Origin of the sequence: Streptomyces sp. NPDC057565, from assembly GCF_042801455.1 — a bacterium.
Lineage (GTDB): Bacteria > Actinomycetota > Actinomycetes > Streptomycetales > Streptomycetaceae > Streptomyces > Streptomyces yanii.
In genome coordinates this window covers 113,699-344,384 of record NZ_JBHVFU010000001.1, presented here as the reverse complement: position 1 = coordinate 344,384, position 230,686 = coordinate 113,699, and the positions used below count along the sequence as shown (strand labels likewise).

Genomic DNA, 230,686 nt, shown 5'->3' with positions numbered 1-230,686 from the left:
CGACGCACGGGCCGCGAGCCCCGGCCACCGCTGGCTCCTCGACCTCCCCGAGGAGCCCGTGACCGTCACCGGCGACGCGCACCGTCTCCAGCAGGTGATCGGCAATCTCCTCGCCAACGCCCGGGTACACACCCCGGACGGTACGGAGGTGACGGTGCGGCTCCGGGCGGCGGCCGCCGAGGTCCGGCTGGCCGTCACGGACAACGGGCCGGGCATCCCCGACGCGCTGCTGCCGGAGATCTTCGGGCGCTTCGTCCGCACCGACCCCAGCCGCTCAAGGGCCACCGGCAGCACCGGACTCGGCCTGGCCATCGTCCGCGCGGTGGTCACCGCCCACGGCGGCACGGCAGATGTCGTGAGCCGGCCGGGACACACGGCATTCCGGGTGTCCCTCCCGCGCTGACCCGGGATCCTCGCCAGCCCCCGCCATCCCTCGTCGAAGTAGGCGTACGGCGCCACGGAAACGCCCTCCGCGACGGCCCGCTCGTCGTCCTCCGAGGCGGCCGGATCGAGGTCTCCCGCGCTCAGTGAGTGCATGGACCAGACGGCGAAGCCGACGTGCTGCCTCCTGCGGTGAGCCCGGTCACCCGCTCCCCCGCCACAGCCGTCTTGAACGCGTTCAAGAAAACCTCTAGGGTCGGCACGGAAGGCTACTTGAACGCGTTCAAGGCGGGGGATGCGGCATGTCCGTACTGGTCGACACGATCGTGATGCTGGGCATGCTGGTCGTCGTACCAGCCGGTCTGCGCCTGACCGGCGCGCCCGAGCTCGACCGGATCCGCCGCCTGTGGCCGCTCTTCGCCGCACCCGGCGCCGTGTCGCTCTGGCTGCCGCGCGGCGGCCCGGCGACAGCCCTCGCCACCTGCTACGCACTCGGGGCCGCGCTCCTCGCCCTGCACGCGCCGCCCCGCCTGCTGCGTACGGTCAGGTCCACCACAACCCACCGCGCCGCACCAGCGGAAATCGCGCTGCTCACCGCCCTGGTCACGCCGTCGGTCGCCGCTCTCGCCCTGGTCGCCGAGCGCTCCGGGCACACTCTTTTCGGCTTCGGGCTCGGCATCCTCGCCCTGACCGTGCCGCACTTCCACTTCGCCGGATTCGCCGCCGCCCTGGTCTCCGGACTCGTCTGCCGGGTCACGGACAGTCCCGGAGGCCGGTTCGCCGCGCTGAGCGTGCCGCTCGGCACCCTGCTGGTCCTCGCCGGATACTTCATCGGGGACTGGGCGGAGCTGGCGGGGGCAGTCGTTCTGACGGCCGGGATGTGGACCGTCGCTCTGCTGACCTGGCGCACGATCCGTGGCCGTGGGCGGGACCGGGTCACCCGGCTCCTGTTCGGCACCTCGGCCGCCGTCCTCGTGGTGACCATGGTGCTCGCGCTGAGCTGGGCGCTCGGTGAGGCGACCGGACTGCCCCACCCCACACTGACCTGGATGGCCGCCACACACGGCCTCGGCAACGCGCTGGGCTTCGCGCTCTGCTCGGTGCTCGCCTGGCAAAGGCTCCGGAACGGCGTCGGCTCCACCCGTACCGCCCCGACCCGCACCGTCCCGTTTCTCACCGACCCATTTCCCACCGACCACGGAGGCAGGACGTCATGAGCACCCTCACGTACCCGGAGGTCGGGGCCACCCGGCTCGGCCCGCTCCCCGACGGCTACCACCATCTCCACCACCGGGTCGCGGTGGGCCGCGGCCGGGCCGACCTCGAGGCGGCGGGCGCAGCCGTCACCGGCTGGCACATGCACCGCAACTCCGGCGCCCGGGTGCGGGCGTCGACGGCCCGCGCGGAGCCCGGAACCTCCGTGCAGGTGTCGATCGGGCTCGGTCCGTTCCGGTTCGCCGCGCCGTGCGAGGTCGTCTGGACCGCGTACGAGAAGGAACGCATCGGCTTCGCGTACGGGACCCGGCACAGGCACCCCGAGCGCGGCGAGGAGTGCTTCGTGGTGGAGCTGGCGGACGACGGCACGGTGTGGTTCACCGTGCTGGCGTTCTCCCGTCCGGCCCGGTGGTACAGCAGGGTTGCGGGCCCCCTCGTGCCGGTGCTCCAGCGGTGGTACGCACGCCGGCTCGGCACCACGCTGGGACGGATCGTGTCGGAGGGCTGAAGCGCCCGGTCGCTCGGCAGCGCCGATACTGGAAGTGATGGAATGGTTCACCGCAGATGGCTACTGGCTCAGCCGGCTGATCTTCCAGCGGACTCTCGCCTGCATCTATCTGGTCGGGTTTCTCGCCGCCGCTCTCCAGTTCAGGGCGCTGATCGGCGAACGTGGCATGCTGCCCGTGCCCGAGTTCCTGCGGCGAACGGACTGGCGGCTCGCTCCCGGTCTCTTCCGGCTCCACTACTCCGACCGGTTCTTCGCGACGGTCGCCTGGACCGGCTGCGCGCTCGCGGTCGCGCTGATCGCCGGGGTGGATTCGTACGTTCCGCTCTGGGCGGCGATGCTGCTGTGGCTGCTGCCCTGGGCGTTGTATCTGTCGATCGTCCAGGTCGGCCAGCTCTGGTACGCCTTCGGGTGGGAGTCGCTGCTCCTGGAGACCGGCTTCCTCGCCGTCTTTCTCGGCAACGCGGACACGGCTCCGCCAGTACTCGTGCTGTGGCTGCTGCGCTGGGTGCTGTTCCGGGTCGAGTTCGGCGCAGGGCTGATCAAGATCCGGGGGGACGAGTGCTGGCGCAAGCTGACCTGTCTGTATTTCCACCATGAGACCCAGCCGATGCCGGGACCGCTGAGCTGGTTCTTCCACCGGCTGCCCCCGCCCGTCCACCGGGTGGAGGTGGCGGCCAACCACGTCACCCAGCTCCTCGTCCCGGTACTGCTCTTCACTCCGCAGCCGGTGGCGAGTGCGGCCGCGGGGCTGATGATCGTCACCCAGTTGTGGCTGGTCCTCTCCGGGAACTTCGCCTGGCTGAACTGGGTGACCATCGCTCTCGCCCTGTCCGCCGTCGACTGGTCGCTGTTCGCCCCGCAGCCCGCGCAGTCGGCGCCGCCACTCTGGTACGAGGTGGTGGTCATCGCCGTCACCGCGCTGGTGGTCGCCCTCAGCTACCGTCCGGCGCGCAATCTGATCTCCCGCCGCCAGGTGATGAACCGCTCGTTCGACCCGTTGCATCTCGTCAACACGTACGGCGCGTTCGGCAGCATCAGCCGGGTCCGGCTCGAGATCGCGGTCGAGGGCACCGACGAGACGGTCCTCCACCCCGACACCGTCTGGCAGGAGTACGGCTTCCGCGGCAAGCCGGGCGATCCACGGAGGCTGCCGCGCCAGTTCGCTCCCTACCACCTGCGCCTGGACTGGCTGATGTGGTTCGCGGCGCTCTCTCCCGCGTACGCCCACCCCTGGTTCGGACCGTTTCTGGAACGGCTGCTGGAGAACGACCGGGACACACTGCGGCTGCTGCGCCACAACCCGTTCCCCTGCACCCCGCCCACGCACATCCGCGCCAGGGTCTACCGCTACCGGTACACGACCTGGCGCGAGCTGCGTGCCACCGGGAACTGGTGGCACCGCACCTATGTGCGGGAATTCATCAGACCGGTGGCCCTGGCCCCCGCCCGCATCAGCCCGACCATGCCCCCTTGAGGACCCGGGCCCCAGGCCCGCGTGGACTCCGCCCGGTGCGGTGACCGGGCCGGGACACGCCGGAGCCCCGGACTTCCGTGGTGTCGGAAGGCCGGGGCTCCCTGGCTGACGGGCGTCACGAACGCCGGGCGGGCGCGCAGCCCGGCCCGTCGATCAGTCGATGCCGGGCAGGATGTGCGGCTCGGCGAGATCGTCCTCGTAGCCGGCCAGCCGGATCGGTGCGGACCTGGCCCAGACTTCGAGGTTCTGGAGTTTCTCGGGCCGACGGGCCCGCTCTCCCTGTCGCTCTGCCGGTCGCTTCTCTTGCTTCGTCAGTTCTGGTGTCACCGCGCACTCCTTTGTGTCGCGTAACCCCGGGCGTCGCCGACACTCCGGCCTATTACCGGACATCGACCACCCATGTGGGGCGGGGCAGGAACAGTTCGGTCGCGGTGGCGCCGGGCGTTGGGCGGAACGGCGGCCTGGTTACAAGCCTGTCCCAGGACGGCCCGGGGAGTTTTGTGGATCCCCGGGTGGCGTCCGTTCACCTCAGCCTAACCAAATGAGCGCGTTCCCGCTCGATGGAACGTGTGCGCTCAGTCACTTTCGGACAACGGATCGATCTACCAGCCCGCCGGCGCGTAGTCCTTCAGGAAGCAGCCGAACAGGTCCTCGCCCGCTTCGCCGCGCACGATCGGGTCGTAGACCCGGGCAGCACCGTCGACCAGGTCGAGCGGGGCGTGGAAGCCCTCCTCGGCCAGCCGGATCTTGTCGGGGTGCGGGCGCTCGTCGGTGATCCAGCCCGTGTCGACGGCGGTCATCAGGATGCCGTCCTTCTCGAACATCTCCTGGGCGCTGGTGCGGGTGAGCATGTTCAGCGCCGCCTTGGCCATGTTGGTGTGCGGATGGCCCGCACCCTTGTAGCCGCGACTGAACACGCCCTCCATCGCGGAGACGTTGACCACATAGGCGCGCTTGGCTGCCGTCGCGGCCATCGCGGGACGGAGCCGGCTGATCAGGATGAACGGCGCGGTGGAGTTGCAGAGCTGGACCTCGAGCAGCTCGATCGGCTCGACCTCTTCGACCGTCTGGATCCAGCTGTTCGTGTGATGCAGGTCCGGTACGAGACCACCCGCGTCGATCGCGGTGCCCGCAGCGATCCGTTCCAGCGAGGCGGAACCGGTGACCAGGGCCAGTTCAGTGACGTCCTGGGCGCTCAGCCCCTCCTTGCGGGCGGCGGGCAGGGCGGCGACGCGGTCGACCGAGCCGCTGCCGAAGGTGCCGATGACCTCGGCCGCGGGGAGTTCGCCCGCGGGCAGCGTTGCGGACTCCGCGGCGAGCAGTTCGCTGTACGCCTGCGGGGAGCGGCGTACCGTCTGCGCGGCGTTGTTGATCAGGATGTCCAGCGGCCCCTCGGCGGCGACCGAGTCGGCGAGGGCGACGACCTGGGCGGGGTCGCGCAGGTCGATGCCGACGATCTTCAGCCGGTGGATCCACTCGTCACTGTCCGGCATCGCCTTGAACCGGCGGATCGCGTCGTTGGGGAAGCGGGTGGTGATGGTGGTGTGCGCGCCGTCACGCAGCAGCCGCAGCGCGATGTACATGCCGATCTTGGCCCGGCCGCCGGTGAGCAGCGCCCGGCGTCCCGTCAGGTCGGTCCGCGCGTCGCGGCGATCCCGGTTCTCCTTGGCGCACTGCTGGCAGAGCTGGTGGTAGAAGGCATCCACTTCGACGTACCGGGTCTTGCAGATGTAGCAGGAACGGGGCCTCTGAAGTATCCCGGCGATCTCGGCGCCGGCCGAGGAGGACGGCAGGACACCCTGGGTCTCGTCGTCGATGCGGTCGGCGGATCCGGTGGCGGTGGCCTCGGTGACGGCCTTGTCGTGCGCGGTCTTGGCGGCCCGGCGCTCCTGGCGGCGGCGCTGTTTCACGGTCCGGTAGATGCCGGCGGTGGCGCGGCGCACGGCGATGGCGTCGGGGTGGTCGACCTCGATGCTGTCGAGTTCGTCGAGCACGCTCAGGCAGACGGCCAGCCGCTCCGGGTCGATACCGGGACCGAACTCCTCGATACCGGGAGCGAACTCCGCGCTGTCCTCTGTCACCGTCATTGCCGTTCCTCTGTCAGTCATGCCGCCGGGATCTCTCGGCGGCCCCCGGCGCATCGCCGTAGCGGGCTCACGAGGACCGGCTGTCCACGGGGCTGAGGCCCGGCTGCGGGCTTGCGCGAAGCCGCCGCACTTCGGGCCGAACGCCCCGCTCAAGTCTGCCATGTCCGCCGCGCTGCTCCATCCGGGTGCGCGGGGCGGCGCAGCGGGCCGCTGGAGGGGACGCCATGGACCCGGGCGACGTCGGCGGTTCGGGGGCGGAACCCAGGACAGGACCGCGCATGCACGGGGGCAACAGTGGGTGCCGTGACCTGGCCGGCAGAAGGAATTCTGGATCTTCGCGCATCACTCGGGGGAAGCGGGGCAGGCGCCGTTCGATACATCCGACGAACAGGGAGGGCGACGACATGGTGACCGCTTCGGAGCGGACCAGCGGAGCAGGAACACTGCACCAGGAGACCGGTGCGCTCACCGGTGCCGGAGCTGCTGAGCTGCCCTGGATCGAGGACACCGGAAAGGTCGCTCCGCAGGATGCGCGCCAGCTTTCCAAGCTCTTCCTCGACAGGCTCCAGATGCTCGAAGAGGGCACGCACGAATTCCAGTACGCGCGCAACACCCTCATCGAGATGAATCTGTCGCTGGTGCGCTTCGCCGCGGCCCGGTTCCGCAACCGGGCCGGTGACGACACCGAGGACATCATTCAGGTCGGCACGATCGGTCTGATCAAGGCGATAGACCGGTTCGACCTCTCCCGTGACGTCGAGTTCGCCACATTCGCCGTGCCGTACATCGTCGGCGAGATCAAGCGCTTCTTCCGGGACACCACCTGGTCGGTGCATGTACCGCGCCGGCTCCAGGAGCTGCGTGTCGATCTCGCGAAGGCGAAGGAGCAGCTCTCGGCCGAGCTGGACCGCGACCCCACCGTCAAGGAGCTGGCCGCCCGTCTCGACCTTCCCGAGGAAGAGGTCATCGAAGGCCTCGTCGCCGCGAACGGCTACTCGGCCGGTTCCCTGGACAGTCCCTCGGCCGACACGGAGGCGAGCAAGGAGCAGCGGTCGTACGCCGAACTCCTCGGTGAGGCCGACCCCGGCATGGAGACGGTCGAGAATCTCCACGCGCTGGCGCCGCTGCTGCAGAAGCTGGACGACCGCGAGCGGCGGATCGTGCAGATGCGGTTCGGGCAGGAGATGACGCAGTCCCAGATCGGAGCGGAGCTCGGCGTCTCGCAGATGCATGTCTCGCGATTGCTGGCGCGGATCGTCCAACAGTTGCGCGTGGGAATGTCCGTGGAGGCCTGACCGCGGTACGGAGCGTGAGAAGGGCCTTCGGCCATGGACCTCGCTCCGCTCGGACCGGCCGTGCGTCGCCTGCGTGGCGCGCGGCCGCCGCCGACGGTGCCCGCGCGCACCTGGGAGCCGCACGCGGTTGCGGCCGTCCGCGCCGGAACGCCCGTGGAGACGGTGGCGGAACTCACCGTGCTCACTGGACAGACTCGTCGCGCCCGCCCGACCGTGGCGCCCCGGCGGCCGATGGACCGGACCGCCGGGTCCGCCGATGTCCGACGGCACGGCGACAGCACGCGTTCGCATATGCTGCGGGACGACCGGAAACGACCTGCGCCGACTGCGCGAGGGGGTGGAGAGTGTCTGAGCCGCGCGCAAGCGCCTCGGCACATCCTGCGGCCTCCGTCACCCTCCCGGTACAGCACGGCTCAGGACGTTCCGTATGGAATGTCGACGCCGCGATCCTGCTGGTCGAGGACGACGCCGGTGACGCCCTGCTCGTCGAGGAGATGCTCGCCGACAGCGAGTTGGAGTCCGGACTCATCTGGCGCAAGACGCTGGCCGAGGGACTGACATTCCTGCGGACCGTCAGCACTCCGGTCTGTGTGCTGCTCGATCTGCACCTTCCCGATGTGCACGGGCTTGTGGCGGTCACCCAGATCGTGGAGACGACTCCGGACGCCGCGATCGTCGTACTGACCGGACTCGCGGAGGCCGAGGCGGGCCTCACCGCCGTGGCCACCGGTGCGCAGGACTACCTCGCCAAGGATCGGCTCGATCCTCAGGCGCTGTCCCGCGCCATTCGCTACGCCCTCCAGCGCAAGCAGGCCGAACGGGCCGCTGCCGCGCTGCGCGCCAATCAGCTGATGGCCCGGGAGAACGCCCGTCTGGAGCGCGGGTTGCTGCCCGTGCCGCTGCTGCGCGACCAGAGCTTCGACGCCGTCGCCCGCTACCAGCCGGGCCGGGCGCACGGTCTGCTGAGCGGCGATTTCTACGACGTGGTGCAGACCCCCGACGGCACCGTGCACGCCGTGATCGGCGATGTGTCGGGGCACGGGGCGGCGGAGGCCGCGCTCGGTGTGTGTCTGCGCGTGGCGTGGCGTACAGCGGTGCTGTGCGACACCGATCCGCTGGAACAGATACGGCTGCTGGAAGCGATTCTCGTCGCCGAGCGTTCCGACCCGCATGCCTTCGCGACGGTGACCTCGCTCGTCTTCCCGCCCCACGCCGGGCACGTCAGGGTGGTGCGGGCCGGACACCCGGGGCTTCTGGTGCGGCGCGGCACGGAGGTCGAGTGGGTGGAGCCCGAGGGCGGCATGGCGCTGGGGCTGCTTCCCGGAGCCGGCCAGTGGTCGACGACCGAACTCGCCCTCCCGAGCGACGGCGGCGTCGTGCTCTTCACCGACGGACTCTTCGAGGGGCGCACGGGTCCGGACTCCCGGCTCGGAGAAGAGGGACTGCTCGCCATGGCGCGGCGCCTCGGGGATCTTGCCGCCCGCCCCTTCATCGACGCGCTGGTCGCCGGCGCCACCGAGGGCGCTTCGCCCTACGGCGGCCTCGCCGACGACGTCGCCGTACTGCATCTCGGCTGGAGAAAGACGCCCCATGAGTGACGCAGCGACCGGACCGGCTTGGCGCGGGCGGTGGCTCTCGCCCCTGTCGGTCCAGAACTGGGTGCATCTGATCCTGGCCGGTTTCGTGCTGGTCGTCTGCGGATGTCTGGTGGTCGGGGGGCTCGTGCTGTCCCGAATTTCGGACCGGACCACCGAACTGGTGGACCGCATCCAGCCGGCCCGCTCCTCCGCCTTCCAGCTGCAGAATGCGCTGCTCGATCAGGAGACCGGGGTCCGCGGATTCGCGCTCACCGGCGACAAGACCTTTCTCGAACCCTACGAGGCCGGCAGGAGGGACGAACAGCGGAGGATCGCCCGGGTGCGAGCGGTGGTCGGTGACGAACAGCCGTTCAGCAGTGATCTGGACCGGATCGCCGAGGCTTCCGCGCGCTGGCGCGCGTTGAACGCGGAGCCGTTGATCGCTGCGGTCCGGCAGGACGGTCCGGCGGCCGACTCCTCCACCAGGATCCTGGAGAGCAAGCGGGAGTTCGACGTCCTGCGCTCGCTGTACGGCACGCAGCAGAAGCATCTCGATGCCGCCCGGGACCGGGCGCGCGCCCAGCTCAACGACGCCCGGACCATACGCGACCGGGCCTTGATCGCCCTGGTGATCGGTTTCGCGCTGGCCGTGATCTCGCTCAGCATGCTGTTCAACCGTGTGGTCGGCCGCCCGCTGAGCGTTCTCGCCGCCGACTCGGGGAAAGTACGGGCCGGCGCATTCCGCCACCGCATAGAGGTGCACGGGCCGTCCGACGTGCGGGCGGTGGCGGCGGCCGTCGAGGACATGCGCAGTCGTCTGGTCTCGGAGCTCGACGAGGCCCAGGAACGCGAATCGCTGCTGGCCCAGCAGACCGAGGAGCTCCGTCGCTCCAATTCCGAACTCGAGCAGTTCGCCTACGTCGCCTCGCACGACCTCCAGGAGCCGCTGCGCAAGGTGGCTTCGTTCTGCCAGCTCCTGGAGAAACGGTACGGCGAGGAGCTGGACGCGCGAGGCAAGCAGTACATCGACTTCGCGGTCGACGGGGCCAAGCGGATGCAGGTGCTCATCAACGATCTGCTCACCTTCTCGCGGGTGGGCCGGGTCCACGACAGCTGGAAGTCCGTGGACTTCGACCGCTCGTTGGACCGGGCCGTGGCCAATCTCGCGCTGTCCATCGAGGAGACCGGCACCACCCTCGTCCGGGAGAGTCCGCTGCCACAGGTGACCGGAGACCCGACGACCCTCGCGATGATCTGGCAGAACCTGATCGGGAACGCGGTGAAGTTCCGCCGCCCGGAGGTCCCGTGCGTGATCACGGTCGGCTGTGTCCGGGAGGAGGACGAATGGCGTTTCACCGTGCAGGACAACGGCATCGGCATCGCCCCCGAGTTCGCGGAGAAGGTGTTCATCATCTTCCAGCGTCTGCACTCCCGCGACGAGTACGACGGCACGGGCATCGGACTCGCTCTCTGCCGCAAGATCATCGAGTTCCACGGCGGCCGGATCTGGCTGGACCCCGATTACCGCGAAGGCGCTCGCATCCACTTCTCGCTGCCGGTCGGCCCCGGTACGGCGCGCCACCCGGCGACGGAGCCCGCCGTCCCCGCTCCTGTTCCCGAACTCTCCGGAGATGCCCCGTGAACACCCCGGTACAGCCCATCGAAGTCCTTCTCGTGGAGGACGACCCCGGCGACGAGCTCATGACCCGGGAGGCTTTCGAGGACAACAAGATCCGCAACACTCTCCATGTGGCGCGGGACGGTCAGGAGGCCCTGGACTTCCTCTATCGTCGCGGCGACCACGTCGACGCTCCGCGCCCTGACCTGATCCTGCTCGACCTGAACCTGCCCCGGTACGACGGCCGCCAGGTCCTCGAGAAGATCAAGAACGACCCGGAGCTAGCGCTCATTCCGGTGGTCGTGCTCACCACGTCCTCCGCCGAGGAGGACATCCTGCGCAGCTACAAACTGCATGCCAACGCCTATGTCACCAAGCCGGTCGACCTGGATCAGTTCATCGCGGCCGTGCGCCAGATCGACGAGTTCTTCGTGACGGTCGTACGACTGCCGGGCCGCTCCTGACCACCCTCGTCATTCCCAGGAGTGGGATCTCATGACACGGGTAGATGAACCGCGAAGAAAAGGTCACCGACCTCCCCTGCTGCGCCCTGGCTGGAGCTCATGAACCAACACGCCCTCTCCCGGCCGGACGACCCGCATCCGGGTCACTGGCCCACCGAGGCACTGCACATCGCCGAAGTGTTCGGTGGTGAGCCGGGATGCATCGCACAGGCACGCGCACTGGCCGACCGCTTTCTGATCAGGCTCACCACGGAATGGCTGGCGGTGCTCGGCGAGCACACTCGTAACGACCTGATGCTGGCCGTGAGCGAGTTGGTCACCAACGCCGACCGGTACACCCACGGCCCCTACCTGCTGGAGCTTGAGGGCACCGCGCAGCGGATCAGCGTCACGGTCTACGACAGCAGCACGGCGCTTCCCGTCCTCTTCACCCCCGACCCGAGCCGCCTCGGCGGACACGGCATGGAGATAGTCGTCGCCCTGTGCGACCGCCTGACCGCCGAGCGGGTGCCGGTGGGCAAGCGCATCAGGGCCGAGTTCGAGCTCAGCAGCTGACCCGGGAGCAGCCCGCCCCGGTCCTGTGAGGAGCCTTCAGCTCCTGCCCCGGGAGAGCACCTAAGACCTGCCGAACCAGTCGATGCACAGGACGAGGGCGTCGTCCAGCGTCTCCGAGTCCCGGTATTCGGCCAGCTCACGCAGTACGGCGCGCGGCACGGTCGCTGCCGGCAGCAGCCTGGTCGCCAGGAGCGCGCGGGCCAGGGCCCGTTCCCCGTACAGCTCCCCCAGCGGCGACGCGGCCTCGTAGACGCCGTCGCTGACAAGCAGCAGCCGGTCCCCGGGCACCACCTGGAACTCCTGGACGGAGTACTGGGACTCCTCGAACATGCCGAGCGGAAGCTCCGCTTCCAAGTCGATACGGGTGACCGTTCTGCCCCTCAGCCGCCACAGCCGGGGAGAGCCGGCGTCCACGGCGCCGACCCGGCCGGTGGCCAGGTCGAAGTGGAGCAGCAGGGTGGAGACGTGGGCACTGCCGCGGTGCAGCCCGTAGATCGCCTGGTCCGCGAGGGATGCCTGGTCGGCGATGCCGATCCCGGCCCGTCTGGCGTTGCGCAGCGCGTTCACGGCGAGGTTGGTGAGCAGGGACGCTTGGATGCCCTCGCCCATGCCGTTGGTCACGGCGACGGTCAGCCCGTCGGCGTCGGCGGACCAGTCGAAGTTGTCGCCGTGGATGGCATAGGCGGGCTCCAGCTGGGCACCGATGGCGTACTCGGCCGCCGTGCAGGCCCGCGCGGGAAGGAGCTGCCACTGCATTTCGGCGGCGAGGGTGAGCCTGCTGACCCGACGCGCCCGGTGATAGAGGTCGGTGTCCCGTTCCGCGACCAGGATCTCGTGGCCGAGAAGGTCGGCCACGTGAGTCAGCTCGTCCACCGTCCGCGCGGTGGAGCTTTCGGCAGGCAGCCGCACGGTGAGAATGCCGAGCCGCTCCCCGCGCACCGTCACCGGGAGGTGATGATCGAGTGCCTCGTCGTGCCGGAGGGGCTGCTCGCGCGGTTCCTGGCTGCCGAAGGCCCGGCCCTCCGGACTGTTGTGCATCGACAGGGCGTCGCCGGGGCCGTCGACCGGGTCGATGGGCTTGAGTACGGTCATGCCGTAGTCCGCCAGCAGAAGCTGGACGTGCAGCGCACCGTACTCCCTCCGGAGCGCTTCGCGGACCGTCTCCACCAAGGCGTGCGGTGCCGCTGCCCGCACCGCTCTTTCGATATCCGGGCGGGTCACGGTCTCTCGGGCTTTCTTCGAGCGGCGCCGGGGCCGGTTCCGGGCTGACAGACGGGTGCGCAGGGTGAAAGAGTGGACAGATGCCCCGCCCCACCGGTCATCCGCGCCCCTTTGAGCAGGTGTCCGCGGATGTCTGTTCCGCCTCCGAGTTGCTGGAGGTGTTGTGGTCGCGGGGCCAGGAGTCTGCGGACCTCGGCACGGTCTCGCCCTCCCAGCTGCGGGCACTGCTCGTGATCGAGCAGCAGGAGGGCAGCAATCTCCGGTCGCTCGGTGAGGCGCTCGGTTCGCGCGCGCCCTCGGTGAGCCGGCTCTGCGACCGTATGGAGGCCATGGGCCTGATCCGGCGGGAGCCCAGTGCCACCAGCCGCCGGGAGGTCGAACTCCGGCTGACCAAGCAGGGCCGCACCCTGCTGGAGGAGTACCGGGCGATCCGGACCAGGGAGTTCGCCGCGGTCCTGGGACGCATGCCGCCGGCCGCGGTGGCGGCCCTCGCGGAAGGCCTCGCCGCATTCAACACGGCCGCTGCCGAGCGGATCGGGGGGGACGGCGGTCCGACTACCCGGCTGCGCGACGATGTCGCGGAGAGCGCCTAGCTTCATCCGGCCCCTGTCCTGGGCGTAACCGAGCCGCACCCGACGTGGATGCGGTCGTTGTTGATCAACTGGAAATAGATTGTTACCCAGGGAGAATGTTGTCAAGCGGCAACTATCCCTTCTATCGTTCGGCAGGTACCCCACGCCGCAAGCCGGGGCGGATCGCGACCGAGCCGTCCGCCCACGACGGTCGTCCCCGTCCACCGAGTGCATCCCGAGGTGCCTTCCGTGCTTCCACCGCCCAGCGGAGACAAAGTCATGCGAATCGTCCCACGCCAGGAGCAGGGAGCCCTGATACTCGCCTTGACGGGTGATCTCGATATCGACAACATCGGCGTTCTCGGTACGGCGCTGGAGAACGCGGCACAGGATGGGAAGGCTCCGGTCGTCGTCGAGCTCTCGGCCGTGTCGTTCGCGGACTCCACGACGGTGAACATGCTGCTCCACGGGCAGTCCTTGCTGGGCCCCCGCATGCGGCTGGCCACGCCGTCCCCGTTCATGGCGCGGCTCATCGGTGTGCTCGGTCTGGACAGCGCGTTGCCGGTCTTCGACACCGTTGCGGAGGCCATCGACCCTCCGCTGCCCACCTGACTCCGGCAACGGCGGACGCCCGCCCCCTCGTGCGCGAAGGGGGCGGGTGTCCGGGCCCAGGGTTCGGACGCGACCACTCCGGCCCGCCCGGAGGGGGCGGGCCGGAGCACGGCCATGGGTCAGGGCGTGGGGCATCCCGCCACGACCGGGTTCGAGGCGTCGCGGACGAGCGCGTCCTGCGCCGCCCTGATCCGCTTCACCTCGGGCTTGACGACCCTCCGGTCGTAGGTGAGGAGTCCGTTCAACTCACCCTCAACGTCGGAGATCTGGGTGTACACGGCGCCGTTGCTGCCCCGGCAGGCGAGCTTCCGCACCTCGCCGAGCCTGGCCAGATAGTCGTCGGTGTACGTGGCCGGGTCGACCGCGATGTATGACTGCTGAACGGCCCAGGCGTGCCCCGGCACGGCCAGGCCGAGGCCGCCGTACTCGCCGCTGACCAGGGCACGTCGGCCGTCGGGCCTCGGCAGCGCCGGGCTCGGATAGCCGTGCGCGTCGGCGATGTCCCCGTTGCCGCCGTCCACCGCGCCGCAACAGTTGAGACCGCTCATGTTGTTGACCAGCCGGGTGGGGTCCCAGGATTTGGCCTGGTCGGCGATGCGGGCCTGGTCGTACTGGCCCCACCCCTCGTTGAAGGTCACCCACATGACGACGGACGGGTGGCTGGAGTGTTCGTCGATCATTTCCTTCATCTCGTGCTCGTACTCGGCACGGGCGGCGGCGGACGGGTTCACGGTGTTCATCGCCGGCATGTCCTGCCAGACCAGCAGGCCCAGCCTGTCCGCCCAGTAGAACCATCGGTCGGGCTCCACCTTGATGTGCTTGCGCACGGAGTTGAATCCCATCGCCTTGTGCATCTTCAGGTCGTACGCGAGGGCCTCGTCGGTGGGCGCGGTGTGCAGCCCGTCGGGCCAGAAGCCCTGATCGAGGGTGGCCATCAGGAAGACCGGCTTCCCGTTGAGCACGGTGCGCGGGGTTCCGTTCACCTTCTCGACGGCGATGGACCGCATCCCGAAGTAGCTGCCCACCCGGTCCGATCCGACGCTGACCTCCAGCCGGTACAGATGCGGATCGTCGGCGGACCACAGGTGCGGGTCGGGAACGCTCACGCGCAGCGCCGACCCGGTGCGCCCGGCGGCCGTCCCGACCTTGCGCTTCCCGTCGTAGGCGGTGGCCGTGACCGGCACCCCGTCGCGTACACCACGCACCTCGACGGCGACCTTCTCGCCCTGCACGTCGGGGGTGAGCTTCAGCGAGTCCGCGTGATCGGCGGCGACAGGCTCCATCCACACGGTCTGCCAGATCCCGGACGACGGCGTGTACCAGATGCCGCTCGGGTCGAGGCGCTGCTTGCCCATCGGCGGGTTCTCGCCGCCCTCGGCATCGGTCGGGTCATAGACGCCGACGATCAGCTCCTGGGTCCGGCCGGGCTTCAGAGCATCGGTGATGTCGGCGCTGAACTTGTCGTAACCACCCTTGTGTTGGGCGACCTTCTGACCGTTGACATACACCTCGGACTGCCAGTCGACGGCTCCGAAGTTCAGCTGCAGACGCTTGCCCGTGTCGCCGACCTTCCATCCCTGGGGAACGGTGAAGGTGCGGCGGTACCACATCCGGTCCTCGTGCCGTTCGATGCCGGAGAGCTGCGACTCCACCGGGTACGGAACGAGGATCTTCTCGCCGAGATTCCTGCCGACCGGGGGCTGCTCCCCTGCCTTCGCCGCGGCGAACTCCCAGGAGCCGTTGAGATTCTGCCAGTTGTCACGGGTGAGCTGCGGACGCGGGTACTCGGGCAGCGCGTTGCCCGGACCGACTTCATCGGCCCACCGGGTGCGCAGCTCGTGCGTGGAGCGGTTCGGCCCACTGGACCAGAAGGCCCCGACGGCCTTGCCGTCCTCGCCGGTCAGCCCGCCCTGGCCGTCGTAGCGGACATCGGCCAGACCCTTGGCATCGCCGGCCTTGTTCCCGACAACCGGCTCCTTGAGCGCGACGGTGAGGCTGCGCGGGTCGGCGGGATCGGCCTTCACGGCTCCGAGCGGCCACTTCGCGCCACCGATGACGGCGTCGAGGTGGTTGGCGAGCCCTTCGGGCAGGGGCGCGAGCTTCTGCGCGAAGTCCAGCTTGAGACTGCGGCCGTCCGCGAGAACGGTGGCGGCGATGGCACCGTCGTACGCGAAGCCGTCGGGCAGCCGGAAGGCGGACTGCGGCACGGGCTTCTTGGTGCCGCCGGGCTCGGTCCACTTGAGGTGCAGGTTGGACCCGCCCTGGTGCTCGAAGAACTCGACCTTGAGGTCGTACGCCGTGCCCGCGGTCAACTCGACCGGCTGCGAGGTCTGTTCCTTCTCCCAGTCGTCGACCCAGTGGTCGATGACGGGCTTTCCGTCGATCCAGAGACGGAACCCGTTGTCCCCGATCATCGAGAAGACATGGGCACCGGTCTTCTCCGGCACGATTTTCCCGGTCCACCGCACGCTCACGTTGTCGGCCTGCCCGGTGGCCGAGCTCAGCCGCGATTCGAGGGTGGGGAAGTCGATGTCCGGATCGAACCCCGTGGCCTTGAGCTGTCCGAAGTCGAAGGCACCGGGGGCGGTCTGGGTGTAGTACTCGCCCTTCAGACCATGCACCTCGGCGGGACTACCGGGGTCCGTCGCCGCGGACGCGGCAGGAACTGCGGACAGCCCGGCGGCGGCGAGAAGCAGGACAAGTTTCTTTCTGATGCGCACGGATCCTCCTTGGTGAGGAAGGGTGGCGGCTCGTTGCACCAGCATGTACAACGTTGGAAGGAACGGCAGTTGGCATGACAGCACGAGGCCGGTTCGGCTGTCCAGGTGCATGACAAGCCCGATTGGAGGGTCCGGAGCAGGACGCCGTTCCGATGTCCGGCATGCCCGCAGGCCGGTCCACACCGGCTCGTGGACGGCCTGCGACGCCGTCACGACGTCTCAGTCGGCGCGCGGTGTTTCGATCACCGGGGGGCGGGGTCCGGTGAGGGTCCCGGCCGACGGTCGAGGACGCAGTCCCCGCAGAGGCCCCCGCCCGGGCACCGGTAGTAGAGACAGCAGCTGCGTCTGCGGAATGCGGGGGTGTGCGGGGAGCCGGTGGTGCGCAGATCCGGGTGGTCGAAGAGTTCGGCGACCAGGGCGCGGGCTCGTTGGGCGACGTCCGGGCGGTGGTGGGTCCGCGCCCAGGCGATCAGTTCACGGAGCGCTCCGGCCAGGGCCGATCCCGCGTTGCCCCACAGCAGCCGCGGAGCCAGGTGTCCGTCCTGTCGGATCGCCTCCGCCAGCGGCACGAGATGGCCGAACTGGACGACCTCGCGGATCCGCTCCGCGGTGCCGGGCAGCGTGGCGACCGGCTCGTGCCACAGGTCGTCGGGGGCGGGGCGCCGCGGGTCCCAGTGGAGCGTGCCGGGGGACAGATCGGGAAAGCGTCCCGCGACGGCCGCCGGCCCCAGGGCCGTCGACCAGAGACGGGCGGCCAGGCCCAGGTGAGCGACGGACGCGGCAACTCTGCGCTCGGAAGTACGGAGCGCGGCGGCGACCACGTCGATACGGGCTGTGAGCGATGCCGTCTCCCCCGCGTACAGCCGGGCCAGTGGGCGGTGTGCACCGCCGGACACCGGTGTGCTGCGCAGAGCGAAGAAGCCGCCCACCGAGGCCACGTCCGACTGCTCGGTGCGCTGTTCCTGCGCGGGTTCCATCGATCACTCCTGGTGACGTCGCGGGCATCCCGGGTCCCACGGCTCGCCGTTCACCGTATCGCTGCGGGATGATCGTCCTGAGGCCCGTCGGGAGGAGGACTACCGTCGGGAGGAGGACACGCGGACCACTGCCGTACTACCAAAGCAGTACGTCGGATCGCAGTCTCAAGGACGACGACTCGGCGGCTTTGAAGGGCCATCGTGGTGCACATGAGTTTCCTCGCACTGTCGGTGCTGCTGTCACTGGTCTCCGCGGTCGCATACGCGGCCGGGGCAATCGTCCAGGAGCGCGTCGCCACGGCCGGAGACGGCCGCTCGCTCACCCCTCTGCGCAACCGCGTGTGGTGGGTGGCGGTGGCGTCGAACGGCGTGGGTGCGGTGCTGCACGTGCTGGCACTGGCGTACGGCCCCCTCAGCCTGGTGCAGCCGCTCGGTGCGCTGACCATCGTCTTCGCCCTGCCGATGGCTGCCCTCTTCGTGCGCCGCCGGGCCGGGGCGACTGCCTGGCGCGGCGCCATCATGGCGACGGTCGGCCTGGCGGGCCTGCTCGCGCTCACCGGCAGCGGCGAGGCGCACACGCTGGACGGGCCGGAGCAGTTCATGCTCGCGACCGTGACGTTCGGTGCGGTGGCGCTGCTCCTCGTGGTCTCGAAGGGCATGCAGAAGCCGGTGGTACGGAGCGTGGTGCTGGCCGGGGCGGCGGGTGTCGCGTTCGGTATCGCCTCCGTGTTCACGAAGACGGTGGCGATGGAGTGGACGTCGGGTGCGGTGGGCGCGGGACTGCCTTCACTCCTGGTGATCGCGGCGCTGGCCGGGTCCGGGCTGTTGCTGTCCCAGGCCGCGTACCGTGGCGCCGGCCTCACCGCTCCGCTCGCGACGGTGACCGTCGTGAACCCGGTGATCGCGGCGGCGGTCGGCATCACGCTGTTCGGCGAGCAGTTCCGGTACGGCACGGAGGGCACGGTGCTGGCGCTCGCGTGCGGCGTGGTGGCAGCAGGTGGGCTGATCATGCTGACGACGGAGCGGATGAGCGCGGAGCAGCGCGTGGAGCAGCGGATCCAGGCGATCGGCTCGGATGTGTCGGAGGTGGATGCCGGGGCTGCCGCGGAGGACGTCATCGAGGATGCCGAGGAGGGCGTGGAGAGCACCGCCGGCTCCGCCGGTGCGGTCGCGCTCGCGGGCGCACCGGCCGTGGATCGGCCGCAGGCGGAACCCGCCCGGGTCACACCCGCCGTGTCCGGCCCGGCGGCTGCCGAATCCTTCTCGTCGCTGCTCACGCCCCCGGCGACGGTGGTGCTGGGGAGTCGTCGGGCGGGGTGGATCGAGTTCGGCCCCGCGCCGCGGCCGCGCACCGTTTCGGGACGACGCGGTCCGGCGGCCGCCGGACCGGCTGACTCCGCGCAGCTGCCCGGCAGCGTTCAGACGCTGACACCGCCCGCCCTGAGGTAGGTCACGGGGTCGATGTCGGAGCCGTAGCCGGGACCGGTGCGAATCTCGAAGTGCAGGTGCGGTCCGGTGACATTGCCCGTGGAGCCCGAGCGGGCGATGCGCTGACCACCGCTGATGTGCCGGCCCTCGCGCACATGGAGCGCGGACAGGTGCGCGTACTGGCTGTACTTGCCGTCGCTGTGCCGGATGACGATCTGGTACCCGTACGCTCCCGCCCAGCCCGCCGACACGACCGTGCCGGAGGCAACCGCCTTGACCGAGGTGCCGGTGGGGACGGGGAAGTCGATGCCCGTGTGATACCCACTGGCCCAGGAACCTGCCTGGTGGTACGAGGTGCCGATGCGGGTCGCCGCCACCGGGGCGGTGAGCCTGGAGTGCTTCTCGGCCCGCTCGGTCTTCCTGGGCTGGGGCTTTGCGGCCTGGCGCGGCTTCGGCTCTGTCGTGCGGTGCGGTTTCGCCGCCTGGTGCTGCGGTTCCGCCTGTTCGTGCCTCGGTTCCGCCTGCCGACGCGGCTTCGTCTTCTGCTGCGGTCCGGTGGACGCGCCCGGCTTGAGGCCGGCCTTCGAAGCCGCCTTCGGGGTCCGGTCCGCGTCCAGGGTGAGCCGCTGGCCGGGGAAGATCAGGTCCGGGTCGTCGCCGACCACCGTGCGGTTGGCCGCGTAGAGATGCCGCCAGCCGCCTCTCACGTGCTCGGTCGACGCAATCGCGGAGAGCGAGTCGCCACGCGCAACGGTGTACGACTCGCGCTTGCCGGGCACCGTGGTCGGCGTGACGGGCGCGGGTGCCTTCTCGGCCTTCGGTTGCGCCTTCTTCGGGGTGGGAGTCCCCTTCGAGGAGGTGTCGACGGGACCGCCGGTCCGCTCCGCCTGCGGCTTGACGTCGGGGGCGTCACCGCCCCGTGTCAGGCCCGCCCGGGTGGAGCAGGTCGGCCAGGCACCGGGGCCCTGCGCCTCCAGTACCTTCTCCGCGATGGCTATCTGCTGTTCCCTGGTGGCCAGATCGGCGCGTGGCGCGTAGGCGGTGCCGCCGTAGGCCGCCCAGGTCGACCGGGTGAACTGCAGCCCGCCGAAGTATCCGTTGCCCGAGTTGATGTGCCAGTTGTCGGTGGACTCGCAGGCAGCGACCTTCTCCCAGACATCCGTCGACGCGGCGCCCGCCGAGGCAGCGCTGATGAGCGGGAGCGCGATGCCCGCACCGCCTGCCGTGACCGTCAGCGAGGCACGGTTGATGCGACTGGGCTGGTATTTGCGGTGCCGTCCGTTCGCGGCCATGACTAGGCTCCCCCACTGGCTTTAGGACACGTCGCAAGCGGCCAACTTATGGGCAGGCAAAGGGTGATGACAAGGGCTCAGCCACGAACCCACCCGTCACGCACGGAGCGGGTGCACCTCGGATCGCCGTTCGTCGGCAGGGGCGATGCCGGCAGAAGACGCTGGATCCCGCACGCGGGAGAGCGCGCCAGGAGAACAGGGGCACTGCCCTGGCACATGGCGGCGCTTGCACGGACAACTCCATGACAACGAAGGCCTGCACAGCGACTGTCGAGCCCGGCACGGCTCCCCGGCGCAGGCCCTCGGGGCGACGGCGACGCCCCGGGACGGGCCGGGTCTCCCTGCCCGGACGGCGCGGAGGCCTCCGGGTCCGCGCCGACAGGGCGCCGACGTAGACGGCCCCCGGCGCACCCGGCCCACGGCTCCGGGAGGCGAGCCGGGGCGGCGCACGGGTGACACTGCGGGCCCGGCAGTCGGGGCCGCCGACGCGACGACGGGCTCGTGCCCGTCGCCCGGACGGCAGGAGAACCTGCGCCGCGCCGAGGATCCCTGTTCCACCGGCCCGGTCCGGCCGGCTCCTCACCTGCCCGTACGGGCGTACCGCCGCGGCGGCGCGAACGGAGCGCGGCGAGGTGAACAGGCCATGCCCGCGTCCCGTATCCATACTGGTCGTCCCGGCATCCTCGACAGATTGCAGGAGCACACAGATGAGCGGCACTGCGCAGATCGGCGTCACTGGACTCGCGGTGATGGGCCGTAATCTCGCCCGGAACTTCGCCCGCAACGGCTTCACGGTCGCGGTGCACAATCGTACGTCCGCAAAGACCGATGCCCTGGTCAAGGACTTCGGCGACGAGGGCACCTTCGTCGCCGCACGCACACCCGAGGAATTCGTGGCGGCGCTGGAGCGGCCGCGTCGGCTGGTCATCATGGTGAAGGCGGGCGATCCGACCGACGCCGTGATCCAGGAGTTCGCCCCGCTGCTCGAGGAGGGTGACGTCATCATCGACGGCGGCAATGCCCACTTCGAGGACACTCGCCGCCGCGAGAAGGAGCTGCGGGAGCGCGGGATCCACTTCGTCGGTGTCGGTATCTCGGGCGGCGAGGAGGGCGCGCTGAACGGGCCGAGCATCATGCCCGGCGGCTCCACCCAGTCGTACGAATCCCTGGGGCCGCTGCTGGAAAAGATCGCCGCAAAGGCGAAGGACGGCACCCCGTGCACCACGCACATCGGCCCCGACGGCGCCGGGCATTTCGTGAAGATGGTCCACAACGGCATCGAGTACGCGGACATGCAGCTGATCGCCGAGGCGTACGACCTGCTGCGCCGGGTGGCCGGCTACTCCCCCGCGCAGATCGCCGAGACATTCCGCAGCTGGAACACCGGGCGCCTCGACTCGTACCTGATCGAGATCACCGCCGAGGTCCTCGCCCATACGGACGAGGCGACGGGGAAGCCCTTCGTCGACATCGTGCAGGACCGCGCCGAGCAGAAGGGCACGGGCCGCTGGACGGTGCAGATCGCGCTGGATCTGGGGGTGCCGGTCTCCGGTATCGCGGAGGCGGTGTTCGCCCGTTCTCTGTCGGGCCACGTGGATCTCCGCGAGGCCGCACCGGAGTTGCCGGGGCCGTCGGCCGTTCCCCTCACCGGGGCAGGAGCGGCAGCCTTCGCCGACCAGGTCGAACAGGCCCTGTACGCCTCCAAGATCGTCTCCTACACGCAGGGGTTCCACCAGATCCGGGCGGGCGGCGAGGCGTACGACTGGAACATCGACCTCGGTGGGGTGGCGGCGATCTGGCGGGCCGGATGCATCATCCGGGCCGCATTCCTGGACCGGATCCGCGCGGCGTACGACGCGCGACCGGGGCTGGTGAGCCTCCTCTCCGACCAGCAGTTCGCCGCCGAGATCGGTGCGGCGCAGGACGACTGGCGGGCGGTGGTCGCCGAGGCGGCGCGCCAAGGGGTGCCGACCCCCGGATTCGCCGCCGCGCTCTCGTACTACGACGGGGTGCGCGCCGACCGGCTGCCCGCGGCGCTCACACAGGGGCAGCGGGACTTCTTCGGAGCGCACACCTATCGGCGTACCGACCGTGACGGGTCGTTCCACACGCTCTGGGGCGGCGACCGGTCGGAGGTCTCCACCGGCTGACGGGGGCGGTCGCTCGCCCGGTCGGGTCACCCCGGGGTGCGGCGGGGCCGTACGTATGCGTAAGTAGCAGCGAGTACCGTCGGCTTCCCGCACCACCGGGATGCCCCCGCCGAGCTGTCGTCACCACCCACTCGGAGCCTCCGCATGCCCGAAGCCGTCCCGGACCCGGCCGCCGCCCAGCCCGTCGTCACGCCGCTGACCACCGCCGCCCTGATCCTGGTCGCCACGATCGAACCCGGTGGTGAGAGCTCCGTACGCGAGGTGCTGCCGGACCTTGCGGCGTTCGCCCGCTCCATCGACTTCCGGGTGCCGGACGCCGGGCTGGCCTGCGTGACCGGGTTCGGCTCGGACGCCTGGGACCGGCTGTTCGCGGGGCCCCGGCCGGCCTCGCTCCATCCGTTCCAGGAGCTGCACGGCGCGCGCCACCACGCCCCCGCCACACCGGGCGATCTACTGCTCCACGTCCGGGGCGAGCGGATGGACGCGTGTTACGAGTGGGCCGCCCGCCTGCTCGACCGGCTCGGCGGGGCGGTGACGGTCGTCGACGAGACGCAGGGGTTCCGGTACTTCGACCACCGGGACCTGCTCGGCTTCGTCGACGGGACGGAGAACCCGATCGGCGCCGGTGCACGGACGGCGGCGCTGGTGGGTCCCGCAGCCGACCCCGCCTTCGCAGGCGGCAGCTATGTCGTCGTCCAGAAGTACCTCCACGACCTGGCGTCCTGGAACACGCTGAGCACGGAGGAGCAGGAGCGTGTCATCGGCCGCACCAAGCAGGACGACGTCGAGCTGCCCGACGACATCAAACCCCCCAACTCCCATGTCGCGTTGAACACCCTCACCGCGCCGGACGGCACCGCGCGCGAGATCCTGCGCGCCAACATGCCGTTCGGCAGTTTCGAACAGGGCGATTTCGGCACGTACTTCATCGGTTATGCCGCCGATCCGGACGTGACCGAACAGATGCTCCGCAATATGTTCCTCGGAAATCCGCCGGGCACGTACGACCGCATTCTCGACTTCTCGACTGCCGTCACCGGCACCCTCTTCTACGCCCCCAGCGCCGACTTCTTCGACGCCCCGCCGCCGTCCCCCGCCCTGTCCGGGACCGAGTCCCTGTCGCAGCCGGCGTCCGCGCCGGTGGCACGGATCACGGTTCCGGCGGATGCGCGGGACGGTTCGCTGCATATCGGCAGCCTGCAAGAAAGCGCCCAGTGATGAACAACCTCCACCGCGAACTCGCCCCCGTCACGGAAGCCGCCTGGGACCAGATCGAGGAGGAGGCCCGGCGCACCTTCAGCCGTCACCTGGCGGGCCGCCGCGTCATCGATGTGACGGATCCGGAGGGACCGTCGTTCGCGGCGGTCGGTGACGGGCATCTGCGGGACATCGACCCGCCGACGCCGGATGTCATCGCCCGGGCCCGTACCTCGGTGCCGGTGATCGAGTGGCGGGTGCCGTTCACGGTGACCCGGGCCGCCGTGGACGATGTCGAGCGCGGCTCCGACGACAGTGACTGGCAGCCCGTCAAGGACGCCGCCCGGACCTGTGCGTTCGCCGAGGACATGGCCGTCATCGACGGGTATGCGGCGGCCGGGATCACCGGCCTGCGCGACGGTTCCTCGCACGCTCCGCTGCCGCTGCCCGCCGATGCGCGCGACTATCCGACCACGGTGAGCCAGGCGCTGACCCAGCTGCGGCTGGCCGGTGTGGACGGGCCGTACCGGCTGTTGCTCGGCGCCGACGCGTTCACCGAGGCGACCGAGACGTCCGACCACGGCTATCCGGTGGCCACACATCTCGCTCGGCTGCTGGACGACCAGATCCTCTGGGCGCCCGCCGTCGCGGGCGGTGTGCTGCTGTCCACCCGCGGTGGCGATTTCGAACTGCGCCTGGGCCAGGATCTGTCCATCGGCTATCGGGACCACGACGCGACGCACATCCGGCTCTACTTCCACCAGTCGTTCACGTTCCGGATGCTGACGCCGGAAGCCGTGGTCCCGATCATCGCCTGACGGCCGGGGCCGGGTCCGCGGCTGCTGCCTACCGGTGCCCGGCCGCCTCGACGGTCCAGGTGAGCGTGTCGGTGGCCAGGGCGCGGACCGCGGGGTCGCGGATGGCGTCCGTACGGTCCACGGACTCGGCGGTCACCCGGTGGCCGCGGCCGTCCGCGCGCACGCCGAGCGAGGCCGGGGTGACGGTGGTGCGGCCGCGGGCGGAGACGTTCTCGACACCGTCGACGTACCAGCGCAGATCCGTCCGCGCGAGACCGGCCGCCGGGCCGGACCCGTGTCCTTGGCCATCGGTGCTTCCCAGGCCGGCGAGGGTGACCCGGATCAGCTTGCCGTGCGTGATCGCGGCGCTTGTGTCGAGGGTGCTGCTCAGTGCGTTGCCCGCGCGGTAGAACCCGGCGATCATCGCCTCGCGTCCCGGCAGGTTGAACTCCGTGCTGGACAGCTCACGCATGAGCGAGGTCGAGGTCGGCCGGTAGATGCCGAGCGGATAGTAGGCGCTGCCTTCGTACGTGCCGACCGTCGAGCCCGTCGGGTCGCTCTCGCCCAGCCAGCGGTACCACTTGGCGCGCTTCTCGGCGAGCTGCGCGGGGGTGTATGTGGTCGAGTTGGGTCCGTCGGTCTCGCCGCCGGTCCAGGTGCCGTACGAGGGGTACGTGTACTCGTCGTCCAGGAGGCCTACCGAGTGGCCGATCTCATGAACGGCGATCATGCTCGACTTGGCGTTGTCGGAGGAGAGCGTGGACACGCCGCCGAAGGGATAGCCCTCGTCCTGCAGACCGGAGTAGCCCGCGCCGCCGTACTTGGTGGAGTTGGCGATGACGACGACCAGGTCGGCGGCGGGCGCCTCGGCCGCGTACGAGGCCACCTTGTCGATGTCGGCACAGACGAGGCGCTCGATGTCCCCGCACCAGAAGTAGCTGGAGAGCGCGGTGTCCTTGACGATGTCGGCGCCGGGGTCGCCGCTGATGCCGGACTCGTTGGAGACGGCGTCGACGGTCCAGACGTTGAACAGGTCCCGGTAGCTCCGGTACGGCTCGACGGCGGTGATGTCGGCCCACTTGGCGGTGGCATCTGCATGGAAATCGGCCTGCTGGTCCGCCGTGTAGCCATCACCGATGATCACGACGTCGAGCCGGTCGTCGGTCGAGCCGGTCACTTGCTGCCTGCCGACCGCACCGTCCAGGGCGGCCTCGGCGGCGCTCAGGGACGCGCCCGTGCTCCGGCCGCTCTTCCTGGGTGCGGTGGCCGGGACCTCGACGGTCTTCCCTGCGCCTCCCGGATCCGGGAAGTACTCGACGCGATGGCTGCCCTTGCCGTCGCCCCCGGTCGGGGCGGCCGCCGCGGGGGCGGCAGCGGCAGCGGTCGCTGCGAGCAGGCCGGCAACGGCAAGCGCCGCCACCGATCCGGTGGTTCGGCGCGTGGCCGGGCGTATGCGCATGTACAACTCCTTGAGGGGCTCCGACGTCGAGCGGACGCGCAACGGTGTGCGATCAGCTGCTAATCAGCGAATTAAATCGACTTAGGTCGACGCTTAACCTAGGGGTGGAAGAAGCACGGAACAAGACCCGGAAGCCGAGCGGCTGGTGATCGAATCCGGTCAATCGCCGCTCATGGAGCCCGGATCGGGCACCCTCGCCGACCGGACACCGGGCGTACTCCTGCTATCGGCCGGTCCCTCGTATGCTCGGTTCCCATGACGAGGCGCGACGTGCCCGAGCCGGAGCGGGAACCGCAATCCGGGGTCACGCTCCGCGAGATCCTGGCCTTCGACGACGGCGGCACACTCCGCCTGTTGCTCGCGCCCACCGACCACGTCGTCGGCGTCCGCGGTGTGGCCATCGGTGACGAAGGGCAGGCACAGCCACTCGACCGGCGCATCGTGCTGGCCGTCGGCCCGCCGGCCTCCTCCGCCTCTGCGGCGGGCCCGGTCCGTGAGGCCGCCCGGCGCGGCGCCTGCGCCGTAGTGCTCCGCGATACCGAAGGGGTGCCCGCGGCGCCCGAAGTACTGGCCGCCGCCGAGGAGTCGGGCATCGCCCTGCTCGCCCGTGCGGCCTGGGCCGACTGGACCGACACCGCGACCCTGCTGCGTTCCGCGCTCTCCTACGCCGAGGCGGGCCGGACCGGGGAGACGGCCATCACGGGGGACACCTCAGCCGGCGGGCTGGCAGCCCTCGCCTCAGCCATCGCCGAGAACACCGGGGGCTCCATCACCATCGAGGACACCCGCTTCCGGGTGCTGGCCCACTCCGCCACCCGCCCCGAGGCCGACGGGGTCCGCCGGTCCACGATTCTCGGCGGCAGGGTTCCAAAGTGGCGGGTCGCCGAACTCCGGCGCAGCGGAATCCTCCGTGCCCTGTGGACCTCCCGGGACGTCATCCACCGGGCCGCCGAAGGCGACAGCCCCGAGCGTCTGATCATCGCGGTCCGCAGCGGCTCCGAAGTCCTCGGTTCCATCTGGGCGGCCAGGGACGGGCGCGCACTGTCCGCGCAAGCAGCGGATGCGCTGCGGCGCGGAGCGGAGGTCGCCGCCCCTCACCTGGTGCAGCACCGGCTGCGCGAGAGCGGGGCCGTACGCCGGAGGAACCATGCGCTGCGCGGTCTGCTGTACGGACGTGGGGACCGACGCACCCACGCCTGGTCGCTGGGGCTGCCACCGGACGCGCCGTGCGCGGTCCTGGTGGTCGAACGCGACGGCGCGGCAGGGGCGTCGGGCGACCGCGTCCTGGATGTACTCGCCCTGCAGGCATCCTCGTACCACCCCTCGGCGCGCGTGCTGCGCGAGAGGGACCGACTGCTGGTGCTGCTGCCCGTCGAGCGCGACCAGGACAGGGAAGTGCTGCGTCTTGCACGCGAGTTGGACGCACTCGCCGTGTCGATGCCCGGCTCCGCCCCGGTCCGGGTCGGGGCTGGTCCCGTCGTGCCCACCGCCCTGCGGGCCGCCGCCTCCTGCGAGGAGGCGGCGCTGGTCGTACGGGTGCTGCGCAACCGCGCCGCGGACGGCGGGGAGCCTGAGCCCCTGCGGTACGCCGGGGCGGCCGAAGTCGGTGCCTCCCTGGACGTCCTGCGGGTCCTGGACGCCGTACGGCCGGTCTGGAAAGCGGGCAGCGGGCCGGTGCACGACCTCGTACGGTCCGACCTGGCGACCGGGGGCGAGCTGGTCCGCTCACTCGCCGCCTACTTCGACGCGTCGGGCGACGTCGGCCGGGCCGCCCGGAAGCTCGTCCTGCACCCCAACACCCTGCGGTACCGGCTGCGCCGCGCCCGGGAGCGGTACGGCGTCGATCTCGACGACCCCGACACCCGGCTGCTCATCACCCTCGCCGTCCGGCTGAGCGGCTAGGTTAGGAGGAGCTCACACAATGGGCGCCCGGCTTGCGACGCCTGGCACGCACGCTGATCGGACTCCCATGGTGTGAGCTCCTCCAAGGGCTGTCCCGTAATCCCCGATTCGTACGGTCGTTGGCCCTGCGGCCAAGGTCCGGCGCCGATTCTGTTCTGCTCGACAGAGACCTGTGGGGCCCCCATCACCGACTCTCGCCCTATGCCTCTCACCACGCCCGCTCCGGGCCCTTCGTCCTCCGCGCGTGTCGCCGCCGCGGTCCGCCACGCCGTCGGCACCGGGCTGCTCGGCGAGGGCCGGCCCGTCGCCGGGTTCATCGACACCGACGGGGTGCGCGCCTCGGTCGCCGCCCTCCATGACGCGTTCACCGACACGCCCGCCACCGTGCTGCACACCTTCGCCGCCAAGGCCGCGTCCCTCGTCCCCGTGCTGAGGCTGCTCGCCGACTGCGGCATGGGATGCGAGGTCGCCAGCCCCGGTGAGCTGAGGCTCGCCCTCGACGCCGGATTCGCACCCTCGACGATCGTCCTCGACTCCCCCGCCAAGACGCGCAACGAGATCCGTCAGGCGCTCGCGCTCGGTGTGGCACTCAATGCCGACGGCCTCGACGAGGTGCGGCGCATCGCCTCGCTGCGGCCCCGGAGCTCGGTCTCCGTCATCGGGCTGCGCATCAACCCACAGGTGGGCGGAGGCTCCATCAGCGCGATGAGCACTGCGACGCCGACCTCCAAGTTCGGCGTGGCGCTGCACGACCCCGGCGCGCGCGAGAGTGTCGTCCGGGCATTCGCCGAACACTCCTGGCTGACCCGCCTGCATGCCCATGTCGGCTCCCAGGGCTGTTCGTTGGACCTGATCGCGACCGGGGTCGCGGAGACGTACCGACTCGCCGAGGAGATCAACGAGACCCTCGGTGCCCGGCAGGTCACCAGCATCGACCTCGGCGGCGGACTGCCCGTCAACTTCGAGGACGACTCCGTACGGCCCACCTTTTCCGCCTATGTGGCGGCGCTGCACGCAGCGGCGCCGGGGCTCTTCGACGGCCGGTACGGGCTGGTCACGGAGTTCGGCCGGTCGCTGCTCGCCAAGAACGGCTTCATCGGGGCACTGGTGGAGTACACGAAGGACGCGGGCTCCCGCCGTATCGCGCTCACCCACGCGGGCGCGCAGATCGCCACCCGTACCGTCTTCATGCCCGAGTCCTGGCCGCTGCGGGTCGGGGCGTTCGACGCCGAGGGGCGCCCCAAGGACGGTCCGCCGCTGGTCCAGGACATCGCGGGACCGTGCTGTTTCACCGGGGACGTCGTCGCGCACGCCAGGGAACTGCCGGAACTGCGGGAGGGCGACTTCGTGGTGCTGTACGACACCGGCGCGTACTACTTCTCGACCCCCTGGTCGTACAACAGTCTGCCGAGACCCGCCGTATACGGTTTCAGCACGACCGGCGCCGGGAGCGACAGCTTGGGCGAGGAGACCGTGCGATTCGCGCCGGTGCGGGACGCCCAGTCGCTGGAGTCGATCGCCGAGGAGAGCGGGGCGGGACACGCCGACTCCCTCCTCGGAATCGGCCCCCATCACACCGAGTAGCCGTCCGGCCCTGACGCGTCATCCGGCGGGGTGGGGCGTGGGCTCCGGCTCCGGTACCGGTTCAGGGTTGGGCGACGGCGGCTGGGGAATCGGGTCCGGCGACGGACCGGGCGGCACCGGACCGGGTACCGGCGGGGCAGGTGTCGGCTCCGGCAGCGGCGAGGGCGGTCCGGGCGGAGGTCCGGGCGTCGGCGCCGGCGGCACGGGGTCGGGATACGGGTTGGTCATCTCGGGCTCCAAAAGTGCGGGCAGATCTCGTGTCCACCGTCTCCCGGAGCAGCTGCCCGCGCCTGCCGAGACCATACGTCCGGGTTCCGTGCCACCGGACGAGAACCCGTACGGCGGGTCAGTGTGCCGCCGCGGCCGCGGCGGCGAGCCCGGGCCGGGGACTGGAGAGGACCGGGATCCGCGTGGCCGTCCGGGTGACGGCATCGGCCATGGACGCCTGGGCCAGCACGATCACATCGGCATCCGCCACCCGGTCGGCGGCAGCGGCCACCAGCTCCAGATAGCCGTCACGGTCGCCGGCTTCGAACCGCGCCCATGCTCCCTCGACCACCACCGTACGGATGTCCGCGGCCCGATCACCCGCCTCCTCTGCCAGCAGGGCCAGGGTCGGTGCCAGGGTGTCCGCAAGCGCGGCGAGGACCACGACGCGGCCGCGGCCGACGGCGTCCGCCGCCATCGGCCGGTCGACCCGCAGGACAGGGACGCCGAGCGCCGCCGCGGCGGACTCGGCGACCCCACCGATCGTCGAACAGGTACAGAGCACGGCGCTCGCGCCTTCGGCGACGGCGCCCGCGAGCAGGGCCTGGATCTCCCCCTGCACCGCTTCGGGCCCCGCATCCCGGGCTCGGGCGAGCAGATCCTCGTACACGAGGTGGCGCAGGGCGAGACCGGGGTGATCGGTGTCGCGCAGCGCCTCGAAGACCGGGACGTGGACCGGGGAGGTGTGCAGAAGCGCGAGTGTCCCGGGCATCAGGACAGCTCCGGGTGGGTCTTCAGCTGTTCCTTCGCGCGCTCCACCAGCTCGGCCGGGGCCACAGGGGCCTGGTCGGGGTGGTTCTGGGCCCACTTCGCCGCGTACGAGCAGAGCGGGACGACAGGCACGCCCTCGCGGTCCGCCATGGCGTAGAACTCCTGGACCAGGGCTCCGGCGTAGCCCTTGCCCCTGTGCTCCGATTCGACGACGGTGTGCACGGCGACGAGTGCCGCGGGGGCACCGTCCATGACGAAATACGCGATGACTCCGGCGGCCACGTCGTCGACGAGACCGAGCAGATTGCCGTTCTCCCGGTCGTCGAAGAATTCGAGCGCGGTGTTCTCAACCATGACGGGGACTCCCTGGCGGTGGAACGGTCAGTTGGTGGCGGGCACGGCGTACGGGCTGCGCTCGGTGGCGGTGCCCGGCACGGGCGCGGAGGCGTCGGCGCCGAGCGCGACGATCCGGTTGTCCGCGTCGACGTGGACGATGCTCGGGGTCAGCGTACGGGCCTCGGCGTCGTCGACCTGCGCGTAGCTGATCAGGATCACGAGGTCGCCGGGGTGGACGAGGTGGGCGGCGGCGCCATTGATACCGATGACGCCGGAGCCGCGTTCGCCCTCGATGACGTACGTCTCCAGTCGGGCACCGTTGTCGATGTCGACGATGTGCACGAGCTCGCCGGGCAGAAGATCCGCGGCTTCCATGAGTGCGGCATCGACGGTGACGGAACCGACGTAGTGCAGGTCGGCCTGAGTCACGGTGGCACGATGGATCTTGGACTTGAACATTGTCCGAAACATGAAGAAACTCCCGCTTTGTCTGCTCCCTGCCTGCTTTTGCAGGTCAAGGGCGATCTTCGGAGGCTACATCGTTTCGCATGTGTGGTCAGCTGTTGTCAGGTGCTTGAGGACTCCCAGGCCCGGGCCGGCCGCCAGGACATGGACTTGAGCCGCGCACAACGGCAGCGGACACGTGTCGTGCAGCGTGACCGCGATCGCTACGCGGTGGCGTACGGTCCGCTTCGCGGGCCGTTCCCGGCCGGGCCGGCATCACCTGGTCGCCTTCGCGATGCGCCGCCCATGCGCGTGCCGCCGCACGACGCGTTGCCCTGGAAACCGCGCACCGGTCTCCACTGCTTCCACGCAATCAAGGCCCTGCGGACACCTTGAGGGCGCGGGTGTGACCTGAGGTGGGAGAACGCCGGCCGCGAGCCTGTTCCTGCGCCGGGCGGACCGTCGGTCACGGCCCGGCGCGCACGTCGTCCCGTACGCCGTCGGCAGCCTTGAGCGGCATGGGCCGGTAACCCTGTGCTTTCGGAAACGGGTGCGGTCGCGGGTGCACAGGTGTCAGATACACGTTCACAACGGGGCGTTCACTGCGGGTTGACGACAAATGGTGGTCGACCCCAAGATGCACCGGCGACCACAATTTCTTCACAGATCGGGGGACCTGTGACGTGACCACGCACACGCAGGAATCAGTCGTCGCTGCGGATCCGGCTCCGTCTCCGGCCGCGCATCGTGAGGGCGTCGACTACAGCGACCGGCACACCGCTGCCGAAGTCAAGGCGATGAACGCCGAGTTTGTGGTCCGCTACCTCTCGCCGAACACCAGCGGTCACCCGTCGAAGCAGCTGACCAACCAAGAGCGGCAGGCGTTACATGCCCTGGGTATCGCCGTCGGATTCGTGTGGGAGTCGACGGGCAGTCGCGCCGCCGAGGACTACCAGGCCGGCGTGGACGATGCGAAGGCCGCCCAGAAGCAGCTGAGGAAGCTCGGAGCGCCCGACAACTCCGTCGTGTACTTCGCCGTCGACTTCGACACCGCCGGCGATCCGGGCCAGGTGGACGAGTACTTCCGCGGCGTGACGGAGACCTTCGGCCTCGCGAACACCGGCGTCTACGGCGGCTACGAGGCCGTCGAACACCTCCACGAGAAGAAGCAGATTCCCTGGATGTGGCAGACGGCCTCGTGGAGTCACAAGAAGTGGTACGCGGCCGCGCAGCTCCAGCAGTACTCCATCGACGCCCCGCCGGGCTTCGACCTCGACCGGACGACGGTTGCCGAAGCGGGGCTGTGGGAGCCGGTGAGCAGTCCGAACCGGCGGGTCGAGGGCCGCATCGTCGACGCGAAGGGCAACGGCGTCGAGGCACTCGCCGTCGGTGTGTTCCGGCAGGAACTCCACGGCGAGCGCCTGATGCCCGACGTGTACTCGTCCCAGGGCGAGGCATTCCACGGCTATGCGCGGACGGCCTTCGGCGGCACGTTCACGGTGGGTTACGACGGCGGTGTCGACGACCTCGTCGTCCGCGTCTTCAGCTCCGTCGGCCGCCAGCTCGGCCCCGACCACGGTCCCTACCCCGACGTCAAGGACAAGCTGGTGCTGCCGCCGATCCAGGTGGCCGCCGCCGAACTGAAAGGCCGTGTCTCCACCACCGGCGCCTTCACCCAGTCGGTCAACGGCAACGCCGTCGAGCCGCTGATCGACAACGACGCCGCCTGGAAGGCGTTGTACGACGACGTCCTCAAGGCCGAGCACTCGATCGACTGGATGCTGTTCTTCCTGGATGTCGGACGGGTCTTCATGACGTTCGACGATCCCACGCCCGACACCGGCGTCACCACGACCGGCGGCCGTCTCGAGGACGCGCTGAAGAAGGTCGCCCAGGACAAGGGCGTCAAGGTGCGGCTGGCGTGCAACCAGCTCACCGCGCACACGGCGTTCTCGATCCCCTGGCCGTTCACCACCGCGTCGCAGGTCACCAGGGCGATGAAGGATGTTTCCAACGTCAAGGTGCGGACGTTGCGCACTCCGGCGACCGCTCCCATCCACGCCAAGTTCGTCGTGATCGACAACAAGATCGCCTACCTGATCGGCTCCCCCTTCGTCTCCGACTACTACGACGGCATCACCCACGCGATCGGCGACGCGCGCCACGGCGACTTCTCCAGCTGCATCGACTCGCGTGCGATCAAGGTGCCGACGCACGACGTCAGCATGCGTCTGCGCGGCCCGGTGATCGGGCAGCTGAACGAGACGTTCGCGCTGCACTGGAACCAGGCCGACCCCGACGCTCCCGAGGAGCCGCCCGCGCCGGCACCGCCGGCCGTGGGTACGACGTCCCTCCAGGTCGTCCGCAGCCTCGCGGGCAACGCGCGCTACACCGCGTCTCCGCACGGTGAGAAGACGGTCCTGGAGTCGTACCTGCGCGCGATCGAGACGGCGAAGAAGTACATCTACTTCGAGAACCAGTACTTCACCAACGACGTCATCGCCGAAGCGATCGTCCGGCGTCTGAAGGAGCGCACCGAGCTGTGCGTGATCTTCCTGACGAACAACAAGGTCGACATTCCCAGCTACGACGTGCTGCATCCGCAGCACGTCGGCCGGGTGCTCTCCTCGCTCGAGGACGATGAGCGCCGGCGCGTCGGGTTCTTCTGCCCCTGGAGCCACGAGTCCGGTGCCACGGCGCAGAGTCTGACGGAGATCTGCCGCAACTACATCCACTCGAAAGTCGCCATCATCGACGACGACTGGATCACCGTGGGATCGGCGAACCTCGACGGCGCCTCCCTCGACTACAGCCAGAATCCGTACACGAACTGGTTCGCCACCTGGCTCTTCGGGCTGCGACCCAAGGGGGACCTGCACGAGAACCGCGAGACCGAGGTCAACGTGAGCCTGTTCGACCAGGTGTCCGGCGGACCGGCGACGACGATCGCCAGAGACGCCCGAAGGCGCCTGTGGGCCGAGCACCTCGGCTACGCGAGCCCCACACACGCGGACCTCCAGAGTCCGCCCTCGGGAGGCGACTGGCTGAAGCTCTGGCGGACCCGCGCCGAGGCGAAGCTCGCCGGACTCACGGCAAGCCGGATCACGATCCACTCGGCCAAGGTCCTGGCATATCCGCCGGAACCGGGAACCACCAAGATCTCCGATGACGCCGACTCGGCCGAGGGATACCTGAAATGGGCCGGCGTCAAGGTCGACGCCCTCAACGTGCGGGAGCACTTCCGCCGGTTCGACTGGAAGCACGGTCAGTGGGAGGACAACGCATCGTGACCCGGACCACGTTCCAGCAGGCCGTCGAGAGCATCGGTCAGGTCATCGCCGCGTCCACCGCGGCGATGCAGGACGCGCAGATTGTCGAGTTCGTGCTCAACCAGCTCGGCTGGGAGACGCCGCCGGGCACGGACCTGGCGAGCCTCGTCACGCTCGACGCGGGCGACGTCATCACCAAGCTGAAGATCGTCACCGCTTCGACGGACGAGGAGCGCGAGGACGAACTCCTGATGGCGGGCCGCTACGCCGACCTGCTGCTCGCCGTACAGGACTTCATCGCCCAGATCACCACCTTCAGCCAGTCGCTGCCCGGCGTCCTGTCGTCCGCGGGCGACTGGGTCGAGAAGACCGGCATCGTCCACGAACTGCCGCGCCGGCTGCTGGACTTCGCCGTCGTGGCCGGCGTCACGACGGCCTCGCCGCGCACGGCGTCGGTGCTGCGCCTGCTGGGAATCTTCCCGCAGTCGCACCACGGGGCCGACCACTCCATCTATCAGGTGGAACATTTCCGCGCGGTGGTCGACTACGAGCAGATCGGCGCCCTCCTGACCGACCCCGGCACGGCGCTCGCCGCCGAGTACGGCTGGGGCAGGCCGGAGTTCGACTCCGCCCGGCTGCTGGAGAACCTGGGCGCCCTGGTCCAGGGATTCGGCGGCCGCGGAGTCGTCTCGGAACTGCCCGAGCGGATCGACGCCCAGATCGGGAACGCGCCGACCGCGACCGACACGGCGCCGACACCTCAACTGCTCGTCGAGCTGTTACACAGCTATGGCTGGGTGATCGGCGAAGCGGGGTTCTCCCTGCACCGGCTACGCGCCACGACGGCCGAGGGCACCGACGCCGGAATCGAACTCTCGCCGTACATACGCGGGTCCGCGGAGCTGGAGATCCCGCTCTTCGGCCCGCTGAGTCTGGTGATCGACACCGACATCGACCTCTCCCAGGGCATCGGCATCGCGGTCAGGCCGACCGGCGTGCAGCTGCGCGGCGGACTGCTCCAGGGCGAAGCCGAGGATCTCACCGGCAGCCTCGCCATCGGGCTCAAGGTGGCCGATCCCGACGGCTCCCGGCACCAGCTGCTCTCGGCGGGCGGCGGCACCCAGCTCTCCTTCCTGGAGGCGTACGCGCAAGTGGGCGGGCGGGTCGGCGCCGAGGGGCCGCCCGACGCCTTCGTGCGCGCCGGTCTCATCGGGTGCAGGCTCGAGGTGGCCACCGGTTCCGCCGACGGGTTCCTGAAGGCGGTCATTCCCGACGGTCTCTCGGCGGAGTTCGACCTGCGCCTGCTGTGGTCCAAGCTGCACGGCCTGTCGTTCGAGGGCTCGGGCCGGCTCGACCTCACCATCCCGGTGCACGAGACGCTCGGTCCGATCACGCTGGACGCGCTCCGGCTGCGCCTCGGCGTCGGCGGCGGCGCGATCAGCCTCACCGCCGGGGCCAGCGGCAGCCTCGAGCTCGGGCCACTGCACGCCAGCGTCGAGAACATCGGGCTGCGCACGAAGCTCACGCCCTCGCCGGGAAACCTCGGCCCGGTCGGCCTGGAACTGGGCTTCAAGCCACCGGACGGCGCCGGTCTCTCGATCGACGGCCCGGTCACCGGTGGCGGATACCTGTTCTTCGACGAGGAACGCGAGCAGTACGCGGGCGTCCTGCACCTCCAGTTCGGCCAGATCAACCTCAACGCCTTCGGCCTGCTCACCACGCGCATGCCCGACGGGGAGTCCGGCTTCTCGCTGCTGGCCCTCGTCCAGGCGACCGGGTTCACGCCCGTTCAGCTGGGCTTCGGCTTCACCCTGACCGGCATCGGAGGCCTGCTCGGGATCAACCGCACGGTCGCAGTCGACGCCCTGCGCGCCGGTGTGCGCACGCACGCGCTCGACTCGATCATGTTCATGCGCGACGACCCCGTACCCCGGGCGCCGCAGATCATCAGCACCTTGCAGTCGGTGTTCCCTCCCGCGCGGGACCGGCATCTGTTCGGGCCGATGGTCCAGTTGGCGTGGGGCACGCCGACCCTCGTGACAGCCGAGATCGCGCTGATCCTCGAACTGCCCTCCCCGCTGCGGCTGATCGTGCTCGGCCGGCTGCGCGCGCTGCTGCCGACACCCGAGACCGCGGTGGTCAAACTCCAGCTCGACGCCGTCGGCGTGCTCGACTTCGGGCGCCGGGAGGTCTCGGTCGACGCGTCGCTGGTCGACTCCACGATCGGGCCCTTCGCGTTGTCGGGAGACATGGCGCTCAGGGCCTCCTGGGGCGAGCAGCCCGACTTCGCGCTGTCGATCGGCGGATTCCACCCGTCGTACACACCACCCGCCGGCTTCCCGTCGCTCCGCCGGCTGACACTCGCCCTGTCGAACAGCGACAACCCACGGCTGCGGGCCGAGTGTTACCTGGCCATCACCGCCAACACCGTGCAGGTGGGCGCCGCGCTCGAAGTGCGCGTGGCGGCCGCCGGGTTCGCGCTCGAAGGCGGGATGGGCTTCGACGCGCTCATGAACCTCGCGCCGTTCGGGTTCCAGGTCGACATCGCGGCCCATCTGGTCCTCAAGCGAGGGTCGAAGGCGCTGATGGGCATCGATCTGCGGGCGCACCTCACCGGGCCGGACCCGTGGCACCTCCAGGGCGAGGTCACCTTCAAGGTCCTGTTCGTCAAGGTCACCATCAGTGTGGACGCGACCTTCGGCGACTCCCGGGAACTGCCGCCGGCCCAACGCGAGAACATCTGGCCGCAGTTGCGGGCGGCCCTGGAGACCGCAGGCAACTGGGCTGCCGAACTGCCCGCGGACAGCGGCAGGCTGGCGACCCTCAAGCCGCCGACGCCCGCCGCAGGCGAGGCGATCGTGCACCCGCTCGGCGCGGTGCGCGTCTCGCAGCGGATCGTGCCCCTGCAACGCGAGATCGCGCGCTTCGGCACGGCGCCTCCGGCCGACTTCACGCGGTTCGAGATCGTCTCGGCGACCGGCGCCCAGCACGATCCCGTCCCCGTGTACGACAGCTTCAGCCCCGGCCAGTACCTCGGCCTCAGCGACGCCGAGAAGCTCGCCGCACCCGGCTTCGAGCAGATGCCCTCGGGCGCGCGCCTGACCGCGCCGGGCGACGCCCACTCGACGGGGCCCGGGGCAGCGTGCCCGATCACGTTCGAGACGATCACCATCGGCGGACATGCCTGGGGCGCGCCCTTCCGCCCCGACGACGCGACGGTCGCACAGCAGGCCGAGCACGGCGCGGCGGCGGACGCCGCGACACGCTCGACCGGACGGCTCAAGTACAGCGTCGACGCCGAGCAGCCGAAGGTGGCCGACCCGTCGTACGTGGTGGCTCCCGTCACCGACCTGTCGGCGCCCGCGACCGCGACCGACGGCAGCTTCAGCGCCGCGCGTGAGGCGGCGCGCGAGCGAAAGGACACCCAGATCGTGCGCCGCGAGGAGTTGATGTCCGCATGACCACCGGATACCGGTTCTTCTCCTGGTCTCGCCAGGGTCTGGCCGCCGGCATCCCGGCCGGTCCGCAGGGCAGCGAGGGCGGCCGCGCCGTCCTGCCGGTCACCCTGGGCGTGACCAAGAACGGCCAGGCCGACTCCGTGGACGTGAAGCTGCGCCTGTACGGGCCGGGCGACGTCCTCGGGATCGACGTCCGGCAGATCATCCGCAGGGATCCGCCACCGCTCACGGCCCAGTTCGAGCCCAACTACTTCCCCGCGGTCGAGTTCGATCTGCCCGACTATCCGTGGCTGTTCAGCCCCGAGGCGAGCGGGCCCAGACTGCGGCCGTGGATCGTGCTCGCCGTGGTCCGCAAGGACGCCGCCGGGCTCAGAGCCGACCCCCGCCGGCCGCTCCCCTGGCTGGAGCTGGACCCGGCGGACGTGCTCCGCGAACTGCCTCCCCTCGCCGACTCGTGGGCCTGGGCCCACGTGCAGGTCGCCGGTGACGGCACGACGGACGTGTCCCAGGTGCCCCCGGAGCAGACGCTCTCCAGGCTCGTGTGCCCGCGCAGGCTGGAGCCAGGTGTGAGCTATCTCGCCTGTGTCGTCCCGGCGTACGAGGCGGGACGCCAGGCCGGACTCGGCGTCGAGGTGACCGCGGCCGATGAGGACGCCTGGCCGCCGCCGGCCGGTCACTCGGGCCCCTTCGAGCTGCCGGTGTACGACCACTGGGAGTTCTCCACCGGACCGGACGGCGACTTCGAGGCGCTGGCCCGCCGACTGGAGCCGGTCGCCTTCGGGCCGGAGATCGGCACCCGCCCGATGGACCTGACCACCGCCGGGTCGCGGCTGCCGGTGCCGCCCGCCGGCGAGCCGGGCTCACAACTCGGGTTCGAGGGCGCGCTCATGTCACCCGCGGCGGTACCGACGGAGTGGCCCGACGAGGCGCGCGAGCCGTACACGCGGCGGATGATCGAGCTGGTCGACGAAGACGGCGAAAGCCAGTTGGTCACGCCGCCCGTCTACGGATCGAACGCCGTCGTACCGCCGCCGTCGTCGGCAGGTGCGGACGGCTGGCTGTGGCAGCTCAACCTCGATCCGCGCCACCGGGCCGCCGCCGGTCTCGGTGCCCAGGTGGTCGCCGAGCAGCAGGAGCAGCTGGTGGCCGGCGCCTGGGACCAGGCGGGCGACCTCGAACGCGCCAACACCCTGCTCAAGCGCGCGCAGCTCGCCCGGTCGGTCGCGGCCTCGGTGCAGGAGAAGCGGCTCGCGCCGCTGCCCGCCGACGTGGTACTGCGCATCACCCAGCCGCTGCACAGCCGCGTCCGCCTCCGGCACGACGGCAGCCACCGCCCTGGCAGTGCGACCACGCTGCGCGGCAGTATGCATGCGAGCGTCTTCCCCGAGGGCGCGGTGTCGGCGCCGTTCCGCCGTGCCGTGCGCCCGAACGGACCGATCGGCCGTCATCTCCCGTCCGCCGACGGCACGCCCGGACACATAGGCGAGCTCACGGCCTTGCTCGCGGCCGGCACGATCACGGTGCCGCTGAAGCCGGCCAAAGGCGCGGTCGCGTTCGACCGGATCGGCGCGCCGAAACTCCGGCGGGCGAAGACCGAGGTACCGGACGCGCCCGGCTGGACACGCGTGTTCGGGGGCGACACGCCCGTGTACCCGGCCGCACCGACCGCCTCCGTGGCCCGCATCGACGACGGCTCGGACGGCGGGGACCTGCCGCCCGAGCGCAAGCGCACACGCCTGCGCCTGGCCGGGATCAACACGCGGTTCCGCGACGCGTCCAAGGCGCTCTTCGAGCTGGTCCCGCAGCAGCCGGGGCAGATGGTGACGAGGCCGCTGTCCGCGCTGTCCTCGTCGGCGGACACGCTGGCGCTCGACGCGGTCGCCGGAGCGCTCCAGGACGGCGCCGGTCCGGTCGCCCCGGAGCACACGGTCGCCCAGCAGGTCCTGCCGCTGATGCCGGCCGACGGCCTGACACCGACCACGACACCCGGTCCGCAACCGGCGGACCCGCTGCGACCGCTGGCGGCGGCGCCGAGCTTCCCGCAACCCGCGAGCGATCCCCTGAGGGAGATCTTCCCCGGCGCGCTGCTGCCCGGCGCCGAGAACATCCGGCCGGACACCGTCGGCATCCTGGTCGGCAACCCGCGCTTCATCGAGTCCTACATGACGGGCCTGAACCACGCGCTGTCCGAGGAACTGCGCTGGCGCGACCTGCCGACGGACTACAGCGCCACGTACTTCCGCCAGTTCTGGAGCACACGCGGCGCCGGTTCGGAGGCGAGCTCCGACATCGACCCGATCACCGAGTGGCCGCCCGACCGGCAGCTCGGCCAGAACGCCACCCGCGTCGGCGGCCGGGGCATGCTGGTGCTGCTCGTACGCGGCGAGCTTTTCCGGCGCTTCCCCCACACGATCGTGTACGCCGTGCGCGCGGACACCATCGACAGTTCCCCGGTCGTGCTCTACCCCGAGTTCCGCGGCCGGCTCGAACCGGACATGACCTACCTCGGCTTCGGTCTGGGCATCGACGAGGCCCGCGGCAACGACGGCGGACCCGGCTGGTACTTCGTGCTCCAGGAGCAGCCCACCGGCGCCCGCTTCGGCCTGGACGCCCTACCCGACGAGGGCGGCGACGCGCGCTTCGGCGGAACACCCGCCACCTGGGCCGACCTGCACTGGGGCATGACCGCGTCCACATCGGCCGAGTACGACGCCCTCACCCACGTACCCGCCGACGGGCGGCTCGCGGGGCGGCCGCTGCCCCTGTTCGCTGCGGTGCCCCCGCCCGCGCCGGCACCGCCGTCCGCCAGTTGGGGCGCGGACGGCGCGCAGACCGCGTCCATCACGTTCCAGCGCCCCGTGCGGGTCGCGCTGTACGCCTCGCGCATGATCGGCGCCGACGTCCAGGACCCGGCGCTGCACGTCACCTCGGTCGAGCGGCACGCGGGCGCCGTCACCGCACTGGCCGGCGTCGACGCCGCCGGCAACCCGTGGCGGATGACAGCAGCCGAGGTGACCGAGGCGATCGCCCGCGGGGCGGAGAGCTTCGTACTCGACCAGGCCGACGGAGAGCGTCCGAGACTCGTGCTGACCGACACCGGCGGCACTCCGACGCTGGCGACCGCCGCCGGCAACCTGACAGGGGGATCGTAAATGCGCGCACCGGCCATCTCGTCGCTGAGCGCCGACAGCGGCCACGCCGGAGACACCCTCCAGATCGGTGGCAGTGACTTCGGCCCCAAGGCCGGCGGACCGGCACGCGTCGTGTTCCGGCTGCGCGTCGACCGGGCCACCGAGGTCTCCGCCGAGGTGACCTCCTGGAAACCGACGCGGATCACGGTCCGCGTGCCGCAGACCGCCGCGCTCGGCTCCGGCGGCAATGTCGACGTGAGCGTCGCGACCGCTGACGGCACCTCCAACCGTGTCGGGTTCACCGTCCAGGAGACCGACCGACCGGCGCTGACTGGGGTCGACCCGGCACGCGGCACGCCAGGAACGCCGCTGACCGTACGCGGAAAGGGATTCGGACTGGCGCCGTTCGGCTCGGGGTCCGGCCTGTTCGTGCGGGACGCGGGCGGCACGGAGCTGAAGCTGGCCACCCGGTCCTGGAGCCCGAGTGAGATCCGCGGTGAGATTCCGGAGGCTTCCGCGCTCGGCGGCGCGGGCGAGAAGTCGCTGGTCGTACGGACCCTGTGGGGCACGAGCGATCCCGCCCGGCTGACGATCGGGGCGGCACCCGTCGTCACGTCGGTGAACCCGCACAGCGTCTTCGCCGGGGATGAGATCACCCTCACCGGTACGGCGTTCGGGCCCGGCGGCCCCGGCTCGTCGGTGACGATCACCCCGAGCGGCGGCGCACCCATCGGCCTCGCCGTCGAGTCCTGGAACACCCGAAAGATCCACGTCGTACTCCCTCACGACCCGGCACTGACCAAGGCGGGCAACGCGTCCGTGACGGTCACCACCGAGTGGGGATCCTCCACGGCGAACGTAGCCCTGGAGGGCCCGGCGACTGTGAGCGACCTGCCCGTGGTGATACTTCCGGTGCGGCTGGAGACGCGATTCGACGCCGACGCCTCGGAACTGCTCGTACGGGTGTATCCCGACGACATCCACATCGACACACACGAGCCGGAACTGACCGCCGACGAGGCCGAGGCAGCCGCGCTGTACGCAGCCGATCCCGGCGACGCCACCTGGCGGCGAATCGTCGCCCGGTTCGGCGCCGCGCGCGCCGAGTGGATCGTACGCCCGGCCTCCAGCGGTCACGGCCCCGGCGAGCGAGCGCACTCCTGGACACGTGCCCCGCACACCGCCGTACTCCCGGACCGCTGGTTCGCATTCGCCTACGCCGCCCCTGACGACGACGAGCCAATGGCCACGGGCTGGGGCCGGCGGGTTCCCGAGCGGCTCGCCGTCGGTCCGGATCCCGCCGCGAGCGTGGGCGACACAGGGGTCGTCGACGAGGGCATGCGCTGGATGCTGGAGTTCCCTGCGGCCGAACAGGCCGGCATGGGGCTGCGGATACCGCTCCCGCCGAAGGCACGCCAGGGGATCGCCCGGCTGGCGGTCGTCGGCATCAGGACGCGGTACGCCGACGGAGCCGACGGCGCCCGACTGCTGGGCGACTGCCTGACCGCACACCGCTACACCCGCGGCCTGGGCATCCTGCCCGAGGGCACGCCGACCAACAACACCGAGAAGCGCCCGGCCGCCTTCGACTCGCGCGCCGATGTCCCGCCGCCCGGCACCCGGGCCGCCCCGCCGAGCGGCTCCTACGGCGCACAGGCAGCCCGCGCCCTCGGTCTCACCCGCCGCGCGGCGGAGATCTTCGGCGGTCTCGACCACGCCGCCGACGGAGCGGACGGGGAGACCGCACGCCGAGCCATGAACACGGCACTGTGGCCGACGACTTGGGGCTACTTCCTCGAACACATGATGCCGAACGGCAGCGCGCCGTTCCTGGCCGAGGGCGCCATCACCGCCGGCCGCCGCCACTTCATCGACAACGTGCGCGCCTGCGGACCGCTGCCGGTGCTGCGCGTGGGCAACCAGCCCTACGGCATCCTGCCCGTCATGCCCGCGCCGGACAGCGCCGGCAAGTCCGACGTCGCGCTGCGGCCGTTGCTCGACTTCCTCGACACGCTCCGCCCCATCTGGCGGCGATCCCTCGCCTCGGTCCCGCGCCCGGGCCGCCCGCTGGAGACCGGTCCCGAAGATCCCGACGAAAACCCGCTGCTCAGCGCCTTGGCGATGCTGCCGCACTCGGCCAGTCGGCGCGGCCGTACGATCCTCGGTCCGGCCTACATCGACGCCGCCTGGCGGTTCATGCACGCGGAGCTGGGCGGCGAGTGGTGGGCGGCCCAGCAGAGCGCCAGCAGCGCCGTCCTGGACTCGCTCGGGCTCGACTGGACGCCCCGCCTGAAGGACGCGACATTCGCCCTCAACTACTTCCCGCTGCCCGGCGAAGCGGTCGGCGCGAGCACCGACGACCACCTGTCGCCGGACTACATCGCGGCGCTCGCCGCCACGCCCCGGCCGTCCTGGCGGGCACTGCGCGACGAGGACGTCGCCCAGGCACTCGGCATGCAGACGCCGCACCCGCTGCTCTACCTCCTGCTGCGCCACGCACTCCTGGTCCAGTACGCCTTCGCCGCCGGTGAACTCGCGCCCGCCCTGCCATGGCGCAGCGAGCCCGAGCTGATCGACATCGACCAGATCGAGGACGACCTCGACGCCGCCCGCGAGCGCATCACCTGGGACCTCCTCGAAGACCGTCACTCCAGTGGCGCCACCAAGGGCGACTACCTCGACGCCCACCAGCACCGGGGCGACGAGTCCGGAGCGCTCGCCGAACTCGGCGAGCTGCGCGCGGCGATCGGGCAGCTCGCCGGGCTGCCGGCGACGCAGCTGGAACGGCTGATGAGCGAGACCCTCGACCTCAGCTCCTACCGGCTCGACGCCTGGATCGGTTCCTTCGCGTCGGCGCGCCTCGCCGCGACCGGTTCGCAGGCCGACGGCATCCACCTGGCCGGGTACGGCTTCGTGGAGGACCTGCGCCCCGACGCGGCCGGATCGCGGGAGAGCGCCGGATACCTGCACGCCCCGTCGCCTGCCCACGCGACGGCCTCGGCGATCCTGGCCGGCGGCCATCTGGCACACGGAGAACACCAGGGGCGGCAACCGTTCGGCATCGATCTCAGCTCCGAGCGGGTACGTCTGGTCCAGACGCTCCTGAACGGGGTCCGCCAGGGCCAGTCGCTCGGCGCCCTGCTGGGCTACCGGTTCGAGCGGGCTCTTCAGGAGAACGGTCTGGCGCGATTCATCGACGACTTCCGCGCGTTCGCGCCGCAACCGGTGGCCGCGGCATCCGACACGGCGTCCGACTCCGGCGGCCCGAGCGAGTCGATCGCCGCCCGCAACGTGGTCGACGGCCTGGCGCTGCAACGCCGTTGGATCGCCGACAACCGCCGGCTGGCGGACGGGTGGCCGGGACAGGAGTCCGCGGAGGCGGTTCAGGCCCAACTCGCCGGGCTCGACGACCTGATCGACGCGATCGGTGACGCGTTCGTCGCCGAGGGCGTGTTCCAGACCGTGCGCGGCAATCCCGAGCGGGCCACCGCCGCGCTGAACGCCGCCGCCCACCCCACCGGGCCGCCCCCGGACCTGGAGATCGTCGAGTCGCCGGGCTCCGGACTCGCCGTCACCCACCGCCTCGCCGTACTGCTGGCGGAGCACCCGGCCGACCAGGATCCGCTGTGGGCCTTCGAGCCGGGGCTCGAAGCGGCAGCGGTGGCCGAGCCGCGGATCAACGCCTGGGCCGACTCGGCACTCGGCGACCCGAAGCGGGTCCGCGTCCGGGTCGACTACTTCGACGCCAATGCGAGCGCGCAGGCGACGCCTGTCGCGACGATCGGACAACTGCGGCTCGACCAGATCTCCCCCCGGCTGTCGGCGCTCGACGTCCTACAGGCCGTGGCGATCAGCAACGGCTCGCAGCGCACTGAGCTCGAGCAGCGGATCGTCTACCACGCGCTGCGCAACCGTCCACCCGGCGTGCCCGTGGACGCCGTCGTCCGGCTCCGCCCGGTCGACCGGCCGGAGAGCGACGGCGCGGTCGCGCCGACCGAGCTCTTCGAGGTCGCGAGCACGCTGCGCGAAGCAATCGCCCAGGCCCGCCCGCTCACCCCGGCCGACCTGGCCCTGCCCGCCTCCGACGGCGGCCAGGCGTCCGTGGCGACCGTCGAGTTCGTCGGCCGCGCGAGTGCCGCGAGGGCGGCGCTGGCCGCCGTAGCCGACCGGGTCACCACGGCACTCGCCGACGGCACCGACGCGGAGACGTTGCGCGCGGTCCTGCTCGCGGCCGGGTACTTCGGCATCCCGGGCTCGGTTCCGTCGTCGGCGGTCGGCGACTCGCCCGACGACCGCGCGCAGCTGCGGCTTCAACTGTCCGCCGTGGACACCGACATTCGCCGGCGGCTGAGCGAGCTGACGCCGGCGCCGGCGCCGGATGCCGGCGCGACCGATCAGGACCGCTGCGACTGGGCGCTGGCCGCCCTGCGCGGCGTCTTCGGGCCGACGTTCCTCGCGCTGCCCCTGATCACCCCGGCGCGGACCGGGGAGTTCGACCCCGCCTTCGCCGCCAGCAACGGCCTCCAGGGCGGCGACCCGCTCGCCGCCACGCTGTGGTTCCAGCGCCTGAGCCGCGTACGGCCCGGGTTCCAGCGTCTGTCGGACGCGCTGGTTTGCGACGAGATCCTCAATGGCGCGGACCGGTCACGTTTCGAGGTGGCCCAGTTCCCGGCGCGCGCGGGCGACCAGTGGGTGGCGCTGCCCTACGACGCCGAGGCCGGTCCGCCGACCGGCAGGGTGTCCCTCGTGGCGCACGTCCCCGGAAAGCCGCCGGGCGTCGGCCTGCCAGTGTGCGGGGCGGTGTTCGACGAATTCTCGGAAGTGCTTCCCAGCCCGGAACGCACCACGGGCGTCGCGTTCCACTTCGACCAGCCGAACGCCACCGCACCCCAGGCGATCCTGGTCGCGGTGCCGCCCGCGGTCGGTTCGCCCTGGACGATCGAGTCGCTTCGCGCGACGGTCCTCGAGGCGCTCGACCTGGCGAAGCTGCGGATGGTCGACCTCGACGCACTCCACGAGGCCGGACAGTTCCTGCCGGCCACCTATCTCGCGATGAACAGCACCGGCGCGACGGTCGCCACGGACCTCGTCGGCGGCGCAGGCCAGCCACTCGGAATGAGAGACGCATGAACGCAACCCCAGAGCCCCCGCCGCCCCCGCCCCCACCGACGCCGGTGCTCGCCTCGCTCGCGCCGCAGTCCGGCAGGGGCGGCGTGAGCGTCAGGCTGACCGGTACGTTCGGTGGCGCGACGCCGCAGTCGTACGTCCACTTCCGCGTCCCCGGTGGGGCGAGCGTCGAGGGCACCGTCACCGCGTGGACGAACACGAGCATCGACGTCACCGTGCCCCCGCTGGCGACCATCGGCTCCGGCGGACCGTTCGACGTGGTGGTCGAGACGCCCGGCGGAATCTCCGCACCGGTCGCCTTCGTTCTGCACGAGGACGCGCCGCCCACGGCCGGTTCGCTCGCGCCCGCCGCGGGACTCGAACGGTCACAGACCACCATCACCGGCCAGGGCTTCGGCCGCCCGGGAACGCCCGGTTCGGCCCTCATCCTGGCAACCCCGGGAACGACCCCCGTCGAGGCACGGATCGTGTCGTGGACGCCGACCGCCGTCACCGCGACCGTCCCGGGACTCGCCGCGCTGGGTGGCGCGGGCTTCAAAGAGGTCGTGGTCCGCACGCCGTGGGGGCACAGCGAGCCGGTGCTGTTCGAACTCGGCGAACTCCCGGTGATCGAGTCGATCGGCCCGCCGAGCGCCTCCCCCGAAGCGACCATCGACATCAACGGTCACGCCTTCGGCCCACGCGAGGAGGGCAGGGCGGAGATCGTCGCCGTTTACGAAGGAGAGGACACGGAGTCCACCGACACGGTGGCTCTCGAACTCACCGTCCTCGACTGGAACGACCACCTCATCACGGCCCGGGTCCCCTCCCTGCGCGAGCTGCGGGCCTCAGGGGTCAAGCAGGTCCGGATCACGTCACGGTGGGGAACGGGCGAGCAGCACCAGCTTGTCGTGGGCGACCGCGGCTCGATCACCGCCTGGACGCGCCTGGAGGTCCACGCCCGCGACGACGACCTCGACGCCGGCCTGCAACGGGGCCTTCAGGCGGCCGTGTACGACGCCCGCTGGCTGCTCGGCCGCCAGTGGCAGATGCGCGAGTTCGACGGCGAGGACGCAGGATCGCCGATACTCGCGCAGGTCAGGGGCGAGACGTCCAGGATCGCGAGGTGGCGCCCGGGCTCTGTTTCCGCATCCGTATCCGCGTCTGCATCTGCCGCCGACGTGCCGAGCGGGCACGTACCGCTCGAGACCCTCGTGGAGCACGAGCGGATCCTGCCGCCACGCGACGGCACCTCGACGTTCGACGACCGGCGCCTCGCCGCCGAGTCGGGCCTGCACTGGCTGCGCCTGCTGTCACGGCACCTCTCGCGCCCCGAGGACGCGGACAAGTACCGCCGCCGGTACGTGCAGTGGGCGGGCATGCGGCCCCCGACCGAGCAGGAGCGCCGGACGCTCGACGCGGGGACGCTGCGCCATCTCGATCTGGCGGCCGGGCGCGCACCCGACGGCGCGCTGCTCTACCGCGACCTCCAGCAGGCGCTGCCCGCCAACGGCGGCCGGATTCCGGACAAGCCGCCGATCGACGGCAACGACCGCGACGGCTTCCGCCAAGCGGTCGTCGAATGGTTCGCGTGGTGGGACGAGCTGTTCACCCAGGCGACGGGTGCGGGGGACAGCTGGGCACCCTCGCGGATGGAGTACGGCTTCACGCTGTCCACCGAGACCTCGGCGGGTGAAGTCGCGCTGTCCGCGCCGGAGTACGACGGCCGGCGGCTCGACTGGTACTCCGTGTCCGTGGACGACGGCGACTCACTGCGCGCCGACGCGACCGAGCCGACGGGCGCGCCGCCGGTGCCCTTCGAACGCGGGCTCATACCCGTTCCCGTCTCCTTCCCCGGCATGCCCGCGCCAAGGTTCTGGGAGATCGAGGACGCGGCGGTCGACTTCGGTGCGGTGCACGCCGGCCCGACGGATCTGATGCGCCTGTTGTTCGTGGAGTTCGCGACCGTCTTCGGAAACGACTGGTTCACGATCCCCCTCGACGGCATACCGGTCGGCTCGCTGTGCCGGATCGAGAGCCTCACCGTGACGGACACCTTCGGCAGGCAGACCGATGTCACGCCGCTCGCCGACTCCGTCGACGGCTTCCGGATGTTCGACCTCGGCGGCCGCCCCGACCTGCTGTTCGCCGCCGACGCGCTGCCGTCCACGATCGAGTCGCCGCCGCTGGAGGAGGTCGTACTCATACGCGACGAACCGGCGAACCTCGTCTGGGGCGTCGAACGCGTGATCGCCGGCCCGGCGGGCCGCCCGGTCGACCGCGTCGAGACCTGGCACCGGCGCGCGGAAGAACGTGCCGCGGCCCGGACACCCCCACCACCCGGCGCGCCGGACCTCGCCTACCGCCTGGCCACCACCATGCCCGACTACTGGATCCCGTTCGTCCTGAAGGTCGAGCAACCCGACGGGCAACCCCCTTCGCGCTGGCTCGCCCGTGCCTCGCTGCGCGACCAGCAGACCGGCGCGCTCATCCAGCCCCTCGGCGAGTTGCTCGAACACCGCTCTCCACGCCTGCGGCTGTACGACGAGGTCGTGGCGCGCGAGGGGGTCCGGGTGCGGCGTACATGGCAGTACGGCCGCGGGCCCGACGGCTCGACCCACCTGTGGCGCTCACGGCGCCGGGACACCGGCAGGAGCGAGGGATCGAGCGGGCTGCGCTTCGATGTGGTGGAGCGGCGCAATGTCACACGGGGCTGACGTCGAGGGGAACAGCGTCACGCGGAGCTGACTGAGCACGGCCACGAGTGGGCTGCCTGTCCGGGCTGGACGACGGGCGGTCCACTCGTGGTCGCGCACCGGGCCGACACGTCACGATCGGGGCGGCGCCCGAGGTCAGGAAGACCGCTCCACGGTGCGGAGCCGGTCGTGTCGCTCGGGCGTGCTGTGCGGCCGTCCGGCCGGGCCACTGCTCCGGGGAGCTCGACGGGTCGCCTCGCCGACCGAGTCGTAGAAGGCGTAGACGGACCGCAGGCCGCCGATCTTGAGCGCGCTGAGCAGCCGGCCGTCGGCTCAGGTGAGGAGCAGCGAGCCCCCGCCGAGGGCCGCCGACATCGGCTGGGTCACCCCCAACGGTGCCGGAGGGTCGTTGAACCCTTCGTGGAGGAGACCAGCAGCAACACGGATCCGCAGCCACCACCAAGATTCGCCCGTCTGTCGGGGCCTACTGGATGTCACCCGACTCTCCCTTGTACGACGTCGGCCCGGGCGCCCTGAACCACGGCTCCGATCCACGTCACAGCCGAAGTCATCGGGCCCGGCCAGGGGACGATCACCCATCTGCCCACCCTTCCTGGGACCTGCCCTCGCCGCTCTCCAGGGTGCCGTCGAACGGGTTCGGCTCGTCGGGCATCCTTGGGGAGGGCCGGCGAGAAGGTAGAGGGAGCTGTAGTGGACGAGCGCGCGCAGGATTCGCGTGAGGTGGAGACATCCGGGATGTCTCCACAGCTGCGGCTGGATGCACTGCTGGAGGACCTGCAGCAGCAGGTGACGCAGGTTCGGGGGGCCCGGGACCGGGTCCACACGCTGCTGGACGCGGTGCTGGCAGTCGGCTCCGACCTGGACCTGGAGGTGGTGCTGCACCGCATCGTGGAGTCGGCGGTCACCCTGGTCGACGCCCAGTACGGGGCGCTCGGCGTCCTGGGCGAGGAAGGCACGATCAAGCAGTTCGTCACGGTCGGCATCGACGAGGAGGCCATCGCCCGGATCGGGCACTACCCGCGCGGCGAGGGCATACTCGGGCAGCTCATCCGTCACCCGGAACCGCTGCGTCTGGCGAACCTGGCCCAGCATCCGGCGTCCGTCGGCTTCCCGTCCGGGCATCCGCCGATGACCAGCTTCCTCGGCGCCCCCATCCGGGTCCGCGACCAGGTCTTCGGCAACCTGTACCTGACCAACAAGCAGAGCGGAGCGGAGTTCGACACCGACGACGAGGCGGTGCTGCGGACCCTGGCCGCGGCGGCCGGTGTGGCGATCGACAACGCCCGGCTGTACGAGGATGCGGACCGCCGACAGCGGTGGCTGGCGGCCAGCAACGAGCTGACGCGTAGCCTGCTGTCCGGTGCGGAGCCCGCCGCGGTACTGGAGTCTGTCACGGCCACCGTGCGGGAGATGGCCGGTGCTGACCTGGTCACCTTGGGGGTGCCGGTCGGTGACCGCGGCGAGTTGGTCATCGAGGCTGCCTCGGGAGTGTTGGCCGAGGAGGTCCGCGGGCTGTTGCTGCCCGCCGCGGGGCTGGCTGCGAAGGTCTTCACGTCCGGGGAGAGGATCGCCAGTGATGCCGTGAGCGCCGACCCGCGCGCCGAGGGTGGCAGCGCCTCGGTGGTGGAGCTGGGGCCGGCGTTCTTCGTACCGCTCGGCACCCGGGAGCACGTCCGCGGGGTGCTGCAGGTCGCGAACGTACCGGGCAGCGCCTTCTTCACGGACGCCGTTGTCGACATGGTCACCGGGTTCGGCAACCAGGCTGCGTTGGCCTTGGACGTCGCTGAGCACCGGCGGGACACGGAGCGCATGCTCGTGCTCAATGACCGCGACAGGATTGCCCGGGACCTGCATGACCTGGTCATCCAGCGGCTGTTCGCCGGCGCGCTGTCGCTGCAGTCCACGCTGGGCCGAGTGGCCGACCGGCCGCAGGTCGGCGAGCGGATCCAGCGGGTTGTGAACGACCTGGATGACACCATCAAGATCATCCGTTCCACCATCTACGGCCTGCGCGAACACGATCGGACCCGTCGCGGCAGCGGTCTGCGCGCCCAGCTGGTGGCGGCCACTGAGCGGGCCACCGAATCGCTTGCCTTTGCCCCGGCTCTCCGCATGACCGGGTTGCTGGACACGGCCGTGTCCGCCGAACAGGCCGAACAGTTGCTGGCCGTACTCGGCGAGGCCCTGTCCAACGCCGCTCGGCACGCACAGGCCACCACCGTCGACGTCAGCGTCGAGGTCACCGGCGCCGCCCTGCAGCTGCGCGTGGCCGACAACGGCCGCGGGATCGACCCGGCGGTCACCCGCCGCAGCGGCCTGGCCAACCTCTGCAGGCGCGCGGAGGAGATGGGCGGAACGTTCGGCCTGTCTTCGAACGAACCGAGTGGCACGGTCGTCGAGTGGGTCGTCCCGCTCCTTGAGGATGTGGTTGCGTAGCAGGTCGAGGGTCTCGATCAGCCGCGCCGGCCAGGTGGGATCGGCCAGGAACGGTCCCTCGGCCTCGGCCGGCACGACCTCGATACGGCCGTGTTCGGTCTCCAGCGCGGCGATCTTCTCGGGGAACTCGGCGACCAGGGCGGGGAACAGGCCGTGCTCCTCGACCTGGGTGTGCGGATTGAGCACGGGAGCGATCTCCCGGGCCGGCTCCGCCATGCGCGTGACCTCACCGTGGCGGCGGGCGAGCGGCTCGGCGGGCACCATGCGGCCGGGCGCGTCGCGCAGCACCAGCGCGGCGATGACCGCGCAGGTGCTGCCCGCATCCAACCGCGGATGCGGGCAGCTCACTGCGTCGCCGAACGTCGCCGGCCCGGATTCCCATTCTTGTGGGCCTTGATTGTGTGCGTCCTGCCGCCTCGACGGTCGGACGTTTCAGCCCTCGGCGTGGGCCAGCCACAGGTCGGGGCCGAAGACCTCGTAGCGGATACGGCGCGCGGGGATACCGGCCTGGAGCAGTTGGGTGCGGACGGCGCGCATGAAGGGGAGCGAGCCGCACAGGTACACGTCGGCGTCGGCGGGCAGGTCGAGGCCGTCGAGGTCCATCAGGCCCGTGCGGGAACCGGGTTCCTCAGCTGCGTCCTGTTCGTACCAGAACTCTGCCCGTGCATCGGGCAGTTGCTCCACGAGATGGCGGGTGTCGGCGCGCAGGGCGTGGTCGGCCGGGGTGCGGTCGGCGTGCAGGACATGGACCGGACGGGCGGAGCCGGTGGCCGCGAGGTGTTCGAGCATGGCGACCATGGGGGTGCAGCCGATGCCGGCGGATACCAACACGAGCGGGGTGTCGGCGTCGTCGAGGACCACGTCTCCGAACGAGGCGGACAGGGTGAGTTCGCCGCCGGTCCGGACGGTGCGGTGCAGTTGGTTGGAGACCTCGCCCTCGGGTGCCTCGGCAACGCTTGCCACCCGCTTGACGGTGATGCGCCGCAGCCGGTCGCCGGGGGCGTTGGACAGGCTGTACTGGCGGGTCTGATGGATGCCGTCGGGCATGAGGACCCTGACGCTGACGTACTGGCCGGCGCGGGCCGGAGGCACGGGACCGTCGTCGGCCGGACTCAGCAGGAAGGATGCCACGTCCGGGCTCTCCTCCCGCCGCTCCACGACGTTCCATTGCCGCCACGGGTGCCGGGGGTCGACCTGGGCTTCCTGGTAGAGCCGGGCCTCTTGGGCGATGAGGGCGCCGGCCATCAGCCAGTACACCTCGTCCCAGGCGGCGGCCACCTCCGGGGTGACGGCCTCGCCGAGCACGTCGCCGATGGCGCGGAAGAGGTACTTGTGGACGATCGTGTACTGGTCCTCGGTGACGCCGAGCGCGGCGTGCTTGTGCGCGATCCGGGCGAGCAGCGCGTCGGGGCGGGTGTCGGGGTCGGCCAACAGCGCCTGGGCGAAGGACGCGATGGACCCGGCCAGGGCTCGTCGCTGCTCGCCGCTGGCCTGGTTGCCGCGGTTGAACAGCCCGTCCAGCAGCTCGGGCTGCTCGGCGAACATGGTGCCGTAGAAACGCGCTGTGATCTCGTCCAGCGCCCCGCCGACGGCGGGCAGGGTGGCGCGAATGACAGCGGCCGACTCGGGCGAAAGCATGGCTCTCCTTTGCAATGCGGGCACATAGAGGGACGGCACTCACCGTCACAGCCGCGGTCCGTGATGCGGATCCGACCGGCACATCGATCGTGCCGGTGGCGCCGTGATCTCGAATAGGGCCGAACTTCCCTGAGGACAGGGCCCATCGGGCCGGTCCGGTGTGAGGCCCGGTGCCTGTGACCGTCAGTCAACTCGCGAGGAAGCCGTGCAGGCAGGGGCCGGATGTCCTTGGTCAGGCGCTGACGGGCTCGTCCCGGGCAGGGATTACGGGACAGCCCTGAGGCGTCGAGACGGACCTGCCGGGCAGACGAGCGGCGGACCGGCCGGGTGCAGCGGCTGGTCCGCCGTGGTGAGCCGTGAGTGAGCGGTCAGACAGTCGGCCGGGACAGGGCACTGCCCGCCTCTGCCCGCACCTTCTCGACCGCTTCCCACTCCTCGGTGCCGAGGTTGGCGAGCGCGGCCGGGAAGACGCCGTCCTGTTCCTTGAGGATGTGGTTGCGCAGCATCGCCATCACCTCCATCAGGCGGGTGGCCCAGGCCGGGTCAGTGGGCGTGGCGCCGTCGGCGGCCTCGGCCAGAACCGACTCGATACGGCGGTGCTCGGCCTCCAGAGCGGCGATCTGCTCGGGGAAGTCCCCGGCCATCGCCGGGAACAGGCCGTGCTCCTCGACCTGCGTGTGGGGGCCGAGCACGGTCGCGATCTCGCGGGCGAGCTCTGCCATCCGGGCCACGTCTCCGTCCTGGTGGGCGGGACGGAGGTGGCTGATCAGGCGGACGACCTCATCGTGCTCGCGGGTCAGCTCGTCGATGGACGCCAGGGACTGGCAGCCGCAGTACTCGCACATGGTGTATCTCCTCGCCCGTTCGAAACCCGTTCGATCCGTCGTTCTCACACCGTGGTGTGCGCGCCGTGGTGTCGCCCACGGCCGACACGCGGAGCCCGGTCACCGCCCTGGACGGCGGCCCGGACACCGGTGAGGGTGTAGCCCAGCGCCGCGGCGGCCACAACCGCGAGGAGGACGAGTCCGACCGCGTACGACCCGTACTCCCCGTACAGCGAGCCCATCACCAGCGGCGGCACGAAGCCGCCCAGGCCGCCCGCGGCGCCGACCACGCCGGTGACCGAACCGACCTTGTTCGCCGGGGTCAGCAGGGCCACCAGGGCGAAGGTCGCCCCACTGCCCGCGCCGAGCGCGCCGGCCATGGCCAGGAAGGCGATGGTTCCCACCGGGGCCAGCGACGGGGTGAACGACTGCACCACCGCCCCCGCGGCCACCACGGTCAGCGACGCGGCCAGCACCCGGACCGGGCCGATGCGGTCGGACAACCAGCCGCCGACCGGACGCATCGCCACGGCCAGCAGCACGAACCCGGCCATGCGGTTCGCAGCGTCCGCCTGGGTCAGGCCGTAGCCGGTCTTCAGGTAGGTCGGCAGGTAGACGGAGAAGGCGACGTAGCCGCCGAAGGCCACCGCGTACAGCGCGGACGCCTGCCAGGTGATGCCCAGCCGGGCGGTGGCGGCCAGGCGGCGCCCCAGCGGCTCGGTCGGCACCGTGCGTCCGGACGCGTCACGCAGCAGCAGCGCCGCGGTCACCGCGTACACGGCAAGCACCGCGGCGGTGATCAGGAAGGGTGTCGACATGCTGTGCGCGTCGACCATCTTCACGGTGGTCAGGGCGCTGATCGCGGTTCCGCCCATGCCGGCTCCGAAGACACCGATGGCCATGCCGCGCCGCGCGGGCGGGAACCAGGCGTTGACGAAGGGCACGCCGACGGCGAAGGCGGTGCCGCCGATACCGAGGAAGAATCCGCCGACCAGCAGGGCGGCGAGGGAGGAGTGTCCGGCCACGCCGAGGTAGAGGACCGGCACAATGGTGGCCGCCGACACGATCGGGAACATGACCCGGCCACCGAACCGGTCGGTCAGCGCGCCGACCGGGATGCGGCCCAGGGAGCCGACCACGACCGGCACCGCCACCAGCAGCGACTGCTGGAACGAAGACAGGTCGAGGGAGTCCTTGAAGCGCGGACCGAGCGGGCTGAGCAGCGCCCATGCCCAGAAGTTGACGGCGAAACCGATGGTGGCCAGGGCCAGCATCAGCCATGCCTGGCCGGGCACCGGAGCGCCCGAGACCGGCCTCTCGCTCTCCGTCGTCGTCGGCTGGTTCATGTTGTCCGTCCTTCCCTCTCACGTTGGTTCGGTGGCGCGGGGGGCGCATGGGAACCACAGGTTCGCTGCCCCACAGATCGGACGCCTCGCAGCCACTGTCCGCATCCGGGGCGCCCGAGCGACATGGGCCATGGGTCCCTACGGCCGGGCAAAGGACCCTCAAGGTCAGATCCGGCCGCGCGGCTGCACCCCGCTCCCGCCGGGACACAGCAAAAGAGGGCCGACCGGCCCTACCCCCTTCCCGGCGCCCACAGGGACGATGACCTGATGTCCCCGAACGACGCCTTTCGCACCCTCGACCGGCAGGAGTGCCTGCGCCTCCTGGCCAAGGTGCCGGTCGGCCGTGTGGTCTACACCCGACAGGCACTGCCCGCGGTCCTCCCCATCAACTTCTCCCTGGACGCGGACGCCTCCGTCCTGCTGTGCACATCGCCGGACTCGGACCTCGTACACGCCATCGACGGCGTCGTAGTCGCCTTCGAGGCGGACGAGTTCGACGCGGCAACCCGGTCCGGCTGGAGCGTGGTCGTCACCGGACGGGCCACCGTGTTGACCGATCCCGCTGAGCACGAGCGGCTGTCGCAGACCGGCCCCAGCTCCTGGATGCCCCTGCGGGACGCGGTGTTCGTACGGATCGAGTCCGACATGGTCACCGGACGCGAGCTCAGGGGAGCGCTTGGCACGCAGTGAGGCGCAGCCCGCAGCGACCGCGGGCTCTGACTCAGGCCGCGCGGACACAGGCGCGGGCCGACGGCGCGGAGTCACTCCGTCGGCCCGGTACCCATATGACCGACCGCCGACTGCGGCCCTGTGAGGGAACCAGGTCGTGGGACGTCCACAGCAGGCCGCCTGGGCATGGCGTTCGAAGCGCAGGGCGGACAGCCGTGGCGCGGGTAGCGCACCGGTGTCCGCCCGACTGCTTCCCGCGGACCCATGACTGTGATCAACACCGGTAGCGCCACGGCCCGAACGGCCTGGCGGCGGTGGAGGAAAAAAGGCTGTCACGGACAGTCCGCGCCCCTGGGCAACAGCAGCGGACACCATGTCCGTACGGATCGAGGCGGAACTCGTCACCCGGTGCGAGCTCGGTGCTGCCTGCGACGCAGGCTGACGGGCTGTCCTTGCGGCGGACAGGTGCGGCCCTGTCCGCCGTGTTCCTTGGACGGCGCCGGAAAAGACCGCGTCCTCAGCTCGTTCCGGTAGCGGTTGCGGGCGGTGCTGCGGGACGAACAGCGCAGTGCCCGGGCGCCCGCGGGGTGCGGCCGCCGTCCGGTCCGTAGCCGAACCTGATCAGGATGTGCGGATGACACCGCTTGTGTCCCGGGAGGGCCGTCGCCGCCCGCAGGTCGGGCCATTCCATGGCCTGGTGCAGGAGTGACGTGCGCAGCCCGTGGGCGGTGGCCGTGAGCAGGACGTACTGCAGGGCCTGGCCCGCCCGCAGCCAATCCTCCCGCCGGTCGTGGGACGTCCACAGCAGGGCCACCTGAACGTGGCGTTCGAACCAGAGGGCGGGCAGGCGGAGCGCGGGCAGCGCACCGGTGAAGTCCCGCACCGGCATCCGCGCGGCCGCGTCGGGCGGGCCGAGGGCGGTGACGGGTATCCCGTAGCCGGTGTCTGCTCCCGGGGCGGTGATCCAGGTTCGGGTTTCGGCGGTGCGCTCCGGGTGAGCATGGTTGCGTGCCTCGGCTGCGGCGGTCACACGCAGCAGCCGCCGTGTTCCGGCTATGTGCGGCACATGCAGGCGTGCGCCGGCGGCGCACGCGGCCGCCGTCATCTCCGCCACGATCGGCTCAGGCACCGGTCGGCCGGTGAACGGCATCCGGCTGGTGTGCCGCCGCGCGATGGCCTCATAGAGGCCGGGGTCCGACGGCTGGTCGTCCGCGCCGAGTCGACCGGTCAGTCGCACGGTGGCCAGCAGCCCTGGTTCGCGCGGATCCGGCAGCAGTCTCACCTCCGGCCGCCAGCCCTGGTGGACGGCGGCGAGCCGAACGTTGAAGACCGCGGCGCCCACGGACAGATACTGGGCGCGGTGCATCGGGTCGCTCAGCGGCAGTGTTCACTCCGGCGCCGAACGGACCTCCAGTGCCTGGCTGCCGGGATCCAGGCGGAAGCGCCAGGGCTGTGTGTTGTGGATCGACGGGGCCGCCACGGCCGCCGTCAGGAGCGACTCCACGGTGGCGGCGTCCAGGGGGGCTTGGGTACGCATGATGTCTCCTCTTCTCTTCGTCATGGCCACGGGTCAGGTGGCGGGCAGGGCGGTGGCCAGCAGGACGACGCCGAGCGAGCCGACGAGGGAGGCGACCGCCAGGATCCGGGCAAGTTCGAAGTGGCCCTTGGCGTGGGCGATGCCATGGCCGCCCGCGGCGAGCATCACCACCACGAAGAGGGCGAGTTTGGCCGCCAAGGTACGGCCGTAGCCGGGTTCGGCGAGCGAGGCCCAGGTGACGCCCTTGTGCCAGGCCATGGCCCAACCGGTGGCCAACTGGGCCGGCAGGAACACCGCCCCGGTCAGAAGGCCGAACCGGCGGCCTGCCGCGGCGGTGAAGCGGTCCTTGGCCTCCGGTGCGAGCAGGTGGCGGGCCAGCGGCAGGATCACCAGGGACAGGGCCAGTTGGCCGCCGACCCACAGGGCGGCGCCGGCCACGTGCACGAACCGCACCAGGGACCACAGGCCGACGGTGTCCATCAGCCGCTCACCTCCACCATGCCCATGGCCCCGGCTTCGGCGTGACGCATGTCGTGGTCGACGAAGGAGTAGTGGCCGGCCTCGGGAAAGGTGGTCTCGACGAACCCGCCCTGGGCCGGGGCCAGGTCGAGCACCTGCGATCCTCCGGAGTCACCGGGTTTCAGTAGGTAGGCGCCTTCCCTGTACACGGTGTCGAAGAAAGTGCCGACGATGTGGAAGGCGATGCCGTCACTCGGTCCGGAGGCGACCACCCAGAAGCGGGCCCGTTCGCCGGCCTTCAGAGTCAACGGTGCCTTGGCGTACTGGGCGGCGATGCCGTTGAACACCCAGGCGTCCGGCGTGTCCTGACGCATCTTCGCCACTTGGGCCGCGCTGCCCGGCGTGCCGAGGTAGAGCTCGGAGGAGACCAGCACGTACTCGTGGTTGACCTTCTTGAGGCCGGGTGGGTCGATGATGACGGCGCCGTACATGCCGTTGCCCATGTGCTGGAGCATCGGTGCGGTGCTGCAGTGGTACAGCCACGCTCCGGCCTTCGCGGCGCGGAACCGGTAGACCAGGCGCTCGCCGGGCTGGATGGTGCGCATCGGACCGTCCGGGGCGAGGGAGCCGGCGTGGAAGTCGATGCCGTGACCCATGGACGGGTCGTCGTTGACCAGGGTGACCTCGAAGAGGTCGCCGACCTTTCCGTGCAGGGTGGGGCCCGGCGCGGAGCCGCCGAAGGTCCACATCTGCTGCTTCACGCCCGGGGCCACTTCGACCTCGGTGTGCGCGGCGTGCAGTTCGACCTTGTGGACCGTCCCGTCGGGCGCGGGGGCCAGGTCGGCATCGCGTGGCTGCCAGCCCGCGGGGAAGTCGGCGGAGAGGTCCGGACCGCCGCTGATGGTGGCGGTCATGGAGTGGTCATCGTGCGGGCCCGCGCCGTCGGTATCGCCGGTGACGACGATGTCCATGGTCATCCCGGCCGCCCGGTGGCCCGGCAGGGTGCACCACGCCTCGCGGTTCTCGGTGATCTGCCCGAGGTCGAGCACGTGGGTGTGGCCCTTGGCGAGCATCGGTGTGGTCGGACCGTCCTCGACCTTGAGGTCGTGGTGTTGGGCGTCGGTGTTGGTGACCTTCAGCCGCAGATCGGTGCCCGCGGTGACCTCGATCCGGGCCGGGCGGATGCGCATGTCGGCCAGGGTGACGGCGACCGTGCGGGTGGTCCCGGCACCCGCGCCCGTCGTCCCGGCGGCGCTCACCCCGCCGCTCGTGTTCCCACCGCTGTTGGCCAAGAGTACGGCCAGTACGGTCAGTACGGCCCCTGCGGCAGTGCCGCACACGACCGGGCGACACGAGGCGCCGCCCTTGTCCCCGTCCTGGAGATGACCCCGTCCGCTGCGGACCAGGACGCGCACCACCAGGGCGAGGAACGCGGCCCCGGCCGCCCCGGGCAGCAGGATGCCCGCTGTGCCGACGGGGTCGTGCAGCGGAAGCGCGAGCAGGACCACGCCGAGGTTGAGCGCGACGAGCCGCGGCACCCAGCCCTGCTCAAGCACCGTGCGCAGCGCGGCCCGTTCCTTGGGACCGCCGGCCAGCACTATGGGCAGCAGGTAGGTGAGTGCCCCGATGAGGACCTGCGCGACGAGCCCGACGAGCAGCACCGGGACCAGGGACCCGATGTCGTCCCGTGCCTCGGCGAGCGGCCGTGCGGCCAGGAGCACCAGGTCCGCGACCAGTCCGACCAACAGCCATCCCGCAGCGGCGGCCAGCATCCATGCGGCGGCCGCCGAGATCGCGGGCCGCCGCCGCACCGTACGGGCGAGCAGTTGCGCCGCGACGGCGGCGCCCGCCGCGTAGAGAGCGATGCCGAGTACGGCGGCGGGGCGCCATCCGGCCACCAGACCGGCAACAGCGGTCAGCAGGCCGCCCCCGGTCATCATCAGCACCCAGCGCGCCAGCCGGGTGGTGCGCTCGGCCATGCGCACGCCCAGCACGGTGGGCCAGAGCATGAACAGCGTGCCCAGCACGGGCAGTCCGATCCAGCCGAGGAGCGTGACGTGCACGTGGGCCAGCTTCAGCCCGGTGTAGTGCTGCGGGCCTGCCCTGTCCGTGGCCAGCAGCCAGCCCAGTACCGCACCGACGATCAGGGCCGCGGCGCCGGCCCGGTAGTAGTCGGCGATCGGGGCGAGCCGTCCGCCCAGCGCCCCCCGGCCCATGCGGACCAGTACCACCAGGTGCGCGGCGACCGCGGTGACCGTCAGCGCGCATCCGGCACCGGTCAGGACGGGCAGGTCGGCCCACACGCCGGTGAGGACGCCCACGACGCCGGTGTTGACGCCGGCCAGCCGGGCGTTGCTCCACCGTCGGTCGGGCAGCCGGGCGTGGAGCATGGCGACAGCGAAGTGCTCGCTCCACACCACGATGGCGGTGGTGGCGGCGCCGAGCAGGAACAGATGGATGGCCAGCCAGCGGGCCACCGGCAGTGTCTGCTGGATGCTCGCCGCCAGCAGGGCGAGCACCACCCAGGCCGCGACCAGGACGTGGGCGGCCAGGTGCCGACTGCGCAGGCCGGACGCCTTGAACCTGCTGGGCGGGCGGCCACCTCCGACGGCCGTGTCATTGTTCTTGCTGTACACGGTGCTCCTTGCCGCCCGGGGCGGCGGTCGGACCGGGACGAACAGGCGGTTCCTCGGTGCCTCCGCCGGACAGCAGCGCGGCCAGTTCCCGCTGGTGCGGGAAGGAACCGGGCTGGTAGCCGCACCACGGCTCCTCGGCGTAGGGGTCGCCGGTGACGCCGTAGGCCCGGGACCGCGAGCCGCCGCAGACCTGGCGGAACTCGCACCGCCCGCACCGGCCGCCCAGCCGTTCGGGGTCTCGCAGCCCGGTGAACAGTTCCGAGGTGCGATAGATATCGGTCAGGGGTGTCTCGCGTACGTTTCCGGCGCCCAGCGGCAGGAAGCCGCTGGGGTGCACGCTGCCGGTGTGCGAGACGAAGACGAAGCCGCGGCCCGCGTTGACGTCCAGCGGCGGGCGCCGTACCCGGCGTGTTCCGGCGTCAAGGCCCAACTCGGCGGATCGCTTGCGCAGTTCCCGGTACAGCGGCCCGAGTCCGAGCACGGCCACGTGGTCGTCGCCGCTGTTCGCGAGCACTTGGCGCTGCAGGGCGACGCGGCGGAAGTGGTGGGCTTCGGTGGTCTTGGCGGGCACGGTCAGGCCGACGTCGTAGACGAAGTTGAGGACGTCCTCGACCTCGGCGGGGGTCAGTGCGTCGAGGGCGCGGCCGCGGCCGGTGGGCACCAGGAAGAAGGCACTCCACAGCATCGCCCCGTGCTCGGCGACCAGGCGGACGATGTCGGGGAGGTCGGCAAGGTTGTGCCGGGCGACCGTCGTGTTGATCTGCACCTTCATGCCGAGGCGACGCGCTGTGTCCCAGGCGTCCAGGGTCCAGCGGAACACCCCGGGCACCCCGCGGAAGGCGTCGTGCAGCTCGGCGGTGGAGCCGTCCAGGCTGAGCGAGAGCCCGGACGCGCCCGCAGCGTGCACGGCGCGCAATCGCTCATCGGTGAGCGTCGGGGTGCCAGAGGGGGAGACAGCGACCCGGACCCCGACTTCCCTGCCGTACGCGATGAGGTCGGTCAGGTCGGGGCGCTGGAACGGGTCACCGCCAGTGATCACGAACAGCGGGGCGGGCTGCCCGAAGGCGGACACCTGGCGCAGCAGGTCCTGCGCGGCGGCGGTGTCCAGCTCCCGCGGGTCGCGGTCGGGCACGGCCTCGGCCCGGCAGTGCAGGCATGCCAGCGGGCAAGCCCGGGTGGACTCCCAGATGACGATGAACGGCCGCTCCCCCGCGTCGTGCCGCTGGCGGCGGATGGCACGGACGGCAGCGCTCACCGCACAGCCTTTCCCAGCGCCCTGAGGCTGTGTCCGGCCGCCCTGGAGTCAGGGCAGACGAAGCGGGCGGCCGGACGATGACCGGCCCGGACCGTGCGCGACACCCATGACGGGGGACGTCGGTGTGGGCCGCACGGATGCTGGTTGCAGTAGTACACGGGATACCTCCGGGTCGGTCGCTGATCATCATGCGGAGTCGGGACCGACGAGCGCGGCGGCCGACCAGTCCTTCCCGGTGGGCCGACAGTCCCTCGATCCGGCACTCGTGCCAGGGCCGGACGGCCCGTCGGCACGGCATCGCGCCAGGTGCACGTTCATGCGTGGGAGTCGCCATTCGTCGCAGGAATGCCCACCCCGGACGGCTGAACCGGACGTCCCCGCCTGGGGACCCTTCCGAGGGCGTGATCACTGGTCGCCGATCACGCCCTGTTGTGATGTCATCCTGTCAGCACTGCTGCGGTCAGCAGCCCGAACTCTCGGTTCGCCTGAGGAAGTTGGCATCTACTGCGGGAGATGACCACGCGGCGTTCCCAGGCTTTCGGCGCCGGGCAGGCCGCCCAAGCGAAATGTCTGGGGGCGCATCGACGGTTCTGCGTTCGGTGTCGCTGATCGGATGGCTCGTCGCACGCGCCGGCTTCGGTGCGGGATTCCCGGATCTCATGAGCGGCGGCACCGAGAAGGAGCACACCGGTCCGAGGTCACGCCGGAGTGGGGGCAGGCGTGTGCCGCGCGCCCGGGCGGTCAGGGGCGGCGCTCATCCGCTCCCAGGGCGTTCGCAGTGGCCACCAGGGCCGCGCCGGCACCAGTCAGCAGGGCGCCCAGACCGGTGACGAGGGTGGTGAGGTGCCACGCCTGGTAGGCGGACAGCAGAGAGCCGCGCAGGGTCTCGCCCATGAAGGCGGTCTGGCGCAGCTGGGCGAGTTTCTCGTCGTCGCCTCCGCCGGCGTGCAACTCCTCCGTGATCTCCGCGTAGGTGCGGCCGCCGGTGGCCTTGGCGAGATGATCCTTGATGAGCTCGGCGTACGCATGGGCCTCGGGGCCGGTTTCCACGGGGCCGCCGACGAACCGGGCCAGGTGGGCGGGCAGACCGTGGTCCGGGAACGTGATCTTCTGCGCGGCCAGTTCCGCTCGTATCTCTTTGCGGCCGCTGCGGCCCCGCAGCAGCATGACCGGCCCGGCGACTCCCAGGGCGATGCCGACCATGCCGATGAGGGCGCTGGTGCGGCGGGGCGCAGCGTTCATGAGGTGACTTCCTTCGTTTTCGTGTGCGTGGCGGGGGCCGTCGCGTCCTCGGGGGCCGACGCGAGCGTGAGCACCCTCATGACGTTGTCTCCAGCAGGTCGGCAGTCGGCTTGGCCGACCGGTGCGAATGGCGACGGCCTTTGCGGGGTGCCGACGCGGGGAGGGCGGATGCCGCGTCCGGCCGCGCGGGGCGGCCGGACGCACGACCGAACCGGGCGACACGCGCCGTACTCGCTGCGCCCGAGGCGGCCAGGAACGGGGGAACAGCCGCCGTCAGGTACGGGATGCGGTCCTACGGACAGACGGGCATCTGCGGTTCGATCAATGCTCAGGATGCAACTCCGGGCACACCAGACCGCCCGGCCGACCGGACCCCAACGCCGGGACCATTGGGCCCTATTGAGACCGTCCAAACCGGGCCGGAAGGCCATCCGGCCAGGACCGCCGGCCCCAGGTGCACCCGGGCCCGCACCACCTAGCGTTCCCAGCCATGGAGAACGATCAGAACGCACGGACTCAGGCGTCGAGCGCTGGTGACGGCTGGCCGCTGGCCGCCCGGCGACTGCTCACCCGCCGTGAGGTGTCGGCCGACGGGCGCGCCGTGTTCGGCGAGAACGACGGCAAGTGGGAGGGCTTCTACCGCGACCGCTGGGCTCACGACAAGGTAGTGCGCTCCACGCATGGGGTGAACTGCACCGGCTCCTGCTCGTGGATGGTGTACGTCAAGGACGGCATCATCACCTGGGAGCACCAGGCTACCGACTACCCGTCCATCGGTACCGACTGCCCCGAGTACGAGCCACGCGGCTGCCCGCGCGGTGCCTCGTTCTCCTGGTACACCTACTCCCCCAGCCGGGTCCGCTACCCGTACGTGCGCGGCGCGCTGCTGAAACTGTGGCGCGAAGCCCGGAAGCGGCTCGGCGACCCGGTCGCAGCCTGGGCCGAGATCACCGGCGATCCGGCCAAGGCGCGCGCCTACAAGCGGGCCCGCGGCAAGGGCGGCCTCGTGCGTGCCGACTGGGACGAGGTGAGCGAGCTGGTCGCCGCCGCTCACGTGCACACCGTCAAGGCGTACGGCCCGGACCGCGTCGCGGGCTTCTCCCCGATCCCGGCGATGTCGATGGCGTCGTTCGCGTCCGGCGCCCGCTTCATGTCGCTGATCGGCGGCACCCTGCTGTCGTTCTACGACTGGTACGCGGATCTGCCGATCGCCTCGCCGCAGGTCTTCGGCGACCAGACCGACGTGCCGGAGGCGGCCGACTGGTGGAACGCGGGCTATCTGATCATGTGGGGCTCCAACATCCCCGTCACCCGCACCCCGGACGCGCACTTCCTGACCGAGACCCGCTACAACGGCACCAAGGTCGTCGCGGTCAGCCCCGACTACGCCGACAACGTCAAGCACGCCGACGAGTGGCTGGCCCCGCACCCGGGCACGGACGGGGCCCTGGCGATGGCCATGGGCCATGTGATCCTGCGCGAGTTCTTCGTCGACCGCGAAGTGCCCTACTTCCAGGACTACATGCGCAAGTTCACCGACGCGCCGTTCCTGGTGGCCCTGCGCGAGCACAGAGAGGGCGGCCTGGTCCCGGACGGGTTCTTGACCGCCGCCGACCTCGGACACGACACGGAACATGCCGGGTCCAAAACCGTTCTCCTCGACGCCGCCACGGGCGAACCGTTCGTGCCGAACGGCTCGCTCGGCTTCCGCTGGGGGGAAGCCGAGCAAGGCCGCTGGAACCTCGACCTCGGCGACGTGGTACCCGAGTTGAGCCTGCTTGAGAGCGCGGAGGAGACGGTCGAGATCGCGCTGCCCCGCTTCGACGAGGGCGCGACGGAGGGCGGCTCGGCGGTGGTGCGCGGGGTGCCGGTCCGCAGGATCGGCGGGCGGATGGTCACCACGGTCTTCGACCTGATGCTCGCCCAGTACGGGGTGGAGCGGCCGGGCCTGCCGGGCAATTGGCCGGCGTCGTACGAGGACGCGAGCGAGCCGTACACCCCGGCCTGGCAGGAGACGGTCACTTCGGTGCCGGCGGAGCAGGCGGCCCGGATCGCCCGGGAGTTCGCGCGCAACGCCGAGCGCACCAACGGCCGGTCCATGATTGCCCTCGGCGCGGGCACCAACCACTGGTTCCACTCCGACACCATCTACCGGGCCTTCCTGGCGCTGACGACGATGACCGGCTGCCAGGGCGTCAACGGCGGCGGCTGGGCCCACTACGTCGGCCAGGAGAAAGTCCGTCCCCTCACCGGACTGCAGCACCTGGCGTTCGCCTTCGACTGGCAGCGCCCCACCCGGCACATGGCGGGCACCTCGTACTGGTATCTGAACTCCGACCAGTGGCGCTACGAGGCGTTCGGGCCCGATGAGCTGGCCTCCCCGCTCGGGAACGGGCGGTTCCAGGGCAAGGCGTTCGCCGACTGTCTGGCGCAGGCCGTGCGGCTGGGGTGGACTCCCGGTCACCCCGGCTTCAACCGCAATCCCCTCGACCTGACGGACGAGGCGGCGCGGGCGGGCCGGCCGGTCGCCGAGCACATCGTCGACGAACTGAAGTCCGGGCGGCTGCGGTTCGCCGCCGAGGACCCCGACGACCCCGCCAACTTCCCCCGCGTCCTGACGGTGTGGCGTGCCAACCTGCTCGGCTCCTCCGGCAAGGGCAACGAGTACTTCCTGCGGCACCTGCTGGGCACGGACGCGGCCGTCCGCTCCGAGGAGACCCCGCCCGAGGGACGCCCGCAGGAAGTGGTCTGGCGGGACGAGGCACCCGAGGGCAAGCTCGACCTGCTGGTCACCATGGACTTCCGGATGACCTCCACCAGCCTGCTCTCCGACGTGGTCCTGCCGGCCGCGACCTGGTACGAGAAGGACGACCTGTCCAGTACGGACATGCATCCCTTCGTGCACGCCTTCACACCGGCCATCGCCCCGCCCTGGCAGGCCCGCACCGACTACGACAGCTTCCTCACGATCGCCGACAGGTTCAGCGATCTGGCCGCCGAGCATCTGGGTACACGTACCGACGTGCTGGCGGTGCCGCTGCTGCACGACACCCCCGACGAACTCGCCCAGCCGGGCGGCGTGGTGCGGGACTGGAAGACCGGGGAGTGCGAGCCGATCCCGGGGCGCACCATGCCGAAGCTCGTCGTCATCGAGCGGGACTATGCCGCGACCGCGCAGAAGATGCGTGCTGTCGGCCCACTGCTGGACACCCTGGGCACCACCACGAAGGGCGTCACCGTCCACCCCGACCGGGAGATCGGCGAACTGCGCCGTCGCTGCGGCACCGTCCGTGACGGCGTGGCCGCCGGCCGGCCCTCCCTGGCCACCGCCTCCGACATGTGCGAGGCGATCCTCGCCCTGTCCGGCACCACCAACGGGCGCCTGGCCACCGCGGGCTTCCGCGAACTGGAGCGGCAGACCGGCAGCGAGGGCCTGGTGGAGCTCGCCTCGGAGCGCGAGGCCGAGCGGATCACCTTCGCCGACACCCGGACCCAGCCGCGTTCCGTGATGACCTCCTACGAGTGGTCGGGCTCGGAGACCGGCGGCCGCCGCTACTCTCCGTTCGTCATCAACACCGAGCACAAGAAGCCCTGGCACACCCTCACCGGCCGGCAGCACTTCTTCGTCCAGCACGACTGGATGGCCGAACTCGGCGAGCAACTACCCGTCTACCGGCCCCCGTTGAACACCCCCCGGCACTACGGCGACGAGCAGCTGCACGAGACCGACCGGGCGGAGGTGACGGTCCGCTATCTGACCCCGCACTCCAAGTGGTCCATCCACTCGAACTACCAGGACAACAAGTACATGCTCGACCTGTCCCGCGGCGGCCCGGTGATCTGGATGTCCACCGCCGACGCCGAGAAGATCGGTGTCAAGGACAACGAGTGGATCGAGGCGTACAACCGCAACGGCGTCGTCGCCTGCCGGGCCGTGGTCACGCACCGCATGCCCGAGGGCACCGTGTACATGTACCACGCGCAGGACCGCAACGTGAACGTGCCCAAGACCGAGGTCAGCGGCAAGCGGGGCGGTATCCACAACTCGCTGACCAGGCTGCTGCTCAAGCCGACCCATCTCGCGGGCGGCTACGCACAGTTCACCTACGCCTTCAACTACTACGGCCCGACCGGCAACCAGCGCGACGAGGTCACCGTCATCCGCCGCCGCAGCCAGCAAGTGGAGTACTGACATGCGCGTCATGGCACAGATCGCGATGGTGATGAACCTCGACAAGTGCATCGGCTGCCACACCTGCTCGGTCACCTGCAAGCAGACGTGGACCAACCGCACCGGCGTCGAGTACGCCTGGTTCAACAACGTCGAGACCAAGCCCGGCGTCGGCTACCCGCGCCGCTACGAGGACCAGGAACAGTGGAAGGGCGGCTGGATGCTCGACAAGCGCGGGCGTCTCGTCCTGCGCTCCGGGGGGCGGATCAGGCGGCTGCTGTCGCTGTTCTCCAACCCCGACCTGCCCTCCCTCGAGGACTACTACGAGCCGGTCACCTACGACTACGACAACCTGGTCAGCGCTCCCGCCGGGCCGGACATGCCAGTCGCCCGGCCCCGCTCCGTCCTCACCGGCAAGCCCACCGCCATCACCTGGGGCGCCAACTGGGAGGACGGCCTCGGTGGCGCGCCCGAACACGCCGGCGGCGACCCCAACCTCACCGGGGAATGGGCGGAGAAGGTGAAGTTCGAGTTCGAACAGACCTTCCTCTTCCACCTGCCGAGGCTGTGCGAACACTGCCTCAACCCCGCCTGCGTCTCCGCCTGCCCATCCGGTGCGATGTACAAGCGGGTCGAGGACGGCATCGTCCTGGTCGACCAGGACCGCTGCCGCGGCTGGCGGATGTGCGTGACGGCATGCCCGTACAAGAAGGTGTACGTCAACCACGCCACCGGCAAGGCCGAGAAGTGCACCTTCTGTTTCCCGCGCATCGAGGCCGGCCAGCCCACCGTCTGCTCCGAGACCTGCGTGGGACGACTGCGCTACCTCGGCCTGCTGCTGTACGACGCCGACCGCGTCGGCGAGGCCGCGGCCACCCCGGACGAGAAGGACCTGCTGGACGCCCAGCGCGGTGTCTTCCTCGACCCGCACGACCCCCAAGTGATCGCCGCGGCACGGGAGTCCGGAATCCCCGAGGACTGGCTGGACGCCGCCCGCCGCTCCCCCGTGTACGACCTGGTCTCCCGCTACAAGGTGGCGCTTCCGCTGCACCCGGAGTACCGCACCCTGCCGATGGTCTGGTACGTGCCTCCGCTGTCCCCCGTGCTCGACGCCGTCGACGCGGCCGGCGGAAACCAGGACGACCCCGACCACGTCTTCGCCGCCGTCACCCGACTGCGCATCCCGCTGGAATACCTGGCGGAGCTCTTCACCGCCAAAGACACCGACGTCGTCGCCGGAGTGCTGATGAAACTCACCGCGCTGCGCTCGTACATGCGCGAACGCACCCTCGGTGAGACCGGTGACGAGGCCGTGCTCAACGCCGTCGGGCTCACCGCCCGCGAGGCCCAGGACCTGCACCGCCTGCTCGCCGTAGCCAAATACGCCGACCGCTATGTCGTCCCGGCCGCGCACAAGGAGGACGCGGCCGCGCCGACCGCGATGGAGAACCGATGCCCGGTCGAATCGTCCGGCGATCCGACGGACGACGGCGGGCGACGGGTGATGCTCGGCATCCCCACCCTGCGCCGTCGTACGCCCGAAACCCCCGCCGGAGGCCACCTGTGAGCCCGCTGCCCGCAACAATTCCCGCCCTCGTCCGCACCCGCGTCCGGGCGGCCGTACGCCGTCCCTCCCGGCTCACGCCCGAGGAGAGCAGGGCGCGCATTCTGCTGCTGCGGCTGTGCTCGCTGCTGCTGCAGTACCCGGACACCGAACTCACGGCCTCCCGACCGGTATTGACGGCTACCGTCGAGGCATTGCCGTCCTCGCCTGCCGCCGAGCACCTGGCCGCCTTCACCACCTGGTTCACCGGGCAGGAACCCGAGGCGCTGGAGCGCCACTACGTCGAGATGTTCGACCTGCGCCGCAAGAGCAGCCTCTACCTCACCTACTACCTGCACGGCGACACCCGCCGCCGGGGCATGGCCCTGCTCACCTTGAACCAGCGGTACCGGGCCGCGGGCTGGGACACCGACGGGGGAGAACTGCCCGACCACTTGCCGGTCGTGCTGGAATTCGCCGCCCTGGCCGGTCCAGGTGGCGGCGAGGCACCACTGCGCCAGCACCGGCGCGGGCTGGAACTGATCCACCGCGCCCTGACCGACGCCGACTCCCCCTACCGACACGTTCTGGCCGCCCTGCTCACCCTGCTGCCGCCGCCCACCGAGGCGGACCGCGCGGCAGTGGCCCAACTCGTCGCCGAGGGCCCACCGAACGAAGAGGTCGGCCTCGACCCCTACGGAACGTACGGGGACGGGGAGTTCGCACCTCCGGGCACCTTCGTGCCGCCGGCGCCGGCCCCGCCGACCCGTGTGCCGCCCGCTTCGACCAGTCGTACGGAAGGCCCCCGATGAACGCCGTACCCACCCCCTTGGCCGCCGCGTCCACGAGCGGCGCCGACCTCCTCCTCTGGGTCGCCATCCCCTACATCTGTCTCGCCGTGTTCGTCGTCGGGCACGTCTGGCGCTATCGCCAGGACCAGTTCGGCTGGACCTCCCGCACCAGCCAACTCCTCGAACATCGGTGGCTGCGCTGGGGCAGCCCGCTGTTCCACCTGGGTGCCTTCATGGTGATCGGCGGACATGTGGTGGGCCTGGCGGTCCCCGCCTCCTGGACCGAGGCCGCCGGGATCAGCGAACACGCCTACCACACCACGGCCGTCTGGGCGGGTTCGGTGGCGGGCGTCGCCATGGTCGCCGGGCTCGGCATGCTGTGCGCCCGACGGCTGTTGACCCGCCGGATCCGGCTGGGCACCGACCGCAGTGACAAGCTGCTCTTCCCGCTGCTGTCCGCCACCGTCCTGCTGGGCATCACCGCCACCGCCGCGCACAACGTGTTCGGCCCCGGCTACGACTACCGCACCACCGTCTCCGTCTGGTTCCGCGGCCTGTTCGTGCTCGAGCCTCAGCCGGAGGCGATCGCCGGAGCCCCGCTGCTGTTCCAGCTGCACGCCCTGAGCGCCTGCCTCCTCTTCGCGGCTTGGCCGTTCACCCGGCTGGTCCATGTGTGGAGCGCCCCGATCGGATACCTGGCCCGGCCGTATCTGGTCTACCGGCGACGGGCCACACAGCCCGCAGCCCCGACGGCAGGGAGCCGGCCACGGTCGTCCTCTGGCTCCCGGCGAGCGGCATGAGTCACAGGCCCGCGCTCGCGACGGACGCCACGACCACCCGGCGCACGCACGCAGTGGGCACGAGCCGCCGAACGGGCCTGGTGATGCTGGTTACGGGGATCGTCGGCTGGCTCGCCTCCTTCCAGCTCACCGTGGACGACTGGCGGCTCCTCAAGGACCCGGCCTACCAGCCGCCGTGCAACATCAGCCCCGTCGTGAGTTGCGGCAGCGTCATGTCCAGTGCGCAGGGCAGCCTGTTCGGTTTCCCCAACATGCTGCTCGGACTGGGCGCCTTCGCCGCCGTGACCGCCCTGGGCGTCGCCGTGCTCTGCGGGGCGCACCTGCACCGTCGGCTGTGGCTCGCGCTGGATGCCGGGGCGCTGCTGGGGGTGGTGTTCGTCCACTGGCTGATCGGACAGTCGCTCTACCAACTGGGCAAGATCTGCCCCTACTGCGCCCTCGTCTGGGTCGCCACCATCGCTCTGTTCTGGTACGTGATGCTGCACTGTCTGGAGCGGGGAATCGTCCCCGTGCCCCGCGGTGTCCTGGAGGTCGTCCGGGACACGCACTGGCTACTGCTCGCCGCCTGGTACGGGGTGATTGCGCTGCTCGTCCTCACCCGCTTCTGGCCGTACTGGAGCAGCCTGCTGTAGCCGACCACCGCACCCGAACATGCCGCTCACAGGTCATACGGATGAGAGAACGAGGATCATGGACGAGGTACTGAAGGAATGGACGGCCGCTGTGAAGGCCGACCTGGGCGTCGACCTCGAAGTCGACCGGGCCCTCCTGCTCGCCCTCGCGGGCGATGCGGCTCATGGCGTCGCCCGGCCCGCCGCCCCGCTGACGACCTTCCTGGTCGGGTATGCGGCGGGGTGTGCGGGCGGCGGCCCTGACGCGGTGGCCGCCGCAGCCCGGCGTGCCGGAGAACTCGCCGCCCGGTGGGCCGGTGAGGCCGACCGTGGCCCGGGCTCCGGGGCCGCATGACGAGCCCCGCCGCCGGTCGCGCCCAGGGTCCCTGCGCTGCCGCGCCACCGCGACAGCCTGAACTCCGCCACCCGCCGGTCGGTCTCCAGATCGAGGGACGACTCAGATCATTGCCCGCGGCCGGCGAGGGACGTACGGCGATCGTCTCCCCGTCCTCCAGAAGATGCGGCAGCACCAGGACGATCCTGGGGCACTTCAGCGACCCCCATACCCGTTGACTCCGCAATCAGGGCCCAACGGCCCTGCCACGACGGCCGAGTGGGCTCTGCACACGCAGAACGAAGATGCGTCACCGTAGCGGTATGGAGTTCACGCCGGTCGGACAGGAAGGAACGCACCCATGCTGAAACGGGACGGCAGAGTGTTCTGGTGGCGCTGGCGGCGCAACCCGCTCAAACGTCGCTCCGACACCGCCGAAGCCTGGATCGGTGCGGCGGCGACGGCGACACTGCTGCTCGCCACGCCGGCTGTGGGCGTCGTGACGGCTGGTGCCGCCGAGCACTCGGCGCTCGACCGGGCCCGAGGACTGCATGGAGTCACGGCGCACCTCGTCGAGGACGCTCCCCCGGCGCTGTCATGGTTCTCCGGGGCGGCGACCGACAGCCGCGTGCGAGCGACCGTACGGTGGACAACGCCTGGCGGCTTCCCCAGGTCCGGCACCGCCTCCGTGGCAGCGGGTAGCAAGGCGGGCTCTCCCACCACGGTGTGGCTCGACGACGTCGGCCGTATCCAGCCCGCGCCGCCCACCCCCACCCAGGCCAAGGCACAAGGAGCCGCCCTCGGTGCGGCCTCGGCAGCGGGCACGGGCCTGCTGGTGGTGGGCGTCTGCTGGGCCGCGCGGCTACGACTGGACAGGCGCCGCGGGGTGCAGTGGGACCGTGCCTGGGCCGAGTTCGACGCGCGCCGAGGCCACCGGCACGCGTGATACGGGTTTCGCTGACGAGGGTCGTTGAAGCCGCGCAGCTTCCGTGGCCTTCGTTCATCCCGGCTCCTAGGAGCCGACCTTGTCGTCCTTCATCTCTGGTTCCTCCCCAGCGGAGTCGGCGCGCAGATAGGGGTCGTGGGGCCGGCGGGGCACCAGGCGCACCGGTGCGTCGAGCACGGAGACCCCTTCCGCTGTCGCGAGCACGGGGGTTGTGAGCTGCTGTCGGTTTGCTGAGCTGAAGTGAGTGGTGGCGAGCGGGAGTGAGTCCCATCAGCGGGTTTGTGGCGGTGGGAACGGGGGTTCTGTGGTCGAATGGGTGACCTTGGCGGCTGCTGCTCGTTGGGCTGGACAGCGGGTGGCTGGCCTTTGAGGGCGGGGGTGATGTGGTGGGTGGTTGGCGGGAGTTGGCCGTGCCCTTCGTGGTGCCCGGGCCTTGCGGGGTGGCGGTCCGGGACCGGCTCAAGCACCTCACCTCCCGGGACGAGAGGGTGCTGCGTGCGGTCGGTGAGCATCAGGGTGCGCTCGTTTCCCGTGATCTCAAGGCTCGCTGTGCGGACGGTCTGGAGCACAGCGCTCAGACGTGGGCGGCGCGTAAGCGGGAGCTGACGAAGGAGTCGTCGTCCAGGATCGCCGGGACCATCACCAAGGCCACCCACGATCAGTGGGCGCTGGCCCGGCGTTGCCAGGCCGCGCACATCCAGACGCTGGCAGCCGGGATCAGGACGTTGCGGCACCGCCTGTCCCTCCCGGTCGGGGAGAAGGGCACCAAGCGGGCGGCGGGTGGCTACCGGTCGAAGAGCGAGTGGTTCCGCAAGTCCCGCCGTCTCGCGATGCTGGAAGACCGGCACACCGCTGCTGTTGCCGACTGGCAGGCCGGGCGGGTGCGGGTGGTGCGGGGCGGCAGACGTCTGCTCAACACCCGCCACCACCTCGCCCAGGCCGGGCTCACCGAAGGCCAGTGGCGGGAACGCTGGGAGGCGGGGCGCTGGTTCATCGGGGCGGACGGTGAGTCGGGGAAGCGGTTCGGGAACGAGACGATCCGCGTCACCCCGGACGGCGAAGTGTCCATCAGACTGCCTGCCCCGCTCGCGCACCTGGCCAACGCCGGGCACGGCCGGTACGTCCTTGCCTCCCGGATCGGGTTCGCGCACCGGGGTGCGGAGTGGGCCGACCGCATCGAAGCGAACCGGGCCGTGGCCTACCGCATCCACCTCGATACGGGGCGTGGCCGCTGGTACCTCACCGCGTCCTGGCAACGCCCCGCCATCCCGACCATGACGCTGTCCGCCGCCCGTGCCCGGGGCATGATCGGTGTCGACACCAACGCCGACCACTTCGCCGCCTACCGGCTCGACCGGCACGGCAACCCCATGGGCGAGCCCCGGCGGTTCCCCTACGACCTGTCCGGCACCGCCGGTCACCGCGACGCCCAGATCCGCCACGCGCTGACCCGGCTGATCCACTGGGCGGTGCAGGCCGGTGTCGCCGCGATCGGCATCGAAGACCTCGACTTCACCCCCGAGAAGACCCGGGAGAAACACGGCCGCAGGAAGCGGTTCCGGCAGCTCATCTCCGGCATCCCGACCGGCAAGCTCAAGGCCCGGCTGGTGTCGATGGCCGCCGAACAGGGCCTGAGCATTGTCGCGGTCGACCCCGCCTACACCACTTTGTGGGGTGCCCAGCACTGGCAGAAACCACTGGTCACCCCCCGTCGCACCATGTCCCGTCACGATGCCGCGGGCATCGCGATCGGACGACGCGCCCTCGGGCACCCGGTCCGGCGTCGGACGGCACCGCCCCCGCACGACCGGAGTGATCGTGCGGGGCATCGGACCGTCCAGGCCGGGGCAGGCGCTCGGGGGCGTGAGGGTACCCGCCCACCCGCAACGGACCGGCTCCCGAGAGGGCCGTCACCAAACGGGACGCGAACGCGGGAACCCAGCGCATCCAACACCGTTCGGGATGCGCCCAGTACGCAGCAGTGGGTCCAGGACTCACTCACGCACACTGGCTAGGAACGGTTGAAGTCGACCTCGGAGAGCTGCGGCAGGTCGCCGCCGGGCGGGACAGGCGCAGGAGCAGCTGCTCCAGGCCTTCGAGATCGACCGGCCCGCTGCCGTGGGCGCCGAACAGCAGCTGGGCGCTGCGCAGGGCGGTGATCAGGTCGGGTACGTCGTTGTCGGTGAGCGGGGCCAGTCGGGCGGCGTGATCGCCGAGGGACCTCGGTGACGGTGCCGCCGAGCCCGAACAGTACGAGTGGGCCGATGACCTCGTACTGGGCTGCCGGAGCGGCCGCCGTCGACCGGCTACCAGCGCCCGCCGCGCGATCTGCAGACCTACGTCCCCGACCACGCCGCGAGCCTCTGAGCCGGTCACGGCCTTCACGCCCGCTGCGGCACGACGGCAACCGGGCAGGCCGAGTGGTGCAGGACCGCGTGGGCGACGCCGCCGAGCTGGAGACCGAAGTGACCCTCACGGCGCCGGGCTCCCACAACGAGCAGGCCGGCGTCGGCCGACGCGTCGATCAGTACCCGGCGGGCGTGGCCCTCGACGGTGCGCCGGTGGACTTCAGCGTCGGCCGGGACGTCCTGCAAGGCCGCTCCCAGCTCCTCCATGGCCCGTTCCTTGTGCAGCCGGGCGGGTTCGCCGGCCATCAGGGGGTGATCGGTGGTCTCGTGCGCGGGACAGCGCCAGGCTCGTACGGCCTCCAGCGGCACGCCACGGCGTTTCGCTTCCTCCACGGCGAAGCGCACCGCCGCTGCGTCCGCAGGCTTCTCGCCGACGCCCAGGACGATGCGGCGAGCCCCGGTGCGAACCCGGTTGTCGTGACTGCCGCGCACCACGATCACCGGGCAGTACGCGTGGCCGACCACCGTGACACCGACCGACCCGAGAAGCGCCTCGGCCAGACTGCTGCGGCCGCGCGAGCCCAGGACCAACGCAGCGGCGGTGCGGCTCTCCCGTACCAGCGCGTACTCCGGTTCCTCGGGCAGCACGTCGGTGGTGACCTCCACGTCGGGCCGGCGGCTGTGCGCACGGCGCGCGGCGGTCGCGACGATGTCCTCCGCTCTCACTTGTTCGTCGGGCTTGTCGAGGTCCTGCGCGAGGGAGGTGCCCTCGTACCGCTCCCACAGCGAGGCGTACACCAGCCGTAGTGACGCGCCTCGCAGGGCGGCCTCGTCGGCCGCCCAGTCGACGGCCCGCATGCTGGGCTCCGAGCCGTCGACACCGACGACGATCGGGAGGTCCATCGTCCTCACCGTCCCGCGCCGAGGTCGAAGACGACGCGGGCCTTGATCTCGCCGCGCAGCACCGCGTCGATCGACTCGTTCACGGAGGCGAGCGGACGGGTCTCGTAGATGACCTTCGTACGGCCGGCCGTGTGGAGCTGGAAGACCTCGGCAAGGTCCTGTCGCGTGCCGACGATGGAGCCGATCACGGAGGTGCCGTTCAGGACGGTGTCGAAGACGGGGACCTGGATGGTGCCGTGTGCGGGCAGGGCCACCATCACGAGCTTGCCGCCGCGCCGCAAACCGGAGTTGACGGCCTCGAACGCGGCCGGGCTCACCGCGAGGGCGATCGCCGCGTGGGCACCGCCGTGCTTCTTCAGCTCCTTGCCGGCATCCTGCTTGCGGGCGTCAATGACGATGTCGGCGCCGAGCTCGGTGGCGAGCTGGAGCTTGTCGTCGGTGACGTCGATCGCGGCGACCGTAGCGCCGGCGATCTTGGCGTACTGCAGGGCGAGGTGGCCCAGGCCACCGATGCCGGAGATCGCGACGAGTTGCGTGGGCTTGACGTCGGCGACCTTCAGAGCCTTGTAGGTGGTGACACCGGCGCAGGTCAGTGGGGCGGCCTCGAAGGCGGTGACGCCCTCGGGCACGGGCTGGGCGAAGTCGGCCCAGGCCAGCATCTTCTCGGCGTACCCACCGTCGCAGCCGTAGCCGGTGTTGACCTGCTGCTCGCAGAGTGTCTCCCAGCCGGACAGGCAGTGCTCGCACCGCCCGCACGCCCGGCCCAGCCACGGCACGGCAACCCGCTGACCGACGCTCAGATGCGTGACGCCCTCACCGAGCTTCTCGACGAGGCCGACGCCCTCGTGGCCGGGGACGAACGGCGGGGTGGGCCTGACGGGCCAGTCACCGTGCGCGGCGTGGATGTCGGTGTGGCACAGCCCGGAGGCCTCGACGCGGACGCGGACCTGGCCGGGACCGGGCTCGGGGTCGGGGCGCTCCTCGATGACCAGGGGCTCGCCGAAGGCTCGTACGACTGCTGCCTTCATGGTCTCTTTTCTCCTTCTGCAGTGGCGTGTCAGTCGTGTGCGACGACGGCGACGGGGGCGGTCGCGTGATGCAGGACGGCGTGGGTGACGGTGCCGATGTGGGCGCCGAAGGAAGAGCGGCGGATGCGTCGGCCGACGACGACCAGAGAGGCCTCTCGAGACGCGTCGATCAGCAGGTTGGACGGGCTGCCGTAGCGGGACTCCGCCACGACCTCGACGTCGGGGTACTTCTGCCGCCAGGGGCGCAGTTCCTCGGTCAGGACGGTGGAGTCGACCTCCGCCAGCTCCCGCTGGACCGCGGCCTCCAGGGCCATGCCGTAGGCGTAGTAGGGCGGCGGGTTCCAGCCGTGCACGACGCGCAGCGGCACGTTCCGGCGCGTGGCGGCGTCGAAGGCGAACCCGATCAGCGCCTCGTCGGGGCTGCCGACGTCGAGTCCGAGGACGACGGGGCGGAAGGCGGCGGCGGTGGACGGGATGCCGGCCTTGTCCATCTCGTGCTGGTCGGTGGCCTGCTCTCCGGCGCGGACCAGGACGACGGGTCGCTCGGTGGACGCCACGACTGCGAGGCCGACCGAGCCGACCAGGAACCCGCCGAGTCCGCCCAGGCCGCGAGAGCCGAGGACGAGCAGTTCGGCGTCCTGCGCGGCGCGGGCCAGGGCCTCGGCGGGCCGTCCGGTGACGTGTTCGGTGGTCACCTCGACACCGGGGTGGCGCAGCCGTAGCCCTTCGGCGGCCTGGCGCGGCACCCTCTCGGTCCAGTGCTGATGGGTCTCGACGCCGAGGAGCGGGGCCTGGGCCATGGGCTCCGGTACCGGTTCCCAAACCTGGACGAGCCTCACCGGTAGTCCGCGCAGCTTCGCCTCGCGGGCAGCCCATTCGGCGGCGGCACGGCTCTCGGGCGAGCCGTCGAAACCTACGGTAATGGGACGGGACATGATCTCCACCTCCTGAATCGGGGCCCGAAGGGACCCGATTCCAGCGTCGTGTTCAGGGGGTCTTTCGGGGCAGGGGCCGCTGGTCCTTCGGCCGGGCCGACGGGCCTGTGCCGTGCTTGGTGCGACAGTCCCCGAACAAGCGGCCGTCGCGCCCTGGGCTTTCAGCGCAGCCAGGTGTGGTCGCGGACGATCGGGAGCCGCGCCCACAGCCGGCCCAGGCCCCAGGTGGCACCCGCGCCCGCGGCCGCCACGGCGATCAGTGCCACCGCGTAGATGACGTGGTAGTCGGCGAAGGGATTCGTCGACATGCTCGGCGACCCGTCCGACAGGTGCTTGGCCGGCGGCCACTCGGCGATCCACATCGACGCCATCATCGCCGTGCCCGCCACCGCCGCCGGCCGCAGAGCCACACCGGCCATGAGGGCCACGCCGATGCCGAGCAGGCCCAGCATGAACAGCCAGTCCGCCCAGGCAGCACCGGCCCACGAGTGGAACGTCGACTCCATCGGCCCGGCGGCAACGGAACCGAGGAAGCCCCTCGTCGGCGACCCGCCGTCGATCCAGCCCTTGCCGGACGCGGTCGCGTAGCCGAAGCCGAAAGTCTTGTCCAGGAACGCCCACAGGAAGACGAAACCGGTGAGCAGACGCAGGGACGCCAGGGCGTAGGCCCCCACGGCGTGGGTGCCGGTGCGTGCCGACACGGCGATCGCGGAGCCGGTGCGGTTCCTGCGGTAAAACAGGTGGAAGCCTGGGCTCCGGTGAGGGTGCTCGTGCACGGCCATGGCGGTGATCCCTTCGGGGATGTCCGGTCGTTGTCCTGACGCTCCTCACTCTTGTCGCGGGCACCGCGCGCCGCCGGATGCCGAAGGTCCGCGGCCGTTGGGCTGAAGGTCCCTTTCCACGGGGCCTGTTGGGGCGAACGCGTTGTGCACGGCACGCGTGGGTCCCTGTGGGCATCTCGTGGACCGCGCCCCCCCAGCTGGAAGGATGGCGGCGCTCCGGTGGATCCTGAAGGCGAAGGGCGGCTCATGACCGGTGGTTCGGACGGGCACATTCCCGGGTGGCGCCGCCTGGTGCCCGGCCTCGCCGCGCTTCTCCGCTATCGGCGTGCGTGGCTGAAGGGCGACCTGCTGGCCGGAGTGACCGTGGCGGCCTACCTCGTGCCGCAGGTCATGGCGTACGCGGGTGTGGCCGGGCTGCCGCCGGTCGCCGGGCTGTGGGCGATCCTGCCGGCCCTGGCGCTGTACACGCTGTTCGGTTCCTCGCGCCTGCTGTCGGTCGGTCCCGAGTCGACGACCGCCCTCATGACGGCCGCCGTGGTCGGCCCGCTCGCCGCGGGGAACTCCGGGCGCTACGCCTCGCTGGCGGCCGGCCTCGCGGCCACGGTCGGGCTGTTGTGCCTCGTGGCGCGGACGGTGCGACTGGGCTTTCTCGCGGACCTGCTCTCCCGTCCCGTCCTGATCGGCTACCTCGCGGGTGTGGCCCTGATCATGATGGTGGACCAGGTGCCCAAACTCACCGGGGTGACGACGACCAGCTCCGAGTTCTTCCCCCAACTGTGGTCGTACGTCAGCCATCTGGACGAGGCGCACCCGAACACCGTCGTCTTCTCGGCCGCCGCGCTCGCCTTCCTCTTCCTGATGGCGCGTTACATTCCGGCGCTGCCCGGGCCGCTGCTCACCATGGTCCTCGGTACGGCGGCCGTAGTGGCCTTCGACCTCGACGACCGGTACGGCATCAAGGTGATCGGCACGGTCCCCTCGGGGCTGCCGGACCTCGCCCTGCCCGACCTGAGCGAGCTGCCGCACCTGGTGCTGCCCGCCCTCGGCGTGCTGCTGGTCGCGTACACCGACTTCATCCTCACCGCACGGGCGTTCGCCGACCGCGAGGCAGATGGGCCCGTGCTCGACGCCAACCAGGAGTTCCTCGCCCTGGGCACGGCCAACCTGGGTGCCGCTGCCCTGCACGGCTTCCCGGTGAGCAGCAGCGCCAGCCGCACCGCCCTCGCCTCCTCGACGGGTGCCCACAGCCAGGCGTACTCCCTGGTCGCCGGGGCGGCAGTGCTGGCCGTCCTGCTCTTCCTCAGTCCGCTGCTGACCCGCACCCCCGCCGCCGTGCTGGGCGCGCTCGTCGTCTACGCCGCCGTGCGGATGATCGACCTCGCGGGCTTCCGCCGCCTGGCGTCCTTCCGCCGCCGCGAACTGCTGCTCGCGCTCGGCTGCCTGGCCGGGGTGCTCGCCCTGGACATCCTGTACGGCGTGATCGTGGCTGTGGGCCTGTCGGTGGCCGAGTTGCTGACCCGGGTGGCCCGCCCGCACGACGCGGTGGAGGGACTGGTGCCCGGCGTGGCGGGCATGCACGACGTGGACGACTACCCCCAGGCCCGTACGATCCCCGGTCTGCTGGTCTACCGCTACGACTCGCCGCTGTTCTTCGCCAACGCGGAGGACTTCCGGCGCCGTGCGCTGGCCGCGGTCGCCCAACAGACCGATCCCGTCCACTGGTTCGTCCTCAACACCGAGGCGAACGTGGAGGTCGACATCACCGCCCTCGACGCGGTCGACGAACTGCGCCGCGAACTGGGCGGCCGCGGCATCGTGTTCGCCCTCGCCCGGGTCAAGCAGGACCTGCTGGACGACCTGGAGGCGTACGGCCTCGCGGGCTCGGTCGGGACGGACCTCATCTTCCCGACGCTGCCGACGGCGGTTGCCGCCTACCGTCGGTGGCTCGAGGCCCGGCCCGGCTGACTCCACGCAGTACCCACGGCCTTGGGCCTGTCGACCCGCTTCACGGCAACGGGACCGGTTCGACAGTCGGAGACCGTAGATGTCGTCGTGCGCCCGCCAGGGGTTTCGGGACAGCCCTTAGCCCTCCTTGACGGGCACCCGCCAGATCAGCGTGGTGCCGCCGCCGTCGGCCTGGCTGGACAGCTCCAGCTTTCCACCCAGTTGCTCGGCCCGTTCGGTCATGTTGCGCAGACCGCTGCGGCGACCGCCGGGCGGGATGCCCACGCCGTTGTCCGACACCGTGAGCCGCACCTCGCGCCCGTCGGTCTCGAGCCCGACATCGGCCCGGTCGGCGCGCGCATGCCGGGCGATGTTGGTCAGGGACTCGGAGAGGACGGCCACCACGTGGTCGGCGATCTCCTTCGGCACGTCCGTGTCGAGCAGGCCCTCCATGCGCACGCTCGGGGCGAAGCCCAGTACCGGAGCGGCCTCGCCGACCGCCCGCACCACGCGGGCCCGCAGGCCGACGCCGACGGAGCCGTCGTCGTCGCGCGTCCGCAGACCGAAGATCGTCGACCTGATGATCTTAATGGTCTCGTCCAGGTCGTACACCGCTCGCAGCACGCGCTCCGAGGCCTCCGTGTGCTCGATGAAGCGGCCGGCGCTCTGCAGCGTCATACCGGCGGCGAACAACCGCTGGATGGCCAGGTCGTGCAGGTCCCGGGCGATGCGGTCCCGGTCCTCGAGCACCGCGATCTGCTCCGCGTCCCTGCGCCGTTCCGCCAGCTCCATCGCCACCGCGGCCTGAGCGGCGAATCCCTGCAGCGGCTCGGTCTCCTTCTCGGAGAACACCGTCCGGCCCTCCGCTCGGACCAGCAGCACCACGCCTCGCGCACCGTCGCCGGAGCCAATGGGAACAGCCACGGCTGGTCCCATCCCGGTGAAGCGCGGCGCGGTGGCAGAGACCTCCGGCGGAATCCCCATCTCGCCACGCTCGTCGCGGGAGACGTCCGGGGTCGTGACCGGCGCGGCGCTGGAGAAGGCCCGTCCGACCAGGTTGTCGTCCGCGGGCACGACCAGCCCGCGATGCGCCTCAGCCTCGCGTCCGATGGCGAGTTCCACCATGAACGCGTCGGTGCCCTCCATGGGCACCGCCACCACCGCGAGGGCCGCGGAGGTGATCTCCCTCGCGCGTTCGGCGATCAGCTCGAGGACCTCACCGCGGTCACTCCCGAACATGAGGCTGTGGGTGATCTCCGCGCTCGCCCGCAGCCAGCGTTCGCGCAGCCGGGACTCCTCATACAGGCGGGCGTTGTCGATGGCCACGCCGGCCGCCACGGCCAGCGTGGACAGGACCGACTCGTCGTCCTCGTCGAACTGTGCTCCGCCGCGCTTCTCGGTCAGGTACAGGTTGCCGAATACCTGGTCGCGCACGCGGATCGGTACACCGAGAAACGTGTTCATCGGCGGGTGGTGTGCCGGGAAGCCGTACGAAGCCGGGTGCGCGGAGAGCTTGGGCAGCCGCAGCGGCTCGGGGTGGCGGATCAGCTCGCCCAGGATGCCATGGCCCTCCGGGTAGGGACCGATCCGGGCTATCTGCTCCTCGCTCACACCGACCGTGAGGAACTCCGACAGCCGCGTGCCGTCCGGGCCGATCACGCCCAGGGCCGCGTACTCCGCCTCGACCAGGACCGCGGCGGCTTCCACGATGCTGCGCAGCGCCTGCTCCAGGTCGAGCTCACGGCCGACCGAGAGGACCGCTTCCAGCAGGCTGTGCACGCGGTCACGGGTGCCACGGGCCGCGTCCAGGCGGGCCTGCAACTCCTCCAGCAGCTCGTCCAGCCGCAACTGCGGCAGCCGGACCCGGGCACCCTCGGGGCCTCTCGCCAGCGATTCTTCCAAAGCCCCTCACCCTGCCGACGGCCGATCGTACTCGTCGGGGCCACGTTATCGGCCCGCGGCAGACGGCGGTATGAGAGCGGTATGAGATCGGACTCGCTGCCGGGGGAGGAAGGCGTGCCAGGCGGTGCGGGCAGCGGCGATTACCGGTCCTTCCCCGGGACTTCAGCGCCCTTCCTGCCTCTGCCGGTCCTGGACCTGGGTGGCTATGACCGCGGCCTGGATACGACGCTCCACGCCGAGCTTGGCGAGCAGGCGGGAGATGTGGTTCTTCACCGTCTTCTCGGCGAGGTACAGCCGCTGGCCGATCTGGCGGTTGGTGAGGCCCTCGCCGATCAGGGCGAGGATCTCCCGCTCCCGCTCGGTCAGACCGAGCAGGGCGTCCGGCTCTTCTTCCTGCTGCTGCCCGCCCCGAAGACGGGCCATCAGCCTGGTGGTGGCGCTCGGATCCAACAGGGATTGGCCGCGGGCCACGGTGCGTACTGCGGACACCAGGTCTGATCCTTGGATCTGCTTCAGAACGTATCCGGACGCGCCCGCCATGATCGAGTCCAGCAGCGCCTCCTCGTCGTCGAAGGAGGTCAGCATCAGGCAGGCCAGCTCCGGCATGCGCGAGCGCAGCTCCCGGCACACGGTCACGCCCTCACCGTCGGGCAGCCGGACGTCCAGGACCGCCACGTGCGGGCGCAGTGCGGGGACGCGCACCAGGGCCTGCTCCACGGTGCCGGCCTCGCCGATCACATCGATGTCCGGCTCGTCGTTCAGCAGGTCGCGCACTCCACGTCGTACCACCTCGTGGTCGTCCAGCAGGAAGACCCGGATCGGGCTGTCGGGGCCGGGCTGCTTGCTGTCCGCCATCACTTGCTCCCTGGTTCCGCGTTACTCGTCGATGTCCACTTGGACCGTATCGGTCTCCGTACCGGGATCATTTCTGGGTCCGGGCCGAAGGGCCAGGGCCGGTCGGCCCTGTTTCCACTGAGTCTCCCGCAGCCAGAAGCAGTGGTGCCGTGCGGGTACGAACTGGCGAGCCGGACACGTCCACGTCGAGGACCACGCCCCCTGGCGGCTCCCGGCAGCCGGTCGGCCCCGCACTGCCGAAGGGCGAGTCCGGCGGCCCTGCAGGGGGAGGCCCTATGGCCCCGCTCCTGGGGCCTGACAGCCCTGGGCCCACACCGTTCCTCGCAGAAGTCTGAAGCCGCTGCCCAACGATCGAAGGAGCGGAGCAGATGACTGCGAAGGACACCGGCACCCACGTCACCTCCACCGTCGCAGTACAGGTGCGAGCGGAAGGCGATGTGGACGAAGAGGCACTCGCGTACGTTCGGAGCAAGTTCGACACGGCTCTCAACCGGCCCGGAGTTCCAGACGTCAGCGGCGAGGTGAGAATCGAGAAGGCAGTGGCGCACCACGTCGAGCAGCCCTGGGCTGCCAGGGCCGAGCTCGTCGTGGGGAACACTCTTGTGGTCGTGCACGCCCAGGAGGCGACGGCACATGAACTGGCGGACCGTTTGCAGGACCGCCTCCGCAGCCAGATGACTCGGGTCCTGCACCGCAAGGAGGCGGCCCGCAGGTCGGCCACTCCCCCACCGTGGCGTGGTGGCCAGGCCGTCAGCGGGCGGGATTAGAGCCTCCCGGCCCTCCGGTGCGAGGCGGGTCGGTCCTCCACCAGGTACATCTGGGCCCTGCGCCGCGGCGCAGGGTGGCTGCCAGGCTGAAGGGGCGGCGAGGCGGCCGGCAGGTGCCTCGAGGTGGAGGCACTGTCACCCAGTGGGGAGCAAGGCCTGCCCGCCTCCCGCTCGCACCGTGAAGGAGGGAAGCGCCATGAAGACGCGCACCGTCGGCGAAGTCATGACCAGCGAGGTCGTCTGCGCAAGCCGGCAGACGCCGTTGGACGACGTGGTGCGATTGCTGGATCGGCACCGTATCCGCGCACTGCCGGTCGTCGACCACGATGACAAGGTGGTCGGGGTGGTCTCCGGCGCCGATCTCGCGCACTGCTCCGTGGCCACGACAGCGGAAGAGCTGATGACGACCCCGGCCGTCACCGTCCACCCGGAGCAACGTGTTTCGGATGCCGCACGGCTGATGGAACGCCAGAACGTCGACCGTCTGCCCGTGGTGGATGAGGAGGACCGCCTCATCGGTATCGCCACCCGCCGCGACCTGCTGCGGGTCTTCCTGCGTACGGACGAGGAGATCCGTCAGCAGGTGGTGGAGGAGGTCCTGGTCAGCGCGCTGGGCCTGCCACCCGGCGCCGTCGCCGTTTCCGTCCGGGACGGCATGGTCGTGCTGGAGGGACGCCTTCACCACCGTAGTGACGTCCCTCTGGCCGTTCGGTCGACCTGGCGTTTGGAAGGCGTCGTCGGTGTGGTCAGCAGGCTCGGGTTCGACATCGACGACTGCCGCCCTGCGCAGCCGACCGCGCACTGAATCGTCCTGAGCCGGCCACCCGAGCGGCGCAGGTCACGCCGCGAAGAACCCTAGGGCCGACCCCTTGTCCGAACGGCTCCCCCAGCCTGTCCGAAGCGGTACCGGTCAGCCCCGGAAGGGACCGTCGGCACCTGGGGTGAACGCTTACGAGGACCAGTGCGCGCCCGCCGACCCTCGGATGCCCATGCACAACATCATGCGCACCGCCTACTACTGGGGTGGGCAGGGCCGGCCGGACGCGCACGAGGGCCGAACGGCCCTGGTACGAGGAGCTCCGGTGCGGTTCCAATGACCTGATCGGGCCTGCCCGTGGGGCCCACTTCACCCGGGTGCCACGGACAGGCAGCCGTCCACGGCTCGACTCGAAAGGGACGACTTACATGCCTTGGCGGCGAGCCCCGGCCGTCATTACCGCGACCGGTCACGCGACACCGTCCGCGCGTCGGCCGACGACACACAACAGTGAGCAACGAAAACCGTACGGAAGCCTGCCATGACCATGGACCACGCCCAGACCCTTCCTGCCGGACCACGCCGGAGCGTCGAGCTCGACAGTGACGAAGCCTTGCGGCTGCTGGGCAGCGTGTCCTTCGGGAGGATCGTCTTCACTCGTCACGCGCTGCCGACCATCCGCCCGGTGAACCACGTACTGGACAACGGCGACATCGTCATCCGCACGCACGAGGGCGCGGCGCTGACCTCGCGCGCGCGACAGGCCGACGGCCAGGGCGTGGTCGTCGCCTACGAGGCCGACGCCATCGACCCGGACATGCACCTCGGTTGGAGCGTGATGGTCACCGGTTACGCCCACCTGGTGACCGAGCCGGGTGAACTGGCCCGCTACCGCGCACTGCTCAACCCCTGGGTGAACCAGACCATGGACTATGCGGTCCGCATCCGCCCGGACTTGATCACCGGCATCCGGCTCACCGCCGCCAACGGAATCCAGCGTTCGGGTACATGAGTCACGGGCTCGGAACCGGGTCCTGGAACGGAATGGCCGGCTGCGGAACCAATTGCCGACTTTTCTGACACACAGGTGGGGTCGGATGTCATCCGCGGACTGCCGACGTCCGTCCCACCGCGACGACGGCACCAATCTACGCAGCCAGCTCCCGGCCCCATCGAGGCCACCCCCGCTCGAGCCCCGCCACACCCTGGCTCTGCCGACTCGGAACCCATCGGCATCTGCGCCCGGCGAGCGCGGCCGCGAGGACATGCCGAGCGAGCCACTTCGGTGACGATGTCCGCTGAACCCGGGAGTCGGGTCGCGGCGAAAATAAAGCGCCACGACGCACCACGGCCTCAACACCAGCGCGGCATCCGCTCGTATCCGCGCAGAGCGGCCCCAGGCACCCACGCTTACGACCTGGTGCACGAGAGTGAGTGGATCAGGTCGTTGCCTTGAGGATGACGGTGCAGTGCATCGCCGGCTCAGCTCACGGCGACGCCGTAGGGGCCGGCGCCGAGGGCGACAGTGGCGACGACCTTGTGGGATGCCGGGTCGATGACCGTGAGGGTGCCCGCTCCCTGGTTCGTGACGTAGACAGCGCGGGGGGTGACTTCCAGGTTGAACGGGTCGGTGCCGGGAGGGCCCAGGGCGATGGTTGCCGAGACGCGGTTCTTGTCGGTGTCGATCACCGATACGTTGCCCGGGCCGAGATCGGCGGAGTAGGCGAAGCGGCCGTCGGGCCCCACAGCCACGTCAAAGGGACCCTCGCCCACCTGTACGGCAGTCGCCTTGCCGGTACGGATTGCGACGGCAAGGACCTGCTTTCCCACTTCGTCGGCGACGTAGGCCGACTCGCCGTCCGGGGTGAGGGCTACGCCCACCGGGGAGCGCCCCGCGGGAAGTTGCCGCGCGACCCGGCGCGTGCGGGTGTCGATGACCGACAGGTTGCCCGACCCGGCGTTCGCCACATAGGCCCTGCCACCGTCACGACTGAACGCCACATTCACCGGAGATTTTCCGACCGGGATGGTCGCGGCCACCCGACTGGTTCGGGTGTCGATCAGCGAGACGGTGTTGGACCTGCCGTTGGTGACATAGAGGGACCTGCCGTCGGGGCTGAGGCCGACACCGGTGGGGCCCTTCCCGACCGGCACGGTTCTGACGATCTTGTTGCTCCGGGTGTCGAGGACCGAGACCCGGGCAGAGCCGCTGTTGGCGATGTATACGTGCTTGCCGTCCTTGGTGACCGCGAGGCCTCCCGGCGCCACACCGGCCGGCACGGTTGCGACGACCTCGTAGGTTCGGGCGTCGATCACCGAGAGTGTGTTGTCCTGCTGGTTCGTGACATACACGCGGCCACTGACGCCGGCAACGGGCGCAGTCGGCGCAATCGGCGCGGGAGCCGATTCCTTCTTGACCGAGGGGGTGGGCGTACAGGAGATCAGCAGGATCCCCATGCTCACGGCGAGTGCCGACCGGAGCGTCCTGCCGGGTCGCCGGCGGCCGCTGCCGACTCGGGTCCGCAGGGCAGAGAACATCTCGCCTCCTGTGCGCAGTGCGATGGTTCGGTCCGAACCGGGCGACATCCCGCCGACGACTGCCCGGCGGCGGGATCGGATGAGGTCAGGTCAGGAGTCGGCGGGCGTAGTAGTCCTTCTCGTCCTGGACGCCCGGAAGTGCGAAGAAGTAGCCCCCGCCCCGGGGGCTGATGAACGGCACCAGTGCTTCGCCTTCCAGCCGGGTCTGCATGGCGGTGTAGGTCTTGAGTCGTTGCTGGAAGCAGACGAACGCATGCCCCATGTCGAGTTCCGGCAGGTTGGGGCTCCGGTCGTAGTCGTAACTGCGACGCAGGATGGTGCTCGTCGCGGCGGTCTGCGGAGTCTGGGGATTGGCAAGACGGATGTGAGAGTTCAGCGGGGTGATCAGGCCCTGCGGGTCGTTGGTGTAGACGGGGTCGAAGAATTCCGGGGCGTTCTCGCCGACGGCGTACATGGGTGCGCCGCTCGCCTTGCGGCGGCCGAAGATCCGCTCTTGTTGGGCGACGGGCACCTTCTGCCATGCCTCGATAAAGAAATGGACGATACGCACCACGTGGTACGTACCACCCGCGGTCCAGGCCGGTTCGGCGCTCTTCGGCTGGACCCAGACCACCTGATTCATCTGGGCGTCGTCGGAGACGGATGGGTTGGAGATGCCGTCCTTGAAGCCGAACCAGTCGCGGCGGACACCGACCGGACGCTCCGGATTGCGCTGGCCGTCGATGCGCCAGCGCAGCTTCATCGCGGACTTGGTATGCGTCAGGATGTCGAGCAGTGCGTGCACCGTCGTGTCGCGGTGATCAGCGCAGATCTGGATCAGCAGGTCCCCCTGGCTCAGCGCGGGGTCCAGGTCGTCATGGCGGAAGGGAGTCATCGTGACGAGTTGGAGCGGCTTGCGCGACTTGAGTCCGTAACGGTCGTCGAAGAGGGATGCGCCCACGGCGACCGTCAAGGTGAGACCATCCGCCACGACCGTGGGTCCCAGGATGCCGTTGTCCGTCGGCGGTGCGGTCGGGGACGCCTTCGGTGGTCTGCCGCCCGCCGTGAGGAAACGGGCTCGCGAGGTCAGCGTGCGGAACAGGGCGGTGAGTTTTGCTCGGCTCGAGGCGGTCACATCGAACGAGACGAAAATCGCGTCCTGCTGGGGCAGCGTGGCGATGCCTGCCTGGTGATAGCCATGGAACGGGATCACACGAGATGCCGGTCCCATCTTGGGAACAGCCACTGTGTCGGCGTACGCCGCACCGCTGCCCAAGGCCACCGCGCCGGCCGCTCCGGCCAGGCTCGCGGCGGCACCGTGAAGAAATGACCGCCGGGCGAACGCACTCGCCGGACAGCCTTCGCCGCTCCACCCTTCATCCGGGGTCGTGAACGTCTCGTCAGCCATCGTTCCCCTCAGGCAGGAGCCAGGTGGCAAGCCGCACGCTCTTGCCGCGATCGGATTCCGTGGCCCGGCCCGGCCCAGCAGAGGACGCCCCTAAGGGCTGTCCCAACCGGCACTTGAAGGACCTTCAGTTTCATAACTGTCCACAAAACGGAATATATGCGACATCCTTGCTCGCGCCACTGGGAAGTATGGCTCGAGGTAAGGGGTTTGGATCGCGTACGGCGGCGTCAGCCGTACCCGCGTGCTGTCACTGTGAGGCAGGCAGCGCGGCGACTTCTCGGCGACCGGATCGCAGACCGTCGGCCGTCCCGGAGAGCTCCCCCGGACGGCTGACGGGCAGACCGGTGACTTCCGGAAACAGCCCAGTCGCGCCCGCGGGGGCGACTTGAGCTCCTTGAGTCGGACCGGCAGACCGTTGACGAAGGGTGGTGCGGCGTCAGCCCCGTCGTCGTCGCATCGGAGGGCGCCCCGGAAATGCGATGGGGGTGTCCCGAGTCGGCGTCGCGTGTGCTCCAGGTGCCGCATTCCAGCCGTCCGAAAAGCCTCCGCCCCCTGATCTACGACTTCCTCGGGAGCCCCCGCGCAGCCCAGGGACGGCCCGGGAGGAAGCGCGGTCTGGACCGACACGGGGGCCGGATGGCGAGCCGAGTCCGTACCGCCGAGCCCGTCAGTCGCTCAGTGGTGAACCACAGATGATGCGCTCATGGAACCGAATCTCGAACTCACGCCGACGACACATGACGTCAACACGCGGTCGGCAAAAGAGCTATTCACCCGCCACGTCCGATTTGGCCACTCGTTTGTCATGCACGAGCGTATAAAAGCCTTCACAGAAAGGTGACGATCATCGACAGGCGGACGTTTTCCAAGATTCTCGCCGTGGGGACAGTCGGAGCCTCGCTGTCGGCGCTCACGGCGACATCGGCCTCGGCACCCGACCGGGAAAAGTCGACGGTGCACCCCGTGGGTAAGCCGGGAAACACGTCTTTCGGCTCACTGAAGCAGATCAATGCCGGGGTCCTGAACATCGGGTACGCCGAGGCCGGTCCCACCAAGGGTCCCGCGGTCATTCTCCTGCACGGCTGGCCCTACGACATTCACAGTTATGTCGATGTGGCGCCCTTGCTGGCCGCACAGGGTTACCGAGTGATCGTCCCGTATCTGCGCGGCCATGGCACGACGCGCTTCCTCTCGCCGAAGACGTTCCTGAATGCTCAGCAGTCGGTGTTCGCTCTCGACCTCATCGCGCTGATGGATGCGCTGAAGATCGGGAAGGCGATCCTGGCAGGCTTCGACTGGGGATCACGGACGGCTGACATCATCGCGGCTCTCTGGCCCGAACGCTGCAAGGCGCTGGTATCGGTGAGCGGCTACCTGATCACCAACCGCGAGCGCAACAAGAAGCCGCTGCCACCTGAGGCCGAGTGGGCGTGGTGGTATCAGTACTATTTCGCCACAGAAAGAGGTCGGCTCGGCCTTGCACAGTACACGCATGATTTCGCGAAACTGATCTGGAAGAACGTCTCCCCGACGTGGCATTTCGACGACGCAACGTTCGACCGCACTGCGGCGGCCTTCGACAATCCGGATTGGGTCCCCATCGTGATCCATAACTATCGCTGGCGCCTTGGCCTGGCCAAGGGCGACCCCCGATACGACCGTCTCGAAGAACGACTTGCCCAGAGCCCCGTCATCACGCTGCCCACGATGACCCTTGACGGCGAGTTGGATCCCTTCACTCCTCCCGGGGATGGCACCGGTTATCGCAGCCACTTCACCGGCCCGTACGCCCACCGGACCCTGAAGGGCATCGGCCACAACGTGCCGCAGGAAGCCCCGAAGGCCTTTGCCGAAGCAGTCGTCGAAGTCGACGGTTTGTGATCGCGCCACCCTTGCACTCGGCGCCGCCGCCCTCGAACGTGCCTGAGGCGAGGCACGCGCCGAGGCCGGCCCACGCCGCCGCGCTGCCGCCTTGGCAGTGCTTCGGGGCTGTGAAACGCTGAATCAACGGCATCAATGTCCGGCGTCTGCACATCGATCTCGAACGGGTGAGCCCGACTGCCTGTCGGGAGTCCCCCAGGTCCAGGCTCCCGTTCGGGAGAAGGAACAGCCATGACGACGACCGATCACGCTCATGACCGCGACGACCACAGGGACCCCACCTTGTACCGCACTCCGGCGGACGCCGTCGCCGCACCCCCGGAGAAGCTCGCCTACGTCGTCGGTTTCGACCCGACCGGACAGCGCGCGGACGCGTTGTTCACCGTCGGCACCGACCCCGAATCCCCCGTATACGGCCGCGTGATCTCCCACGCCGAGCTGCCCGATCCGGGCAACGAACTGCACCACTTCGGCTGGAACGCCTGCTCGAGCGCGCTGGCGCATGCCGGTCATCATCACGCTACGCGGCGCTACCTCATCGTCCCGGGACTGCGCTCGTCCCGGCTGCACGTCTTCGACACCAGCCCCGATCCCGCCCGCCCCCACCTGGTCAAGGTGATCGAGCCCGAGGAGTTGGCCGCCAAGGCCGGATATTCGCGTCCCCACACACTCCACTGTGGCCCCGACGGAATGTTCCTGTCCTGCCTGGGCGGCGCGGACGGTGCGGACGGGCCTGGCGGCGTCGCGCTGCTGGACCACGAAAGCTTCGAAGTGCTGCGCGCCTGGGAGAGCGACCGCGGACCGCAGCGGCTCGCCTACGACGTCTGGTGGCATCTGCGCCAGAACATCGCCGTGACCAGTGAGTGGGGGAGCCCCTCGATGGTCGAGGACGGCCTTGTGCCCGAACTGCTGCTGGGTCGCCAGTACGGCCACTCACTGCACTTCTGGGAGCTGGACTCCGGCCGGCACCTGCAGCGCGTCGATCTGGGGGATGAGAACCAGATGGTGCTGGAGCTGCGTCCCGCGCACGACCCCGAGGCAACGTGGGGGTTCGCAAACACCGTGATCAACGTAGAGGACCTGTCGGCGTCTGTGTGGTTGTGGAACCGGAAGGGCGAGGACTTCGTGGTCCGCAAGGTGATCACCATCCCTGCCGAGCCCGCGCAAACGGAGGACCTGCCCCCGGCGCTGCAGCCGTTCGGCGCCGTGCCCCCGTTCATCACCGACATCGACCTGTCGGTGGACGACCAGTGGCTGTACGTATCCGCATGGGGAACCGGCGAGCTGCTCCAGTACGACGTGAGCGACCCGTTCCGTCCGAGGCAGACCTCGTCCGTGCGTCTTGGCGGCGTCGTCGGCCGACAGCCGTTTCCCGCCGAACCAGATATTCCCCTGACCGGCGGAGCGCAGATGGTCGAGCTCAGCCGCGACGGGCGGCGCGTGTATCTGACGAACTCCTTGTACTCCGCCTGGGACGCGCAGCTCTATCCCGCGGGCATCGACCCGTGGATGGTCAAACTCGACGCCGACCCCTCGCACGGCGGGCTCTCCGTCGACAGCCGCTTCTTCCCGCACGGCCCGGACTTCCTCGGCCTGCGCGTGCACCAGACGCGCCTGCAAGGCGGCGACGCCTCCTCGGATTCGTACTGCTACCGCCGCTGACCGCTCACGCTCCGCGGGCGCCGGCGCCCGCGGCGGTTCCCGCCCCGGCTACGACGAGAGCCATCAAAGCTCCGGCCGTCCGACGGCGGAGCAGCGAGCACCCGGCAGGTGCAGCGCATCGAACGGGCCCGGCCCTGCTCGGACAGCATGCGCGAGTTGCGCTCCTTGATGTGCAACCTCGTGCTGCCGCGCTGCGTGGCTTTGAGGTTGTTCGTTGGCTTACGCAAGTCGAGTTCGACTCAAGTGGTGACGAGTTTGTGATCGTGGCACGCTTCGCACTACGGGACAGCCCTTGGCGCAGCCATACGTTCCGACGAGGTGTTCCCCGGTCGGAAATAGCCGATGCGGCCATCCCTCGACACGATCATCTCTGACTCGCCGGCGCAGAGGCGAAGGAGGCATCTTGCCCACCGCGATCGTCCGCGTATTCCGGACGCCCGAACTGCGCAATAAGGTGCTCTTCACGCTCGGCATGATCGTCCTTTACCGCTTCGGGGCACACATTCCGATCCCCGGGGTGAACTACGGGAACGTCCAGGCCTGCATCAATGCAGCACAGGCCGGCAGCAGCCGTCTCCTCGGTCTGTTGAATCTGTTCAGCGGCGGGGCACTGCTACATATCGCGGTGTTCGCACTCGGCATCCTGCCGTACATCACAGCGAGCATCATTCTTCAGTTGCTGACCGTCGTCATCCCGAAGTTGGAAGCGCTCAAAAAAGAGGGCTCGGCGGGGCAGGCGAAGATCACCCAGTACACGCGCTACCTCACGGTCGCACTCGCCGTACTGCAGGGCACAGGTCTGGTCGCAACCGTCCGGAGCGGCGCCCTGTTCAGCGGCTGCCCGGTCGCCTCGGACATCGTGCCGGACAAGTCGATCTTCATGACCGCCATCATGGTGCTCACCATCGCCGCAGGTACAGCCTGCGTGATGTGGCTCGGCGAGCTGATCACGGACCGCGGTGTAGGCAACGGCATGTCGATCCTGGTGTTCGTCTCGACCGCGGCCACCTTGCCCGGCACGCTGTGGGCCATCAAACAGAACGGCAAGATCGCCGGTGGCTGGATCAACTTCGGCAGCGTCATCGCCGTCGGATTCGTCATGGTGGGCTTGGTCGTCTTCGTCGAGCAGGCCCAGCGTCGCATCCCGGTGCAGTACACAAAGCGGGTGATCGGCCGGAAATCCTACGGTCACGCATCCACATACATCCCAATGAAAGTCAACCAAGCGGGCGTGATTCCGGTCATTTTCGCGTCGTCTCTGCTGTACATACCACAGGTCATTGCACAGTTCTCCAGTTCGACCTCGGGGTGGAAGGCGTGGATCGAACGCAACTTCGTCATGGGGGACGACCCCTACTACGTAGCCGCCTATTTCCTGTTGACGGTCTTCTTCGCATTCTTTTACGTGTCGATCACGTTCAACCCCCAGGAAGTCGCAGACAACATGACGAAATACGGTGGCTTCATCCCGGGAATCCGAGCCGGCCGACCCACCGCCCAGTACCTGGGCTATGTCCTCAACAGGATGACGTGGCCGGGAGCTCTCTATCTGGGGGTGATCGCATTGGTGCCAACAGTCGCCTTTGCGAGTTATGGCGGTGCCAGCAGCCTCAGCGGAACAAGCATCCTCATCATCGTGGGTGTGGGTCTGGAAACGGTGAAGCAGATCAACAGCCAGCTCCAGCAGCATGATTACGAGGGATTCCTCCGCTGATTCCCGAGCCTCCTTTCCCGCTCCCACAGCACTTCCTCTACTCAAAGCTCATGTGCTGGGTCGCGCTCGACCGTGGACTGGCCCTCGCGAAGGAGCTTTCTGCCACGGACCGGGTACCGGCCTGGACAGCAGCAAGACAGGAGATCCGGGAAGCGATCGAGGAGAACGGCTGGAGCGAGAAGGTGGGCGCCTACACCCAGGCATTCGGCTCGGACGTGCTCGACGCATCGGTACTGATGATGCCCATCATGGGCTTCGTCCGTGCCGACGCACCACGGATGCGATCCACGATCGACACCATCCGCGACCGGCTCACCGATCCAGAAGGCTTCGTCTATCGCTACCAGGTCGCGGATGACGGGTTGCCCGGCCGTGAGGGATGCTTCCCCCTGTGCACCTTCTGGCTCGCCAAGGCCTTGGCCCTGGCGGGGGACGTGGCTGCCGCCCGTGACCTCTTCGACCACGCTGTGGCCTGTGCGAACGACGTCGGGTTGCTCGCCGAAAAAATCGGTACCGGCAGCGGTGAGATGCTCGGCAACTTCCCCCAAGCGCTCAGCCACATCGGTCTGGTCAACGCCGCGTGGGCGATCTCAGAAGCCGAATCGGCGGCCGACTGAACAACCTCTCGGCCCCTCACGCCCACGTCTGCTCGCACATTGCTTCGTCCTGCAGTCGGCAGGCCAAGGGTCGGGCGATGCGCGCTCATGTGGACCTCCCTGCGGGCGCTACATCCAGTTCCGGCGGGCGGCCTGCCACGCCAGCTGCATCCGTGTGGTCGCGCCCGCGACGGCCATCATGGCTTGGATGCGTCGCTGCACGGTGCGTCGGCTCAGCCCCATCTGGCTGGCTATGGCCTTGTCGGCCACACCTGCGACAAGGAGTGACAGCAGCTGACGATCGGTCGCCGACAGCTCGTGGCCACGAGCGGCCCCGTCCGTGCCGTCGACCGTTCCGGACTCACTCACGTGCAACGGTACGGCGTCCACCCAGTAGCGCTCGAACAGAGCGACCAGGGCCTCCAGCAGGTTGCTCCCGCGGACCAATGCTGTGGTCGGCTCTTCGGAGCTCCCACCGGGGCCGCCCGGCACCAGGGGACAGATGGCAATGGCCCGGTCGGCAACGGCCAGCCGCAGCGGAAGGTGCGGGACCGCACGGGCCATCTCCCCCGCCCGTACGCCGTCGGCAACGTTGTCAACAGCACCGGGGTCGTCGAAAAACGCCCGTTCGTACAGGACGCGGTAACGCACGCCCCGGGCGAGAGCGTCGAACTCGGCCTGGTTGCTTCCCGAGGGCATGGCCACGTACTGCGCCTTGCAGAACCACAGCATCTCGTGGCGCGTACTGTCCTGGATCTGGCGCAGATGCTGGCGCAACCCTTCGGCGCCGGTGATGACTTCGATCAGCTGGTCGGGGTCCCTTCGACGCCTGGTACGCCGGTACGTCTCCAGCAGATCAGTGACCGCCGCACGGGCCTGGTCGAGGGAGTCGGACTGCCTCTGGAGGTGCGGCAACAACGCGACGTCCGGAGGATTGGCGACGAAGCTGCGGGGCGTGCGGTCCGTCCCGCTGGCCAGCCCTTTGGCTTTGAGCGCCGCGAGCACGCGCTCAACTTCCAACGGCACCAGACCGGATTGCTTCGCAATGTCGTCAGCCGACGCGGTGGGCATCGTCACGAGAGTCCGGTAAACGGCTTCCTCAGCCGGGGTGAGACCCGCTGCCTCCAGCATCGTGTTCCTTTCCGCCCCTGCTGACGGCCTACAGGGTGCGAGGAGGAGTATGTCGGAAGCGCCCGACAACCGTGCCTTGCCGGAACGGAATCGACAACAGGCAACCGCACTATACGCCCTGATCGCGCCGCAATCGAAGGCCCCGAAGGACAGCGGGGTGCGGGGTCCCATGTGCCCCGGCGCCCGCCCCCGGCAACCTCTGCCGTCGGTCCTGTGACATCCCCATCACCACGCGAGCAGGCGCGCTCGACGGTCTGCCGAACACTGCTACCGGCGCTGTCCGTAGCAGTGACACGCAGGGGCACGAACAGGTCGCCCCTGCAGCCGCGGAGGCCGCGAGTCCGTGGCGCTGAACCCATTCGGACCACGCCCCTGACCCGGGGCTCATCGGGCCAGGTCCTGCCGCCGTGTTGTGCTCGTCGGCAGGCACGTCGTAGTCGAGCCGAAGCGGCGGATGGCATGATCACGACGTGACCAGCGAACACGCTCGACCTGTTCCCCGGAAGTACGTCCTTTTTGATGTCGACGGCACATTGATCGACGCAGTGGCGAATCAGCGGCAGGTCTGGGGGACTTGGGCGGTGCGATACGGACTGGACCCTGATGAGGTCTACCGGGTGGCGCTGCGGACGCGGCCGATGGAGACCTTCGCGGCAGTCGCTCCGGATCAGGATCCGCTGGAGTGCCTGGCGGCCTTGCACACGTTGGAAGACGAGGACGTACGGTCCGGTTTCTATGCCGCCTTCGACGGTGCGCCGGAGTTGCTGTCCGCTCTGCCCTCGGGCTGCTGGGGTCTGGTGACGTCGAACTACGAGCACCGGGTGCGCGGGCGGTTCGCCCGGACCGGTCTGCCGGTTCCCGACGTGCTGGTGGATGCCGCCGCCGTCGAGGAAGGCAAGCCGTCACCGGTCCCCTACCTACTGGCTGCCGAGCGACTCGGGGCCGGGCCTGAGCACTGTCTGGTCATCGAGGACGCGCCGTCCGGTGTGAAATCCGGGCTGCGTGCCGGAATGACGGTGTGGGGAGTCAACACCCCAGTCGCGGTGGAAGGTGTGCACCGCCACTTCGGGAGCCTGCGCGAAGCAGTGCCCGAAATCCTCGCATTCACCACCGGAGCACCCGGGGATTCCGCAATCTGAGCGATCCGTCTTCCGCTTCAGGCCGCCGGTCTCCTGCTCCGGCATCGGTGCAGGCGAGGCCGCGGCAGTACTCGCGTCCGGCTGCGGCGGGCCGACCTGAGCGTGACGGAGGTCTGCTTCGCGGTCGGCTGTACATCGCCGGGGTCGTTCAGCTCTCGCTTCACCGAACCGGTCGGCGAGCGCCCGAGCGCGTACCAGGCCCGAGCCGTGACGAGGGCGCCGCCCTCCTGGCCTGTGTCGCCAAGATCCACACGTGACCGGTCAGGAATGGAGAAGCGAAACCTGACCCCCATCCGTAGCGTGAAGCGCATGGACATCAAGCTTTCACAGTGCTTCATCGCCGTCGACGACCACGACAAGGCGATCGCCTTCTACCGGGACGTTCTCGGCCTGGAGGTGCGCAACGACGTCGGGTTCGAGGGTATGCGCTGGGTGACCGTCGGCTCGCCGTCGCAGCCGGACGTGGAGATCGTCCTCGAGCCGCCGCTCGCGGACCCGAATGCCTCACCCGCCGACAAGGAGGCCATGGCGGAACTGCTGGCGAAGGGCCTGCTGCGCGGTGTCATCTTCAGGACCGACGACTGCGACGCCACCTTCGAGCGCATCCGCGCCGCGGGTGGCGAGGTGCTGCAGGAGCCGATCGACCAGCCGTACGGCGTCCGCGACTGCGCCTTCCGCGATCCCTCCGGCACCATGCTGCGCTTCAGCCAGCCTCGCAGGCAGTGAACTCCGGTCCCACGGACCGGGCGCTACCCGGCCGGCGAACCCCGCGCCGCAGCCAGGCCCCGCGCGAGGTGAACGAGATCCCCGACCGCGAGCTGATGCGCGATGGTCGCTGGTTGCTCTGACGCCTCGGCCGGGCGCGCCGCGTGGCCGGGTACCGGAGGCGTCACGGGCCCAAGCGGCGTGGATGCCTTGGTTCTTGCGCCGAGCGCGACCCCGGCCGACACCGCCGATCTGGTAGACAGCGGACCGTTGCCGCAACCACGCCGACGAAGGAGAACCAGGAGTACTCCTCGAAGCTGGTCGGATCGAGCCAGGCGACGCCGACGGAGACCGCGAAGGCGGCCCCACCCAACAGATGGAGACACGAAAAGCATGGCCAAGAGGACTGACACGCAGTCGACTGCGCTGCACGGTGCCGACAGCCACAATCTGATCCGCGTGCACGGCGCGCGCGAGAACAACCTCAAGGACGTCAGCATCGAGATCCCGAAGCGCCGGCTGACGGTATTCACCGGCGTCTCCGGCTCGGGCAAGAGCTCTCTGGTGTTCGACACGATCGCCGCGGAGTCGCAGCGGCTGATCAACGAGACCTACAGCGCCTTCGTGCAGGGCTTCATGCCGACGCTGGCGCGGCCCGAGGTCGACGTACTCGAAGGGCTGACGACCGCGATCATCGTCGACCAGCAGCGGATGGGTTCCGACCCCCGCTCCACCGTCGGCACCGCCACCGACGCCAACGCGATGCTGCGCATCCTCTTCAGCCGGCTCGGCAAACCGCACATCGGCCCGCCCAGCGCATACGCCTTCAACGTTCCCTCGGTCCGGGCGAGCGGTGCGATCACCGTCGAGCGCGGTGCCAAGAAGGCGGTGAAAGCGACCTTCACCCGCACCGGCGGCATGTGTACGCGCTGCGAGGGCCGGGGCACGGTCTCCGACATCGACCTCAGGCAGCTCTACGACGACTCCAAGTCGCTCGCCGAGGGCGCGTTCACCATCCCCGGCTGGAAATCGGACAGCTTCTGGACCGTGCGGGTCTACGCCGAGTCGGGCCTCCTCGACCCGAACAAGCCGATCTGCAAGTACACCAAGAAGGAGATGCAGGACTTCCTCTACCGGGAGCCGACCAAGGTGAAGGTCGAGGGCGTGAACCTCACCTACGAGGGGCTGATCCCCAAGATCCAGAAATCGTTCCTGTCCAAGGACAAGGAGTCGATGCAGCCGCACATCCGGGCGTTCGTGGAGCGGGCGGTCACTTTCACCACCTGTCCCGAGTGCGACGGCACCCGGCTCAGCGAGGGGGCCCGGGCATCGAAGATCAATCGGATCAGCATCGCCGATGCCTGCGCGATGCAGATCAGCGACCTGGCCGAATGGGTCAAAGGCCTCGACGAGCCATCGGTGGCGCCGCTGCTCACCGCGCTGCGGCACACTCTCGACTCGTTCGTGGAGATCGGCCTCGGCTACCTCTCGCTCGACCGGCCGTCGGGCACGCTGTCGGGCGGCGAGGCGCAGCGCGTCAAGATGATCCGCCACCTCGGCTCCTCGCTCACCGACGTCACCTACGTCTTCGACGAGCCCACCATCGGCATGCACCCCCATGACATCCAGCGGATGAACGGCCTGCTGCTGCGGCTGCGGGACAAGGGCAACACGGTGCTTGTCGTGGAGCACAAGCCGGAGACGATCGCGATCGCCGACCACGTCGTCGACCTCGGCCCCGGCGCCGGTACCGCGGGCGGCACCGTCTGCTTCGAGGGCACCGTCGAGGGGTTGCGGGCCGGCGGCACCATCACCGGCCGCCATCTCGACGACCGGGCCGCCCTCAAGGACACGGTGCGGACGCCCACCGGGACGCTGGAGATCCGCGGCGCGACAGCGCACAACCTGCGCGACGTCGACGTCGACATCCCACTCGGGGTGCTCGCCGTCGTCACCGGAGTCGCCGGCTCCGGAAAGAGTTCGCTCGTGCACGGGTCGATCCCCGCCGGCGCGGGTGTGGTGTCGATCGACCAGAGTGCGATCCGCGGCTCGCGGCGGAGCAACCCGGCGACATACACCGGACTGCTCGACCCGATCCGTAAGGCCTTCGCGAAGGCCAACGGCGTGAAGCCTGCGCTGTTCAGCGCCAATTCCGAGGGCGCCTGCCCCAACTGCAACGGCGCCGGCGTCATCTACACCGACCTGGCAATGATGGCCGGCGTCGCCACCACCTGCGAGGAGTGCGAGGGGAAGCGGTACCAGGCATCGGTGCTGGAGTACCACCTCGGCGGCCGCGACATCAGCGAGGTGCTGGCGATGTCGGTGACCGAGGCCGATGAGTTCTTCGGCACCGGCGAGGCGCACACGCCGACCGCGCACCGCATCCTCGGCCGGCTCGCCGACGTCGGGCTCGGTTACCTCAACCTCGGCCAGCCGCTCACCACGCTGTCCGGCGGCGAGCGGCAGCGGCTCAAGTTGGCCACCCGCATGGCCGACAAGGGCGGCATCTACGTCCTGGACGAGCCGACCACGGGCCTGCACCTCGCCGACGTCGAGCAACTGCTCGGCCTGCTCGACCGGCTCGTCGACTCCGGCAAGTCGGTCATCGTCGTCGAGCACCATCAGGCGGTCATGGCGCACGCCGACTGGATCATCGACCTCGGTCCCGGCGCCGGCCACGACGGCGGCCGGATCGTCTTCGAGGGCACACCCGCCGACCTCGTCGCCGCCCGCCGCACCCTCACCGCTGAGCACCTCGCGGCCTACGTCGGCAACTGACCGAGACTCTCGCGGACGCCGTGAGGCGAGTTCTCTCCTCTGTTCGAACTCGCCCCACTCGGTGTCCGACAACGATGCTTCAGGACCGACGACTGCCACGCCACCTTCGAGCGCATCCGCGCCGTGGGTGGCGAGGCGCTGCGGGAGCCGATCGACCAGCCGTACAGCGTCGGCGCCTGCGCCTTCCGCGATCCCTCCGGCGCCATGCTGCGCTTCGGCCGGCCTCGCAGGCGGTCAACTCCGGCCCCACGAACCGGGCGCTACCCGGCCGGCGAACCGATGTCGTCGCACACCGCGTCGGCGTGGTGAATCAGCGCGCGGCGTCTGATGCGATGCATCGCAGGACGGAGGGGCGTCCGCATATTGGAGGTATTCGGGCGTTCCGACAACGCGGCGAGGTGCCGTAGCCGACACCGTGTGCCCACCGGGGATGACGGGACATCCCTCTTCACCAGCCCTCCCGTCCGCGCCGCGGGCCCGGCAGACGGACTCTTCCGGAACGCTCCAGCGAACCGGCAAGGTGACGTTCGTCCGGAAGCCCGGAACCCTGAGGAAGAGGAACGGAAAAAATGATGCCGGGCCACGCGAAGAGATAGGGCTCGGCCAGGTAGCGCCAGGTTTCATGGCTGCCGGCATAGGCGGCTCGAGCACATCCCCAAGGGGCCCCTCCCCCACCGGTTCGCCACCGATGCTCCGCTGTGGAGAAATTCTCACCCTCTCCATCCGCATGAGCCTTCCTGGGGTTTCGCATACGGGAATTGCTGATCCAGCGATCACGTCTACCGTGGATTGCGAGAAAGCACTCCAGCAGGGTCGTCATTTCACGCACTCCTCACCCGGGACCGCTTCTCACCTCATCGGTGCGTCACGGATCACTACAGCGGTGAAGCGGCACACCTTCCAAGCAAACCCCTCAGACGGACGTCAGCGACGGCGCCGAACAAGCCGCAACTTCCGGTGAGCCCGCAGATCGGTGCGGTTACGCAACATGGGCGGCCATGCGCGACCTTGAATTCCGGCACCACAGATCCATCGTCGCACTCAAGCCGCCATATTTCGCGCTCCAAATGCAGCGCACCCGCAGGCAGGGATGTCGTCGATGCAGACGCGAATCGACGTGGATCCACCCGTCTGGGCCGCCACCGCCGGGTCGTCGAGCGGTCAACGGTCCGGCTCGTCGGCTGCCGTCGTCTCCGTCGCCGCTGTGAACGCAAAGCCGCCCCCTTGGCGGGCGGCCCCGGGCGCCGGGCATCCGGGGCGGGACTGTGCGGCGCAGGAAACCGTCCGAACGCGTCCGGCCCAGCGCCTGCACCGGCAGATCCTTCAGCAGGCAGGCCGGGCGGGGCACGTCGTATCCGGCGTCCACCCCGATCAGGACGTCAACGCACAGGTGCCGAGACCATCGAGATCGGCGTGAGGCCGGGGTACCGCAGGTGAACCGCCCGTCTCTCGGCCCGGTCCGGCACCGGCCGGATCAGCTGCCGCACTCGGCCGCCGCAATCGTCGCACGGAGCTGCAGCGCGTAGCCGGCAGCCGTGAAGTCCGAGCTGACGCCGTCGACCAGGACCAGATCACTGACGGTCCGGTCCGTGCGCAGATGAATGATCTTCTGATACTCCGGCGAGTTGTACCACGCCTGCGCCGTCTCCATGTCAGGGAACTCGATCAGCACCACCGAGCCCGGCCAGGCACCTTCGAGGACCTGCACCTCGCCGTCAATTGCGAGCCACTTGCCTCCGTAGTGCGCCGTGGTGGCCTCGACCTGTTCCAGATAGGCCAGATTCTCCTCCTCCGGCACGCCAGGGATGCGCAGGTGATTGACCAGATACGTCGACATGGGTACCTCTCCTCGTGGTGATGCTCAACACCGGAGGCGCCGGATGCCAACAGCATCGCGGCCCGACCGGTCCCGGCGTGAACCCCCCTCCGCGGCAAGGCCATCATTGCAACGCACGGACGACGACCAGAAGGACCAGCCGATCCGTACGACACCGTGTCCTTCCTCTTCCAGTCTGCTCTCGAACGCCTGAGAAGCACGGCCCGGCAGTGGGAGCGCCGACCCGGGCGGGTCGCGAGCGTACGTCTCCTGCGAGAGATGGCAGTGCTCGCCGACGACGGAAAACTCAGTCCCCTGGTCGACCCGCGGCGTCGCCCTCCCACGACCGCGGAGACCCACGGGCCGTGAAGGGCGGCTCCGCGAGGGGCAAGGTCGTCATCGGCATCGGGGACTGATCCCGGTGCCGATCGAACCTTCCCCGGGACAGCCGGCCACGTCCCGCGGCCGGCCCCACCCATACGATCGGCGCGTTGACTCATCGCTCCCGAAATCCTGGTGATGCAGGTCCAGTTGCGATCGAGAGCCTCGTCGTCATGGGCCAGGTGTCCAGCACGGTGGCGGCCTGCGCGACCGACGCCACGAGCCCGCGACAGTCACCGATCGCGCCGGCGGGCTCCTGGCCTGCGGGTTTCTCGAACCGGCCGGCGCCTCAGGCGTGTAGTGCCTGTTCGAAGCCGAGACGCCGGCCGGTCACAAGGGGAGCAGGCCCACCGGGACGCGGCATCCCGTTCTGCCGACACGACCCGCGACGGCGTGCCTGCTCGTTCTGTCGGCCCCCCATTACGCCTCACCGGAAACCTCCCAGCCGGTTTCGCGAGGCTTCAGCCGTCCGAGTCAGCCCGGCGCGACATGGGGCACTCGGTCAGGTTTGTTCGGCCGACCTTCGTGGGCCCGCGATATCCGGCGCGGCACCTCGCCGCGTTGTCGCAGTCGCCCACGTACGCCCAGTACGAGGACGATCCTCCGCCTTGTGATGCACCGCACCATACGCCGCAGGCTGATCCACGAAGATCGACCGGAGAGGACCTCACGCCTGGCATGACGAGGCGGATGTATACGGCACCGAGCGCGGGTCGCGCACGTGTGCGCCGGTCAGGGACCGGATATCCGCCGAGAGGTGTCCCTCGTGCGGGAAACCCCGGCCCGATTCCGACGGGCCGGGGTTTCCATGTCATGCAGACCCTGCTCTACCACCTGTGGAAGTGGCCCCTCACCACTCCCTGTCGTAGTGGTCCCGGACCACCCGGAAGCTGCCCACGACACCGTTCTTGACGAACACGCCGCCACGGATGTGCTGACGGGTGAAGACACCGTTGCTGGTGCTCCAGGGACCGACCGTCGCAACCGGGGAACCGTTGTCGCAGGTCGCCCCGCGGAAGAACTCAACGGTCCGGCGGCTCTCGTTACGGATGTTGAAGCTCCGGGCACCCAGACCGCTCACCACCGTGATGCAGCCATCCTCACCACGAGCCGAGTAAGAACGCTCGTTGATGAAGATCCGGCCCTCCTCCTTGTAGCGGAAACCACCACGCTCGTTGCCGCCACCGTAGCCGCCACCGCCGCCACCGCCGTAGCCGCCCTCGTTCCCCTTGCCCCCGTTGCCCCCGTTGCCCCCGTTGCCGGCGTTGCCACCGCCTTCACCACCGAGCGGAGCCGCGTCGGGGGCGGCCTGCTGGACAGACGGAGCGGCCTGGGTGCCGGTTGCCGAGGCGTAGGTGATGCCGGTGGTGGCGAGGACCGCTGCGCCCGCTACAGCGGCGGTAACGGCGAAAGTACGCGTACGCGTGGCCATGTCACTTCTCCCTGCTCTCAGAGACGCCGGCTGGGCAGCCGACCTGTGACGAACGTACTGACAGCCTGATTATCTGTCATATCGGGCATATCGAAGGCGTGGCACCAGAGAGCCAACCGGGTGTACGCACGGCATCTGTCGCAAGGCGAGTTCACATCTGACGCTCCGTCAAAAAGTAACATAGCATGACCATCTGGCACATGATTAGGCTTTACGGGCGACATCCTGACGCCCGCTCACCCTGTCGGCAGCACGCCGCCGGACTCCGGCACACAGAAAACCCCGATCCCCGGCGCGCTGAAAGGCCGTCATCAGCGCCCACCGCGCCGCGTGGAATCCTGCGGCGGCCGATCGCATCCCCTCCCGCACCAAGATCGCGGCACCACCCGCCGAGCACGTCCTGCCGAAGCCGGCCGTCGCAGCCCTCTCACCACCCGGCGCGCCGACGTCGCGGTGCCAACCGGGCCGCAGCCCCGTCCGGCCCATCGACAACATGCCCGTACAGCTGTTTTCGGTACGCCCACGACGGCAATGCGGCGGGGCACCCGTCGGACACCACGTGGGCTTGAGACCTGGCAACCTGCGGCATGCGGTGCCGGGACAACCTCCGGGCCGTCCGCAGACACACCGCATCACCACAGGCAGGCACCGCCGGGCGGTCTGGGCGGCACACCCAGCCGCAGGATCGCCTCGTGGACCATGGCGCCCGAGGGAACCCGGAATTCGCCGGCGGAACGGGGCTCAAGGCCGGCGGTACGCGCCCGGAGCGCCCTGGGGCGGATGCATCGCGCGTGAGACCGGGCGCTCCTGAGGTCCGCCGGCTGCACGGCGTTCTTCCGAGGTGTCGTGTTCGGCCACGGCCTGCCCGCCCCAGCACCGCGCAGTCCGCCCCCTCATCCGGCTGACGACATGACCGGAGAGTCGCTCCCTACGGGCGGAGACCGTCGAACGTGATGTTCAGACGGCGGGGGCCGCGCAGGACCGCGTTCTGCCGGTAAGGGGCGGGTCCGCCACCAAACGAGGGTTGTCGAGCCTGCGGGCCGGCACGGTCAGGGCGAGCTGCGCCTCCAGCCGGGCGAGCGGCGCGCCGAACGAACTGTGGATGCCGACCCGTGGGGCCGGGACCACAGTCAGGACGCATCCGCGGCATCGGGCCCGGTGGTGCCGCTGACCACGAGAATGTAGCCGCTGACGACCAGGGACCAGGCCGGGAAGACCAGCTCCGCCCAGGCGATGTCGGGCGCCACGAAGAGCAGCGCCAGGGCGACGAGGAGGCCCAGAAGGGTGAGCCACCGCGGAAAGACCCCGAGGCGATGCCCCAAGGTCGATGTCGTGAGCGTGAACACCGCAGCCATCCGCATCGCGTAGTCCGTCAGCATCGTGTACGCGAAGTGGCGGCCGAAGTCCCAGGACGGCAGTCCCGGGTCGTTCCCGGACGGGACTCCGACGGACAGCACGCCTGCGGCGGCCGCGGCCGCCCCGAACAACGAGGCCACGAAGATCAGCCCGCTGCCCAGAAAAACGGTGGTGACGAACTTGTCCTCCGCTTGCCCGACGTGGGAGCGCAGCACGCCCACGAACCACAGAAAGAAGATGCCCGCGAAGGGGACGAGGGCGAGCGCCGTCCTCACCGCGCTCCGGCGCGAGGAATCGTTGAATCCTTCAGCGGTCAGCGCGCCCTCGTCCTCGGGGATCGCCAGCCGGATCAGGATGATGGCGGCCGCGAGCAGCACCGCGAAGACAACTCCGGCCAGCCCGGCCGCCCGCGGAGTCTGCAGCGCCTGCCCCTTCCTCCCTTGTGGCTCCATGAGCGCTCGCTTCCTCTCCTGGGGGCCCTGGGACCAGCAAGCAGCCGCCTGCCCGGACGCGCCACCGGAAGGCGGCCGAACGGCATACCTCGGCGGACTCGTCGACAGTGCGGGAGCCGGGCTGGAGATGCGCACACGTCGGTCGGACGGACAGTGCGTACGTATCGGGCGGGCGGGAAGCCCGTACCGGTGTGGCGCCTATCCCGGGATTTCCGTGCGTTCCCACCATTCGTAGATGGGCAATTGGCCCTCGGCGGTCTCCTGGTGACGCGTCGTTGCCTTGAAGTGCTCGTACCCACCGCGGAACGGGATCTTGAGGTCCGGCACCGGTGTGGTGAGGGGAACGATCCGGTCGGGAAGGTCCTCGGGGCCGCCCTCGAGGACTGCCTTCGTTGCATTGGTCATGCCGAAAGTCTCCCCGGACAGGGGTCCGGCTTCTCCGTGACGCGCCGAAAGGCCCGCTCCGCGTCCCCTCCCGGTATCTCCGCAGCAGCCCCGGGTGCCGGAGAGGGACCCGGTGGCGTCCGGAGGACGGGGTCCGGCGCTTGCCCGATGGAGCCGACGACGGTTCCTCGGCCTCCACGGATTCGCCGCAACAGGACGCGCCCTCGGGCGCCCCCGCCCCGCGGAAGTGCGGCAACATGTCGGCCGGCCTCGGACATGGACTTCGGCAGTCCCTGGTCGCCGGTCTGCGGCTCGCCGAAGACGCACGTCACGCGTACGGGCGGTGCAGGGCCAGAAGCGCCTGGTCGTCCTGGCGTCTGCCGCCCGCATGACGTCGTACGTCGCGGACCAGTGCGTCGAGGGTCTGTGACGGCGTGGCGGATGTTCCGGTGCGCGTGCCGCACCGGAGCAGGATGGGCAGTCGGGTGGCGGCGTCGTAGAACGTGCCGGCGGCATCCCTGGCTTCGGTGATTCCGTCCGTGTAGCAGAGCAGGGTCGATCCGGGCGGGAACGAGAAGCTGTCGATGGGGAAGACCCAGTCCCCCAGCGTGATCATCCCGAGGGGCGGCGCTTCCTGCGAGGGTTCGAGGACCGTGGCCGTCCCCTGCGGGTCGAGAAGCAGCGGCGGCGGATGGCCACGGTTCACCACTCGCACGACATTCAGATCGGTGGAGAACTCCGCGACCAGAGCGGTGGTGAAGCCCTCCTGCTGTTCCAGGCCCCCGCGCCGTCCTCCCTCGCGCACCAGCGCACGCTCCAGCGCGAGCACGAGCTGACCGAGGTCCTCGGCCTCGTCCGCGGCGTACCGGAAGGCGCCGATGTCGGCGCAGACGGCGTTCACCGCGCCCAGTCCCTTGCCGCGCACGTCCCCGACCATGAGGCGGGTGCCGTGCGGGGTGCTCTGCACGACGTACAGATCCCCGCCGATCATGGCCTCGTTCTCGGCGGGCACATAGCGTGCGGCGATCTCCAGACCGTCCAGCCGTGACGGTGGGCGGGGCAGAACGGCGCGCTGTGCCACGGCAGCGATGTGGAGTGCACGCCTGGTTCTGGCGTTCTGACGGTGCAGAGTGCGGTTGATGAGGACGGCGAGCACGGTGACGGCGAGGAGAGTGACCTGATTGGCGACGCCCCGGTGCCAGCCGAAGGTGCCGTCGACCCTCGTCAGTCCGGCGTGCACCACCATCGACACGAGGCCCACGGCGACAATGCCCCCCGGCATCAGTAGCGGAGCGGCCGAGACCGGCGCTGCCATCAGCAGCGGGGCGGACGTCACGTTGGGCGGTGTCGCCAGGTCGGTCACCACGGCCAGCACGATGACACCGACAGGGATCCACGGGGCTCTCCTCTGCTGCACCACTCCCCCACGTTCCACGGAAGGCGCGCGAGCCGCATCCCGGACGGCCCGGCCAACCGGGGGATCCGCAGGCGCCCGCGTGCGGACATTCGTACGCTGAGACAGCCAAGTCCTGTACCCCTTGGGCTGCGGGTCAAGGGGACGGCCGGTCACCGGCCCTGGCCGGTGACCGAACCGGACCGGGCGGGCGCATGGAGCCGGCTCACGCGCCCCGTGACCGGTGGACCGCCGCAGAGACCAGGACGCGCACCTCGATTCAGTACTTTCGCGCAGGAGGACCTCGTGACCACTCCACCCGCCCCTGCCGTCGAGCGCCGTCACCCGGTACCGGACACCGTCCTCACCTGGGAGCCGAGCGAGCGCCGGGTGCGCGGGAAGAAGGGCACGACCGTCGTCGTCGACAGCCGCCGACCGGTCCTCGTGTGGGAACCCGGCCATGCCGTGCCGCTCTACGCCTTCCCTCGGGACGACGTCCGCACCGATCTGCTCCGCCCGGCGACCGACCCCGACGTGGGTGCGCACTCCGGCTCCACGGTCTTCTACGACCTCGTCGTGGACGGCGTCGCGGAGCCCAACGCCGCATGGGCCTTTCCGGGCGCCGAACTCGCCGGACACATCGCCTTCGAATGGTTCGGACGCGTCGGCGTAGGCCCTGATCACTGGTACGAGGAGGACGAAGAGATCTTTGTCCATCCCCGCGACCCGTACTCGCGCGTGGACGCGCTCCGCAGCTCTCGGCACGTGCAGATCGAGATCGACGGAACTCTGGTCGCGGACACCCGCAGCCCGGTGCTCCTCTTCGAGACACGCCTTCCTGTCCGCTACTACATCCCCCGCGAGGACGTCCGCCTCGATCTGTTCACCCCGACCGGCCTGCGCACGGGATGCCCGTACAAGGGGACGGCCGAATACTGGTCCCTGACCGACACGGACAGCGACGCACCGGCGCATGTGGCATGGAGCTACCCCGACCCCGTCCCGGCCGCGGGGGCGGTCAAGAACCTCATCGCGTTCTACAACGAAGCCGTCGACATCATCGTGGACGGCGAGCGGATGGAACGCCCGGCCACCGGCTTCACCCGGCGTCCGGGCCCGTAAGGACGCGCCGCATCGGGCTCGTGCGAGCCCGGTGCGGCGTCGTCACCCCGGAGCCGGTGCCCGCGCACGACCCGTACGCATCCTCCGCCGGCAGCGGGCACGGGAATGGGGCGCAAGGGATCATCGTCGGGCGTCCGCGCGATCCGCAGGAGCACGGCGGCCTGGTCAGGGCTGCGGCGGCCGGTCCTGCCCCTGCTCCGAACCGAACTCGTCCTTGAGCTTGTCCTGGGCCGTGTCGACCTGGCCGGTGTACTTGCCCTGCGTCTTGGTGTCGATGGCGTCACCCGCCTTGTCGATGCCCTTTCCCGCCTGGTCCTCGTGGCCCTTCAGCATGTGCTTGATCTTGTCCATCATGGACATGGGTGGTCCTCCTCAGCGAGTCTCCCCCACCTCTCCAGGGTCGCCACACGACGCCGCTCCCGCATCCGCGCGAGCGGTCCGCAGAACCGTCGGATCAGCAGATCCGCGGCAGCTGTTCCCCGATCGGCAGGTCGACCACGCGCGTCCCGCCGAGCCCGGTGCGGGCCACGACCATGCCGGGATGCGCCTCCACGGCCTCGCCGATCACGGTCGCCTCCGCTCCCAGCGGATGAGCCCGCATCGCCTCCAGAACGGCTTCGGCGTGCTCACGGGGGACGAACGCGACGAGTTTTCCCTCGTTGGCCACGTACATCGGGTCCAGGCCCAGGACGGCGCAGGCGTTGGCCACGGCCGGCGGGACCGGAACGTTGCGCTCCTGAATGACGACACCGGTGCCCGAGGCCACCGCGATCTCATTGAGTGCCGCGGCCAGTCCGCCACGTGTGGGATCGCGCAGGACATGGAGGTCGGGGGTGACCGCGAGCATGGTCTCCACCAGCCCGCCCAGGGCCGCGCAGTCGCTCTCGATCTCCACGCCGAACTCGAGGCCCTCGCGCACACTCATGATCGCCACGCCGTGCACGCCGATCGCACCGCTGGCGATCACGACATCGCCGGGGACCACTCGCTGGGGACGCAGATCGACGCAGGCCGGGACGAGGCCGATCCCGGCGGTGTTGATGAAGATGCCGTCGCCGTGACCGGCGTCCACGACCTTGGTGTCGCCGGTCGCCACCTCGACGCCCGCTCTGCGCGCCGCCGTGCCCAGCGCGTCGGCCACGCGTGCGACGACCGAGAGCTCGACGCCCTCCTCCAGGATGAAACCGCAGGAGAGATAGGCGGCCCGGGCTCCGCTCATGGCCAGGTCGTTGACCGTGCCGTTGACCGCGAGGTCACCGATGCTGCCGCCGGGGAAGAACAGCGGCCGCACGACGTACGAGTCCGTGGAGAAGGCCAGCCGGGCGCCGCCCAGCGACACCACGGCGGAGTCGGCCAGCTGCGCGAGCACGTCGCCCCCGTAGGCGGGCGCGAAGACGTGCTGGACCAGTTCGGCCGAGAGTGCGCCACCGCCACCGTGGCCCATCACCACTCGCGGCTGGTCGCGCAGGGGTGCGGGGCAGGTCCATGCCGTGAGGTCGAGTACGGGCGCCTCGCCGGGGACGTCCGCGGTGGCGGTGACCGTGGTGTTCAGTGCTTCGGTGGTCTCAGACAACGGGGCTCGTCTCCCTGGGTGCGGTCCTGATGTCCAGGCGCCGGTAGAGGTAGTACGCGGCGCAGGCGCCCTCGCTGGAGACCATGGTGGCCCCGAGCGGGTTGCGCGGGGTGCAGGTGGTGCCGAACGCCTCGCACTCGTGGGGCTTCAGCAGTCCTTGCAGGACCTCACCGCTGCGGCATTCGGCGGGCTCCTCGGTGGCGATGCCGGTGACGGAGAAGCGGTACTCGGCGTCGTAGTCCCGGTAGCGGGTGGAGAGCCGCCAGCCGCTGTCGGGAATGGTGCCGATACCGCGCCAGGCGCGGTCGGTGACTTCGAAGACGTCCTCCAGCATGGTGAGCGCCGCCGGGTTCCCGTCCGGGTGCACGGCGCGGGGGTACGCGTTCTCCACGGTGTGCTCACCGCGCTCCAGCTGCAGGACGGTCCGCCGTACGCCTTCGAGGATGTCCAGCGGCTCGAAACCGGTGACCACAATGGGGACCTGGAACCGTTCGGCCAGCTCCGGGTACTCCCGCATGCCCATCACGCTGCACACGTGGCCGGCGGCGAGGAACCCCTGCACCCGGCAGCTCGGGGACTGCATGATCGCCTCGATGGCCGGGGGGACCCGCACATGGGACACCAGCAGGCTGAAGTTCGGAATGCCGAGCCTGCGCGCCTGATACACCGTCATGGCGTTGGGCGGTGCGGTGGTCTCGAATCCGATCCCGAAGAAGACCACCTCGCGGTCGGGGTTCTGCTGGGCGACCTTCAGGGCGTCGAGCGGCGAGTACACGATCCGCACGTCGCCGCCCTCGCTGCGGACCCGGAACAGGTCACGGCCGGTTCCCGGGACCCGGAGCATGTCCCCGAACGAGCAGAAGATCACCTCGGGGCGGGAGGCGATCTCCAGCGCCTTGTCGATGACCTCCAGTGGCGTGACGCAGACGGGACAGCCCGGACCATGGATCAGTTCGACCTGGTCCGGCAGGAGTTGGTCGATACCGTGCCGGATGATGGTGTGCGTCTGTCCGCCGCAGACCTCCATCAGCGCCCACGGACGGGTCACGATGGAGTGGATGTCGTCGAGCAGCCGACGCGCCAGGTCCGGGTTCTGGAACTCTTCGATGTACTTCACCGCTGAACCTCCTGCGGTACGTCGGCGGCACCGGTCGGGGACGTACCGCCGGCCTCTGCGGCCAGTTCCCACGGATCTCCGAACTCCTCCTGGAGCAGACCGAGTTCGGCGAAGAGGTCGAGCGTCTTCCGTGCCGACTCCTCGTCGAGTCGCTGCAGGGCGAACCCCACATGGACAATGGCGTATTCACCGACCTGGAGGTCCGGCAGATATTCCAGGCACACCTCCTTGACCACACCGCCGAAGTCGACGGTGGCCATCCGGGTACCGTCACGTTCCTCGATGTCCATCACTCTGCCGGGTACCGCCAGGCACATGGCTGCTCCTTGCTGTGGGGGCGTTGCCCGGCTCTGCCGGGCAGGACGTCAGTCGGCGGCGCTGGTGTGCGCCGCTCCGGTGCGGGCGGCCACCATGAGCTGGCCGAGCGCCAGTCCGCCGTCATTCGGGGGGACTTCCCGGTGGCGCAGGACGGTGAAGTCGTTCTCGCTCAACGTCCTGGCGCACAGGGAGGAGAGAAGGGTGTTGGCGAACACGCCTCCGGTCAGGGCGACTTCATGCAGGTCGTGCTGTTCGCGGGCCGCGGTGCACACGTGGAGCACGAGACTCGCGACAGCCGCGTGGAAACGTGCGGCGACAAGCGTCGGCGCCGTACCGGCACGCACGTCGTCGACGACGGCTGCCACCACCGGCGACGGGTCCATGATCAACTGCCGGCCGTCGGCCGTGCCCGCCGGGCGCAGCGCGAAGCCGTAACCGGGTCCGGGGTCCGCGGCGGCGCCGACCGCTGCGGCCTCCAGTTCGACGGCGGCCTGGGCTTCGTACCCGGCCCGGTGGCAGACGCCCGCCAGCGAGGAGACGGCGTCGAACAGCCGGCCCATGCTGGAGGTGGGGACACAGTTGAGGTTTCGCTCCAACTGCCGTAGCAGCACACGCCGTTCGTCCGGCGGGCAGGCTGCCGCGCAAGGCAGGTCGTCCGTCGGGCCGATGCCTGCCGCGTAGAGATGAGCGAGCGCCATCCGGTAGGGCCGGTGCACGGTGGCGTCGCCGCCGGGCAGCGGAACGTACGCGAGGTGCGCGAAGCGGTGGTACGTCTCGTAGTCGGCCAGCATGACCTCGCCACCCCACACCGCGCCGTCGTCCCCGTAACCGGTGCCGTCGAACGCGACGCCGATCACTCGGCGGCTGCCGTCCCTTCTGTGCTCGGCCATTGCGGCCGCGATATGCGCGTGGTGGTGCTGTACACGGACGACCGGCCGTCCGTCGGCCCGGCGCAGGGCCCACTGGCCGGTGCGGTAGCGGGGATGCCGGTCGGTGGCCAGGATGCCGGGCCGCACTCCGGTGATGGTTTCCACGTGCTGTTCGGCGCGTTCGAAGGCGTGCTGGGTGGCGAGGTCGTCCATGTCGCCGACATGGGCGGACAGCCAGGCCCTGTGGTCCTCGGCGAGGCAGAAGGTGTTCTTCAGGTCGCCGCCGGTGGCGAGGGTCGCGGGTACCGGGTGCGGCAGGGCGAGCGGCAGCGGGGCATAGCCGCGTGAGCGCCGTACGATCAGCCGCTCCCCGTCGCAGACACGCACGACGGAGTCGTCGCACGGCACGTGGATCGGGCGGTCGTGCGTGAGCCAGCCGTCGGCGAGGTGGGCCAGTCGCTCCAGCGCCTCGTCGTCGTCCGTGACGATCGGTTCACCGGCCACGTTGCCGCTGGTCATGACCAGAAGGCGCGGTCCCGGCGGGTCACCGGGCAGGCCCAGCAGGAGGTGGTGCAGCGGGGTGTACGGGAGCATGACGCCGAGGTCGGGACTGCCCGGGGCGACCGCGTCGGACGGCCATGGAGTACCGGGGCCCGGGCGGGCGTCGGTGCGGCGTCGCAGCAGGACGACGGGCCGGACAGCGCCGATGAGCAGAGCCCGCTCCTCGGCGCCCAGCTGCACGAGGTGCGCGATGTCGTCGATGCCGCGGGCCATCATGGCGAACGGCTTGTCGCCGCGGGCCTTGCGACGGCGCAGCAGGGACACCGCGGCGGAGTTCTCGGCGTCGCACGCAAGGTGGTAGCCGCCGAGTCCCTTGATCGCGAGCACAGCGCCGTCGGACAGCAGTCGGCGGGCCTCCGCGACCGGGTCGCGTCCGGTTGCGGGCTGTGCCGGCTGTGTTCGGTCCGGCTGTCCCACGAGCAGTCGCAGCCGGGGGCCGCAGTCGGGGCAGGCGACCGGCTGTGCGTGGAAGCGCCGGTCGGTGGGGTCGGCGTACTCGCGGGCGCAGTCGGCGCACATCGGGAAGCGGGCCATGGTCGTGTGTGCGCGGTCGTACGGCACTCCGGTGACGATGGTGAAGCGGGGCCCGCAGTGCGTACAGGTGATGAAGGGGTGGCGGTGGCGCCGGTCGGCCGGATCAGCCAGTTCGGTGAGGCAGTCGGCGCAGGTGGCCACGTCCGGGGAGACCAGTGTGCGGGCCGGTCCGCCGGTCAGGGAGTCCTCGATGCTGAAGCGGGATCCGCCGGCGGCGGGGACTTCCCTGTGGTCGACGGAGTCCACCAGTGCGAGCGGTGGGGCGTCCGCGGCGATCCGGTCGCAGAACAGTGCCACCGCGGCCGGGGCGCCCTCGACCTCGGCGACAACGCCTTCGGTGGTGTTGGTGACGTGTCCGGCAAGCCCGAGCCCGGTGGCGCGGGCGTACAGATAGGGCCGGAAGCCCACCCCCTGCACGACGCCGCGGACCACGACCCGCCGCCTCTGCACGGCTCCGGCGACGACGGTCCCGGGCTGTGGGGTCGTCACGGGCGGGGCTCTGCCGCGGAGGCGGGTGCTGTCGTCACGACGAGCGGCTCGTCGGGGTGCGCGTGGGCGTGCGGACCGGTGTGCGGGTGATCGTGGGTTCCGACGTCCGGATGCGTGTGCGTGTGCACGCCCGTATGCGTGTGGCTGTGGGTGTGCTGGCCTCCGTGCGTGCGGTGGTCCTGGTTGCTGTGCGTATGCGGGTGCTGGTGGGACGGGTGCTGCCGGGCCATCACCGGTGTGTGGACGGAGGCGCCTTCCCCGGCGGCCAGGGCCCGGTCGAGCAGCGTGCCCACCCCCTCACCGCGGCGGGCGGCGGTGAGCACCACGTCCACACCGGGGTTGACCTGCTGGACATGGGCACGGAATGCGGCCTCGTCGAATCCGACGGCCTGCGCAAGGTCGGTCTTGGTGACCACGACGAGCTGGGCCAGTCCGAACGCAGTGGGGTACTTCAGCGGCTTGTCCTCGCCTTCCGTCACGGAGGCGAGGACGACCCTGAGCGTTTCCCCGAGGTCGTACGAGGCGGGGCAGACCAGGTTGCCGACGTTCTCGACGAAGAGGATCCGGGTCCCGTCGGGCAGCCAGTCGTCGATGTGGCGGCCCAGCATCCCGGCCTCCAAATGGCAGAGTCCGTCGGTCAGCACCTGTTTGACGGGGGCTCCGGACCGGGCCAGGCGGACCGCGTCGTTCTCGGTGGCGAGGTCGGCGGTGAGCGCGGCGACCGGCACTCCCCTCTCCCGGGCCCGGCCGAGTTCGCCTTCCAGCAGTTCGGTCTTGCCGCTGCCGGGGCTGGAGAGCAGGTTGACGACGGTGGTGCCGCGCGCCGTGAGCACGGCTCGCAGGTTGTGCGCCGTCGCGTCGTTCTTGGCGAGTACCGCCTGCTGCAGGTCGACTTCACGGCACATCGTTCAGCGCTCCTGGGAGATCGGTTCGCGGGCGTGTTCGTGTTCGGGTCCGTCCTGCCAGTGCACGCTGACGATCTGCAGCTCGCGCCCCGACAGGAGTTCGGCGGTCGGCTCGCCGCAGGCCGGACAGCACAGGCGCGGCGGCATGCCGACCGCCCATTCGTCCGCGCAGGGCTCGCACCGCGCGCGGGCCGCCACGGGTTCGACGACGAGTTCGGCGCCTTCCAGAACGGTCCCGGCGCAGGCGAGTCCGAAGCAGAAGGACAGGGCGTCAGGAACGACTCCGGCCAGTTCGCCGACCTGGAGCCGGACGGACCCGACCGAGGCGGCTCCGCCTGCCTGAGCCGCCTCCTCCACCTGGTCGACGACGGCCATGGCGATCGACATCTCGTGCATTGCATCTCCGTCCTGCCGTGCGTCATTACAGCGGCGGGTGACGGGGGCCGGCGGACCGGCTCGCCGGTACCCGTACGGCACATGCACCATTCGGTGCAGCCAGGGGCCGGGACCGGGCGGCGGGCGCCGTCACATGCAGCGCATCCGCAGATAGCGCTTGACGTCGGGCAGGACCTGCGCGGCGAGGGCGACGAGGGCGGCGGCGGTCAGGCCGCAGATGAGGGTCTTCTTCATGGGGTGGGTCCCTTCTGCTCAGTTCATGGCGGGTCCGGCCGCCGCCCGCTGGGCGGCGGCTCCGTGGTCTTCTTCCAGTACGAGGTCCAGGACCATCCGTACGGCCTGTGGCACTGCTGCGGCCACCGGAGCGCTCAGCCCGATCCCTTCGTCGACGTTGTCGGGTTCGCAGCCGACGACGAGCGTGCGCCTCGGCGGTACGGCTCCGGTGCCGGCGCACAGGGTTCCGAGCAGTGCCAGGACTGCGTCGGGGGTCATCCGGTGGCCGTCGAGCAGTGCGTTCTGCGGCTCGACTGCGCCGGGTTCGTCGACCTCGATCAGGTACAGGGTTCCCGGGGCGCCGCCGCGCTCGGTTGCGTCGATCAGGACGAGCGTGTCGTATCCGTCGAGGAGCTGGTAGGCGAGGTGGACGCCCCGTACGCCGATGTCGACCACCTCGAGATGGTCCGGGAGACGGTGCGAGGACAGTGCGCGCACCGTCTCGACGCCGAAGCCGTCGTCGCCGAGGAAGATGTTCCCGATCCCGGCGACCAGGGTTCTCGGACGTTCCTGCGCGGGGGCGTTCACGCATCCTCCAGGGGGGCGACCTCGTCCGGCTGGAAATACAGGAAGCGCCCCTGCTCACGGCGGATGTCCGCGCCCGGGTCGCCTTCGACCGTGACCGCGAGGTGCACTCCGCCGTCGACGTCGTGGAGCACCGCTTCGACCTGTGCGCTGCGGCCCTTGAGGAACAGGTCCTGGGCGTCGGTACGCCGCAGTCCCGGTCGTAGAAGGACGCGGCTGCCCACGCCCACGGACCGGCCGCCCACCAGAACGCGATCCCGGGCCGGGGCGGCGGTGTCGTCGCTCGCGGGGTCCCACCACGGGGTGTCGGGGCGAAGCACGCCGCGGGCGTCGATGAGGTCCACGCCGTCCGGGAGGGGGTCCTGGGCGGCGCGCGGGGACGTGTCGGGTCCGGTGATCTCGCGCAGGGCCCGCACCGCGCCGTGCAGCCGCTCCAGGACCTCGGGGGGCATCGATTCGGCCAGGTCGACGACCGCGGCCGCCCGGGCGTCGGTTCCGCGGGCCTCGCGCTTCTCCTGGTCGGTCAGGGCCGCCGTCCGCAGGGCGAGGATCTCGTCGATCTCGGTGGCGTCGTAGAGCGCTCCGGGGCTCTCGGGGGCGATGGCCGGATGGTCCTCCAGGATGATCGGGGACGACAGCATCAGGTCCGCACGCCCGGGTTCCCCGGCGAGCACCGGCCAGGTGTGCAGGTTGCGGCAGGCCGCGACCGCGCCCTTCGCCCACTCGGGCGGGTCCGTCATCGACAGGAACGAGCCCGCGCTGAGACCCATCAGGAGGTGGGCGGCGACCAGCGACCGTGGGAGCGCGGCGTCCCGATCGGCCTCGGCGGGGCCGGGCGTCCAGGTGCTGGTGTTCTCCACCACTGCGGTGAGCCTCATGACCCGGTAGGGGCCGTCGAGTTCGCGGGCGGACAGCCGCACCACGCCGCTGATCTCCTCGCAGCGGCGGACCAGACGGCCCAGCGTCCGCCCGTCCGCGTCCAGGACGGGTTCGGTCTCCTCGCGGGCGGGCCTGGTGAAGGGGACGGTGACACCGTCCCCGGCCAGTTCGGCGACGTCCACGACCACTTCGACGCGTTCCTCGGCGCCCTCGTCCCAGGGGACCAGCACCCGGTCGGCGAGTTCGAGTTCGGCCACGGTCGCGAACGTGCCGTCGTCGCGGGCCTGTTGCACCGTGCGCCGTTGGGCGTGCAGAAACCGTGCTTCGACGGCGAGCGTCGCGCCGGGCTTCGGCTCCATCAGGCACTCGGTGTGCTGGAAGTCGTGCTCCTCGCGGTCGGCGCCCCAGCCGGGCGGCACGAGCACCCCGAACTGCCAACGGAGCCGGTTCTTGGCCGCCGAGGCCCGGTACGGGTAGAGCACATAGCCCTCGAAGAGGACGGTGTCGGCCACCTGCCGTGCGATGGCGAACCGGGTCTCCAGTGCGGGCGTGAGGAGGGATGAGGTCACGGCGCCGTCCTCTCGGTGACCCGGGGCAGTACGGCCCGGTGCACGGGGCGCTCAGGGCACTGCGGAGGTGGGGTACCTGCGTCTCCGGCCAGGTCGATCAGGGCCTGGACGGTCGTCTCCCAGGACGGCAGGGCCTGCCGCGACCGGAAGGCGAGCAGGGCGTTCATGGTGTCGCGCGGCAGCCGGATCCAGCCGCAGCCCGGGAAGTGCTGCTCGATCATGTCCTTCCACACCGCGACCGGCATCCGGAAGGGCGCCTCGCGGTCCCAGGGAATCGGCTCGACGTGGAAACCGCTGTCCCCGGTGAAGGCCGTGCCGGAGAAGAGCAGGAGGAGCGGCACCTCGCCGTCCTGGAGCGCGTCGAAGTACCGTGTCGCGGCGATGTCCAGGTCGTAGGTGCAGGGCACGACGAGGTCCACCTCGGTCTCCGTCGTGAAGGACGGGACCATGAGGGAGACCTGGGCGAACTGCAGGGGCTGGAGCGTGTTTCCCCAGCGTGAGCGGTCGCCGAAGAGGTCGTGCAGTCCGTCGGCCTCGCCCGGCTCGTAACCGCGCCGGGCCGGTTCGATACGGATCTGGCAGCGCAGCGCAAGGGCGTGCACCCGGGCTTCTCCGGACGTGGTGATGCGCAGCCGGAAGACCAGCGTGGGGCCCGCCGCGTACGCGTCGGCGCGGACTCCGGTGCAGGTGAAGGCGAATTCCGTCACCGGGACTGCCCCTTCTCCTGGGTTCGGGCGCGTCCCTCGACGTGCGCGAAGAACGCCTGGAGATCGGCCCTGGCCTCGGCGCCGCCGTCGAAGCCCTGCCACAGCAGGCGCATGCGTCCCACCAGCTCGTAACAGATGTCGATCGGTACGAGGTAGCACTCGGCCCGGCCCTCCGTACGACGCATCAGCAGGGCCTCGACATCGGGTTCGAGAAGGGCGGCGAGGCGACTGGCGCCGAGCACGGTCTGCCAGGTCTCCGGGTCGAGTTCGCTCTCGGTGGCTCCGGCCGGGCTCGGGTAGAGCGCGACCAGCCGGTCCAGCGCCGCGTTGCGGAAGAAGAACGCGACGCCGACCGGGATCTGCAGAAGCTCCCACGCACCGTCGTCGAGACGGTGGTCCGCATCGGACAGATAGCGGTCCGGGACCGTTCTGAAGCGTCCGTGCGCTGCGCCGGGCCGCTCGAACAGCAGGGCGCACGGAGTACACGCACAGGCCAGCGCCCGCTTCTCGGTGTCCACGAGATGCCGGTGACCGCCCTCGGTCACCGGCACGCCGCACAGCTCGCACCGTTCCTGCCGGGGTTCCGGCGGCGTGGCGAATCTGCGCAGGCCGCGGGCGCGGGCAACGGGCGCGGGGCGACGCTCGGCCCTGGTCGGGGGGGCGCTCACGGTGCCGTCGCGGCAACGGTCGCCCCGGCACCGGCAGTTCCGGCCGGCGGGCGGGTGGCAATCTGGAGCAGGGGTGGCTCCCGGTCGGTGGTCACCGACTCCATGACCACCTGCTCCACTTCCGGTACGAAGCAGGCCAGCGCGTCCTCGACGCTGCGCTGCGTCGCCGCGCCCGTGCTCGGGCAGCCGCAGCCACCGCCGTCGCCGGCCTCGGCCGAGGAGCGCAGCCGCAGGATGCCGGTCTCCTCGTCGAAGCCGACGACCTCGACGGGGTCGCTTACGGAGTCCAGGGCGCGCGTGATCCGTGTGCCGATGTCCTCCGGGTGCAGATCGTGCAGGGCCAGCAGGCTCGACACGAGTTCGTCGTCGAGGAGCGCGGCGAGCGGCCCGTCGCCGGTTCCGCGGTCCGCGGGGGTGCCGAGGCGGCCGACGATCCGGGCCAGGCCTGCGCCGTAGAAGTCCATCAGGACCCGCACCAACTCCTCTGCTGCGGCGCACACTTCCTGGTCGCCGGTGGTGCTCAGGCGGTCGAGCAGGTCCTCGACCCGCCGCCCGGCCTCCACGGCGTCGAGGGCCCTCGGGGGTGCGACGACCGTCGCTGCGGCGCTCATCCGGCCAGTCCGCTCAGCCCGGTGGGCACATGCATCTGCTGGACGGTCTTGCCGCCGCCCACGTACATGTGGACGCCGCACGGCAGACAGGGGTCGAAGCTGCGGACGGTCCGCATGATGTCGATGCCCTTGAAGTTCTCCGGGGTGTTCTCCTCGAAGATCGGCGTGTTCTGCACCGCGTCCTCGTAGGGACCGGGGGTACCGAACGTGTCCCGCGTGCTGGCGTTCCACGGGGTGGGCGGGTAGGGGTGGTAGTTGGCGATCTTGCCGTCCCTGATCACCATGTGATGGGAGAGCACGCCGCGTACGGCCTCCGTGAAGCCGACACCGATGCTCTCGTCCGGCACGTCGAACTTCTCCCAGGTCTGGGTGCGTCCGGCGCGGACCTCCTCGAGCCCCTTCTCGGCACAGTGCAGCGCGATGGCGGCGGCGTACGCCTGGAAGTAGGTGCGGGCGCGGTTGCGTTCCAGCGCGTTGCTCCACTTCGGGATCTTCCACTCGAAGGTGGTCTCGGGCTTGGTCATCGTGCGCGGCAGGTTGATGACGACGCTGTGGCCGGTCGCCTTCACATAGCCGACATCGACGAGCCCGGACAACGCGGTGGACCAGAGGCGGGCGATGGGGCCGCCACCGGTGTCCAGTGCCAGGTGGTCCTTGCCGTCGAACCAGCGGGGCGACATCACCCAGCTGTACTTGTCGTCGAAGTTCCGCTTCTGCGGGGCAGGGATCGTGTGCTGGTTCCACGGGTGGCGGGGGTCCACCGGGTTGCCCAGCGGGTCATGGGTGACGAACTGTTCCTTGCCCTCCCAGTCGTCGTAGTACGAACTGCCGAGCAGAATCCGGATGCCGAGGTTGATCTCGGTGAGGTCGTTGGTGACCAGTTTGCCGTCCACGATCACACCGGGGGTGACGAACATCTTCCGTCCCCAGTCGGTCATGTTGGCGTAGGTGAAGTCGCAGTGTTCGGGGTCGTTGAGCGCTCCCCAACAGCCGAGCAGCACCCGCCGGCGGCCGACCTCCTCGTACCCGGGCAGGGCCTCGTAGAAGAAGTCGAACAGGTCGTCGTGCAGGGGAACGACCCGCTTCATGAACTCCACGTACCGCATGAGGCGGCTGAGGTAGTCCGTGAAGAGCTGGACGGACGCGACCGTTCCGACGCCGCCCGGGTAGAGCGTGGAGGGGTGCACATGGCGCCCTTCCATCAGGCAGAACATCTCCCGCGTGTAGCGGCTCACTTGAAGAGCCTCGCGGTAGAACTCCCCCTCGATGGGGTTGAGGGAGCGCATGATGTCCGCGATCGTGCGGTAACCGTGCTCCCCGGCGTGCGGCGCCTCGGTGCGCTCGGCGAGCTCCATGACTCCGGGGTTGGTCTCGCGGACCATCTTCTCGCAGTAGTCGACTCCGACCAGGTTCTCCTGGAAGATGTTGTGGTCGAACATGTACTCCGCCGACTCGCCCAGGTTGATGATCCACTCACCGAGGTTCGGCGGCTTCACTCCATAGGCCATGTTCTGCGTGTACACGGAACATGTGGCGTGGTTGTCGCCGCAGATCCCGCAGATGCGGCTGGTGATGAAGTGGGCGTCCCGGGGATCCTTGCCCCGCATGAAGACGCTGTAGCCACGGAAGACCGACGAGGTGCTGTAGCACTCCGCGACCTGCTTCTGCTTGAAGTCGATCTTCGTGTGGATGCCGAGACTGCCTACGATCCGGGTGATCGGATCCCAGGCCATCTCGACGAGGCCACTGCCGTCGCCGGCCGCCTTCGTCGTGGGTGCCATTGTGTGTGCCATGACCCTTCTGGGGAGTGGGAGTTGATGGAGGAGGAAGCGGGGGCGGAAACGGGACGTTCACCGATCGCGGAGGGCGGGGCACTCGGCGGACGCCGCGCCGGTCACCGGGGCGATCGGTACCCGGTGGTCAGCTTGGAGCCCTTGTGACGCCACTTCGGTTCCTTGTCCACGGTCTTCGCCGTGATCGACCGGAGCCTGCGGACCACCGCCCCGTACGCTCCGCTGGCGGCGCTGGAGACCTTGCCGCCGGGCGGTTCGTCCATGAACGGCATGAACTTGTCGGGGAATCCGGGCATGGTGCAGGCGATACAGATGCCGCCGACGTTCGGGCAGCCGCCGATGCCGCTCATCCAGCCGCGCTTCGGGACGTTGCACTTGACGACGGGACCCCAGCAGCCGAGCTTGACCAGGCATGCGGGCGAGTCGTACGTGGTGGCGAACTGGCCCTGCTCGTAGTAGCCGGCCCGGTCGCACCCCTCGTGCACGGTGGCCCCGAAGAGCCAGGCAGGGCGCAGCTTGTCGTCCAGCGGAATCATCGGCGCGGATCCCACCGCCTGGTAGAGCAGGTAGGTGAGGGTCTCCGAGAAGTTGTCCGGCTGGATCGGGCATCCGGGCACGCACACGATCGGGATACCGGCCTTCGAGGTCCAGTCCCAGCCCAGGTAGTCGGGTACGCCCATGGCACCGGTCGGGTTGCCGGCCATCGCATGGATGCCGCCGTAGGTGGCGCAGGTACCGATGGCGACGACCGCCAGGGCCTTGGGCGCCAGCCGGTCGATCCACTCACTGGTGGTGATCGGCTGGCCGGTCTCGGGGTTGTCGCCGAAGCCGCACCAGTACCCCTCCTGCTTGATCGATTCGTTGGGAATGGACCCCTCGACGACCAGCACGAAGGGATCGATCTCGCCGCGCTCACCCTTGAAAAACCACTCGATGAAGGTGTCTGCACCGCCCACCGGACCGGATTCGAAGTCGATCAGAGGCCAGTGGACCTGGATCTTGGGCAGCCCGGGCAGCGCACCGAGCACGATCTCCTCGATGCTGGGCTGCATCGCCGCGGTCAGCGACACCGAGTCGCCGTCACAGCTCAGCCCCGCATTGATCCAGAGAATGTGGATCGGGGACTCCTCGTCGGCGGCCGCACCGTCCGCCTGGGCGCCGACCGTGTTCGCTGTTGCTGCACCCATGGGGATGCCTCCTTGGAGAGCTCTGCGGTGAATGCCCGCTTTTCTGCCTTCGTGTCCAGCTAACAGTCAGCCGGTCCGGGTGCGACGGCGAGCGCCGCCGTTGCGGTGACATTGCGGTCCCGGTCGGCGGAAGGATCCGCCGTGCGCGCGCCGGGAACGTCGGTGCCGATGTGGTGCGGAGTCCGGACCGGGGGTTCCTTGCGCACGAAGGCGCGGCGCAGCAAGTGGTACGGCGCATCCGGGTCGAAGAAGATGGACCGCATCGCGGCCAGTTCCTCCTGCCGGTGGACGGCCAGCGGCTTGACCGCCTCCTGGTGCTCCAGCGTCGTCTTCTTCAGGGCGATCCGTGCCTGTACGTCGGTCGACGAGGCCAACCGGACGGCCAGCCGGAGGGCCTCGCCCGGGAAGTCCTGGGGCCGGCAGGCGACCGTCCGGTCCACCAGGCCGAGCCGTTGGGCGGCTTCGGCGCCGAGCGGCAGCGCTTCATGGACGAGCCGTTCGGCGACCTCGGGGCCCACTCGGTGCGGCAGAGTGCGGGTCCAGTACTCCGAGCCGGACAGTCCCATCAGCCGGTAGTGCGGGTTCAGGACCGATCCCTTGCGGCACCAGACCTCGTCGGCGGCCAGGGCGAGCATTGCTCCTCCGGCGGCGGCGTTGCCGCCCACGGCAGCGATCACCAGCCGGTCGTCGGTGGTCAGCACCGCCTGCACCAGGTCGTTGATGGCGTTGATGTTGGCCCAGGACTCCTCGGCGGGGTCGGCCGCCGCCTCGATGACGTTCAGATGGATGCCGTTGGAGAAGAAGTCCCGGCCGCCGCCCAGAACCAGGACCGACGTGGGCCGGGAGCACGCCGCCCGGTAGGCGTCCAGGAGGCGCTTGCAGTGCGTGGTGCTCATGGCACCACCGGGGAACGAGAACGTGAGATGTCCGACGGCACCGGTCTCCTCGTAGCGGATGTCGGTCCAGGTTCCGCGGCGCTCGCGTGCGTCCGGCGGAACCGGGTCATCGGGCAGCGGAGGCAGTCGGTCGCCGAGCGCCAGGACGGCGGGGAGTTTGAACGGGGCGGGCTCTCCCGGCCGCCGCCTGGCGCGCAGCTCCGGGATCCACACGGCGCCGTCGGCGGTCGCCCGGCAGACCGCGCCGACCCGCGTCGCGAGCAGGTCTCCGGGGCGGCCGCGCAGCCGGTCCTCGGGGTGTCCCCCGTGCAGGAACCACTCGCCGCCGAGCAGTTCGTCCAGCACACCGGGGGACGAGTCGGCTGCCCGCAGCTTGCGCAGCACGGTCTCCGTGGAGTCGGACCGCCAGTCGATCCGCCGGAGTTGCTGGCGGAAGTACGACCGGGTGCCGCCCGTGGCCCGTGCGCCGTCCTGGGGCCGGGGTCTGTACGTTCCCGAGGCGAACCGGTCGACGGCGAGAAGCACGGCCGTCAGCGCCGCGTCGGAGACCTCGTTGCGATAGAGGTCGCTCTTGCCGACCTGCGGTACGGAGAACCCGACCGATGCCCAGACGTCTCCGGCGTCCATCTCCTCGTCGGCCTGCAGAACCGTCACACCCCAGCGGGTGACGCCCTCGTGGATCGCCCAGTCGAGCGAGGACGGACCGCGGTCGCCCACGGGTCCCGGATGGACGATGAGGCACGTGTGCGCCGACCACACGTCTCGCGGGATGGCCGTCCTGAGCATCGGAGCGACGATCAGTTCGGGTGCGAACCGTCGGACCGCGTCCCGCAGATGGTCGTCGGAGAGTGCGAGTTCGACCGCCACGCCGTGGCCGCGGTCCCGCAGCTCGGCGTGGACGCGCTGAGTGAGGCTGTTGAACGCACTCGCGACGAGCAGAATGTGCACGGCGGACTCCCAGCGGTTCTGCGACTCCCGGCCGGAACAGGTCAGGCCGACTGCAAGCCTCGGACACGCGGAACGAACGCCGTGGGCGCCGGGGCGGCGAAGTCACTCGAAAGGGAACGTCCTGCGGCCACTCGACGGCCGGGACACGGGCCGGGGAGCGACAGCGCATCGGGGCCGCCCGCTCGGCCCGTCGGCTCAGGCCTCGTCGGCGCCCTTGCCCTGCCCCCTGGCCCGCCTCCCGACCACCGCGGCGGCCGCGGCGGCGCTGCCCGCGAAGGCGAGCGCGACCAGCCACGGCTGGTTGAACACATGCCAGGTGACATGGTCGAGGGAGTAACGCCCGGGGCCGGTCAGTCCGATCGCCGCGGCGGTGAAACCGAGGAACGCCGGGTATTCGTACCCGCCGCCCTGCGCGAAGAAGCCCGCGGGCGCGTGCACGGCGACGGCGCCCGCCATGGCGCCCGCCGCCGCCGCGCCGGCGGCGGGGGTGGCGAGGCCGAGGGCCAGCAGGGCACCTCCGCCCGCCTCGCCGAGTCCGGCGGCGACGGCGCTGTGCTTCGGCGGGTGGAAGCCCATGGCCTCCATGCCCGCGGTGGTTCCTTCGATGCCCCCGCCGCCGAACCAGCCGAACAGCTTCTGGGTGCCGTGCGCGGCCAGGACCGCACCGGTTCCGACGCGCAGGACAAGAAGGCCGAGGTCACGCCGGTTGACGCAGGTCATGGGGGGTCTCCATGGAGTAGTGGGTGTGATCCGGTTTACGGATCCACTCTCCGCGCCTCGACGGGTGGACGTACCCCGGTACTACTCCGTACGGGGGACGGCGTCGGGTGGTCGGTCCGGTGCGACGAACACCATTATGCAACTTGTTGCACAATGGTGTTCCGGTGGTCTACAACTGGCGCAACGACACTGCGCGAGGAGCCGCCGGATGACCCCGTACCCGAATCTGCTGAGCCCGCTCGACCTCGGGTTCACCACCCTTCCCAACCGGGTGCTGATGGGGTCGATGCATGTCGGTCTGGAAGAGGCCGAGCGCGGCTTCGAACGGATGGCGGCTTTCTACGCCGCCCGCGCCCGCGGCGGAGTCGGGCTCATGGTCACCGGGGGCATCGCGCCGAACGACCGAGCCCGCCCCTATCCCGGCGGCGCCAAGCTGACCACCGATGCGGAAGCGGAGCAGCACGCCCGGGTCACCGCCGCCGTGCATGCGGCGGGCGGCCGGATCGCGATGCAGATCCTCCACTTCGGCCGGTACGCGCACCATCCGGATCTGGTGGCGCCGAGCGCGATCCAGGCCCCGATCAGCCCCTTCACCCCGCACGCCCTGACGGACGACGAAGTCGAGGAGACCATCGAGGACTTCGTGCGGACCGCCGAGCTGGCACGGCAGGCAGGCTACGACGGTGTCGAGATCATGGGCTCCGAGGGCTATCTGATCAATGAGTTCATCGCCGCCGGGACCAACCACCGCACCGACCGCTGGGGCGGCTCGTACGAGAACCGCATCCGGTTCCCCGTGGAGATCGTGCGCCAGGTCCGCGAGCGGGTCAGCAGCAACTTCATCCTGATCTACCGGCTCTCGATGCTGGACCTGGTTCCCGGCGGCTCCTCACTGGAGGAGGTCGTGCAGCTCGCCCGGGAGATCGAGGCGGCCGGGGCGACGATCATCAACACCGGAATCGGCTGGCACGAGGCCCGTATCCCCACCATCGCGACGTCCGTGCCGCGCGGTGCGTACACCTGGGTCACCGAGAAGGTGCGCGGGGCCGTCTCCGTACCGCTGGTGACCAGCAACCGGATCAACACCCCCGAGGTCGCCGAGGAGATCCTCGCCTCGGGGCGGGCGGACATGGTGTCCATGGCCCGGCCGTTCCTCGCCGACCCGGACTTCGTCGCCAAGGCGAGCGCGGGACGTGCCGACGCCATCAACACCTGCATCGGCTGCAACCAGGCGTGCCTGGACCACACGTTCAGCGGAAGGATCACCTCCTGCCTGGTCAATCCGCGCGCCTGCCACGAGACCGAACTCACGTTGTCGCCGACCCGGACCCGTAAGCGCGTCGCCGTCGTCGGCGCGGGTCCCGCCGGGCTCGCGTGCGCCGTATCGGCGTCCGAGCGCGGGCACGAGGTGACTCTGTTCGACGCGGCCGACGAGATCGGCGGCCAGCTGAACGTGGCACGCCGGATCCCCGGCAAGGAGGAGTTCGACGAGACGCTGCGCTACTTCCGCACCCGGCTCGCGGAGCAGCAGGTCGAGGTCCGGCTCGGTACGAAGGCGACGCCGGACACGCTCGACGGCTTCGACGAGATCGTCCTCGCCACCGGCGTCACCCCCCGCTCCCCCGCGATCCCGGGCCTGGACCACCCCAGCGTGGTCAGCTACCTCGACGTCCTGCGCGACGGGGCGCGCGTCGGACAGCGGGTCGCGATCATCGGTGCGGGCGGGATCGGCTTCGACGTCGCCGAATTCCTGACGGACGGCGGCGATGCGGCGAGCCTCGACCCGGAGGTGTTCTTCCGGCACTGGGGGGTCGACACCGCGTACCGGGAGCGTGGTGGCCTGCGCCTCCCCGAGCGCCCGAAGCCGCCGCGCACCGTACATCTCCTGCAGCGCAAGACGAGCAAGGTGGGCGCCGGGCTGGGCAGGACAACTGGCTGGATCCACCGTACGGAGCTGCGGCACCGAGGCGTCACGATGATCGCGGGCGCCACGTACGACCGCATCGACGACGACGGTCTGCACCTGACGGTCGACGGCGAGCAGCATCTCCTGCCGGTGGACACGGTGGTGCTCTGCGCCGGTCAGGAGCCACGGCGCGAACTGCACGAGGAGCTCGTTGCCGCGGGCCGTACGCCGCACCTGATCGGCGGCGCCGACGTGGCCGCCGAACTGGATGCCAAGCGGGCCATCCGCCAGGGGACGGAGCTGGCGGCAGCCCTGTGACGCCCGGGCCGTCCCTAGGATGCTCTCCATGTCACTCCCGCACGCGATCCTCACCGCCCTGCTCGAAAAGCCGTCGTCGGGGCTGGAGCTGACCCGCAGGTTCGACCGGTCGATCGGCTACTTCTGGTCGTCCACGCACCAGCAGATCTATCGCGAGCTGGGAAAGCTGGAGCAGGCCGGGCAGATCCGGGCCCTGCCGTCGGCGCAGCCGGCCCGTGGGCAGAAGAAGGAGTACGAGGTCCTGCCCGCCGGCCGCGCGGCACTGTCCGCGTGGGTAGCGCTCCGGGAGGACCCGAAGCAGATCCGCGATCCGCTCCTGCTGCGGATGCGCGCGGCGGCGGTGGTCGGCGCACCGGGCCTGGACGCGGAACTACGCCGCCACCTGGAGCTGCACCGGAAGCAGCTGGCCGAGTATCTGGCGATCGAGGAGCGGGACTTCCCGCCGGAGCGGAACTCGGAGGAGGACCGGCTGCGGCATCTCGTACTCCGCGGCGGCATCGATCTGGAGAACTTCTGGATCGGCTGGCTGACACGGGCTCTGGACGGGATCCCGGCCACCGGGTCGAGCCCGTCGGCGGGGTAGGGGGATCTCCCCCGTGCCTTTGGGGTCATGGGGGAGATCGAGGAGGAAACAGCCACCGGATGCCCCTCGGCGCCGGTCCTCCTAGGGACCGCCGACGGGTGTCCTGCCGAGTTCCGGACGCAGCGTCAGCTGATCCGTCGTCCGGGCACTGCCGATCACGACCCGCGACGGCACACTCGGCGCAGGCTCCGACTCGATCCTGGCCCGGTACGCCGACGCCGTCGTCCCCTCCTGCGCCCGGCTGAGCAGTATGACTCCCCGCACCGCCGCCGCCGACCCCAGCAGCGCCGGGACCAGCGCGATCGTCCCGCCCTGGAGGCGTTCGCCGAGCAGCGCCAGACCTATCGTCGCGGCGGCAACGGGATTGGCGAGGGTCACGACCGCGAGCGGCGCGCCGAGACCACCCTGGTAGGCGGTCTGCGAGAGCAGCAGGCCTCCCATCGCGAAGGCCGAGACGAGCAGCGCCACTGTCACCAGGCGCCAGCTGAACAACGAGCCGGTGTGGTCCGTGACCGCCACCGTCAGTGTCTGGGTGAGCGCCGAGGCGACACCCGACGTGATGCCGGACGCCGCAGCGTGCCTCAGTCCGGGGCGGGCCCCGGGTCGGCTGAGTCCGGCGACGACCGCCATGGTCGCCGCACCGACCGCGAGCGCCTCGACCAGGCTCAGCGTCTCGTGCGGTGCGGAGCCGCCCGCTGTCAACAGCAGGGCGCCCAGGCCGAGCAGGGTGAGGATCGTGCCGTGCCACTCGGTCCCGGTCACCCGGCGCCCGGCGGCGCGCGCACCCAACGGCACGGCGGCGACCAGCGTCAGTGCGCCCAGCGGTTGGACGAGGGTGAGGGGCCCGTACTTCAGCGCCGCGACATGCAGCAGCGCGCCACCGGCGTTCAGTCCGACCGCCGACCACCATGCCCCGCGCCCGAGCATCCGGAGCACCCCGGTGCCCGGATCGGTGCGTCCGGCGAGCCGGGCCTGAGCCACCGCCGCCGAGGCGTACGCGGCGGCGGAGACCAGGGAGAGGGCGACGGCGATCAGCGTGGCGTTCATGGCCGGCCCCCGGACGACGAGGCGTACGCCTGGGAGGCGGCCGGGTCGGGAACACGGGACATCGGCAGCGCGGCACGGGCGAGTTCCGGCTCGCCCCCTGCGTCGGAGGGCCACGGCAGATGCCGTCGGACCGGCTCCGTCCGCTGGAGTCGCAGCGTCGCGAGAGCGACGGCCAGCAGCGCGCTGACGACGATCGAGTCGAGCCAGTAGTGGTTGGCGGTGCCGACTATGACCAGCAGGGTGACGAGCGGGTGCAGCAGCCACAGCCACCGCCACCGCGAGTGCGTCGCGACGATCAGTCCGACGGCGACCATCAGCGCCCAGCCGAAGTGCAGCGAGGGCATCGCGGCGAACTGGTTCGCCATCGAGTCGGTCGCCGGGGTGTCTCCGTACACCGTCGGCCCGTACACCTGACCGGTGTCGACGAGTCCGGCGGCGGCAAGCATCCGCGGCGGGGCGAGCGGGAACAGCAGGTGGAGCGCGAGCGCGGCGCCGGTGAGCACGGCGAGGATCCGGCGCGACCAGACGTAATGGCGCGGGCGACGCCAATACAGCCAGGCCAGGAAGAGCAGCGTGGCCGGGAAGTGCACGGTCGCGTAGTAGGTGTTCGCCAGGCGGATCAGCGTCTCGCTGTGCAGCAGCGCGCCTTGCACGGCGCCCTCGCCCGGCAGGTGCACCGCGCGTTCGAAGTCCCAGACGTGTCCGGCGTTGCGGTACGCCTCCTCGACGTGACCGTTCGCGGCCTGCCGCCCGAACTTGTAGATCGCGAAGAGCCCTACGACGAGAAGGAGCTCGCGGACGAGGGGCGGTCGGGCAGAAGTGTCCGGCTCCCGATCTGCGGGCTCGCTGCGGGCGTACATCACCCGGTGCCCCTTTGCTGACGAAGCGCTGTTACGGCGGCATGGTCCAGTCCATGCCGTATCGATACGCCAGTGTACCGATACGTTCGCGTATCGGTACACGCGCGTTTCGGTACACTGGCGTATCGGAAGACCTCGTCGCACAGCCGCAGAGAGGGAAAGCACATGTCGTCGCACGATTCCGTGCAGGAACAGGCCCACGCTCCGCGCCGCTCGAAGATCACGCCGGAGCGGGCGCAGGAGTTCTACACGGCTGTGCTCGACCTGCTCAGGGAGAGCGGATACGAATCGCTCACCATGGAGGGGGTCGCTTCCCGCACCCGATGCGGGAAGTCCACTCTCTACCGACAGTGGGGCTCCAAGACCGAGCTGGTCGTCGCGGCGCTGCACAGCACCCGACGGATGGCGCTCTCGCACATCGACACGGGCTCGCTCGCCGGCGACCTGCGCGAGGCGGCCCAGGCCATCGGCGCGGGCTCCGGACGCGACACCCCGCTGATGCACGCACTGAGCCATGCCGCGCTGCAGAGCCCGGAACTGCTCTGTGCGCTGCGCGAGGCGCTGATCGTGCCGGAACTCGCAGCCCTCGACGCCATGCTCCAGCGAGCCATGGAGCGTGGCGAGATCCCCAGGGACAACCCGGCGGCGGAGTTCGTCTCCGCACAGCTGCTGGGCGTGATGCGGGCCAGGCCGCTGCTGGAGGCGAAGATCGCCGATGCGGCGTATCTCACCCGCTTCGTGGAGAGCGCCATTTTCCCCGCACTGGGACTGGACCCGGCCGACACCGGGTCCTGATGAACGTGGGCCGTCGTCCGAGCGGATGACGAGGGTCCGCCTGCGCCGCACCGTGGGGACGGGGGCGGCGCACCGTCCGGCCGGCCGGTGACTTCTTCGGGAGTCACCGGCCGCCCGTGCTTCCGGGACTCCACCGGATAGACCCTGTCGCCACCGAGGCGGTCGGGCCGAGTGCGTGGGTGTCGGCACCCTTGCCGCGGATCCCGGCGCGGCACCGACGGCCGGGCGGGTGCGCGCCCGGCCGACCGTTCTCGTCCCCTTGACGATATCAGCCGACCCCCCTTATCGTCCCTGTGACGACAATGAGGGGGTTCCGACATGGCCGACATCACCAAGCGGTTCGGCTGGCGCCATCTGCGCTCCGCACCCACCGCCCACATCCGCCACCACAACCGCGGCCGGCTCACGCACGACGGACCGGGACTGAGCTTCTGGTACCGGTCGCTGCACGCCGCACTCTCCGAAGTGCCGGTCAACGACCGCGAGTTGGCGATGGCTTTCCACGCACGCACGTCCGACTTCCAGGACGTCACCGTGCAGGCCACCGTGACGTACCGGATCAGCGACCCCGCCGAGGCTGCCGCCCGACTCGACTTCTCCGTCGACCCCGACACCGGCGTCTGGCGCGGTGCGCCGTTGGAGCAGATCGCCACTCTCCTCACCGAGACCGCCCAGCAGCACACACTCGACGTACTGGCCCGCACCCCGCTGGCCGGCGCGCTGGTCGACGGGGTCGCCGCGGTACGGGAACGGGTCGCCGAGGGACTGGCCGCCGAGCCCCGGCTACCGGCCACCGGCATCGATGTGGTGGCGGTGCGCGTCGTCGCGATCCGCCCGGAGGCAGAGGTGGAGCGCGCACTGCGCACCCCCGCCCGGGAGCAGATCCAGCAGGAGGCCGACCGGGCGACGTACGAGCGCCGGGCGGTGGCCGTCGAGCGCGAGCGGACCATCGCGGAGAACGAACTGGCCAGCCAGATCGAACTCGCTCGCCGCGAGGAGCAGTTGGTCGAGCAGCGCGGTACCAATACCCGGCGCGAGGCGGAGGAGAATGCGGCAGCCGACGGGGTACGCGCACAGGCCGAGGCGGCGCGCAAGGTGCGGCTCGCCCGGGCCGAGGCAGAGGCCGCACGCGCGGTCGGTGCCGCGCGCGCCGAGTCGCAGGCGGCCTGGCTGCGGGTGCACGGCGAAGTGAACGCCTCGACGCTGCACGCCCTGGCCGCCACCCGGCTCGCCGAGAACCTGCCGCGCATCGACAGCCTCACGCTCTCCCCCGATGTCCTCACCGACCTGCTTGCCAAGCTCGGCCGGCCCGGGCCGGAGACACGCGCGTGAGCCTCGCCCCGCGCGCGGTGCTCGTGCACCGCACCACCGAGTACGAGGAGTTGCTCGCCCGGCACGGCACACACGGCCAGGCCGCGTTCTTCCTGTCCACCCGCGGCCGCTCCATCGAGGAGGTGGCGCGGCGGCACGGGCGGACGCAGCAGGCGCTCGCCGATGTGGCGGCGGCCGTACCGCTCCAGTGGCGCCGGTCGCGGGTCGAGCGCGCGGATCTCGACCGCTTCCTCTTCGGTCCGGAGGACGTGGTGGTCGTGGTCGGACAGGACGGGCTGGTCGCCAACGTCGCCAAATATCTCTCCGGCCAGCCCGTCGTGGGCATCGACACCGATCCCGGACGCAATCCGGGCGTACTGGTGCGCCACCGCGCGGGCGACGCGGCCGCACTGGTCCGGGCAGCCGCATCGCCCGGCGCGACAACGGACGATCTCACCATGGTCGAGGCCGTCGCCGACGACACCCAGCGCCTCCTCGCCCTCAATGAGATCTATCTGGGCCCGCCCGGCCACCAGACGGCGCGATACCGTCTCGGCCCCGACGCCCCGGACTCCCCCGCCGAACCACAGGCGTCCTCCGGGGTCCTGGTCGGCACCGGCACCGGCTCCACAGGCTGGCTGCGCTCACTGTGGCAGGAGCGCGGGAGCACACTGTCGCTGCCGCATCCGACCGACCTCCGGCTGGTCTGGTTCGTACGTGAAGCGTGGCCTTCGCCCACGACCGGTACCTCGCTGGTGGCGGGAGAACTGAGGCGCCAACAGCGGCTGCGCCTCACGGTCGAGTCGGACCGGGTGGTGGTCTTCGGTGACGGAATGGAGTCCGACGCACTGGAGTTGACGTGGGGTCAGACGGTGCGGCTCGGCGTCGCGGCAACCTCGCTGCGGCTGACGGTCTGAGCACGCACCGTGCACTCGGCACCCGCCCATGGGCGCCTTCGAATCGGGCTGAGTCACCGTTCCTAGCCAGTGTGCGTGAGTGAGTCCTGGACCCACTGTTGCGTACCGGGCGCATCTCACCGAGGAGCAGTGGCGGGGCAGGCAGCTTGTTGCCGACCTCGCCGTCCGGGGTGACACGGATGGTCTCGTTTGTGCACACCGTCCGCAAACCCGACCCCACAAAGCGGCACACGAAGAAGACAGCCACTCCACGTCCCCGCCGCACAGGTTAAAGATCAAGCTAAGAGCTGTCCCGTAATCCCCGGCGGGCGCACGGCGCCGGCTACGGCACCGCGCTGCATTGTCGAAATGCCCGAATACCCCCAGTATGAGGACGGCCCTCCGCCTTGCGATGCCCAGCAGTGCGAGCCACGCCGTGCACCTGTCGCGGATCACCACTCTGCGAGGACACGGCCACCGTCTGGAAACCGACGGTGCCGGTCACGGTCACCGCCACAGCCACGGCGGCGCATGCGCCCGCCTCTTTCGTCTACAGTCCTGTAGACGAAAGTGCCGCGACCGGGCTGCGGGCCCCGACAGGAGGACTCGACTGCCGTGACGGAACTTCTGCAACGCCGCGTCCTGGTCGTCGAGGACGACCACGGGCTGCGCGACGTGCTCGCCCGCGGACTGCGCGAGGAGAACTTCGCCGTCGTGACCGCAGCCAGCGGTGCCGGCGCCCTGCGCACCCTCGACGATCGAGTGGATGCCGTCGTCCTCGACATCGGGCTGCCCGACTCGGACGGCCGGGACGTGTGCCAGGCCATGCGTTCGGCGGGGCTGCAGGCCCCGGTGGTTTTCCTCACCGCACACGACACGCTCACCGACCGGCTCTCGGGCTTCTCGGCGGGCGGCGACGACTACCTCGCCAAACCCTTCCACCTGGCCGAGCTGGCCGCCCGGATCCGCGCGGCGCTGCGCCGCGCCGGACCGGACCCCGTGGTCGAGCTGGCGGAACTCCGGCTCGATCCCGTACGCCACCTCCTGGAGGTGCGCGGCAAGCCGGTGGCGCTCACTCCCACCGAGTTCCGCCTGCTGGCCGCACTGATGGCGGCACCCGGAACCACCGTACGCAGACGGGAACTGCTGCGCGCGGCCTGGCCCGACGGGGCTCAGGTCAGCGACAACACGCTCGACCAGTACCTGACCCGGCTGCGCCGGAAGCTGCGCGAGGCGAACAGCCCGCAGGAGATCAGCACGGTACGAGGCGTCGGGTACCGCCTCATATGAGGCGGCTCCGCGTCATCGGACGCCTCCGCACCGCGCTGCCCCGCACCCTGCGGGGACGCCTCGCCCTGCTCGCCCTGGCCTCCGCCACCGCCTGGGTCGCCGCGCTCACCGTCGCGTTCAACATCGTCCTCGCCGGACGGCTGAGCAGCCAGGCCACCGACCTGCTGCAGACCCGTGCCGCGGCGGTGGCCGCCACCGTCGAAGCGAGCCCGGACGGCAGGATCGTCGTCCACGAACCGGCCGACGACCGAGCCCTGGATGTCGGCACGTGGATCTACTGCGGCAGCACGGCCGTCGAACGGCCGAGCGCGCCCGCCGCGCTCCAGCGGCAGGCGGACGGGCTCACCGGCCAGGGGAGCCGATACCAGGATTCGGGCGGCAGGAATGCCTCCCGCCTCTACGCCCTGCCGGTGCGCGCGGGCCACCGGCAGACCGGCACCGTCGTCGTCGCCGTCTCCCTCGACCCGTACCGCAGCACCGCCCGCGCCGCCCTCGCCGGTTCGGCAGTCCTCGGGCTGCTGCTCCTGGCCGGGGTGTACCTACTCACCCGCACCATCGTCGGACGAGCCCTGCACCCCGTCACCGAGATGAGCACCCGGGCGGCCCGCTGGAGTGAGCTCGGCGCCGCGGAACGCTTCGGCGCCGGCCACCGCCCGGACGAGCTCGCCTCGCTCGCCACCAACCTCGACGAGCTCCTGGACCGGCTGGCCGCCGTACTGCGCCACGAACAGCTCCGGACCGCCGAGCTCTCGCACGAGCTGCGCACCCCGCTGGCCCGCATCGTGGCCGAGACCGACTGGCTCACCGCCCGGCCACGGGACGCGGCCGGGCAGCACGCCTCCCACGAGGCGATCGCTGCCGCCGCCACGAGCATGCGGCACATCTGCGACACCCTGCTGTCCGAAGCCCGCGCCCGCACCGAGCAGCCGCCCGGCCGCTGCCGACTGCCCGAATGGGCCCAGCACGTGGCCGAGCAGTATGCGCAGCAGCACCCCGACGCCCCGCCACTGTCCGTACGGGGCGGCGCCGCCGTCACCGCAGGGGTCTCCCCCGCGCTCGTGGAACGCATGCTCATGCCCCTGCTCGACAATGCCCGCCGCTACGCCGCCACCGCCATCACCCTGACGTACGCCCAGACCCCGGCCGGTGTCGAGCTCGCCGTGACCGACGACGGCCCGGGTGTGCCCGCGGAGTCCGGCCCGGAGATCTTCGAGCCGGGCCGCCGCGCCGACCCGGAGGACGGTCATGACGGGGCCGGTCTCGGGCTTGCCCTGGCCCGGCGGCTGGCCCGCGCGTCCGGCGGCGACATCGAGTGGGATCCGACCGCCGCCGGAGCACGGTTCGTGGTCAGCCTTCCGACGGGCTGACGGGAGCGGGGGTCGCGTCCCGTCGGGTCACCGTCAGATAGCTGACCAGGGCCAGGATCAGGACAAGGAAGATCGCGCTGGTGCCGACCGTACCGAGACCGAGACCTCCGTCGGCGCGCGCCTGGGAGAGATAATCGCCGAACGAGGCGCCCAGCGGGCGGGTGAGGATGTACGCGATCCAGAACGCCGGGACGGCGGCGAGGCCGAGCCCGTAGTGGGCGGCGGCCACGGCCGCGATGAGCACGGCGAACAGCACTGCGGACACCCAGTACCCGAGGTCCATCCGCTCCGCCGTGAGGTCGCCCGCCGAGGTGCCGAGAGCGAACGTGAAGAGGATCGCCGCCCAGTAGAACGCCTCGCGGCGGACCGTGTGAATGGAGTGGATGGAGAGCGTCCGCTCGCTCCAGTACCAGGCGGCGAACACTGCGACGAGCACCACGGCGAAGACGGCCGTCGTCGTCTCCAGCGCCACTCCGAAGTTGTCTGTGAGGTTGTCGCTCACCAGCGTGCCGACCACGCTGATCAGCACCACGGCAAGCCAGTAGAGCCCCGGGACGTACTTCTTGGCTCGGAACTGGAACCAGAGCGTGCCGATCAGCAGCACGGCCATGACCAGCGACGTGTTCGTCAGCCCCAGACCGAGGTTCTCATTGAGGAGATCGGCGGCGGTCTCGCCCACCGTCGTGCACAGCACCTTGATCACCCAGAAGTACACCGTGACTTCGGGAACCTTGTTCAGCATCTGCCGAGCCCCGGCACGTACCGGAAACGCAGCTGTTTCGTTCGTCATGACCGGTGAGGCTGGCACGGCGAACCTGAACACATCCTGACTGCTTCTCCGCAGTTGGCTGAGGCAGTGTGCGCCCGAGACGCCGACAAACTGCAATGCATGATCCAAGGCATCGAGTACAAGGCGCAGGGCTACGAGAACGCCCAGCGGTGAATCGACAACAGCCGCGGGCGCCTCACCACGAAGACCGCGAACGAGCTCGCCGACGCAGTCCTGCAGAGCGGATCGCTGGACTGGCTACGCATCGCGCTCGGCGAAAAGCAAAGCTGACCGCTGCTCGCCGGTGGGCCCCTCCCGTTCGACGAGGCGGGGCCCTTCGCCTCCGTGGGCACCTGCACGTATCCAGTCATGTGAGAACACATCTCGGGCGAGCGGTCCCGCCTGATCTACGCGGTCCGTGAGTACAGCGGGCGCAAAGGTCAACCGAAGGGATTCGGCTGGCGCGACTTCCGCGACCTGTTGGTGCGTGCCCGTATCCAGCTCGGCGGCCCGATCATGCTGGTCCGGGACAACGTCCGCATCCACCTGACCGCACCGCTACGCGAATTCATCGCCGCGAACGCCGACTGGCTCATCGTGTTCCAGCTGCCCACCTACGCGCCTGACCTGAACCCGCAGGAAGGCGTGTGGTCCCTGGTGGGGCGCAACCTCGTTAACCTCGCCGCCGCCGACCTGGGCCAGATCACCCAGGCCGTCAAGCGCAAGCTCAAGATTCTGCAGTGCCGGACCCACGTCATTGACGGCTGTCTCGCCGGTACCGGTCCGGACCTCTACGGCTGACCCGAGCCGGGCTACCGCAATTCCGTCGCCGCGCTGCGACCAACCCAGGAAGACCGTGCCGGATGTGTCAGAAGAAATGCAGGAGTTCCGTCAGGGAGGTTATGGAAGGCACGTCCGGGACGGCCGTGTCGCGGCACAGCGCACGTCCTGCATAGCCGAGTCGGACAGCCGCGGCGACCAGGTCCGGATCGTCATCAACGAACAGGCACTGCGCAGGAGCGAGGTCCAGCGCGGCGCTGGCGTGGTGGTACATGCGCGGGTCCGGCTTGTTGCAGCCGAGGACGGCGGAGATTGCATACGCCTCGAAGAACCGGTGGATCCCGAGTCCGGCGTGGAGGTCGGGCAAATCGGGCCAGGCATCCGACACCACGGCCATCCGCACCCCTCGTCGGCTCAGTTCCTCCAGGGTCTCCTCGACGTCCGGGTACGTCTCCAGGAACACGGTCGGGGGCACTTCGCGGCGCAAGTCGGCGAGGAGTTGCGAGGTCGGCTCCACGCCGAGGTGGTGGAGCATCACTCGGTGGTAGTCGTCGTAGTCGGGCGTCGATGACGAGGTGGCGAAGAAGTGGTCGCCCGCGCTGATGGCCGCGGCGAACTGCTCCGGTGTGATCGACGGGGCGTGGGCGAGGACGGTCTGCTCGAAGTCCGCTCTCGGGTTCCAACGGCCACCGATCGGCTGCATCAACACGCCGCCTGAGTCGAAGAGAACGGCACGGAGATTGTCGGGAGAGGCTGGTGGTGTCGTCACCCGCCCAGTCTGGTGAACGGACGCCCGCTGGTCGCCCCCCCTTCGAGCCGGACACCAGCACCACACCCGCGCCGGTCGGACCGACATCACGAATTCAAGTTCAGCAGCCGCGACCTGTTGCAAGGCGCAGGTGAATCACCGTATTGTCTCGCAGGCGATGATCATCGCGACGGGGATTCCGCCGGCGGGCACCGCGAGATCCTCGGGCTGATGGTCGGCGACAGCGAGCCGAAGCCGTTTTGCACCGAGTTCCTGCGCCGTCTGCGGGCCCGCGGCCTGGACCACGTCCACCTGGTGATCTGCGACTCGCACAGCGGCCTGGTGGCCGCTTCCATCCGCACGATCTTCGCCCAGGCCGTCCGCAATCAGCTGAACGTGGTGGGCGACATGCTCGCACGGCAGTTTTCCCCTCGGTCAAGGCCATGCTGCTGGAGGCAGCCGGAGACATCACAGCGTTCGCGTACTTCCCACCCGCGCACTGGAAGAAAATCTGGTCGACGAATCCACTGGAGCGCCTGAACCGGGAGATCAAACGACGGACCGACGTCGTCCAGGTCTTCCCCAACCCCGCCGCCCCTGGACCGACTCGCCGCCGCCCTGATCGACACAGCTGCCGTGACTGCACCGCCCAGAGGGACGTGACCGTTGAGTCGGCAGGTCAAGCCCGTACCGGGGGCTCAGCGTCGGCAGGACAGGGCACGTCATGTCGAGAGCTGTTCCCGGAAGGGCGTGCTGGTCACTTCGCAGACCGAACAAGGAGAGATCTTGCCCACCCATCCGCTCACGTCAGACGGCAGTGAACTCAGCTCGCTTCAGCATGATTTGCCGTTCGACCCCACCTACGGCCACGACCTGCCGCGCCTCCTTGCGGCGGGGGCTCCGCCAGGGCCGGACGGCTTCGCCGACTTCTGGCAGGAGCGCTACGCGAGTGCGCTACGCGTCGACCCGGCGCCTCGGATCGAGGGACCTTGGGCCACGGTGGACGGTGTGCGGGTCGCCGACGTCTCGTACACATCCGCCGACGGCGTCCGCATCGGCGGGTGGCTGACCGTCCCTGCCGATGGCCGCGTTACGCAGGGCTGTGTGGCAACACACGGATACGGAGGCCGGGCTGCCCCGGACCCCCGGCAACCCCCGCCGGGGACTGCGACCATCTGGCCCTGCCTGCGCGGGCTCGGAACGCGGAGCCTGCTGCCCGGCGTTCCCTCGGACTCGGCGGGGCACGTTCTGCACGGCATCGGCGCCCGGGAGTCGTACCTCATCGGCGGGTGCGTGGCGGATGTCTGGTGTGCGGCCACCGCACTGCTGCGGCTGGTGCCGGAGGCTGCCGGGCGGCTGACGTACCTGGGCACGAGTTTCGGCGGCGGCATCGGGGCGTTGGCGCTCCCCTGGGACGACCGTTTCCATGCCGCCGGCCTTACGGTGCCGACCTTCGGAAACCATCCGCTCCGGGTGACACTGCCGTGCACGGGCAGCGGAGAGTCGGTGCGTACGCGGCTCGCCGAGGACCCCTCGGTGCTGGACGTCCTGGCGTACTTCGACGCCGCGACAGCGGCCCGGCACCTTCACATCCCAGTGCATGTGGGTGCCGCCCTGTTCGATCCGGCGGTACCCCCACCGGGGCAGTTCGCGGTGCACAACGCACTGGCCGGGGCGCGCGAACTCTTCGTTCTGCGGGCGGGGCACTTCGACCACCCGGACGAGCAGGCCGAAACGGCGGCCCTGGAAGAGGTCCAGCGACGCTTTCTGTCGGGGGCGGACTGAGTGGTGGTATCGCGCCCTGCCGCTTGACCGCCTCCCGCGCGGACGCGGTTACGGGGCTCGGCAAAGTCGGCGTGACAGCGGTGAGGGGCAGCTCAGACTGCCCGGTGAATGCCGGCAGTTCCGCGACGTCACCCGCGTCCGGCCCGGGTGACGTCGCGGAACTGCCACTGTCGCTGATTTCAGGTACGGGCGTCGATCATGCGCGATATGCTGATGCAGATTGTGCAAGCGATTTGCAAAACGAGGAGGGTCATGGCTACGCGGGCGACTGATGTCGGGACGAACCAGAGCGTCGAACGAGCGGTCTCGGTGCTGCGCGCGCTCGACTCCGGTCGGGCCGAACTCCGTGTCTCCGACGTCGCCGAGCTCACCGGACTGGGCTCGTCGACCACCTCTCGCCTGCTGTCCACCCTGGAACGCCTCGACATGGTGGAACGCGATCCGGTCAGCAACCTCTACCGGCTCAGCCTCGGCCTCCTCCCCCTCGCCGCCACCGCCACCAATCGCCACCCTGTGCACCGGGCCGCCCGCATGGTGCTCCAGGACCTCGCCACCCGCACCGGGCTCGGGGCCAACGTGGCCGTACGCCGCGGTACCGAGCTGATGTTCCTGTGCAATTTCGAGGGCATGCGCGCCCCCAAGTCCTATACGCAGGCCGGACACACCGCCCCGCTGCATGCCACGAGCATCGGCAAATGTCTGCTCACCGGTCTCGCCCCCAAAGAGCGTCGCAAACTGCTGGGAGAACCTCTCGACGCGCACACCGAGTACACGACCACCAGTCACGACCTCCTCGACACCGAGATCGACACCGTCCGGCGCACCGGTTACGCCGTCGAAGCCGAGGAGCGCGCCCTGGGCCGCGCGTCCCTGGCCGCGCCCGTCCGCGACGCTTCGGGGGACGTCGTCGCCGCCATCTCCCTGTGGGGCCCGACCTCGCTGCTGGGGGACCGCTCCGATACCGAGGGGCAGCGCCTCGCCCTCGTACGCGAGGTCATCGAGGCCGCCGACGCCATCAGTCAGGCACTTGGCGCGCTCTGACATACATGGCGAAGGGGTCCGGTGGAGGCTGATCAGCCTCCACCGGACCCCTTCGCCATGTGGCTATGCGCCGTACGCCTTGAAGGCGATCACGTGCGCGTGCCGTGCCCCGTGCGTCGCGTCGACCACGAGCCGTAGTGCGTCGGTGCGTACGGGGCTGCCGTCCGCGGCCTTCAGTTCGTGTACACGGTGGCGGCGTCGGTTGTCCGTCACCGTCAGGAGTGTGTGCCAGGTACCGGCGGCGTCGCGGCTCTGGATGCGGTAGTCGCGTACGAGTTCAGGCATGACCTCGTACGGGGTTCGGTGGCGGTGCAGGTTGTTGAGGTATTCGTCGACGTCGTCGTCGAACACCAGGCGCGTTTCGGTGAGTTCTTGCTCGTATTGCCAGTCGAGACGGAGCCACTCAGCGGCGCCCTCCCCCGCGGAGGACCACATGTGCGGGCCGCCGTAGGGGCGTTGGTATCCGCCTACGGCCCGTTCGGGGTGGAATGCCGTGGTGTCGGGGGCCGCCCGAAAGGCGAAGGTCTGGCGGCGCAGACCGCGGGCCTGCCATTCCAGGACCAGTTGTCCGTCTTCTTCCGGGATGTCGTGGTCGACGGCCGCGTCTCCCTCGGCCTTCCTGCGCAGGGCGAGGACACCGTCGGTGCGTTCGGGGAGGAGGATCAGGGCCGTTTCCGCGCAGGCTCGGACGATGAGGATCGCGTTCCGGGGGGTGTCGGGGTGGTGGTCAAGGCGGGCCGTGACCCAGTGGGGGCCTTCGGACGGGACGGTGACAGTGGTCGTGAGGAGGTGGTCGGCGGGGACCGCGTTTTCGGGGTGGCCCGTGCTCCACAGTTCCACGGTGAGTTCGCGGGACCGGCCGTTCGGGGCGCCGTGGACGAGGAGGTCGACCGTGTCGAGTGCCGGGTCGACCGGAAGCAGGAGGGCCAGGTCGCGGGTGAGGGGGTACGGGGTGCCGGGCGCGGCCGGTGTGGGTTCGGCGGCCAGACGGGTCAGGTGGGAGGAGGCGGTGACGCGGGCCGTGCGCGCCAGGTTGTCGGGGTCGTCGTCGGCGAAGCCGATCACGGAGGCGTCCTGTCGCAGCAGGGTGTGACGTACCAGTTCCGGTCGTTTGGTGGCGAGTTCTCGCGGCGTGAGGCCCTCGGCGACGCACAGGGCCGCGGCGGTGCCCGCAGCCTCGCCGAGTGTCGCGCAGGTGGCCATGACGCGGGTGGCCCCGAAGGCGATGTGTGTGGCGGAGATGTTGCGCCCGGCGAAGTGCAGGTTCGTGACGTTCGCCGAGTACAGGGAGCGCAACGGGATGTGGAAGATGCCGTCCGCGTATCGCTGGCGGGCGCCGGGCTCGTCGGCGTACATGCCCTGCACGGGGTGGAGGTCGACGGACCAACCGCCGAAGGCGATCCGGTCGGCGAACTGACGCTGCTGAAGGATGTCCTGCTGAGTGAGGACGTAGTCGCCGAGGAAGCGGCGGTACTCGCGCTTGCCGGGGAGACTGCCGACCCATTCCAGGGTGAGGTTCGCCGCGTCGGGGAACTGGCCGGAGTTCTTGATGTGGTCCCAGACGCCCATGATCACGGCCTGGAGCTCGTCGCGGATGCGCTCGTTGTCGTGGACGGTGTCGAGTTCGCCGCCCCACTCGATCCACCAGTAGTCGCAGCCGTTGTCCCCGGTGCGCAGGATGCGGTTGCGCAGGATGGGCGTGGTCGACAGGTCCTTGGCGTAGGCGGGCGGTACGAACTTCGTCGGCCGACCCGTGTCCCTGGTCTGGAAGAGGATCGTCGAGCCGAGCAGCGCCCGGTCCGCCTCGGCCGGCGCCCAGGGCTCGTCGAACTCGGTCTGTGCCTCGCGGCCTATGCGGTAGCGGGCGCCGGCGAGGTGGCCGAGCAGGCCGTCACCGGTGCAGTCGAGGAACTGGCGCGCATGGAAGGTGATGCGGCGCTCCGAGCCCACCATCCAGCCGGTACAGGAGTGCACCTCGCGGCTGTCGTCGGGGCCGCTCGCGTCGACCTCGCGTACGTCGGTGTTGAGGTAGAGATCGATGTTCGGTTCGGCACGGACGGCGTCGAGGACGACCTGGTCCCAGTAGTAGGGGTTGCCCTCGGGGTTGCGGTACTGGTTCTCGGTGTACAGCTCGCCCATGATTCCGGTCTCGCGGGCCCAGCGGTGTACGCCGTGTGCGGTGGCGCCGCAGACCCAGACGCGGATCTCGCTGCTGGCGTTGCCGCCCAGGACGGGCCGGTTGTTGACCAGGGCGACGCGTCGGCCGAGCCGGGCCGCGGCGATGGCCGCGCAGGTCCCCGCCAATCCGCCGCCGATCACGGCGATGTCGTAATGGACCTCTTCTTCCCGCACGGTGCGGCCTCCTTGGTGTGAAGCTCGGATACTCCCCGCCGCAGCGGAGCGGCCTTGAACGTACATCACATCCATATTGTGCAACTACTGTTCAGGCAGTGGGATTCGTTGTAAGTTCCGGTTACGGCCACCGACCTGGCTGTCGCGAGCCGAAGTTCAAGTTCCGAGCAGGTGGGGCGAGTTCGCCGGCCCTGCACAGAACCGGCGATTCACCGACCAAGGGTTGACGCCATCGCACGATATGGAGAACGATCCCGCATGCTGCAACTTGTATTCAATGGAGCATGGATGGCGTTCACACAGGGCCCCGGCGCTCCCGCCCCGTTTGAGAGGACACACCCATGAGTACGGCCGCACCTCCCCAGAAGGCGCCCCCGCCCCGTCGGCGGACCGGCGGACGGCTCTCCAACGGTGCGTTCGCCCTGCTGCTGACCGCACCGGGACTCGCCCTGTTCGCGGCGATCATCGTCTACCCGCTGCTGTCGGCGCTGTTCACCGGCTTCTTCAAGCAGGATCTGCGGCTGCCGGGCCGGGAGTTCGTCGGCCTGGACAACTTCACATACTGGCTGGACGGCGACTTCCTCACGATCCTCAAGCAGACGCTGATCTTCACCGTCGGCGCGACGCTCGTCCCCTTCGCGCTCGGCTTCGCGCTCGCGCTCGCGCTGAACACCGGCCTCAAGGGCAGCGGCTTCCTGCGCGGCTTGTTCCTGTTCCCCTGGGTGATCCCGGGCGTGGTGGTCTCCTTCCTCTGGATGTGGATCTTCAACGCAAACTACGGGGTGCTCAACGGCGTCCTCATGAAGACCGGAATCATCGACGAGTCCGTCGCCTGGCTCGGCCGGCCCGGCACCGCGATGCTCGCCGTCATCGTCACCAAGGCCTGGGCCAGCTTCCCCTGGATGATGGTGATGCTCCTGGCCGGTCTGCAGACCGTGCCCAGGGAGCTGCACGAGGCGGCCTCGATGGACGGGGCGGGCTCGATCCGGCGCTTCTTCGCCGTCACCTGGCCGCAGGTCCGCGGTGTCGCCTCGATTGTGCTCCTGCTGGAGTTCATCTGGAACTTCCAGCACTTCGACACCATCTACGTCCTCACCGGCGGCGGACCGGCCGGCACCACCGAGACGTTCGCGACCGCCGTGTACCAGACCGCCTTCAAGGGCTTCGACATCGGCCGGGCCACCGCGCTGGGCGGTCTGTGGATGCTGCTCCTGCTGCTCCTCGTCGCCGTCTACCTCAGGATCACCGAGCGGAAGGGCGACGCCTGATGACCTCCACCACCTCCACCGCGCTGTCCGCCGTCGACCGGCCGCGGCCGTCCGCCACGCGGGCTGGGTGCAGCGCTCGGCGCCGTATACGCAAGGACCTGCTGCGCTCGCGGATCGCCGCCTGGAGTGCGGTTGTCGTCATCGGCGCCTTCGGTCTGCTGCCGGTCTACTGGCTGCTCGCCACCGCGCTGAGCACCCCCGAGTCGACCTTCCAGTTCCCGCCGAGGCTGATACCCACCGATCTCACCCTCAGCAACTTCACGGCCCTCGCCGAGAACGACCAGCTGATCAAGTACATGATCAACTCGCTTGTCGTGGCCTCGATCACCGCCGTGCTGAGCGTGGTCGTCGCCACGTACATGGGCTACTCGTTCTCCAAGTTCCGCTACCGCGGGCGCCGGTCGCTGATGCACCTGGTGCTGGCCTCCCAGATGTTCCCCCAGGCGCTCCTGCTGGTGACGCTGTACACCGTCTTCTCCAGCTTCGGCATGCTCAACACGTACACCGCCCTGGTGCTCTCCTTCACCACGTTCACCATGCCGCTGTGCGTCTGGATGCTGAAGGGCATCTTCGACACCATCCCGGACGCCCTGCTGGAGGCGGCTTCCATCGACGGCGCGTCCCGGTGGCGGACGCTGCACTCCATCGTGGCGCCGCTGGCCGCGCCCGGGATGATCGCCGCCGGGCTCTTCGCCTTCGTACGCGGCTGGAACGACTTCATCTTCGCGCTGACCCTGGCCGACAAGGAGAAGCAGACCCTGCCTCCCGGCCTCGTCTCCACCTACATCGGCGAATTCCAGACCGCCTGGCCCCAGTTGATGGCGGCCTCGCTCATCGTGTCCATCCCGGTGGTCGTCGCCTTCATGTTCCTGCAGCGCTACCTCGTCGGCGGCATGACCGCCGGTTCGGTCAAGAGCTGAACCCGCGGGATCAGCCCGCGCCCTCACGTACCTCCCCTCCCGCTTACTCCCCCATGGAGAGATCATGACCACCTCTGGCATCAGTCGGCGCGGCGCGCTGCGCATGTTCGGCATCGGCGCGCTCGGTGTGGCCGGCGCCGGTGTCCTCGGCGCCTGTGCACCGTCCGGCGCCGGCAGCACGTCCAACGGCGGCGACCCGAAGTCCAAGAACTTCGACTTCACCTCCTGGTCGCTCAACGAGGAGGCCGCCAAGCCCTCGATCGAGAAGATCATCGCGGCATGGGAGAAGGCCGAGAAGTCCACGATCCGCACGGTCTCGTACCCGTACAACGAGTACCTGAGCCAGCTCACCCTCAAGCTGGGCGGCGGGGAGACGACGGGTGCGGTGCACCTCGACATCGCCTGGCTCGCCGCGATGGCGCAGATGGGCAAGCTGGCCGACCTCGGATCGGTGGCCGGCAAGGGCGGCTACACCGACGTGGCGCTGAACAGCGGCAAGTACGACGGCAAGCAGTACGGGCTGCCGTGGAACACCGGATCGATCGGTGTGATCGCCAACTCCCAGCTCCTGGAGAAGGCCGAGATCAAGAAACACCCCACCACCATTGAGGAGTTCGAGGCCGCACTGCGGGAGCTGAAGGGGCTCGGCGGCGGTGTCGTACCGTATGCCGCTGCCACCAAGGTCGCGCAGCTCAAGGACATCTTCCCGTGGATGCAGACCTTCGGCTGCAAGCTGCTCGACGGTGGGAAGGTCACGATAGGCGACGACGCCTCGATCGACGCGGTCACCTGGTACAAGAAGCTGCACGACGAGAAGCTGATCGCCGCCGACGTGGACCGCTTCGACGCGCGCGCCCTGTTCGGGCAGGGCAAGGCCGCCTTCTACGACGACGCGATCATCGGCAAGGGCGTGACCTCCGCCCAGTCCAAGGACAAGACGCTGGCCAACGCCATGCAGCCGATGGAGCGTCCGGTGCTCAAGGCCGGGGACACGCCGCAGGCGCTGCTGTGGGGCGGCGTGATCGCAATCGTGAAGGGCAAGGGGCAGGACGCGGCGACCGAGTTCGCGCTGCACACCACCACCGACCAGGCCACCACCTCCGAGTACTTCGCCGCGCGCGCACTGCCGCCGTCCACCACCGCGGGTCTGGCCGCCCCGGAGGTCGCCAAGGACACCTTCACCACGGAGTGGACCGAGAAGATCACCAAGACGGCGACCGGCAGCCCGTTCTGGAAGTTCGCGCAGAATGCCCAGATCGAGGAGGCCGTCGCCAAGCAGGTGCAGGCCGTCCTCGTCGGAAAGTCGAAGCCGAAGGACGCGATGAAGCAGGCCGGCGAGGAGGCCGCCGCGCTCATCAAGCGCTGAGGCCGAGCGCTGCAGTCCGGGCCAGACGAACGTCGCACGAACCTCGCCTGGCCCTGCTCCGTACCGCGCACGACGACCGCGCCGGCCGGCCCTCGGGCCGCTGCCGTCCGCGTCACCTCCACGCCCGCGCACGCACCCGCGAAGGAGCTCATCTTGCGACGTCCCACGGTACGCACGTACACCGCCTCGGCCACGGCCCTGGCCGCCCTGCTCTCGCCCGTCCCGGCCGCCCGGGCCGACACCGCGCAGAGCAGGGCAGCCGCGGCGGCGGTGACCGAGAAGGTCCCGTACGCGATGGACTCGTCGAACCAGGCCGCTTGGTGGACGCCGGTCGCCACGTACAAGGGACGCGGCCAGTACACGTACTTCGCCTTCAACGAGCCGGGCTCGACGGCCGCCACGCACCGGCCCGCCATCGCGCGGCGCGACCCGGACGGGGTCTGGAGTCTGCTGCCGCTGCTCGACCGGAGCGGGGCGCAGGCGGAGTTCCCTGACGACAACGGCCACAACCAGCCGTCCATCGCGCGGGACGGCAACGGACGTCTGCATGTGTTCGCCTCCATGCACGCCGACGCCTGGCGGTACTTCCGTACCGAGGCCCCCGGCAGGGACGTCACCGACCATGCGGCCGAACTGCCCGACCAGGGCCAGGGCATCACCTATCCGATCGTCGCCACGGCGCCCAATGGCGATCTGTACCTGGCCGCCCGTGTCGGCGCCGGCGCCGATCAGCGCCCCGGAAAGCTCTACCGCTGGGACAACGCAGGGGCGCGCTGGAGCGTTGTTGCCACGTTCGCCGGCGCGCTGAACCGCTCCGTGTACCCCGACGACCTGACGGTCGACAGCGAGGGGCGTGTGCACCTGCTGTACGAGTGGGCCAAGGCGCCGGCGACCGCGTTCCGCCACCAGCTCTCCTACCTGCGCTTCGACCCGGCGACCGGCGCCTTCGCCGACAGTACGGGTGCGGCGCTCACCGTCCCGGTGACGCCCGACACCTCCGACGTGATCCAGCAGCTGACCACCGGCGAGGAGTGGAGCATCGACAACGCGTACGCCGGTCCTGCGGTGCAGAGCGCCAAGCTCACCCTCGACGGCTCCACCCCGAAGGTCGCCTACCGCTACCGCTCGGCCGACAGCGGCGGCAACTTCCGCGTGTACTACGCCTATCCGAGCGGCAGCGACTGGGTCAGCAAGACCGTGTACGCCGGCGGACAGACCGCAGCCGCCCTCGGCATCACCTGGGACGAGGTGGACACCAAGCGGATCTACTACGTGACCACCTCGGGCACCGACCGGGTCTTTGCCGCGACGCAGTCGGCGGACGGGGCCTGGACCGCGCAGTCCGCCGCGCCGGGCGTGAGCGCGGACCGGCTCGCGGTGCGGCGGGACTCGGACGGTCACGACGTGCTCTATCTTCCGGACACCGTGCACAACTCCCTCTACTACGGATTCCGTTGAGGCCGGTGCGCCGCCTGCTCCATCTGTACGGGGACGAAGCCGTCCCCGTACAGAACCTGCAAGCGGTCAGGTCGCGGGCCTGCTCGCCAGGTACTCGTCCAGCCCTTCACCGGTGAGCGGGTAGTAGTCGGAGAGCAGGCCGCCCTCGTCGAGGCGGCGGCGTGCGAACGCCTCACGGTCCTGGTGCAGGAGCGATTCCTCGGCCAGCGGGACCGCACAGTCCTGCGGTACGACCACGGCGCCGTCCTCGTCGGCCACGATCAGGTCCCCCGGCGTGACCAATGTGCCGCCGACACCCACCGGCACATTGAACGCGGACGGGAAGAGCTCCGTCTGCGAGGCGTAGTGCGGGGTGACTCCGGTACACCAGATCGGCACGCCGAGGGCCCGGATCCGGGCCGCGTCCCGCACCCGCCCGTCCACAACGATCCCGGCGCCACCGCGCAGCTTGAAGTAGCGCACCAGCATGTCGCCAAGACAGCCGGTGAAGTGGCTCGCCTGCGCCGAGATCACCAGCACATCGCCGGGTGTGATCGACTCCAGCACCCCCCACAGCGGGGTCTTGCGCTCGATGTCCTCCTGTGCGGCACCGTTGAAGACGTCCTCGCGCTGCGGCAGGAACTGCAGGGTCACCGCGCCTCCGGTGATCTTGACGTCCGGTTCCTGGTGCAGCGGCACGGGCCCGTCGATGAAGGTCCGGGTGATGCCCATCTGGTGCAGCTTCGCGCAGGCGGTCGCCGCGCTCACATCCTCAAGTGCCTCCACCATCCTCCGTGTCGGCCGCCGGAACGACGAGGTGTGGACCGGAGACCGCATCGACTCGTAGGTCAGGGTCTCCTCCGCCGTCGACGTTCCTTGATCCCTGCTCGGGTTCATTCACGTGCCTCTCCGCGCGCTCCCCGCACGCAACGCCAGTGACATCATCGTCTATCGATGGTAGATAACCTCCTATCGATTAGTGCTGTCAATCCGTCAGGAGTCTTCCGTGCCCACTGCATCCGGCGGGTGGTTCGAGACCGCGCGCTTCGGACTGTTCGTTCACTTCGGCCTGTACAGCCTCGCCGCGAGGCACGAATGGGTACGCAGCCGGGAGGCCATGTCCCAGGCGGCATACGACCGTTACCTGGAGCAGTTCGACCCCGACCTCTTCGACGCGCGGGAACTCGCCCGGGCGGCAAGGCAAGCAGGGATGCGCTATGCCGTGCTCACCGCCAAGCACCACGACGGATTCTGCCTCTTCGACTCGTCGCTGACCGACTACACCTCGGTGCGCGTGGCCGGCCGGGACCTGGTGGCCGAGTTCGTGGAGGCGATGCGCGCCGAGGGCCTGCGGGTCGGCCTCTACTACTCACTCCTCGACTGGCACCATCCCGGCTTCCCGGTCGACGAGCACCATCCGCTGCGCGGCTCGGAGGGTGGGCGGGAGGCGGAGGACCTGGCGCGCTACCGGTCGTACATGCAAGGCCAGATACGTGAGTTGCTCACCGGCTACGGACAGGTCGACCTGCTCTTCTTCGACTTCACGTATCCAGGTATGGGGCCGGAGCAGTGGGGGGCGAAAGAGCTCATCGAAACGGTCCGTGAGCTGCAGCCCGACACCCTCGTGAACGACCGGCTGGGCGTACCCGGTGGCTATGTGACGCCCGAGCAGTACCAGCCCGACCGGCCGCTGGAGCGCGACGGCGTGCCGGTGCTGTGGGAGGCATGCCATACGCTCAACGGGTCCTGGGGCTACGACCGCGACAACCACGACTACAAGGACCCGTCCCAGTTGGTCCGCATGCTGGTCCAGTCCGTTTCCTGTGGCGGAAATCTGATCCTCAACGTCGGCCCCACCGGGCGGGGTTCGCTCGATCAGCGGGCACGCGACACCCTGCGTGCCATCGGAGAGTGGAGCGCCCTGCACGCCCGCGCCGTACACGGCGCGGGACCCTCTTCCTTCCGGCCGCCGACGAGCGCCCTGTACACGCAGCGCGGCCGCCGCCTTTATCTGCACCTGCTCGCCTGGCCGTTCAACCACCTTCATCTCCCTGGCCTGGCCGGGCGGGTGCGCTATGCCCAACTGCTGTACGACGGCTCGGAGATCGCCTTCCACGAGGTCGACGGCGCCCGCCACGAACACAACAACCTGGCCCCGCCGAGCCAGCCGCCGGGCACCCTGACCCTGACCCTGCCCACCTCGCGGCCCGACGTACTGCTGCCCGTGGTCGAACTCTTTTTGGAGGACGAGGAGTTGCATCCATGACAGGGCCGACGAGTGAACGCCTGGCCCCCGTGAGGGAATCGCCTACTGGTGGGTGAGGGCCTGCCACGTCCTGGAGATCCTGGACCTCCTCGCGCAGACCGGCGGCGACGCGCTCGACGCGCGTGACCTGCCGCTGAGGTGCGCGGCTCGGGCAGTGGGAGAACGGGAGCAAGCGGTTTCGGCAGCACCCTTGAACATGCGGGATGCCGCCCATAGCATCAGTAATCGATAGGCGATTATTGTGAGCGCCTACCGGGACCCGACCGCACCGTTCGGACGCGGCACCCCTTCCCCTTCTTCCCGAACTCGAACGAACGCCTGCACTTGCACGTCAGCTATCGATTATTCACGACTATGCAATGGAGCGTGTCCGATGAGAACCATGTGGCACCGAGCCTCCGCACTCGCCGTGGCTCCGCTCGTGATGGCATCCGCCGTCGCCTGCGGGGGAAGCGGGTCCGACGGGGCCGCGGAGGGTACGACTCTCCGCATCATCGTCAACATCTCGCCGAACCTGACGGAGCAGTACTGGAAAGGCCTCTTCGCGAAGTACGAGAAGAGCCATCCCGGCGTGAAGGTGAAGCTGGAGCTGACGGGGACGATCTCGGCCGACGCCAAGCTCACTCAGGACCTCGCCGCCGGCGACCCGCCCGACATCGCCCAGCAGATCATCCCGGCCCCCGACACGGCCAAGCTCTTCGCCGACCTGTCCGACCAGGCCTGGACGAAGGACACACCGCTGGTCGACCAGTACGCCGTCAGCGGCAAGACGTACATGGTCGGCGTGGGCGAGCAGATCCAGTCGCTGGTCTTCTACAACAAGGCGGCCTTCGCGAAGGCCGGCGTGGACGCGTCGAAGATCCAGACGCTGGATCAGTTCACTGCCGCCATGAGCAGTCTGAAGTCCGCGGGCTACAAGCCGCTGCAGACCGCGGGCCAGTGGGTGACGGGCGGGCAGTTCTCGATGATGGCTGACGCCGGTGTGCTCACCGAGAACCCGCAGTGGATCAAGCAGCGCAACGACGGCAAGGTCTCCTTCGCCGACAGCGGCTATGTGCCGTACCTGAAGCGCTACGGGCAGTGGATCGACAAGGGGTACCTCGAGAAGAGCGCGCTGGGGCTGACGTACGCCGACGGGCAGACGGCCTTCCTCAACGGCAAGTCGGCGATGTACATGATGGGTTCCTTCTTCGTGCCTGCGGCGGACGCGGCGAAGAAGAGCGACGAGATCGGTGTCTTCACGATGCCGACCGACGGCGCCTACCCGTCCGGCCAGTTCGGCAACGTCTCGAACCCCTACACGGTGGTCAACCAGTCGCACCACAAGGCCGAGGCGATCGAATTCGTGAAGTGGCTGGTCACCGACAAGGAGGCGATCAAGAGCCAGCTCGCCGCTGACGGCAATCTGCGCACGGGCTTCAGCTACCCGGTGTCCAGCCTCGGCACCGCGGTGCAGAAGATCCTCGACAAGACGCCGTCGGTGCTCGTGAAGTCCGGTGAGAACCAGCCGATCGCCGGGTTCAGCGACGAGCTCAACAAGCAGATCCAGTCCCTGTACACGGGCACCTCCGCGAAGGATGCCGCGGGCGGATTGGACAAGTGGTGGAACTCGCAGAACTGACGCCGCCGGGGCGGCGTTCCGTCGCCGCCCCGGCGGCCCCCGGCTCCGGCCGCAGGCGGGCCCGCTTCCGCGAGGCGGCCGTCACGTTCGGCATGATGGGCCCGGCCGTGCTCCTGTACACGGTGCTGACGATCGTGCCCGTGGGCGTGGCGATCTACCTCAGCTTCACGGACTGGGACGGCTTCTCCACCGCGAAGCTCATCGGGTGGGAGAACTACAAGCATCTCTTCGACGACCCGAGTTCGACGGACGCCTGGTACGTGACCGCGCTGATCGCCTTGCTCGGCACCGCCCTGATGATCGGCGCGGGCCTGGTGTACGCACTGATCCTCAAGGGCCGGTCGCGTACGAACTCGTTCTTCCGCGCCGTCGCCTACTTCCCGCACGTGATCAGCGCGTTGATCCTCGGCTATCTGTGGGCCGCGATCCTCGGCACGAACGGTGCGGTCAACAACACCCTCGCCAAGTTCGGCATGGAGCCGATCGGCTTTCTCTTCGACGAAAAGTTCGCGCTGTACACGCTGATCGGTGTCATCGTGTGGGCCGGATTCGGCTTCAACGTCGTCCTGTTCGTGGCCGCCCTGCAGACCGTCCCGGCGGAGCTCCTGGAGGCCGCGGCAATCGACGGCGCCAGCAGGCGGCAGATCAATCTGCGCATCGTGATCCCGTTGATCGCGCCCGTGGTCACCGTGGCGACCGTACTGAACCTGGTCGGCCTGCTGAGGGCGTACGACATCGTGGTCAGCCTCACCGGCGGCGGTCCGGCCGGCTCGACACAGACCTTCACCTATCTCATTCTCGCCCGGTCCTTCGAGGGCACCAAGGTCGGTTACGCAACGGCCCAGGCGGTCTTCCTGATGGTCGTCTCCGCCGTGCTCGCCCTCGTCGTGACCGCGCTGCGCAACCGCCAGGACCAAGCTGCGACCGGTTAGGAGCCGATGGTGGTCGTCACTGAACCAAAGGTCCACGACAGACCGCGGACCGCACCGGTTTCCGCCCCGGAGGTCTCTCTGACGGAACAGCGGGAGTCCCGCTCGCCGCTTCGCTGGGTGCTCCTCGGCCTGCTGTCCGTCGTCATGATCGTGCCGGTGTACCTGCTCGTCGTGAACGCCTTCAAGTCACAGCAGGACATCCTCGACAGCCCGTTCTCGATCCCCCTGAGCGGTCTGACCTTCGAGCACATGTCCGCCGCCATCAGCAATCCGCAGTACAACGTCATCGGCGGCTACGGCTTCACGCTGTTCCTCGTCGTCACCGTGGACGTACTGTGCATCGCGCTGGCGGGACCGGCGGCGTACGCGATCGCGCGCAGCCTCAAGAAGCGGACACAGCTGGTGCTGCTGTACTTCCTGGCCGGCACGTTCATCCCCGGCGCAGCCGTGATCATCCCGGTGATCTACGTACTGCGCGAGGTCGGTCTCGCCAACACCGTGACCGGTCTGGTCGCGCACGACGTGGCCTCGACGCTGCCGGTCAGCATCTTCCTGTTCGTGGGCTTCATCCGCACGATCCCGGTGGACATCGACCATGCGGCGACAATCGACGGCGCGGGCCGCTACCGGACGTTCTGGACCATCATCTTCCCGCTGATGCGTCCGGCGGTCGTCACCGTCCTGATCCTCAACTCCATCGGGATCTGGAACGACTTCATCTCGCCCCAGATCCTGCTCAGCCCGTCGTCCGGTCGCTACACGGTGACGACGGCGATCTACGCGGGCATCAGCCAGTACTCCACCGATCTGACGAAGGTGTTCCCCAACCTTCTGCTCGCCGTCGCGCCCGTGATCATCTTCTTCATCTACATGCAGCGCCACATCATCAGCGGTCTGACGGTGGGCGCGGTGAAGGGATGAGCGGGCGGATCGTTCCCCTCCAGAGAAGAAAGGACCATCCAGTGTCGAGGAGATGGTGGCCACGCCCCGGTAAGGGGTCGTGGTCCGCAGCCGCCCTGCTCGCTTCGCTGTCCGTGGTGGCGGCCGCCGTTCCGGCCACCGCGTACCCGCACAAGCCCCGGGCGGGCGCGGTCTATTACGTCGCTCCGTCGGGCCGGGACTCCAACAAGGGCACCACCACGGGTCAGGCATTCCAGCACATCCAGCGGTGTGCCGACGTCATGGAGCCCGGAGACACCTGTCTGATCCAGTCCGGTACGTACGCCGAGACCGTCGCGCCGGCCCGGTCGGGCACCGCCGCGCTGCCGATCACCTACCGGGCGGCGCCAGGGGCGAAGGTGACGCTGAGCGGGACCGCGCCGGTGCGCGGCTTCTCACCCGTCACCGGCGCGGACGTCACGGAGATCGCCAAAAGTGATCCGTACGCCCAGAACTCGGCGTTCAGCGACGCCGTGGCGGCCGGACACGTCTACAGCACCTCCGTCGACCTGGGCTCCGACGTGACGACCGTGCAGGTCTTCACCGACAAGAAGGCGGGCGTCGAGGCGCAATGGCCCTACCCGGGGCTCGACCTGCTCGACCCCACGCTGCAGTACGCGGGTGCGGGGAGCGCGGAGGCGACGATCGCGGACGAGGCCCTGACTCGGCCCGCCGGGTACTGGGACGGCGCGCGGGCCCTGACCGGCTACTGGTACGTCTCGGCGACCGGCACGGTGAAGAGCTCCACCATCGGCTCGGTGACGCTCGACGTGGCGCCCCCGTGCGTGCACAAGGTCGTACCGAAGGAGACGCGGTACGCCCTCGCCGGAAAGATCGGTGAACTCTCCCGCCCCGGCGAGTGGTTCTACGACCCGGCCGCCAAGCGTCTGTACCTCTACAGCGAGGACAGCCCCGCCGCGCACACCATCGAGGCGAAGACCCGGGCGCTGGCCTTCGACCTGACGGCCGCGAGCCACACCACGGTGACGGGCGTCGGACTGTTCGCCTCCACCATCAGGACGGGCCCGACCAGCACGGGCGTGACGCTGGACGGGATCAACGGTACGTATCTGTCGCACTACACCGACATCACGCGCGGCGCGACGGACTGCGGCAGCACGGTGACGCGCGGCGTCGGCGACACGGGCATCGTCCTCGACGGAACGTACAACAAAATCGTGAACAGTAATCTGTCGCTGAGCGCGGGCAACGGCATCGCACTGCGCGGACAGAACAACACCGCCACGGACAACGTGATCCACGATGTCGACTACATGGGGACGTACGCGGCGGGCGTCGCCGTACAGGGCAACAGCCAGACGGTCACGCACAACACGATCAGCCGGGTCGGCCGAAGCGGCATCAACCTCCAGTGGAACACCGTGGAGGGCCTCACCCCGGGCAAGGACCTGATCGCGTACAACGACATCTCGGGGTACGCCCGCCTCAGCCTCGACGTCGCCGCGATCTACACCTGCTGCAGCGCCTCCATGATGGGGACGTCCATCGATCACAATGTGCTGCACGATCCGGAGCCGGCCACGACGCTCACCACGTTCGGGATCTCGGGTGTCTACGCCGACAACGGGCAGAGCGACCTGGTGATCGCGAACAACGTGGGCTGGGGCAACCGGGAGGGCACGGTGATGCTCAACGGTCTGGGCACCGGCTCGCACAACAACGGTGTGTACAACAACACCGGCGGAATGACGCTGTTCTACGTCAAGGAGCCGGGGCAGTCGACCGGCACAGAGATCTACAACAACATCGGCACCATTCGCGGTCTGACCGGTGCCACCGACGGCGGGCTCGTACTCTCGAACAATCTGCCCGCCGAAACCGATCCGCTCTTCGTCGACGCGGCCGGGCACGACTACCGGCTGACCGCCGACTCTCCTGCGCGCAACCAGGCGATCGCGCTGCCGGGCATCAATGACGGCTCGACGGATGCGACGCCCAGCCTCGGCGCCTACCAGTACGGGGCACCCAAGTGGACAGCGGGCGCACGCCGTTAGCCACGACCGCCTCCCCGCAAGAAGGCCCGAGCCGGATGTCCGGCTCGGGCCTGTGGCTCCGGGGTGGTGCTCACTTCTTGGCTGCGGCCTTGCGCGGCTTCCTCTTCACCTCGCGCGCGTCCGGGACCGGTCCGCGGCCGGCCGCGTGGTCGGCGAACGCCGCGGCCGCGAGCTCGGCGTCCCCGGACCGCAACAGTCCGACGAGACGGCCGTGCTCCTCGGCCATGGCGCTCCAGTCCCCCTCGAAGAGGGGGTCGGAGATGGCCCGCAGGGTCCGCAGGCTCGGCTCGATGACCTCCCACATCCGGGCCAGGAACGGATTGCCCGCGATCTGGCTGACCACGGTGTGGAACTCGATGTCGGCGTCGCGGAACAGGCTCACATCATTCGCGGCAACGGCGTCCCGCATCCGCTCGACCAGCGCGTCGAGCTCGCGGAGGTTGTCGTCGGTGAGGTGTTCGGTGGCGAGCTGCGCGGCGAGTCGCTCCAGCGGTTCGCGTACCTGTCGGGCGTACTCGGCGTCCTGCGCGGAGATCTCGACGACGAAGTGGCCGCGGCGCGGGACGTGCATGAGCAGGCCCTCACGGGCCAGGCGCTTGACCGCTTCCCGCACCGGGGCCTGGCTCACCCCCAGACGCCGGGCGATCTCCGACTCGACCACGCGCTCGTTCGGTGCGAGATCGCCGTCGACGACGGCCTGGCGGAGCAGCTCGTAGACCTGGTCGGAGATCAGGGTCTTGCGGAACCGGTCCTTGTTGGTGGCCAGCGTGGAGACGAATCCAGCCGACGCATTCGATGCCATGAATTCCCAATCCTGCGATGGGGCGAGCCAGCTGTGTCATGGTACGCGCTCATCGTCTATCGATGGAATCTCGGTGGGTGCGCAGGAGGAAAGGATCCCGAAAAATATCAGGCCGCGCCGTTCAGCTGCTTGGCCAGCCATTCCAATTTCACGACCTCGTGGGTGGGGCCGCCGCCTTCGTGATCATTGAACGGATAGGCGCGTATGTGCTTGTCGGCCTGGTCCACCTCGCCTTCGGCGCCGTAGTGGTTGAACGCCGCGTACCCCGTCGAGGGCGGGCAGATGCGGTCCATGAGTCCGACCGAGAACAGCGTCGGCGCATTCGCCCTGCGGGCCAGGCTGACGCCGTCAAAGTACGCCATCGTGCGGGCGACCGTGCCCGCGTGCGCCCTGTGCAGCTTCACGAACTGCGTGACCTCGGCGTACGGCGGCTTGTCGGTGATCGTGGTGGCGCGCGGGAAGTGGCACAGGAACGGCACATCCGGCATGACGGCGACGAGGTCGGGGACCAGGCCCGCCGCGGCCAGCGCGACGCCGCCGCCTTGGCTGGTGCCGGTGACCGCGACGCGCGTGGGGTCGACCGCGGGGTGAGTGCGTACGGCGGCGACGGCGCGTACGGCGTCGGTGTACAGGCGGCGGTAGAAGTAGCGCCGCGGGTCGAGCACGCCGCGGGTCAGGAAGCCGGGCGAGGCGATGTCGCCGGAGGCCGGATCGGGATCGGGTGTCTCGGCGCCCTGCCCCCGGGTGTCCATCACGAAGTGCGCGTAGCCGGCGCATGCCCACAGCCGCTTCTCGTGCGGAGCCCCGCGTCCGCTGCCGTATCCCAGGTACTCCACGACCGCGGGCAGCGGTCCGGTGCGGGTGACGGGCAGTTGCAGCCAGCCGCGTACGGGGTGCCCGCCGTATCCGGCGAACGTCACGTCGTACGTGTCGATCGTGGCAAGCCCGTTGTGGACCGGTTCGAACGTCGCGGTTGGAGCGAAGTCCCCCTGTTCACTGAGGGTTTCGCGCCAGAACGCGTCGAAGTCGTCGGGCTCGTCCAGAGCCGGGCGATATCGCTCCAGCTCTTCCAGGGGCAGATCGAACAACGCCATGTCGCATCTCCGCGGAGGTCGGGGCCGGTTGGGCCCGGGCAGTTTTCATCGCCTATCGATCATCGAAGGAATCGAATCAGGGTGCTTCGACGAGTGTCAACCACGCAGTCCGTACACCCGGACGGCGTTGGTGTGCAGGGCCCGCTCGCGCTCGTCGTCCGAGAGCCGGTCGAGACCTCGGCAGGACAGCTCCAGGGAGTCGGCGCGGCTGCCGCGGGGCAGACAGATCGGCCAGTCGGAGCCGATGAGGCATCGGTCGGGACCGAGCGCGCCCACCACGTGCCTGACCAACTCCGCAGTCCGTTCGGGCGGTACGCCGTGCTGCTGGGTGAGCAGGCCGGAGATCTTGACGACCACGTTCGGCACCGAGGCGGCCCGCTCCAGGTCCCGGTACCACTCCCCCGGGTCCGTGCGGAGGTTCGGCGGGTTGCCGAGATGGTCGACGACCACGGTGAGCCCGGGGTGCCGGGTGGCCGCCTCGGCCGCCGCCCGCAGCGCCCCGGAGCCCAGATTGAGCTCCAACACCAGCCCGGCCGCAGCGAGTTCGGGCACCAGCACATGGGCGGCCTCCGGGGTGTCCGCCCAGCTCGCACCGCCCAGGCGCATGCCGTTCGGGCGGCTGTCGCCCAGATCGCGCAGCAGGGCGCGGAAGCGCCGGGGGCCGCCGTCGCCGTGGACGTGCAGGTTTCCCACGTACCCCGCGACAAGGTCGGGCCGGCTCATCCGCCATGCGCGCAGGGCAAGTGTCTCGCCGGCGTCGCCGCGGGACGCCTCGACCAGGATCGCCCCGGTCACGGCCGCATCCGGCCTCGAGGCACCCAGGTCGTCGATGCGAAACGCCCTGTGATGGACGCTTCCCGGGCGGATCCATGGGAATCCCGACGCCGGGTCCCACAGGTGCACATGGCAGTCGATCACGGTCGGGATCCTCCTGAGGTGCCGTTCCCGAGTATTGACAGGCTGGCTCGCGCCGGTGAGTCTAACCATCGGCTATCGATGGGCGATTGCGAGGGGCGGATGTTCTTGATGTCCAGGGACCAACGGACCAACGGCTCGAGCATGGGTGAAGGGGTGGGTCGATGACGGCCGTCACCGTGCCCGGTCCCCTGCTCCGGGCGACCCGCAGCATCGCCGATATGCCCCGCTGGGCCACGCTCCAGCGGGAGTTGCTCACCTACCAGGACAAAGCCTGGCGGCTCTTCGCGGACCGCTACACCGAGGGCGACGGCCGCCTCGTCTTCCGGGACACGCTCGGCGTGGGCCCGGACGGCCGCGACGGCGTGGACGACTTCTACGAGCCGTTCTTCAACTGGCCCACGCTGTACGTCCTCGGTGGCAGCGCGGATCTCCTGGCGGCCGCACGGCGGCACTGGAGCGGCGTGTCCGCGCAGCTCACCGAGATGGGCATGCTCCGGGGCGGGTTGGAGCGCGGCTACGACTGGTTCCACCAGGGCGAGGGCCTGCTGCTCTTCTACGGCCTGTGCCTGGCCGACCCCGGCGACCCCCAACTGCGCGAACTGGCCCGCCGTTGCGCCGACTTCTATCTGCCCGGCGGGCCGAACTACGACCCCGAACACCGGGTCGTGCGCGCACCGCACAACGGATCGGAGGGGCCGCGCCCGGGATTCAGCGACGAAGAGCCGTACTTCCCGTGGAGCCTCGCCCTGCGCCCGTACGGGCTGCCGCTCGACGCTATGGACGACGTCACGTCCTTCGACCAGCTCGCGGCCGACCCCGAGCGCGCCCGCTCCTACGGCCGTGCGATGTGGGACCGGATGGGCCGTGGTGACACGATCGTCAATCTGGCCGCGACGGGACTGGCCACGAACGCCTTTCTCCTCAGCGGTGAGCAGCGCTACGCGGACTGGGTGGCCGAGTACGTCGGCGTTTGGCGCGAACGGCTCGACGGACACGATGTCGTCCCCGACAATGCGGGCCTGAGCGGTACGGTCGGCGAGTACCTGGGCGGCCGGTGGTACGGCGCACACTACGGCTGGTCCTGGCCGCACGGCCTCTCCCCCGTAGGCAGCGCCACCCTCGTCGGAGCCTCGAACGCGGCCCTGCTGACCGGCGACGCGGCCTACCTCGACCTGGCCCGCAACCCGCTCGATGCCGTACTGCGCCAGGGCGAGCAGCGCGGCGCCGACGGCCGGGGCACCCTGGGCGAGCGCTGGGATCCGCATCTGCGCGCGATGGGCGCCGACCGGACGCTGATGGTCCCGCAGCGGCACAACGACTCCGGCTGGTTCGACTTCACCGTGATGCCGGGCCAACTGCCTTTGTCCCTGTGGCACTTCAGCCGCGAGAATCGGGATCAGGAGCGCATCGAGCGGCTGCGGGCGGGCGCGAACTGGGACTGGACGACGGTGCACACCCAGCGCATCAAGGACGAGGCCGGGCACGAGGAGCCGTGGTACGAGTTCCTGCAGGGCCGAAACCCGGGCTTCCCCGAGCGCATGCTGCGCAGCGCCCTCGACTCCTGCGCCGAACGCGTCGCGGCCATCGAGAAAGACCCGGTGAACCCGGCCATCGGCCCCGGCATTCTCGACATCCACCACTGGCAGGACCTCAACCCCGTCGTCACGGAGGCGCTGTTGCAGCTGACCACCGGTTCCCCTCAGGTCCTCTACAACGGGGGCCTCGCCCATATGCATCTGCGCTACTACGACGCCGCCGGGCAGCGGCCGGGACTTCCCGCGGACGTCGCGGCGCTCGTCTCCGACATCCGTCCCGACCGCACCGTCGTGGAACTGGTCAACCTCGGTGGCACCGCGCGCTCGCTGGTGGTGCAGGCGGGCTCGTTCGCCGAACACGTCGTGCACACCGCGCAGGTCGACGACGGTCCCGTACAGGACGTGGGCGGCCCGTACTGCCGCGTGGAACTGTCCGGAGGCACACAGGTGCGGCTGACCTTGACGATGACCCTGCGCGGCGGTCGGCCCACCTGCGACGCCCCGGTCTGGGAGGTGTCGCGATGACCGGCCGACTGCCCTTCGAAATGCCCCGCCTGGGCCTCGGAACCGCACCGCTGGGCGGCCTGTTCGAGGAGGTGACCGAGGCGGACGCGGCGGCCACGCTGGAGGCCGCGGCCCACGAGGGGATCACGTACTTCGACACGGCACCGCGCTACGGGCACGGTCAGGCCGAGGACAGGCTCGGCCGCCTTCTTGCACCGGCGGGCGTCACGGCGCCGCTGATCTCCACGAAGACGGGCTGGCTGCTGCGGCCGCGGCCCGACGGCTCGCCCGGCGAGGTCGTCACGGACTGGACGGAGTCCGGTATCCGCACGTCCCTGGAGTCGAGCCTGGACCGCCTGGGCCGGTCGTCGGTCGACATTCTCTATCTGCACGACGCGGACGACTTCCCGGAGGAGGTCCGGCGCACGGCCTACCCAACGCTGCGCCGACTGCGGGACGAAGGACTGGTACGGGCGATCGGGTTCGGCATGAACCACAGTGCGCCGCTCGCCGCGTACGTGGCGGAGTTCGAGGTGGACGTCGTCCTCATCGCGGGCCGGCTCTCACTTCTGGACCACGACGCGCTCGGGACGCTGTTGCCGCTGTGCGCGAAGACCGGCACCTCGGTCGTCGTCGGCGGGGTCTTCAACACCGGTCTCCTCGCCGACCCCTCCCCCGGCGCAATGTTCAACTACCGCCCCGTTCCCGAGCAGACCCTGGCCCGCGCGCGGCGATGCCGGGAACTGTGTGCGGAGTACGGAGTGCCGCTCGCCGCGGCAGCGATCCAGTTCCCGTCCCTGCATCCGGCCGTCGGGTCGGTTGTCGTCGGCTGCCGGTCGGCCGCCGAGGTCACGGCGAACGCGGCGGCGTCGCGTCTCCCCGTCCCGGACGCACTGTGGCGGCGGCTGGCCGAAGCGGGCTTCGTACCGCCGGAGTTGGTGCCCGCCCAATAGAGCTTGGTCGGGGCGGCTGTGGTGGTGCGTGTCCTCCTGGTCCGGTGTGGCGTTGGGAGTGTGCGGCTTTGGGCGAGATTGCTGTGGTGCATGGTGAGTTGGAGGCGTGAGTGGCGGAAGTGTTCGAACCGTTCGCGCGCAATGGCCGGCGCCGCTGGGGGCAGGTCTACCTGCGAGGGCTGCTTACCGACGGCAGCGTAAGTCGCTCCACCTTGACGCCCTGAACCACGCCCGCTCCACGGTGTGTGGGTCGACGGCGGACGGGATGGAAGCTAGTGCCGGGACCGGCAATGTTTGCCCCATGAGGAGCGTCGTCCGGTGCGTGCGATCGCAAGGCGGCCGGAAGCCCTCGTAGCGGAGCTACTAGGGCTTTTGGCCAACGCGGCGAGCGTGCGTGCTGGGCGGCGCGACGGGGCAAAGCTTGCCGGGAGGGGCACTAGGGAGAGTGGTGGGTTGAGGACTATGCCTTACGGATCAGGGCCTCGACCTCCGGAGGCAGGCTGCCATCGGGCCTCTGGACGGCGACCAGCGTGACGTCGTCCGGGGTGCTCCCCACCGCGATGGCGCTACGTGGATCCACGCCGTCGACAGCGTAAGCCGTGGTCGGTTCGGGCAGTTCCGGATCGCCGTCGTTCGGTGTGTCATTGCAGGGCGGGAACTCGGCGGTGCCGAGTGTGTTGCCTACGGTGAAGTCGATGTGCCCGGACACGTCCGTATAGGTACGGCCCTCGTACGTGGCTATGAACGCGCATGACCCGTCGGCCTGGCCCTCCGTCGTACAGGCGGCCGTCAGCACAACCCCGACCATGACGATCACCGAGGACAACGGCAGCAACCGCGACCGCGCCGACCTGTCGGCGTCACGTGGGAGTGAAAGTGCGACCCGCATCAGTGGTCCTCCTTCCGGAGCGTGCGCGCTCCGTCTCACCGGGTACCGCGAAAACCCATGGGGAGCTCGGGCCCCATGCACGTCTCCCGATCGATTCATAACCTTGACGGAGCGGGGAGCGAAGGCGTTCCCTCCACTTTCGGCGACTCGCCCTTCCCTCGAGTCCCCGGCAACCGCTTCGACATCACCTGTGCCGACAAGGGCCCGGGCCGCGTCGACACTCACATAGGCGGCCGGGAGCGGATGGCCCGTAGCACGGCCGGTGTGGAGTGTGGGTCAGCTGGCGAGCCCTGCCTTGAGGGCGGCGGCAAGCTGGACGACACGCTCGGCCTGATGGCGGGCGGAATTGCGGGTCTCGTCACCGACGGATACCACCGAAGTGGTGGATGGAGTGGTAGAACGCGAGGAGCGTGGACTCCTGGCCACCGTGAGCGGTGGCGCGGGTGGCGTAGCGGCTGTAGACCTTGTTGGGGAGCTTGCCCTGTGCCCACAGCCCGCCGAGAGCGTGGATGAACTGCTTGAGCTGCGAGGAGATGTTGCCGAAGCGGGTGGGGGAGCCGAAGATCACAGCGTCGGTCCACTCGACATTGGCCGGAGTGACCACCGTGATGCCGGCGCTGGCCGCGGCATGAGCTGCCCAGGCCTCGTTGGAGGCGATGGCGGCCTCAGGGGCCAGCTTCGCTGCCTTGAGCAAGCGCACCTCTGCGCCGGCCTTCTCTGCGGCGCTGCTGATCTCCTTGGCGATCTCGGCGCTGAAGCCGGTCGAGGAGTAGGAGGGGAGTTGTATCGCGGAGGCAACCCGCCGGACCGCCAGTGGCGGCCTCGACGATGGAGGGGGCTGACACCTTGACCGGCCTCCATGACGGCCGGTCCTGGGCGCATCACATCGCTTTCCCGAAGGTGGCTCACCGTGAACGGTACGAACCCAGACCGTCGCCTCGACGTAGAACGCAGTCCTGCTCACCCGACCCGGCTGCTCGCCATTCTCATCGTTCTCACGATGGTGACGGGGCTCGTGGACGCGGTCAGCTATCTCGGGCTCGGCCATGTCTTCACTGCGAACATGACCGGGAACGTGGTGATCATCGCATTCGCGTTGGCGGGAGCGCCGGGCTTCTCAGTGTCCGCGTCAGTAATCTCCCTCGCCGCGTTCGTCGTCGGAGCCGTGGCGGCTGGCCGCCTGGAACTGGCACTGCGCCATCGTCCGCGCCACTACTGGCTGCGAGCCTCCCTTGTGATTGAGGCGGCGCTGCTGGGGGTGGCCACGGCTGTGGCATTCGCCGCCCCGTCCGGGATCAGGTACTCCGTGATCGCCCTGACCGCAGCAGCTATGGGGATGCGCAACGGCACGGTGCGCAAGCTGGCCGTTCCAGACATGACAACGACGGTTCTGACCTTGACCGTCACCGGTCTCGCTTTCGATTCCTCCCTTGCCGGCGGCACCAATCCACGCGCCCTACGGCGCATCGTTGCGGTGGTGGCGATGCTCGCAGGTGCGCTGCTGGGGGGCTGGCTCGTCCTGCATCATGGCCTGGGCTGGCCGCTGCTGGTCAGTGCCGTAAGCGTGGGGAGCACCGCTGTCGCCTTGCGACCCGTTCCTGATGCAGACAAATAGCTGTACCGAGAGGTTCGACCGGCGTGCTGCAGTAGAGACCCTCCGCGAAGAACCCGCCTGCATCCATCGCTGTCAACAGGCGACGTTCGGCTTGCGGTCGACGGGAGTGACGGGTGTGATGTCCTCCTTGGATGTGCGCCGCGGGCCAGACCAGGGGGCGGGGACAGCGTCCAGGAGATAAGCGAAGCGGTATGCGAGGTCCTCGTAGTTGACACGCCAGCCGCTGAAGTGCGGCCATGCCTGCTCCGGGGCGCGTTCGACGGCGTAGCCGTGGGCGGTGACATGGGCGACGGCCCCGGCGAACTCCTCATACGTGAGCCGGATGGGAGTATCGGGGGAAGGGTCTGGTTCGAATGGCAGGCGCCAGACCGCGGCGATGTTCCGCAAGCAGACGAAGCCGGTCCGCACTACCAGACGGGCATCGGCCTGCGGGTGGCTGGGATTGAGGGCGAGTTGCATGGCTGCGGCATCCATGACGGCCAGCAACGAGATCAGCCAGTTGTCGTTGGCCCTCGGTGAGCGGAAGCGGCTGAGCACCACGTAGCTGGTGTGACTTTCACTGACCTCAGCCGACCAGCGCTCCCAGTTGCGGAACAGATCCGTGATGCTGTCGGTCAGCCCGATCTGTGCATAGCGGGCCAGGAGCTCCGGCCCCCAGGCTGGACTGCCGGCCCGAGCCTGCAGCGTCGTCACTTCGGCCTCGCGGCGGGAGTAGGCGCTGTACAAAGCGGGCAAGTAGCCGATCTGGAGGCCGATGATGATGGGCCCGGTCGCAGCTGCGCAAAGGTCGAGCAGCGTCAGCTCAACGCTACGGCTGCTGGCGAAGCCGAGCGTGAAAAGCGCTACGCCCGTCTCCCGCAGCGCGTCCATTGCATGGAATCCGCTGACGGCTGTCTGAAGCATTGAATAGCCCAGCCAGGCGCCGGCCAGCCATCCGACCAAGTGGAACAGAATGGACACGGCCGCCACTGGAGCCAGCACACGATCCTTGGTCTCGAACCTGTGGCACTGGTCCGCAACGAACTGGAACGGTACCTGCACCGTCTTGTGCAGCAGCCGTGTGAAGACGGACCGGGTCGGCCGGGGGATCAGCAATGTGCGCAGCACCGATGAGAACGTCCCCAGGACGACCAGCGCACCGATGACGCCGATCAGGACGCGCAAAAGAGCCTCCCGCGATAGTGGGGCCGTGGCGACTTGCAACCCTACTCGTGATGGTCTTTCGCACGCGTGATGCAGAGAGTCCTGTGCTGCGCAATTCGGGTGATCGGTGCGGCAGGAAGCCGTTGCCTTTCCAAGCGTGACCGCTGTGTTTCTGCTGTTCAGGCATAGTCCGGGTCTCGTGCGGCAGTGATGGCATGTCGTGTTGTCTCCTCGATGGAGGTGCCAGGTGCCGTCGGTGATGGGGTTGCTGAAGGAGCGGGAGCGTGCGGCCCGACAGCGGGTGGAAGTTCTGCAACCTGAACTTCGGAAGGCCGAGGCCGCGTGGGAGCGGTTCGTGATTGCCCGTGAGACGGTCGGGCAGGTCCTCGCGGAGCCGCGCGACCACGAGCACGCGCCGGTGGCCGCGCCTGATCAAACGTCACCTGAAGATAACCACCCCGTTCCTGCCGTTCATCCCTCTCCTTCCGTTGTGCCCCCTCTCGCCGTGATAGCCGTCTTTCCCTTGCCACCCCGGCGCGCCTGTCGCGCCCGTAGGGCCCGGCGGACCGGAGGGGCCAGACGGGCCGGGCGGGCCGGGCGGGCCCTGCCGGATACCGTTCCCCTGGAGGGCGATGCGTCGTGCTTGAAGTTCGTCGATCTGCTGCTGGTGGTCGACGAGCACAGCTGTCTGCGCGACGAGCGTGACGGTCAGCGCTGCGCCGAGCACATGGCGGCGCCGCGGGCTACGCAACGCCTCTTTCACACTTCTCACATCATTCCTCACGTTATGTGGCGGCAAAGAGTACAGAGCAAGGACGCAGCAAAGGCGGACCTCCATGTCGAGCGTCCTTCCTGGGGCGACCGGACACCCGACTTCTGCCAATCACCGCGCGGAGGCGCTGAAGTGCATCACCGGCGAAGCGCAGGCGGGCAAGTGGAACCATATTCACCTGATCCAGGCGCAACTTCGGTGCGCCAGGGGCTCGAGCCGGCCGATGCCGCCCCGCCTCCGATCAGGCGGAGAAGCCCAAGATGCGTCACGGGCTTCGGCGTCTGCTTTCAGGCCACAACCGTCATGAACGCGACGAACCGGGAACAGCCCTCGACGGCCCGCTGACGATCCCGCGCCGGGCCACCGGTCCGTCCGGCACTCTCAGCGGCGTTGCAGCCCGTCCGGATGCTGTACGCAATTCCGATGGCACCTATCCGGCCCGCGCAAGGGTGGAACACCCTCCAGCGCACGACGGAGGAGCCGGCCAGCGCGGCCGAGGGTCTAGCTCGACGCTGGCGCCGGCGCCGGCGGGGCAACAGCGTCCTTCCCGTCCTTCCCGTTCGCACCGTCCTTGCCGTCCTTCCCGTTCGTGCCGTCCTTCCCGTTCGCGCCGTCCTTGCCTGGCGGGCCGATAGGGCCGGCGGGACCAGTGGGGCCAGGGGGGCCGGACGGTCCGGCAGGGCCAGGCTCAAGGCTCTCCTGGACGTCGACGGGCTGCATCTGCAGGTCGTCGATCTGCATTTGCTGGGCGATGAGCAGAGCTGACTGCACGACAAGCGCGACGGTCAGCACCGAGCCGAGCACGAGGGGACGCCGCGGACTGCGCAGCGCTTCAATCACGCCTCTCACATTATTCCTCACGCTATGTGATGGCGAAATCGTAAAGGACAAGGAGGTGGCGGAAGTGGACCTGCGCGTCGAGTCTCTATCCCGGTGCGGCCTCGAACGCCATACTTCTGCCGAATCACTGCGACGAAGGCGCTGAAGCAGTCACCGGCGAAGCGTGAGCGAGCGCCTGGCGCCACCCAAGGCCCCGAGCGCGAGGCGGCGCCGGGGCGACCCGTCTCATGACCGCGCGCCCTCTACGGGGCACTGCTCCGGACTGCCCGGCCCCGCGATGTTCGCGGCAAAAGCGGCCACCGGGACGGCGTGCCCCTCGCCTGGCCAAAGGCCCTGGCCGCCGTCCTTGCCGCGGCCAGTACGACCTCACGTGTTGCCGAGGACAAGACGACGGCGCGGTCGACCGCCGTCGACACTCCCGGCCAAGGCGAGCACCTCCTCAGCGCGACGTCGGCCGCAACCGGATCACCGATCAGGGAACGCACCCGGGCAAGAGCGGCGAGCGCCCCCGATCCGGGTCTCCGTGTCGCCCGCCACGGCAACTTGTGGGCAACGCGCCGGGCATACCGGGTCGTCTCCTCCAACTCCCCACACAGCAGGCCGCGTATGGCCGACGGCGTCCCGCAGGTCTTCCTGGGTCAGTCCGCGGGCGCCCTCCAGCGCTTGGCCGGCGTTGCGCAGCAGGACCGGCCGGGCCCATGCCCGTCGGCGTGCCGAGCCCGATTCGGCGAGGACTGTCTCGGCAGCCTCGGCCGCTTCCGCCAGCTGTCCGGCGTCGCATGCGCACTCCGCCGTGGCCAGCAGCCAGTCTGCCCCGTCCGCTTGCCGCGCGCCGCCCGTGCGGCGTGCAGCAAGCGGCGAGCCAGGCCAATTCGCAAGCAGCTGTGCACGGACTCCGGCGCGGACACCAGTGTGCGGGCGGTGTCCTCGTCCTCGTGTGGGTAGGCGTACGCGAGATGGCAGGCCCGTTCGAAGGCTCGGTGATCGCGCGGGCCAGCAGCGCGTACGTCTGCCGACGGCCGCTCTCCGGTGCGACGGCCGGGAGCTGTGCCGATGCGCCTGTTTTCCTAGATCGCGGCTGTCGTAGGCGAGCTCTCCCCATCGAACCCGGAGTCGTAGATCATTTGAAGTCCTGTCGCTCCGAAATGCGCCACAATGAAGATCTCTTTACTCTAAGCGGGTATGTGACTCCGCTACGCAGTCACAGGAGCTCTCTGCACGATCCGGCAGTGACCTGTCCGGACCGAGAACATCCCCGACAGCCGCTTCGACTCGGAGGAGTCCTCATGAGGAGTCGTGTTCTCGCCATTCTTCCGCCCTTGGCAGCTGCATCCGTCCTGCTGGCCGTTTACGCGGTCCCGACCTCGACGAACGCCCCGGAAAAGACTGCCTCCAGCAGTTCCTCCATAGCCGTCGGCCCTCAGTACGACACGACCCACGTGTACATCGAGCCCGGCAAGATGCCCGCGTTCGCCGCCAGTTGGAAAGCCACCTTCGGCGGAACGAGCACCGCCGTGTCGGTCACCGACGTCACCCCCACCCCCAGCCAGACCAAGTCCCAACTGATCTTCTCGCCCGTCGGCACCCTCTCGGTCTTCGACTTTCAAACGCCGATACCCTACCCATTCGGGTCGGAGCGTACCGGCTGGCTGCTCACGAACATGGCAGCCGGAATCCGGCAGGCACAGGCCAGCGGGGCCCATGTCATCGTGTCCCCCTTCCCCGACCCCGTCGGCCGGGATGCGGTCATCCAGTTCCCCGGTGGAATCAACACCCAGGTGTACTGGCACACAACGGCACCCGCGTACAAGGCGCTGAAGACCATCCCGGAGAACCGGGTGTATGTGCCGGCCGACGCGGTGAGCGCGTTTCTGCGCTCCTATCTGAAGTTCAGCAGCGGGTCAGTTCTGTCGGACAGCCCGAAGGCGGACGCGGGCGAGATCGGCCTGCCCGGGAAGACGTACCGCAAAATCCGCCTGACGTCCCCCTTCGGGAGGACCGTCATCATGGTGACCGACGGTCATCTGCCTTACCCGTTCGGGCGCGAGGTCACCGGATACGAGGTGTCGAGCCTGTCGAGCACCCTGACCAAGGCCAAGGCCGCCGGTGCCACGGTGCTGTGGGGGCCTCACTCCGCGTCAGGCCGCAACAGCGCCATCGTGAAGTTCCCCGGTGGCTACATCGCCGAGATCCACGACGTACAGCAGACTTCTCACGCCGGTCAGAAGTGAGCCGTGGACGTCACGTCTCCAGTTCCATCCACACCGTTTTTCCCAGCCCGTTGGGAGCGGTGCCCCAGGCCGAGGCAAGCTCACCGACGATGACCATGCCTCGGCCGTGCTCCGCCCGGGCCATCTCCTCCGGAGAAACGGAGATGGCTGAGGGAACAGGCGGGTGCGGATCGGAGTCCCGCACTTCAACGCGAAGGCGACCCCCGTACAAGGACAGCCGCATGTCGACAGCGCTTCGGACGTCATGTCCCTCCACGTCACCGACCACCACGCCGGTCTTACCCGTCCCCAGATCCATCACGTCGTACCAGTCGCCTCCGACTCCGGAGTCGGGCGCCGCGGGAAGGTACCGGGCAGAGACGACCACGCTCGGCAGGGCGGGGAGGGTACGCGGAAGGAGTGATCTCTGCACGCTCTCGGCCAGCGCATGCTGTTTTTCGCAAATGAAGACACGCTCCAGTGCCGAACCCAACTGGTCGGCCATGAGCATCAGAACGGTTTTCTCGGCGTCCGTGAAGCGCCGCGAATTATCGAAACTGAGGCAACACGCGCCTACTGTTTTCCCTCCGCCTCTCAAAGGTAGCAGCGCCCACGCATGGTAACCGTCGTCGGGTGCCTCCGGATACGCCATGAACAGCTGTGACCGGTCATGGAAGAACATTGCATTTCCTTGCAAAACCGCGGCCAGAGGCGTGTTGTCCTTCAGACTGGATCCGTGGACTCTCTTGATGAACTCCGAGGGGAGACCTCGGTGACCGCTCACCCATGTGCGCCCGTCGTTCGCGGTACTGAGCATGACTGCCTGACCGCGAAAAACCACAGCGAGGTGCTCGTACGCCTGCGTGACCACGTCATCGACGGTTATCGCACGGTTCAAGGAGTGGGCCAGGTTGAGCTGATAGGTAAACGTCATGCCGGTCGAACCGGGTATTTCCTGAATTCCCCACGCAGATACCGAGGGCTGCGTTGCCGATGACTTCCCGTACAGGGGGACCAAGCTCGGGCGGACATCGGGAACGACGGGGGTACCCCGCTCCGCCAACTGCGACAGGTCGCGCGCCAACCGCATCGCCCGACTTCCGAGCCAGACACGCTCCGCATGATCCGATTTGATCTTCTTCTGGCTCGCGAGTCGCATCACGGTAAACATCCCGAACCGGCGGCCCTGGTAGGAGAGGGGAGCTGCAGTCACGCGCCAGGAAAAAGGCCAGAACTCAGGTCCGGCATGATCTCCGGGAGAAACAGGAATGTCAAAAACGGCACCATCTTCCAGATTCGCCCGCGTAGGTCCGGTGTAACACTCAGGAACGGCGAAGACTGTCGGTGATGTTCCTCCGATCATCGCAGCACGCCCGTCGTCGTCCCCTTTGAGGAGATAAACCGCCGAAGCTTCGACAGCGAGTGCGCATACGGCATCGTGTACAGCGGAATACATCAGCCCGGTTAGTTCCGAATTTTCCGCCTGCTCCGGGGCGTCGGGCAACCGATCACCCCGACTGTCACGATCGGAGATGGACATGGAGAATTCCCTGCTCTATGGGTGACATGCCGGACCGGGAGGTCGATGGCCACTCTCCGTCTGCCAGCCTACGCCGACCGTTTCACGCCAGCAGCACCATGGGGTTCTTCCGCCGCAACCGTGGTTGCCTGCATGGCAGGCCGGCCGGCCCGAGATGCCTGGACAGTTGAATGCGGCTAGCCTCTCAAATGGCGACATGACAAGGATCTCTTCTCGTCTTCTTGGTGTCAGCTCCGAGGTTTTGGGGCCGTCGCGCACGCGCTCACAGGATGGCCCAGCAGCAAACGAGGCTCCTGGTGAAACCGTGCAGCAGTCAACCCGCCCCTGACGGAGTGTTCCGAGGCTGCTCAGTGTGGGCTCCCGCCCGCCCGGCCAGCACCGCGTCCGGCAGTACGGGGCTGACCGCACCGGCAGTCACGTGGCCCATGGAGTGTCCACATGATCAATACAATGCCAGTAGACGGCATCACCGTTGCCTCGCACGTGCAGGAGCCGGCCGAACTGGTCATCCGCAACGGGCGTATTCACACGGGAGACGCAGCCCGGCCCAGCGCTGCCGCCCTGGCCGTACGTGGCGGACGCATCGTCTCCATCGGTGACGATGCGAGTATCGCCCCCCTCGTGGGGCCAAACACCCGCATCATCGACGCGCTCAACCGACGTGTCATTCCAGGACTCAACGACTCCCACCTGCACGTGATCCGCGGCGGTCTGAACTACCTTCTGGAGTTGCGCTGGGACGGTGTCCCCTCACTGCGCACCGCCTTGTGGATGCTGCGCGAGCAAGCTGCACGTACCCCCATGGGCCAGTGGGTGCGTGTGGTAGGTGGCTGGACAGGGGAGCAGTTCGCCGAGCGACGCCTGCCCACGGTATCGGAGCTGAACGCCGCAGCACCTGACACTCCTGTCTTCGTGCTGCACCTCTACCAGTCCGCGATTCTCAATCGTGCCGCGGTAAGGGCAGTCGGGTTCACCAAGGACAGTGTCGCTCCCCCCGGCGGCCAGATCGTCCGGGACCACTCGGGAGAACCCACCGGTCTCCTGCTCGCAACTCCTGCGGCCGGCCTGCTCTATGCCACTTTGGCCAAAGGCCCCAAACTGTCGGACGCGGAACAGATCGGTTCCACCAGGCACTTCCTGCACGAGCTCAACCGGCTCGGCCTAACGAGCGCGATCGACGCCGGCGGCGGCTTCCAGAACTTCCCTGAGAACTACGGGGCGGTCATGAAGCTCGCCGAACAGGGTCTGCTGACCATGCGCATCGCCTACCACCTCTTCCCGCAGACTGCCGGACAGGAACTGGACGACCTGCGACGGTGGATCGGCATGGTACGGCCCGGCGACGGCGATGAGTGGCTGCGTCTGAACGGAGCGGGGGAAAACCTGGCCTGGTCGCCCGCCGACTACGAGAACTTCACCGAGCCGCGGCCACTGCGGCCGGAGCACGCGGACAGCGAACTGGAGGCAGCACTACGCCTGCTGCTCGACAACGGCTGGGGGTTCCGCCTGCACGCCACCTACGGGGAGACCATCGACGCCAACCTCGACGTGTTCGACAAGATCGCGGCCGACACCGGTTTCCCGCGTGGTGTTCCCTGGTTCTTCGACCACGCCGAAACCGTCTCCGAGGCGGGTCTGAGCCGCATCGCGGCCATGGGGGGCGCCCTTTCCATCCAGAACCGGATGATGTTCCAGGGCAGTGCATTCCGCGAGCGGTACGGAGCCGCCCAAGCCTCGGATACCCCGCCGATCCGCAAGATGCTCAACCAGGGCCTCACGGTCGCCGCCGGCACCGACGCCACCAGAGTCTCCAGCTACAACCCCTGGCTCTCCCTCGAGTGGCTCGTGCGTGGGCGCTCCATCGGCGGCCAGCTCCTGGCATCTGCCGAAAACAGGGTCGACAGGGAAACCGCCCTGCGGATGTATACCGCCGCCGGAGCCGAACTCAGCGGCGAGAGCGACGTCAAGGGCATCCTCAAGGAGGGCTACTACGCCGACTTGACAGTCCTGTCGGCGGACTACTTCACCGTCCCGGAAGACGACATCTCCCACATCGAGTCGCTGCTCACCGTTGTCGGCGGACATGTCGTCCACGCGGCAGGCGAGTTCGAAGGACTCGCTCCGGCACTGCCCGAGGCAGCACCGTCCTGGAGCCCTGTCGGCCACTACGGCGGGTATCACAGCACGATGTTCCCCACCCCGCCCTCCGGAGTGCGGCAGGCCCAGGCACTGGTCGAGGCCGTGGCTGAATCCGAGGAACACCGCCAGTGGCGCATCGTCCAGGGGTTCGCCCCTGACGATGCCGCCGCATACGAAATCTTCGACGCCTGCTTCGTTCTGTGACCTGCCGCAGAACAAACCCGTCAACGGGCTGTCGGCACCAGAGCATCGAGCACCAACAACGATTGAAAGGCAGAGACCATGGTGAACGTTCAGGACGCGAAGGCTGACCCTGCCGCGCAGCTCCTCACCCCGCAGGACAGCGTGGTGGTGTTTGTCGATCACCAGCCACAGATGTTCTTCGGCACCACCAGCACCGATCGCGCCAAGATCATCAACGCCGCCGTGGCTCTCGCCAAGTCCGCCAAGATCTTCGACGTGCCTGTCGTGCTGACCACCGTTGCCTCCAAGACTTTCTCCGGCCCCCTGCTCCAACCCCTCGCGGAACAGTTCCCCGGCACCGAGCACATCGACCGGAGCACCATGAACTGCTGGGAGGACGAGCGGGTGGTCGACGCGGTCAAGGCCACTGGACGGCCCAAGATCGTCATGGCAGGTTTGTGGACCGAGGTGTGCATCTCGCTCGCCTCTCTGTCCGCAGCCGACCAGGGCTACCAGGTGTTCGTTCCCACCGATGCCTGCGGCGGAGTGTCGGTAGAGGCGCACGACAACGCCATCCTGCGCATGACGCAGCACGGCATCATCCCCACGACCTGGCTCACTACCCTCCTTGAGTGGCAGCGCGACTGGGGACGCACCGAGACCTACGAGCCGGTCATGGGCGTCGTCGTGGAGCACGCCGGGGCCTACGGGCAGGGAGTCGCCTACGCCCACGCCATGCTCGGCGGCCACAGCCCGGGCTGAACCCCACGACGCCGGCTGATGGCACACCACTCCAGGGGCGGCTGCGGATGACTCCACCTGCAAACGGCGATACCGCGGTCTCGGGCCGGCCGCCTACCCCGCCTTCCGGCATGGAATCGCCCTGGGCACCGTTGCGCCTGCGGGTGTTCCGGACACTGTGGCTGGCCCAGTTCGTCTCCAATGTGGGCAGCTGGATGCAGACGGTCGGCGCCCAGTGGCTGATCACCCAGCAGTCCGGGTCGGCAGGGCTGGTCGCTCTCGTGCAGACGGCCGCGAGCCTGCCGGTGCTCCTGCTGGGTATTCCCGCTGGCGCCCTGGCCGACATCGTCGACCGCCGCAGGCTTCTGGTTTGCGCCCAGGTCCTCATGCTCACGGCCTCCGGGCTGCTCGCCGTTCTGACGGCGCTGGGTCTGATGAATTCCTCCGGTGTCCTGGCTCTGACCTTCGTGCTGGGCTGCGGCACGGCTTTGATGAATCCGGCATGGCAGGCCATCCAGCCTGACCTCGTGGCCACGCGCGACCAGATTCCGGCCGCCGCCGCTCTCGGCGGTGTGAACATGAATGTCGCCCGTGCGGTCGGCCCTGCTCTCGGCGGCCTTGTCGTGGCGCTGGCCGGCACGGCCACAGTCTTCGCCGTCAACGCCGCATCTTTCCTCGTCACCCTGACCGCGCTGTCCACCTGGCGCCCTCCTGCGGCCACCAGCCACCTGGCCGCCGAGCGGATGCTCCCCGCGATCAGGGCAGGCTACCGCTACGTTCGCCACGCGCCGCGCATCCGCAGGACCCTCGGCAGATCACTGCTGTACGTCCCTTGCGCGGCCGCGTTGTGGGCGCTATTGCCCGTCGCCGCCAATCAGCAGCTGGGCCTGGGGGTCGGCGGGTACGGCCTGCTGCTCGCGGCGGTGGGGGCAGGAGCAGTCCTGGGGGCTGTGCTGCTGCCGAAAGTGCGTCGCCACTGGTCGAGCAATGTGACGTTGGCAGCCGGGGGTGTCCTGCTCGCGATGACGCTCGTCGTACTCGCTGTGGTGAGGATTGCCTGGGTCGTCGGCGTGGTCTTGATGTTCTCCGGCCTCGCCTGGGTCGGCGTCCTGTCGATCCTCAACGCCCAGATGCAGGTCACAGCCCCCGAGTGGGTGCGCGCGCGATCCCTGGCCGTCTATCTGACGATTTTCCAGGGCGGCTTGGCGATCGGTGCCGCGGTGTGGGGCGGACTCGCCGACGGGATCGGCCTGAGGGGAGCTCTGCTGGTGGCGGCGACAGTGTTGGTGATCAGTTCCCTGGCCGGGCTGTACCTCTCCCTGCCCGACACCGCTCTGGACCGATCGCCCTCAATGCACTGGCCGACTCCCGTGATGATCTTGGAGCCCTCGGCGTCGACCGGGCCGGTTCTCGTCACGGTCGAGTACCGCGTTCCAGCCGACCGTGCCGATGCCTTCACCGACGCGATGGGAGATGTGGGCCGCTCCCGGCTGCGCACCGGCGCACTGCATTGGGATCTGTTCCGTGACGGCTCGCAACCGGACACATATCTGGAGGTCTTCGAGGTGGCCTCATGGGAGGAACATGAGCGGCAGCACGGTGGCCGGCTCACCGGATACGACCGGTCGGTCGAGGAGAAGGCCAGATCACTGGTGGATCCCGAGCACCCTTTCAAGGTCTCCCACTACCTTCCAGCACGCCCGGACAGCCGTTGAACCAGCGGCACAGGAGCCCCGCTCCAGGTCATCGTGGGACGGCAGCGTCCCCATGGGAATCCTGAATCCGCTCTTTCAGCCCTGAAGGATCACCATGCCAGAAACTCCCGCATCGCCAAACGGATCAAGACCGACCGGCCGAGAAGGTAAACCCTCTCCGTCGCCGGCAGTGATCGTGGGTCACAGTTCTCTGGAATTCCTCCTGGCGTTTGTGCTGCTATTTGGTGTCACCACGATCGTCCGGTGGGTGATAGGGCCGTCCTATATTTCTGATGCGATCAATCAGATTCATCTGCAGTTGCTGATTGTCGGCGTGGCCGTCGGGCTACTCATTGCCGCTCTCATCCTCAGCCGGCCGGGCCGGATAAGTGGCGGGCACATCAATCCGGCAATCTCCTTCGCAATGTGGCGTTTCGGTGTCTTCCCGGGAGTGTCCGTGGTCCCCTACATCGTGGCGCAGCTCATCGGATCCGTTCTCGGAGTACTCCTGGCCGGCGCCGTGTGGGGACCCGCAGCCACGAAGCCTCCGACCTCCTACGCCCTGCTGCAGCCCGGCGCAGGCTGGACGGCAGCCGAGTTGTTCGTCGCCGAAGCCGCCAGCATGGGTGTCATCGTCTGTCTCGTCGGGTTCTTCCTGCAGTCTCCCCGCCTGGCACCCCTGGTCCCCGGCCTGGTCGGACTGCTGATCGGCGCAGCGATCGCCCTACTGGGCACCACCACGGGAGGCTCAGTCAACCCGGCACGCCAGTTCGGGCCGGCCGTGGTGTCCTGGCAGCTGTCGTTCTTGTGGGTGTACCTGCTCGCCCCCATGGTGGGCGCTCTCATCGCAGCCTTCGCCCTTGACCGGGTGAACAAGCACCGCACCGTGCTCACCCATCGACTGTGCGGCACCGAGAAAAGCGGCGCGCCCTTGAAAGAACCACGTGCTGACTGAATCGGGGAGGCGCTCATTGTCCAGCCCGAAAGGCTGAGTTCAGAGGAGGCTGCAGCGTCGGGTGTCCACTTCGTCGCGGCCTTGGCCGGGTCACTTCCTTCGGTACGGCTTGAAGAGGCGGGCGGCGAGCCGGCCGGGGTGCGGGCCGGTAGCGGCCTTGCGGCGGCCGAGGGTTCGGAGGACGGGCACGAGGCGGTCAGCCGGGACGATGCGGATGCCGTCGAAGACCAGCTCTCCGCCATCGATCGGGGCGCCCTCCATGGAGACGATCGAGATGACAGGGGCAGCCGAGGGCGTCGGCGAGCGAGCGGACTTCGTGCCGGATGCCGCGCAGCCGCTCGGTGACGTCGACCTGGCCGTGCAAAAGGCGGCCAGCGACGCCCCGCAACCGGTAGCGGGCGGACCACCGCTTGCTGTCGACCACAAAGACCACTCCGGTCCGCGAGACGACCAGGTGGTCGACGTTCGCCCGGCCGGTGAGAAGCGCGCGGTCGTGGAGGACGGTCCAGCCTCGCCAGGCCAAGGACTTGAGGCGCTCCGCGGTGGCTTTCTCTCCCGCCGCCCCTGCATCCCACTGCTTCGCCTGTCGACCGCGTGCGGTCTGGATGCCGACCAGGTCGGCGAGACGAACCAGCGGGCTGCGGAGGCGGCGGGCCTGGGCGGCGGCCGACGAGCCCGCGCCGGGCCGCTGCGACGGGCCGCGGGGTGGCCCGACGCGACTGGTCGGCGTGGGGGGGCCTCGGAGTCGGCCGACCCCCTCACCGCCCTCGTTGGCGCCCGGGCCTTCGGCGACCATCTCACCGCCGCCGTTCCGGACCTCGTCGACCGCGCGCAGCTCGACCGCGCCGGGGCCGGCCGGCGGATCACCGATGCGGCCGACGCCGGCGACCCGTCGGATCCTCCACCCCGGTTCGCGCGGCGCGCCGCCGCGCCCCGCTACCTCAGCGCGTCCAGGAGAACACGCTCACGCTCGGTGCTCAGGCCGGCCCGGCGAGGTCGGTCGAGACCCTCTTTCCGCTCCCACCGCAGCGCGTCCGCCAGAAGCTGGGCTCTGGGCCGGTGTCGCAGCCCGGCCGCGCTCGCTGCGGCGCCGTTGCGGGCGCTGAAGCCGGCCCAGTCCGGGTCGGCCATCCACATCGCGAGCGACTCCGGGCCCATGAACTGACCCACTTCCTGCCCGAGCAACCAGTCGGGGTCGGCCTCCACCACCGGCCCGGTGTGCCCGCCGATTTCCCGCGACAGTGCGACCCACTCCCCGAAGGGCACGATCGGGCCGACCGCGTTGTACGTTCCGGTCGTCCCCTTCTCCGCACAGTCGAGCAGCCACGCCGCGAGATCCCGCGCGTCGACCGCCTGCGTCGGGATGCCGGGGGAAGCCGGCACCAGCAGCGGCGCCAGCGGGTCGCGTGCCGCGCGGCCGACCCAGTAGCCGGTGCGGCCGCTGTGGTCGCCCGGGCCGCCGATCAGTCCCGCCCGCGCGATGAGAAGGCGGCCGCCCACCGCGGCCGTCGAGGCTTCCTCACAGGCCACCTTGGCCTCCCCGTACTCCTCGCGGTCGACCTCGTCCCGCTCGGACGCCGGGAGCAGTTCCGCCGACTCGTCCGCGTCCGGCTCCGCGTGAGAGGCGTACGCACTGACCGACGACACGTACGACCAGTGGCCTGCCCGCTCGCCGAGCGCCGCCAGCGCCCCACGGACGAAACCCGGCTGCCACGACACCTCGACCACGGCGCCCCAGTCCCGGCCCGCCAGTCCTTCGTATGCCGACGGGTCGCGCCGGTCCGCGGCGACCAGCGCCGCACCCTCTGCCACTTCGCCGCTCTCTCCGCGGGCCAGGCAGGTCACCCGATGCCCGCGTTCCAGTGCCTGCCGCGAGACCTCGCGGCCCACCCACGCCGTTCCACCCAGTACCAAGATCTCCATCGGCCCACTCAAACAGGGCCCTTGAGCCTGCGTGCCCTGCTTCGCCGAGAGCGGAGCGGCCCGCCGGGAAGAGCTCCGGTCTCCGCACCAGCTGGATCTGTCACTGCCGACGACTCGGCGAACTGTCGCGTGGGTGTGTGACCATCGCGCCGCTGTCCGAATTATCAAGTATTGCGCCTGTTACCCGATTGGTGCGGTGTTGGTGATGGAGGACGGTGCGGAGCGGCGGGGTGCGCCAGGGGCCGGAAAGGGCTTGCCGCCGAGCCCGGCCGGAATGGATGCCACTCCCAGTGAATGTCAGGGGCACGCCTACACGGGGTGCGTGACCGTTACAGTTGCCAGTTACCGAAATGTCCGCATTGTGTAACGGGGGTCGAAGTCTCCGCCGGCGCCGGGGCGGGTGTTCCAAGGTGTGGGTCCTCGGCTTGTTGGGCCGGGACCCGTATCGCGCAGCATGGCCCTTCTCCGGACCTGGGCGCCTCTGACGTGAGGGGACATCAGTGTCTGCTTCCCCTACCGTCCGTCGTCTCGTCGCCACCGGTCTGGCGACCGGATCCGCCGTCGCCGTGGCGGCGATGCCGGCGTCCGCCGACGACGGCCACCAGCGGGGCCGTCACCACCAGGATTACTCCAGGGTGGTACTCGGTGACATCCAGTACAACAGCCCGGGCCGTGACAACTACTCCAACCGTTCGCTGAACGCGGAGTGGGTCGAGGTCACCAACACCGGTCGCCGGGCGGTGAATCTGGACGGGTGGACGCTGTCGGACAGGGACGGCAACCGATACCGCTTCGATGACCTGCGCCTGGCCGGCCAGGCCACGGTCCGGGTCCACACCGGCTATGGCCGTGACACCCGCACCGATGTCTACCAGGACCGCAGCGACTACGTCTGGGGCAACCACTCCGACCGCGCCACGCTGCGCAACGACGACGGCCGGGTCGTCGACACCGAATCCTGGGGCCGTGACCGCGACCGCGACCACCGCTACGGCAACCACCGCTACGGCGACCGTTGGAACCGCCGCTGACCCGACCCCAGCCCGCCACTGACCGCGGGCGCTCCTCAGGAACCAGTGGCGTGCCGCCGTCCCCCGCCCCGGGGTGGCGGCACGCCACTCGCGCGCTCACCGGTGTTCTTGCGGGCAGAGGTTCGCCGGGGCAGCACGGACCGGACACGCACCGAGACCCTGGTGCGTGCATCCTGTGGGTTGGTCCATAGCCGCGCACGCTACGTTCAACAACGCACGCACACGACAGGCACGGGGTGTCCGGCCGACGCTGTCACCTGATCAAAGCGAAAGCTCTCTGCCTTCGCGACCCGGGCCGGCTGCGACGGTCACAGTCGACAGCGAGTGTCGACGACTCCGGACAGCGGTTGCCGATCCTGGGCTTCCGGGACGCCCGAACACGCCCCGTACAGGGACGCCCCGCCGCCCTGCGATGCCACCACATCCGACGCCGCGCCCTGATCCACCAGGAATGACGGGACAGCCGGGCGCCCATTCTGTGAGCTCCTCCTAGGGCGTGTGTCGGAAGTCCCGCCGTCCGCCCGAAGGGTGGGCCCGGCGGCGTCCGGTACGTGCGATCGCAGGGCGGAGGGTCGTCCTCGTACTGGACGTACGTGGACGAGCCCGACAACGCAGCGAGCGTGCGTGGCGGGCATCGCGGGGCAGGCGGGACTTCCGACACACGCCCTAGGACCGCCGCCCCCGGACGGGCTCCAGCCGTAGCTGCTGCGGAGCCGATTTCAGATGGGCCGAGAGGTCCGGAAGGGGTGTTGCCTCCCCCGCCGTGAACCAGAGCATGACGTCCTCACCGGTACGGACCGGCAGTGCGGGGAAGTTGTTCTCCGCGTGCTCGGTGCGGTGGACCGCCTGCGGAGGAGCTCCGGCGGCGGTCAGCCGGGGTCTCAGGTACTGCTCGAAGTGGTCGGCGAAGGCCACGTCCAAGGGGTGGCAGATGGTCGCGACGACCGGCTTCGCGGCGTCAGGAGCCGCAAAGCCCGGTCCGCGCAGCAGGAGGACGTCGTCCGAGTTCAGCATGGTCGCATTGGCCGCCTCGCGGTGGGTCTGCCAGACGGGACCGTAGTAGAAGGCGTGCAGCGCTCGGGCCCGCGCAGTCATGTCCGGGAAGCTGCGCAGCCAGACGAAGCGGTCCGGGTCGTCCAGATCCCGGAACCGGCCGCCGACGGTGATACCGACCGCCTCCTGACCTCTGACGAACTCCTGCTCGAAGAGGTCGACCAGCGTGTCCCGGGCGCCCGGGTGCAGGGTGTACTGCCGGAGTTCGACTATGGCGTTCATGGCCGGGAAGTTAGCAGCGCTCCACTGACATCTCCTGTCAGTAGAAACTGGCATGCGCAAGCGGCCCACGCATGACCGCAGGGGCCCACCCGGCCCGGAGCCGGACCGTCCTTGGCCGAGAAGGACCGGAGCTCGCCGTCCAGCAGGGCCCGGACGAACGGGGTGAGGCCGTGCAGGATCGGCGAATGTGACGGTCCGGGTGAAGCCTTTCGCCCAGACGTGAAAGGCCATGCGGTCGCGGGGCGCCCTGGGCAGGCTCTCAAGCGTCCCCGAGCGGCGGGGCCCACCCATGTGTACCCGGAGGTCGCAACGATGCCCGGCACCAACCGTCTTCTGTGTCTCGGCGCCTCGGTCCTGCTGGCCGGCCTGGCAGCCCGACCCATCCCGGCTGTCGCGCACGATCTGCCGCGCACCTATGTCGTCGCACGGTCCCCAGGGGTCTTGCCCGAGGGGATCGCGATCGACGGCGACGGCACGATGTACGTGTCCTCCGACGGCACCGGCGCACTGTACCGGGGGAACGTCCACGCCCCCCGCCTGCGTCCCTTCCGCGCGGACGGCGTCGAGGACCGTACGAGCACCCTGGGGGTGCACACCGATGCCCAGGGTCGGGTCTTCTCGGTGGGAGGCGCCGAGTTGACCGTCCACGACCGCCGCGGGCGCCTGCTGGCCACGCTCACCGCACAGAGCGGACCGCTCGGCGCGCCCGACCTCAACGACCTTGTGATCACCGAGGACGCCGTCTACGTCACGGACTGGGCCAATCCCGTCGTGCACCGCGCCGAGATCCACGACGGCGAACTCGGGCCCCTGGAGCCCTGGCTCGACATCCGCTCCGCCTTCCCCCAGTTCCCGGCGCAGTACTGGCTGCTGAACGGCATCGTGGCGGACCGGTCGGGGCGAACCCTGCTGGTGGCCTCCAACGGAACGGAGGCCGTGTGGCGGGTCGACGTCGCCACCCGGGAAGTGGGTCAACTGGATCTGGGCGGGGCGTCCTTCGGTGCCGACGGCATGCTGCTGCGCGGACGAACGTTGTACGCGGTGCTCAACTACGGCGCCCCGAGCGGGGTCTACGTCGCCTCGCTCGACGAGGAGCTGCGCACCGGATCGGTGACCCACCGGATCACGGGCGAGCCGTTCGACCTGCCCACCACGCTGGCCCGCCACGGCTGCCGGCTCTACGTGGTGAACAGCCAGAACGACGACCCCCCGGGGGAGCCCCCGTTCACCGTGAGCGCGATCGACGACCCGGTCTGCGACCGTCCCTGACTCGATCTTTCACCTGCGCGGTGCGGTCGTGGGGTCGCTGACTTCTTCCGTCGCGGTTTCGCGGTGCCTGGTTTGCGGACTGTGTGGACGTCGTGGCGTGGGGCGGGCCGGATGTTCTCGCGGCCTGATGGTCGTCCGGGGATCGAGTCGACCCGGTCCCGTTGCCGTGACCTGGTCACCGGAACCGTACGCGTGCAGATGGTCGGAAAATCTCTGCCCCGCGGCGGCTTCGGCGCCCGCTGCGCCGAGGAGGGCATGCCCACCTGGATCTCACCCCCCGGGCGCAGGACCGCCACCGGCCCCAGGTCGCGGAAGCGCGGGTGTGGGCGATTCCGTCAGGGCGAGTGGATGTCTGCGTGCAACGGCAACGAGGCGGTCAGCCGATACACACAGCGATCAGGCAGATCTGATTCGGAGATGTCGGATCACCCGGCGACGTGATCGGCAGGAGGTTCACAGCCGATGGTCCTGCGTCGGGGCGTTCGGCGGCAGCGGGCGAGGTCGTCTCCGGGGCCTGGGCCGGGGTGTCGGCGTTGCCGACGTGCGTCGCGTCTGCCGACTCGGGTGTGGTGTGCGGCGTTGCGCTCGGGTTCACGGGAGACGGGGCCGTGGCGGCGGCCTTCGGCTGCCGGCTCGTCGTCCCCGTGTGAGGGGCGGCAACGGTGGCGCTCCGCTGTCGGCTCGTTGTCGTGGGTGGGTGAGGGTCGGGATGCCGCGAAACCTGGGTGTCCGGTTGCTCCGATACCGAGTCGGTGGTCGCTGTCCGGGGTGTGGCCGCGGTCACCGGCTCCGGCGGTGAGGCTGCGTGTGTGTGGCTGCTGGAAGGCCTGGTGGACGGCAGCGCGGCAACGGTCAGGCCGCCACCGACAAGGGCAACGGCCGTTGCGGCCGCGGCCCGACGCTTGTTCTTCTTCCAACGTGCCAGCTGCCGACGCCGAGCCGCCCGGCCCTGTCCGGTGGAGGCAGTGCCTTCGTGGCCGCTGATCGAACCAGCGCCCGAGGCATCCACCGCGTCTCCGAATGCGCCGCTGCCGATCGGTTCGGCATCGGAGTGCTGAGTGCCGAGGTAGGACACCGGAGCGGACATCTCCTCCGCGCTCCATGCCTGCCTGGTCGTCGCAGTAGAGGCGGCCGCGCCGGGGAGGCGCTGGGCGGGCGGGGCAATGTCGGGAGCGTATGCGCCGCACCCCGGACACACGAGTGCCCCATTGAGAATCCGGCGGCACGCGGAGCAGTAGTCCATCTGCGATCTTTCTGTGCTGGCTGCGCCGCCAGGGATGCCGGCGACCTGTCTCGGGCTTTCGCACGCGGGATCGAGCGGGCAGCAACGCTACTGGCACCCGCCGAAGATGATGCGCAGCCCTTGTGACGCTGCTGCAAAGATCTACCGGCGGTGGCGCGGCCTTTGCATGGAGCGGGTGAAAGGAATCGAGCTCGGGCCCCGGGATCGGGAATTACGGATCCGGCCTGGCCGAGCGGGTCGCGTGTGTCGGCGTGCCCGGCCGGTCCTGAGGTCAGCGCATCGTGCGTGGTCCGGGGATGCAGGGGCGGGGTCCCTAACCCCCCGGGGGTACCCCGGGCCGACCTGGGCGGTCCGATGCGCACGATCGCTCTGGTCGTGCGGGGCGACGACCCTGCTGACGTGGCGCGTCCATGCTCGAACCGCGGGAGAATCGCGCTCCTTGTCGTCTGCAGAGTTACGCCCGCCGTTCCCCCGGCCGCGCGTACAGCGGGATCACCGCCCTGGGCCCCATGCGAACGGGATGCGAGCAAGAGAGGGTGGAGGCATGGCTATATCACTGAATCCCCCAGGGGAGACACCACCTGCCGAGGGCTCCATCAGCGAAGCCCACCAGGAACGCCCGGACGGAGGCATCTGGGAACACCCCGCCCTATGGGCAGGACTCATTCTGCTGGGATCGGTCATCTTTGCCGCGTTCTTCATCGCACGGATCTTCGGATACGGATGACCGGCCGGCCTCGGCGCCGGCAGGTGACCGGATCAGGCCTTGGCCGGCGTCGACCGCGGTGAGTATCGGGCAGAGGGCCGACGCCCCAGCGACGGTTCGGTCCCCCACGGGGTGGCGTCGCCGCCTGCGAGCAAGGCCGGGGCAAGGCCGGTCCGTCGGACACCGGATCCACCCGCTCGACGGACGCGACACAAAGCAAAGGCAAGGAGATTGCCCACTCCTTGCCACTCTCAACATATAGCGCACGGGGGGCCTTGCGGCAAGACCCCGGTCGTGCTGCAGAATCTCCGACCGAAGCCGGTACCTGAGGAAAACAGGGCTTCGCGAAATACGTGCGCTTTGTCGGCATATGGGTCTTGCGGGACGCGGACTGTCGGTGGGCGTCGAGGTGCGGTTGTGGGCACTCGGCACAGAGGTGCGGGTGTGCGCGCCGCCGCGCTACGCGGAGCAGCCGGCCGAAATGCACATGTGTTGACTGGGGGGTTTCATGATTGACGTGATCGTTGCCGGCGGCGGTCCGACCGGCTTGATGCTGGCCGGCGAGTTGCGGCTGCACGGCGTGCGCGTGCTCGTGCTGGACAAGGAGGCGGAGCCGACCGTGCAGTCCCGTGCGCAGGGTCTCCACGCGCGCAGTGTCGAGGTGATGGACCAGCGCGGTCTGCTGGAGCGATTCCTCTCGCTCGGCAAGAAGGTCACAGTCGGCGGCTTCTTCGCCGGCCTCGGCCAGACGTGGCCCGAGCGGCTGGACACGGCGCACTCGTACGTCCTCGCCATCCCGCAGCAGGTCACCGAACGCCTGCTGGCCGAGCACGCCACCGAACTCGGCACCGAGATCCGGCGCAGCTGCGAACTGGTCGGGCTGAGCCAGGACGAGCACGGGGTGACCGTCGAGCTGGCCGACGGCACGCAGCTTCGCTCGCGCTACCTCGTCGGCTGCGACGGCGGCCGCAGCACGGTGCGCAAGCTCCTCGGCATCGGGTTCCCCGGTGAGCCCTCCACGGTCGAGACGCTGCTGGGCGAGATGAAGCTGACCGCGTCGCCGGAGGAGCTGGCCGCCGTGGTGGCCGAAGTACGCAAGACCCAGACGCGGTTCGGCGTCATGCCCCAGGGCGACGGTACGTACCGCGTCATCGTGCCCGCCGAGGGGGTGGCCGAGGACCGTACGACCGCGCCAGCCCTCGATGAGTTCAAGCAGCAGCTGCGGGCGTACGCCGGCACCGACTTCGGCGCGCACTCACCGCGCTGGCTCTCCCGCTTCGGCAACGCCACCCGGCAGGCCGAGCGCTACCGGGTCGACCGGGTGCTGCTGGCCGGCGACGCGGCGCACATCCACCCGCCGACCGGCGGGCAGGGCCTCAACCTCGGTGTCCAGGACGCGTTCAACCTCGGCTGGAAACTGGCTGCCGCGGTGGGCGGCTGGGCGCCCGAGGGTCTCCTTGACAGCTACCACGCCGAACGGCACCCGGTGGCCGCCGACGTGCTGGACAACACCCGCGCACAGATGCAGCTGATGTCCACCGAGCCGGGACCCCGGGCAGTGCGCCGGCTGATGTCGGAGCTGATGGACTTCGAGGAGGTGAACCGGTACCTGATCGAGAAGATCACCGCGATCGAGGTCCGTTACGACTTCGGTGAGGGCCACGAACTCCTCGGCAAGCGGCTGCGGGACGTGGAGCTGAAGCGGGGGCGCCTCTACGAGCTGATGCACAGCGGCCGGGGACTGCTGCTCGACCAGACGGGCCGGCTCTCGGTGGCGGGCTGGGCGGATCGGGTCGACCACGTCGTCGACGTCAGCGAGGAACTGGACGTGCCCGCGGCGCTGCTGCGGCCGGACGGTCACGTGGCATGGGTCGGTGAAGATCAGGAGGAGCTGCTCGGCCGGCTGCCCAAGTGGTTCGGCACTGCCGTCGGCTGAGCACAGTCGTGGCTCGAAAAGGCGGGACCTGTCTCCGGCCGAGTCCGGCGCGGTCCGGTGCGTGACACCCGGTCCTGATGCTCGGGGTGATGGCGGCCGTGCGGGCGCCGGGCGGTCCCCGCGGGGCTCGCCGAACCGGCCTCCTGGTCGGCGATGTCGATGTCGAGTACGGCGACACGATGCCCGAACGCCGGCGTTCCGCGCTGCATCGGTCCTGAGCCCGGCGCTGCCCCGCAACAGCCGACGGCCTCGGCCCGGCCGCCACTCGGCGACCCCCGGGGCGCCGATGGTGACGGTCGGGCCGTATACAGCATGCTGTTCAGGTCAGCCATGTCTCACGTACGCGACGCAGTGGGTCGTGCAGTGTGCGGGGTTCGGTGGCCCATATGCGGGTCGCGCGGGTGTCGTGTGTGTAGGGCGGCCAGGCCGCGCCCGGGTCGACGTCGCGGACGAAACGGACCCAGGACGCGTGGATCGCGTCGGCGAGCTGCTGGGGCGGGTGGGCACCCACGGCCTCGGGGACGCCGGGGGCGTTCAGGAGGTCGAAGGCGAAGGGGATGTCCACGCAGTGATGCGCCAGGCCGTCGAAGGCCGGGGCCGTCGCGGTCCACTCGAACTGGTAGAGCCAGGTGGGGCAGGAGGCCCGGGCCCGGGCCTCGGCGATGGCGAGGGCAGGGGCTCGGAATACTTCGTCCGTGACGGACCGGCCCACCTCGGCGGGGCGGATCATGTGGAACTCGTGGGCGGTGAAGCCGATCATCAACGGCACGTCCGCGCCCGCCTGTTCGTGAAGGAGCGCCTCCGGCACGGGCCGGGGAATGAGCTCGCCGTCGGCAAAGGGCGCGAGGACCAGCATCGGGAGTGTGTCGCGGTCCGGGCCAGGCTCGCTCAACCGGTCCTGGAGGCGCAGGAGTTCGTCGTCCGTCAGGTCGCGCAGTGCCGCCGCTGCGGCCGGTGTGCCGGTGCGGGCGGTGAAGAGCGTCGACACCGCCTCGGCCACGTCTCTGCCCTGCGGCCGCATGACCGCGCCGGAAACAGAGATCGCCGCCCGGAACAGGCCCTGGGCCGCGGGCACGGCGAGCAGCGTCTGGACGGCGCCACCGCCTGCCGACTGGCCGGCGACGGTGACCTTTGCCGGGTCGCCGCCGAAGCGCGCGATGTTGTCGCGGACCCATTTCAGGGCGGCTATCCAGTCCCGTACACCCCGGTTGTCGGGGGCGTCCTCCAGGTGCAGGAAGCCCTCGATGCCGAGCCGGTAGCCGATCGACACCAGGACGACACCGTCCCGGTTGAACGCGGCCCCGTCGTACCAGGGACTGGCGGCCGAGCCGGCCACATACCCGCCGCCGTGGATCCAGACCAGGACCGGCAACGGCCGGGCGGGGGCGATGTCCGGCGTGAAGACGTTCAGGTTGAGCACCCCCGCGCCGGGGATCGACGGCTCGGGAATGGTCGTCACCTCGGCGAACGGGCGGCGCTGAGCCGTCGGCCCGTACGCCGTGGCGTCCAGCGGCTCCGTCCACGGCTCGGGCGGCACCGGCGCGGCGAAGCGGAGGTCGCCGACGGGCGGCCGGGCGTACGGGATGCCGAGGAAGCGCAGGCCGCCTTCACGGATCTCACCCCGCACAGGGCCGTGCCCGGTTCGGACGAGGGTGTCGGTCATGGGGAGAGGACTCCTGTGTGCGGCTCAGTTGCGGGGGGGGGGCGTCGTGTTCGACGACGCTGTGGATCTTCCGGAGCGTCTCGGGAACGGAGACCTTCACGCCGTACATGCGGACTGCACTTCGGGTGTGTACATGCCGGAACTCCTCAGCCATGCATCCCGGTGGGAGCAGGTCCGGTCGCGCGAAGGAGAATCAGCGGGAGGGTGGGGATGCGGACGGCCCGGCGTCAGCTGTCGAAGCCGAGGCCGAAGCGGTCGAGCGTCCTGAGCCAGAGGTTGCGCCGGCCCTCGTTGCGGTCGGCGCGCGCCATCGACCACTTGGTGATGCCGATTCCCGCCGCTCGGACCGGCTCCGGCGGGAACGGAAGCGGCTTGCGGCGGACGAGCTGGAGCTCGGTCCGCGCGGTGTGTTCGCCCGCGAGAAGGTCGAGCATGACCTCGGCGCCGAACCGAGTGGCGCCGACGCCGAGGCCCGTGAACCCGGCCGCGTAGGCGACCTTCCCATGGTGACTCGTGTCAAAGAACACGCAGAAACGGGTGGAGGTGTCGATGGCACCGCCCCAGGCGTGGGTGAACCGGACCCCGTCCAACTGCGGAAAGGTCGTGAAGAAGTGCCGGGCGAGGGTGGCGAAGGTCTCGGGCCGCTGGTCGTGCTCGGCGCGAACCCGGCCGCCGTAGCGGTAGACGGCGTCGTAGCCGCCCCACAGGATGCGGTTGTCCGCGGAGAGCCTGACGTAGTGGAACTGGTTGGCGCTGTCCGCGAAGCCCTGCCGATTGCGCCAGCCGACGGAGGCGAGTTGCTGTTCGGTCAGCGGCTCGGTCATGAGGGCGTAGTCGTACACGGGGACGGTGTACGGGCGGTGGCGTCGGAGCACGGAGGGGTAGGCGTTGGTGGCCAGGGCGACGCGCCGGGCGCCGATCCGGCCGTAGGGAGTACGAACCGTGATCCCGACGCCGCGCTCGTCGAGCGAGGTGGCGGGTGTGTGCTCGTGGATACGGACGCCGAGGTCGAGGCAGGCGCGCTTGAGCCCCCAGGCGAGCCGGGCCGGGTTGACCATGGCCACGTCGTCCTTGTTCCACAGGCCGCCGAGGAACGTCGGCGAGTCGATCTCGGCCCGGACGGCCTCGGCGTCGAGCAGCACCGGCTTGCCGCCGTAGCGGGTGAGGGCCTCGGCCTCTTCCTTCAGGCCGTCGACCTGATACGGCTCGGTGGCCACGATCAGGGAGCCCGTGCGCTCCCAGGAGCAGTCGATGCCGTGGCGTTCCACGGCTTCCTCGATGGCCTGGAGATTCTCGCGACCGAGCCGTTCCAGGAGGCCGATCTCCTCGGGCCAACGCTGGAGTCCGTTGTGCAGTCCGTGGGTGAGGCTGGCTTCGCAGAATCCGCCATTGCGGCCGGATGCGGCGCCGCCGGCCTCGTCCGCCTCGATGAGCACCACATCGGTGGACGGATCGCGCTCCTTGGCGACGAGGGCGGTCCACAGCCCGGTGTACCCGCCGCCGACCACGAGCAGGTCGCAGGTCGTATCGCCGACAAGGGCGGCCGCGGACTGCGGCCGACCGGGGTCGTCGAGCCAGAACGGGGTCGGTGCGGCGTCCCGGAGCGAGGCGAGGTGGTTCATGGGCGGACTCCTTCGGATCGCGGAGGTACAGGCCTCCGAAGTGCCGCTATGAGACCGTCCGCGGGACATCAAGGTCAATGGTGTTGACATAAGCGTCTCCGATGGCGTCGCACGCCTCAGTGGGTGCGAGGCCGTCGCCCCACCGGGCCAGGAAAGCACGGTCCCCCTCGGCGATCGCGTCGCCGTCGGAGGGGGTACGCAGCAGGGGCCCGGCCTCGGAGGGTGCGGCTGCCTCACCGTGGGAGGCCCCGATACGGTCCCCGAGCCCCGAACTCCGCGGCCAGGGGGCGACATCGGCCCGGCCGGGGGCCACCCACAAGGCCGCCCTGCAGGAGACCGAATCCGGCCCGGACGAGCCGCGGGGAAAGGTCGTGGCCACGCCTTCTGGAGCTCGGCTAAGGGCTGTCCCGTAATCCCTGGTGGATCAGCGCGCGGCGTCAGATGCGGTGCATCGCAAGGCGGAGGGGCGTCCTCATACTGGGTGTATTCGGGCGTTCCGACAACACAGCGAGGTGCCGTAGCTGTCGTCGTGCGCCCGCCAGGGATTGCGGGACAGCCCTTAGGCCCGGCTCGCGGGCCGTCGGGCCCGGGTGCGGGGGTCCCCGGAGCCGTCCGCCGGAACGCTTGCGGCGGGCAGGCGCGCCGCCATCGCATCAAGCATCAGTTCCAGAGCGAAGGGATAGCCACTGCCGCGCATGTCGTCGGCGAGCAGGGGCAAGGTCGCGGCGATGTTCGGGTGCGTGGTGGCCGGCAGTTTGCCGTACACCGCGTGCCAGACCTCCGCGTCCGCTTCGTGGGAGGCCTGCGGAAGGGCGAGAGCGGCGGCGTCCTGGGCCGCGAAGGCGAGGGCCTGGTCGACGAAGGCGTGGTACATCCGCACCACGAGAGGGTCCGGAAAGTTCGCCGAGCGCAGGACACCGAGGATCGTCTCAACGGCCCGGGTCTCGTGGGCGCGCCCGGTCGTGCGGTGCGCCGCCAGAAGGGCGGCCTGCGGGTTGGACCGGTAGGAGGCATGAATCCGCAGACCGATCGCACGGAGGTCGGCACGCCAGTCGCCGGTGGGCTCCCAGCCCTCCTGTGCGCGGCCGATGAGCTCGTCGGCGAGAGAGAGCAGCAGTGCGTCGGTGTTGCGGAAATACCGGTAGATGGCGCTGGGGTCGGCGCCCAGTGCGGCACCGAGCCGCCGTACCGAAAGTGCCTCCGCACCGTGCTGCGAGACCAGACGCAGCGCGGTCTCGACGATCATCCGTTCGGAGAGGACGGCGCCCTGCTTGGTCGGCCTGCGCCTGCGCCGCCCGCTTTCGGGAACCACACGTTCGACCATGCGGCGACCTTACGACAACACCATTGACGTGTAAATGACCGAGCAGCTTGCATGGCGCCCACCTGATGTTTCCTCACGTTCTGGAGCACCGTATGACCACGGCCGATCTGGTCTTCACCCGCGGCGCCGTCTTCACCGCCGATTCGGCCCGCACCCGGGCCACTTCACTCGCCGTCGTCGGCGACCGGATCGCCGCTGTCGGGCACGACGACGTGCACGAGCTCATCGGTCCCGGCACCGAAGTCGTCGACCTGCGGGGGAAGCTGCTGCTCCCCGGCTTCCAGGACGCCCACATCCACGCGGTGTTCGGCGGGACGGAGCTGGCCGAGTGCGACCTGACCGGCACCGTCGGCGTCGAGGAGTACCTGGACCGGATACGGGCCTACGCGAACGCCCACCCCGACCATCTGTGGATCACCGGCGGCGGGTGGTCGATGGAAAGCTTCGACGGTGGTCTGCCGACCCGGCAGTTGCTCGACTCCGTGGTCCCGGACCGGCCGGTCCTGCTGTCGAACCGTGACCACCACGGCGCGTGGGCCAACACCCGGGCGCTCGAGCTGGCCGGAATCACCGCCGCCACCCCCGACCCGGCCGACGGCCGCATCGAGCGCGAACCGGACGGTACGCCCAGCGGGATGCTCCAGGAGGGCGCCACGGCGCTGGTCTCCCGCCTGGTGCCGGCGAGCACCCCCGCGGACCGGCTCGCCGGTCTGCTGCGGGCCCAGAAGCTCCTGCACTCCCTCGGCGTCACCGGCTGGCAGGACGCCCTGCTCGGCGTGTTCAGCGGCAGGCCCGATCCGTCGGACGCCTATCTGACCGCCGCCCGCGACGGCTCGCTCACCGCCCGGGTCACCGGCGCGCTGTGGTGGGACCGCGAGCGCGGTGCCGAGCAGATCGACGAGCTGGTCGCACTGCGCGAGAAGTTGAGCCACGGACGGTTCCGGGCCCGTTCCGTGAAGATCATGCAGGACGGCATCGCCGAGAACTTCACCGCCGCGATGACCTCCCCGTATCTCGACGGCTGCGGATGCGCCACCGCCAACAGCGGCCTCAGTTTCGTCGACCCGCAGGAACTGCGCAGCCATGTCACCCGGCTCGACGCCCTTGACTTCCAGGTCCATTTCCACGCGCTCGGCGACCGGGCCGTCCGCGAGGCCCTCGACGCGATCGAGGCCGCCGTCGAGGCCAACGGGCACCGCGGCAACCGCCACCATCTCGCCCATCTCCAGGTCGTGCACCCCGACGACCTCGCTCGCTTCGCCCGGCTCGGTGCCATCGCGAACATCCAGCCGCTGTGGGCCGCCCACGAGCCCCAGATGGACGAACTGACCATCCCCTTCCTCGGCCCCGAGCGCGCGGCCTGGCAGTACCCGTTCGGCGACTTGCTGCGCGCGGGCGCCACCCTGGCCGCCGGGAGCGACTGGCCCGTCAGCAGCCCCGACCCGATCGAAGGCCTCCATGTGGCGGTGAACCGCATGGAGCCCGGCGCCACCGACGGCCGGGTCTTCCTCCCCGAGCAGCGCCTGGACCTGGCGACGGCCGTCGCCGCCTACACCGCGGGCACCGCCCATGTGAACGGCTTGGACGACACCGGCAGTCTGCGTCCCGGCAACCTCGCCGACCTGGTGGTCCTGGACCGCGACATCTTCACGGCGCCGCCGGAGGAGATCGCCGAGGCACGCGTCCTGCGGACCTACGTCGGTGGCACGCTCGTGCACGCCGCCTGAGCCTGCCGCCCGGGCCGGCTCAGCCTGGTGCCGTGACCGGCAATGTTTGCCTCATGAGGAGCGTCGTCCGGTGCGTGCGTGCTGGGCGGCGCGACGGGGCAAAGCTTGCCGGGAGGGGCACTAGCTCGTACGCAGCGAGGACGCCCGCACCTGGAGCCGGGTCGGCACCAGCAATCCGGACGGCCCGGCGTTCCCCTCTTCCAGCGCGGCGACAAGGAGCTCGATCCCGGCCTCCGCAACCTCCCGGGGCCCCAGGCTCAGCGTCGTCACCGGCGGCTGGGTGTGGACGGCCGTCGTGTCCTCGCTGACGCACACCAGGAGCAGATCGTCGGGTACGTCGTATCCGTGGCGGCGCGCCGCTTCCAGGACGAGCGGTGGACTGACCTCGGCCACGACGAGCAGGGCGTCCGGCCGGTCGGCCCCGGTCAGGGCGTCCTCCACGGCTCGTACGACCGGTCCGTTGCCGGCTGCGGCGGCGAGCACGACCTGCTCCGGCAGCTCCTGCGCGGCGGACCACTCGCGGTAGGCGGCAAGGACCCCCACGTGGAATCGCGTCGTACTGTCGGGCAGCACGAGCGCGGGCCGCCGGGCACCTTGCGCCTTGAGGTGGTCCAGTGTCTCGCGCACGGCCGCGGCGACGTCGACGTCGACCCAGTGCGCTCCCGGCCGTCCCTCGACGGAGCGGTCGGTGAACACCGGGATCCGGGCGGCGAGCAGGTCCTCCACGATGCGGTCGTCGGCGACAGGGTCGGCGACGATCACCGCGTCGAGCGGCAGGTCGGCCCACTCGCCGTGCAGCTCTCCCGCGGGCAGCAGCACCAGGGCGTAGCCGCGCTTGAGTGCGGCCGCCGCGGTGGCGCTCGTCAGCTGGGCGAAGTACGGCGACTCCAGGAACGCCCAGGGGGCACCGGCGAATTCGCCCACCACGTATCCGATCAGCCGGGCCCGTCCCGCTCGCAGTTGCCGCGCGGTGGCGTTGGGCCGGTAGCCCATCCTCCGCGCGGTCTCCCTGGCCTTCTCCCGTACGGCTGGGGAAAGCCGCCCGGTGCCGTTGAGGGCCGCCGAGACGGTGGTCTTGGACAGTCCCGCCTCGCGGGCCACGTCGACGAGCCGTACGCGCGGAGGTGTGGGTGGTGAGGAAGGCCAACCACGCCCCGAAGCAGCTTTTGTCATGGGCTGATGCTGCCACCCCCGCGACCTCAGCAAAACCGTTCCCGCAAAGCCTTGTGCGGGAACGTTCCCGCAACAATACTCGCTCCATTCCCCAGCGCCCGTCACTACACCCGTAAAGGGGTGGGTCTCCATGCGCATGCCCAGAGTCATCGCGCTGCTCGTCTGTTCCGTCGCCGTCGCGACCACCGCCACCGCCTGCTCCGGCGCCACAGGCCCCCGGTCCGCCGGCAACGGCGCCGGCCCCGCCTACCGGATCACCCCGACCTCACCGCCGGCGAAGGGCCCACTGGACTCGTTCACCTGGTCCCTCTACGCCGAGCCCTACACGCTCGACTACGCCCTCGCGTACGACTACCCGCCCAACACCGTGCTCGCCAACGTGTGCGAGCAGCTCCTGCGGGTCACGCCCGACATGAAGATCCAGCCCGGCCTCGCGGTCAAGTACACCCAGCCGGATCCAAAAACCCTGGTGTACACCCTGCGTCCGGGAGTGAAGTTCCACGACGGGACGACGATGACCGCCGACGACGTGGTCGCCTCCCTCAAGCGCCAGATGGCCCCGGCCACCGGCTCGCCCTGGGCGTCCTCGTTCAAGAACGTCAAGGCCATCGAGAAGACCGGCCCCCTGGAAGTGACAATCCGGCTCTCCAAGCCCGATGTCCTCCTCAACGAACTGATGGCCGCCTCCCCCGGCACCGTCGAGAGCGCTGCCTTCCTGGCCAAGGCCGGCAAGGGTTACGGCGGCCCCGGGGGCAAGGTCAACTGCACCGGCCCGTACGCCCTCACCGACTGGGCCCAGGGCGACACCATCACCCTCAAGAAGCACGCCGCGTACTGGGACCGGTCGCTGGCCCCGAAGGCCGACAAGGTGACGTTCACCTTCATCGAGGACCCGGCCGCCCGCTCCAACGCATTCCTCTCGGGTACCGCCGACGGCGGGTACATGGTGCCCTCCGCCTCGTTCGCGCAACTGCGCTCCAGCCGCAAGGGAAGCGTGCTGTTCGGCCCCAACACCGCCGCGGCCAACCTCGCCGTCCTCGACTTCAAGGGCACCCTCGGGGACCTCAAGGTCCGCAAGGCCCTGTCCATGGCGCTCGACCGCAAGAACATCATCAAGGCGGCCGCCGGCGGCATCGGCGTCCCCTCCAAGGCCCCTGCCGCGCGCGGCGCCTGGGCGCTGGCTCCGGAGAAGACCGACGGCTACTTCGACGCCCTGCCCGAGCCGGCGTACGACCTGAAGGCCGCGAAGAAGCTCGTTGTCGAGGCCGGCGCCACGGGCCGGAAAGTCACCGTGGCCACCAGTTCGCTCGCGCCCGAGATCAGTGTCGCCGCCAACGCCGTCCAGGCGGCCGGCCGGCAGATCGGCCTCGACGTCCAACTGAAAGCGGTCGCCCCGGAGGCGTACAGCAGCATCTTCGTCGACCCCAACGCCCGCAAGGGCCTCGACCTCGTCATCACCAACGGCTACGACAACACCCCCGACCCGCTGGAGTTCTACCAGTACCTGCGTACCGGCGACTTCGGGAACTACGGCAAGTGGTCCAACGCCGAGTACGACGCCGCGTTCGACCGGGCGAACGCGGAGGCCGATCCTGCCGCCCGCGCCGACCTGACCGCCGAGCTCCAAAGGATCGCGGTGCGCGAACTCCCGATCATCCCGCTGTACGAGTCGCCGTACTCGGTCTTCCTCGGCAGCCGCGTGACCGGCGCCCCCACCGGCATCGCGCAGTTGTACTACCCGTGGGCCGCAATGATCGGGGCCGCGAAGCCATGACCCGCTATCTCGTCGGACGGCTCCTCGGCCTCGCGACGGTGCTGTTCGTGACCTCCCTGGTGGTCTTCGGCACGGTCCACCTGGCCCCCGGCGATCCGGTGTCCTTCCTGCTGCACGGCCGCCCGGCGACGCCGGAGGCCACGGCGGCGCTGCGAGCCCAGTACCACCTGGACGACCCGCTGCCCCTGCAATACACGAAGTGGCTCGGAGGCGTGCTGCACGGCGACTTCGGCCGGTCCGCCCAGTTCCACCAGGACGTCGGCAGCCTCATCGGTTCCCGACTTCCGGGCACCGCCCTCCTGGTGGGATACGCGGCGCTGCTGGTCGCCGTCCTCGGTGTGGGGGCCGGTCTCCTTGCCGCGCTTCGCCCCGGCCCGGTGGACCGCGCGGTGCTCCTCGGCACGGGGGTGGCCACGGCGACGCCCTCCTTCGTGAGCGCCATGGCGCTCGTCTCGCTGTTCTCCGTCCAACTGGGCTGGTTCCCGGGACCGGGTGGCACCCCGGAGGGTTTCCCGGACCGGCTCTACCACCTCACGCTGCCCGCCTTCGCCCTGGCGCTGACCTTCGCGGGACTGCTCGCCCGGGTGACCCGCTCGGCGATGCTCGACGAACTCGGACGCGACCACGTCGAGGTGGCGCGCGCCCGCGGTGTCGCGCGTCGGGCCGTGATCCGCCGACACGTGCTGCGCAACGCGCTGGGCCCCGTCGTCACTGTCGGCGGCACGATGCTCGCCGGTCTGCTCATCAGCACCTCGATCGTCGAAACCGCCTTCGACGTGTCCGGCATCGGCTCCCTGCTCGTGCAGTCGGTGACGGCCAAGGACTTCGCCGTCGTGCAGGCGATCACGCTGCTCAGTGTGGCGGCCTTCGTCGTGGTGAACCTCGCTGTCGACCTGCTCGCCCCGGTCATCGACCCGCGGCTGTCCCTCCGGGGGGAAGGCTCCTCATGACCACCACAGCAACTCCCGCGGCCGGAACACCCGATACGCTGCGCCGCCGCCCCGGCCTGCGCGGCCTCCGGGTCCTCGGCCAGGGCCCCATGTTCACCGCAGCCGTCGTGGTCCTGGCCGCGCTCGTCCTGGTCGCCGTCCTGGCACCCGTCCTCGCACCGCACGACCCCGAGTCGCTCGACCTGTCGGCGAGTCTGGTCGGGACCACCGGAGACCACTTCCTGGGCACCGACCAATCGGGGCGCGACGTCCTGTCCCGGCTGATCCATGGCGCGCGGACCGGTCTGTTCGGACCGCTGCTCGTCGTCGGTGTCTCCACGCTCCTCGGCACCCTGCTCGGCGTGATCGCCGCCTGGCGGGGCGGCTGGGCGGACACGGTCCTCTCCCGGTCGATGGACATGGTCTTCGCGATCCCCGGACTGCTGCTCGCGATTCTCCTCGTGGCCGTGGTCGGCTCCGGCATGACCGCTCCGGTCATCGCCATGGCCGTGGCCTACACCCCGTATGTGGGACGGCTGGTGCGAAGCATCGCGCGCCAGGAGAAGGCCCGTCCGTACATCGAGTCCTACCGGGTGCAGGGGTGGTCCGGCTGGACGATCTGCCTGCGGCACCTGCTGCCCAACATCGCGCCCACGGTCCTCGCCCAGTCCGCGATGAACTTCGGGTACGCGCTGATGGACCTGGCGGCGCTCTCCTTCCTCGGCTTCGGTGTGCAGCCGCCCACCGCCGACTGGGGCGCCATGATCAACGAGGGCCAGTCGGCCCTCCAGCAGGGGGCGATGCTGCCCGCCCTCGCGCCGTCCGCGTGCATCGTGCTCGCCGTGGTGGCGTTCGGCATCGTCGGCGAGGGGCTCGCCGACCGGATCGCGAAGCGGGAACGGTGAGTGCCATGACCCAGGACAGCCCTCAGGTGCGAAGCACCGGGGACGGCTCCCCCGTACTCGACATCGACGGGCTCGGCGTACGGCTGCCGGACGGGCAGGCAGCCCGGCCGATCCTGGACGGCGTCAGTCTCCGGGTCCTGCCGGGGGAGACGGTCGGCCTGGTCGGCGAGTCCGGCTCCGGCAAGTCGGTTGCCTGCCGCAGTGTGCTGGGGCTGCTGCCCGCCGGGGCGCGGACGAGCGGGACGGTACGGGTCGCCGGCCGGGACGTGCTGACCATGAACCGTACGGAGCTTGCCGCACTGCGGGCCCGGCAGGTGGCCATGGTCTTCCAGGACCCGCGCGCCGCCGTCAATCCGCTGCGCCGGGTCGGTGACTTCGTCACCGAGGGGCTGCGCGCGTCCGGCCTGTCCGCCGCCGTGGCCACCACCCGGGCCGAGGCTCTCCTCGACGCCGTGGGCATCCGCGATCCGCGGGGCGCGCTTCGCCGCTTTCCGCACCAGTTCTCCGGCGGGATGCTCCAGCGGGTGGTCATCGCCGCGGCCCTCGCGAGCGAGCCCGCCCTGCTGGTCGCCGACGAACCGACCACGGCCCTGGACGTCACGACGCAGGCGGAGATCATCGCGATCCTCACGCGCCTGCGGGCCGAACAGGGCACCGGACTCCTCTTCGTCACCCACGATCTCGAACTGGCCTCGGCCATCTGCGACCGCGTGTACGTCATGTACGCGGGCCGGATCGTCGAGACCCGGGGCACCGACGAGTTGTTCGACCGGCCTCGCCATCCGTACACGTCGGGGCTGCTCGCCTGCACCCCCCGCATCGAACCGGGCGCACCGACCCCCCGGCCCATCCCCGGCCGTCCCGTCTCCCTCGCCGAGGCGCCGCCAGGGTGCGCCTTCGCGGCGCGCTGCGCGCACGCGCAGCCGCGCTGCTCCGAAGAGACCCCCGTACTGGCGCGGTACGGCGACGGTCTCACCGCGTGCCACCGCGCCGACGAAGGGATCACGCTGTGACCGGAACGACGAAGGGGCTCGTGGTCGACGGGCTGCGCAAACGGTACGGGGACCACACCGCCGTCGACGACGTGTCGTTCACCCTGGCACCCGGGTCCTCCCTGGCCGTCGTCGGAGAGTCCGGCAGCGGCAAGACGACGACCGTACGCATGCTGGTCGGCCTGGAGCGGCCGGACGGCGGCACCGTCCGCCTCGACGGCCGGGACCGGTCGGCCCGACCCCGGAACCGATCCGAACGACTGTCACGCGCCCGGGAGATCCAGATGGTCTTCCAGGACCCGTACCTCTCCCTCGACCCGCGGGTGACGGTGGCCGGCTGTGTCGAGGAGGTCCTGCGCCTCCACACCCGACTGAACGCGGACGCCCGTCGCTCCCGGGTCGCCGAACTGCTGAGCCAGGTCGGCCTCGGCGAACGGGAGGCCAAGGCCCTGCCCCGACGGCTCTCCGGCGGGCAGCGCCAGCGCGTCGCCATCGCCCGGGCCCTGGCGGTCGAACCCCGCGTCCTCATCCTCGACGAGGCGGTTGCAGCGCTCGACGTGTCCATCCAGGCCCAGATCCTCGATCTGCTCGCCGTGATCCGGCGCGAATCGGGGATCGGCTACCTCTTCGTCACCCACGACCTCGCCGTGGTCCGGCACATCGCCGAGGAAGTCATCGTGCTCAAATCGGGGCGGCTCGTGGAGGCCGGCCCGACGGACCGGGTGCTGAATGCCCCGGAACATCCCTACACACGCCTGCTCCTCGACTCCGTGCCCCGACGCGGCTGGAACCCGGCCCTCGCGGCACCGGGCCGCCGTGCCCTCGGCTGACGGACACCGCAGGGAACGCCGCCTCGCGGGACCCCGCGGCGGCGTTCCCTGCGTCTCGCCGGACCGCGTGCCCCGCGCCGACCACCGCTCGTGGGACAACCGGGCTTCACGCCGACGCGGTCAAGGAGCGTCGGCCCGCCCGTCGTCGCCCACCGGCTCCCAGGAACGATCAAGAGGCCGTGCCGGATTCCTCCGACACGGCCTCCGACCTGCGGCGGGTGCGGAGGACGTCGTGTCAGATCCGGTCATTGTTGTGCCGCACCGATGGTTGGTGGTTCGTTCGGCGGCACGGGGGTGTGGAAGAAGTCGTGTGGTGCGGTGTCCGGCACGACGGCACCCGCACCCAGTGCGGGGGAGGTGGCGCCCAGGTGGTAGCCGGCCGGGGCATTGGTTCCGGGAGCGACGAACAGCGGGTCGGCGAGCACGCTGACGGTCGCGCCGGGTGGTTGTGGCACGCCGTAGAAGAGGTTGTGGTCGAAGGCGAACCGACCGGATCGCAGCCGGAAGGACGCGGTGCCTGTACCTTGTTTGTGGATAATGTTGTTGACGAAGTCCACTTGGCGGGGCTGGCTGTTGTTCTCGTTGACCACGACTTGGGAGACGCCGTCGCCAATGTAGACGGTGTTGTTGTGGACCGCGCCGGAGGCGATGTGACCGGAGCAGTTCTCCACCCCGCGGAAGCGGTCGTTGATGCTGATGTTGTAGCGGACCACGAAGTCCCGGATTCCGGTCGTGGTCGGGCACAGCAGCAGCCAGCCGCCCTCGTTGTCGTGACTGAGGTTGTACTGGTAGACGATGCCGCGGGTGGCGTGATCGACGTCCCAGGCCATGCCGTCGAGTGTGGTGTGGCCGCCTGACGCTTCGTTGTACTGGAAGGTGACATCCTCGCTGTTGGCCGTCCACATGCCGGCGTTGTAGGTGCCGGAGCGCATGTTGAAGCCGGCCAGTGTGTTGTGCTCGACCAGCGCGTTGTTGTTCATCTTGACGGCGATCCCGTCGCCGCCGATGTCGGACAGCCTGTTGCCGCGGATGATCGTGCCCCGCGAAGGTGCGTACGGCGCATCGCACACGTCGTCCCAGAAGGTGCCGAGCTCTGGCCGACGGCACCAGTTGGACCAGGTGTAGATGCCCTCACGGTCCACTGCCCGAAGGTTGTTGTCCTCGATGCGCAGGTTCTCGTACCACGTCGGTGTCGTCGTGCCCTGCGCCTCGACGACGATGCCGCCGGATGCGGCACCGAACTTGCCGTTGCCGGTGCGGGGCCCGTTGAGGATGCCGCGCACGTCGTGGATGGCCAGTCCCCGCAGTTCGATGCCATGGATGGGCCCGGTGTCCTTCGCAAGCACGTACACGCCCCGTCGCGGAGCGGAGTGGTCGCCTGGGGCGGTGAGTTCGAGGTCGGTGACGTGGACGTATTCCGCGTCGGACACCAGCACGGCCTGCTGGGCACCGGCCGCATCGATGCGCGGTGCGGACCGGTCCGGATCGCCATAGGAACCGACCCGTACCGGCCGGGTCGCGGTACCGGAATCGTCGAGCACCAAAGTGCCCTCACAGGTCGTGCCGCGCGCGAGATAGACCTCGCTGCCCGGACGCAGCGTGCGACCGTTGATCTGTGCCAGCGAGGCGAACGGCCGGGCGCGTGTGCCCGGTTGCGCGTGCTCGTCGGCGACCGACTTCCCGGAACAGTCGACGAAATACTTCTGCGGTACAGCCATCGGCTTCGCGAGAGCCGTGCCGGTAGTGACGATCCCGGCGGACAGGGCCAGCGCGCAGACCATGGTCAGCGGCCGATGCCCGAAGCGGCGGAGGGAACCCATACGCATCTCCAGTGTCGCAGTGATCACAGAGGAAAGGTGTGTTGAGAACAGCACGACCGCATCCATCCACGTGCGTGGTCGACTACCGGTGCGGTCTCGCGTCACGGACTGCGTTGCTAGGGCCAACGCAGTGGGATGGCGACGTTCTGGGAGCCGGCGGCGGCGCTGCCGCGGGCCATGGCGCAATGCAGTGTGACGGGGCGGCCGTTGTGGTCGAAGAGGAGCTGGGGGCGTTCCAGCGAGCCGAGGGTGATCAGGGTGCCGTCGGTGAGCCTCAACTGCCTCAGCGAGACCACCGGGTGTGCGGCCGGCTTCCATGTGAGGCCGTCGGTCGAGGTGACCATGCCGAGTGCTCCGTACTGGGGAGTGAGTGCGTGGGTCCGGTCGGCTCCCTTGTAGAAGTCCTTGACGATCGCGTAGAAGCGGCGGTCGGCACGGTCGTACCAGAGATACGGATCCTCCGCCTGGGTCTCGGCGGTGCCCAGGGCGGTGGCGGTGTAGGGGAAGGGGCCCTCGGGGCGGTCGGACTGGCCGACGACGGTGATGTAGACACCGTTGGCGTTCCAGGTCTTGTACGTCATGAGGTAGCGGGGACGACCGTCCACGGCGGGGGCCTCGGTGACGGACGGGTTGACCACCATCTGGAAGGTGTTCACGTAGTCGGGTCCGGCGATGGGGGTGTCGCTGCGGGTACCGCGGCCGGCGATCAGGTCCTCCAGGGTGCGGGCGCTGATCACACCGATGCGCTGGCCGGCGTGGTACTGCAGCCAGAGAGTGGGCTGCTTGGAGAACCACGGCTCGGGGGTGTTCGCCGGGTTGTTGGCGATGAAGTACAGGTAGTAACGGCCCTGGAAGTAGCGGATGTGCGGGTTGTGCGCGTTGTAGCGGTCCCAACGGCCGGGGTCTCCCGTCCCCTGAACAACGGTCCGCACGTGCCGGTACGGACCCTGAGGGCCCGGCGAGACCGCGACGGCGATCTCGCTGTACTTCATCCAGCCACTGAAGCCGTAGAAGATCTTCTCCGAGGGGTCCGGACCGCGGCCGGCCGAACCCTCCTGCCAGCGTGAATAGAAGAGGTAATACGCCCCGTCACGGCCACGGACAGGGGTACCACCCCAGGTGTACCAGCCCTCGGTACCGAAGATCTGCACCCCTGGGTCCACCGGCTGAATCGCTGCCTGGAAATCCGGGGAAGACGCACCGGCCGAATCATCGGCGACCGCCCGTCCACCGAGGGAGGTGGCGACCAGGGCTCCCGACATCGTCGTGAGCACTCTGCGTCGCGTCATGCCCTTGCTGCTGGTCAAGGCCAGTCCCTTTCGGTCGTGGAATGTATGCCGATCGCCAGGCACCGATCAACCGTGCTCGCGAAGGCACGGGAAGGTCTCCCTCTGCGGGACGCCCGAGGCATGGCCTATATGATTTTCCGCCTTCGAGGGAACGTCAAGACGTTCGGCAGGGAGATCTCCCGAGCCCGTTGAAGCCCGCCGCCCCGTGGCTGTCGACACGTGGACCACGCCCAGGCAACCCTCTCCGCATCCGCTGCCGTAGCCAAAATGGCATCTTTATCCGGTACTTGACGGATTCACCACTACCGACCGACACCAGCCACCCGGGCAGTCCACGTAACGCTGCGGGGCGCTGCAACCAGCTGCGCGCGCCGCGCACACCTCTGGCGGCACGCCCAACCTTCCTCGCGGTCGAGTAGATCCTATATTTTTCATCTCATCTCGCTGAGGGATGGGACGTCCGGACCCTTGACAGACACAGGCCGCACGTTGAGGATTCACGCTAACTCGGACTGAGATTGGGAACTTCCACATGAGCGAAGAGGACGTCTCCCCGAACGACCGCACTGCCGGTGTGCTGGTCCGGCTTCGCGGACTCCTGCCCTCGCTGTCCGCGAAGGAGCAGGCGATAGCAGAGGTGGTACTGGGAGACCCGGCCAACGTCGCCCAGCTGAGCATCTCTCAAGTCGCCCGACGTGCTGAGGTGTCGGACACCTCGGTGACTCGGTTCTGCCGCCGCCTGGGGCTCACCGGCTATCCCGAGCTGCGGCTGGCTCTCGCCGCGGCGGTGCAGCATGCGCACTCCGGGTGGCGGCTGCGTGTCGGTACGCAAGGAGACATCGAGCCCGACGACACAGCCGCCGAGGTCATCGTCAAGATGGCACACGCAGACGCCAGCGCCATCCAGGACAGCGTGGAACAGCTCGATGCGACAACTCTGGACGCAGCGAGCCGGCTGCTTGCCCGAGCCCGGCGGATCGAGGTGTACGGCGTCGGGTCGAGCGGACTCGTGGCCGCGGACATGGAGTACAAGCTGCAGCATCTGGGGCTGCCCTGCTCCGCGTTCAGCGATGTGCACCGTGCCCTGATGAACGCAGCGCATCTGGGGCCGGGCGATGTGGCTGTGGGAATCTCGCACTCCGGCCGCACCCAGGAGACTCTCGACCCACTGCGCGAGGCATCCCTGCACGGCGCATCAACCCTCGCGCTCACCAATGACAGCAGATCCCCCATCACCGCGCTGGCCGATCTGGTGCTGTGTTCCGCCGGACGGGAGGCGCCCTTCCGTAGCGGGGCCACCATCAGCCGCATCGGCCAACTCTTCGTTGTGGACTGCCTGTACGTACGCCTGGCTCAGGCGAGCGGCCCAGATGCCACCAACGCTGCGCTGAGCCTCGCCCACCGCGCGGTCGAGCGGCACCGGGCCGTGAGCGGAAACGGCACCAGCGAAGGAAAGGAACGACCATGACTTCGAGGGACACCGCTCCGGTGCCACTGACCGAGGCCCGCAACCCGGCGACGCACGACCTGGACGAACTCAGCGTGCCCGAACTCGTCGACCGGATCACCGGCCAGGACCGACAGGCGCTGCTTGCCGTGCGCGCCGTACGCGAGGACATCGCACACCTGGTCTCCATGGGCGTGGACGCCCTGCGCGGCGGCGGCCGCATCCACTACTTCGGCGCCGGCTCCTCCGGGCGCTTCGGAGTGCTCGACGCTGCCGAAGTGATACCGACCTTCGGCGTCGGGCCGCGCGTCTTCGTGGCACACCTGGCAGGCGGCCCCGCAGCCATGACGGATGCCGTGGAGGATGTCGAGGACGACGCGGACGCCGGCGCGCTGGACGCGGCCGAGGTCACCGGGCCGGATCTCGCCATCGGGCTCAGCGCGAGTGGTGCCACCGCCTACGTCGGCGGGGCGCTGCGTCGAGCCCGTGCCGCCGGCGCCGCCACCGCGCTGGTGTCGGCGAATCCGCGCGCGCCTCTGCGAGCCGAAGCCGACCTGCACATCGCGTTGGCGACCGGTCCTGAAGCGGTCACCGGATCCACCCGGATGAAGGCCGGCACCGCTCAGAAACTGGTGCTCACCACGTTCTCCACCGCGGTGATGGTCCGCTGCGGACGCACCTACTCGAACCTGATGGTGTCGCTGACCGCGGTCAACGACAAACTTCGGCGCCGCAGTGTACGTCTCCTGTGCGAGGCAGCCGGAGTGGACGCGGACACCGCCCGCCTGGCGCTGGCCGCCGCCGACGGCGATACCCGGGTAGCCCTGGTGGGCCTGCTCGCCGACCTTCCCACGGACCACGCCCGTCATCTGCTCGAACGCAATGGAGGTTCGGTCAAGGCTGTACTCCACTCGGCAGTGAAACCGGTTCCCGAATCATGACCGCGACGCGAGTGGTCGGCGTCGACGTGGGCGGCAGCGGAGTCCGCGTCGGCGTCATGGAGTTGGGCTCGAACGCGCCCGCCCTCCGGTCGGACCGGTCAGTCCCCGCCAAGATCGGCGCGGACGGCCTGGATGCCGCCGCCGTACTGGGAGTGGTCGTTCCGGCAGTGGAGACACTGCTGGCCGACTCCACCACCGGCATGCTCGGCACGGCCGACACCATTGCGGTGGGTGCCACCGGCTTCGCGCTGCTCGGCGACGAACTGCGTGACCGGCTGCCGCAGACACTGGCCGACCGCTTCCGCGTGCGCCGAGTAGTGCTGACGAGCGACGCGGTAACCGCCTACGCCGCGACGATCGGCACCGGTCCGGGGGTGGTGATCGCCGCCGGAACCGGTGCCGTCGCCCTGGGTCTTGACCCTGAGCGAGGCTGGCGCCGGACCGACGGCTGGGGGCACCTCTTCGGCGACGACGGCGGCGGTGCCTGGATCGGGCGTGAGGGCCTGGCGGCGGCCCTGCGCGCCTACGACGGTCGTCCGGAAGGCTCCATCCAACTGCTGGACGCACTCGTTCGACGGTTCGGACCGCCGGAGCAACTGCCCGGTCGGATCCAGACCAGCCCGCAGCGCGCCGGCCTACTGTCCAGCTTCGCTCCTGCTGTCGCCGCCTGCGCCCGCGACGGCGACGCGCAGGCGAACTCCATCCTGGTCCGGGCCGGGCGGGCTCTCGCCGAGACGGCGCACGCCGCGGCCCCCGACGACGCCCACGCTCCGATCGGGCGTACCGGCAGACTCTTCCGGATCGGCGACGCGCTGCTCGCCGCGTTCGAGAAACGGCTGCGCGAACTCCGTCCCTGCGCACGCCTCACCGCATCCGACGGCGAACCGTTGGACGGCGCCCTCGGCCTGGCCGCCGCAGCGGCCACTGGCACCTGGACGCTGCCCATGGACGACGCACTGCTCACACTCACCCACTTCGACCACGTCGACGGATGAAAGAGGCAGTCATGACAAGTACCACGGCCTCCGGTCGGACCTCGCGGCGCCCAAGACGGCCGCCCCTGGCCGTCGCCGACGGCGTCGCAACGATCGGTGTCATCTGCGGCTACACACCGCACGGAGCCTGCCCAGTGCGCTGTTAGCCACTGGCCATACACGTCTTTCCGCCGCGACAGGTTGAACACTGTGGTCGGCCTCGCCACCACGAAACCGGCTCCACCACTCCGCCCGCATCCTTGTGGCGGGCCGCCTTACGAGGAGGTAGGCATGCAACGTCCCCTGCGATCAGCCCTCACAGGGGTGATCACGGCGCTGGCGATGGCCCTGGTCGCCGTTCCGGCTCGGGCCTTGGACGACCCGCAGCCGGCATCGCCCGCGGGCAGTGAACTGCGCGACCTTACGTTCGGCTCATCCTCACTCCGAAGCAGGGCCTTATCGGAGGTGGCGCAAGCGACGGGCACAGGCAGTCACCGGACACCGGCCGTCTCACCCGTCCCGCACGAGATCTCGTACGGCAAGAAGTTCCCGATGCCGCAGCGCGCCATGGTGGTGCACGACACGGAGAGCGATCCGCAGGCCGTGGAGACCGTGACCGAGGCGCTGCGGGCGGCCGGCGTACGCGAGGTCACCCAGGCATCGGCCAGCCGCCCGGGTGTGTACCCGGTGTACGTCGACACGCGTCCCACGTCCTCCGCCACCGTGGGCCTCGAGGCGGGCGGGTATGTCGCCTCCATCTCTCGGCAACGCACCGTCCTGGACGGCGTGGACGGCGCCGGCACGTACTACGCCGCCGAAACCTTCCGGCAACTGTTCGCGGGCCGCAAGGTCGTCTCCGCCACCGTCCGCGACTGGCCGGACTTCGCGACCCGCGGCGGTCAGGAGTCCTTCTACGGCGCCAAGTGGTCGTACGAGGACGAGCTGCGCGAGATCCGCTTTCTGGGCGCGCACAAACAGAACACGTTCCTCTACCACCCACGCATCGGCGATCCGCACAACGCTGCGCAGAAGTGGCGAGAGCCGTACAGCGGTGCGCGGCTGGAGGAGCTGCGGACGATCGTCGCGGAGGCGAAGAAGCGGCACATCAGGTTCATCTACCGGCTCGGCCCGGAGGCGCCGACCGCACCCGGGTACGGCATCTGCCACGCGGATCCCGAGGAGCTGAAGCTCGTCCTCGCCCGGTTCCAGCAGCTGTACGACATCGGCGTTCGCAACATCTCACTCGGCTGGGACGACGTGTCCAATCCGATCAGCTGTGCGGCCGACCGCACGAAGTTCGGCGGCGACGCGAACCCGAAGGCTGCGGCCCAGGCATACGTCACGAACCACGTGTACACCGACTTCATCAGGTCCCACCCGGGCAGCCGGCTGATCACCATCCCCACCGAGTACTGGAACGCGACGCCGTCCTCGTACAAGAAGCGGTACAACGAGCTGGTGGAGAAGGACACCTCGATCTACTGGACCGGGCCGGAGGTCGTCTCCCCGCAGATCACCGACGCGCAGGCGACCGCGGCAAAGGCGGCGTACGGCAACCGCAACATGCTGATCTTCGACAACTACCCCGTGAACGACTACGCACCCAACCGTCTCCACCTGGGCCCGCTGACCGACCGCGACCCCGCACTGACCGGCACGGTCGAGGGCATCACCACGAACCAGATGAACCAGCACGCGCCGTCCCTGATCGCCCTGTTCACGGCGGCGGACTTCACCTGGAACACGACCACGTACGACCCGGAGGCGTCCTGGGACCGGGCGCTGCGCGAGCTGGGCGGGAAGGCCTACCCGGCGCTGAAGGTGTTCGCGGAGAACTCGCGGAGCGGGCCACTGAAGTCGACGGCGGACGCGGGCCGGCTGAAGGCTCTGGTGGCGGCCGTGTGGGACAAGCCCGGTGACGCGGACGCGCTGGCCGACCTGGAGACGTACTTCGGCTCGTTGGCGGTCGCTCCTGGTCGGATCGAGCGCGACATGGGCGACCCGGCGTTTGCCGCACAGGCCGGACCGTGGCTGAAGAAACTCGGCGCCTACGGGGAGGCCGGCCGGACCGCCGTGGAACTCCTGCGGGCGGACGCGGCGGGCGACACGTCGGAGGTCGCGCGACTCGCGGACATCCTGCGCGAGCAGCGGGCTGCGCTGGCTGCGATGCCGCAGCAGCTCACCGGTGGTACGGCGGACAGCTTTCTGTCCCAGGTGCTGAACATCGGGCTGTCCGACCCGGCGCTGAACCGCCGGTGACCCGTACCGCTTCAGGATGGCTTCACATTTCGTGGGCCGGGCTTTTGTCGAGTGATCAGCTGGCTCGGCGGTACTCATGGGTGAGGCCTGCAACGGCTTGTCGACGCTCGATCCGGACCGGCGACAGGGGATGGCATCGGGGTCGTCGAGGGGCGCGAGCTGATCCCGGCCCTGGTGCGGCCGATGCCCGTAGAAGTGGCGGGCGTAGTCGTGGAGCGTCTGGGAGCGACCGACTGGGACGCCCCCGGTCAATTCCAGATTGACGCCTACCCGGAGCGCTGGGAGCGGAAGAGGGCTCCCAAAGCACTCCCGGAAACGCTTCAGGGGCCGTTCGCAAACGGCCCCTGAAGTTCGACATCACTGTCGGGACGACAGGATTTGAACCTGCGACCCCTTGACCCCCAGTCAAGTGCGCTACCAAGCTGCGCCACGTCCCGATGCGATTCCGCCCGGTGTTCCCGGGTGACCTCGCAGGACAAACATTACCTCACTCCGCGGACCTGATTGACGTCCGTGCCTGATGGGCGCGGGTCGCAAGCTCTTCGGCACCGCACGCCGTGGCCAGTTTCTGGGCTCGGGCGAGCTCGCGCGGGGAGCGGATCGCGATGCCGTAGTCGACACGGGCCAGGGCGTGCTCGTACGCGGACGGGGACGCCTCCAGGTGCCGGACCGCGTCGGCCAGCAGATGGTGGGCGTCCTCGGGGCGGGCGAACAGGGCAACGCAGCGCAGGGCCTCGCCGATCGCGGTGTCCGTGCCGAAGCGTTCGGCGTGCACCCGGGCCGAGGTGGCGAGCTGGGCTGCGCGGCCCGGGTCCTCGTCGGCCAGGGCGCGGGCGAGGTCGCCCGCCCATGGCGCCCAGACGCCGTTGAACCGGCCGCGCGGTTCAAGAGCCTGGCCGGCTGCTTCGAGTTCGGCCACAGCCTCCTTCGTACGGCCTTCGGCGAGCAGGAGGCGGCCGCGGACGCACGGTGCGTCCGGGAGGACCATCGCGCTGGGATAGGGCATCCCGAAGTTGTACTGGTCAGCTGTCGTGCGGGCCTCGGTGACCCGGCCCCGGGCCAGCAGTGTGTCGATGAGCAGGCAGGCGGCGTCCCAGTGGACGGGAAGGCCGCTGCCCACGCGGTCGGCGAGACGCAGCCCTTCGCGCAGGAAGCCCTCGGCCTCGGCCAGCCTGCCGCGACGGCGGTGGACGAGGCCGAGGAGGGTGTGGGCGAAGGCAAGGTGCGCGCCGCTCCAGCCGGAGATCTCGAAGGCGCGGACGGCCTCGCTGAACAGCGCCTCGGCCCGGTCGAGCTGGTCGGTGAAGGCATAGGTGATCCCCACCGTGGTGGGGAACTCGAAGCCCCATTCGGTGTCGGTCCACCCGAGTCCGCGGGCCGGGCGCCCGTCGACCAGGGCGCGTTCGCAGAGATCGACGACGAGCTGGCAGTCCTCGCCCCGGAGCATGGCGTCGAAGGCGCGCAGCGTGAGCAGGGCGCGTTCGGTGTTGTCGCGGCCGGTGAGATGGTCGGCGTTGCCGGCGAGTCTGCGGGAGCGGCCGGGGCCGTCGTCCTCGGCGGCCTGCATGCCCTCCCACATGAAGTGCGCGGCCTGGAGCCGCATCCGGCCCGGTCCGGGGGCGGTGCGGCCGGTCTCGGCGGCGAGAGCCAGTGCCGCTTCCTTCAGCTGGTTGTTGTGGGACAGGGCTGCGGCGAGCCGGAAGGTGGCGTCGACGCGCACCTCGTCAGCGAGTCCGGGCAGATCGAGGGCGGCCCGCAGATGCTGCACGGTGGTGGGCGGGGAGCTGAGGAGTGTCGCGCAGCCCAGCTCGTACAGCAGCGTGGCCCGCACCTGGTGGCGCGGCGGTTCCTGCAGGGCGCGTTCCAGGCAGCGGCGGGCGGCTTCGGGGGCACCCACCGCGAGATGCTGTCCGGCCGCCTCACGGAGCTGCTCGACCAGTTCCTGGTCGTCGTCCGGGTGGACTTCGAGGAGGTGGCGGGAGGCAGCGGCGGCGCCGAGTCCGGCGCGGGTGATCGCCCAGGCGGCGCGGCCGTGCATGGCGGTGCGGGTGGCCGGCGGGATGGAGCGGTACACGGCGGTGGCGATCAGCGGGTGGACGAACTCCAGCGGGTCGAAACCGCTGACGATACGGGCGTCGCGCAGCCGCGCGGTGCAGTCGGCGGCCTCGGCGGGACTCATTCCGGCGAGGGTGGCGGCGAGGTCCTGGGAGATGTCGGTGCCGAGAACGGCGGCGGCCCAGGCGAACCGGTTGGCGTTGGTGCCGAGCCGTTCGAGCCGGTCGACGAGTCCGCTGCCGCGGGCCGAGGCGCCGAGTTCGCGCAGCAGTCCGGCCGACTCCTCCACGGGAACCAGTTCGCGGTCCTGCACCTTGGCGACGAGTTCGACCGCCTCGTACGGGTTGCCACCGGTGACGGCCCACACCTCGCGGCAGAACGGGGCGTCGGCGTGGTCGCCGAGAGTGGCCCGGACCAGTTCCGCTGTGGCGTCGGGCGTGAGGGCGCGGAGTGCGACCCGGACCTGGGCGGGGTGGCTGCCGCCGTCCCCCGTCCGCGTCGCCAGTTCCTCCGGACGGTGCGCCTGGACGACGAGGACGGGCAGTTCGCCGAGGCGCGCGGTGAACGAGGCGAGCCAGGCGAGGGATTCGCCGTCCGCCCAGTGCGCGTCGTCGATGATCAGCAGCAGCGGACGGTGGCTCAGCCGGGAGGCGAGGCGCGATACGACGTGGTCGAGTCCGTCGCGCACACCCTGCGGGTCGGGCTGCGGGCCGCTGGGCTCGGCGAGTCCGAGGGCGGGTGCGGCGACCTCGAACCAGGCGCCGAACAGACCGCGTACCTCGTCGGGCGGGAACTGGTCGAGTGCGGGCTGCAGGAGTTGGCGTACGACGTGGAACGGGACGGATGTCACCGTCTCGCCGCCGCGTGCGGACCAGATTGTGCAGCGGTCCACGGCCATGGTCCGGATCTCGGTGAGCAGAGCTGTTTTGCCGATGCCTGCCTCACCACTGAAGATCAGCAGCCCCCCGGCTGCCTGGGCGCCGCAGAGGGCATCCACGGCTTGTGCGGCGGCAGCGAGTTCCGGTTCGCGCTCGTACAGCGGCCGGGACGGCTTCATGCCTACCCTCCCCTAGTGTTGCGGATTACTGCCGAGCCTAGTCGTGCGCGAGGGCCCGCGGACAGTGGTTCCGACAGTTCGCCGCAGGTGCGGGGCACAATCGACGGGTGGACGAGACTCGCAGGGACCGCGACGCAGAGGGCCGGGCGCGCAGTGCGCGCCCCCGTGACGGGCTGGGGCGCCCCCTGCCGTACGGGGCGCCCGGGGTGGAGCGGCAGCCGGAGGGGGTGGTGCGCTCCCCCGAGGAGACGCTGCTGGAGGCCCAGCGGCTGCTGGACGCGGGGATGCCGTTCCACGCGCACGAGGTGTTCGAGGACGCGTGGAAGTCGGGCCCGGATGCGGAACGGGAATTGTGGCGCGGACTCGCGCAGCTGGCGGTGGGGCTGACGCATGCGGCGCGAGGCAATGCGACGGGTGGGGCACGGCTGTTGCGGCGGGGCGCGGCGGCCCTCTCGGCGTACGGGAACGCGTCGGCGCACGGGATCGGAATCGATGCGCTGACCGGCTGGGCGCAGGAGCTGGCCGGGCGGGTGGAGACGGGTGGCGGGCGCACGGTGGACGCGGCCGAGGAGGCGCCCCGGCTGCGACGGGAGGGCGGATGAGCCGGATGGCGACGTCCGTTTTCGGCAACCGTCGCACGGAGCGGTGAACACGGCGCCGCGAAACTATTACCATCCCGCGTCATGAGCACTTCTGACCAGGACCAGTCCGTGGACACCCCGATAGCCGCCCTCGACGGCGACACGAACGGCACAGAGATCGAAGTCGAGGTCGAGGTCGGCGCCGAGGTCGAGGAGGCGGAGGCCGGGGACCGCAGATTGACGCCGCGTCAGGCCAGACGGTTGCGGATCGTGCTCTCCTCGGTCGGCATGGCGGCGATGGCGGTCGTGCTGGCGCTGCGGATCGCGAGCCGGTCGTCCGTTCTGGTCGTCGGGGTGTACGGGCTGGCGCTGATCCTGTGCGGGATCGTCATCGAGCTCAGCCGTAACGGTCGTACGCGGTTGGGGAGTTGGCTGCTGGCCGTCGGCCTGGTGGCGGCGATCGGTTCGGACTGGCTGCTGATCCCCTGACGCCCGGCCGGTTCAGACTGCTGTGATCCGCACGGTTCCGCCGTGCGGATCGACGCGATCGAGCCAGTCGGCGCGCATCCGGAACGGCCGGTTCGGTTCGGCGGGCAGCAGCAGCCGCTGCCGGTGGAGTACGCGTCCGTCCTGGCCGACGACGAGGTGCGGTCGGGGCAGTCGACGGGCGGTGCGCAGGATGAAGCGGCCGTGGAGCGGCCGGGCGCCGTCGGGGTCGAACAGGTTCGGTGCGATCCACTTCAGCGGGGCATCGACGGCGAGTGCGGGACGCTCGGCGGGCCAGTCCCCCGTCGCCAGCCGACGCAGGACCGGGGCGGCCACGGCCCGTCCCTCGGCTGCCGCCGTGCCCGCGCTCTCCACCGCATGCAGCAGATTGCCGACGGCGAAGACACCGGTCTCGGAGGTGCGGTACGAGGCGTCGTACGCGGGTCCGCGGGTCCCGGGGTCCAGGGTCAGTGCGCCGCGCCGGGCCAGCTCGTGGTCGGGGATCCAGTCCCCGGTGAAGACGACGGTGTCGCAGGGCAGGGTCGTGGTCCGGCCGTCGTGGTGGCGCAGGCCGACTCCGGTGAGCCGTTCCCGGCCGGTGAGCCCGGTGACGGTGGCGTGGGTGAGGAGCGGTGTGCGATGCCGCGCCCGCACGACAAGCGGGGCGAGGGCGGTCGGCAGGGACGGTGGCTGGTCGGTGACCAGGGCGACCACGTCGACTCCGGCCACGCGCAGGGTGTCGGCGGCCGCGTGGCTGACGGGTTCGTTGCCGATGACGACCGCCCGTGTGCCGATCCGCTGGCCGAAGAGATGGACGGCCTGCTGGAGTTCGCCGGTGGAGTAGACGCCGGACGGGCGGCTGCCGGGGACGAGCCGGGCGCTGCGCGGCCGTTCGCGGGCGCCGGTGGCGAGGACGACCGCGCGGGCGGTGATGCGTTCGAGTCCGGTGGGTCCGGTGGTGTCGACGGTGCGTGGTCCGGCCCAGCCGGTGACGGTGATTCCGGTACGCAGACGGGCTCCCGCCCCTACCGCGGCGGCCACGCACTGCCGGGCGTACCCGGGGCCGGTCACCGCTCCCCCTGCGCGACCGGTCCCGAATCCGCCGTGGAAGCAGTGGCGTGGGATGCCACCCGCGACCTGTTCGCGCTCGAGGATCTCGACGTGGCCCGCGCCGGATGCGGCGAGTTCGGCCCCGGCGCCGAGGCCGGCCGGTCCGGCGCCGACGACCAGCACATCGACGGTTCGCTCGCGCCGGGTCATGGCGTGGCCTCCTCGATCAGGGCGCGGACCGCGGCCCCGCAGTAGAACCCCTGGCAGCGCCCGCCGCCGGCCCGGGTCCGGCGGCGCAGTCCCTCCTTCGACCGCGGCGGGACCGTGCTGGCCAGCGCGTCCCGGATCTCGCCCGCGGAGACGCCTTCGCAGTGGCAGACGAGGGTGCCGTAGGCCGGGTCCCGGGCGATGAGGTCGGCGCGCCGGTAGGGGCGGGGAGATGCCTCGCCCAGGTTGGGCATGGTCAGGGGCTCCAGTTCGGCCGGGGTGCCGAGGTCGAGGCCGGTGGCGGCCAGCAGTTCGGTGACGTACGCGGCGATGGCCATGGAGGCGGTCAGGCCGGTGGAGCGGATGCCGCCGACGGCGATGTACCGCTGGTCGGGGTAGTCCTGGATTCGGTAGTCCTCGTGACCGGTGGCGGCGCGCAGTCCGGCGTAGACGGCGGTCACCTCCTCGTCGATCAGTTCGGGCAGGATCCGCCGGCCCTTCTCGCGCAGAAGGGCGAGCCCTTCGGCGCTGGATCCCGTGGCGGTCTTGTCGTCCAGTTCCTCGGCGGTGGGTCCGAGCAGGACGTTGCCGAAGACGGTCGGTGCCACCAGGACGCCCTTGCCCGCCTCGGTGGGTACGGGCAGCAGGATGTGGTCGACCAGTGCGCGGGCGAGCTTGTCGAAGACGATGAGCTGGCCTCGGCGCGGGGTGACGGTGAAGGCTTCGTGGCCCAGTTGCCGGTCGAGTTCGTCTGCGTACAGTCCGGCGGCATTGATGAGGTAGCGGGTGCGCAGCGGTCCGCGGGTGGTGGTGAGGGTGTGGATGTCCGCGCCGCTGTCGATCTGCTGGACGCGGCAGTCGAGGTGCAGATGGACTCCGGCGCGGACGGCCTGGGTGGCGTATGCGAGGGGGGTCGTCCAGGGGCAGATGATGCTCTCGTCCGGGATCTCCAGCGCCCCGAGCGCGCCGGGGCCCAGATGGGGTTCGCGGGCACGCAGTTCGCCGGCGTCGATGATCCGCGCAGCGTGGTAGTCGTTGCGCTCCGCCTTGGCCAGCAGGCCGGGGAGTGCGGCGAGTTGGTCCTCGTCCCAGGCGACGAGGAGCGCGCCGACGCGCTCGACCGGGATGCCGGTCGCGGCCGCGTACGCGGCGAGCCTGCGCTGCCCTTCGCGTACGAGACGGGCTTCCAGTGAGCCGGGGACGGCGTCGAAACCGGTGTGCAGGATGGCGGTGTTGGCCTTCGACGTGCCGTTGCCGATGTCGTCGGACCCGTCGACGAGGGCGGTACGGATCGGGTAGCGGGCCAGCTCACGGGCGAGGGCGGTGCCGACGACGCCTGCGCCGATGACGGTGACGTCGTACGCCGCGCCGCCGTCGGGCAAGTTGTGGACCAGGTCCTTGGCCGTGGTGACCGTCGGCGTCATGCGCGGTCCAGCAGGGTCTTCACCGCGGCCCGGAATCGGGCGAGGCGTTCGGCGGCCTCGTCCGCGCCGATCCGGGGTTCGTACACGGCGGCCGGTTCCCATGCAGGTAGGGCCTGTTGGAGCGGTAGTTTCGGGTCGACGCCGAGCCGGGCGACGGCCCCGGCCCCGAGTGCCGTGACGTCCGGCAGTGCGGACACCTCGACCGGCCGCTGCAGCAGGTCGGCCTGGGTCTGCATGAGGAGCGCGGAGCGGGTCAGGCCGCCGTCCACCCGGAGCGAGGTCAGCGGTCCGCCGAGGTCGGTGGCGACGGCGTCGGCGAGTTCGACGACCTGGGCGGCGATACCCTCGCACAGGGCGCGCACCAGGTGGCCGGCGGTGGTGTCCAGTCCGAGTCCCGTCACCGAGCCGCGCAGATCGCTGCGCCACCACGGTGCGGCGAGCCCGGCGAGCGCCGGTACGAACGTGACACCGCCGGAGTCGGGGACGCCCGTGCCGACGAGGTCGAGCTCAGCCGCGCCGGAGATCACTCCGAGATCGGTGAGCCAGCGGACGGCGGACGCGGCGGTGTAGACCTGCCCGTCGAGGCAGTAGCTGGTACGGCCGCCGAGCCGCCAGGCGACACAGCTGACCAGTCCGGTGGAGCCGCGGCGGGGCGTGGGCCCGGTCTGGGCGAGGAGGAAGGCGCCGGTGCCATAGGTGCATTTGGCGGTGCCGGCCTGCAGCGCGCCCTGGGCGAGCAGGGCGGCCTGTTGGTCGACGAGCAGTCCGGTCAGGGGGAGTTCGCCGCCGAACACCGTCGTGGTACCGACCGGGCCGGCGGCGTCGACGACGGACGGGAGCCGTTCGCCGGAGAGGCCGAAGATGTCCAGAGCCGCGGGTGACCAGCCGACCCGGTCGAGGTCGAGCAGTTGGGTACGGCCGGCGGTCGCCGCATCCGTGACGAACGCCCCGGTCAGCCGGTGGACCAGCCAGGAGTCGCTGGTGGTGACGACACCCTCGCGGGTCAGCTCGCGGCGGATCCAGGCCATCTTCGGTGCGGCGAAGTACGGGTCGAGCGGCAGCCCGGTGAGTTGCCTCAACTCATCTTCGTGTCCGGCGAGTTCGCTGCAGACCGATTCGGCCCGGCGGTCCTGCCAGACGATTGCGTCGGTGAGCGGCTTACCGGTTGCCGGGTCCCAGGCGAGCACGGTCTCGCCCTGGTTCGCGAGCCCGACGGCGACCACCGGTTCACCCGCCTCGTACACCGCCTGCCGTCCGGCTTCGACGACCGATCCGAACAGTTCGGCGGGATCGACCTCGACCACTCCTCCGGGCTCGTACCGAGGCCGCACCTGGGCCGCACCGGAACCGATCACGCCTCGTTCCGGGCAGATCACCAGCGCCTTGGTGCCGGACGTGCCCTGGTCGACGGCGAGCACGGGGCCTGTCATCGACACTCCTGCTGTGCGGAAGCTCTACGGCTTGAACGGAATCGTGATCAACGGTCGCTGACGCACAGACTGGTGCAGACCACCGCGTACGTCAAGCTCCCGCATTCCACACCTTGCGGAATGGCCAAATGATGGTCAACATCCTTCCATCTCAGGTGACTTGAGTAAGATCCGCGAATCGGTCAGGAGATCGGTACAACGCGCTCTACACTCACCGCCGAGCAACAATCGGACGCTTTCCGGCAGTTCGATTTTCAACAGCTACTTCACCCCCCACGCCCTTGAGGATTGATGAGACCGACACCATGCCGCGGGCGCCGGCATCGCGCGTCCCGGGACGTCCGCTTATGCGCGGATTCGCTGCCGTGCACGGGGGCGGGGGGAGTCCATGGCGACCAGTGATTTCCGACCGGTCTATCACCCGGCCGGGCACGACAACGACTTACGTGCGGCATTACAGGACCTGCGCACCGGCCGCTGGGTATCCATGCGGAATCTGCTGGAAAGCACCCCGGACTGGACGCTGTGGACCCAGCGCACCCAGGTGCTCGGCGCGGTCGCCGCAGGTTCCGACGCGGTGCAGGCCTGGCTGTCCGAGGAACCCCGGAGTGTCGCGGCTGCCGTGATGCACGCGCGGGTCGTGGTCGAGCGTGCCGTGCGCGCCCACCGCGAGGGGCATCACCGGGCGCAGGAGTTGTGGCAGGAGGCCTGGGAAGCCTGCAGGGCGGCCACCCACACCACCCCCGCCGACCCGGTGCCCTGGGTGTGTCTGCTGGCCCTGTCACAGTTGGACGAGCGCCAGGAACTGCAGGAGCACCGGCTGCATCCGCCGGGCCCCATGCTCTTTCCCGGCCCGTGGGGGCTGCTGGCGGAGGCCGACCGGCGCGATCCCTACAACCGCGAGGCCTACCACCGGATGCTCCAGTTCGTGTACGCGCGAAAGGCCGGCGGAACCCTCTCCGAGGCGGTCAATTTCGCTCAGTGGGCGGCCTCTTCGGCTCCCGAGGGATCCGCGCTCCATGCTCTCCCGCTGTACGTGCGGGTCGAGCGGTACCGCCGTGAGCGCGGTCATGAGAAGGCGCTGGATCTCCACTGGGTCACCGAGGACGCCGAGCGGGATGCCGAACGGGCCCTGCACCTCTGGTTCCATCGCACAGATCCGACCAGGCATTCCCTGCTCGACGTCAACCACCTCGCCCACTCCCTGTGGGGCGCCCTGCAATTCGCCGACGCGGCACCGGTGTTCCGGGCCCTCGGCCCGTACTTCACCACGCTGCCCTGGGCCTATCGCGCCCCCGACCCCCGCGACCCTTCGGGCGCCGAGGACGTGTATCTGCGCGCCCGGACCCGCTGTCTCGCGGCGGCACCCGAACCGCGCCGGGGACCGCACGACTGACCCCGGCACGTTTCCCCCCACACACAACAAACCGTCCCCGACCGCTTCCCTTTCACGGAGGTTTCCCCTCATGTCCATACCCACCTCGACCCAGCCGGGCGCGCAAGCCGCTCCCCAGAAGGACGAGGAGCAGCGACTGCGCGAACTCGGTTACCAGCCGGTGCTGGCCCGTCGCATGGGCGGCTTCGGCAACTTCGCCATCAGCTTCTCCGTCATCTCGATCCTGTCCGGCTGCATGACCCTGTACGGCTTCGGCATGTCGGCCGGCGGCCCGTCGGTGATGCTGTGGGGCTGGGCCGGTGTCGGCCTGTTCGTCCTCTGCGTCGGCATGGCGCTCGCCGAGGTCACCAGCGCGTACCCGACGTCCGGGGCGCTGTATTACATGGCCGACCGGCTCGGCGGCCGCAAGTGGGGCTGGTACACGGGCTGGCTGAACCTGCTCGGCCTGCTCGGCGCGATCGCGGGTATCGACTACGGCGCCGCGCTGTTCACCGGCGCGCTGATGAACCTGCAGTGGGGCTTCACCCCCACCCCCGGCAAGACCATGATCATTTTCCTCTGCATTCTGCTGCTGCACGCCGTGCTGAACCTCTTCGGTGTCCGTCTGGTCAGCGTGCTCAACTCGATCAGCGTGTGGTGGCACCTGGCCGGCGTCGCCGTGATCGTCAGCGTGCTGGCGATCGTGCCCTCCGACCACCAGTCGCCGTCGTTCGTCTTCACCGAGTTCGTCAATGACACGGGCTGGGAGAACCCGCTCTATGTGGCGGCGATCGGCCTGCTGCTGGCGCAGTACACCTTCTGCGGCTACGACGCCTCCGCCCATCTGTCGGAGGAGACCTCCAACGCCTCGGTGTCGGCGGCGCGCGGCATCGTCCGCGCGATCTGGGTCTCCTGGATCGCCGGTTTCGTACTGCTCGCCGGTCTGACGTTCGCGATCCAGGACTACGCGGGCACCCAGGAGAGCGCCACCGGTGTGCCTCCGGCCCAGATCCTGATCGACGCGCTCGGCACCTCGGGCGCCACCGCCATGCTGCTGATCGTGATCGCCGCCCAGCTGTTCTGCGGCAACGCCGAGGTCGCCGCCGCCAGCCGGATGGTGTTCGCGTTCAGCCGCGACAACGCCCTGCCGGGTTCGGCGCTGTGGCGCAAGGTGAGCGCCCGCACCCAGACGCCCGTACCCGCCGTGTGGCTGTCGGTCGCCGTCGCCGGACTGCTGGCGCTGCCGTCGCTGTACTCGGCCACCGCCTACGGTGCGGTGACCGCGATCAACGTCATCGGCATCACGCCCGCCTACGCGATCCCGATCTTCCTGAAGCTGCGCGCCGGAAACCGCTTCGAGCAGGGGCCCTGGCACCTGGGCCGCTGGTCCAAGCCGATCGGCTGGATCGCCGTGGTGTGGGTGGCCATCGTGACCGTACTGTTCCTGCTTCCGCAGTCGTCGCCGGTGACCATCGACTCGATGAACTACGCGTCGGTCGCGCTCGTCGCCGTACTGGCCCTGGCCACCATCTGGTGGTTCGTCGCGCGCCGTTCCTACAGCACGCCGTCGGCGTACGGGAACGCCCGCGAACAGGCGGAGATCGCCGCGGACATCGTCTGACACGACGGCTTCCGCGCTCTCCTCAGGTTTCTCCTCGAACCCTCCTGGACCGTCCGGTCCGGGAGGGTTCTGTCATTCCATGGGATGCGGTCAGCGCAGCAACAGCTGGAGTCCGCCGAGCACGGTCGCACCGAGCACCAGTCGCTCGAAAAGCTTCTGGTTGATCCGGTCCACACACTTCCGGCCGAGGTACGCGCCCGGGACGACGAACAGCAGCATGGCCGCGTCCAGCAGCAACGACTGCGCGTCGATAAGGCCGAGGCCCACACTGAACGGCACCTTGGAGGTGTTGACGATCAGGAAGAACCACGCCGATGTGCCGAGGAAGCCGAGCTTCCGGAAGCCCGCGGACAGCAGGTAGAGCGACATCACCGGGCCGCCCGCGTTGGCGACCATGGTGGTGAAACCGCCGAGCACCCCGTACGAACGGGCCTTGAGCCTGCCTGCCCCGGACGGGCCGCCGGACTCGTCCGGAGCCACCTTGCTGTCGGCTCCGGTGCGGCGCCGCCAGACGGTGACGCCCGCCATGAAGAGCAGGATCGCGCCGATCGAGGTCCTCACGGCGTCGTCGTCGGCCCACATCATGAAGACGGTGCCCATCACCACGCCCACGGCGACGGCGGGGAACAGCCGCAGCAGCGTCGGCCAGTGGGCGTGTCTGCGGTAGGTGAAGACCGCGAGCGCATCGCCCGCGATGAGGATCGGGAGCAGAACTCCGGTGGACTCGCGGGCCGGGAGTACGGCCGCGAAGACCGCGAGACTGATCGTATTGGCACCGCTGACGGCCGTCTTGGAGAAGCCGACGAGCGTGGATGCCGCGGCCAGCGCCGCCAGTTGCCAGAGTGTGAGGGTGTCCATGCCAGGAGTAGATGCTAATCGCACGCACTTCCGAACCGCCAGCCCGTCCCTCTGCTCAACGTCCGCCTTTGCACCGACTCATCCGATGTGTTGGTTCCGCGCACACACGCGGCTCGCATCAATTGCCGTAATTTACCGCCCAGTTGCCTGCCTGGAGACTTGACCCCGGATATCAGCATTGCAAGCATCGGATGTCTTCGTGAGTGGCTCCCCTGCCTCCACGCGCATCGGCCCCCAGCGAGAGGGCGACGGCCATGGCATTCGTACCGCACAGCTCATCCGTAGGGCAGAGATGGCGGCTGTTCTGTCTCTCCCTGGTCCTCGCCGTGACAGCGGCGCTCCTCGGCGCGCCCGCCGCCACCGCCGAGGTCCAGCATCCGCGCCAGCAGTGGATGAGGGAGTCCACCGCCGGCCTGTTCCTCCACTGGGGCATGTTCACCGCACCCCGCCACACCGACTGCGCGACGTGGGAGCACGATGTCACCGCGGGCGGCTGGTCCCCCGACTACTGGGTCGACGAGGCACGCAAGCTCGATGCCTCCTACATCGTCCTGGCCACCTTCCACAGCAGGCTCGGCTATGCCCGACCCTGGCCCTCGAAGATCCCCGGCAGCTGCTCCACGGACCGCGACTTCCTCGGCGAACTCGTGAACGCGGGCAAGGCCAAGGGCATCAAGGTCATGCTGTACATGACCGACGATCCGCAGTGGCACAACGAGGTGGCGGGTGTGCGGACCCTCGACTCGGACGCCTACTCGGCATACAAGGGTGAGAAGGTCGATCTGACGACCCGCGAGGGGTTCGGCCGGTTCAGCTACGACCAGTTCTTCGAGGTGATGGAGAACTACCCGGATCTGGCCGGGTTCTGGATCGACAACGACAACGAGTACTGGGAGAGCCACCAACTCTACGAACAGATCCGGGCGAAGCGGCCGTCCTGGTTGTTGACCAACAACAATGAGGACACGCCGATCATGGACACGGTCAGCAATGAGCAGAAGACCGGCATGACTCCGGCGTACGACTACCCGTCGGCCGCCTTCACACCGATGCCGCGCATCTCGGAAGGCGACTACAAGCTGCCGACGAGCGGCGACTGGTGGTACGACGGCAAGGACCACCCGGTGGACTTCCGGCTGAGCACCGGCCGGTACATCACCAACGCGGGCTCGTCCATGAAGTCGCTGATGGCGGAGACGGCCATGGTGAACGGCAGGTTCCCGCCGAGCCAGCAGGCCTACAACGACTTCATGGCCGGGTGGACCGCCCCGATCCGGTCCTCGCTGGAGGGCACCGAGGGCGGCGGCTACATGTACGGCGGGATGCAGCCCGGATTCTGGAACGACGGTGCGCACGGCGTCATCACCGTCGGGCCGGGCGCGGTGACGCAGTACGTGCATGTGGTGACCCGGCCCCGGACCGACATGGTCCGGCTGCGCGACAACGGCTACCGGGCGACCCGGGTGACCGATGTGCGCACCGGCAAGGACGTGGCCTTCAGCCAGTCCGGGGGTTACCTGACCATCCTCGATATCGCCGACTGGGATCCGTACGACACGGTGTTCAAGGTCGAGACGGACGGCCGGCAGCACTCCTACTACCCACAGAAGTCCCTGCGGGCCACTGCCTCGTCGGCGGCCGATGGGCACCCCGGCGGGGCGGTCGTCGACGGAAGCGACGGAAACTACTGGGACAGCGACGGAAGGCTTCCCGCCTCCGTGACCATCGACCTCGGAAACCTCCGGAGGGCGACCTTGCTCGCGGTGAACCAGCGCGAGTGGTCGCCGACGCACGCACGGTCGACCTTCGGCAGGCCGGAGGACTCGGCGCGGATCAAGGACTACGCGGTCTCGGCAAGCGACGACGGCAGGCACTGGAGGACGGTCCGGGCCGGCGCTCTGCCGAGCGCTCGCGGAGTGCAGCTCATCGACATCGGTGAGCAGAAGGCCCGCTATCTGAAGCTCGACGTCCGCAACACCTGGGCCGGTCCGCAGGCGCCGGACTTCTTCGGCCGACTGAGGATCGACGAGATCAAGGTGGCGTACGGGGCGCCGGTGTCGGGCTCGGCGCAGGTGCCGCTGGAGGCGGAGTCACGGCGCAATGACCGGGACGGCGCTGTACGGGCGTCCGCGTGCGGGGCCTGCTCGGGGTCGGCGCGGCTGGTCGGATTCGGCGGCGGTTCCCGTAACTCCGTCACCTTCCACGACGTGACAGCCGCCGAAGCCGGGAACTACCGGCTCCAGCTCGACCACACCGCCGGTGCCGCGGCCTCGCTGTCCGTACGCGTCAATGGCGCGGCGGCGATCGACGTGCCGGTGCCGGCGGGCAACCCGGACGTGCCGGGGTCCACGGCGGTCTCCGTGCCCCTGACCGCCGGGGCCAACACGGTCGAGGTGTTCAGCACGGCGTCCCGGGGACCGGGTCTCGACCGGATCGCCGTCGGACCGCTGCCACCGACGTCGTACGTCCCGAAGACGACCATGACGGTGGAGCCCCACGGGCTGCAGTGGGTCGGCGCCGGGCAGCAGTCCGTCCAGGTGACGGCGGAACTGCGGCTGGACGCGGATGATGCGCTCGACGGTGTTCGGCTCGCCCCGAAGGCGCCCGCGGGGTGGACGGTCGAGGGCGGCCCGGCGACGACGTCGTCGCTTCGGCTCGGCCAGACGCTGAAGGCGCGGTGGACGCTGCTCTCGCCTCCCGGTGCGGACGTCACCCCGACGACGGTGCCGGTCACCGCGGAGTTCCTGACGCTCGGTACCCCGCACACGGTGACGCAGAACGTCGGCATCCGGCCGCGCCCGGCGGACCGGGTGTTCATGCGCGAGGCCGAGGACTCGCGGAACAGGCTCGGCACCGCCGGGCTCACCGGTTGCTCGCCCTGCTCCGGCGGGGAGAAAGTACGCAACATCGGAGGCAGTGCGGCGGCCGATGTCCTGTTCCCCGATGTCACCGTGGACCGGGCGGGGACGTACCCGCTGTTCATCGACTACACGGTGAACGGGGACCGTTCGTTCCTGGTGAGCGTCGACGGCGGTGCGCCGGTCGAGGCGGCGGTGAGCGGGATCGGGAACAGCACCCCGCAGACGACCTCCGTACCGGTGACGCTCACCGCGGGGTCCCACACGATCAGGGTCTACAACGACCGGAAGTCCGCGCCCGACCTCGACCGGTTGTCGCTGGGACAGCCGTAGGGGCGCTGGGCGGGTGCACCTCAGGGGCCGTTTTCAACGGCCCCTGAGGCACGCCCTGGCGGCGCCACCGTCGCCGCGGACCACAACCTTCTTGGTCTCCGGGCTCCGCTTCCTTTCCGATCGGTCTCGAGTTCGCTGACGGTGGGTGGCGTCGAGCAGGGCTCGCAACGATGCCGCAGGGCCGTTGGCGGGTACGGGACGGCCATGATCGGCCATGGACAGCGTGGGGTTGATCGCTATGCTGCCACCCAAGCGTTCGCAGGAAGCGTTCAAACGAACAATGCGCAGCGGTACGGCGAGGGGGCCATCAGCATGCGGGAGCCGGTTGAACTGAGGCGTCAGCGAATCCTGTCGGTGGTGCAGTCGCGAGGCGCCGTCAAGGTCAGCTTGCTCGCCGCCGAGCTGGATGTCTCGGTGGTCACGATCCGCCGGGACGTCGAGGAGCTGACCCGGGCCGGGAGGCTGCGGCGCGGGCACGGGGTGGCCCGGCCTGTGGTCGACGCGGCGGAGCCCGTCCCGGTCCCGGCGGCGCGGACCGCGGAGCCGGCCGGCGACGCAGGCGCGGTGGCCATCGTCGTACCGGAGCGACATTCGTATCTGTACGAGACGCTGCACGGCGCCCGGACCGTGCTGGAGGAGTCCGGGATGCGGATCGCCCTGCACATCGCGCCGCAGTCGGCCAGTGCCGAACGACCGCTGGTGGAGCGGGCCCTGGCGGACGGGGCCCGTGGACTGCTGATCGCCCCGCGGTGGCGCAACGCCCGCTCGGAGGAACTGGACTACGGCTGGCTGGCGGAGGTGGGCGTGCCGACCGTGCTGATGGAGCGGCGGCCCCGGCCGGGCAGTGCGCTGCACGCCCTGGACTCGGTCTGTTCCGATCACTGGTACGGGACGCATCTCGCCGTGGACCATCTGGTGGCGCTGGGCCACCGCCGCATCGTCCTGGCCGCCCGTGACGACAGTCCGACGGCACGCACCATCCGGGCGGCGTTCGCCGGGATCGCGGCGGACCGGCCGGAGGTGGAGGACTGGTCCGTGGTGCTCAGTTCACCGGCGGCGGTGCCCGGACCCGGGTCGCCGAGCGCGGCGGTCCGGGTCCAGGACGCTCCGGCACCGGCCGAGGGCACCGCCCCCGATCTCGCCGCCCTGCTGCGCGAGCGGGGCGCCACGGCGGCCGTGCTGCACGGCGATGTGGACGCGCTGATGCTGGTGCAGCGGATGGCGGAGAGCGGGGTCCAGGTGCCGCGGGACTGCTCGGTGGTGGCGTACGACGACGTGGTCGCGGCCCTGGGCAGTACGCCGCTGACCGCGGTGGCGCCGCCGAAGGCGGAGATCGGGCGGGCGGCGGCCGAACTGCTGCTGTACCGGCTGACCGGGCCCGCCGGTACGACCGGACCGGTGCGCCGTACGGAGCTGCTGCCCACGCTGAAGGTGCGCGGTTCGGCCCAGCGGGTCACCCCCGCAAAAGACTGAGCGTTTGACCGCTTTCATTTTCTTCTGAGCGATCTATTGACCCGTACCGATCAGCCGATCAGGATTCCCCGTGTCTTGAATCAGGAGCCGCGGGAGGCACCCATGCCTGGTCGACAGAGCCGTCGATCCGTGCTCGCCACGATCGCCGCCCTGCCTCTGACAGGCGCGCTCAGCGCCTGCAGCAGCAGCGACGGCGCATCGCGGTCGGGCAGCACGAGCAACGCCGTCAGCACCGGCACGAAGCGCGCCACGCACATCACCTTCTGGTCCGCTCTGCGCGGCAGCCAGCAGGTCGTGGACGCGTTCAACCGCACCCACGACCGCATCCAGGTCGACTTCCAGCAGGTCCCCTCGGGGGGCCAGGGCGGGTACGCGAAACTCAGCAACGCGGCGCGGGCGGGCAACGCCCCGGACGTCGCCACGATCGAGTACCCCCAGCTCCCCGGCTTCGCGATCGATGGTGTCGCTCGTGAGATCACCGGCCTGATGAGCGACGGGCTGCGCGCCAAGCTGCTGCCGCAGGCGCTCGCGCTGACCACGTTCGAGAAGCGCACCTTCAGCGTTCCGCTGGATGTCGAACCGATGGTGATGCACTACCGCACCGACCTCTTCCAGCAGTACGGACTCCACGTGCCGCGCACCTGGGACGAGTTCGAGGAGGCGGCCCGTACCGTACGCCGGAAGGGCAAGGGCCGGCGGCTGGCGAACTTCGCCACGGACGGCGCCCCCCAGTTCGCCTCGTTCGCCTGGCAGGCCGGTGCCCAGTGGTTCGACACCGCGGGGGGTGTCTGGAACGTCTCCCTCGCCGATGAGCCGAGCCGCCGCGTCGCGTCGTACTGGCAACGGCTCATCGACCAGGACCTGGTCTTCATGAACCCCGTGGACGGCCGCCAGAGCGACGCCCAGATCAGCAACGGCCAGGTCCTCGTCCGGCTCAGCGGAGCGTGGGACGCCGGGGCGCAGATGAACGCCCGGCCCGCGCAGAAGGGCGCATGGGCCGTCGCGCCGCTCCCCCAGTGGGATCCGGCCGCACCGTCCCTCGGCACCCATGGCGGCTCCACCTTCGCGGTGACGAAGGACAGCAGTCACCCGGAGGCCGCGATGGAGTTCATCGAATGGCAGGTGTCGCACCCGGATGCGCTGCGGGCCCGGCTCTCCAGCGGCACCAGCAGCCAGTATCCGGCCGCCCCCGGCCTCGTACCCGTCGGCCGCAGGGCCTTCGACCGGAGCTACTACAGCGGTCAGGACATCTACCGCGTCTTCGAGGAGGAGGCGCACAAGATCCGGGACGGCTGGATCTGGGGGCCGCGGATGACCGCCACCAGCAAGGTGATGCAGGACGGCTTCGCGCGGGCGAGCGGCGGTCAGGGCTCATTGCTCGATGCCGTACGCGCCGCCCAGAAGGGCACCATGCCGGACCTCAGGGCACTGGGCCTGGCCACCACCGAGCACACCAGCTGACCGCCCCGTATCCCCTTCCCAGCAGCAGAGAGGCAGGTGACACCCATGACCAGCCCCCTCACCACCGCCCCCTCCCCGATCGGCTCCACGCGCCCGGCCGACGCCCCGTCGTCCGCGGCGCCCGCACGCACCACCCCCAAGTCCTCCCGGCGCCGTGAACTCGGCGCATGCGGCGCCCTGATGACGCCGTTCTTCCTCCTCCTGGTGACGGTCTTCCTGATCCCCGTCGGGACGGCCGTCTGGCTGAGCTTCTTCAGCGACGACCAGCCAGGGCTCGGCTTCGGACCGGAGCACACCGTCTTCGTCGGACTGCGCAGCTACACGGCCGTGCTGACCGACCCGACGTTCCTCAGCAGCCTGGGCACGGTCGCGCTGTACTGCGTGATCTACATCCCGCTGATGGTGGTGTCCGCCCTCGCGCTGGCACTGCTGCTGGACTCCGGAGTGGTACGGCTGCGTGCATCGGCCCAGCTCGGGCTGTTCCTGCCGCACGCCGTCCCCGGCATCATCGCCGCCCTCATCTGGCTGTACCTGTACACGCCCGGGCTCAGCCCGGTGATCGACCTGCTCGGCAAGGCCGACATCACCATCGACTTCCTCGGACTGCACACCGTCCTGCCGTCCATCGTGAACATCGCCCTGTGGAGCAATCTCGGCTACAACATGGTGGTCTTCTACGCCGCTCTGCAGGCCGTGCCGCGCGAGGTCATCGAGGCATCGGTCGTCGACGGCGCCGGGCCGGTCCGTACCGCCCTCCAGGTCAAGACGCCACTGGTGCGCCCGTCCATCGTGATGGTGGCCATGTTCACGCTGATCTTCGCGCTGCAACTGTTCACCGAGCCGATGCTGCTCAGCCAGGCCAGCCCGATGATCAACTCGCGTTTCTCACCCAGCATGTACATCTACGACGCGGCCTTCACCCGGAACAACTACGGCCTGGCCGCCGCCGCCTCCGTCGTCCTGCTGATCTGCACCATCGCGCTCTCCTACGGCGTCACCCGCTGGACCAACCGCGCCGCCGCCCCCGAGGAGGACGCCCGATGAGCGCGACGAGCACCACCACCCGCACCGCCACCACGCTGCGTCCCCGGCTTCTGGGCCGCTCCGTCGTCAATCTCGTCGTGGGCATCTCGGTGCTGTACACGCTGCTGCCGGTGCTGTGGCTGGTGCTGGCCGCGTCGAAGGACCGGGACGCCCTGTCCGGCAGTGACGTCCTGTCGCTGAACCACTTCTCCTTCGTGCAGAACCTCAAGGACCTGTTCGCGATGGACGGGGGGCTGTACGGGCGGTGGTACGGCAACAGCCTCCTGTACGCGGTCCTCGGCGCCGCGCTCGGCGCCCTGGTGAGCATCGCCTGCGGCTACGCCTTCGACAAGTACCGTTTCGCGCACAAGGAGAAGCTGTTCGGGCTGGTCCTCGCCGCCGTCATGGTGCCGCAGACCGTGCTGGCCCTTCCGCTGTATCTGATGGCGTCCGGCACGGGGCTGGTGAACACCTTCTGGTCGGTGTTCATCCCGGTGCTCTTCAACCCGTTCGGCGTGTACCTCGGCCGGATATTCAGTCAGGGATACGTTCCCGACGAGGTCCTCGAAGCGGCCCGGGTCGACGGCGCCGGCGAGCTGACCACCTACTTCCGGGTCGCGCTGCGGATGCTGGGACCCGGCCTCGTCACCGTCTTCCTCTTCCAGCTCACCGCCATCTGGAACAACTTCTTCCTGCCGATGGTGATGCTCTCGGACCAGGACCTGTATCCGGTCAGTCTGGGGCTCTACACCTGGAACAGCTCCGCCACCGTCTCCCCCGAGTACTACCCCGTCGTGATCATGGGCTCGCTGCTCGCGGTCCTGCCGCTGATTCTCGCCTTCGCCCTGCTCCAGCGGTTCTGGAAGTCGGGGCTCACCGCGGGCTCCGTCAAGTAGCGGGCCAACCGGATCATGTCCGCGCCATTCCCCGACCAGGAGCATGATGCCCAGCACCACCCCGAGCGTCCCCACCACACACCGCCGGCCACGCGCCGCCGTCGCCATGAAGCCGGACGCCGCGGCCGCCGTCCTCACTCCCGGAGCCCTGGCCGCACTCGCCGGGGTGTGCGAACTCGCCCCTCTGCCCGTCCTCGACGACTTCACCACCGACCGGGCCCGCGCCACGCTCGCGGACACCGAGATCCTGGTCACCGGCTGGGGCTGCCCACCGCTCGACGAAAGCGTGCTGGCGGCGGCACCGCAGCTGCGCGCCGTCGTCCACACGGCGGGCACCGTCCGCGGTCATGTCACCGAGGCCTGCTGGGAACGGGGCATCGAGGTGTCCTCGGCGGCGGCGGCCAATGCGCTGCCGGTCGCGGAATACACCCTCGCGATGATCCTGCTTTCCGGCAAACGAGTTCTGGAGCGGGCCCGCGACTACCGTGCCGAGCACTCTCGCGACGACTGGCTGCGCACCTCGACGGAGGTGGGCAACTACGGGCGCACCGTGGGCATCCTGTCCGCCTCGCTGATCGGCCGGCGCGTCATCGAGCTGCTGCGCCCGTACGACCTGCGCGTGCTGTTGCACGATCCGTACGTCTCCGAGACGGACGCCGCCGAGCTGGGCGTGCGTCCGGTCGGCCTCGCCGAACTGTTCGCGCAGAGCGATGTGGTGAGCGTCCACACTCCCCTGCTGCCCGCCACCCTCGGTCTCGTCAGCCGCGAACTGCTCATGTCCATGCGCCCCGACGGGGTCTTCATCAACACCTCGCGGGGCGCCGTCGTCGACCAGGACGCGCTCACCGATGTACTCCGGCAGAACCGGATCCGCGCAATTCTCGACGTCACCGACCCCGACACGCTGCCGTCCTCGCACCCCCTGTGGGAGTGCGAGAACGCCCTGATCACTCCCCATCTCGCGGGCTCGCAGGGCAACGAGTGGCGGCGGCTGGTCGATCTGGCGGTCGGCGAGATCGACCGCTGGGCCGCAGGCGACGGCTTCGCCCACCCCGTACGACGCGAAAGGCTGGCATTCCTCGCATGACCTCTCCTCTTGAACTCCCCTCCGAAGACCGCGGCTCGAGCCCGCACACCGGCTACACCCGGGCGCACTGGGAGGCGGCGGCGGACGGAATGCTGCGGGCTGCCTGGCAGTGGTCCACCCCCGGCAGCGCCCTGCTCGACCTGCCGGGGCGGCCGTCCGGCTCCGGGGTGCGCTCGGACGGTCTGGAGGGCTATGCCCGGACGTTCCTCGCTGCCGCGTTCCGGGTCGCGGGCGCGGACGGCAAGGACCCGCACGGCTGGGTCGACCGGTACGCGGACGGTCTCGCGACCGGTACGCGGACGCCGGGCCGGGACGACCTTGAGTCCTGGCCGCTGATCCTCGACCACCATGTGCAGGGCCAGCCGATGGTCGAGTCCGCCTCGGTCGCCATCGGGCTTCGGCTGACCCGTCCCTGGCTGTGGGACCGGCTGGACGCCGGTGTCCAGGACCGCGCCGAGGAGTGGCTGCGCGGCGCGCTGCGGCACACGCCCGCGCCCAACAACTGGTACCTGTTCCCCTACTCCGTGGCCGCGTTCCTGGAGTCGGTGGGCCGCGGTGACGCGGAGACGTCCCGGGCGAAGGAACGGGCGCTGGACCTGCTGGAAGGCTGGTACCGCGGACAGGGCTGGTACTCCGACGGGGACGGTCGCGCCTTCGACCACTACAACGGCTGGGCGCTGCACCTCTACCCGATGCTGGACGCGCACCTGTCGGGCGACCCGGAACTGTCCGCGCACTACGGCTCCCGGCTGCGCGAGCACCTGGACAACTACACGCTGCTGTTCGGGGGAGACGGTGCCCCGGTCCACTTCGGGCGTTCGCTGACCTACCGGTTCGCGGCCGGTTCGGCTGTCGCGCTGGGCGCCCTCACCGGGCACACCCCGCTCTCCCCCGGCGCCTCGCGGCGGGTGATCAGCGGATCGCTGCGCTACTTCCTGGACCGCGGCGCGACGGGTACGGACGGGCTCCTGAACCTGGGCTGGCACGGCCCGCACGAGGCGACGCTGCAGCACTACTCGGGCCCCGCGTCCCCGTACTGGGCGTCCAAGGCGTTCGTCGCGCTGCTCGCCCCGGACGGCCATCCGCTGTGGACGGCGACCGAGGAGCCCGCGCCCAGCGAGGGCCCCGACCGGGTGCTGGCGCTGCCCGCACCGGGTCTGCTGATCCAGTCCACCCGGGCGGACGGCATCGTCCGGCTGCACAACCACGGCAGCGACCATGTGCGGCCGCACGAAGGCGAGTCGGGTGTGCAGGACGACCCGCTGTACAGCCGCTGGTCGTACTCCACGGTGACCGGCCCCACGTCGCGGGTGAACGCGGCGGACAACCACCTGGCCGTCGTCGTCGGCGGCGGAGTACGCAGCGGCCGTCGCAGCATCCACCCGCTGGGCGCGGGAGGGGGCGACGGCTGGGGCTGGGCGGCGTCCTGGCACCGCCCCGTCTTCACGTCCGGTCCGCCGATGGTGCCGGGGATGCGGGTGGAGAGCGTCACGGTGGTCCGCGGCCGGTACGAGCTGCGGGTGCACCGGGTGCTGGGCGCCCCGGACGGGGCGCGGGTGGAGCAGACGGGCTGGGCGACCGGCCCGGACGATTCCGTACGGTCCGAGCTGCACGGCCTGCACGGCTGGGAGACCCAGGACGAGGTACGGGCTCCGCAGGGCACGGCGTACGCCCGGTGGGCGGTGGTTCCGAGGCTGGGCGCGGACGCGGAGGGAACGGTTCTGCTGGTGTCGCTCGCGTCGCTGACGGCGGAGGCGGAGCCGACGGCACTCGCGGCGGCGGTCAGCGGTGTGAACGTGGACGGCGACACGGTCGAGGTCGGCTGGGCGGAGGACGGGGCGACGACCCGTATCGCCTTCGAACCGCTGACGGTCGAGCACCGCTGACCGTAGGGTCCGCCGGACGGCCTCCTGGCCGTCCGGCGGATGTCCCCTACGCGTCGACGCGGATCACGACCACCAGCGTGCGCGGACCGTGTACCCCTTCGACCCGTTCCAGCTCGATGTCCGACGTGGCCGACGGCCCGCTGATCAGCGTCGTCGGGCGCTCCGGCACCAACCGCGCGACCGCCTCCGGAACCCCCACCTCGACGGCCGACAGATCGACGACACACACATGCAGGTCGGGGACGAGCGACAGGGCCCGCCGGCCCTGGTCGGGTGAGCCGTCGAGGAAGATCGTGCCGGTCTCGGCGCAGCCGACGGCCGACGCGGTGACGACTCCGTCCAGCGCGTCGAGCCGGGGCGCCGGGATGTCGGCGGAGTCCTGCTGGACGTCACCGTCGTACGCGCCGAGCCACTGCTCGTCGAGCCCGGCGGGCACCCCGATCCTCCGCGCACCGAGCCCGTCCAGCACCTGGGCGATCACCTCGGCGGTGCGGGCGGCGGTGCAGGTGCGCACCTGCGCCTTGTAGTCGACGAGCCGGTCGGTGAAGAGTGCGAGTCGCTCGTCGTCGGGGAGCGTGCGGCCGGTCCGGTAGTCGCGCGGAATGGTGGTGTCCGGGGTGGGGGCGAGGGCCAGGGCGTCCCGGACCCGGCCGAGCACCGTGGCGCGAGCGTCCGTCACTTCTCCTCCTCCTGCTGGTTCCTGTCGTACTCGTCGGCGGCGGCCCGCATGGTCGCGGCACCCTCGTCCGACGCCAGCCACGACCGGAAGGACTGGTTCGGCGGCGCCGCGGTGTCACGGCTGTCGCTCCATCCGCTGAACGGCGGCGGCAGATGCGAGATCTTCCCGTCCCGCCCGCCGAGCACCCGGCCGAGCCCCGCCGCCTTCTGCGCGGCGGTGAACAGTTTCGGCCTCTTCATCACGCCGGCCGCAGCCTTCATGGCCAGC

175 protein-coding genes, 1 tRNA gene and 10 pseudogenes (2 of these 186 cut by a window edge) are annotated in these 230,686 nt (G+C 69.9%); 102 read left to right on the top strand and 84 right to left on the bottom strand.

Features of this window, described 5'->3' with window-relative positions:
- From ACFU8W_RS01460 to ACFU8W_RS01445, 4 genes are all read left to right on the top strand, one after another.
- A protein-coding gene (locus tag ACFU8W_RS01460) for a sensor histidine kinase (protein WP_384031183.1) crosses the window boundary here: on the top strand, positions 1 to 403 show its final stretch. It extends 1,022 nt beyond the left edge of the window; only the last 403 of its 1,425 coding nucleotides appear in the window; the start codon falls outside the window, past its left edge; its stop codon occupies positions 401 to 403.
- Positions 404 to 683: 280 nt separating this feature from the next.
- Entirely contained in the window at positions 684 to 1,598 is a 915-nt protein-coding gene (locus ACFU8W_RS01455; RefSeq protein WP_384031181.1) for a YndJ family protein, read from the top strand.
- Positions 1,595 to 2,104, top strand: coding sequence for a DUF1990 family protein (locus ACFU8W_RS01450; RefSeq protein WP_384031179.1), 510 nt, complete (start codon positions 1,595 to 1,597; stop codon positions 2,102 to 2,104). Before ACFU8W_RS01455 ends, ACFU8W_RS01450 begins: the two co-directional genes overlap by 4 nt.
- A 37-nt stretch (positions 2,105 to 2,141) precedes the next feature.
- Entirely contained in the window at positions 2,142 to 3,578 is a 1,437-nt protein-coding gene (locus ACFU8W_RS01445; protein WP_384031177.1) for a lipase maturation factor family protein, read from the top strand.
- A 153-nt stretch (positions 3,579 to 3,731) separates the two neighbouring features.
- Here the strand turns inward: ACFU8W_RS01445 and ACFU8W_RS01440 are convergent, their stop codons facing one another.
- Together ACFU8W_RS01440 and ACFU8W_RS01435 are read right to left on the bottom strand one after the other, a co-directional pair.
- Complete coding sequence (locus tag ACFU8W_RS01440) at positions 3,732 to 3,905, bottom strand: hypothetical protein (protein ID WP_266978285.1); 174 nt, start codon at positions 3,903 to 3,905, stop codon at positions 3,732 to 3,734.
- 275 nt (positions 3,906 to 4,180) lie between these two features.
- Positions 4,181 to 5,665 (bottom strand): SDR family NAD(P)-dependent oxidoreductase, encoded by a 1,485-nt coding sequence (locus tag ACFU8W_RS01435; RefSeq protein ID WP_384031174.1) that lies wholly within the window; start codon positions 5,663 to 5,665, stop codon positions 4,181 to 4,183.
- Positions 5,666 to 6,069: 404 nt separating this feature from the next.
- Here ACFU8W_RS01435 and ACFU8W_RS01430 point away from each other — a divergent pair, with 404 nt between their 5' ends.
- The 5 genes from ACFU8W_RS01430 to ACFU8W_RS01410 all read left to right on the top strand — a co-directional run bounded on the left by ACFU8W_RS01430 (position 6,070) and on the right by ACFU8W_RS01410 (position 11,174).
- Positions 6,070 to 6,960 carry an RNA polymerase sigma factor SigF gene (locus tag ACFU8W_RS01430; RefSeq protein ID WP_384031172.1) on the top strand — a complete coding sequence of 297 codons (891 nt, stop codon included), beginning with the start codon at positions 6,070 to 6,072 and terminating at the stop codon, positions 6,958 to 6,960.
- Positions 6,961 to 7,304: 344 nt separating this feature from the next.
- The gene (locus ACFU8W_RS01425) at positions 7,305 to 8,558 is read left to right on the top strand and encodes a PP2C family protein-serine/threonine phosphatase (RefSeq protein WP_384031170.1); all 1,254 of its coding nucleotides are present in this window, start codon (positions 7,305 to 7,307) and stop codon (positions 8,556 to 8,558) included.
- A complete protein-coding gene (locus ACFU8W_RS01420; RefSeq protein WP_384031168.1) occupies positions 8,551 to 10,179 on the top strand; it encodes a CHASE3 domain-containing protein in 1,629 nt (542 codons plus the stop codon). Before ACFU8W_RS01425 ends, ACFU8W_RS01420 begins: the two co-directional genes overlap by 8 nt.
- The gene (locus ACFU8W_RS01415) at positions 10,176 to 10,619 is read left to right on the top strand and encodes a response regulator (protein WP_384031166.1); all 444 of its coding nucleotides are present in this window, start codon (positions 10,176 to 10,178) and stop codon (positions 10,617 to 10,619) included. Before ACFU8W_RS01420 ends, ACFU8W_RS01415 begins: the two co-directional genes overlap by 4 nt.
- Before the next feature lie 99 nt (positions 10,620 to 10,718).
- Positions 10,719 to 11,174: an ATP-binding protein gene (locus ACFU8W_RS01410; protein WP_345518557.1), complete on the top strand. Its 456-nt coding sequence runs from the start codon at positions 10,719 to 10,721 to the stop codon at positions 11,172 to 11,174.
- Between the two features lie 60 nt (positions 11,175 to 11,234).
- Here ACFU8W_RS01410 and ACFU8W_RS01405 read toward each other — a convergent pair whose 3' ends face one another.
- Positions 11,235 to 12,395 (bottom strand): PP2C family protein-serine/threonine phosphatase, encoded by a 1,161-nt coding sequence (locus tag ACFU8W_RS01405; protein WP_384031163.1) that lies wholly within the window; start codon positions 12,393 to 12,395, stop codon positions 11,235 to 11,237.
- Between the two features lie 80 nt (positions 12,396 to 12,475).
- Between ACFU8W_RS01405 and ACFU8W_RS01400 the strand changes: the two genes are divergently transcribed.
- Together ACFU8W_RS01400 and ACFU8W_RS01395 are read left to right on the top strand one after the other, a co-directional pair.
- Positions 12,476 to 12,988, top strand: coding sequence for a MarR family winged helix-turn-helix transcriptional regulator (locus tag ACFU8W_RS01400; RefSeq protein ID WP_384031161.1), 513 nt, complete (start codon positions 12,476 to 12,478; stop codon positions 12,986 to 12,988).
- A gap of 258 nt (positions 12,989 to 13,246) precedes the next feature.
- Entirely contained in the window at positions 13,247 to 13,579 is a 333-nt protein-coding gene (locus ACFU8W_RS01395; protein ID WP_384031159.1) for an STAS domain-containing protein, read from the top strand.
- Between the two features lie 119 nt (positions 13,580 to 13,698).
- Here the strand turns inward: ACFU8W_RS01395 and ACFU8W_RS01390 are convergent, their stop codons facing one another.
- Together ACFU8W_RS01390 and ACFU8W_RS01385 are read right to left on the bottom strand one after the other, a co-directional pair.
- Positions 13,699 to 16,299, bottom strand: coding sequence for a PA14 domain-containing protein (locus ACFU8W_RS01390; RefSeq protein WP_384031157.1), 2,601 nt, complete (start codon positions 16,297 to 16,299; stop codon positions 13,699 to 13,701).
- A 242-nt stretch (positions 16,300 to 16,541) separates the two neighbouring features.
- Positions 16,542 to 17,276, bottom strand: a complete 735-nt coding sequence (locus tag ACFU8W_RS01385) for a (2Fe-2S)-binding protein (protein ID WP_384031155.1) — start codon at positions 17,274 to 17,276, stop codon at positions 16,542 to 16,544.
- A gap of 210 nt (positions 17,277 to 17,486) precedes the next feature.
- On the opposite strand from ACFU8W_RS01385, the gene ACFU8W_RS01380 reads away from it, so the two are divergent.
- A complete protein-coding gene (locus ACFU8W_RS01380; RefSeq protein WP_384031153.1) occupies positions 17,487 to 18,725 on the top strand; it encodes a DMT family transporter in 1,239 nt (412 codons plus the stop codon).
- Here ACFU8W_RS01380 and ACFU8W_RS01375 read toward each other — a convergent pair.
- Positions 18,695 to 19,996: a transglycosylase family protein gene (locus ACFU8W_RS01375; RefSeq protein WP_384031151.1), complete on the bottom strand. Its 1,302-nt coding sequence runs from the start codon at positions 19,994 to 19,996 to the stop codon at positions 18,695 to 18,697. The two genes, ACFU8W_RS01380 and ACFU8W_RS01375, sit on opposite strands and share 31 nt — an antisense overlap.
- Before the next feature lie 707 nt (positions 19,997 to 20,703).
- On the opposite strand from ACFU8W_RS01375, the gene gndA reads away from it, so the two are divergent.
- From gndA to ACFU8W_RS01360, 3 genes are all read left to right on the top strand, one after another.
- Complete coding sequence (gene gndA, locus ACFU8W_RS01370) at positions 20,704 to 22,146, top strand: NADP-dependent phosphogluconate dehydrogenase (RefSeq protein ID WP_384031149.1); 1,443 nt, start codon at positions 20,704 to 20,706, stop codon at positions 22,144 to 22,146.
- A gap of 144 nt (positions 22,147 to 22,290) precedes the next feature.
- Positions 22,291 to 23,364 (top strand): Dyp-type peroxidase, encoded by a 1,074-nt coding sequence (locus ACFU8W_RS01365; RefSeq protein ID WP_384031147.1) that lies wholly within the window; start codon positions 22,291 to 22,293, stop codon positions 23,362 to 23,364.
- Positions 23,364 to 24,161 carry a family 1 encapsulin nanocompartment shell protein gene (locus ACFU8W_RS01360; RefSeq protein WP_345518534.1) on the top strand — a complete coding sequence of 266 codons (798 nt, stop codon included), beginning with the start codon at positions 23,364 to 23,366 and terminating at the stop codon, positions 24,159 to 24,161. Before ACFU8W_RS01365 ends, ACFU8W_RS01360 begins: the two co-directional genes overlap by 1 nt.
- Positions 24,162 to 24,189: 28 nt before the next feature.
- Here ACFU8W_RS01360 and ACFU8W_RS01355 read toward each other — a convergent pair whose 3' ends face one another.
- On the bottom strand, positions 24,190 to 25,599 hold the full coding sequence (locus tag ACFU8W_RS01355) for a M64 family metallopeptidase (protein WP_384031145.1): 1,410 nt from the start codon (positions 25,597 to 25,599) through the stop codon (positions 24,190 to 24,192).
- Between the two features lie 255 nt (positions 25,600 to 25,854).
- Here ACFU8W_RS01355 and ACFU8W_RS01350 point away from each other — a divergent pair, with 255 nt between their 5' ends.
- On the top strand, positions 25,855 to 27,501 hold the full coding sequence (locus tag ACFU8W_RS01350; protein WP_384031143.1) for a PucR family transcriptional regulator: 1,647 nt from the start codon (positions 25,855 to 25,857) through the stop codon (positions 27,499 to 27,501).
- Between the two features lie 201 nt (positions 27,502 to 27,702).
- Positions 27,703 to 29,085, top strand: coding sequence for a diaminopimelate decarboxylase (locus ACFU8W_RS01345; RefSeq protein WP_384031141.1), 1,383 nt, complete (start codon positions 27,703 to 27,705; stop codon positions 29,083 to 29,085).
- A gap of 346 nt (positions 29,086 to 29,431) precedes the next feature.
- Here the strand turns inward: ACFU8W_RS01345 and ACFU8W_RS01340 are convergent, their stop codons facing one another.
- From ACFU8W_RS01340 to panD, 3 genes are read right to left on the bottom strand one after another with little or no spacing between them, the layout of a single operon-like run.
- Complete coding sequence (locus tag ACFU8W_RS01340; protein WP_384031139.1) at positions 29,432 to 30,064, bottom strand: aspartate/glutamate racemase family protein; 633 nt, start codon at positions 30,062 to 30,064, stop codon at positions 29,432 to 29,434.
- The gene (locus ACFU8W_RS01335; RefSeq protein ID WP_384031137.1) at positions 30,064 to 30,417 is read right to left on the bottom strand and encodes a GNAT family N-acetyltransferase; all 354 of its coding nucleotides are present in this window, start codon (positions 30,415 to 30,417) and stop codon (positions 30,064 to 30,066) included. The genes ACFU8W_RS01340 and ACFU8W_RS01335 overlap by 1 nt, the downstream gene beginning before the upstream one ends.
- Before the next feature lie 27 nt (positions 30,418 to 30,444).
- A complete protein-coding gene (gene panD / locus ACFU8W_RS01330) occupies positions 30,445 to 30,870 on the bottom strand; it encodes an aspartate 1-decarboxylase (RefSeq protein ID WP_345518524.1) in 426 nt (141 codons plus the stop codon).
- A 656-nt stretch (positions 30,871 to 31,526) separates the two neighbouring features.
- Here panD and ACFU8W_RS01325 point away from each other — a divergent pair.
- The 6 genes from ACFU8W_RS01325 (at position 31,527) to ACFU8W_RS01300 (ending at position 50,960) form a co-directional block, all read left to right on the top strand.
- The gene (locus ACFU8W_RS01325; protein WP_384031135.1) at positions 31,527 to 34,133 is read left to right on the top strand and encodes a glycoside hydrolase domain-containing protein; all 2,607 of its coding nucleotides are present in this window, start codon (positions 31,527 to 31,529) and stop codon (positions 34,131 to 34,133) included.
- Positions 34,130 to 37,573, top strand: coding sequence for a DUF6603 domain-containing protein (locus ACFU8W_RS01320; RefSeq protein WP_384031133.1), 3,444 nt, complete (start codon positions 34,130 to 34,132; stop codon positions 37,571 to 37,573). The genes ACFU8W_RS01325 and ACFU8W_RS01320 overlap by 4 nt, the downstream gene beginning before the upstream one ends.
- Entirely contained in the window at positions 37,570 to 40,722 is a 3,153-nt protein-coding gene (locus ACFU8W_RS01315) for a hypothetical protein (RefSeq protein WP_384031131.1), read from the top strand. The genes ACFU8W_RS01320 and ACFU8W_RS01315 overlap by 4 nt, the downstream gene beginning before the upstream one ends.
- Positions 40,723 to 45,831, top strand: a complete 5,109-nt coding sequence (locus tag ACFU8W_RS01310; RefSeq protein ID WP_384031129.1) for a hypothetical protein — start codon at positions 40,723 to 40,725, stop codon at positions 45,829 to 45,831.
- Complete coding sequence (locus ACFU8W_RS01305; RefSeq protein WP_384031127.1) at positions 45,828 to 48,524, top strand: hypothetical protein; 2,697 nt, start codon at positions 45,828 to 45,830, stop codon at positions 48,522 to 48,524. Before ACFU8W_RS01310 ends, ACFU8W_RS01305 begins: the two co-directional genes overlap by 4 nt.
- A 735-nt stretch (positions 48,525 to 49,259) precedes the next feature.
- Positions 49,260 to 50,960: a GAF domain-containing protein gene (locus ACFU8W_RS01300; protein WP_384031125.1), complete on the top strand. Its 1,701-nt coding sequence runs from the start codon at positions 49,260 to 49,262 to the stop codon at positions 50,958 to 50,960.
- Positions 50,961 to 50,993: 33 nt separating this feature from the next.
- Here ACFU8W_RS01300 and ACFU8W_RS01295 read toward each other — a convergent pair.
- The 4 genes and pseudogenes from ACFU8W_RS01295 to ACFU8W_RS01280 form a co-directional block, all read right to left on the bottom strand.
- A pseudogene (locus ACFU8W_RS01295) lies at positions 50,994 to 51,176 on the bottom strand (hemerythrin domain-containing protein); the annotation flags it as partial.
- A 216-nt stretch (positions 51,177 to 51,392) separates the two neighbouring features.
- On the bottom strand, positions 51,393 to 52,598 hold the full coding sequence (locus ACFU8W_RS01290) for a globin domain-containing protein (RefSeq protein WP_345514533.1): 1,206 nt from the start codon (positions 52,596 to 52,598) through the stop codon (positions 51,393 to 51,395).
- 368 nt (positions 52,599 to 52,966) lie between these two features.
- Positions 52,967 to 53,443: a hemerythrin domain-containing protein gene (locus tag ACFU8W_RS01285; RefSeq protein WP_384031123.1), complete on the bottom strand. Its 477-nt coding sequence runs from the start codon at positions 53,441 to 53,443 to the stop codon at positions 52,967 to 52,969.
- Positions 53,444 to 53,487: 44 nt separating this feature from the next.
- Entirely contained in the window at positions 53,488 to 54,768 is a 1,281-nt protein-coding gene (locus ACFU8W_RS01280) for a nitrate/nitrite transporter (RefSeq protein WP_384031120.1), read from the bottom strand.
- 267 nt (positions 54,769 to 55,035) lie between these two features.
- Here ACFU8W_RS01280 and ACFU8W_RS01275 point away from each other — a divergent pair, with 267 nt between their 5' ends.
- On the top strand, positions 55,036 to 55,458 hold the full coding sequence (locus ACFU8W_RS01275; RefSeq protein ID WP_384031118.1) for a pyridoxamine 5'-phosphate oxidase family protein: 423 nt from the start codon (positions 55,036 to 55,038) through the stop codon (positions 55,456 to 55,458).
- Positions 55,459 to 55,954: 496 nt separating this feature from the next.
- Here the strand turns inward: ACFU8W_RS01275 and ACFU8W_RS01270 are convergent.
- From ACFU8W_RS01270 to ACFU8W_RS01250, 5 genes and pseudogenes are all read right to left on the bottom strand, one after another.
- Positions 55,955 to 56,974, bottom strand: a pseudogene (locus ACFU8W_RS01270) (Acg family FMN-binding oxidoreductase).
- Positions 56,975 to 57,007: 33 nt separating this feature from the next.
- A complete protein-coding gene (locus ACFU8W_RS01265) occupies positions 57,008 to 57,454 on the bottom strand; it encodes a hypothetical protein (RefSeq protein ID WP_384031116.1) in 447 nt (148 codons plus the stop codon).
- Positions 57,454 to 60,069, bottom strand: a complete 2,616-nt coding sequence (locus ACFU8W_RS01260) for a multicopper oxidase domain-containing protein (RefSeq protein WP_384031114.1) — start codon at positions 60,067 to 60,069, stop codon at positions 57,454 to 57,456. The genes ACFU8W_RS01265 and ACFU8W_RS01260 overlap by 1 nt, the downstream gene beginning before the upstream one ends.
- Positions 60,050 to 61,324, bottom strand: a complete 1,275-nt coding sequence (locus ACFU8W_RS01255) for a TIGR04053 family radical SAM/SPASM domain-containing protein (RefSeq protein ID WP_384031112.1) — start codon at positions 61,322 to 61,324, stop codon at positions 60,050 to 60,052. The genes ACFU8W_RS01260 and ACFU8W_RS01255 overlap by 20 nt, the downstream gene beginning before the upstream one ends.
- Before the next feature lie 741 nt (positions 61,325 to 62,065).
- Positions 62,066 to 62,566: a hypothetical protein gene (locus tag ACFU8W_RS01250; RefSeq protein ID WP_384031110.1), complete on the bottom strand. Its 501-nt coding sequence runs from the start codon at positions 62,564 to 62,566 to the stop codon at positions 62,066 to 62,068.
- 490 nt (positions 62,567 to 63,056) lie between these two features.
- Between ACFU8W_RS01250 and ACFU8W_RS01245 the strand changes: the two genes are divergently transcribed.
- The 8 genes and pseudogenes from ACFU8W_RS01245 to ACFU8W_RS01210 all read left to right on the top strand — a co-directional run bounded on the left by ACFU8W_RS01245 (position 63,057) and on the right by ACFU8W_RS01210 (position 73,777).
- Positions 63,057 to 66,758, top strand: coding sequence for a nitrate reductase subunit alpha (locus tag ACFU8W_RS01245; RefSeq protein ID WP_384031108.1), 3,702 nt, complete (start codon positions 63,057 to 63,059; stop codon positions 66,756 to 66,758).
- Position 66,759: 1 nt separating this feature from the next.
- Positions 66,760 to 68,304, top strand: coding sequence for a nitrate reductase subunit beta (gene narH, locus ACFU8W_RS01240; RefSeq protein ID WP_384031106.1), 1,545 nt, complete (start codon positions 66,760 to 66,762; stop codon positions 68,302 to 68,304).
- Positions 68,301 to 69,092 carry a nitrate reductase molybdenum cofactor assembly chaperone gene (gene narJ, locus ACFU8W_RS01235; protein ID WP_384031104.1) on the top strand — a complete coding sequence of 264 codons (792 nt, stop codon included), beginning with the start codon at positions 68,301 to 68,303 and terminating at the stop codon, positions 69,090 to 69,092. The genes narH and narJ overlap by 4 nt, the downstream gene beginning before the upstream one ends.
- A complete protein-coding gene (narI, locus tag ACFU8W_RS01230; protein WP_384031102.1) occupies positions 69,089 to 69,871 on the top strand; it encodes a respiratory nitrate reductase subunit gamma in 783 nt (260 codons plus the stop codon). The genes narJ and narI overlap by 4 nt, the downstream gene beginning before the upstream one ends.
- Positions 69,868 to 70,503 carry a vitamin K epoxide reductase family protein gene (locus ACFU8W_RS01225; protein WP_384031100.1) on the top strand — a complete coding sequence of 212 codons (636 nt, stop codon included), beginning with the start codon at positions 69,868 to 69,870 and terminating at the stop codon, positions 70,501 to 70,503. The genes narI and ACFU8W_RS01225 overlap by 4 nt, the downstream gene beginning before the upstream one ends.
- A 46-nt stretch (positions 70,504 to 70,549) precedes the next feature.
- Positions 70,550 to 70,837, top strand: a pseudogene (locus ACFU8W_RS01220) (DUF6457 domain-containing protein); the annotation flags it as partial.
- A gap of 340 nt (positions 70,838 to 71,177) precedes the next feature.
- On the top strand, positions 71,178 to 71,762 hold the full coding sequence (locus ACFU8W_RS01215; RefSeq protein WP_384031098.1) for a hypothetical protein: 585 nt from the start codon (positions 71,178 to 71,180) through the stop codon (positions 71,760 to 71,762).
- Between the two features lie 386 nt (positions 71,763 to 72,148).
- Positions 72,149 to 73,777, top strand: coding sequence for an IS200/IS605 family accessory protein TnpB-related protein (locus ACFU8W_RS01210; RefSeq protein WP_384031096.1), 1,629 nt, complete (start codon positions 72,149 to 72,151; stop codon positions 73,775 to 73,777).
- A 5-nt stretch (positions 73,778 to 73,782) separates the two neighbouring features.
- Here ACFU8W_RS01210 and ACFU8W_RS01205 read toward each other — a convergent pair.
- Positions 73,783 to 74,034, bottom strand: a pseudogene (locus ACFU8W_RS01205) (acetate--CoA ligase family protein); the annotation flags it as partial.
- Between ACFU8W_RS01205 and ACFU8W_RS01200 the strand changes: the two are divergent.
- Positions 74,031 to 74,129: pseudogene (locus tag ACFU8W_RS01200) on the top strand (polyphosphate kinase 2); the annotation flags it as partial. The pseudogenes ACFU8W_RS01205 and ACFU8W_RS01200 overlap by 4 nt on opposite strands.
- 14 nt (positions 74,130 to 74,143) lie before the next feature.
- On the opposite strand, the gene ACFU8W_RS01195 reads toward ACFU8W_RS01200, so the two are convergent.
- The 4 genes from ACFU8W_RS01195 to ACFU8W_RS01180 form a co-directional block, all read right to left on the bottom strand.
- Entirely contained in the window at positions 74,144 to 75,013 is an 870-nt protein-coding gene (locus ACFU8W_RS01195) for a universal stress protein (protein WP_384031094.1), read from the bottom strand.
- Positions 75,014 to 75,018: 5 nt separating this feature from the next.
- The gene (locus ACFU8W_RS01190; RefSeq protein ID WP_384031092.1) at positions 75,019 to 76,041 is read right to left on the bottom strand and encodes a zinc-dependent alcohol dehydrogenase; all 1,023 of its coding nucleotides are present in this window, start codon (positions 76,039 to 76,041) and stop codon (positions 75,019 to 75,021) included.
- A 29-nt stretch (positions 76,042 to 76,070) separates the two neighbouring features.
- Complete coding sequence (locus ACFU8W_RS01185; RefSeq protein ID WP_384031090.1) at positions 76,071 to 76,976, bottom strand: universal stress protein; 906 nt, start codon at positions 76,974 to 76,976, stop codon at positions 76,071 to 76,073.
- A gap of 161 nt (positions 76,977 to 77,137) precedes the next feature.
- Positions 77,138 to 77,758, bottom strand: a complete 621-nt coding sequence (locus ACFU8W_RS01180; protein WP_384031088.1) for a hypothetical protein — start codon at positions 77,756 to 77,758, stop codon at positions 77,138 to 77,140.
- A gap of 246 nt (positions 77,759 to 78,004) precedes the next feature.
- On the opposite strand from ACFU8W_RS01180, the gene ACFU8W_RS01175 reads away from it, so the two are divergent.
- Positions 78,005 to 79,723, top strand: a complete 1,719-nt coding sequence (locus ACFU8W_RS01175; RefSeq protein ID WP_384031086.1) for a SulP family inorganic anion transporter — start codon at positions 78,005 to 78,007, stop codon at positions 79,721 to 79,723.
- A gap of 117 nt (positions 79,724 to 79,840) precedes the next feature.
- Here the strand turns inward: ACFU8W_RS01175 and ACFU8W_RS01170 are convergent, their stop codons facing one another.
- Together ACFU8W_RS01170 and ACFU8W_RS01165 are read right to left on the bottom strand one after the other, a co-directional pair.
- Positions 79,841 to 81,604 carry a GAF domain-containing protein gene (locus ACFU8W_RS01170; RefSeq protein ID WP_384031084.1) on the bottom strand — a complete coding sequence of 588 codons (1,764 nt, stop codon included), beginning with the start codon at positions 81,602 to 81,604 and terminating at the stop codon, positions 79,841 to 79,843.
- 162 nt (positions 81,605 to 81,766) lie between these two features.
- A complete protein-coding gene (locus tag ACFU8W_RS01165; protein WP_345514555.1) occupies positions 81,767 to 82,459 on the bottom strand; it encodes a response regulator transcription factor in 693 nt (230 codons plus the stop codon).
- Positions 82,460 to 82,827: 368 nt separating this feature from the next.
- Between ACFU8W_RS01165 and ACFU8W_RS01160 the strand changes: the two genes are divergently transcribed.
- From ACFU8W_RS01160 to ACFU8W_RS01150, 3 genes are all read left to right on the top strand, one after another.
- A complete protein-coding gene (locus ACFU8W_RS01160; protein WP_384031081.1) occupies positions 82,828 to 83,226 on the top strand; it encodes a hypothetical protein in 399 nt (132 codons plus the stop codon).
- A gap of 196 nt (positions 83,227 to 83,422) precedes the next feature.
- Positions 83,423 to 84,031 (top strand): CBS domain-containing protein, encoded by a 609-nt coding sequence (locus ACFU8W_RS01155; protein WP_384031079.1) that lies wholly within the window; start codon positions 83,423 to 83,425, stop codon positions 84,029 to 84,031.
- A gap of 493 nt (positions 84,032 to 84,524) precedes the next feature.
- On the top strand, positions 84,525 to 84,995 hold the full coding sequence (locus ACFU8W_RS01150) for a pyridoxamine 5'-phosphate oxidase family protein (protein WP_345514559.1): 471 nt from the start codon (positions 84,525 to 84,527) through the stop codon (positions 84,993 to 84,995).
- Positions 84,996 to 85,465: 470 nt separating this feature from the next.
- On the opposite strand, the gene ACFU8W_RS01145 is transcribed toward ACFU8W_RS01150, so the two are convergent.
- Both ACFU8W_RS01145 and ACFU8W_RS01140 read right to left on the bottom strand, forming a co-directional pair.
- Positions 85,466 to 86,521: a cytochrome D1 domain-containing protein gene (locus ACFU8W_RS01145; RefSeq protein WP_384031076.1), complete on the bottom strand. Its 1,056-nt coding sequence runs from the start codon at positions 86,519 to 86,521 to the stop codon at positions 85,466 to 85,468.
- An 85-nt stretch (positions 86,522 to 86,606) separates the two neighbouring features.
- Positions 86,607 to 87,908, bottom strand: a complete 1,302-nt coding sequence (locus ACFU8W_RS01140) for a Dyp-type peroxidase (RefSeq protein ID WP_384031074.1) — start codon at positions 87,906 to 87,908, stop codon at positions 86,607 to 86,609.
- 843 nt (positions 87,909 to 88,751) lie between these two features.
- Here ACFU8W_RS01140 and ACFU8W_RS01135 point away from each other — a divergent pair.
- From ACFU8W_RS01135 to ACFU8W_RS01120, 4 genes are all read left to right on the top strand, one after another.
- The gene (locus ACFU8W_RS01135; protein ID WP_384032028.1) at positions 88,752 to 89,789 is read left to right on the top strand and encodes an alpha/beta fold hydrolase; all 1,038 of its coding nucleotides are present in this window, start codon (positions 88,752 to 88,754) and stop codon (positions 89,787 to 89,789) included.
- A gap of 231 nt (positions 89,790 to 90,020) precedes the next feature.
- Positions 90,021 to 91,451 carry a selenium-binding protein SBP56-related protein gene (locus tag ACFU8W_RS01130; RefSeq protein WP_384031072.1) on the top strand — a complete coding sequence of 477 codons (1,431 nt, stop codon included), beginning with the start codon at positions 90,021 to 90,023 and terminating at the stop codon, positions 91,449 to 91,451.
- A 403-nt stretch (positions 91,452 to 91,854) separates the two neighbouring features.
- Positions 91,855 to 93,165 (top strand): preprotein translocase subunit SecY, encoded by a 1,311-nt coding sequence (gene secY, locus ACFU8W_RS01125; protein WP_384031069.1) that lies wholly within the window; start codon positions 91,855 to 91,857, stop codon positions 93,163 to 93,165.
- Positions 93,153 to 93,782, top strand: a complete 630-nt coding sequence (locus ACFU8W_RS01120; RefSeq protein ID WP_384032026.1) for a glycoside hydrolase family 15 protein — start codon at positions 93,153 to 93,155, stop codon at positions 93,780 to 93,782. The genes secY and ACFU8W_RS01120 overlap by 13 nt, the downstream gene beginning before the upstream one ends.
- Positions 93,783 to 93,890: 108 nt before the next feature.
- Here ACFU8W_RS01120 and ACFU8W_RS01115 read toward each other — a convergent pair whose 3' ends face one another.
- Positions 93,891 to 94,892: a helix-turn-helix domain-containing protein gene (locus ACFU8W_RS01115; RefSeq protein WP_384031067.1), complete on the bottom strand. Its 1,002-nt coding sequence runs from the start codon at positions 94,890 to 94,892 to the stop codon at positions 93,891 to 93,893.
- A gap of 470 nt (positions 94,893 to 95,362) precedes the next feature.
- On the opposite strand from ACFU8W_RS01115, the gene ACFU8W_RS01110 reads away from it, so the two are divergent.
- From ACFU8W_RS01110 to ACFU8W_RS01085, 6 genes and pseudogenes are all read left to right on the top strand, one after another.
- Positions 95,363 to 96,031, top strand: a complete 669-nt coding sequence (locus ACFU8W_RS01110; protein ID WP_384031065.1) for an HAD-IA family hydrolase — start codon at positions 95,363 to 95,365, stop codon at positions 96,029 to 96,031.
- 309 nt (positions 96,032 to 96,340) lie between these two features.
- The gene (locus ACFU8W_RS01105) at positions 96,341 to 96,757 is read left to right on the top strand and encodes a VOC family protein (RefSeq protein WP_345515701.1); all 417 of its coding nucleotides are present in this window, start codon (positions 96,341 to 96,343) and stop codon (positions 96,755 to 96,757) included.
- On the top strand, positions 96,754 to 96,879 hold the full coding sequence (locus ACFU8W_RS01100; RefSeq protein ID WP_384031063.1) for a hypothetical protein: 126 nt from the start codon (positions 96,754 to 96,756) through the stop codon (positions 96,877 to 96,879). Before ACFU8W_RS01105 ends, ACFU8W_RS01100 begins: the two co-directional genes overlap by 4 nt.
- 250 nt (positions 96,880 to 97,129) lie before the next feature.
- Positions 97,130 to 99,514 (top strand): ATP-binding cassette domain-containing protein, encoded by a 2,385-nt coding sequence (locus tag ACFU8W_RS01095; RefSeq protein ID WP_384031061.1) that lies wholly within the window; start codon positions 97,130 to 97,132, stop codon positions 99,512 to 99,514.
- A gap of 39 nt (positions 99,515 to 99,553) precedes the next feature.
- Positions 99,554 to 99,823 carry a VOC family protein gene (locus tag ACFU8W_RS01090; RefSeq protein WP_384032024.1) on the top strand — a complete coding sequence of 90 codons (270 nt, stop codon included), beginning with the start codon at positions 99,554 to 99,556 and terminating at the stop codon, positions 99,821 to 99,823.
- An 813-nt stretch (positions 99,824 to 100,636) separates the two neighbouring features.
- Positions 100,637 to 100,729 (top strand): annotated as a pseudogene (locus tag ACFU8W_RS01085) (IS5/IS1182 family transposase); the annotation flags it as partial.
- A 259-nt stretch (positions 100,730 to 100,988) separates the two neighbouring features.
- Here ACFU8W_RS01085 and ACFU8W_RS01080 read toward each other — a convergent pair.
- From ACFU8W_RS01080 to ACFU8W_RS01055, 6 genes and pseudogenes are all read right to left on the bottom strand, one after another.
- Positions 100,989 to 101,351: a DUF1330 domain-containing protein gene (locus ACFU8W_RS01080; protein WP_345515703.1), complete on the bottom strand. Its 363-nt coding sequence runs from the start codon at positions 101,349 to 101,351 to the stop codon at positions 100,989 to 100,991.
- 1,210 nt (positions 101,352 to 102,561) lie between these two features.
- On the bottom strand, positions 102,562 to 103,143 hold the full coding sequence (locus ACFU8W_RS01075) for a hypothetical protein (protein ID WP_384031058.1): 582 nt from the start codon (positions 103,141 to 103,143) through the stop codon (positions 102,562 to 102,564).
- A 928-nt stretch (positions 103,144 to 104,071) separates the two neighbouring features.
- Positions 104,072 to 104,250 (bottom strand): annotated as a pseudogene (locus ACFU8W_RS01070) (cytochrome P450); the annotation flags it as partial.
- A gap of 23 nt (positions 104,251 to 104,273) precedes the next feature.
- Positions 104,274 to 104,951, bottom strand: a complete 678-nt coding sequence (locus ACFU8W_RS01065; RefSeq protein ID WP_384031056.1) for a hypothetical protein — start codon at positions 104,949 to 104,951, stop codon at positions 104,274 to 104,276.
- A 198-nt stretch (positions 104,952 to 105,149) separates the two neighbouring features.
- On the bottom strand, positions 105,150 to 105,356 hold the full coding sequence (locus tag ACFU8W_RS01060) for a DUF5988 family protein (RefSeq protein ID WP_345515707.1): 207 nt from the start codon (positions 105,354 to 105,356) through the stop codon (positions 105,150 to 105,152).
- A gap of 307 nt (positions 105,357 to 105,663) precedes the next feature.
- On the bottom strand, positions 105,664 to 106,755 hold the full coding sequence (locus ACFU8W_RS01055) for a PP2C family protein-serine/threonine phosphatase (RefSeq protein ID WP_384031054.1): 1,092 nt from the start codon (positions 106,753 to 106,755) through the stop codon (positions 105,664 to 105,666).
- Positions 106,756 to 107,034: 279 nt separating this feature from the next.
- Between ACFU8W_RS01055 and ACFU8W_RS01050 the strand changes: the two genes are divergently transcribed.
- The gene (locus tag ACFU8W_RS01050) at positions 107,035 to 107,850 is read left to right on the top strand and encodes a DUF427 domain-containing protein (protein ID WP_384031052.1); all 816 of its coding nucleotides are present in this window, start codon (positions 107,035 to 107,037) and stop codon (positions 107,848 to 107,850) included.
- Positions 107,851 to 108,015: 165 nt separating this feature from the next.
- Here ACFU8W_RS01050 and ACFU8W_RS01045 read toward each other — a convergent pair whose 3' ends face one another.
- From ACFU8W_RS01045 to ACFU8W_RS00965, 17 genes are all read right to left on the bottom strand, one after another.
- The gene (locus tag ACFU8W_RS01045) at positions 108,016 to 108,210 is read right to left on the bottom strand and encodes an antitoxin (protein ID WP_266978394.1); all 195 of its coding nucleotides are present in this window, start codon (positions 108,208 to 108,210) and stop codon (positions 108,016 to 108,018) included.
- Positions 108,211 to 108,304: 94 nt separating this feature from the next.
- Positions 108,305 to 109,402 carry a hydrogenase expression/formation protein HypE gene (gene hypE, locus ACFU8W_RS01040; protein ID WP_384032022.1) on the bottom strand — a complete coding sequence of 366 codons (1,098 nt, stop codon included), beginning with the start codon at positions 109,400 to 109,402 and terminating at the stop codon, positions 108,305 to 108,307.
- 13 nt (positions 109,403 to 109,415) lie between these two features.
- The gene (gene hypD, locus ACFU8W_RS01035) at positions 109,416 to 110,540 is read right to left on the bottom strand and encodes a hydrogenase formation protein HypD (protein ID WP_384031050.1); all 1,125 of its coding nucleotides are present in this window, start codon (positions 110,538 to 110,540) and stop codon (positions 109,416 to 109,418) included.
- Positions 110,537 to 110,857 carry a HypC/HybG/HupF family hydrogenase formation chaperone gene (locus tag ACFU8W_RS01030; RefSeq protein WP_384031048.1) on the bottom strand — a complete coding sequence of 107 codons (321 nt, stop codon included), beginning with the start codon at positions 110,855 to 110,857 and terminating at the stop codon, positions 110,537 to 110,539. Before ACFU8W_RS01030 ends, hypD begins: the two co-directional genes overlap by 4 nt.
- Positions 110,858 to 110,905: 48 nt before the next feature.
- Positions 110,906 to 113,311, bottom strand: coding sequence for a carbamoyltransferase HypF (hypF, locus tag ACFU8W_RS01025; RefSeq protein ID WP_384031046.1), 2,406 nt, complete (start codon positions 113,309 to 113,311; stop codon positions 110,906 to 110,908).
- Complete coding sequence (hypB, locus tag ACFU8W_RS01020; protein WP_384031044.1) at positions 113,308 to 114,216, bottom strand: hydrogenase nickel incorporation protein HypB; 909 nt, start codon at positions 114,214 to 114,216, stop codon at positions 113,308 to 113,310. Before hypB ends, hypF begins: the two co-directional genes overlap by 4 nt.
- 3 nt (positions 114,217 to 114,219) lie before the next feature.
- Positions 114,220 to 114,612 (bottom strand): hydrogenase maturation nickel metallochaperone HypA, encoded by a 393-nt coding sequence (gene hypA / locus ACFU8W_RS01015; RefSeq protein ID WP_345515717.1) that lies wholly within the window; start codon positions 114,610 to 114,612, stop codon positions 114,220 to 114,222.
- A gap of 129 nt (positions 114,613 to 114,741) precedes the next feature.
- Positions 114,742 to 114,846 carry a DUF6893 family small protein gene (locus ACFU8W_RS01010; protein WP_376336220.1) on the bottom strand — a complete coding sequence of 35 codons (105 nt, stop codon included), beginning with the start codon at positions 114,844 to 114,846 and terminating at the stop codon, positions 114,742 to 114,744.
- An 18-nt stretch (positions 114,847 to 114,864) separates the two neighbouring features.
- Positions 114,865 to 115,413 carry a hydrogenase maturation protease gene (locus ACFU8W_RS01005; protein ID WP_384031042.1) on the bottom strand — a complete coding sequence of 183 codons (549 nt, stop codon included), beginning with the start codon at positions 115,411 to 115,413 and terminating at the stop codon, positions 114,865 to 114,867.
- A complete protein-coding gene (locus ACFU8W_RS01000) occupies positions 115,410 to 116,858 on the bottom strand; it encodes a hypothetical protein (protein WP_384031040.1) in 1,449 nt (482 codons plus the stop codon). Before ACFU8W_RS01000 ends, ACFU8W_RS01005 begins: the two co-directional genes overlap by 4 nt.
- Positions 116,855 to 117,565, bottom strand: a complete 711-nt coding sequence (locus ACFU8W_RS00995) for a DUF6084 family protein (protein WP_384031038.1) — start codon at positions 117,563 to 117,565, stop codon at positions 116,855 to 116,857. Before ACFU8W_RS00995 ends, ACFU8W_RS01000 begins: the two co-directional genes overlap by 4 nt.
- On the bottom strand, positions 117,562 to 118,233 hold the full coding sequence (locus ACFU8W_RS00990; protein WP_384031036.1) for a DUF5947 family protein: 672 nt from the start codon (positions 118,231 to 118,233) through the stop codon (positions 117,562 to 117,564). The genes ACFU8W_RS00995 and ACFU8W_RS00990 overlap by 4 nt, the downstream gene beginning before the upstream one ends.
- Entirely contained in the window at positions 118,230 to 118,844 is a 615-nt protein-coding gene (locus ACFU8W_RS00985; RefSeq protein ID WP_384031034.1) for a hypothetical protein, read from the bottom strand. Before ACFU8W_RS00985 ends, ACFU8W_RS00990 begins: the two co-directional genes overlap by 4 nt.
- On the bottom strand, positions 118,841 to 120,625 hold the full coding sequence (locus tag ACFU8W_RS00980) for a nickel-dependent hydrogenase large subunit (protein WP_384032020.1): 1,785 nt from the start codon (positions 120,623 to 120,625) through the stop codon (positions 118,841 to 118,843). The genes ACFU8W_RS00985 and ACFU8W_RS00980 overlap by 4 nt, the downstream gene beginning before the upstream one ends.
- A 113-nt stretch (positions 120,626 to 120,738) precedes the next feature.
- A complete protein-coding gene (locus ACFU8W_RS00975; protein WP_345515726.1) occupies positions 120,739 to 121,824 on the bottom strand; it encodes a hydrogenase expression protein HypE in 1,086 nt (361 codons plus the stop codon).
- Between the two features lie 59 nt (positions 121,825 to 121,883).
- A complete protein-coding gene (locus ACFU8W_RS00970; RefSeq protein ID WP_384031032.1) occupies positions 121,884 to 123,668 on the bottom strand; it encodes an enoyl-CoA hydratase-related protein in 1,785 nt (594 codons plus the stop codon).
- Between the two features lie 195 nt (positions 123,669 to 123,863).
- Positions 123,864 to 124,388 carry a DoxX family protein gene (locus ACFU8W_RS00965; RefSeq protein ID WP_345515728.1) on the bottom strand — a complete coding sequence of 175 codons (525 nt, stop codon included), beginning with the start codon at positions 124,386 to 124,388 and terminating at the stop codon, positions 123,864 to 123,866.
- Between the two features lie 208 nt (positions 124,389 to 124,596).
- Here ACFU8W_RS00965 and ACFU8W_RS00960 point away from each other — a divergent pair, with 208 nt between their 5' ends.
- On the top strand, positions 124,597 to 126,612 hold the full coding sequence (locus ACFU8W_RS00960) for an FAD-dependent oxidoreductase (RefSeq protein ID WP_384031029.1): 2,016 nt from the start codon (positions 124,597 to 124,599) through the stop codon (positions 126,610 to 126,612).
- 28 nt (positions 126,613 to 126,640) lie between these two features.
- The gene (locus tag ACFU8W_RS00955; RefSeq protein ID WP_266978420.1) at positions 126,641 to 127,195 is read left to right on the top strand and encodes a PadR family transcriptional regulator; all 555 of its coding nucleotides are present in this window, start codon (positions 126,641 to 126,643) and stop codon (positions 127,193 to 127,195) included.
- A gap of 81 nt (positions 127,196 to 127,276) precedes the next feature.
- Here ACFU8W_RS00955 and ACFU8W_RS00950 read toward each other — a convergent pair whose 3' ends face one another.
- Both ACFU8W_RS00950 and ACFU8W_RS00945 read right to left on the bottom strand, forming a co-directional pair.
- Positions 127,277 to 128,242: a hypothetical protein gene (locus tag ACFU8W_RS00950; RefSeq protein WP_384031027.1), complete on the bottom strand. Its 966-nt coding sequence runs from the start codon at positions 128,240 to 128,242 to the stop codon at positions 127,277 to 127,279.
- Entirely contained in the window at positions 128,239 to 129,105 is an 867-nt protein-coding gene (locus ACFU8W_RS00945; protein WP_384031025.1) for a phosphatase PAP2 family protein, read from the bottom strand. The genes ACFU8W_RS00950 and ACFU8W_RS00945 overlap by 4 nt, the downstream gene beginning before the upstream one ends.
- Positions 129,106 to 129,267: 162 nt before the next feature.
- Here ACFU8W_RS00945 and ACFU8W_RS00940 point away from each other — a divergent pair, with 162 nt between their 5' ends.
- The 5 genes from ACFU8W_RS00940 to ACFU8W_RS00920 all read left to right on the top strand — a co-directional run bounded on the left by ACFU8W_RS00940 (position 129,268) and on the right by ACFU8W_RS00920 (position 134,761).
- Positions 129,268 to 129,897, top strand: a complete 630-nt coding sequence (locus ACFU8W_RS00940; protein WP_384031023.1) for a TetR/AcrR family transcriptional regulator — start codon at positions 129,268 to 129,270, stop codon at positions 129,895 to 129,897.
- Between the two features lie 318 nt (positions 129,898 to 130,215).
- Complete coding sequence (locus ACFU8W_RS00935) at positions 130,216 to 131,229, top strand: SPFH domain-containing protein (RefSeq protein WP_384031021.1); 1,014 nt, start codon at positions 130,216 to 130,218, stop codon at positions 131,227 to 131,229.
- The gene (locus ACFU8W_RS00930) at positions 131,226 to 132,125 is read left to right on the top strand and encodes a hypothetical protein (protein WP_384031019.1); all 900 of its coding nucleotides are present in this window, start codon (positions 131,226 to 131,228) and stop codon (positions 132,123 to 132,125) included. The genes ACFU8W_RS00935 and ACFU8W_RS00930 overlap by 4 nt, the downstream gene beginning before the upstream one ends.
- A gap of 606 nt (positions 132,126 to 132,731) precedes the next feature.
- A complete protein-coding gene (locus ACFU8W_RS00925) occupies positions 132,732 to 133,394 on the top strand; it encodes a response regulator transcription factor (RefSeq protein ID WP_345515819.1) in 663 nt (220 codons plus the stop codon).
- Entirely contained in the window at positions 133,391 to 134,761 is a 1,371-nt protein-coding gene (locus ACFU8W_RS00920; RefSeq protein WP_384031017.1) for a sensor histidine kinase, read from the top strand. Before ACFU8W_RS00925 ends, ACFU8W_RS00920 begins: the two co-directional genes overlap by 4 nt.
- Here the strand turns inward: ACFU8W_RS00920 and ACFU8W_RS00915 are convergent.
- Entirely contained in the window at positions 134,742 to 135,551 is an 810-nt protein-coding gene (locus tag ACFU8W_RS00915; RefSeq protein ID WP_384031015.1) for a hypothetical protein, read from the bottom strand. The genes ACFU8W_RS00920 and ACFU8W_RS00915 overlap by 20 nt on opposite strands.
- 60 nt (positions 135,552 to 135,611) lie before the next feature.
- On the opposite strand from ACFU8W_RS00915, the pseudogene ACFU8W_RS00910 reads away from it, so the two are divergent.
- A pseudogene (locus ACFU8W_RS00910) lies at positions 135,612 to 135,821 on the top strand (HAD family hydrolase); the annotation flags it as partial.
- A gap of 90 nt (positions 135,822 to 135,911) precedes the next feature.
- On the top strand, positions 135,912 to 136,331 hold the full coding sequence (locus ACFU8W_RS00905; protein WP_384032018.1) for a transposase: 420 nt from the start codon (positions 135,912 to 135,914) through the stop codon (positions 136,329 to 136,331).
- A 67-nt stretch (positions 136,332 to 136,398) separates the two neighbouring features.
- On the opposite strand, the gene ACFU8W_RS00900 is transcribed toward ACFU8W_RS00905, so the two are convergent.
- Positions 136,399 to 137,079: an HAD family hydrolase gene (locus tag ACFU8W_RS00900; protein WP_384031013.1), complete on the bottom strand. Its 681-nt coding sequence runs from the start codon at positions 137,077 to 137,079 to the stop codon at positions 136,399 to 136,401.
- Positions 137,080 to 137,188: 109 nt separating this feature from the next.
- Here ACFU8W_RS00900 and ACFU8W_RS00895 point away from each other — a divergent pair.
- The 3 genes and pseudogenes from ACFU8W_RS00895 to ACFU8W_RS00885 all read left to right on the top strand — a co-directional run.
- Positions 137,189 to 137,654: pseudogene (locus ACFU8W_RS00895) on the top strand (transposase); the annotation flags it as partial.
- Positions 137,655 to 137,844: 190 nt separating this feature from the next.
- On the top strand, positions 137,845 to 138,843 hold the full coding sequence (locus tag ACFU8W_RS00890; RefSeq protein WP_384031011.1) for an acetylxylan esterase: 999 nt from the start codon (positions 137,845 to 137,847) through the stop codon (positions 138,841 to 138,843).
- A 252-nt stretch (positions 138,844 to 139,095) separates the two neighbouring features.
- On the top strand, positions 139,096 to 139,884 hold the full coding sequence (locus ACFU8W_RS00885) for an IclR family transcriptional regulator (protein WP_384031009.1): 789 nt from the start codon (positions 139,096 to 139,098) through the stop codon (positions 139,882 to 139,884).
- A 63-nt stretch (positions 139,885 to 139,947) separates the two neighbouring features.
- On the opposite strand, the gene ACFU8W_RS00880 is transcribed toward ACFU8W_RS00885, so the two are convergent.
- Complete coding sequence (locus ACFU8W_RS00880; protein WP_384031007.1) at positions 139,948 to 142,236, bottom strand: FAD-dependent oxidoreductase; 2,289 nt, start codon at positions 142,234 to 142,236, stop codon at positions 139,948 to 139,950.
- A 341-nt stretch (positions 142,237 to 142,577) separates the two neighbouring features.
- Here ACFU8W_RS00880 and ACFU8W_RS00875 point away from each other — a divergent pair, with 341 nt between their 5' ends.
- The 4 genes from ACFU8W_RS00875 (at position 142,578) to ACFU8W_RS00860 (ending at position 147,248) form a co-directional block, all read left to right on the top strand.
- Positions 142,578 to 143,504 (top strand): carbohydrate ABC transporter permease, encoded by a 927-nt coding sequence (locus ACFU8W_RS00875; RefSeq protein WP_384031005.1) that lies wholly within the window; start codon positions 142,578 to 142,580, stop codon positions 143,502 to 143,504.
- Positions 143,504 to 144,424, top strand: coding sequence for a carbohydrate ABC transporter permease (locus tag ACFU8W_RS00870; protein WP_384031003.1), 921 nt, complete (start codon positions 143,504 to 143,506; stop codon positions 144,422 to 144,424). The genes ACFU8W_RS00875 and ACFU8W_RS00870 overlap by 1 nt, the downstream gene beginning before the upstream one ends.
- A 64-nt stretch (positions 144,425 to 144,488) precedes the next feature.
- Positions 144,489 to 145,790 carry an extracellular solute-binding protein gene (locus tag ACFU8W_RS00865; protein ID WP_384031001.1) on the top strand — a complete coding sequence of 434 codons (1,302 nt, stop codon included), beginning with the start codon at positions 144,489 to 144,491 and terminating at the stop codon, positions 145,788 to 145,790.
- 153 nt (positions 145,791 to 145,943) lie between these two features.
- The gene (locus tag ACFU8W_RS00860; RefSeq protein ID WP_384030999.1) at positions 145,944 to 147,248 is read left to right on the top strand and encodes a BNR-4 repeat-containing protein; all 1,305 of its coding nucleotides are present in this window, start codon (positions 145,944 to 145,946) and stop codon (positions 147,246 to 147,248) included.
- Positions 147,249 to 147,314: 66 nt separating this feature from the next.
- On the opposite strand, the gene ACFU8W_RS00855 is transcribed toward ACFU8W_RS00860, so the two are convergent.
- Positions 147,315 to 148,124 (bottom strand): ribonuclease activity regulator RraA, encoded by an 810-nt coding sequence (locus ACFU8W_RS00855; RefSeq protein ID WP_384030997.1) that lies wholly within the window; start codon positions 148,122 to 148,124, stop codon positions 147,315 to 147,317.
- Positions 148,125 to 148,233: 109 nt separating this feature from the next.
- On the opposite strand from ACFU8W_RS00855, the gene ACFU8W_RS00850 reads away from it, so the two are divergent.
- From ACFU8W_RS00850 to ACFU8W_RS00830, 5 genes are all read left to right on the top strand, one after another.
- Positions 148,234 to 149,493, top strand: a complete 1,260-nt coding sequence (locus tag ACFU8W_RS00850; RefSeq protein ID WP_384030995.1) for an alpha-L-fucosidase — start codon at positions 148,234 to 148,236, stop codon at positions 149,491 to 149,493.
- 373 nt (positions 149,494 to 149,866) lie between these two features.
- Positions 149,867 to 151,114 (top strand): ABC transporter substrate-binding protein, encoded by a 1,248-nt coding sequence (locus ACFU8W_RS00845; protein WP_384030993.1) that lies wholly within the window; start codon positions 149,867 to 149,869, stop codon positions 151,112 to 151,114.
- Positions 151,093 to 152,046: a carbohydrate ABC transporter permease gene (locus tag ACFU8W_RS00840; protein ID WP_384030991.1), complete on the top strand. Its 954-nt coding sequence runs from the start codon at positions 151,093 to 151,095 to the stop codon at positions 152,044 to 152,046. The genes ACFU8W_RS00845 and ACFU8W_RS00840 overlap by 22 nt, the downstream gene beginning before the upstream one ends.
- 6 nt (positions 152,047 to 152,052) lie before the next feature.
- Positions 152,053 to 152,967, top strand: coding sequence for a carbohydrate ABC transporter permease (locus tag ACFU8W_RS00835; RefSeq protein ID WP_384030989.1), 915 nt, complete (start codon positions 152,053 to 152,055; stop codon positions 152,965 to 152,967).
- A 41-nt stretch (positions 152,968 to 153,008) separates the two neighbouring features.
- The gene (locus ACFU8W_RS00830) at positions 153,009 to 155,000 is read left to right on the top strand and encodes a right-handed parallel beta-helix repeat-containing protein (protein WP_384030987.1); all 1,992 of its coding nucleotides are present in this window, start codon (positions 153,009 to 153,011) and stop codon (positions 154,998 to 155,000) included.
- Between the two features lie 70 nt (positions 155,001 to 155,070).
- Here ACFU8W_RS00830 and ACFU8W_RS00825 read toward each other — a convergent pair whose 3' ends face one another.
- The 3 genes from ACFU8W_RS00825 to ACFU8W_RS00815 all read right to left on the bottom strand — a co-directional run bounded on the left by ACFU8W_RS00825 (position 155,071) and on the right by ACFU8W_RS00815 (position 157,883).
- Positions 155,071 to 155,802 carry a GntR family transcriptional regulator gene (locus ACFU8W_RS00825; RefSeq protein ID WP_384030985.1) on the bottom strand — a complete coding sequence of 244 codons (732 nt, stop codon included), beginning with the start codon at positions 155,800 to 155,802 and terminating at the stop codon, positions 155,071 to 155,073.
- Between the two features lie 107 nt (positions 155,803 to 155,909).
- Positions 155,910 to 156,896 (bottom strand): acetylxylan esterase, encoded by a 987-nt coding sequence (locus tag ACFU8W_RS00820; RefSeq protein ID WP_384030983.1) that lies wholly within the window; start codon positions 156,894 to 156,896, stop codon positions 155,910 to 155,912.
- A gap of 96 nt (positions 156,897 to 156,992) precedes the next feature.
- Positions 156,993 to 157,883 carry an amidohydrolase family protein gene (locus tag ACFU8W_RS00815; protein ID WP_384030981.1) on the bottom strand — a complete coding sequence of 297 codons (891 nt, stop codon included), beginning with the start codon at positions 157,881 to 157,883 and terminating at the stop codon, positions 156,993 to 156,995.
- 92 nt (positions 157,884 to 157,975) lie between these two features.
- Between ACFU8W_RS00815 and ACFU8W_RS00810 the strand changes: the two genes are divergently transcribed.
- Both ACFU8W_RS00810 and ACFU8W_RS00805 read left to right on the top strand, forming a co-directional pair.
- The gene (locus ACFU8W_RS00810) at positions 157,976 to 159,874 is read left to right on the top strand and encodes a hypothetical protein (protein WP_384030979.1); all 1,899 of its coding nucleotides are present in this window, start codon (positions 157,976 to 157,978) and stop codon (positions 159,872 to 159,874) included.
- Positions 159,871 to 160,806: an aldo/keto reductase gene (locus ACFU8W_RS00805; RefSeq protein WP_384030977.1), complete on the top strand. Its 936-nt coding sequence runs from the start codon at positions 159,871 to 159,873 to the stop codon at positions 160,804 to 160,806. The genes ACFU8W_RS00810 and ACFU8W_RS00805 overlap by 4 nt, the downstream gene beginning before the upstream one ends.
- A 460-nt stretch (positions 160,807 to 161,266) precedes the next feature.
- Here ACFU8W_RS00805 and ACFU8W_RS00800 read toward each other — a convergent pair whose 3' ends face one another.
- Together ACFU8W_RS00800 and ACFU8W_RS00795 are read right to left on the bottom strand one after the other, a co-directional pair.
- Positions 161,267 to 161,695, bottom strand: a complete 429-nt coding sequence (locus tag ACFU8W_RS00800; protein ID WP_384030975.1) for a DUF6281 family protein — start codon at positions 161,693 to 161,695, stop codon at positions 161,267 to 161,269.
- Positions 161,696 to 161,971: 276 nt separating this feature from the next.
- Positions 161,972 to 162,482: pseudogene (locus ACFU8W_RS00795) on the bottom strand (flavodoxin family protein).
- Between the two features lie 123 nt (positions 162,483 to 162,605).
- Here ACFU8W_RS00795 and ACFU8W_RS00790 point away from each other — a divergent pair.
- The gene (locus ACFU8W_RS00790; protein ID WP_345515760.1) at positions 162,606 to 163,310 is read left to right on the top strand and encodes a YoaK family protein; all 705 of its coding nucleotides are present in this window, start codon (positions 162,606 to 162,608) and stop codon (positions 163,308 to 163,310) included.
- A gap of 72 nt (positions 163,311 to 163,382) precedes the next feature.
- Here ACFU8W_RS00790 and ACFU8W_RS00785 read toward each other — a convergent pair whose 3' ends face one another.
- Entirely contained in the window at positions 163,383 to 164,474 is a 1,092-nt protein-coding gene (locus ACFU8W_RS00785; RefSeq protein WP_384030973.1) for a hypothetical protein, read from the bottom strand.
- Positions 164,475 to 165,726: 1,252 nt separating this feature from the next.
- The gene (locus ACFU8W_RS00780; protein ID WP_384030971.1) at positions 165,727 to 166,065 is read right to left on the bottom strand and encodes a hypothetical protein; all 339 of its coding nucleotides are present in this window, start codon (positions 166,063 to 166,065) and stop codon (positions 165,727 to 165,729) included.
- 1,319 nt (positions 166,066 to 167,384) lie between these two features.
- Between ACFU8W_RS00780 and ACFU8W_RS00775 the strand changes: the two genes are divergently transcribed.
- The gene (locus ACFU8W_RS00775) at positions 167,385 to 168,296 is read left to right on the top strand and encodes a glyoxalase (RefSeq protein WP_384030969.1); all 912 of its coding nucleotides are present in this window, start codon (positions 167,385 to 167,387) and stop codon (positions 168,294 to 168,296) included.
- A gap of 10 nt (positions 168,297 to 168,306) precedes the next feature.
- Here ACFU8W_RS00775 and ACFU8W_RS00770 read toward each other — a convergent pair whose 3' ends face one another.
- Entirely contained in the window at positions 168,307 to 169,815 is a 1,509-nt protein-coding gene (locus tag ACFU8W_RS00770) for a GAF domain-containing protein (RefSeq protein ID WP_384030968.1), read from the bottom strand.
- A gap of 438 nt (positions 169,816 to 170,253) precedes the next feature.
- Between ACFU8W_RS00770 and ACFU8W_RS00765 the strand changes: the two genes are divergently transcribed.
- The 4 genes from ACFU8W_RS00765 (at position 170,254) to ACFU8W_RS00750 (ending at position 175,527) form a co-directional block, all read left to right on the top strand.
- Positions 170,254 to 172,158: an amidohydrolase gene (locus ACFU8W_RS00765; protein ID WP_384030966.1), complete on the top strand. Its 1,905-nt coding sequence runs from the start codon at positions 170,254 to 170,256 to the stop codon at positions 172,156 to 172,158.
- Between the two features lie 78 nt (positions 172,159 to 172,236).
- A complete protein-coding gene (locus tag ACFU8W_RS00760; RefSeq protein ID WP_384030964.1) occupies positions 172,237 to 172,899 on the top strand; it encodes a hydrolase in 663 nt (220 codons plus the stop codon).
- Between the two features lie 110 nt (positions 172,900 to 173,009).
- Entirely contained in the window at positions 173,010 to 174,593 is a 1,584-nt protein-coding gene (locus ACFU8W_RS00755) for an MFS transporter (protein ID WP_384030962.1), read from the top strand.
- A 94-nt stretch (positions 174,594 to 174,687) separates the two neighbouring features.
- Positions 174,688 to 175,527 (top strand): MIP/aquaporin family protein, encoded by an 840-nt coding sequence (locus ACFU8W_RS00750; RefSeq protein ID WP_384030960.1) that lies wholly within the window; start codon positions 174,688 to 174,690, stop codon positions 175,525 to 175,527.
- A 90-nt stretch (positions 175,528 to 175,617) separates the two neighbouring features.
- On the opposite strand, the gene ACFU8W_RS00745 is transcribed toward ACFU8W_RS00750, so the two are convergent.
- The 3 genes from ACFU8W_RS00745 to ACFU8W_RS00735 all read right to left on the bottom strand — a co-directional run bounded on the left by ACFU8W_RS00745 (position 175,618) and on the right by ACFU8W_RS00735 (position 177,450).
- Positions 175,618 to 175,788: a hypothetical protein gene (locus ACFU8W_RS00745; protein ID WP_384032070.1), complete on the bottom strand. Its 171-nt coding sequence runs from the start codon at positions 175,786 to 175,788 to the stop codon at positions 175,618 to 175,620.
- Positions 175,724 to 176,323 (bottom strand): nuclease-related domain-containing protein, encoded by a 600-nt coding sequence (locus tag ACFU8W_RS00740; RefSeq protein WP_384030959.1) that lies wholly within the window; start codon positions 176,321 to 176,323, stop codon positions 175,724 to 175,726. Before ACFU8W_RS00740 ends, ACFU8W_RS00745 begins: the two co-directional genes overlap by 65 nt.
- A 140-nt stretch (positions 176,324 to 176,463) precedes the next feature.
- On the bottom strand, positions 176,464 to 177,450 hold the full coding sequence (locus tag ACFU8W_RS00735; protein ID WP_384030957.1) for an NAD-dependent epimerase/dehydratase family protein: 987 nt from the start codon (positions 177,448 to 177,450) through the stop codon (positions 176,464 to 176,466).
- Between the two features lie 500 nt (positions 177,451 to 177,950).
- On the opposite strand from ACFU8W_RS00735, the gene ACFU8W_RS00730 reads away from it, so the two are divergent.
- Entirely contained in the window at positions 177,951 to 178,481 is a 531-nt protein-coding gene (locus ACFU8W_RS00730; protein ID WP_384030955.1) for a lamin tail domain-containing protein, read from the top strand.
- Positions 178,482 to 179,147: 666 nt separating this feature from the next.
- On the opposite strand, the gene ACFU8W_RS00725 is transcribed toward ACFU8W_RS00730, so the two are convergent.
- The gene (locus ACFU8W_RS00725) at positions 179,148 to 179,756 is read right to left on the bottom strand and encodes an NIPSNAP family protein (protein WP_384030953.1); all 609 of its coding nucleotides are present in this window, start codon (positions 179,754 to 179,756) and stop codon (positions 179,148 to 179,150) included.
- A gap of 312 nt (positions 179,757 to 180,068) precedes the next feature.
- Here ACFU8W_RS00725 and ACFU8W_RS00720 point away from each other — a divergent pair, with 312 nt between their 5' ends.
- The 3 genes from ACFU8W_RS00720 to rox all read left to right on the top strand — a co-directional run bounded on the left by ACFU8W_RS00720 (position 180,069) and on the right by rox (position 184,910).
- Positions 180,069 to 181,025, top strand: coding sequence for a hypothetical protein (locus ACFU8W_RS00720; protein ID WP_384030951.1), 957 nt, complete (start codon positions 180,069 to 180,071; stop codon positions 181,023 to 181,025).
- Positions 181,026 to 182,812: 1,787 nt separating this feature from the next.
- Entirely contained in the window at positions 182,813 to 182,995 is a 183-nt protein-coding gene (locus tag ACFU8W_RS00715; protein WP_345515775.1) for a DUF6480 family protein, read from the top strand.
- Positions 182,996 to 183,482: 487 nt separating this feature from the next.
- Entirely contained in the window at positions 183,483 to 184,910 is a 1,428-nt protein-coding gene (rox, locus tag ACFU8W_RS00710) for a rifampin monooxygenase (protein ID WP_384030949.1), read from the top strand.
- Between the two features lie 319 nt (positions 184,911 to 185,229).
- Here rox and ACFU8W_RS00705 read toward each other — a convergent pair whose 3' ends face one another.
- The 3 genes from ACFU8W_RS00705 to ACFU8W_RS00695 form a co-directional block, all read right to left on the bottom strand.
- A complete protein-coding gene (locus tag ACFU8W_RS00705) occupies positions 185,230 to 186,573 on the bottom strand; it encodes a carboxylesterase/lipase family protein (protein WP_384030947.1) in 1,344 nt (447 codons plus the stop codon).
- A gap of 227 nt (positions 186,574 to 186,800) precedes the next feature.
- Positions 186,801 to 188,195, bottom strand: a complete 1,395-nt coding sequence (locus ACFU8W_RS00700; RefSeq protein ID WP_384030945.1) for an NAD(P)/FAD-dependent oxidoreductase — start codon at positions 188,193 to 188,195, stop codon at positions 186,801 to 186,803.
- Between the two features lie 559 nt (positions 188,196 to 188,754).
- A complete protein-coding gene (locus ACFU8W_RS00695) occupies positions 188,755 to 189,519 on the bottom strand; it encodes a TetR/AcrR family transcriptional regulator (RefSeq protein ID WP_384030943.1) in 765 nt (254 codons plus the stop codon).
- Positions 189,520 to 189,611: 92 nt separating this feature from the next.
- On the opposite strand from ACFU8W_RS00695, the gene ACFU8W_RS00690 reads away from it, so the two are divergent.
- Positions 189,612 to 191,246 (top strand): amidohydrolase, encoded by a 1,635-nt coding sequence (locus ACFU8W_RS00690; protein WP_384030941.1) that lies wholly within the window; start codon positions 189,612 to 189,614, stop codon positions 191,244 to 191,246.
- Between the two features lie 120 nt (positions 191,247 to 191,366).
- Here ACFU8W_RS00690 and ACFU8W_RS00685 read toward each other — a convergent pair whose 3' ends face one another.
- Entirely contained in the window at positions 191,367 to 192,419 is a 1,053-nt protein-coding gene (locus ACFU8W_RS00685) for a LacI family DNA-binding transcriptional regulator (RefSeq protein WP_384030939.1), read from the bottom strand.
- Between the two features lie 130 nt (positions 192,420 to 192,549).
- On the opposite strand from ACFU8W_RS00685, the gene ACFU8W_RS00680 reads away from it, so the two are divergent.
- The 5 genes from ACFU8W_RS00680 to ACFU8W_RS00660 are packed head-to-tail and all read left to right on the top strand — an operon-like array spanning position 192,550 to position 197,849.
- The gene (locus ACFU8W_RS00680; protein WP_384030937.1) at positions 192,550 to 194,193 is read left to right on the top strand and encodes an ABC transporter substrate-binding protein; all 1,644 of its coding nucleotides are present in this window, start codon (positions 192,550 to 192,552) and stop codon (positions 194,191 to 194,193) included.
- The gene (locus ACFU8W_RS00675) at positions 194,190 to 195,143 is read left to right on the top strand and encodes an ABC transporter permease (protein ID WP_345515823.1); all 954 of its coding nucleotides are present in this window, start codon (positions 194,190 to 194,192) and stop codon (positions 195,141 to 195,143) included. Before ACFU8W_RS00680 ends, ACFU8W_RS00675 begins: the two co-directional genes overlap by 4 nt.
- Positions 195,140 to 196,027, top strand: coding sequence for an ABC transporter permease (locus ACFU8W_RS00670; protein WP_384030934.1), 888 nt, complete (start codon positions 195,140 to 195,142; stop codon positions 196,025 to 196,027). The genes ACFU8W_RS00675 and ACFU8W_RS00670 overlap by 4 nt, the downstream gene beginning before the upstream one ends.
- A 5-nt stretch (positions 196,028 to 196,032) precedes the next feature.
- The gene (locus ACFU8W_RS00665) at positions 196,033 to 197,040 is read left to right on the top strand and encodes an ABC transporter ATP-binding protein (RefSeq protein ID WP_384030932.1); all 1,008 of its coding nucleotides are present in this window, start codon (positions 196,033 to 196,035) and stop codon (positions 197,038 to 197,040) included.
- A complete protein-coding gene (locus ACFU8W_RS00660) occupies positions 197,037 to 197,849 on the top strand; it encodes an ABC transporter ATP-binding protein (RefSeq protein ID WP_384030930.1) in 813 nt (270 codons plus the stop codon). Before ACFU8W_RS00665 ends, ACFU8W_RS00660 begins: the two co-directional genes overlap by 4 nt.
- 245 nt (positions 197,850 to 198,094) lie before the next feature.
- Here the strand turns inward: ACFU8W_RS00660 and ACFU8W_RS00655 are convergent, their stop codons facing one another.
- Entirely contained in the window at positions 198,095 to 199,696 is a 1,602-nt protein-coding gene (locus tag ACFU8W_RS00655) for a hypothetical protein (protein WP_384030928.1), read from the bottom strand.
- Between the two features lie 89 nt (positions 199,697 to 199,785).
- Entirely contained in the window at positions 199,786 to 200,976 is a 1,191-nt protein-coding gene (locus tag ACFU8W_RS00650; protein ID WP_384030926.1) for a glycoside hydrolase family protein, read from the bottom strand.
- Between the two features lie 514 nt (positions 200,977 to 201,490).
- On the opposite strand from ACFU8W_RS00650, the gene ACFU8W_RS00645 reads away from it, so the two are divergent.
- From ACFU8W_RS00645 to ACFU8W_RS00630, 4 genes are all read left to right on the top strand, one after another.
- Entirely contained in the window at positions 201,491 to 202,426 is a 936-nt protein-coding gene (locus ACFU8W_RS00645) for a MurR/RpiR family transcriptional regulator (RefSeq protein ID WP_384030924.1), read from the top strand.
- Positions 202,423 to 203,346, top strand: a complete 924-nt coding sequence (locus ACFU8W_RS00640; RefSeq protein ID WP_384030922.1) for an N-acetylmuramic acid 6-phosphate etherase — start codon at positions 202,423 to 202,425, stop codon at positions 203,344 to 203,346. Before ACFU8W_RS00645 ends, ACFU8W_RS00640 begins: the two co-directional genes overlap by 4 nt.
- Positions 203,343 to 204,341: an N-acetylglucosamine kinase gene (locus ACFU8W_RS00635; protein ID WP_384030920.1), complete on the top strand. Its 999-nt coding sequence runs from the start codon at positions 203,343 to 203,345 to the stop codon at positions 204,339 to 204,341. Before ACFU8W_RS00640 ends, ACFU8W_RS00635 begins: the two co-directional genes overlap by 4 nt.
- A gap of 270 nt (positions 204,342 to 204,611) precedes the next feature.
- Positions 204,612 to 206,579, top strand: a complete 1,968-nt coding sequence (locus tag ACFU8W_RS00630) for a beta-N-acetylglucosaminidase domain-containing protein (RefSeq protein WP_384030918.1) — start codon at positions 204,612 to 204,614, stop codon at positions 206,577 to 206,579.
- A 363-nt stretch (positions 206,580 to 206,942) separates the two neighbouring features.
- On the opposite strand, the gene ACFU8W_RS00625 is transcribed toward ACFU8W_RS00630, so the two are convergent.
- Together ACFU8W_RS00625 and ACFU8W_RS00620 are read right to left on the bottom strand one after the other, a co-directional pair.
- A tRNA-Pro gene (locus ACFU8W_RS00625) sits at positions 206,943 to 207,016 on the bottom strand.
- A 50-nt stretch (positions 207,017 to 207,066) separates the two neighbouring features.
- Positions 207,067 to 209,691, bottom strand: coding sequence for an ATP-binding protein (locus ACFU8W_RS00620; protein WP_384030916.1), 2,625 nt, complete (start codon positions 209,689 to 209,691; stop codon positions 207,067 to 207,069).
- A gap of 107 nt (positions 209,692 to 209,798) precedes the next feature.
- Here ACFU8W_RS00620 and ACFU8W_RS00615 point away from each other — a divergent pair, with 107 nt between their 5' ends.
- Together ACFU8W_RS00615 and ACFU8W_RS00610 are read left to right on the top strand one after the other, a co-directional pair.
- Positions 209,799 to 210,293, top strand: coding sequence for a DUF309 domain-containing protein (locus tag ACFU8W_RS00615; protein WP_345515796.1), 495 nt, complete (start codon positions 209,799 to 209,801; stop codon positions 210,291 to 210,293).
- 81 nt (positions 210,294 to 210,374) lie between these two features.
- On the top strand, positions 210,375 to 210,761 hold the full coding sequence (locus tag ACFU8W_RS00610; protein ID WP_384030914.1) for a hypothetical protein: 387 nt from the start codon (positions 210,375 to 210,377) through the stop codon (positions 210,759 to 210,761).
- Between the two features lie 12 nt (positions 210,762 to 210,773).
- On the opposite strand, the gene ACFU8W_RS00605 is transcribed toward ACFU8W_RS00610, so the two are convergent.
- The 3 genes from ACFU8W_RS00605 to ACFU8W_RS00595 are packed head-to-tail and all read right to left on the bottom strand — an operon-like array spanning position 210,774 to position 214,869.
- A complete protein-coding gene (locus tag ACFU8W_RS00605; RefSeq protein ID WP_384030912.1) occupies positions 210,774 to 212,018 on the bottom strand; it encodes an FAD-dependent oxidoreductase in 1,245 nt (414 codons plus the stop codon).
- A complete protein-coding gene (locus ACFU8W_RS00600) occupies positions 212,015 to 213,439 on the bottom strand; it encodes an FAD-dependent oxidoreductase (protein ID WP_384030910.1) in 1,425 nt (474 codons plus the stop codon). The genes ACFU8W_RS00605 and ACFU8W_RS00600 overlap by 4 nt, the downstream gene beginning before the upstream one ends.
- A complete protein-coding gene (locus ACFU8W_RS00595) occupies positions 213,436 to 214,869 on the bottom strand; it encodes an FGGY family carbohydrate kinase (RefSeq protein ID WP_384030908.1) in 1,434 nt (477 codons plus the stop codon). Before ACFU8W_RS00595 ends, ACFU8W_RS00600 begins: the two co-directional genes overlap by 4 nt.
- 388 nt (positions 214,870 to 215,257) lie before the next feature.
- On the opposite strand from ACFU8W_RS00595, the gene ACFU8W_RS00590 reads away from it, so the two are divergent.
- Entirely contained in the window at positions 215,258 to 216,265 is a 1,008-nt protein-coding gene (locus ACFU8W_RS00590) for a hypothetical protein (protein ID WP_384030906.1), read from the top strand.
- Positions 216,266 to 216,335: 70 nt separating this feature from the next.
- A complete protein-coding gene (locus ACFU8W_RS00585) occupies positions 216,336 to 217,865 on the top strand; it encodes an amino acid permease (RefSeq protein WP_384030904.1) in 1,530 nt (509 codons plus the stop codon).
- A 90-nt stretch (positions 217,866 to 217,955) separates the two neighbouring features.
- Here ACFU8W_RS00585 and ACFU8W_RS00580 read toward each other — a convergent pair whose 3' ends face one another.
- Positions 217,956 to 218,723, bottom strand: a complete 768-nt coding sequence (locus ACFU8W_RS00580; protein ID WP_384030902.1) for a sulfite exporter TauE/SafE family protein — start codon at positions 218,721 to 218,723, stop codon at positions 217,956 to 217,958.
- 254 nt (positions 218,724 to 218,977) lie between these two features.
- On the opposite strand from ACFU8W_RS00580, the gene ACFU8W_RS00575 reads away from it, so the two are divergent.
- The 7 genes from ACFU8W_RS00575 to ACFU8W_RS00545 all read left to right on the top strand — a co-directional run bounded on the left by ACFU8W_RS00575 (position 218,978) and on the right by ACFU8W_RS00545 (position 229,740).
- Positions 218,978 to 221,914: an alpha-L-fucosidase gene (locus tag ACFU8W_RS00575; protein ID WP_384030900.1), complete on the top strand. Its 2,937-nt coding sequence runs from the start codon at positions 218,978 to 218,980 to the stop codon at positions 221,912 to 221,914.
- 312 nt (positions 221,915 to 222,226) lie between these two features.
- Entirely contained in the window at positions 222,227 to 223,387 is a 1,161-nt protein-coding gene (locus ACFU8W_RS00570) for a substrate-binding domain-containing protein (RefSeq protein WP_384030898.1), read from the top strand.
- 102 nt (positions 223,388 to 223,489) lie between these two features.
- The gene (locus tag ACFU8W_RS00565; protein ID WP_384030896.1) at positions 223,490 to 224,848 is read left to right on the top strand and encodes an extracellular solute-binding protein; all 1,359 of its coding nucleotides are present in this window, start codon (positions 223,490 to 223,492) and stop codon (positions 224,846 to 224,848) included.
- 45 nt (positions 224,849 to 224,893) lie between these two features.
- Complete coding sequence (locus ACFU8W_RS00560; RefSeq protein ID WP_384030894.1) at positions 224,894 to 225,892, top strand: carbohydrate ABC transporter permease; 999 nt, start codon at positions 224,894 to 224,896, stop codon at positions 225,890 to 225,892.
- Positions 225,889 to 226,767 carry a carbohydrate ABC transporter permease gene (locus ACFU8W_RS00555; protein WP_266978573.1) on the top strand — a complete coding sequence of 293 codons (879 nt, stop codon included), beginning with the start codon at positions 225,889 to 225,891 and terminating at the stop codon, positions 226,765 to 226,767. The genes ACFU8W_RS00560 and ACFU8W_RS00555 overlap by 4 nt, the downstream gene beginning before the upstream one ends.
- A gap of 46 nt (positions 226,768 to 226,813) precedes the next feature.
- The gene (locus tag ACFU8W_RS00550; RefSeq protein ID WP_384032016.1) at positions 226,814 to 227,854 is read left to right on the top strand and encodes a hydroxyacid dehydrogenase; all 1,041 of its coding nucleotides are present in this window, start codon (positions 226,814 to 226,816) and stop codon (positions 227,852 to 227,854) included.
- A complete protein-coding gene (locus ACFU8W_RS00545) occupies positions 227,851 to 229,740 on the top strand; it encodes a DUF2264 domain-containing protein (RefSeq protein WP_384030891.1) in 1,890 nt (629 codons plus the stop codon). Before ACFU8W_RS00550 ends, ACFU8W_RS00545 begins: the two co-directional genes overlap by 4 nt.
- Positions 229,741 to 229,786: 46 nt before the next feature.
- Here ACFU8W_RS00545 and ACFU8W_RS00540 read toward each other — a convergent pair whose 3' ends face one another.
- Complete coding sequence (locus ACFU8W_RS00540) at positions 229,787 to 230,419, bottom strand: lactate utilization protein C (RefSeq protein WP_384030889.1); 633 nt, start codon at positions 230,417 to 230,419, stop codon at positions 229,787 to 229,789.
- On the bottom strand, positions 230,416 to 230,686 hold the end of the coding sequence (locus ACFU8W_RS00535; RefSeq protein ID WP_345515813.1) for a LutB/LldF family L-lactate oxidation iron-sulfur protein. It continues 1,268 nt past the right edge of the window; only the last 271 of its 1,539 coding nucleotides appear in the window; the start codon falls outside the window, past its right edge; it ends in the stop codon at positions 230,416 to 230,418. Before ACFU8W_RS00535 ends, ACFU8W_RS00540 begins: the two co-directional genes overlap by 4 nt.

What these genes read in the sequence shown, in the direction of transcription:
- ACFU8W_RS00610 (WP_384030914.1), top strand. Translation starts at nt 210,375, where the DNA reads ATGAGCACTTCTGACCAGGACCAGTCCGTGGACACCCCGATAGCCGCC.
- ACFU8W_RS00680 (WP_384030937.1), top strand. Translation starts at nt 192,550, where the DNA reads ATGCGCATGCCCAGAGTCATCGCGCTGCTCGTCTGTTCCGTCGCCGTC.
- ACFU8W_RS01245 (WP_384031108.1), top strand. Translation starts at nt 63,057, where the DNA reads ATGGAGAACGATCAGAACGCACGGACTCAGGCGTCGAGCGCTGGTGAC.
- ACFU8W_RS01065 (WP_384031056.1), bottom strand. Translation starts at nt 104,951, where the DNA reads ATGGAGCCACAAGGGAGGAAGGGGCAGGCGCTGCAGACTCCGCGGGCG.
- ACFU8W_RS00545 (WP_384030891.1), top strand. Translation starts at nt 227,851, where the DNA reads ATGACCTCTCCTCTTGAACTCCCCTCCGAAGACCGCGGCTCGAGCCCG.
- ACFU8W_RS00885 (WP_384031009.1), top strand. Translation starts at nt 139,096, where the DNA reads ATGGCTACGCGGGCGACTGATGTCGGGACGAACCAGAGCGTCGAACGA.
- ACFU8W_RS01130 (WP_384031072.1), top strand. Translation starts at nt 90,021, where the DNA reads ATGACGACGACCGATCACGCTCATGACCGCGACGACCACAGGGACCCC.
- ACFU8W_RS00965 (WP_345515728.1), bottom strand. Translation starts at nt 124,388, where the DNA reads ATGACCTGCGTCAACCGGCGTGACCTCGGCCTTCTTGTCCTGCGCGTC.
- ACFU8W_RS00955 (WP_266978420.1), top strand. Translation starts at nt 126,641, where the DNA reads ATGTCACTCCCGCACGCGATCCTCACCGCCCTGCTCGAAAAGCCGTCG.
- ACFU8W_RS00590 (WP_384030906.1), top strand. Translation starts at nt 215,258, where the DNA reads ATGGCGACCAGTGATTTCCGACCGGTCTATCACCCGGCCGGGCACGAC.
- ACFU8W_RS01310 (WP_384031129.1), top strand. Translation starts at nt 40,723, where the DNA reads ATGCGCGCACCGGCCATCTCGTCGCTGAGCGCCGACAGCGGCCACGCC.
- ACFU8W_RS01280 (WP_384031120.1), bottom strand. Translation starts at nt 54,768, where the DNA reads ATGAACCAGCCGACGACGACGGAGAGCGAGAGGCCGGTCTCGGGCGCT.
- ACFU8W_RS00700 (WP_384030945.1), bottom strand. Translation starts at nt 188,195, where the DNA reads ATGAACCACCTCGCCTCGCTCCGGGACGCCGCACCGACCCCGTTCTGG.
- ACFU8W_RS00940 (WP_384031023.1), top strand. Translation starts at nt 129,268, where the DNA reads ATGTCGTCGCACGATTCCGTGCAGGAACAGGCCCACGCTCCGCGCCGC.
- ACFU8W_RS00550 (WP_384032016.1), top strand. Translation starts at nt 226,814, where the DNA reads ATGCCCAGCACCACCCCGAGCGTCCCCACCACACACCGCCGGCCACGC.
- ACFU8W_RS01365 (WP_384031147.1), top strand. Translation starts at nt 22,291, where the DNA reads ATGCCCGAAGCCGTCCCGGACCCGGCCGCCGCCCAGCCCGTCGTCACG.
- ACFU8W_RS01175 (WP_384031086.1), top strand. Translation starts at nt 78,005, where the DNA reads ATGACCGGTGGTTCGGACGGGCACATTCCCGGGTGGCGCCGCCTGGTG.
- rox (WP_384030949.1), top strand. Translation starts at nt 183,483, where the DNA reads ATGATTGACGTGATCGTTGCCGGCGGCGGTCCGACCGGCTTGATGCTG.
- ACFU8W_RS00645 (WP_384030924.1), top strand. Translation starts at nt 201,491, where the DNA reads ATGAGCGAAGAGGACGTCTCCCCGAACGACCGCACTGCCGGTGTGCTG.
- ACFU8W_RS00855 (WP_384030997.1), bottom strand. Translation starts at nt 148,124, where the DNA reads ATGAACCCGAGCAGGGATCAAGGAACGTCGACGGCGGAGGAGACCCTG.
- ACFU8W_RS01010 (WP_376336220.1), bottom strand. Translation starts at nt 114,846, where the DNA reads ATGAAGAAGACCCTCATCTGCGGCCTGACCGCCGCCGCCCTCGTCGCC.
- ACFU8W_RS01080 (WP_345515703.1), bottom strand. Translation starts at nt 101,351, where the DNA reads ATGTCGACGTATCTGGTCAATCACCTGCGCATCCCTGGCGTGCCGGAG.
- ACFU8W_RS01340 (WP_384031139.1), bottom strand. Translation starts at nt 30,064, where the DNA reads ATGCCCGGGACACTCGCGCTTCTGCACACCTCCCCGGTCCACGTCCCG.
- ACFU8W_RS00575 (WP_384030900.1), top strand. Translation starts at nt 218,978, where the DNA reads ATGGCATTCGTACCGCACAGCTCATCCGTAGGGCAGAGATGGCGGCTG.
- ACFU8W_RS00820 (WP_384030983.1), bottom strand. Translation starts at nt 156,896, where the DNA reads ATGGCGTTGTTCGATCTGCCCCTGGAAGAGCTGGAGCGATATCGCCCG.
- ACFU8W_RS01160 (WP_384031081.1), top strand. Translation starts at nt 82,828, where the DNA reads ATGACTGCGAAGGACACCGGCACCCACGTCACCTCCACCGTCGCAGTA.
- ACFU8W_RS01380 (WP_384031153.1), top strand. Translation starts at nt 17,487, where the DNA reads ATGAGTTTCCTCGCACTGTCGGTGCTGCTGTCACTGGTCTCCGCGGTC.
- ACFU8W_RS01215 (WP_384031098.1), top strand. Translation starts at nt 71,178, where the DNA reads ATGCTGAAACGGGACGGCAGAGTGTTCTGGTGGCGCTGGCGGCGCAAC.
- ACFU8W_RS00600 (WP_384030910.1), bottom strand. Translation starts at nt 213,439, where the DNA reads ATGACGCCGACGGTCACCACGGCCAAGGACCTGGTCCACAACTTGCCC.
- ACFU8W_RS01195 (WP_384031094.1), bottom strand. Translation starts at nt 75,013, where the DNA reads ATGGACCTCCCGATCGTCGTCGGTGTCGACGGCTCGGAGCCCAGCATG.
- ACFU8W_RS00915 (WP_384031015.1), bottom strand. Translation starts at nt 135,551, where the DNA reads ATGACGAACGAAACAGCTGCGTTTCCGGTACGTGCCGGGGCTCGGCAG.
- ACFU8W_RS00810 (WP_384030979.1), top strand. Translation starts at nt 157,976, where the DNA reads ATGACGGCCGTCACCGTGCCCGGTCCCCTGCTCCGGGCGACCCGCAGC.
- ACFU8W_RS00960 (WP_384031029.1), top strand. Translation starts at nt 124,597, where the DNA reads ATGACCCCGTACCCGAATCTGCTGAGCCCGCTCGACCTCGGGTTCACC.
- ACFU8W_RS00740 (WP_384030959.1), bottom strand. Translation starts at nt 176,323, where the DNA reads ATGGTCGCCGAAGGCCCGGGCGCCAACGAGGGCGGTGAGGGGGTCGGC.
- narI (WP_384031102.1), top strand. Translation starts at nt 69,089, where the DNA reads ATGAACGCCGTACCCACCCCCTTGGCCGCCGCGTCCACGAGCGGCGCC.
- ACFU8W_RS00770 (WP_384030968.1), bottom strand. Translation starts at nt 169,815, where the DNA reads ATGTCCATCTCCGATCGTGACAGTCGGGGTGATCGGTTGCCCGACGCC.
- ACFU8W_RS00605 (WP_384030912.1), bottom strand. Translation starts at nt 212,018, where the DNA reads ATGACCCGGCGCGAGCGAACCGTCGATGTGCTGGTCGTCGGCGCCGGA.
- ACFU8W_RS00975 (WP_345515726.1), bottom strand. Translation starts at nt 121,824, where the DNA reads ATGGGTGCAGCAACAGCGAACACGGTCGGCGCCCAGGCGGACGGTGCG.
- ACFU8W_RS00835 (WP_384030989.1), top strand. Translation starts at nt 152,053, where the DNA reads ATGGTGGTCGTCACTGAACCAAAGGTCCACGACAGACCGCGGACCGCA.
- ACFU8W_RS00735 (WP_384030957.1), bottom strand. Translation starts at nt 177,450, where the DNA reads ATGGAGATCTTGGTACTGGGTGGAACGGCGTGGGTGGGCCGCGAGGTC.
- ACFU8W_RS01105 (WP_345515701.1), top strand. Translation starts at nt 96,341, where the DNA reads ATGGACATCAAGCTTTCACAGTGCTTCATCGCCGTCGACGACCACGAC.
- ACFU8W_RS01345 (WP_384031141.1), top strand. Translation starts at nt 27,703, where the DNA reads ATGCCTCTCACCACGCCCGCTCCGGGCCCTTCGTCCTCCGCGCGTGTC.
- ACFU8W_RS01350 (WP_384031143.1), top strand. Translation starts at nt 25,855, where the DNA reads ATGACGAGGCGCGACGTGCCCGAGCCGGAGCGGGAACCGCAATCCGGG.
- ACFU8W_RS00675 (WP_345515823.1), top strand. Translation starts at nt 194,190, where the DNA reads ATGACCCGCTATCTCGTCGGACGGCTCCTCGGCCTCGCGACGGTGCTG.
- narH (WP_384031106.1), top strand. Translation starts at nt 66,760, where the DNA reads ATGCGCGTCATGGCACAGATCGCGATGGTGATGAACCTCGACAAGTGC.
- ACFU8W_RS01315 (WP_384031131.1), top strand. Translation starts at nt 37,570, where the DNA reads ATGACCACCGGATACCGGTTCTTCTCCTGGTCTCGCCAGGGTCTGGCC.
- ACFU8W_RS00560 (WP_384030894.1), top strand. Translation starts at nt 224,894, where the DNA reads ATGACCAGCCCCCTCACCACCGCCCCCTCCCCGATCGGCTCCACGCGC.
- ACFU8W_RS00985 (WP_384031034.1), bottom strand. Translation starts at nt 118,844, where the DNA reads ATGAGCGCCGCAGCGACGGTCGTCGCACCCCCGAGGGCCCTCGACGCC.
- ACFU8W_RS01290 (WP_345514533.1), bottom strand. Translation starts at nt 52,598, where the DNA reads ATGCTTTCGCCCGAGTCGGCCGCTGTCATTCGCGCCACCCTGCCCGCC.
- ACFU8W_RS01300 (WP_384031125.1), top strand. Translation starts at nt 49,260, where the DNA reads ATGTCTCCACAGCTGCGGCTGGATGCACTGCTGGAGGACCTGCAGCAG.
- ACFU8W_RS00705 (WP_384030947.1), bottom strand. Translation starts at nt 186,573, where the DNA reads ATGACCGACACCCTCGTCCGAACCGGGCACGGCCCTGTGCGGGGTGAG.
- ACFU8W_RS01420 (WP_384031168.1), top strand. Translation starts at nt 8,551, where the DNA reads ATGAGTGACGCAGCGACCGGACCGGCTTGGCGCGGGCGGTGGCTCTCG.
- hypB (WP_384031044.1), bottom strand. Translation starts at nt 114,216, where the DNA reads ATGTGCCGTGAAGTCGACCTGCAGCAGGCGGTACTCGCCAAGAACGAC.
- ACFU8W_RS01145 (WP_384031076.1), bottom strand. Translation starts at nt 86,521, where the DNA reads ATGTTCTCTGCCCTGCGGACCCGAGTCGGCAGCGGCCGCCGGCGACCC.
- hypA (WP_345515717.1), bottom strand. Translation starts at nt 114,612, where the DNA reads ATGCACGAGATGTCGATCGCCATGGCCGTCGTCGACCAGGTGGAGGAG.
- ACFU8W_RS01305 (WP_384031127.1), top strand. Translation starts at nt 45,828, where the DNA reads ATGAACGCAACCCCAGAGCCCCCGCCGCCCCCGCCCCCACCGACGCCG.
- ACFU8W_RS00565 (WP_384030896.1), top strand. Translation starts at nt 223,490, where the DNA reads ATGCCTGGTCGACAGAGCCGTCGATCCGTGCTCGCCACGATCGCCGCC.
- ACFU8W_RS00715 (WP_345515775.1), top strand. Translation starts at nt 182,813, where the DNA reads ATGGCTATATCACTGAATCCCCCAGGGGAGACACCACCTGCCGAGGGC.
- ACFU8W_RS01075 (WP_384031058.1), bottom strand. Translation starts at nt 103,143, where the DNA reads ATGGCCACGCGTACGCGTACTTTCGCCGTTACCGCCGCTGTAGCGGGC.
- ACFU8W_RS01045 (WP_266978394.1), bottom strand. Translation starts at nt 108,210, where the DNA reads ATGTCCATGATGGACAAGATCAAGCACATGCTGAAGGGCCACGAGGAC.
- ACFU8W_RS00635 (WP_384030920.1), top strand. Translation starts at nt 203,343, where the DNA reads ATGACCGCGACGCGAGTGGTCGGCGTCGACGTGGGCGGCAGCGGAGTC.
- ACFU8W_RS01150 (WP_345514559.1), top strand. Translation starts at nt 84,525, where the DNA reads ATGACCATGGACCACGCCCAGACCCTTCCTGCCGGACCACGCCGGAGC.
- ACFU8W_RS01275 (WP_384031118.1), top strand. Translation starts at nt 55,036, where the DNA reads ATGTCCCCGAACGACGCCTTTCGCACCCTCGACCGGCAGGAGTGCCTG.
- ACFU8W_RS01115 (WP_384031067.1), bottom strand. Translation starts at nt 94,892, where the DNA reads ATGCTGGAGGCAGCGGGTCTCACCCCGGCTGAGGAAGCCGTTTACCGG.
- ACFU8W_RS00685 (WP_384030939.1), bottom strand. Translation starts at nt 192,419, where the DNA reads ATGACAAAAGCTGCTTCGGGGCGTGGTTGGCCTTCCTCACCACCCACA.
- ACFU8W_RS00920 (WP_384031017.1), top strand. Translation starts at nt 133,391, where the DNA reads ATGAGGCGGCTCCGCGTCATCGGACGCCTCCGCACCGCGCTGCCCCGC.
- ACFU8W_RS00555 (WP_266978573.1), top strand. Translation starts at nt 225,889, where the DNA reads ATGAGCGCGACGAGCACCACCACCCGCACCGCCACCACGCTGCGTCCC.
- ACFU8W_RS00620 (WP_384030916.1), bottom strand. Translation starts at nt 209,691, where the DNA reads ATGAAGCCGTCCCGGCCGCTGTACGAGCGCGAACCGGAACTCGCTGCC.
- ACFU8W_RS00950 (WP_384031027.1), bottom strand. Translation starts at nt 128,242, where the DNA reads ATGAACGCCACGCTGATCGCCGTCGCCCTCTCCCTGGTCTCCGCCGCC.
- ACFU8W_RS00580 (WP_384030902.1), bottom strand. Translation starts at nt 218,723, where the DNA reads ATGGACACCCTCACACTCTGGCAACTGGCGGCGCTGGCCGCGGCATCC.
- ACFU8W_RS00800 (WP_384030975.1), bottom strand. Translation starts at nt 161,695, where the DNA reads ATGCGGGTCGCACTTTCACTCCCACGTGACGCCGACAGGTCGGCGCGG.
- ACFU8W_RS01410 (WP_345518557.1), top strand. Translation starts at nt 10,719, where the DNA reads ATGAACCAACACGCCCTCTCCCGGCCGGACGACCCGCATCCGGGTCAC.
- ACFU8W_RS01225 (WP_384031100.1), top strand. Translation starts at nt 69,868, where the DNA reads ATGAGTCACAGGCCCGCGCTCGCGACGGACGCCACGACCACCCGGCGC.
- ACFU8W_RS01455 (WP_384031181.1), top strand. Translation starts at nt 684, where the DNA reads ATGTCCGTACTGGTCGACACGATCGTGATGCTGGGCATGCTGGTCGTC.
- ACFU8W_RS00570 (WP_384030898.1), top strand. Translation starts at nt 222,227, where the DNA reads ATGCGGGAGCCGGTTGAACTGAGGCGTCAGCGAATCCTGTCGGTGGTG.
- ACFU8W_RS00725 (WP_384030953.1), bottom strand. Translation starts at nt 179,756, where the DNA reads ATGAACGCCATAGTCGAACTCCGGCAGTACACCCTGCACCCGGGCGCC.
- panD (WP_345518524.1), bottom strand. Translation starts at nt 30,870, where the DNA reads ATGTTTCGGACAATGTTCAAGTCCAAGATCCATCGTGCCACCGTGACT.
- ACFU8W_RS01030 (WP_384031048.1), bottom strand. Translation starts at nt 110,857, where the DNA reads ATGTGCCTGGCGGTACCCGGCAGAGTGATGGACATCGAGGAACGTGAC.
- ACFU8W_RS01095 (WP_384031061.1), top strand. Translation starts at nt 97,130, where the DNA reads ATGGCCAAGAGGACTGACACGCAGTCGACTGCGCTGCACGGTGCCGAC.
- ACFU8W_RS00745 (WP_384032070.1), bottom strand. Translation starts at nt 175,788, where the DNA reads ATGGAGGGCGCCCCGATCGATGGCGGAGAGCTGGTCTTCGACGGCATC.
- ACFU8W_RS01435 (WP_384031174.1), bottom strand. Translation starts at nt 5,665, where the DNA reads ATGACGGTGACAGAGGACAGCGCGGAGTTCGCTCCCGGTATCGAGGAG.
- ACFU8W_RS01430 (WP_384031172.1), top strand. Translation starts at nt 6,070, where the DNA reads ATGGTGACCGCTTCGGAGCGGACCAGCGGAGCAGGAACACTGCACCAG.
- ACFU8W_RS00695 (WP_384030943.1), bottom strand. Translation starts at nt 189,519, where the DNA reads ATGGTCGAACGTGTGGTTCCCGAAAGCGGGCGGCGCAGGCGCAGGCCG.
- ACFU8W_RS00750 (WP_384030960.1), top strand. Translation starts at nt 174,688, where the DNA reads ATGCCAGAAACTCCCGCATCGCCAAACGGATCAAGACCGACCGGCCGA.
- ACFU8W_RS00595 (WP_384030908.1), bottom strand. Translation starts at nt 214,869, where the DNA reads ATGACAGGCCCCGTGCTCGCCGTCGACCAGGGCACGTCCGGCACCAAG.
- ACFU8W_RS01445 (WP_384031177.1), top strand. Translation starts at nt 2,142, where the DNA reads ATGGAATGGTTCACCGCAGATGGCTACTGGCTCAGCCGGCTGATCTTC.
- ACFU8W_RS00640 (WP_384030922.1), top strand. Translation starts at nt 202,423, where the DNA reads ATGACTTCGAGGGACACCGCTCCGGTGCCACTGACCGAGGCCCGCAAC.
- gndA (WP_384031149.1), top strand. Translation starts at nt 20,704, where the DNA reads ATGAGCGGCACTGCGCAGATCGGCGTCACTGGACTCGCGGTGATGGGC.
- ACFU8W_RS00690 (WP_384030941.1), top strand. Translation starts at nt 189,612, where the DNA reads ATGACCACGGCCGATCTGGTCTTCACCCGCGGCGCCGTCTTCACCGCC.
- ACFU8W_RS01185 (WP_384031090.1), bottom strand. Translation starts at nt 76,976, where the DNA reads ATGTCCCGTCCCATTACCGTAGGTTTCGACGGCTCGCCCGAGAGCCGT.
- ACFU8W_RS01060 (WP_345515707.1), bottom strand. Translation starts at nt 105,356, where the DNA reads ATGACCAATGCAACGAAGGCAGTCCTCGAGGGCGGCCCCGAGGACCTT.
- ACFU8W_RS00825 (WP_384030985.1), bottom strand. Translation starts at nt 155,802, where the DNA reads ATGGCATCGAATGCGTCGGCTGGATTCGTCTCCACGCTGGCCACCAAC.
- ACFU8W_RS01335 (WP_384031137.1), bottom strand. Translation starts at nt 30,417, where the DNA reads ATGGTTGAGAACACCGCGCTCGAATTCTTCGACGACCGGGAGAACGGC.
- ACFU8W_RS00815 (WP_384030981.1), bottom strand. Translation starts at nt 157,883, where the DNA reads ATGGTTAGACTCACCGGCGCGAGCCAGCCTGTCAATACTCGGGAACGG.
- ACFU8W_RS00980 (WP_384032020.1), bottom strand. Translation starts at nt 120,625, where the DNA reads ATGGCACCCACGACGAAGGCGGCCGGCGACGGCAGTGGCCTCGTCGAG.
- ACFU8W_RS01250 (WP_384031110.1), bottom strand. Translation starts at nt 62,566, where the DNA reads ATGAACGCTGCGCCCCGCCGCACCAGCGCCCTCATCGGCATGGTCGGC.
- ACFU8W_RS01355 (WP_384031145.1), bottom strand. Translation starts at nt 25,599, where the DNA reads ATGCGCATACGCCCGGCCACGCGCCGAACCACCGGATCGGTGGCGGCG.
- ACFU8W_RS00875 (WP_384031005.1), top strand. Translation starts at nt 142,578, where the DNA reads ATGAGTACGGCCGCACCTCCCCAGAAGGCGCCCCCGCCCCGTCGGCGG.
- ACFU8W_RS00670 (WP_384030934.1), top strand. Translation starts at nt 195,140, where the DNA reads ATGACCACCACAGCAACTCCCGCGGCCGGAACACCCGATACGCTGCGC.
- ACFU8W_RS00935 (WP_384031021.1), top strand. Translation starts at nt 130,216, where the DNA reads ATGGCCGACATCACCAAGCGGTTCGGCTGGCGCCATCTGCGCTCCGCA.
- ACFU8W_RS00760 (WP_384030964.1), top strand. Translation starts at nt 172,237, where the DNA reads ATGGTGAACGTTCAGGACGCGAAGGCTGACCCTGCCGCGCAGCTCCTC.
- ACFU8W_RS00665 (WP_384030932.1), top strand. Translation starts at nt 196,033, where the DNA reads ATGACCCAGGACAGCCCTCAGGTGCGAAGCACCGGGGACGGCTCCCCC.
- ACFU8W_RS00805 (WP_384030977.1), top strand. Translation starts at nt 159,871, where the DNA reads ATGACCGGCCGACTGCCCTTCGAAATGCCCCGCCTGGGCCTCGGAACC.
- ACFU8W_RS01140 (WP_384031074.1), bottom strand. Translation starts at nt 87,908, where the DNA reads ATGGCTGACGAGACGTTCACGACCCCGGATGAAGGGTGGAGCGGCGAA.
- ACFU8W_RS01180 (WP_384031088.1), bottom strand. Translation starts at nt 77,758, where the DNA reads ATGGCCGTGCACGAGCACCCTCACCGGAGCCCAGGCTTCCACCTGTTT.
- ACFU8W_RS00870 (WP_384031003.1), top strand. Translation starts at nt 143,504, where the DNA reads ATGACCTCCACCACCTCCACCGCGCTGTCCGCCGTCGACCGGCCGCGG.
- ACFU8W_RS01375 (WP_384031151.1), bottom strand. Translation starts at nt 19,996, where the DNA reads ATGGCCGCGAACGGACGGCACCGCAAATACCAGCCCAGTCGCATCAAC.
- ACFU8W_RS00755 (WP_384030962.1), top strand. Translation starts at nt 173,010, where the DNA reads ATGGAATCGCCCTGGGCACCGTTGCGCCTGCGGGTGTTCCGGACACTG.
- ACFU8W_RS01360 (WP_345518534.1), top strand. Translation starts at nt 23,364, where the DNA reads ATGAACAACCTCCACCGCGAACTCGCCCCCGTCACGGAAGCCGCCTGG.
- ACFU8W_RS01450 (WP_384031179.1), top strand. Translation starts at nt 1,595, where the DNA reads ATGAGCACCCTCACGTACCCGGAGGTCGGGGCCACCCGGCTCGGCCCG.
- ACFU8W_RS01400 (WP_384031161.1), top strand. Translation starts at nt 12,476, where the DNA reads ATGCCCCGCCCCACCGGTCATCCGCGCCCCTTTGAGCAGGTGTCCGCG.
- ACFU8W_RS01385 (WP_384031155.1), bottom strand. Translation starts at nt 17,276, where the DNA reads ATGGAACCCGCGCAGGAACAGCGCACCGAGCAGTCGGACGTGGCCTCG.
- ACFU8W_RS01155 (WP_384031079.1), top strand. Translation starts at nt 83,423, where the DNA reads ATGAAGACGCGCACCGTCGGCGAAGTCATGACCAGCGAGGTCGTCTGC.
- ACFU8W_RS01265 (WP_384031116.1), bottom strand. Translation starts at nt 57,454, where the DNA reads ATGGACACCGTCGGCCTGTGGTCCCTGGTGCGGTTCGTGCACGTGGCC.
- ACFU8W_RS01165 (WP_345514555.1), bottom strand. Translation starts at nt 82,459, where the DNA reads ATGGCGGACAGCAAGCAGCCCGGCCCCGACAGCCCGATCCGGGTCTTC.
- ACFU8W_RS00630 (WP_384030918.1), top strand. Translation starts at nt 204,612, where the DNA reads ATGCAACGTCCCCTGCGATCAGCCCTCACAGGGGTGATCACGGCGCTG.
- ACFU8W_RS00865 (WP_384031001.1), top strand. Translation starts at nt 144,489, where the DNA reads ATGACCACCTCTGGCATCAGTCGGCGCGGCGCGCTGCGCATGTTCGGC.
- ACFU8W_RS00845 (WP_384030993.1), top strand. Translation starts at nt 149,867, where the DNA reads ATGAGAACCATGTGGCACCGAGCCTCCGCACTCGCCGTGGCTCCGCTC.
- ACFU8W_RS01285 (WP_384031123.1), bottom strand. Translation starts at nt 53,443, where the DNA reads ATGTGCGAGTACTGCGGCTGCCAGTCCCTGGCGTCCATCGACGAGCTG.
- ACFU8W_RS00585 (WP_384030904.1), top strand. Translation starts at nt 216,336, where the DNA reads ATGTCCATACCCACCTCGACCCAGCCGGGCGCGCAAGCCGCTCCCCAG.
- ACFU8W_RS00720 (WP_384030951.1), top strand. Translation starts at nt 180,069, where the DNA reads ATGCCCGGCACCAACCGTCTTCTGTGTCTCGGCGCCTCGGTCCTGCTG.
- ACFU8W_RS01190 (WP_384031092.1), bottom strand. Translation starts at nt 76,041, where the DNA reads ATGAAGGCAGCAGTCGTACGAGCCTTCGGCGAGCCCCTGGTCATCGAG.
- ACFU8W_RS01395 (WP_384031159.1), top strand. Translation starts at nt 13,247, where the DNA reads ATGCGAATCGTCCCACGCCAGGAGCAGGGAGCCCTGATACTCGCCTTG.
- ACFU8W_RS00765 (WP_384030966.1), top strand. Translation starts at nt 170,254, where the DNA reads ATGATCAATACAATGCCAGTAGACGGCATCACCGTTGCCTCGCACGTG.